Origin of the sequence: Micromonospora wenchangensis (assembly GCF_002210435.1) — a bacterium.
Taxonomy (GTDB): domain Bacteria; phylum Actinomycetota; class Actinomycetes; order Mycobacteriales; family Micromonosporaceae; genus Micromonospora; species Micromonospora wenchangensis.
In genome coordinates this window covers 1-230,686 of sequence record NZ_MZMV01000001.1, presented here as the reverse complement: position 1 = coordinate 230,686, position 230,686 = coordinate 1, and the positions used below count along the sequence as shown (strand labels likewise).

Here is a 230,686-nt window from a genome sequence, read left to right as displayed (position 1 = left end):
CCTGCGGTGCCCCCGGCGCCGTACACCACCACGTTGCCCATGCCGTCCAGGCTAGGCAGCGGGTCGCCGTCGCGGTGCGGTAACGGGCGATCCGGCCGGTACGCCGGACGCGTTGCGGACATCGACTACGGTCGGGTCGATTGTGCTCCATCGACCACGGGGGAAACATGATGGCCGATCTTTCCGTACCACGCCGGTTGCTCGCCTGGAGCGCCCCGGCGGCCCTCGCCCTCGCCGCGACCGTGCCGGCCGCGCCCGCCCTGGCCGCCCCGGCCGACCGGCACCCGACGCCGGCGGTCGTCGGCCCGGTCGACCGGGACCTCGACGGCGACGGCGTGCCGGACCTGGTCACCGTGGGCGGCACCGCCGGCCTCGGTTCCGGTGTCTGGTCCGCGACCGGCCTGACGTCCCGCCGCACCGGCGTCGGCACCGGCCGGGTGCACACGCCGGCCGGCAACATCGGGTTGTCCGGCAACGGCGTCGGCGGCACCAACTCGCCCACCGAGTTCGACGGGGCGCAGGTGATTACCGGAAGCTTCTTCGGCGGCGACCGGCAGGACTTCCTCGCCTACTACCCCGGCGGCCCCGCTGCCGGGTACGCCAGCATCATCCGGGGCGCCGGCGACGGCACCATGCTCACCCCGTACCTCAGCGGCAACCAGGCGTCCGTCTTCAGCGATCAGCTCGTCGACGACAACGGCAACGCGCCGCTGCAGGTGGCCAACGCCTACGGGGCCGACGGCGTCAACCCGGAGTATCCGGATCTGATCTCGGTCACCGGCGACGCCGTCAACGGTCACCGGCTGGTCTACCACCCCAGCTTTCCGATGCCCGGCGGTTACCTCTTCCGGGTCGCGCTGGCCGACGCCACGCCGACCGGGGGTACGGACTGGCAGAACTGGACCATCGCCAGCACCGAGACGGCCACCGGGGTGGCGATGTACCTGCGCAACGCGGCCACCGGCGACCTCTTCCTCTGGACCGGGGTCACCCTGGTCGACAACGGCGACGGCACCGGTTCGCTGACCCGCACCCAGTACCACGTCGCCAGCAACTGGAACACCGCCACGACGATCACCACGATCTCGGTGGCCGACGTCAACGCCGACGGCGTCCCCGACCTGTGGGCCGTCCGCCCGGACGGCACCGTCCGGGCGTACCTCGTCTCCGGCCTGTCGGCCGGCGGCCCGGCGACCGTGCGGGCCACCCGCGTCCAGCACCTGCTCTGAGCCGCGAGCGGGCCGTCACCCGGCGGTGGCGGCCCGCCGGTTCAGCCGACCAGGGCGGCGTAGACGAGCTGGCGGAGCTGGGAACGCAACGGGTAGGTGCTCGACGGCATCAGCTGGGTGAACAGCAGCGCGGTGATCTCCTCGGCCGGGTCGACCCAGAACGCGGTGCTGGCCAGCCCGCCCCAGTAGTACTCGCCGACGCTGCTCGGCACCTTGGCCGGGACCGGGTCCTGCACCACGGCGAAGCCCAGGCCGAACCCGATGCCGTCCAGCACCGTCTCGGCGAACCCCTGCGGCTGCAGCGACGCCAGGTCGCCGCCACCGGGCAGGTGGTTGCGGGTCATGTAGCGCACCGTGCGGGGCCCGAGCAGTCGTACGCCGTCCAGCTCGCCGCCGCGCAGCAGCAGCTGGGTGAACCGGTGGTAGTCGGCGGCGGTGGAGACCAGCCCGCTCCCGCCGGAGAAGCACTGCGGGCGGGTCAGCGCGGCGGCCTCGAGCTGGTCGGCGCGGACGGCCCGGCCGGTGCCCGGGTGCGGGGTGTAGAGGGCGGCGAGCCGTTTGGCGTCGGCCGGGTCGACCCAGAACCGGGTGTCGGTCATGCCCAGCGGGGTGAGGACCCGTTCGGTGAGGAGGTCGGCCAGGCTCTGCCCGGACACCACCTCGATCAGCCGGCCCAGCACGTCGGTGGAGACCCCGTAGTTCCAGCCGGTGCCGGGCTGGAACAGCAGCGGCAGCTTCGCCATCCCGGCGCTGGCCCCGGCCAGGTCGAGGCCCGGCGGGACGCCGAGGTCGTAGCCGGCGGCCCGGTAGAGCGCGTCGACCACCGAGGTCTGCGCGAACCCGTAGGTCAGCCCGGCGGTGTGGGTGAGCAGGTGCCACACCCGGATCGGCTCGACCGCCGGCACCGTGTACGGCTTGAGCGCCGACCCCTTGTCGAAGACCCGGACGTCGGCGAACTCGGGCAGCCAGCGGCTGATCGGGTCGGTCAGCTCGAACCGGCCCTCCTCCCACAGCATCATCGCCGCGACCGAGGTGATCGGCTTGGTCATCGAGTAGATCCGCCAGATGGTGTCCGGCTCGACCGGGGTGCCCGCCTCCACGTCGCGCAGCCCGTACACCGAGGAGTGTGCGACCTCACCGCGGCGGGTGACCACGACCTGCCAGCCGGCGAGCCGGCCGTCGTCGACGTACCTGCCGAAGTGTTCGTCGATGCGGGCCAGCCGGGCCGGGTCGAAGCCGGTGCGGGCCGGGTCGCTGCTGGGTGCCACGCTCACCCGCCGAACCTACTAGCCGGTACGCGCCGGACGGAAGGTGCGGCGGCGGTGTCGGTGCTCGCACCTAGGGTGGGGCGGTGCCGCAGACCATCGAGGACGAGACGTTCCGCCACACCGACTGGTACGCCGAGGAGTTGACCGACAGGCACTTCGTGCGCTGCGTCTTCACCGACGTCGACCTGACCGAGGCGGTGAGCCGGGGCGCCTCGTTCACCGGGTGCGACTTCGGCGGGGTGTCGTTCAACGCCTCCCGGCACACCGACTCGGCCTTCGTCCGCTGCGGGTTCCGCCGGTGCAACCTGTTCGAGGCCGAGTTCACCGGCTGCAAGCTGGTCGGCAGCACGTTCGAGCAGTGCGCGCTGCGTCCGCTGCGGGTCTCGGGCGGGGACTGGTCGTTCGTCGGGTTGCCCGGCGCCGACCTGCGGGGCGCGCAGCTCGGCGACGTACGGATGCGGGAGGCCGACCTGTCCGGGGCGGACCTGTCCGGCGCGACCCTGGCCCGGGTGGACCTCTCGGCCGCCCACCTGCGCGGGGCGCGGTTCACCGGGGCCGACCTGCGGGGCAGCGACCTGACCGGGCTCGACCCGACGGCGGTGGAGCGGGCCGGTGCGGTGATCGACCCGCAGCAGGCGCTGGTGCTGGCGCAGGCGTTGGGTTTCGAGATCCGCTGACCCGCCGCGACCTGTCGATCTCCCTGGCATTTCGGCCCTGAGCTGCGGTTTCTCATCGGGTAGGAAACTTTCCATCGGGATCACTCGGTAACAAACTGGAAACGCCCTCCCGCTGGCATATGGCGCATCCCGGCCTTGAAATGAAAACGTGAGAACGCTCACGCCGCGACCGAACCCCCTCCCCGACCGGTCGCGGGCGTCGGGCTGGGGAGTGGGACACGCGTGAACGACCAAGAGACCTGGCGGATCGGGCCGGGCCCGACGACGCGCAGCGCGCAGCGGCGGGAGGCCCGTCGTCGGCAACGCCGCCGCTGGGCGATCGGTTCGGTGGCCACCCTGGCCTGCCTCGCGGTGCTGGTGACCTATCTGGGCCCGGATGCGGACCCGCCGGAGCCCGAGCTGGTGCTGCCGGCCGGCGCGCCGACCCCGGCCGGTTATCCGACCGGGGCGGCGGGGGTGGGCGTGTCGCCCGAGGCGGGGATCGCCGCCCCCGGCCTGCAGCCCCGGGAACGCACCCCGCCGCCGAGCGAGCCGCCGACGCCGACCGTCACCCCGGCGGCGTCCTCGTCGCCGGCCGCACCGACGCTGAGCGTCTCCCGGTCCGACGTGCCCGCCGAGGTGGACCTGACCGCGCTGGGCACCCGGGACTGGGTGCACTGGGGGCTCAACCGGCCGGAGACCGTGGTCCGCAAGGGCGGCGGCACCGGCGAGATCCGGGACGAGGGCGGCCGGGGCGCACGCGACCGGTACGACACCAACCCCGAGCTGTTCGGATGGCGGGACGGCACGCCCGTGCCGGCCGTCTCCGCCACCGGCACCGGGGTGTTCGTCTGCGGCGCGGGCAACGGGTTCGCGCTGTCCGTGGCCGGCGACGGCGAACCGCGTACGGTGCACCTGTTCGCCGGGATCTGGATGGCCCAGGGGCGGCTGGACGTGCGGCTGTCCACCGGCGGGTCGACCCGTACGCTGCGGCTGGAGGACCCGCACACCACGCACACCGCCCAGTTCGTGATCAAGTTCCGGGTGCCGAGGGGTGAGAAACTGCTGATCCGCTGGACCGTCGAGGGCACCTTCCGCAACAGTTGCGGCAACGTGAACCTTCAGGCGGCGGCGGTGCGCTGAGTCGTTCGTCCGGCTCCGGGCGTCGGGTCGGGATAGCGTGTGCGGGTCGATGCCCACGAGCCACCCGGAGATGCCGATGCCGACCGACGAACAGGTGCTGGACAGCCCCGAGGGCTGGGTCGCCGACCACATCCGCCGGTACGTCGCCACCGGCGGCGCGGAGGGGCACGAGTGGCAGCCGGGCGTGTTCACCCTGCTGCTGACCACCCGGGGCCGGCGCAGCGGCAAACTGCGCCGCACCGCCCTGATCTACGGCCGGGACGGCGACGACTACCTGGTCGTCGCCTCCCAGGGCGGTGCGCCCCAGCACCCCTCCTGGTACCTCAACCTGCTCGACGACCCCGAGGCCGAGGTGCAGGTGGGCCCGGAGACGTTCGGCGTGCGGGCCCGCATCGCCGAGCCGGCCGAGCGGGCCCGGATGTGGCCGACGATGACCGCCACCTGGCCCGCCTACGACGAGTACCAGAGCAAGACCGATCGGGAGATCCCGGTGGTGGTGCTGCACCGGCGCTGACCGGGCCGGCCGGGGTTCAGCAGACGGTCGGCCTGACCCAGGAACACTCCCGGCCCTCGGGCACCCGGGGCGCCTCCGGGGCCACCGGCGGGATGGCCCGCGCCGACCCGCCGTCGCCCTCGCGGTAGCTGGCCAGCGCGATGGCGATCTGGTCCTCCAGCCCCTTGACCGACGAGGTCAGGTGGTTGTTGAACACCACCGAGAAGGCGAGCAGCCGGCCGTCGCCGTCGGTGGCGTAACCGGAGAGGCCGGACACCCCGGTCAGGCTGCCGGTCTTGGCGTGCACGTTGTCCGCCGCCGGGGTGCCGCGCATCCGGCTGCGCAGGGTGCCACCGACGAGGCGGTCCGGGTTGCCGGCGACCGGCAGGGCCGCGTACCAGGTGTCGAACCAGGGTTCCCGGCGGACGGCGGCGAGCAGCGCGACGAACTCGCCGGCCGGGATCAGGTTGCGCCGGGACAGCCCCGAGCCGTCGAGCTGACGCAGGACGCCGGTGTCCACTCCGGTGTCGGCGACGTACTCGCTGATCGCGGCCAGCCCGACCGGCCAGCTTCCCGACCCGGAGACGACCCGGCCGATCTCCTTGGTCAGCACCTCGGCGTGCCCGTTGTTCGACAGTTTGAGGAAGGGCACCAGCAGCTCGGCCAGGGTCATCGAGTCGTGCCGGGCCACCGGCGTGGCGTCGGCCGGGGTGGGCCGGCCGGGCACCGTGCGCCCGAGCACCCGGACCCCGTGGCGGCGCAGCGCGTCCCGGAAGACGTCGGCGGCGTAGCCGGTGGGCTCCCAGACGGTCATCCAGTCACTGACCGCCGCCGCGCCGGCCGCGATCCGGCCGGTGACCACGATGGTGTTGCCGCCGTGCGTCCGCTCGAACGACAGCGTCGTCTCGCCGTCGGCCACCGTCTCGGCCCGGTTGTCGATCCGCAGGTAGCCGTTGGGTGGGGTCATGGTGACCACCGGCGCCGCCCCGGCCTTCCCCGCCGGGGCGGCCCGCACGATCACCGTGCCCGCGTCGTAGTCGGTGTCCGGGGCGAGGGTCAGCGCGGATACCTGCGCCGCGTAGTAGTACGACTCGTCGTCCCAGGACCACTCGGGGCCGAGCCGGGTGGCGTCGTAGCGGGTGTCGTCGGCGACCAGGTTGCCGGTCACCATCCGTACCCCGCTGGCGGCGACCTGGGCGGCCAGCGCGTCGTAGTCGGCGGCCAGCATCGTCGGGTCGCCGCCGCCGCGCAGGTAGAGGTTGCCGGAGACCAGGCCGGCCCGTCGGCGGCCGTCGGTGAGTACGTCGGTGCCGAACCGGTGCCCGGGGCCGAGCAGCGCCAGGGCCGCCGTCGAGGTCAACAGCTTGGTGTTGGAGGCGGGCACCAGGCGGCGGTCGCCGTTGCGGTCGTAGAGGGTCCGGCCGGTGGTGGTGTCCACCACGACCACCCCGGCCTGCGCCCCGGCGAGCAGGGGGTCGGCGAGGACGGCGTCGATGGTGGCGTGCAACCGGGTGGCCGCCGGGGTGGGTGACTCGGCGGTCGCCGGCAGCGCGCCGGCGGCGGCCACGGTGGCGACCAGCGCCACCAGCGCGAGCGTCCGGGGGAAGAGACGACGATGCATGCGCCGACGCTGCCACGAAGGTTTCCGTCGGGCAAGCCTCGGTACCGTAGATTTTCTTCCGTGGCTGGTGGTCCCGGTCGGTGGTCCGCCGGTGCGGTCAGGTCGGGTCCGGCGCGGCCGGGTCGGGCGCGTCGGGTTCGGCGCGGAAGTGCCGGCTCGGCTTCACCAGCAGCGGCGCGGCCAGCGCGGCCAGCGCCCCGCCGAGCATCGGGAAGACGATGAACACCCACAGTTGGCGCAGCGCCGCGCCCCCCTCGAACACGGCCGGGCCGAACGACCGGGCCGGGTTGATCGAGGTGCCGTCGAGGGTGATCCCCACCAGCAGCACCGCCACCAACGCCAGGCCGATCGCCAGGCCGGCGAAGCCGGCGTGCTCGACCCGGCTCGTCACCACCAGCACCACCAGCACGAACAGGAACGTCAGGACGACCTCCAGCACCGCCGTGCCGCCCTGGTTGATGTGCACCCCGTAACCGTTGGTGCCCAACACCCCGGTCTGGTCCGCCACGCCACCCCAGCGGACCAGCCCCCAGATGACGAAGCCGGCCACGGTGGCCCCCACGAACTGCGCCAGCCAGTACGCCACCGCGCCGACCGCGGAGATCTTGCCGGAGAGCAGCACCCCCAACGTCACCGCCGGATTGAGGTGCGCGCCGGAGAGCGGGCCGATCGCGTACACCAGCCCCACCAGGACGAAGCCGAAGGCCAGCGCCACGACCACCACACCGCCCTGGAGCTGCGCGAAGACGGCGGTGCCCACCCCGACGAAGACCAGCAGCAGGGTGCCGACCAGTTCGGCGGCGTACCGTCGGGCAGCGTCCATGCGCTCAGGGTAGAAAGCCGTGGGGCCGTACGGAGCGGAAACGGGGATCTCCGACAGACCCCGCTCTATTTGACGAACCCCTGGTCAGGGGGCACGGTGGGGGGAGAGGGCCGCGCGGCGGCACCGCCGGGACCGCCCGGCGGCACCGGTCCGCCGCAGGGGCGCGCATCTGTCGTCGCGCCACGTTCCGCCCGACAACTCCCGAGGAGTCCCATCATGCTCACCATGACCGACAACGCCGTGCTCGTGATCCGTGACCTCGCGGCCCAGCAGGACGTCGCCCAGGACGGTGGGCTGCGGATCGCCGCCGACACCGAGGCCGGCGCGCTGACCATCGAGCTGGTGCCCGTGCCGGCGCAGGGCGACCAGGTGGTCGACACCGAGGGGGCGCGCATCTTCCTCGACGCCGAGGCCGCCGAACTGCTCAACGACAGCTCGGTGGACGCCTCCGTCGACGACGAGGGCGTGGTGCAGTTCGGGTTCACCGAGCAGGAGTGACCCGGTCAGCGGCCCCGCCGGTGCGCACCGCCCCGGTGCGGGCGGGTGAACCCGGTGCGGTCCTCGGCCGGTGCCGGCGGGCCGCGACGATGCCCGTCGGCGGGGCCGGTCAGCGCCGCCAGCACGTGCGCCAGGTGGTGCGACGTGCTCCACGCCGTCCAGTTCGCCGGTGAGCCCGCGCCGGTGACCCGGCGGGCCCGGCGCAGCAGCTCGTGGTCGCCCCAGGAGAAGCCCGCCCCGGCGGGGGGCCAGTGCCCGGCGGTGACCAGCGTTCGGCACAGGTCGGCGAACCGTTCGTCGCCCCGGCCGCCCCGCCGTGACCAGCGGTAGATCCACCAGCCGTCCTCGGCGGTGTACCGCACCGTGGGCAGCCGGTCGCCCGGCTCCACACCGCCCGGCGGCGCGGGCGACACCCCGTAGTCGCCGTACCCCACGCCCAGGTCGGCCAGCCGACGCCAGAACAGCCAGTCCCAGCGGTCCACCCGGACCGGTTCGTCGGTGGGCAGCCGGGACAGCGACGGCGGCATCCCGCCGGCCGCCACGGTCACCGTGCGCCAGGCGTGCCGGCGGGCCCAGTCCACCACCCGGCGCACCCGGGGCTCGGCGACGCGCAGGTCCGCCGGGCAGCAGACGTCAGCGGCGTCGACCAGCAGGTCGCACTGCTCCGGGACCAGCCCGGTGCGCCGCCACACCCGCTCCACCGCCGTCGTGGCGTCCGGGCCGGTGCGGTCCCGGCCGGGCCGCAGCCGCACCACCGCCCCCCTGGCGTACGCCCGGCACGCCGCGCCGTGCGCGGCCAGCCGCCCGTCGCTACACGTCAACCCGATCACCGGCTGCACCGGTACGCCCCACCGGGCCAGCTCGCCGCCGGGTCCGTCGGGCAGCGCGCACACGTCGACGGCCGGCACCAGCCCGGCGGGCAGCCGGCGCAGCACCTGGGGTAGGCCGGTGTCGGCCGGGGACACGTCGAGGACCGGGACGACCAGGGGAGCGTGGGCGCTGTCCAGATGACCCAGCGCCTCCAGCTCACCGCGTCTGCTGGTGAGGATGGGGCGGTAGACGGGCTCCGCCACCCGACCCCCGGGGGCGGGCACCATACCTCAATCTACCGGGCCGGACGCCTCCGCCACAGGGGGACGGCGGTCGAGTCCCCGACCGCCCGGTACCCGTCGACCGCCACGGACCAGGTCATCTCCACCTTGGACATTGACAGTGGTCGGTGACGGTGGTGGCATGGGTGGGCGGTACGCCGGGCGTGGAAGGGCATCCGAAACCCATGTCCCCGCTCCCTGCTGCCCGGAAGGCGTACCCCCTCATGACACCGTCGCGTCACCGTGCCGGCCTGCTCGCGGCGCTGACCGCCGTCGCCGCGCTGCTGCTGGTCCTCCCGCTGCCCGTCGGGGCGCTCGCGGTACCCGAGCCGACCACCCCGGTCACCGGCAACGCCACCCACTTCGACGCCCTCGGCGCGCCGTACGGCGGCTGCGGCCTGCCGCAGGCGGAGCTGGACGCGCCGGACTTCGTCGCGCTCAACGCCTACGACCTGCCCGGCGACTACTCGTCGTACCCGATGCGGCCGATCCCGGCCAGCCAGGCGGCGAAGATCGGGCTGTGGAACAACGGCCTCAACTGTGGCCGGTTCGTCCGGGTCACCGTCGGCGACTACTGCACCGGCGTCAACGACGGCGCGCCCGGCCAGCCGTTCTGCCGCAACGGCTCGTGGACCGCCGACGCCTACAGCGGGGCGACCCTGACCATGGTGGTGGCGGACAGTTGCGGCGACGGCAACGCCTGGTGCCGTGACGACCCCTACCACCTGGACCTCTCCACCGCCTCGCTGAACCGCTTCGTGCGCAACGGCACGCCGGTGGGGGACATGAACCCCACCCACTGGAACAACCGGCACGTCTCCTGGTCGTTCGTGCCCGCCCCGAACTACTCCGGCGACATCCGGATCGGCTTCATGAAGGGCGCCCAGCGGTACTGGCCGGCGATCGCCGTCTCGCACCTGGCCAACGGCATCCACGGCGTGGAGTACCTGGCCGGCGGGGTGTGGACGGCCGCCACGATGAACAGCGACATGGGACAGTCGTACGTGATCGGGGCGACCGCCGCCGGGGGCACCGACTTCCAGATCCGGGTCCGCGACGCGGCCGGCGCGCTGATCAACGACGGTCGGGTCTACCGGTTCGCCCTGCCCGCCTCCTGCGGCGGCACGTGTTCGGCGGCGTACACCCGGGTCGACTACACCACCTCCGACGGGCCGGCCCCGACCCCGACCGGCACCCCCACGGCCACCCCCACCGCGACGCCGCCGGTCACCCCCACCGCGACCCCCACCCCCACCGGCACCCCGGCCCCGGTGACCGGTTGCTCGGCCGCGTACCGGGTGACCGGCTCGTGGTCGGGCGGCTTCCAGGCGGAGGTCACCGTGCGCAACCTCGGCGTCGGCGCGATCACCGGCTGGGCCACCGCGCTGACCTTCGCCGGAAGCCAGCAGGTCGCCTCGTCGTGGAGCGCCACGGTCAGCCAGTCCGGCCGGCAGGTCACCGCGACCAACGCCGCCTACAACGGAAGTCTGATCCCCGGCGCGACCACCAGCTGGGGCATGGTCGTCACCGGCGACAACCAGCCCCCTACGGTGGTGACCTGCGCCGTCCGGTGACCCCCTGGTGACCGGCCCGCCCGTGGTGGCGGGCCGGTCACCGCGCCCGGCGCTAGGTCCCGGGTGCGGCGAGCCTAACCCCGACCCCGCGTACGGTGTGCAGGTAGCGGGGTTGCTGGGCGTTCTCCCCGAGCTTGCGGCGCAGCCAGGACAGGTGCACGTCGACGGTCTTGTCCGCGCCGCCGTAGGGGATCTGCCAGACCTCGGTGAGCAGTTCCCGTTTGGTCACCACCGTGCCGGGGCGGCCGGCGAGGTGGTGCAGCAGGTCGAACTCGCGCGGGGTCAGCTCCACCGGCGTGCCGTCCAGGGTGACCTGACGGGCGCGCGGATCGATCCGCAGGCCGCCGACCACCAGCACGGGCTCGCCGTCGGGCCGCTCGGCCCCGCCCCGGCGCAGCACCGCCCGGACCCGGGCGTCGAGCTGGGCGGCGGTGAACGGCTTGACCAGGTAGTCGTCCGCACCGGCGTCGAGCAACCGGACGATCTCCCGTTCGTCGTCCCGGGCGGTGGCCACGATCACCGGTACGGCGCTGACCGCGCGCAGCATCCGCAGCAGCTCACCGCCGTCGAGGTCGGGCAGGCCGAGGTCGAGCACGACGAGGTCGGGCCGGTCGTCGAGGGTGTGCCGCAGCCCTTCCATCGCGGTCGACGCGGCGGCCACCGCGTGCCCCCGGTCGCGCAGCGCCCGGACCAGCGGGGCGCGGATGGTCAGGTCGTCCTCGACGAGCAGCAGGCGGGCCACCCCAGCAGGCTAGCCCCGGTCGGCGGCCCCGGCCGTCGTCCGGGCGGGGCCGGCCGGTCCGGTGCCGGCTGATCGGGCGGTGCCACCCTGGCCGTCGGTGGGCGGCGGCCCGTGCGGGGGATGTTTTCGCAGCTCAAAGGGTTGGATGTCAGGTAACGGACAGTCGGGCGAGTGGTCGCAAAAGGTGTAACCGACATATTTTCGAAGTACGGATCCGCTCGGTCGGCGCGGATCACCATCCCCCATCGCTGCCGGCCCGAGCAGGTGGTCGGCAGGCAGGAGCACCACGATGTCCAGCACCGGTTCCCGGCGTCGCCCGGTCAACCAGCCCGTACCCTGCCGCAACGACCTGGCCCTGGCCGATTCCCAACTGGCCGGTGACCGGCGGGTGGGCCTGCCCCCCTCGGCCCGGATGCTCTACGCCGTGGTGCATGCCAACGGCACCCTGGCCCGGGGGCTCGGCGCGGCGTCGGCCACCCGGCTCGCCCCCGGCATGTACCAGGTCGTCTTCGACCAGGACGTCAGCTACGCCGGCTACGTGGGCACGATCGGGTTGGCCGGCAGCGCCGGGCTCGCGCCCCCCGGTGGGATCAGCGTGGTCGGTCGGACGGGAATCCCGAACGGGGTGTTCGTCAAGACGTTCGCCACCGACGGCAGTGTCTCGGACCGTCCGTTCCACCTGGCGGTCCTGGCCTGAGGCCGGCGGATACGGGCGCACGGCGCCGTACGGCACACCGGCCGTCCGTCGCCGCGCTCCGACCGTCTCCCACCACCGCAGCCATTCCGGCGGTACGCCAGCGGGGACCTGGTGCGACCGGTGCGGCACCCGCGCCGGTCTGGGGTGCTCGATGCCCGATCCGGCGGCGCGCAAACCTGCCCGGGGCCGGGAATTGCCTCATCTGCACGACCCGGCGTGATCCGTCGCCGTTGCGGGTATGGGCGGGACATGGAGCATTTCACGATCGCGACGGTCGCCCAGAAGAGCCCGGACTTCCGCCGGGTGCTCTGGACCGGCGAGAAGACCCAGTTGGTGATCATGACCATTCCGCCGGGCGGGGAGATCGGCGAGGAGGTCCACGACGGGATCGACCAGATCCTGACCTTCGTCAGCGGCACCGCGGAGGCCCGGGTCGGCGGGGAGACCCGGGACGTGGCCCAGGGCGACCTGGTGGTGGTGCCGGCCGGGACGAAGCACAACTTCGTCAACACCGGGCCCAACCCGCTGGTGCTCTACACGGTCTACGGCCCGCCGGAGCACGCCGACCAGGTGGTGCACCACACCAAGGAGGAGGCCGACGCGGCGGAGGCCGCCGGCGAGGACGAACCGCCGACGTCCTGACCCGCAGCCCCTGACCCGCAGTCACCGGCCGGTGTCCCGCCCACCGGGGGGACACCGGCCGGCGACGTCAGACCACGGGTACGGCGGCGACGTCCACCGTCTCCGGATACTTCAGCCCCGACCCGGTGTTCAGCACCACCACCCGCTCGTCGGCGCGGATCCAGCCGCCGGCCCGCAGGTGCCGGGCGGCGGTCAGGCAGGCCGCCCCCTCAGGGCAGAGCAGCAGCCCCTCCCGGGCGGCGAACTCCCGCAGGTCGGTGAGGATCTCCGCGTCGTCGACGGCGACCGCCGTCCCGCCGCTCTCCCGCAGCGCGGTCAGGATCAGCTCGTCGCCGAGCGGGGCTGGCACGGTGATCCCGAACGCCGCGGTGTGCGCGTCGGCCCAGGGGCGGGCCCGGTCCTCACCGGCGGCGAACGCCCGGACGATCGGCGCGCAGCCGGTCGACTGCACCGCCACCAGCCGGGGCAGCCGGTCGCTCACCCAGCCGAGTTCGCGCAGCTCGTGCAGGGCCTTGTGGATGCCGATCAGGCCGACCCCGCCACCGGTGGGATAGATGATCACGTCGGGCACCTGCCAGCCGAGCTGCTCGACGATCTCGTACCCCATCGTCTTCTTGCCCTCCAGCCGGTAGGGCTCGCGCAGCGTGCCGGCGTCGAAGACCGCCCCGTCCGCGTCGGCCACCAGCTCGGCCACCCGGCGTCCGGCGTCGCTGATCAACCCGTCCACCAGGAGCAGGTCGGCGCCGGCGGCCACGCACTCGCGGCGGCAGATGGTCGGGGCGTCCAGCGGCATCACGATGGTCGCCGCCATCCCGGCCCGCGCCGCGTACGTCGCCCAGGCCGCTCCGGCGTTGCCGTTGGTGGGCATGGCGAACCGCCGTACGCCCAGCTCGTGGGCCCGGCTCACGCCGACGGCGGCACCCCGGGCCTTGAACGACCCGGTCGGCGTGAGCCCCTCGTCCTTGACGATCAGGTCGGCCACGCCGATCTCGTGGCCGTACGCCGGCGCGCGCCACAGCGGCGTCCAGCCCTCACCCAACGTGGTGACGTGCCGCTCGTCGGCCACCGGCAGCAGCTCCCGGTAGCGCCACAGGTCGGCCGGGCGCAGCCCGAACCGTTCGGGCGTCACGGCGGCGGCCACCGCGGCCAGGTCGTAGCGGGCCAGCAGCGGTGACCCGCAGTCGCACAGGTTGGTGAGCCGGTGGGCGTCGTGCTCCCGGCCGCAGCGGGGACACTCCAGGTGGGTCAGGTACACGATGCTCCTCGCCGTCGGCCCGGTCGGTGCTCGGCACACCGGCATTCTCCGGCAATCGGCCCGGGTTCGCCGCTCGCCCGGCATGGCCGCGCCGATCATGGGTAGAACGGTCGGCATGGACCTCGACCAACCCACCGTCCTGCTCCCCGGCGACGTGCGGATGCCGCTGCTCGGTTTCGGCACCTGGCAGGCGACCGGCCGGGCCGGCTACGACGCCGTGCTGGCCGCGTTGGACGCCGGCTACCGGCACCTCGACACCGCCACCATGTACGGCAACGAGGAGGAGGTGGGCCGGGCGGTGCGGGAGAGCGGCCTGCGCCGTGAGGACGTCTTCATCACCACCAAGCTGCCGCCGGACCGGGTCGGCCGGGAGCGGGAGACGATCGAGGCGAGCCTGCGGGCGCTGGGCACCGACCACGTCGACCTCTGGCTGATCCACTGGCCGCCGTCGTCTCCGGCGGACAGTATCCCGGTCTGGCGGGAGCTGCTGGCCGCCCGGGACGCGGACCTCACCCGGGCGGTGGGGGTGAGCAACTACGCCACCGCCCAGCTCGACGAGCTGATCCAGGCGACCGAGGAGAACCCGGCGGTCAACCAGATCCGGTGGAGCCCGTCGCTGTACGACCGGCAGCGGCACGCCGAGCACCGGGACCGGGGGATCGTGCTGGAGGGTTACAGCCCGTTCAAGACCAGCGACCTGGCCGATCCGGTGCTGACCCGGATCGCCGCCGCGCACGACGTCTCCCCGGCGCAGGTGGTGCTGCGCTGGCACGTCGACCACGAGATCGTGGTGATCCCCAAGTCGGTGACCCCGGAGCGCATCCGCGCCAACGTCGACATCTGGAACTTCTCGCTCACCGCCGAGGAGATGCGCGACATCGACGCCCTGGGCGGCTGAGCCCGGACGGGGTGCGGGGGCGTGACCGGCAGGTCACGCCCCCGCGTGGTGGTGGGTGGTGTGGGGTCAGGCGCGGGAGCAGGCGACGCCGTTGAGCGAGAAGCTGGTCGGCGCGGAGTACGTCCCGTTCAGCGAGCCCTGGTAGCCGAAGCTGGCGGTGCCACCGGGGGAGATGCTGCCGTTGTGCGCGGCGTTGCGGGCGGTCACCGTGGACCCGCTCTGGGTGACGGTGGCGTTCCACGAGCTGGTGATCTGCTGCCCGCTGGGCAGGCTGTAGGTCAGCGTCCAGCCGTTGATGGCGCTTGCGCCCCGGTTGGTGATCGTCACGTCGGCGGTGAAGCCGTTGTTCCAGGAGTTGGACGTGTACTTCACCGCGCAGCCGCCGCCGGTGGGCGGGGGCGTGGTCGGCGGTGCGGTGGTGGGCGGCGGGGTGCCGCCGGTGTTGACGGTCTGGGAGAAGTTGGTGACGGCCAGCCCGGCACCGCCCTGCCAGGGCTCGAAACCGGCCTGGATGCTGGTCAGGTACCAGTCGTTGGTGATCGCCCCCCGGTTGCGGGTGTCGGCGATGAAGTCCAGCACGTTGAAGCTCATGCTCTGGATCGCCGACGGGGCGACGTACGAGATGACGTTGTTGCCGCCGTTGTTGCCGCGCCACACCTCCCAGCTGCGGCCCGCGATGTTGGTGTTGCCCACCGGCGAGCCGATCGGCTGGATGCTGCCCTGCCGGTTGAACCAGATCATGATCTCCATGGCGTTGACCCCGTCCCGCTTGGGCGACGGGTCGAGCCAGATGTCGTAGGCGGCGTCGTAGATCGCGCCGCCGACGTAGTTGAAGGAGATGCTGCCCGGGGCGCTGCTGATCGACTTCACCTGGGCCGGCAGGTTGGTGCCCGGCGAGCAGTTGGTGTAGTGGCAGCCGACGAAGATCGACGGGTACGACACCGGCGCGCCGTTGGTCGGCGCGGAACCCTGCTGGCTGGTGATGCTGAAGCCGCTGCCGGTGACGTTGATGCACTGCTGGGCGGTGGTGCCCCAGCGGTTGTTCTGGACCACGTACCGGCCGCCGATGACGGTGGAGCCGTACTGCTCACAGATCTGGGTGTCGGCGGAGGCGGTGCCGCCGACGGCGACGGCCACGATCGTGCCGACGGCCAGGAGGCCGGCGGCGGCGAGGGCCCGCAATGGACGCTTCATGATGCTCCTTGGCTGCGGCGCGGGGGCGCCGGAGTGTCTCGGACGTGACCGGGAGCGCTCCCACGGTCCCGAACACATTTACATACTTGAAACTGTCATGCAACTGAACCGGTTAAGTGCGCTGCCGATCTCGTCCACGTACGTGAACCGCGTCCTACAGGTTGGGCGCGAGCAGCGTGCGCGCCGTCCGGGCCTGCGCCGCCGCCTCCCGCAACACCGCCGCCAGCCGGGTCCGCGCCTCCGGCCCCAGCCGGTCCACCGGCGCGGCCACCGAGATCGCGTCCACCGCCGGCTCCAGCAGCGGTACGGCCACCGCCACCGCGGCCAGCCCCGGACTGCACTCCTCCCACTCCTCGGCCCAGCCCCGCCGCCGAACCGCGGCCAGCTCGGCACGCAGCGCCTCCGGCGTGGTGACCGTCCGCCCGGTGACCGCCGGCAACGGCCACTGCAACAGCCGGTCCACCTCCTCGTCGGACCGCGCGGCGAGCAGCGCCTTGCCGGCCGCGGTGGCGTGCGCGGGCAGCCGGCGACCCACCGCGCAGACCGGCCGGACGATGTGCGCCGAGTCCCGCCGGGCCAACAGCACCACCGCGCCCCGGTCGAGCCGGTAGAGCTGCACCGTCTCGCCGGAGAACTCGGCCAGCCGGTCCAGGGTCACCTCGTGCAGGGCGGCGACGTCCGCGCCGGCCAGGAACGTCGCGCCGACCTCCAGCGCCCGCAACCCCACCGAGAACCGGGTGCCGGTCGGGTCGGCGGCCACCCACTCGCGGTCCAGCAGGGTCCGCAGGATGGCGTGCAGGCTGCTCTTGGGGATGCCCAGCGCCCGGCTCAGCTCCACCGGTGAGCGCGGGCCGTCCGGGGTGGCGAGCGCCTCCAGCACGTCCAGCGCCCGGCCCGCCGACTTGACCGAGCGGTATGACTCGTCCGTCGTCACGCCGTCACTGTAGTGAGACGGACGACATCCGGCCGATGGGTATTCTTCGATCGAACCTCGTTCAGCTGGCTGAACAACTTTCTGTCCAGTCCGGAGCGTGCCGGGTGAGGGATCATCGGCTCTGGTGTGCGCCGATCGCTCGGAGTAGTGTCTTGCCTTCACCGCGTACCGATCCCCTCCGGAGGCGTACACCACCATGCGTGGCTCCCCCCTGCGCATCCTCGTCGTCGGCGCGGGCATCGCCGGTCTGGCCGTCGCCCGGGCCCTGCGGTTGGCCGGCTTCCGGCCGGACGTCACCGAGAAACTCCCCCCGAACGAACTGGCCGACACCGGCCTCTACCTGCCCGGCAACGCCGCCCGCGCGCTGCGCCGGCTCGACCTCGACGGCCCGGTCCGCCCGCTCGGGCAGGTGATCCACCGCCAACGGTTCCTCGACGCCGCCGGCGACCCGCTCTGCGAGGTGGACCTCGACGCGCTCTGGGCCGAGGTGGGGGAGTGCCGGGCCCTGCCCCGCCGCGACCTCTACCAGGTGCTGCTCAGCGGTGCCGGGGGCGCCGTCCGGCACGGGGCCGAGGTGAGCACCGTCGAACTGCTGCCCGCCGGGGTCGCGGTCACCTTCACCGACGGCACCGGCGGCGAGTACGACCTGGTGATCGGTGCCGACGGCCCCCGCTCGGCGGTCCGCGCCCTGGCCGCGCTCGGCGGTCCGCCCCGCCTCGCCGGCCAGGTGGTCTACCGGGGCGTGGTGCGCGACGGCCCGGACGTGGCCGACTGGACGGCCCTGCTCGGCCGGCGGGCCGGCTTCCTCGTGGTGCCGCTCGGCGCCGGCCGGCTCTACTGCTACGCCGACGAGGCCGGCACCGTCGCCCCGGCCGATCCGGTGGCCCGGCTGCACGAACTCTTCGGCGGCTACGGCGGTCCCGTGCCGGCCGTGCTGGCCGCCTGGCGCGACGTGCAGGTCGGGCTCACCGACGAGGTCGAACTGGGCCGCTGGCACCGGGGCCGGGTGCTGCTGGTCGGCGACGCCGCGCACGCCACCGCGCCCACCCTGTCCCAGGGGATCGCGATGGCGCTGGAGGACGCGGTGGTCCTCGCCGAGTCGCTCCGCGCCGCCGGCAGCGTCGAGGCGGCCCTGGTCGCGTACGAGAGCCGCCGTCGCCCGCGTACCCGATGGGTGCGGGACCGGACCCGCGACCGCAACCGCACCCGGGACGTGCCGCCGGCGCTGCGCGACCCGTTGCTGCGCGGGCGGGGCGGGCGGATCTTCGGCGAGCACTACCGGCTCCTGGTCGACCCGCTGTAGGTGCCACGGGTGACCGGACATGGTGCCAGAGCACCCCGAGCGGTGCTGCCACCTGCCGGGGACTAACATCCTTTCGGATGACGGCCCGCAGTTGACGAGGCGTGCCGAGCGGGACAACCGAGAACCGGAGGCCATTCGTGACCACCGTCGCACCCAAGCCGGTCGTGACCCGGCCATGGCCGGTCCGAGAGCCGGTCAAGGGGTCGGCCATCGCGCGGCTGCTGCGCACCACGGACGCGAAGCAGATCGGGATCATGTACATGGTCACCGCGTTCGTGTTCTTCATGATCGGTGGCCTGATGGCCCTGGTCATGCGAGCCGAGCTGGCGCGGCCGGGCATGCAGTTCCTGTCGCCGGAGCAGTACAACCAGCTGTTCACCATGCACGGCACGATCATGCTGCTGTTCTTCGCGACGCCTATCGTGTTCGCGTTCGCCAACTACGTCGTGCCGCTGCAGATCGGCGCCCCCGACGTCTCGTTCCCCCGGCTGAACGCCTTCGCCTACTGGCTGTACCTGTTCGGCGGCACGATGGCGACCGCCGGCTTCCTCAGCCCGGGTGGCGCCGCCGACTTCGGCTGGACCGCCTACACCCCGCTGAGCAGCATCGAGCACTCGCCAGGTGTCGGCGCGAACATGTGGGTCGTCGGCCTGGCCATCTCGGGTCTGGGCACCATCCTCGGCGCGGTCAACCTGATCACCACGATCCTGACCCTGCGCGCTCCCGGCATGACCATGTTCCGGATGCCGATCTTCACGTGGAACATGCTGGTCACCAGCCTGCTGGCGATCCTGGTCTTCCCGCTGCTGGCCGCCGCGCTCTTCGCGCTGGCCGCGGACCGGCTGCTCGGCGCGCACGTCTACGACCCGGCCACCGGCGGCCCGATGCTGTGGCAGCACCTCTTCTGGTTCTTCGGCCACCCCGAGGTGTACATCATCGCGCTGCCGTTCTTCGGCATCATCACCGAGATCATCCCGGTCTTCTCCCGCAAGCCGATCTTCGGCTACAAGGGTCTCGTCGCCGCCACCATCGCCATCGCCGCCCTGTCGATGAGCGTCTGGGCGCACCACATGTTCGCCACCGGCCAGGTGCTGCTGCCGTTCTTCAGCTTCCTCAGCTACCTGATCGCCGTGCCGACCGGCATGAAGTTCTTCAACTGGATCGGCACCATGTGGCGGGGCCAGATCACCTTCGAGACGCCGATGCTGTTCGCCATCGGCTTCCTGGTGACCTTCCTCTTCGGTGGTCTGACCGGGGTGCTGCTGGCCAGCCCGCCGCTCGACTTCCACCTGCACGACAACTACTTCGTCGTGGCGCACTTCCACTACGTGCTCTTCGGCACCATCGTGTTCGCCGTCTTCGGCGGCATCTACTTCTGGTTCCCGAAGATGTTCGGCCGGATGCTCGACGAGCGCCTGGGCAAGATCCACTTCTGGCTCACGATGATCGGCTTCCACACCACCTTCCTGGTGCAGCACTGGCTCGGCGCCGAGGGCATGCCCCGCCGGTACGCCGACTACCTGCCCAGCGACGGCTTCACCACGCTCAACATGATCTCCACGATCGGCGCGTTCATCACCGGTATCTCGACCCTGCCGTTCATCTGGAACTGCTGGAAGTCGTACAAGACCGGGCCGGTCGTCGAGGTGGACGACCCGTGGGGCCACGGCAACTCGCTGGAGTGGGCGACCAGCTCCCCGCCGCCGCTGCGTAACTTCGACCGGATGCCCCGGATCCGTTCCGAGCGCCCGGCGTTCGACGCGAAGTTCCCCGAGCTGGCCGCCGGGCAGAGCATCGCCGGCCCGCCGGAGGGTGGCGCCAAGCCGCTGACCAGCGAGGTCAACGGCGGCGCCAGCTACCAGGAGGACACCGCCGGGAACCTCGACCAGCGCTGACGCCCCGCCCGAACCACCGAAGGGCACCGCAACCCACCGGGGCGCGGTGCCCTTCGCCGTTCCTCGCGATGACGGGGGCCGGGGAGCCCGGTGGAGCGCACGTTCCGGTCCCGCCTCCCACTGGTGCGAACCCGCCGGGGTGACCCACTCCCGGTTGAGCGGTATGCCTCAGAGTCATATCTATGACTCTGAGGCATACCGCTCAACGGTGAAGGTATGTGCCCGGGTGGCGGCGGACCTCCGGGTGTGCCCGCTACGCATGCACCCCCATGACGGGACGGGGCGCGTGACGCCCGCAACGCACCCATGGCCACTCGGACCACCGGCCACCGCGCACCTACGGCAGCCGGGTGGCCGCCGGCACCGCGCGTCGCCGGCCGTCCGGGCGGTGCCGGTCGTGACGCGGCTACGGGGCGGGTCGGCGGGCGGTGGCTCAGGCGGCCGGTGCCGGTTCTGGTGCTGGCGTGGACAGGGTGGGTGCCGGGGCGACGGGCGGGCGGCGGTGACGCAGCTCCGTCGGCAGGACCGCGAGGGTCACCAGCAACCCCACCGCCCCGGTGACCACGAAGCCCCAGAGCGGCACCGAGGCGTCGATCACCGCGCCGGCCAGCGGAGCGCCGAGCGCGATGCCGACCGTGGTGGCGGAGCCGTGCAGGCCCATCGCCTCACCGCGCACCCCGGCGGGGGCGAGCCGGCTGACCGCGTCGGCGGTGGCGGCGATGGTGGGGGCACAGAGCGCGCCGGCCGGCAGCAGGGTCAGGCAGAGCAGCCACCAGTGGCCGCCGCCCAACCCGACCGGGATGGTGCAGAGGCTGAGCAGGGCAGCCAGGGCCAGCGGGGAGAAGGAGCGGCGGACGGCCCCGTACGCGAAGCCGCCGACCAGCGAGGCGATCGCCCAGGCGGTGAGCACCGCGCCGGTCCAGCCGACCTCGCCGCCGGCCCGCAACACCGCCACCACCGCCACGTCGGTGCCGCCGAGCACCAGGGTCGCGGCGGCGCTCACCGCGAACACCGCGAGCAGGCGGGTGGTCAGCCACTGCCGCCGGGGCACCCGGGGCTGCGGACCGACCGGCTCGTCCACGCTACGGGTGGGCGGATCGAGCAGCCAGAGGACGACGCCCGCGCCGACGATGCCCGCGCCGACCGCCCAGAGCGTGACCCGGGGCGAGACGGCGGTGGCCAGCGCCACGGCCAGCGCCGGCCCGATCATGAAGGACAGCTCCATCGACATCGAGTCCAGCGCGTACGCCGGGCGGCGGCGCTGGGCCGGCACCAGCGCGGCGATCGACTGCCTGACGACCGAGAAGACCGGCAGCGCGAACAGCCCGGCCACAAACGCGGCGGGCAGCAGCAGCGGCAGGCTCAACGACGGGGCGCTCGCCCAGAAGGCCGCCTCGACGACGGTGGTCACCGCGACCACCGGACGCAGACCACGCCTGTCGACCAGCCGGCCCAGCAGGGGCGAGCCGATGGCCGTGCCGGCTACCGACGCGGCACCGACCAGGCCGGCGGCACCGTAACCCCGGCCCAGCTCCAGCACCACGTAGAAGGTGAGCGTCACCCCCGTCGCGGTGAGCGGGATGCGGGCCAGCACCGCGACCAGCAGCAGGGCCCGCAGGCCGGGCTGGGCCAGGGCCTGCCGGTAAGGCGTCAACGTCATGATGCTCCGTACCTCCGGCGGTCATCCTGGACCGGGGGTACGACATCGGCAAGCGATTACCGGCTCATGCGGCGCTGATCACCGGCTCCCCGCGCAGGGTCACCCCGGCGCCGTCCATCGCCCGCAGCGCCACGTCCAGCGTCGCCGGCGCGACCGCCGCCGTCAGGTCGAGCAGCACGGTGGTGGCGAAGCCCTCCCGGGCGGCGTCCAGGGCGGTGGCCCGCACGCAGTGGTCGGTGGCGATCCCGACCACGTCGACCCGGTCCACGTCGTGCCGGCGCAGCCAGTCGGCCAGGCACTCGCCGTCGTCGGCGTGCCCCTCGAACCCGGAGTACGCGGCGGCGTGCTCACCCTTGTGGAAGACCGCCTCTACCCGGTCGGTCACCAGGTCGGGGTGGAACTCGCTGCCCTGGGTGCCGACCACGCAGTGCCGGGGCCACGACTCGACGTAGTCCGGCGGGTCGCCGAAGTGCGCCCCCGGGTCGACGTGGTAGTCCTTGGTGGCGACCACGTGGTCCCACCGCCGCGGCTCCCCGGCCAACAGACCCGAGATGCCGGCGGCCACGCCCGCGCCCCCGGTGACGGCGAGGGAACCGCCCTCACAGAAGTCGTTCTGCACGTCCACGATGATCAGCGCGTTGGCCATCGGTGCCCTTCCTCTCCGCTCGCCGCCGGTGATCCACCTGCGGCACGACCCAGTCTGCCCCGACGGCTCAACCGGCCGGCACGACCGTGACCGGGATCGCCGGATCACCTGCGGAGAGCTTCAACCCCTCCCACGGGATCGAGATCAGGCACTGGCGCAGGTGCTCGCGGGACTGCTCGATGCCCGGCAGGTCGACCGGTTCGCCGTCGACCACGTACGAGTGCTGGAGCAGCCGGTCGTTGGCCTGCCGGTCCGGCACGCCCTGCGAGACGATGACCTCCTCGGTGGCGGTGCCGGTGGGCTTGTGCCGGCGCACCGCGACCTTGCGGCCCCCGATGGTGCCCTTGTTCTCGGACCGCTTGACCACCGGCCGCCCGTCCACCTCGACCAGCTTGTAGACCAGGCTGGCGGTGGGCGCGCCGGAGCCGGTCACCACGGCGGTGCCCGCGCCGTACATGTCGACGGGTTCGGCAGCGAGCGCGGCGATGGCGTACTCGTCGAGATCCCCCGAGACGATGATCTTCGTCTCGGTGGCGCCGAGCGAGTCGAGCAGTTCCCGGGACTGCTGGGCGATGACCGCGAGGTCGCCGGAGTCGATCCGGACGGCCCGTAGCTGCGGCCCGGCCACCTCGATGGCGGTCCGGATGCCCTGGCTGATGTCGTACGTGTCGACCAGCAGCGTGGTGTCCCGGCCCAACGTGGCGACCTGCGAGGCGAACGCCGTCCGCTCGTCGTCGTGCAGCAGCGTGAACGCGTGCGCGGCGGTCCCGGCGGTGGGGATGCCGTACCGCTGGCCGGCGGAGAGGTTGGAGGTGAACCGGAACCCGGCCAGGTACGCCGCCCGCGCCGCGGCCACCGCCGCCTCCTCGTGGGCCCGCCGGGAGCCCATCTCGATCAGGGCCCGGCCCCGGGCCGCGGTGACCATCCGGGCGGCCGCCGCGGCCACCGCGCAGTCGTGGTTGAGCACCGACAGCACCAGCGTCTCCAGCACCACGCACTCGGCGAAGCCGCCGGAGATGGTGAGGATCGGGGAGCCGGGGAAGAACAGCTCGCCCTCGGCGTACCCGTCGATGTCGCCGGTGAACCGGTAGTCGGCCAGCCAGCGGGCGGCCGGCTCGTCCACCACCCCGGTGCGGAGCAGGAACTCGACCTCCTCGGGGGCGAACCGGAACTCCCTGACCAGGTCGATCAGGCGGCCGGTCCCCGCGACCACCCCGTACCGGCGTCCGGCGGGCAGGCGTCGGCTGAACACCTCGAAGGTGCACCGGCGGTCGGCGGTGCCGTCGCGCAGGGCGGCACTGACCATGGTCAGCTCGTAGTGGTCGGTCAGCAGCGCGGGGCGAAGGTGGCTCACCAGCCCAGCCTAGAGTTCAGCCGGTCGGAGCGTCGCCGTGGCCCGGGACGGACCGCAGTGCCGCACCCAACTCGGCCCGGCCGGTGATGCCGAGCTTGCTGTAGACCCGCTGGAGATGGTTCTCCACCGTCCGGGGCGACAGGAACAGCCGGCCCGCGATGGCCCGGCTGGTCACCCCGGCGGCGGCGAGCGCGGCGACCTCCAGCTCCCGGCCGCTGAGCGTGGGCCGCAACGCGGTAAGCGCCGGGGTACGGATCTGGTCGCAGCGGGTGAGCAGGGCGGCGAGCCGTTCGTGGGCGGCGGCGGCCGACGTCGAGCGGTCCCGCCGCCAGCCGTGCAGCGCCGTGGCCGTGGCGTCGACCGCCCAGACCGTCAGGTCGAGTTTCGTGAGGCCGTCCGCCACCTCCAGCAGGGCCTCCCCGTCCCGGGCGGCGGCGGCCCGCGCGTACCGGGCGAGCAGCGGGGTCAGCGCCCCGTCGACGGTCTCGGAGAGTTCGGTCAACCGCTGCGCCACCGTACGCCGGCTGCCGTCGGTGCAGGTCGGCCCGACCGGGGCGGTGGCCCGGCCGAGCCGTACCAGGTCGTGCAGCACCAGCACCTCGTGGCCGGCGAACCCGTCGGCGCGCAACCGGTCGGCCAGCGTGCCGAGGTGCCGCGCCGCCCCGGCCGGGTCGCCCCCGGCGGCCAGCACCGCGGCCCGCGCCTGCTCCAGCCACGGTTGGAGCACCGCCATGCCGGGGGCCTGGGTCCGGTCGGCCTCGGCCATCGCCTCCGCGGCGGTGGCCGGGTCGCCGCGCAGCACCGCCGCCTGGGCCCGTTCGGCGTGCGCCAGTCCCGCGAAGACCCGGCTGGTGGCGAGCACCGCGCACGCGCCGAGGCTGGCCTTGAGCGCGTCGTCGCCACGACCGCGCAGCCGCGCCGCGTACGCCTGGAGGATGGACAGGTAACCGGTGCCGAGCCGGAAGTCACCGGCGCCGGCCTGGTCGGCGAACTCGTCGGCCACGATGGCGTCGATGCCGGCCAGGTCCCCGGAGAGCGCCAGCCGGGTGCCCCGGGCCAGTTCCATGGCCAGTTGCAGGTACGGCATGTCGGCCCGCCAGTTCGCCGCCTCCGCCTGCACCCGGTCGATCGCCGTGGCGCTGGCCCGGAACCGGCCGTGCACCGCGTCGGCGTGGGCGATGGTGCACCGGGCCAGCTCCCGGGCGGCGACGCTGGCCGCCGGCCGGTCCAGCACCGACCGGCCGAGCCGCAGCGCGGTGTCGACCTCCAGGCCGTGCAGCCGCATGATCGCCTCGAAGGCGCGGACCCGGGCCTGGTGCCCGGGGTCGGTCAGGGCGTGCCCGGCCGCCGCGATGGTGTCCACGGTGGATCGTTCGCTGAGGCCCCAGTAGCTGACCATCCCGCGTACGGTGAGCCAGCGGCTGCGGCGCTCCTCACAGGCGATGTCGTCGGCCACCGCGTCGAGCACCCCGATCGCCTCGGCCGGCCGGTCGCCGAACATCAGGATGGTGGCGAGCAACTCGGCGGCGTCGTAGCCGCCGTCGGCGTCGAGCGCGGCCCGGGCCAGCCGGGTGGCCAACGGCACGTCGTACCGGGTGAACGCCTGGACGGCCGCGTGCAGCAGCAGGGCCGGGTCCTGGGCGGTGCCGGAGTCGAGCCGCCACACCGCCACCCGGAGCAGGTCGCCCCGGCGGCGGGCGCCGGCCGACTCCACCCGCTCGGCGAGCTGGGCCTTCAGGCGGCGGGTCCGGCTGACCGGGCAGCGACGGCGGATCACCTCGCCGTACAGCGGGTGGGCGAGCCGGACGTCCGTCCGCCGGTCGTCGGGTACGACGCTGATCAGCCCGCGTTCCTCGGCGACCTCCACGGCGGCCGGGTCGGCGGCCCGGTCGAGCAGGCGCAGGCCGAGCGGCTCACCGAAGGCGACCAGCTCCACCACCGCCCGGACCTCCGGGTCCAACCGGCCGATCCGGGTGTCGATCAGGTCGGTGAGGCTGGGGGCCAGCTCCAGCCGGCCGGTCCACCGCCACATCCCGTAGGTGCGGACCAGTTCGCCCCCGGTGGTGGCGGCCAGCACCAGTTCCCGCAGCAGCAGCGGGTTGCCGGCGGAGAGCCGGAACAGCCGCTCGGCGGAGCAGGCGTCGACCGGCCCGTCCAGCAGGGCGGTGAGCAGGCCGGTGGTCTCACCCGGGCCGAGCGGGGCCAGCTCGGCGTGCGCGACCAGGTCGTCGGTCCACAGTGCCCGGATCGGCAGCGGGATCTGCTCGCCGCTGCGCAGGGTGCCCAGCACGGTGGTGTTCTCGGCGCGGGCGAGCAGGTGGACCAGCGCCGCCGAGGGCGGGTCGAGCAGGTGGGCGTCGTCGATGGCGAGCACGATGCGCCGCCCGGCCGCCTGCTCCTGGAGCACGTCGACGCCCCAGCGCAGCACCCCGGCGGGGGAGAGCCCGGGTGGCTGCTCGGCCGGCAGCACCGGGGCGAGCCCGCCGAAGGGCAGCGCCGCGGTGGCCGTGCTGGCCGCGACGAACGACAGCGCGTACCGGTCGGGCGGCAGTGCGGCCACCGCCTCGCGGAGCAGCCGGCTCTTGCCGACGCCCGCGCTGCCGCTGAAGAAGAGCCCGTGCCCCTGGCCCTCGTGCACCGTTGCCAACAGACGGTTGAGTTCATCCGTTCGGCCGACGAAACTCCACCGACTCATCCGAGCAGCATATCGATGTAAATCGGTCCGGACACACCTGGTCACGCTGTGAAGTTGAGTAATGTCGCAGTTACTGCTGAGTATCCGAGATGTTCCGGTGGAACCGGGTGCGGCCCGTAACCTTCCCGCAGCCCATCGTCACCGATCGGACGTCCTACCGCGGGTGCTGTCAGCCGCCCGCGTCGAGCGGAGGCCGAATGAAGCCCGGTCCACTCCCCGGGGTCGACATGACCGACGACCCGTCCGACCATCCCGACGCCGTCGGGCTGCCGCCCCGGAGCCCGCTCCCGGCCCACCCGCAGGCCCCCGAGGTCGACCCCGACGAGCCGCTCGCCGTGGTGGCCGCCGGCCCCGCCGGGGCGGCCCGCCGCGAGGTGCTCGCCGCGCTGCTCGGGGTCCCCTCCGGAATGCTCGTCACCCCGGCGGGCAGCAGCCTGCTGGTGCGGTACGCCCGGGTGGCGACCCGGGCGGCGTACGTGCCCGGCTACCGGCAGCCGCACTCCTACGGCGCCGACCAGGCCGCCGCCGGCCCGGCGCTGGCCCGCGCCCCACGCCGGGTCGAGCTGAGCCTGCCGGAACCGCTGCTGCGGCACTTCGCCGTGCTCGACACACCGGACACCGACACCCTCGGGGTGGCCGGCGGCCGGGTCCTGCTCGACGCGGTCGTCCGGTCCGGCGCGCTGCTGTTCGTGATCGGTGCCGACCAGCCCTTCACCGCCGCCGACCTGCACCTGCTCGCCGAGGTGGCGCGTACCCGGGCCCGGGTCTTCTTCGTGGTGACCCCCGGCGCGGGCGGTTGGGCGGCGGCGGAGCCGGCCGCCACCGACGACACCGGGGTGGCCCTCCCGACGTCGCCCGACGGGCCCCCGGCCGGCGGCCCGGTCGACCCGGTGGCGGTGACCGTCGCGGCGCACCGCGCCACGCTGCTGGCCGCCGTGCCGGGGCTGGCCGAGGCCAACTGGTACCCGGTGCACCGGGCCGAGCACCCGGACCTGCGCCGGGCGTTGGTCGGCTGGTCGGCCATCGAGGGACTGCGCCGGGCGAGTTCCCGGCCACCCGTGCCGCCCGGCGCGCACGGGCGGGTGCCGGTGGCCCCCGAACCACCCGGCGACGACTGGGCCGAGGGGTTGGAGCGGCAGAGCCGGCTCCGCGCCCGGGGCATCCGCCAGCAGCTCGCGCTCGAACTGGCCAACATCCACCTGCGCACCGTCCAGGAGATCGTCTTCGGGGTGGGCTGCGCGGGCCTGCCGCAACTGCTCGACCGGGAGCTGGAGGCGCTCTCCCTGCTCGCGACCGAGCAGCAGGACCGGGCCGTACGGGACATCCTCGACGGGGCCACCGCCCGGATCTTCGGGGCACCGCTGGCCGAGGGGGTGCGCCACCGCATCGGCGCGGCCGTCCGGTGGGGGTTGGCCGACCATCCGACCGGTCAGGAGCTGGACCGGGTGCTCCTGGTCACCGGCACCGCCGGGGTGGCGGTGCTCTCCGGGGCCGGCGCCCTGGACGCCCTGCTCGGTCATCCCGGCGCACCCCGGACCGAGGTGCTGCCCCGGATCGGGGTCGCCCTGTCCGGCGGCTGCTGGCAGCACTGGCGCAGCCCCGGCAACGACGATCCGAACGCCGCCCGGTCCTGGGCGCAACGGGCGTTGCGCGAGGTCGAGCTGGAGTTGTCCCGCGAGGTGGCCCGGCGGTTCGAGGCGTTCCGGCTCGCGCTCGACGGGGTCCTCACCGACGCCCTCGACCACGGCATCCTGCTCGCCTGAACCGAGCGTCCCGGTGCGAATCCCCGCCGTGTCCGCAGCCCTCCCGATTTGCGCAGCTCGGGAGGGTGATCGGGGCCGTCGCGGCGTTCCGGTTCATCGGATCGCCGCTTCCGGTGGCACGATGGGGGGCATGGCCGCTCCACAGGTTGCCCCGGTCGAGACGCCGGACACCGACGAGGTGCCGGTCGAGGACCGGCAGTGGGTGACGATCGTCTGGGACGACCCGGTCAACCTCATGACGTACGTGACCTGGGTCTTTCAGAAGTTGTTCGGCTACAGCCGGGAGAAGGCCGAGAAGCTGATGCTGGACGTGCACCACAAGGGCCGGGCGGTGGTCTCCAGCGGCGCCCGGGAGCGGATGGAGCACGACGCGTCGCAGTTGCACGCCTACGGCCTCTGGGCGACGGTGGACCGTTCGTGAGCGCGAGGAGTGAGCCGGGTTTGCGAGCCCCGCAGTCGCGAACCACGGCGGGTCTGGTGAGCGCGAGGAGTGAGCCGGGCCCGCGGGTCCGGCGGCGGCGATGGGGGTTGACGCGGTGAGCATGTTCCGCCGCCAGGGCGGCTGTTACGTGGCGACCTTCGCCGTTGACGAGGTCCGGGTGCTGCGCAAGGTCGCCACCGAGGTGGTCGGCCTGCTCACCGACGGCTTCGACCACACCGACCCGGTCGTCGGGCGGCTCTTCCCCGACGCCTACCCGGACGATCCGGCGGGCACGGCGGAGTTCCGCCGGTACACCGAGGGCGACCTGAAGACCGCCAAGATCGACCAGGCGGGGGCGGTGCTGGCCGCGCTGCCCGAGTCGGCCGGTGGCGAGGTGCGGCTGGACGCCGAGGCGGCCGAGGCGTGGCTGCGGGCGCTCAACGACGCCCGGCTGGCGATGGGCGTCCGGCTGGAGATCAGGGACGGCACCGACCTGGGTGAGGAGCTCGACGACGCGGTCGCCGACGACCCCACGTCGTCACGGGTGTTCCAACTGTCGGTCTACGCCTATCTGGGTTATCTGCAGGAATCCCTGCTCAACGCCATGATCGACTGAACTGTGACGGTCACCGCCTCGCCGGGCGCGGCGGGTGGGCGCTAGGCTGGGCGACGTGCTGAGCATCGACCGGTCGATCGTCGACGCGATCGTCGCCCACGCGCGCCGGGACCACCCGGACGAGGCGTGTGGGGTGGTCGCCGGACCCGTCGGCAGCGACACCCCGACCCGGCACATCCCGATGGACAACGCGGCCCGCTCCATGACCTTCTACGAGTTCGACTCGATGGAGCACCTGCGGGTGTGGCGGGAGATGGACGACCGCGACGAGGAACCGGTCGTCATCTACCACTCGCACACCGCCACCGAGGCGTACCCGTCCCGCACGGATGTCGCCTTCGCCGGTGAGCCGGGCGCGCACTACCTGCTGGTCTCGACCCGCGAACCGGACACCGAGGAGATCCGCTCCTTCCGGATCGTCGACGGCGTGGTGACCGAGGAGCCGGTGCGGATCGTGGACGCCGGGGTGGACCCGCACGCGGTCCAGTCCTACATGTTCGGGCAGAGCCCGGCGACGGTCGACTACGAGTGTTCCGGCAGCTGACCCCCAGCTCCGCACACCCTGTTCCGTCCGGCACCGAGGCACACCCGACCAAGGAGTACGTCATGGCCATCGAGGTTCGCATCCCCACCATCCTGCGCAGCTACACCGGCGGCGCGAAGGTCGTCGAGGGCACCGGGGACACCCTGGGCGACCTGCTCACCGACCTGGACACCCGGCACGCCGGCCTGAAGGCCCGGCTGGTCACCGACGCCGGTGCGCTGCACCGCTTCGTCAACGTCTACGTCAACGACGAGGACGTCCGTTTCCTGGGCGCGCTGGACGCCAAGCTCAACGACGGCGACAGCGTGACCGTCCTGCCGGCCGTGGCCGGTGGGGCGTTCGGCTTCGCCGCCGCGGCGGCGATCAGCCAGCACCGTGCGGCCACCGCGGCGGTGGCGGCACGGCGCGCGGCCGTCGCCGCCCGCTGAGGGCGGGCGTCATGGCGCGGTACGACAGCCTGCTCGACGCCTGCGGCGGCACCCCCCTGGTGGGGTTGCCCCGGCTCTCGCCGACGGTGCCCGACGGGGCACCGCCGGTGCGGCTGTGGGCCAAGCTGGAGGACCGGAACCCGACCGGCAGCATCAAGGACCGCGCGGCCCTGTTCATGGTCCGCGCGGCGGAGCAGTCCGGCCGGCTCCGGCCCGGGGACACGATCCTGGAGCCGACCAGCGGCAACACCGGTATCTCGCTGGCCATGGTGGCCAAGTTGCGCGGCTACCGGCTGGTCTGCGTGATGCCGGAGAACGTCTCCACCGAGCGGGTCCAGCTGCTCCGGATGTACGGCGCGGAGATCATCTTCTCGCCGGCGGCGGGCGGCTCGAACCAGGCGGTCGCCACCGCGAAGCAGATCGCGGTCGACCACCCGGACTGGGTGATGCTCTACCAGTACGGCAACGAGGCCAACGCCCGCGCCCACTACGAGACCACCGGCCCGGAACTGTTGCACGACCTGCCCACCATCACGCACTTCGTGGCGGGCCTGGGCACCACCGGCACCCTGATGGGCACCGGGCGGTTCCTGCGGGAGAAGGTCGAGGGCATCCAGGTGGTGGCCGCCGAGCCGCGATACGGCGAACTCGTCTACGGCCTGCGCAACATCGACGAGGGTTACGTCCCCGAGTTGTACGACGCTTCGGTGCTGACCCGGCGCTTCTCCGTCGGCACCCGGGACGCGGTGCTGCGTACCCGGCAGTTGGTGGAGGTGGAGGGGATCTTCGCCGGTTTCTCCACCGGGGCGATCCTGCACGCCGCCCTGTCGGTGGCGCACGAGGCGGTCCGGGACGGCCGACGGGCCGACGTCGCCTTCGTGGTCTGCGACGGCGGCTGGAAGTACCTCTCCACCGGGGCGTACGGCGGCACCCTCGCGGACGCCGAGAGCTCCCTGGAGGGGCAGCTCTGGGCCTGACCCGGCGCGGGGCCGGTCGGCGGACCATCGGCCGGCCCCCGCGGGTGTCACGTTGATGACAACTTCCAGAAGATGATTCTTGCCCTGCCGTCGCTGCGCGTAGGCTGCGCACCGTGGCGTACGCGTCGGTAGAGATCATAATCGGTGCTGACTCCGGCGTGTCGACTACGTACCGTAATTGTGGGGCGACCGGATGCGGCTGACCGTCCTGGGCTGTGCGGGAAGCTTCCCCGGCCCCGAATCCCCCTGCTCCGCCTACCTGATCGAGGCGCAGGGTTTCCGGCTGCTCGTCGACTTCGGGCCGGGCTCGCTGTCCACCCTCCAGCGGTACGCCGGCCTGCACGCCCCCGACGCCATCCTCCTGACCCACCTGCACTGCGACCACATCCTCGACGCCGCGTCGTACGTGGTGGTCCGCCGGTACGCCCCGGACGGCCCGTACCCGCCGCTGCCGGTCTACGCGCCGCCGGGCGCCCCGGACCGGCTCGCCACCGCCTACGGCCAGGACGACAGCACCGTCGAGGACGTCTACCAGTTCTACGGCCTCCAGCCGGGCACCTTCCCGATCGGCCCGTTCACCGTCACCGTGGACCGGGTCAACCATCCGATCGAGACGTACGGGGTGCGGTTGGAGCACGAGGGTCGGGTGCTCTGCTACTCCTCGGACACCGCCCCCTGTGACGCGCTGCTGCGGCTCGCCCAGGACGCCGACGTCTTCCTCTGCGAGGCCAGCTACCTCGACGGGGTGGACAACCCGCCGGATCTGCACCTGACCGGCCGGGAGGCGGGCGAGACGGCCACCAAGGCGGGGGTGGGCCGGCTGCTGCTGACCCACCTGGTGGCGGCCTGGGGCAGCGAGTCGCACACCGTCGCCTCGGCGGCCGGGGCGTTCACCGGGCCGCTGGAAGTGGTGCGGGCGGGCGCGAGCTACGACGTCTGAGCCCACCCGGGCATGCGCCGATCATGCGACCGCATAGGGTGCAGGGATGGCACGACCTGACGGGCGGCGGCCCGACCAACTCCGACCGGTGACGTTGACCCGGGGCTGGAGCACCCACCCGGAGGGCTCGGTGCTCGTCGAGTTCGGCGGCACCCGGGTGCTCTGCACGGCGAGCGTCACCGAGGGTGTGCCCCGCTGGCGCAAGGGCTCCGGGCTCGGCTGGGTGACCGCCGAGTACGCGATGCTGCCCCGGGCCACCAACACCCGCTCCGACCGGGAGAGCGTGCGCGGCAAGATCGGTGGGCGGACCCACGAGATCTCCCGGCTGATCGGCCGCAGCCTGCGCGCCTGCGTCGACCTCAAGGCGCTCGGCGAGAACTCGATCGTGCTGGACTGCGACGTGCTCCAGGCCGACGGCGGCACCCGCACCGCCTCGATCACCGGCGCGTACGTGGCCCTCTACGACGCGGTGAGCTGGCTGGCCGGCCGCAAGTCGTTGGCCGGCAAGCCGGAGAGGGTGATGCACCGGTCGGTGGCCGCGGTCAGCGTCGGGATCGTCGCTGGCGAGCCGCTGCTCGACCTCTGCTACGTCGAGGACGTGGCCGCCGAGGTGGACATGAACGTCGTCTGCACCGGCGAGGGGGACTTCGTCGAGGTGCAGGGCACGGGCGAGGACGGCGTCTTCTCCCGGGCGCAGCTCGACGCGTTGCTGGACGTCGCGTCGTTGGGTTGTCTGGAACTGGCCGAGGCGCAGCGGAAGGCTCTCGCATCATGAACAAGGTCCTGCTCGCCACCCGTAACCGTAAGAAGCTGGTGGAGTTGCAGCGCATCCTGGACGGCGCGCTCGGCGCGCACCGGATCGCCCTGCTCGGCCTCGACGACGTCGAGGAGTACCCGGAGCTGCCCGAGACCGGCCTCACCTTCGGCGAGAACGCCCTGATCAAGGCCCGGGAGGGCTGCCGGCGCACGGGTCTGCCCACCATCGCCGACGACTCCGGCATCGCCGTCGACGCGCTCAACGGCATGCCCGGGGTGTTCAGCGCCCGCTGGGCCGGCCGGCACGGCGACGACCGGGCCAACCTGCAACTGGTGCTGGACCAGATCGCCGACCTGCCCGACGAGCACCGGGGGGCGTCGTTCGTCTGCACCGTGGCGCTGGTGCTGCCCGGCGGCAAGGAGCACCTGGTCGACGGCCGCCAGCCCGGCCGGCTGCTGCGCGCCCCACGCGGCGAGGGCGGCTTCGGGTACGACCCGATCTTCGTGGGCGACGGCCAGGAGCGGACCAACGCGGAGCTGACCCCGCAGGAGAAGGACGCGATCAGCCACCGGGGCAAGGCGTTGCGCGAGTTGGCGAAGCTCGCCGCCAAGGTGCTGCCCGCCACCTGACCGGGGCCGCCCGTTCCCCGGCGGGGAACGGGCGGTGCCGTCCGGGGTGGACGGTCAGCGCAGCGGGCCGACCTCGCGTTCGATGGCGGCCCGCAGGTCCGGGCCGGCGAGCACCGACCGGGCCGCCGCCAGCACCGGGGCGAGGAAAACGTCCGGGCCGGGCTCGCCGGCCGCCGCGCCGAGCGCGTCCAGCGCGGCCCGCCCGGCCGGTGACGGCTCCAGCGGCGCGCGCAGTTGCAGGCCCCGCACGGCCGCCAGCAGTTCCACGGCGAGCAGGCTGGTCAGGTTGTCCAGCACGGTACGCAGCTTCTTGGCCCCCGCCCAGCCCATCGAGACGTGGTCCTCCTGCATGCCGCTGGTGGGCAGCGAGTCGACCGAGGCGGGCGCGGCCAGCCGACGGTTCTCCGCGACGATCCCGGCGGCCGTGTACTGGGCGATCATCAGCCCGGAGTTCACCCCGGCGTCCGGGGACAGGAACGCCGGCAGGTCCCGGTTGCGGGTCACGTCGAGCAGCCGGTCCACCCGACGTTCGGCGATGGCCCCCACCTCGGCGGCGGCGATCGCCAGGTAGTCGGCGGCGAAGCCGAGCGGGGCGCCGTGGAAGTTGCCCGTCGACTCGACCCGGCCGTCCGGCAGCACCACCGGGTTGTCCACCACCGAGACCAGCTCCCGGTCGGCCACCGTCGCGACAAAGTCGAGGGTGTCCCGGGCCGCCCCGGCCACCTGCGGCGCGCACCGCATCGAGTACGCGTCCTGCACGGCGTGCGCCAGGTCGTCGCGGTGCGAGTCCATCACCCGGGAGTCCTGGAGCAGCAGGTGGATGTTCGCCGCCGACGCGGCCTGCCCCGGGTGCGGCCGGATGGCGTGCAGCTCCGGCAGGAACGGCCGTTCCGAGCCGAGCATCGCCTCGATGGCCAGCGCGGCGGTCACGTCGGCCATGGCGAACAGGTGCCGGGCGTCCGCGATGGCCAGCAGCAGCATGCCGAGCATGCCGTCGGTGCCGTTGATCAGCGCCAGCCCCTCCTTGGCGGCCAACGCGATCGGGGCCAGCCCGGCCGGGCGCAGCGCGTCGGCGGCGTCGACCCGTTCGCCGGCCGGGCCGAGCACCCACCCCTCGCCGAGGAGCACCAGCGCGCAGTGCGCCAGCGGGGCCAGGTCACCGGACGCGCCGAGCGACCCGTGCTCCGGCACCCACGGGGTGACGTCGGCGTTGAGCAGGTCGACGAGTGCCTGCGCGACCAGCGGCCGCACCCCGGAGCGGCCCAGCGCCAGCGAGCGGACCCGCAGCAGCATCATCGCCCGGACCACCTCGCGGGGCATCGGCGCGCCGATCCCGGCGGCGTGCGAGCGGATCAGCGCGTGCTGCAACTCGGCCCGCCGCTGCGGGGCGACGAACGTGTTCGCCAGCGCCCCGAAGCCGGTGGAGACGCCGTACACCGGGCGGCCGGCGGCCTCGATGCCGTCCACGATGCGGCGGCTGGCGGCCATCGCGTCGACGGCGGCCGGGGCGAGGACGACCCGGGCGTCGCCGCGTGCCACGGCGAGCACGTCGGCGGGGGTGATTCCGGTGGGCTGGACGGTCACAGTCGACATTGCGGCACTCCGTTGTGCAGAACCTGGCGGATCAGGGGAACACCCGGCCGGTAGGCCAGGTGCAGGTGGGACGGGGCGTCGAGGATCATCAGGTCGGCCCGTGCCCCGGGGCGCAGCACCCCGACGTCGGTGCGGCGCAGCGCCCGCGCGCCGCCGGCCGTCGCGGCCCACACCGCCTCCGCCGGGGTCATCCGCATCTCGCGGACGGCCAACGCGACGCAGAACGGCATCGACGAGGTGTACGACGACCCGGGGTTGCAGTCCGTGGCCAGCGCCACGGTCACCCCCGCGTCGAGCAGCCGCCTGGCGTCCGGGTACGGCGACCGGGTGGAGAACTCCGCGCCCGGCAGCAGGGTCGCCACGGTGCCGTCGTCGGTGGTGGCCGAACCGGCCAGCGCGTCGACGTCGGCGTCGGACAGGTGGGTGCAGTGGTCGACGCTGGCCGCGCCCAGCTCCACCCCGAGCAGTACCCCCGGCCCCGGGCCGAGCTGGTTGGCGTGCAACCGCAGCCCCAGACCGGCGGCCTGCCCGACGGTGAGGATGGCCCGCGCGTGGTCGGCGTCGAACGCGCCCCGCTCGCAGAACACGTCCACCCAGCGGGCGTACGGCGTGGCGGCGGTGAGCATCGGCCCGCAGACCAGCCCCACGTAGTCGTCGGGGCGGCCGGCGTACTCGGCGGGGACGACGTGCGCGCCGAGGAAGGTGGTCTCGGCGGTCACCTCGGCGGCGATCCGCAGCGAGCGGGCCTCGTCGGCGACGGTCAGGCCGTACCCGCTCTTGATCTCCATGGTGGTGGTGCCCTGCCGCATCGCCTCGTCGCGCAGCCGGCGCACGGTGTCCCGCAGGTCGTCGTCGGAGGCCGCGCGGGTCGCGCCGACCGTGGTCCGGATGCCACCCCCGGTGTACGGCTCACCGGCCATCCGGGCCGCGAACTCGGCCGCCCGGTCCCCGGCGAACACCAGGTGCGCGTGGCTGTCCACGAACCCGGGCAGCACCGCACCGCCCCCGGCGTCGATCCGCCGGTCGGCGGCCGGGGCGTAGCGCGCCGGCCCGATCCAGACGACCCGACCCGCCTCCACCAGCAGGGCCACGTCGCGCCGCAGGCCCAGCGGCCCGCCGCCGGGGGTCGGCACGTTGGTGACCAGCTCGCCGATGTCGTCGACCAGCAGACTGCTCACCACACACCTCCCGCCGCCGACCGCCGCGTGGCGACCGCCGCCGGCCCGGTACGGCTAGCCACAGGTCACCGCCGCGACCGCCGCGCGCAGCTCCGCCGGCACGTCCACGGTCAGGTGCCTGCCGTCGCGTACCACCTGCCGCCCGTCGACCACCACCTGGTCGACGTCGGCGGCGGTGGCCGCGAAGAACACCCCCACCGGCGGCACCCCGGCGGTACGCGGGCTGTCCAGCCGTACGGTCACCAGGTCGGCGCGTTCCCCGACGGCGATCCGGCCGGCGTCGGCCCAGCCCAGCGCGGCGTGCCCGGTGACGGTGGCCGCGTCGCGCAGCGCGGCGGCGGTGAAGTGCCCGCGCCGCCGGGTACGCAGCCGCTCGTCCAGCTCCACCGCGCGGGCCTCCTCGAACAGGTCGACCACGGCGTGACTGTCGCTGCCCAGGCTCAGCGGGATGCCCGCGTCGGCCATCAGCCGGGCCGGTCCGATCCCGTCGGCCAGGTCCCGTTCCGTGGTGGGGCACAGGCACACGCCGGTCCGGTGCCCGGCCAGCAGGGCCAGGTCGGCGCCGGTCGGGTGGGTGGCGTGCACGGCCGTGACGTCGGGACCGAGCACCCCGCGTTCGGCGAGCAGCCCGGTCGGGGTGCGCCCGTGCGCCGCCCGGCAGGCGTCGTTCTCGGCGGGCTGCTCCGACAGGTGCACGTGCAGCGGCGCACCCTGCCGGTACGCCCACCCGGCGACGGTGGCGAGCTGGTCGGCCGGCACCGCCCGGACCGAGTGGATCGCCGCCCCGCGCAGGGCGTGCGGCCCGGCCGGGCGGAACCCGTCGACCCGGTCCGCCCAGCGGCGCGCGTCCCCGTCGCCGAAGCGCCGCTGCACCCCGGCCAGCGGCTCACCGGCGACCGAGGCGGTCAGGTAGCAGGCGTCCAGCAGGGTGATCCGGATGCCGGCCTGCGCCGCCGCCTCGACCAGCGCCGCGCCCATCGCGTTCGGGTCGTCGTACGGGTGGCCGTCGGGGCCGTGGTGCAGGTAGTGGAACTCGCCGACGCAGGTCACCCCGGCCAGCGCCATCTCGGCGTACGCGGCGCGGGCCAGCGCCAGGTACGAGTCGGGGTCGAGCCGGCCGGCGACGGCGTACATCTCCTCCCGCCAGCTCCAGAAGTCACCCCGCCCGCCGTGGGTACGCCCGCGCAACGCCCGGTGGAAGGCGTGCGAGTGGGCGTTGGCCAGGCCGGGCAGGGTGAGGCCGGGCAGCCGTACCGCCTCGGCGAGCACCTCCACCCCGGTGTGCGGCGCGTCGCCGGAGGCCAGCGGGGTGACGGCGGTGAACCTGCCGTCCTCGGCCTCGATCAGCACGTCCGGGGTCGGTGCGGCACGGTCGGGCAGCCACGCCTGCTCGGCCAGCCAACGGGTCAGTGGCATGCCAACTCCTCCAGCACCCGGGCCAGCGCGACCACCCCGGCCGCGCAGTCGGCGTCGGTGGCCGACTCGGCGGGGGAGTGCGACACCCCGGTCGGGTTGCGCACGAACAGCATCGCGGTGGGCAGGTGCGCGGCGAGCACCCCGGCGTCGTGGCCGGCCCCGGTGGGCAGCACCGGCGCGGCGAGCAGTCCCGCCAACCGGTCGGCCAGCCCGCCGTCGAAGGTGACCAGCGGGGTGGCCGACTCCCGGGTCACGGTCAGCTCGGTGCCGTCGCGGCGGGCCCGCTCGGCGGCCTTGGCCCGGACCGCCTCGACCAGGCCGTCCAGGGTCTCGGGCGCGGCGGCGCGGGCGTCCAGCCAGCCGGTCACCGTCGACGGGATCGCGTTGGTGGCGTTGGGTTCCACCGCCACCCGGCCGACGGTGGCGTGCGCGTCACGCAGCCGGGCCTCCTTGTTCGCCGCGAGCACGGTGAACGCGAAGGTGAGCATCGGGTCGCGGCGGTCGGCCATCCGGGTCGTACCGGCGTGGTTGCCCTCGCCGCGCAGCTCGAAGCGCCACCGGCCGTGCGGCCAGATGGCGCTCGCCACCGCGACCGGCGCGTCGGCGTCGACGAGCGCCCGCCCCTGCTCGACGTGCAGCTCCACGAAGGCGGCGAACCGGCCGAGCAGCGCCGGGTCGGCCCCCGCCGGCCGGTGGCCGAGCGCCTCGGCGAAGCTCACCCCGGCCGCGTCGCGCAGCCCGGCCGCGCGGTCGGCGTCGATCTCGCCGGTGAGCAGCCTCGACCCCAGGCACGGTACGCCGAAGCGGGCCCCCTCCTCCTCGACGAACGCGGCCACCACCACCGGCCGGACCGGGGTGACGCCCGCGGCCCGCAACTCGTCCACGGCGAGCAACGCGCTGACGATGCCGAGCGGCCCGTCGTACGCCCCGCCGTGCGGCACCGAGTCGAAGTGGCTGCCGGTGAGCACCGCCCCGGCGCCGGCCGGCCCGCCGGTGTCCGGGTCGCCGGTGTTCGGCCCGCCGGTGGGCGGCTCGCCCCACCAGGCGAACAGGTTGCCGTTGCCGTCCCCGCTGACCGGCATGCCCCGCAGGTCGGCCTGCGCCCGGAACCACTCCCGCAGCCGTAGCTCCGGCGCGGTCAGCGCGTACCGCAGGTAGCCGCCGCTGTGGGCGTCCCGGCCGATCGGCGCGATCTCGTCCCACAACTCCCGGAACCTCACGGCAAGGCCGCTCACGCGTGCCCCTCCGCCATGGGGACGCGGACGTCGGTGCGCTCGGCGACGTCGCGGGCGGTGTCGTAGCCGGCGTCGACGTGCCGGATGACCCCCATCGCCGGGTCGTTGGTGAGCACCCGTTCGATCTTCTGCCCGGCCAGCGCGGTACCGTCGGCCACGCAGACCTGGCCGGCGTGGATGGACCGCCCGATGCCCACCCCACCGCCGTGGTGGATCGACACCCAGGACGCGCCGCTTGCCGTGTTGACCAGCGCGTTGAGCAGCGGCCAGTCGGCGATCGCGTCGGAGCCGTCGGCCATCGCCTCGGTCTCCCGGTACGGGCTGGCGACGCTGCCGCAGTCCAGGTGGTCCCGGCCGATCACGACCGGCGCGGACAGCTCCCCGGCGGCGACCATGTCGTTGAACCGCACCCCGGCGACGTCCCGCTCGCCGTAGCCCAGCCAGCAGATCCGGGCCGGCAACCCCTGGAAGGCGACCCGTTCGCCGGCCATCCGCATCCACCGGGCCAGCGACTCGTTCTCGGGGAACAGGTCGAGCACGGCCCGGTCGGTGGCGGCGATGTCGGCCGGGTCGCCGGAGAGCGCCGCCCAGCGGAACGGCCCTTTGCCCTCGCAGAACAGCGGCCTGATGTACGCCGGCACGAAGCCGGGGAAGTCGAACGCGCGCGCGTACCCGCCGAGCTGCGCCTCGCCCCGGATCGAGTTGCCGTAGTCGAACACCTCCGCGCCCGCGTCGAGGAAGCCGACCATCGCCTCGACGTGCTTCGCCATCGACGCCCGCGCCCGCTCGGTGAACTCGGCAGGCTTGGCCGCCGCGTAGTCCCGGGCGTCGGCCAGTTCCACCCCCTCCGGCAGGTACGACAGCGGGTCGTGCGCGCTGGTCTGGTCGGTGACCACGTCGATCGCGACGCCCCGACGGAGCAGTTCGGGGAAGACGGTGGCGGCGTTGCCGACCACGCCGACGCTGAGCGCCCGCCGGTCCCGCTTCGCGGCCAGCACCCGGGCGACGGCGTCGTCCAGGTCGTCGGCGACCTCGTCGAGGTAGCGGTCGTGCACCCGCCGGTCGAGCCGGGTCCGGTCGACGTCCACGATCAGGCAGACGCCGTCGTTCATGGTGACCGCGAGGGGCTGCGCCCCGCCCATCCCGCCGCAGCCGGCGGTGAGGGTCAGCGTCCCGGCGAGACTGCCGCCGAAGCACTTCGCGGCGACGGCGGCGAACGTCTCGTAGGTGCCCTGGAGGATGCCCTGGGTGCCGATGTAGATCCACGAGCCGGCGGTCATCTGCCCGTACATGGTCAGGCCGAGGGATTCCAGGCGGCGGAACTCGGGCCAGGTGGCCCAGTCGCCGACCAGGTTGGAGTTGGCCAGCAGCACCCGGGGGGCCCACTCGTGGGTCCGCATGACCCCGACCGGGCGGCCCGACTGCACCAGCATCGTCTCGTCGTCACGCAGCCCGGTGAGGGTGCGCACCAGCGCGTGGTACGACGGCCAGTCCCGGGCCGCCTTCCCGGTGCCGCCGTAGACCACCAGGTCGTCGGGGCGTTCGGCCACCTCCGGGTCGAGGTTGTTCATCAGCATCCGCAGGGCGGCCTCCTGCGGCCACCCCTGCGCGGTACGGGTGGTGCCACGGGCGGCACGGACGGGCTGGTGCATGGCGTACTCCTCTCAGCCGAGGAACAACTGACGGCGGGCGGCGGACGACTCGAACGCCTCCAGGCGGCGCTGGGTCTGGATCGGGGCGGCGTCGCAGATCGCCTGGAGCACCACCATGGCCAGGGTCATCGGGGCGGTGTGCAGGTCGAAGACGAGGTCGGTGCCGACGGCGGCGGGGAGCACCAGCTCGGCGTACTCGGTGGCGGGGCTGACCGGGGAGTCGGTGATCGCGACGACGGTGAGGCCGGCGTCGCGGGCCGCGCGCAGCGCGTCGAGGGTCTCCCGGGGGTAGCGGGGGAGCACGAAGGCGAGCAGCGCGTCCGCCCCGGCCGAGGCGGCCTGTTCGAGCCGGTCGGTGAGCAGGCTGCCGCCGTCGTCGAGGACCCGGACGTCGGGCAGCACCTTGGCGGCGAAGTAGGCGAAGTAGGCGGCCAGCGGCGCGGCGGCCCGCAGGCCGAGCACCGGCAGCGGCCGGCTCGCCGCGAGCAGCCGGCCGGCGGTGGCGATCCGGTCCCGGTCGGCCAGTTCGCCTGCCAGCCGGTCCAGGTTCGCCATCTCGGCGCGTACCGCGAGTTGCAGTTCGTTGCCGTCGTCGGCGCGGCCGTCGGGGCCGGCGGTCAGCTCGCGTAGCCGGCGGCGCAGCGCCGGGTAGCCGTCGTGGCCGAGCGCGACGGCGAACCGGGTCACCGAGGGTTGGCTGACCCCGGCCAGCTCGGCCACCTCGGCCGCCGACAGGTAGGCCACGGTGGCGGCGTGCTGCACCAGGCAGTGCGCGATGCGCCGCTGGGTGGGGGTGAGCCGGACCCCGTGGAACAGGTCGAGCAGCCGGTCCGGCGGCGCGGCGACGGCTCCGTCATTCATGCCGCGACTCTATGCATGAAAAATTTCAGAGGCAAGCACCGGCTTCCCGCCAGGAGGCAGACACCGGCTTCCCGGCCGGGGGCGACGCCGGGCTCAGCGGGCGGCGCGGACGATCTCGGCGGTGGCGTCCCGGCGGACCGCGTCGTAGAACGCCTCGACCTTCTGCTCGTCGGCGAACACCACGCTCTCGGTGCCCACCCGGCCGGTGCCCCGCGACGGGCTGGTGACGAAGGTGAGGTTGCCGCCGCGCAGGCCGCGCAGTTCGGTTGCCAGGTCCAGCAGCGACATCTCCCGGTCGACGGAGACCGAGGCCGAGGCGGCCCGGACGAAGTCGTTGAGCTTGCCCGGGCTGGTGAGGATGCCGCCGCCGGCCGCCTTGTCGAGGATCGCCCGGATCACCTGCTGCTGGTGCCGGATGCGGGCGAAGTCGCCGTCGGGGAACTGCTTGCGCTGGCGCGAGTAGTCGAGCGCCGTCGCCCCGTCCATCGTCTGCCGGCCGGCCGGGAAGGTGCGCAGCGGCGGGTGGATCGAGGTGAACCGGTGGTCGACGGTGATGTCCACCCCGCCCAGCGCGTCGATGATCTCCTGGAAGCCGGCGAAGTCGACCACCGCCACGTGGTCGACGTGGACCCGGGTGAACTCCTCGACGGTCTGCACCATCAGCGGGATGCCGCCCCAGGCGTACGCCGCGTTGATCTTCGCGGTCCGGCCGCCGTGCCGGCCGTCGGCCGACCGGGGTACGCGGACCCAGGTGTCCCGGGGGATCGAGACGAGCTGGGCGCTTCTGCGGTCCTTCGGCAGGTGGGCCAGGATGATCGTGTCGGTGCGGGACCCCTCGGTCCGCTCCGGGTCCCGCGAGTCGCTGCCCAGGATCATGATGTTCATGGCGTCCCGGGCCACCACCGGCGGTCGGTTCTCCGTCGGCACCCCGGTGAAGGCGTCCACCCGCTCGACGTCGTTGTCGACCGAGCGCAGATAGAGCGCGCCCGCGCCGACGCCGCCCGCCCCGAGCAGGGCCAGCGCCAGCAGCGCCACCAGCGCGATCCGCCAGCCCCGCCGACGCCCCGGTGGCGGCCCCGGGGTGTCGACGGACGGGGTCGGAGTGGATTCCGAGATGTTCTCACCTGCTGGCACGGCCGCATGTTACTGAGCCGTCACCCAGTACGGCAGCCCGCGTTCGCCCGACGACCCGAGGCCCGAAAAGCCGCCGTACGCTGGACGTTCAGCCGCCCGTCACCTGCGGCTGGTAGAACCGCGCGGTGGATGCGACGAGACTGCGCCGGGCCATTGCCCGCACCCCGCTGGCACCGGTGGCCGCCTTCCCCGGACGGCTCGCCCGGGTCGCCCGGTACGACGCGAAGGTGCTGCGCACCTCGGCCCGGTGGCTGGCCACCTCCCGGGAGCACCACAACTACACCTACGAACTGACCCGGCTCAGCCGGGAACACCTCACCTGGTTCGTCAGTGTGGTCTGCGACGTCCCGGTGGCCCGGGTCCGGGGGTACCTCGCCGAGATCGCCGGTGACGCGGCGCTGCGCCGGCACATCGAACAGGCCACCGCCCGGTCCGCCCGACGCGGCCTGGCCGACCGGCGGGTCCGCTACGCGCGCCGGGTCGGCTGGTACGCGATCGTCCGGGCCACCCGACCCGCCCACGTCGTCGAGACCGGCACCGACAAGGGGCTCGGCAGCTGCGTCCTGGCCGCCGCCCTGCTGCGCAACGCCGCCGAGGGGCACCCCGGCCGGCTCACCTCGCTGGACGTCAACCCCGAGGCCGGCTACCTCGCCCGCAGCGCGCCCTGGGCCGACGTGACCGACCTGGTGGTCGGCGACTCGGTCGCCGCGATCGCCGCCCTCGACCGGCCGGTCGACCTGTTCCTGCACGACAGCGACCACAGCCACGACCACGAACGCCGCGAGTTCGACGCCGTCGAGCCGAAGCTGGCCCCCGGCGCGGTCCTGCTCACCGACAACGTCACCACCACCGGGGTGCTCGCCGAACACGCCGAACGCACCGGCCGCCGGTTCCTCGCCTACCGGGAGACCCCGCTCGACCACTGGTACCCCGGCGACGGCATCGGCGTCGCCTGGTGAGGCCCGACCGACGGTGACCCGGGCCGGCCGTGGGCCCGCAGCGGCGGCACCGGCCGGCCGAGCCGTACTCCACCGGCCGGGTGTTGCCTGCGGGCCCGTCGCGGATCGATGATTGCCGAACCACCACCCTCGACGGAGGAGCCGGCATGCAGGTACTCCACCACCCCCGCGTGGCCTGGGACATGGCCCGCCTGATCGTCTCGGCCGTCCCCGACGACCGTCTCTTCGACTGGTTGTGCGCCGAGGTCGGCGCGCTGCTCGGCCCCGAGCACGCCGGCTCCCTCCAGGACACCCGGCGACGGCTCCAGCCGTGGGCCCGGACCACGCCCGAGGCTGCCGCCGTCGAAGCCGGCCGCTGGCGGGTCCGCCTGGAGGACCTGCTGCGCACCCGACCGGAGACCGCCGAGCCGCTACGGTCGCTCACCGTGATCGCGTCGGGGCTCCACCGCAACCGGATCGGCTGACCGGCTTAGCTTTCGCTTAGCCCGCTTGTCCCCGGGTCGTCCACTGCGGCAGCATCGGTCGGCGTGACCGACGGCAGCGTGTCCCAGGAACCCGACCCCGGGTCGGGCGGCCCTGCCCCCGCCGGACGTCCCGGGCCGGGCCGTCGCCGCGCCCGGGGCGGCGGACGCCGCCGCTGGCTGGCCGCCGGTGGCGTCGCCGCGCTCGCCACCGTGCTCGGGCTGAGCCTCGCGCTGCGCTCCGGAGCCGCCCCCGCCTGTGCCGCCCCGCCGGCCGGGCTGGCCGGTGCCGGCCCCGTCGCCGCCGGGCGGCTGCCACTGGCGGCCCCACCCACCGGCAGTACGGTCCACAAGGGAAAAGCCACCTTCTACGACTCGAAGGGGGCCGGCGGGAACTGCTCCTACCCGTCCGCCCCGGCCGACCGGATGTACGTGGCGCTCGGCCCCACCGAGTACAGCGCCGGTGCGGCCTGCGGCGGGTACCTCGACGTCACCGGCCCCCGGGGCACCGTCCGGGTCCTGATCATGGACCAGTGCCCGGAGTGCGCCCCCGGACACGTCGACCTCTCCCGCGAGGCGTTCGCCCGGATCGCCGACCCGGTGCAGGGCATCGTCGACGTCAGGTACCGGGCGGCGGTCGACCCGCCACTGTCCGGCCCGCTCACCTTCCGGATCAAGGAGGGCGCGTCGCAGTACTGGTTCGCCGTCCTGGTCGCCGGGCACGGCAACCCGCTGCGCGCCGTCGAGGTGCGGCAGGGCTCCGGCGCCTGGCGTACCGCCGTCCGGCAGGACTACAACTACTGGCAGATCGACTCGGGTGCCGGCCCCGGCCCGTACGCCGTCCGGGTCACCGACGTCTACGGCCACCGCGTCACCGCCACCGGCGTCACCATGTCCCCCGGCCGGGTCCAGCGCAGCACCGTGACGATGTACGGCGGCACCGCCCCCGCCGTACGGAAGAACCCGACCAGCCGGCCGTCCTCCCCGAGCCCCGGCGCCAGCCCGAGCCGGTCCGCCGCCAGCCCGTCGGCGGTCGCCTCCGCCAGTTCGCCCGGCGCACCGCAGGTCAGCGACCCGCCCGCGCTCGCCGCGTCGGAGGCGGAGCCGGGCGCGGGCCGGCCGGTCGACTGCACATCCCGGGGCTGACTCCCACCGGGGGCCGCCTGACCCCGGCTCGGCCGTGGGGGAGCGTCTTCCATCGGGCGTCGCCCGGTCGCCGGAGTGGCCCGTCCCTCGGGAGTGGGACCGGCCGGACGCCGCCGGGTCGACCGGAAGTCGGTCGAGCGCGGTCCGTCGGAGGGTCAGTCCGGGGTGTCCAGGTCCCGCCACATGAGGATCTCGTCGCGGTCGTCGTCGGCCGCCACCCGCAGCGCGCCCGGCAGCCGACCCACCTCGCGGTAACCGAGCCGGTCGTAGAACCTCTCCAGGCCCAGCCCGCCGCGCACCGTCACGTGCAGCGCCCGCCAGCCCAGCTCGGGCGCGCGCCGGGCGGCCTCCCGCATCAGGGCCTGCCCGTGGCCGCGCCCCTGGGTGGCCGGGTGCACCATCACCCGCTTGAGGATGCCCCAGTGCGCCTTCAGCCCGAACCGGTTGTCGGCGAGGAACAGCACCGCGACCGGTCGGTCAGCCTCGTAGCCGACCAGCATCCGGTCCGGCCCGTCGGTGACGGCGGCGAAGCTGGCCTCGGCGACGGGGCGTACGTCGGCGGTGGTGACCGGGGCGACGAAGCCGACGGCACCGCCGGCGTTGGTGACGTCGACCCAGAGGTCGACGATCTGCTCACGCAGCGCGGGGGTGAGATCGGGGTCGAGGACGAAACGCAGGCTCACCCTGCCGATCCTGCTGCGCCGACGCGTCGTGCGCCCACGATCGTGACCCTCCTGACAGCCGGAGAACCGACCGTCAGAGGGGGAGTAGGGCCGACGGGACTCGAACCCGCACTGATGCGGACCTAAACCGCATGCCTCCTGCCATTTGGGCTACGGCCCCTCACTGTGTACACCGTCACCTTCCAGGGCCATTGCGTGCGACGGCGGAGCCGTCTGCCGATCGGAAAACCGGTGGGTGTCACAGCCTCCGCATCGTAAACCACATCCGGCGGGGACACCGCCGCCCGGTTGGAACCGGCGTAGGTGGCCGTCTGGCTGTGGCAGTTCGGGCAGAGAAGCCGCAGATTGCTGGGTTGGTTGTCGAGGAAGTCGCCGTTGATGTGATCAACGTGCAGTGTCAGCGGCCTACCTTGCCAGGTGGCCCCGACTCCGCACGCCTCGCATTCCTCCGGCAGCCCGATGGCGGCCAGGGCCCGTTTAAGACGTGATCCCGGGACCCTCCGCCCCTCTGCACGCTTGATCAACAGTTGGGTCAGGGGCGTGCGGACTCCCCGACCACCCTTGTTGTGCAGTCGGCCGGTGAAGTGGGACGTGTCGATGCCCAGCCGCTTGAGCTGACGACTGATGTGCGCGTGCGAACCACCGCTGAACCGGACCCCGAGAACGCGCAGGACGTCGGCGATGCTGCGGGACTGCGCCGCCGCCTGGGCGAGCATTTCCGGCGTGTACTTGTACCGGGTCACCCACGCACGGTAGCGGCGAGGTCCGACATCGTCGGTCGTCGGCCGGGCGCGTTCAGTCGAGGCCGAGGTCGCGGCGCAGCTTGGCGACGTGGCCGGTGGCCTTGACGTTGTAGAACGCGTGCTCGATCTTCCCGTCCGGGTCGATGACGAAGGTGGACCTGATCACCCCGGTCACCGTACGGCCGTAGGACTGCTTCTCGCCGAACGCGCCGTACGCGGTGAGCACCGCCCGGTCGACGTCGGCGACCAGCGGGAAGGTGATGGCGTCGCGCTCGCGGAACTTCGCCAGCTTGGCGGGCTGGTCGGGGGAGATGCCGACCACCTCGTAACCGGCGGCCTGGAGCGAGGCGAGCGAGTCACGGAAGTCACAGGCCTGCTTGGTGCAGCCGGGGGTCATCGCGGCCGGGTAGGCGTACAGGATGACCCGGCGACCGCGCAGCGCGGCGAGGGAGAGCGTCTCCCCGGTGTCGGTGGGGAGGGTGAAGTCGGGTGCGGGGTCGCCGGGGGCGAGCCGGTCGGGCGCGGTCATGGCGACGACCCTACCGCCGGGCTGCGACGACCCGGCCGATCCCCGCCGGGACACCCGGGGCGTCCCCCGCCGCCCGGCCCTGCCCGGCCTCGGCGCGCGGCCACGTCCCGGCGTTCCCGCAGCGTGCGGTGCGGCGGCCCGTGGGGGGAGCGGTGGTGACCCGGCGGTGAACAACGCCATGCCTTGTTGCCGCATCTTGGCAACAACCCGCACCGGGAAATAGGCTGGTCCCGCCAGCCGACTGGAGGTCCCGTGGAAACCCTGGCGATGCACATCTCGAACGGCATCATCAACGGTCCGGTCGCGGGGATCTTCGCCGCCGTCGCGCTGGCCGCCCTGACCTTCTGCGTGCTGCGCGGCCGACGTGACCTGGACGACCGGCTCGCGCCGATGGCCGGCCTGGTCGCCGCGTTCATCTTCGCCGTGCAGATGCTCAACTTCCCGATCTTCACGGCCGGGGTCTCCGGTCACCTGCTCGGCGGCGCGCTCGCCGCCCTGCTGGTGGGCCCCTGGGTCGGCGCGCTCTGCGTGTCGGTGGTGCTGATCGTGCAGGCCCTGGTCTTCGGTGACGGCGGCGTCGCGATGCTCGGCCTGAACATCACCAACATGGCACTGCTCGGCACCGCGGCGGCGTACCTGCTGATCGCCGGCCTGCTGCGGGTGCTGCCCCGCACCCCCACCGGCCTGGCCGTGACCGCCTTCGTCTCGGCGCTGGTCAGTGTGGTCGTCGCCTCCCAGGGGTTCGTCGTGCAGTACTGGCTCGGCGGCACCACCGACCTGGGCGGCAACCTGACCGGCCTGGCCGGCACGATGGCCGGCGTCCACCTGCTGATCGGTATCGGCGAGGGGCTGATCACCGCGACCACGGTCGCCACCGTGGCCAAGGTCCGACCCGATCTGGTGTACGCGCTGCGCGCGCTGAGGCCGGCGACCGCGCCGGCACCCGTCCCGGCTGTCGGAGGTGCCCGGTGAGGAAGCGTTCCTGGGGGTTCGTGGCGGCCGGCCTGCTGGTCGCCCTGGTGCTGGCCGGGGTGGTCAGCAACTACGCCTCGTCGCACCCCGACGGGCTGGACTCGTCGCTGCTCAAGGGGTGCACGGTCAACGCCGACGACGAGATCACCGGCGGCTCCTGCCCGGCCCAGCAGGCGAAGGACCACGAGCTGGCCGACAGCCCGCTTGCCGACTACGGCATCCGGGGCGTGGACAACGGCTTCCTCTCCACCGGCCTGTCCGGGGTGGCCGGCGTGCTGCTCACCTTCGCCGTCGGCGGTGGCGTGTTCTGGCTGCTGCGCCGTCGTGGCCCGGCCGACACCCCCGGCACCGGGCAGTCCCCGGCCGACGGGCGGCACACCGGCGACCGGCAGACCGCCGGCACCGCCGGCTGACCGGGCGGTACGACGTGGGTGCCGGACACGCGCACGTGCTCTACCGGGACACCCCCTCCCGGGTGCACCGGCTGGCGCCCGAGGTGAAGATCGCCGCGATGGTGCTGTTCACCGTGGCGGTGGTGGCCACCCCGCGCGAGGCGTTCTGGGCCTTCGGCGGGTACGCCCTGCTGGTCGCCGTGGTCGCCGCGCTGGCCCGGGTCGGCCCGCGCTGGCTGCTGCTGCGCGCCACGATCGAGGTGCCGTTCGTGCTGTTCGCGGTCGCCCTGCCGTTCCTCGGTGCGGGCCCGCGCACCGAGTTCGCCGGGTTGAGCCTGTCGGTGGACGGTCTGCACGGGGCGTGGAACATCGTCGCCAAGGGCACCCTGGGGGTGCTCGCGTCGCTGCTGCTGGCCGCCACGACCACCACCCGGGACCTGATCGTCGGCCTGGACCGGCTGCGCTGCCCGCAGATCGTCACCCAGATCGCCACGTTCATGCTGCGCTACCTCGACGTGCTGGTCGGTGAGGCCCGCCGGATGCGGGTGGCCCGGATCTCCCGGGGTGACGACCCGCGTTTCCTGTGGCAGTTGCGCGGGTTCGCCGCCGGGGTGGGCGCGCTGTTCCTGCGGGCCTTCGAGCGGGGTGAGCGGGTCTACCTGGCGATGCTCTCCCGGGGGTACACCGGGCGGATGCCGGCGGTCTGGCAGGGCGCCGGGGCGGCGACCGCCGGGCAGTGGGTGGCGGCGGCGACCGTGCCGCTGGCGGCGGTGGCGATCGCCGCCGTCGCCGTCGTCCTGACATGATCGGGGACGTGCAGAACGCTGTCTCCCTGGACGTCCGTGGCCTCCGGTACGCGTACCCGGACGGTCACGTCGCCCTGGCCGGGGTGGACCTGACCGTGCCGCGCGGCGGGCGGGTGGCCCTGCTCGGCCCGAACGGCGCGGGCAAGACCACGCTGGTGCTGCACCTCAACGGCATCCTCACCCCGACCGAAGGGTCGGTGAGCGTGGGCGGGCTGACGGTGTCCCGGGACCGGGACACCCTGGCCGAGATCCGCCGCCGGGTGGGTGTCGTCTTCCAGGACCCGGACGACCAGCTCTTCCTGCCCACGGTCGCCGAGGACGTGGCGTTCGGCCCGGCCAACCTGGGGCTGCGCGGTGCCGAGCTGGCCGCCCGGGTGGACGAGGCGCTGACCGCGGTGGGGATGGCCGAGCACCGGGACCGCGCCCCGCACCACCTGTCGTTCGGGCAGCGGCGTCGGGTGGCGGTGGCCACCGTGCTGGCGATGCGCCCGGAGATCCTGGTACTCGACGAGCCGTCGTCCAACCTGGACCCGGCGGCCCGCCGGGAGCTGGCCGGGATCCTGCGTGCCCTGCCGGTGACCCTGCTGATGGTCACCCACGACCTGCCCTACGCGGCGGAGCTGTGCGAGCGGGCGGTCATCCTGGACGCCGGGCGGATCGTCGCCGACGCCCCCACCGTCGACCTGCTCGCCGACGCCGACCTGCTCTCCCGCCACCGCCTCGAACTGCCCTACGGCTTCCACCCCCGACCGATCGGCTGATCGCCGACGGCAGGTGGATGCCGGTGGCGGGTCAGGTCCGGGCCGGCTCGGCGGCGGGCCGGGGCGCGGCGGCGCGGGCGGCGGCGTGCAGCCGGAGCAGGCCGGCGGCGACCGCCCCCACCCCGGCGACCAGCACCCCGGTCAGCAGCACCCGCGCGACGCCGCCCGACCAGGGCACCGGGGCGACGGCGCGGGACAGCACGGTCAGGTTGGCGACGCCGACGAAGAGGGCCAGGCACGCCCCGGCCAGCGCGAGCACGAAGTCGGCTGCGGGCCGGCGGGCCAGCGCCCACCCACCGGCGGCCACCGCGCCCAGCCCGGTCAGCAGCGGCCAGAGCTGTCCGGCGGCCAGCCCGAGCAGCACCCCGCCGACGCCCTGCGCCCCGGCGTCCAGTTCGCGGCCGAGCACGAGGGCGACGGCGGCGGCCCCGCCGAGGGCGAGCACCCCGCCGACGCCGCGTAGCGCCCGGCTCCCCGCGCCGGTGCCGGCCGGCAGCAGCCCCGCCGCGCCGACCAGCAGCGCACCGAGGGTGACGGCCACCCACCAGGGGTACGGGTCGGGCGGTGGCACCCAGTCGAGGGTGCCGCGCAGCTCCACCGGTTCGTCGCCGACGCGCAACGCGACGGTCCACTCCCGGACCCGGTGTTCCCGGCCCGGGTCGGCGGCCACCGGGGCGGGCACCCCGGACTCCCGCCACAGGGCCCGCTGGTCGTGCCAGCGGACCCGCCGGTCGTCGCCGATCCGACGCCACTGCGGGGCGGCGGCCGGGTCGGCGTCGGCGGGCAGCGCGGTGTCCCCGGCGAGGGTGCGGTTGAGGTACGTGGCGGGGGAGCGGACGTTCTCGTACACCCCGCCCGGCCCGACCCGCAGGTAGGGCTCCCCGGAGTAGCCGATCACCTCGACGTCCCGGTCGGAGTGGTTGACCAGTTCCAGCCGGGCGCCCGCCTCGACGGCCCGCGCGGTCAGCCCGGGCCGGGCCGGGGTGATCCCGGTCACCGTGGTGCGGTAGTCGGTGCCGTCGGGGGCGTCCGCCCCGTGCGCGTACGCCGGTGCGGCGCCGCCGAGGAGGCCGAGCAGTACGGCGGTGACCAGCAGGGCGGCCCGCCGCAGGGGTGCCGTGGTCACTTGCCGGCCGCCTCCACGGCCGCGGTGATGCCCGCCGGGCTGCGGTCCTCCACGGCGGTGCCGTTCACCTTGATGGTCGGGGTGCCGGTGACCCCGGCCTTGCTGGCGTCGTCGGTGACGTGTTCGGTCCACGCCGTGTACGTGCCGTCCCTGACGCAGGAGCCGAAGTCGTCCCTGTTCAGCCCGACGCCCGCGCCGATGTCGATCAGCTGGTCGTTGCTCAGCCCGGCGCTGCCCTCGGCGGGCTGCTGGGCGAACAGCGCGTCGGTGAACTCCTTGAACCTGCCGCCCTTGGCGGCGCAGCCGGACGCGGCCGAGGAGCGGGTGGAGTATTCGGTGGTGGAGAACCGGTTGAGGTAGGCGACCGGGTGGAAGACCACCCTGGCCTTGCCGGCGGAGACCAGCTGGTTGACGGTCTCGCCGCTGGTCTGCTGGAACTGTTTGCAGGCCGGGCAGAGGTAGTCCTCGTAGAGGTCGATGGTGACCGGTCCGGTGCCGAGCACGATGCCGGTGCCGGCGTCGTTCGCGCCGGGCGGGGCGGTGAAGGTGTCCGACTTCTGGCTGGAGTAGACGCTCCACCCGATCAGGCCGGCGATCACCAGCACCACCACCGCCCCGACTGAGGTCCACAGGGTCCGCTTGCGGCGCTTCTCCCGGGCGATCTGTTCGCGGACCACCCGCGCGGCCTGGTTGCGTCCCTTACGACTGCTCATCGTCGTCCTCCACGGATGGGTCGCCCGCGAGCCAGCCGTCCACCGAGAACGGGGTGCGGGGCCAGATCAGCAGGAATCCGGCCAGGGCCAGGAATCCCAGGTCCCGGAGGATCTCCGGGAGGTAGCTCGGGGACTGGCCGGCGGCGAGCTGCCCGCCGCTGCCGAAGCACCCGCAGTCGATGGCCAGGCCGCGGGCCCAGGCCGAGGCGATGCCGGCGACGAAGACCACCAGCAGCGCGGCGGAGATCCCGGCGCTCAGCCGGGTCGCCAGCCCGGCGAGCAGGAGCAGGCCCAGCGCCAGTTCCACGAACGGCAGCGCGGCCCCGATCGCCGTCGCCACCTCGTAGGGCATCACCTGGTACGCGTTGACCGCCCGGCCGGAGGCGGCGAGGTCACCGACCTTGGTCGCGCCGGCGTACAGCCAGACGGCGGCCAGGCCGAGCCGGGCGGCGACGCCGAGCCAGGGGCGGACGAGCGGCCAGCGGCCGGCCGGGCCGCGTGTGGTGGTCACCCTCATTGGTCGTCCCGCCCGGCCGGCGGGTTCCCCGGGGTGACCGGTCGCCGGGTCGCCGGCCGGGGCACCGGGGGCCGGTCGGGGCCGGGCGGTGGCCCGCTACGGCCGGTGGCGGAGGGGTCGCGGTGAGCGGGGATCACGACAAGCCAGGCTACGCGGCGTGGTGGGGGCGGGCAGGGTCCTTCGGCCCTTTCCATGGTCCCGCTCACGCCGGGAACTTTTTCCCGCCGCCGTACGACTACCTGCTCATGACGCCCCACCACCTGCGGCAGGCGCCCCGGCCGCCGTGGACGACCCGTGCCGTCACGGGGTGGCCGGGTGGGCGTACCGGCCTGCGGTCAGCGAGCATGGCGGGATGAACGCAGTCGATCGTCGCCGGCTGGCCCGGCTGGGGGCCGCCGCCGGCCTGCTGGTCACCCTCGTCGCCCTGCTGCTCGCCCCGGCCGGGCCGGCGAGCGCCCACGCCGTGCTCTCCAGCAGCAGCCCGGTGGCCTCGTCCGTGGTGCCGAGCGCCCCGTCAGAGGTGGTGCTGACGTTCAGCGAGTCGGTCCGCAAGGTACCCGACAAGGTACGGATCATCGCGCCGGACGGCTCCCGGGCCGACCGGGGTGAGCCCCGGTTCGAGGGGTCGGTGGTGACGATCGGGGTGGACCCGGCCGGACCGCAGGGCACCTACCTGGTCAGCTACCGGGTGATCTCCGCCGACAGCCACCCGGTGTCCGGGGCGTTCACCTACTCGGTGGGTGCGCCGTCGACGCCGCCGACCGACTCCGGCTCGGACAGCCGGGCCGACCCGGTGGTCGGCGTGGGCGTGAAGGTGACCAAGTACCTGGGGTACGCGGGCCTGCTGCTGGTGGTGGGTCCGGCGCTGGTGCTGGCCGCGCTCTGGCCGCTGCGGCTGGCCCGGCGGGGGCCGGCCCGGCTGCTCTGGTCCGGCGTGGGGCTGCTCGCCGTCGCGACGGTGGCCGAGGTGTGGATGCAGGTGCCGTACACCGCCGGTGGGGGGTTGTTCGACGTCACCGGGGAGGGCCTGTCCGAGGTGCTGGGCAGCGGCTACGGCACCGCGCACCTGATCCGGCTGGGCCTGCTCGCGGCGGCGGTGTTCCTGCTCCGGCCGCTGACCCGGGGGCCGGTGGGGCGTACCGACGGGATCATCCTCACCGGGCTCGGGGTGGCCGGGCTGTTCACCTGGCCGCTGGCCGGGCACCCGGCGGCCTCCCCGGCCCCGGCGGTGTCGGTGCTCGTCGACGCGGTGCACCTGGGCAGCATGGCGGTCTGGGTGGGCGGTCTGGTGATGCTGGCCGGGTTCCTGCTGCGCCGGGCCGACGAGCGGGAGCTGGGGGCGATCCTGCCGATCTGGTCCCGCTGGGCGGCGCTGGCGGTGGCGGCGTTGCTGCTGGCCGGTGTCGTGCAGGGGCTGATCGAGGTGGGCACTCTCCAGGCCCTCACCGGCACCACGTACGGCCGGCTGCTGCTCGCCAAGATCGGGCTGTTCGCGCTGGTGGTGGCCGTGGCCGCGTACTCCCGGCAGTTGGTGCGGCGGCGGACCGCGGCGGCCCGGCCGCTGCCGGTGCGGCGCGCGGTGTGGGTGGAGCTGGCGATCACCGCGGTGATCCTGGGGGTGACGGCGACCCTGGTGCAGACCCCGCCGGCCCGGACCGCCGTCGACGGCGGGGCCGGTGCCGAGGCCGGCTACTACTCGACCACGTTGACCAGCCCGATCTACTCGCTCCAGGTGGAGCTGGACCCGGCCGAGCGGGGCAACAACTCGATGCACCTGTACGCGTACACGCCGGACAACCGGCCGCAGCCGGTGGTGGAGTGGAAGGCCACGGCCGCGCTGCCCTCGGCCGGTGTCGAAGCGATCGACATTCCGCTGCTCAAGCTCACCGACAACCATGCGACCGGGGAGTTCAGCTTCCCGTCGGCGGGTGAGTGGCAACTGCGTTTCACGGTCCGTACGTCCGACATCGACCAGGCCACGGTGACCGCCACCGTGCCGATCAAGTAAAGAAGGGCCCGTCCCAGATGATCCGTCTCCGGCGCTCCGCCTCCGCCGCCGCGCTCACCCTCGCCGCCGTCACCGCCACGGTGCTCGGCTTCGCCGGGCCGGCCGCGGCGCACGTCACGGTCAACCCGAAGGAGGCGACCCAGGGCAGTTACGGCCGGTTCGCCGTCCGGGTGCCCAACGAGAGCGACACCGCCTCCACCGTCAAGATCGAGGTGAACCTGCCGGAGAACGCCCCGGTCGGCTCGGTCTCCACGATGCCGGTGCCGGGGTGGACGGTCGCGGTGGAGAAGCGCAAGGTGGACCCGCCGATCGAGGTGCACGGCAGCCAGCTCACCGAGGCGGTGTCGAAGCTCACCTGGACGGCCGCCGCCGGCGGCGGCGTCAAGCCTGGCGAGTTCCAGGAGTTCCCGATCTCGCTGGGTCCGCTGCCGCAGGTGGACAGGATGGTCTTCAAGACGCTCCAGACCTACTCCGACGGCAACGTGTCGCGCTGGATCGAGGAGCCCACCCCGGGTGCGGAGGAGCCGGAGAACCCGGCGCCGGTGCTGACCCTGACGGCGGCGGCCGCGTCCCCCTCGGCGGCACCGGCGGCGGCGGGCGCGCCGGCCGCGAAGGACGACGACGATGACGACGACGCGGGGTCGACGGCGGTCGTGCTGGGCGTCGCCGGTCTGCTGGCCGGCCTCGGTGGGCTGGCCCTCGGCGGGCTGGCCTTCGCCCGGACGAGGCGGGAGCCGACGCCGAAGTCCTGACCCGTACCACCCGCACCGGCCCGTCGGACCCCGTCCGGCGGGCCGGTCGCGTCGCCGCCCCCCGACGCGGTGCCGGACAGGCCCGGACGCGGTGACGGCCCTCCGCGCTGCCGACGCGGAGGGCCGTCTCACCGGGGGATCGGTGTGCTGTGGGTCGTGACCGACTGACCCCAGATTAGCGCCAAAGGTCGTAGAAGGAAATATCTGTCCTATTGATGCTGCCGGCCGGCGGCGTGCACCGGCTCCCGCTCCCGGCTGCGCTCCCGGCGGACCGGCAGCAGCACGAGCAGCAGCAGCGCCAGCAGCACGTACGCGTTGCGCAGCAGGAACTCCCAGGGGTTGTCCGTACGGGCCGGGGCCACCCCCCAGTCGTAGAACGAGACCACCCCGTAGACGATCACCAGGCCGGTGCCGGTGGCGAGGGTGAGCAGCCGCCGCCGACGTCGCGCCCCCGCCGGGGTCTCCGGGTCGGCGTCGAGCGCGGCGTCCACCAGCACCACCACCGCCGGGATGAACCAGTAGATGTGGTGGGTCCAGGTGATCGGGCTGACCAGACCGCCGACCAGCCCGGTGAGGGTGAGGCCGGTCAGCCAGTCGCCGCTCCCGGCGGCACGGGCCGCCCGCCACAACCCGTACCCGAGGATCGCCACGACCAGCACCAGCCAGAGCAGCCGGTTCGGCTCCTGCGGCGCGTCGATCCGGCTGAGCAGCCCGAACAGTGACTGGTTGCCGGTGTAGTCGGTGCGACCCACCCGGTCGGTGGCCCACAGCTCGTGGGTCCAGAACCGCCACGAGTCGCGGGGGGCGACCGCGCCGGCCAGCAGCGTCGCCGCCGCCGCCGTGACACTCGCCACCACCGCCGCCCGCCACCGCCGGGTCACCAGCAGGTAGACGATGAAGATGCCCGGGAAGAGCTTGAGCGCCGTGGCCAGCCCGACGCCCACCCCGGCCCAGCGCCGCGCCTGCGGTACGGCGAAGAGCAGGTCGGCCAGGATCAGCACCACCAGCAGCATGTTGATCTGACCGAAGGTGATCGTCTCCCGGGTGCTCTCCACCGCGAAGACCAGCAGCACCGCCACGGTGAGCGCGTACCTGCGGTGCAGACCGTGCCGGGCGATCACCGGGGTCACCAGCCAGCGGGTGGTGACCACGACGGCGACGCAGGTCAGCGCCGTGAAGATGACGATGGTCAGGCCCAGCGGCAGCACCCCGAACGGCCGCAGCAGCAGGGCGCTGAACGGCGGGTACGTGAAGTACAGCTCACCCTGCACCCGGTCGGGCTGCACGTAGTCGTAGAGCGGGTGCCCGGACGCCCACCAGTCCATCGCCCGCATGTAGATCTTCAGGTCGAAGAAGTCGTGCACCAGGCCCGGCAGGTAGAGCGCCGGCAGCACGGCCGCCAGCGCCAGCACCGTGACGACCCGGCGGACCGTACGACTTCGCTGGTCCTCCGGGGCGGTGACGGGGGACGCGACGGATTCGGCGGGCACGGGGAAACCCTAGCGGTCCCACCCCGCGACGGTGCCGAGGCGCGGGCACCTGGGCTGCGCGTAGTCTGTTCCGGTGGCTGACCTTCTCGTCTGGATCGACTGTGAGATGACCGGGCTCGACCTCGGCAGCGACAAGCTGATCGAGGTGGCCGCACTGGTCACCGACCCCGACCTCAACGTGCTGGGGGAGGGCGTGGACGTGGTCATCCACGCCGACGAGGCGGCCCTGGAGGCGATGCCGGAGATCGTCCGCACCATGCACGCCAAGTCCGGGCTCACCGAGGAGGTACGCCGCTCCACGGTCACCCTCGCCGAAGCCGAGGACCTGGTCCTGGAGTACGTCACCAGCCACGTGAAGGACCCGCGTACCGCGCCGCTGTGCGGCAACTCGATCGCCACCGACCGGGGCTTCATCGCCCGGGACATGACCCGGCTCGACGCCCACCTGCACTACCGCATGATCGACGTGTCGTCGATCAAGGAGCTGTGCCGGCGCTGGTACCCCCGGGTGTACTTCGGCCAGCCGCGCAAGGGGCTGGCGCACCGGGCCCTGGCCGACATCCGGGAGAGCATCCGCGAGCTGGAGTACTACCGGCGCACCCTGTTCGTGCCGCTGCCCGGCCCGGACGTCGAGACGGCGAAGGCGATCGCGGCGCAGCTCTAGGCCGGTGCCCGCCGATGGGCGGAACCCGCTGGACGGGCCCCGCCCGGGTGTGGCTATTATTAGTCCGCACCCGCCCGGGAAACCGGCGCGGACGGCATGGTGGCTGTAGCTCAGTTGGCAGAGCACCGGGTTGTGGTCCCGGTTGTCGTGGGTTCAATTCCCATCAGTCACCCGGTTAGTGGATGTTATCCACCGCAGGCCCCCTCATCCGAGGGGGCCTGAGTCGTTTCCGGGCCCGAACCGCCCCGGGTTCGGGGTGCCTGTACACGCGGACCGGCCCCCGCCGGGTGGCGGAGGCCGGTCCGTGCGGTGTGCCGCAGGGTCAGGGCGTCGGCTCGGCGCTCGGCGTCGGCGTGTTCCCGGCATCCGGCTCATACGGCAGGGCGCTGCCCTTGACGTACTCGTCCCAGCTCATGTTCCAGTCGGTCCAGCCGTTGCCGTTCTGGAGCTTGCGTTCGGTGCCCTTGACGGTGATCGGGTCACCGATCTTGGTGTTGGCGAACAGCCAGGCACCGTCCTTCATCGACACGTTGACGCAGCCGTGCGAGACGTTCGTGCTGCCCTGCTGCCCCTCGGACCAGGGTGCGGCGTGGATGAGCTCGCCACCCCAGGTGAGCCGCTGGGCATAGTCGATCTTGGTGCGGTAGCCCTCCTCGGGGCCCAGCTCCTCCATGGTGTCGAAGACCGTCTTGCGCAGCTTCTCGATCACCACCATCGTGCCGCTGGACGAGGGGGTGCTCTTCTTGCCCAGGCTGACCAGGATGGTCTTGACCACCTTGCCGTCCTTGGTGACGGTCATCCGCTTGGTCTTGTTGTCGACCTGCATCACCACCGACGGGCCGATCTTGACGTCCACGGTCAGGTCGGACCGGCCGTACCAGCCACCGCCCATCGGCAGCCCACCGGCCTGCACCCGGTACGAGACCGTCGTGCCCGGCTGCCAGAACTCCTTGGGCCGGTAGCGGACCTCGGTGGGGCTGACCCAGTGCCAGACGCCCTCCTGCGCCGGAGTACTGGTGACCGTCATCCGGCGCTGCACGTCGTCGCGGTAGTCCTCCGGGACGGCCCGACCGAACTTCACGATCAGCGGCATGCCCACGCCGACCACCTGGTTGTCGGCGAGGAAGCTGGTCACCCGCACCTGCTTGTCCGGCTTGGCCATCACCGTGAAGGCGCTGGTGGCCGTGGCCGGCTTGCCGTCCTCGCCGGTCGCCGTGACGGTGGCGGTGTACTTACCGCCGTACTCCAGCGCGCCGTCGGGCAGCCAGCTCGCGCCGTCCGCGGCGAGCTTGCCCTCGACGGCCTTGCCGGCGGCGTCGGTGAGCGCGACGGTGGTGTCCTTCGCGTCCTTGGCGGTGAAGACGATGCCGGTGGAGGCCGGGACGTCGGTGGCGTCGGCCTTCGGCTCGGTGATCGTCGCGCTGGCCTTCGGCGCGGCCTCCTCGCCGCCGCCCTGCCAGCTCGACGGCTTGTCGCCGCCCGAGCCGGTGCAGGCGGAGGTGAGGGCCAGCGCCGCGGCGAGGACCCCCGCCGCGAGCACCCGGCGTCGACCGGTACGCCCGGTCAGGTGGTCCTGGACAACTCGCATGATTCCCTCACAGTCGTGGTCCCCGATGTCCCATCGTCCCTCACAGACGCGGCGGCACGCCCATCGGTTGCGAAGGGTGAACTGAAACACGCCGCCGGGCGGTACGTGACCACGCTGGGTCAACGGCCCGTGCCGGTCCGGGTCGGCGCGGCACGCCGACCCGGACCGGAGGTCAGACCAGTGGACCCGAACCGCCCTGCGGCACCGGCACCGCGCTGCCCTTGACGAAATCCGCCCAGGTCAGGCTCCAGGCCGTCCACCCGTTGCCCGGTTCGAGCTTGCGCGGGGTGCCCTTGACCGTGATCGGGTCACCCACCTTCGTCTGGGCGAAGAGCCACCGGCCCATCGCCATCGACACGTTGACGCAGCCGTGCGAGACGTTCCGCCGGCCCTGCACCCCCTCGGACCACGGTGCCGCGTGGATGTACTCGCCGCCCCAGGTCAGCCGCTGGGCGAAATCGATCTCGGTGCGGTACTGGTTGGCCGGGTCCGGTTCGTCCATGGTGTCGAAGACGGTCTTCTCCTTCTTCTCCATCACCACCATCGTGCCGCTGGAGGACGGGGTGCTCTTCTTGCCCAGGCTGACCGGCAGCGTCTTGATCAGCTGGCCGCCCTGGAAGACCTCCATCTGCTTGGTGGCGTTGTCCACCTTCATCTCGAAGGCCCGCCCGATCTTGGCGGTGGCCGACCGGTCCACGTTGCCGTACCGGCCGTTGCTCAGCGGAATCCCGGCCAGCGCGATCCGGACGCTCAACGTCGTCCCCGGCTGCCAGTACTCAGGTGCCCGGTAGTACGCCTGCGTGCCGTTGGAGACCCAGTGCCAGGCCCCCGGCTGCGGCGGATCGGTCTTGACGAACATCCGCTTCTGGACGGCCGCCCGGTCCTTCTTCGGGATACCCGGGCTGAACTCGGCCACCACCGGCATGGCCACGCCGTACGTCCGGTCGTCGAAGAGGTACAGGCCGGAGCCGATCATCGACTTCGGCTTGGCCATCGTGGTGAACGTGCTCACCCCCTGCCGGGGCTGGCCGTCAGCGCCGGTGCCGGTCACCGTGGCCTTGTACCTGGTGTTGTACTTCAGGGCCGACGACGGCACCCAGGAACTGCCGTCGAGACGCATCTTCCCGCCGACCTGCTTGCCGTCACCCGTGGTGAGGGTGACCGAGGAGACCTTTCCGCCACCCGGGAGGTCGGCGCTGATCTCGGTGCTGACCGGTCTGCCCTTCGCCCCGTCCGCCGGACTGACCGTCAGGCCGTCCGCCGTCGGCGCCGACGGCGACGCGCCGTCGGACTGCGCCGGGGTTGCCGCCCCGGCGCTCGGCGTGGCCACGGTGCCGCCGACGAACTCGACTTCCTTCTTCTGGTCGCCGCCGCAACCGGCCAGAGCCAGCGACGCCGCCAGGACCAGAGCGCCCGCCATCGCCCCGCCCCGCGTGAACCTGCCCATCCCCACCTCTGTTCTCGCGTGCCTGGCGGACATCGTGCCCCATGCCGGCCACCAGTTCGATCCCGGACGTGTGCTGTCGGGGGTATGTGTTCACTTTTGCCCGTTAAGCTCGCCCGAAGGGTGGAGCCGGGTATCGGATTGGAACCCCGCTCATGGCCCGTGCTAGTGTTCTCTCCGTTGCCAACGAGCGCCGCTAGCTCAACTGGCAGAGCAGCGGACTCTTAATCCGCGGGTTCGGGGTTCGAGTCCCTGGCGGCGCACCACCAAAAAGGCTCTGACCTGGGGTTTAACCCTGGGTCAGAGCCTTTTGGCGTTTCTGTCGGTGGTTCGGTGTCTCGGTGGGTGCTCGGGAGCCGTTGGACCGTTACGGCTGCCGGTGGGCGAACGGCATGTGGTAGACATCCGGGCTGCCTAGGGGATCGTCTGTGTGCGCGGTCGTCCGCCGTCTGATGATCTTGCCGAGTGGTCGGAGTGGTGTAGGCGTCGGGCCGTCGGTCGACGGAGGTGGTCCGGGTTTGCCCGGCCCGGAGGCCGTTACTTCTGCGGGGGTGCTTTCTCGGCGAGCGCGGCGGCTGCGTGAAACGCCGTCGTCCAGGGGGATGCGGTCGTGCTCGTTGCCGGTGCCGGGTGGGTGCGGTCTCCAGTCGAGTTCGGGTCCGAGGAGGATGCGTACGCCTTCGTCGCGGAGGCCGGCCAGATCAATCTGGTGGCGCCACGCGCTGAGGCCGGCAGCGGGCAGACAAGTTCTGCGGCAGTGGGCCGTGGACGGGGTGGCGGGCAGCCGGCCTGGATCGCTAGTGTCCTGAATGGACGTTGCTCCGGCGGTCCGGGCATGATCGGGCGTCGGGAATGCCATCGTGCGACAACTCGGAAGATTGCAGGATCGGCCACCGCCAAACGGACCGCTGAGAAAGCCTCTCGCCCCCTATGCATGCCGCTCGCCGTGTCGATCGAATCCCTGGAGGGCCCTGACGCATGGATCCGCAGCCGCGTCCGTTTGCGCCGAGTGATCCCTCGAACGCCCAGGTACTCCCGTCGGCCTATGGCTTCCCCCCGGCCTTCGAGGTCCCGTCGAGCGCACAGTTGGCGCCAGTGGCATCGGGGGAGCAAGCGGTGCCGGCTGCGGGCGGGCCGCTGCCACGGGACGCGGCTGGTTCGGCAGCAGCCCGGATGGCGGGGGCTGCCGGGCATGCCGTCGGGGTCGCGGGGTACCAGACGCTACGCGGTGCCAAGGCGGCCGGTACCAGGATCGGGCGCTTTTTCATCGGTGTCGGCTACTTCTTCCGCGGAGCCAAGCTGTTCGTCACCACGCCCGGCCTCTGGACGTTCGTGCTGCTTCCCCTCGCGCTGACCGGCCTGGCGCTGCTGGGGTTGCAGGAAGCCGCCGGGATGCTGGTCGAGCGGCTCACCGGTTGGCTGCTCGGGTTCGCGGCCGGCTGGCCCGAGGTCGTCCGTTGGATCATCGAGAAGGTGATGTGGGCTGCGATCAGCCTGTTCTTCCATGGCGCGATGACCGCGCTCACTGTGCCGCTGACCATGCTGTTCGGCGCGGCGTTCTTCCCGGCCCTGACCCGTGACGTGATCCGGCGCACCGGCGGGACGAATCAAAGAGCGCCGTCGTGGTACCGCTCGGCGGCGGTCTGCCTGCGTCAGACGGTCATCGTCACCCTGGTTCTGCACGTGGGCTGGCTGATCGTTCTGCCGCTGCTGTGGATCCCCGGCGTGAACCTCGTCGCGGCCTTCGGGGGTGGTCTGCTGTTCAATGGTTTTCTGATCGGCTCGTTGGTGCTCGCCGTGCCGCTGCACCATCACGGCGTGCGGGGTGTCGGCGAGCAGATGCGCTTCGCCTGGCGGAACCTCGGGTTCACGCTCGGCTTCGGTATGACCAGCATCTGCGTCCTGATCCTGCCGGTGTTGTCGCTGCGGATGCTCACGCTGCTGCCGATCAGCCCGGTGTTCGCGGTGCCGGGAGTCGCCCTGTACCTGCTGACCGCACCCTCCACCCTGGTCGGGGCGGTCCTGCTGCACCAGCGGATCGAATCGGCCGGCAACTTCGGAGCGGCCGGCGACATCGATTCCGCCGGGAGTCTTCGGCCGACCCAGCCCAGCGCGTTGCCGCCCGCGAATTCTGCCATCCAGGCTTGACAACCTCCCGGAGATCACCTGATGGGCCGATTCTCCGTGGGTGCTCGGGAGCCGTTGGGCCGTTCCTTCTCAGGAGGCCGGGGCCGAAGGGAGACAGGCTGACCGACGCGCCTCACCAAACCTGATGCCTTTCTGTCGGCAAGCAGACTGAAGTCCTCGCTCGGGTATCCGTGGTCGGCTGGATGGCTGCCCTGCTGATCTGAGTCGTCGATGTCCGGTCCGCGGCCACGGCGCTACTTTCGTCGGGCAGTCATGATGCCTGGGGAGAGTAATGGGATATCGCTTCAATGCGCCGCCGAATTGGCCGACGCCGCCTGCTGGGTGGGTGCCGCCTGCGGGTTGGACGCCGGATCCTGCCTGGGGCCCGCCTCCCCCGGGGTGGCAGTTGTGGATTCCGGACTTGCCGGCACCGGCACCGGCACCAGCGGTACCCGTTACGACCGCCGCGCAGGCTGCTGGCGCTCCTGCCGTCGTCCCGCAGCAGCGCAACGGGAGTCCGGACATTCCTCTGTTCGGCGCTCGCGGCAAGGCGCGTGAACTGACCGTGGAGAACGCGCAACTCCGCAGCGAGCTGGACCAGTTGCGTGTCGAGCTAATGGGCCTGCGGGCTGAGATGTCACGGCTCGGTGTGCTGTCAGCGATGGAGCTGGAGCGGCACCGGGACCGGCTCGCCCGTGAGGTCGCCGACCTGACAGCCAAGGGGGAAGCGCGGAAGGCCGAGCTCGATCGGCGTCTGCGCGAGCTCCGGCAGCAGATCGTGGTCACTGAGGAGACGGCACTGCTACAGGAGGCCGGTGTCTATCAGTATCGGCATCCCCTGTCGGACTCCGTGGCCTACAAGAGCCAGCTCAGCCGGCTTCAGGACCAGATCAAGGCGATGACCAAGAAGGACGGCGGCGCGGTCAAGGCCGCCACCGGATGGACGGTCAACGGCTCGGCCGCCGAGGGGCGGGTCATGGTCAGGGATGTCTCCAAGCTGATGCTCCGTGCCTACAACGCCGAGGCCGACAACCTGGTGCGCGGTTTGAAGCCGTACAAGCTCGACTCGGCGGTGGACCGGCTGGGGAAGGTGACGGCCACCATTGCCAAGCTCGGTAAGACGATGCAGATCCGGATTGCCGGGGAGTACCACCGGCTGCGGATCAGGGAGTTGGAACTGACCGCCGATTACCAGGAGAAGTTGGCCGAGGAGAAGGAGCGGGACCGGGAGGAGAAGGCTCGGCTGCGCGAGGAGCGACGCGCGCAGCAGGAGATCGAACGCGAACGCGCCCGACTCGACAAGGAACGCCAGCACTACGCCAACGCCCTGGCCGCATTACAGGCCAGGGGCGATGCCGACGGCGCAGCCCAGATGCAGGACCGGTTGGCCCAGATCGACACCGCGATCCAGGACGTGGATCATCGGGCCGCCAACGTCCGGGCAGGCTACGTGTACGTGATCTCCAACCTCGGCGCGTTCGGCGAGAAGATGGTCAAGGTCGGCATGACCCGTCGTCTGGACCCGCTGGACCGGGTGCGCGAACTCAGTGACGCCTCGGTGCCCTTCAACTTCGATGTGCACGCACTGTTCTTCTCCGACGACGCAGTCGGTATCGAGGCGCAGATGCACGCACGGCTGGCTGACCGGCGGGTCAACCTGGTGAACCACCGTCGTGAGTTCTTCTACGCCACGCCGGAGGAGGCCAAGGAACACCTGCTGGCGTTGACCGGCAGCCTGCTGCAGTACGAGGAGGTCCCGGAAGCCCTCGAATACCGGCAGAGCCTCACCCAGGCCCAGGAACAGCCGGTCGCGACCACATGACATGCGCAGGCCGGGCGGCGAACGCCCGCTGTGCTCGGGAGCCGTCGGACCGTTCCCACACGGACTGAGGCCACGTCGGGTGCACCTGGCGCTCCGGCCGGCGGGCGTCGTCGAGTGCTGGCCTCGTACCAGGCTGAGCAGTCACCGGGGATACTCCGCCAGCCGGTCGCGGAGCCGGGGGTGCCGGAACTGGTACGCGGCACCGACCCGTCGCAGCACGCCCCGGTCGACCGCGTCGTCGAGGAAGGCCATGGTCCGCCACGGCAGGTGCCCCCGGGCCGCGAGGACGGCCCGGGCGACCGTGTACCTGGCCCAGGCGCCGGCGCCGATCCAACCGATGACGAACGCGGTCGCGACCATTATCGGGCGGACGGTGCCGAACAGGATCGCCGGCGGTGCGCCGAGCAGGATCATCGGCGGCACGATCATCAGTCCCGCCGCCCGGTCGCCGCGCAACGTCGAGATCGGACTGACGGCGCGGGACGTATCGGCAGGCACCACGAGTTCCCGGGTCAGGTCGCGTTCTCTGCGCCGCCAGGTCTGCCGGACGAGTAGGACGGCTGTCGTCAGCAGCAGGAGCACGCCTGCCGTGATGACCAGCGGACCAGGTTCCGGCACGGACAGCAGGACCAGCCCCGCCAGCAGCGGCACGACCAGCTTCGTGGTGGACACGAGGCCGTACCAGAGGGTGACCCGGAGCCGGCGGAAGCTCACCTTCGTGCGGTACGGCGTCTCGCTGGCGACCCAGCCCAGCTTGGTGCGGGCCCGCCGGCTCGTCCCGACCAGGCCCATGACCGTCCCCATCGCCAGGCCGGCGGTCAGGCTGTGCCCGAGCCCGAAGAACAGTCCGTAGAGCGCGATGAGCAGCGGAATCCACAGGGTTCGTTGGTGCCGGACCGCCCGGTCGAGTCGCCACCAGGCGATCTCGTGGGTGTCGGTCCTACGCAGGTGCCGGGCCAGGAAGATCAGCGCCCGTTCCACGTCCTGACGGTGCCACCGCTCGTCGGAGCCCCGACGGCTGGTCGGGGTCGGCTCGGCCGGATAGACCGCCGGCAGCAGACCGTCGATGAGATGGTCGGCGATGGCGTCCTGGTCCGGAAACCGGGTCCGGTCGCCCAGCTCCTGCGGATCGGCGACGGTGGTGGCCGGGTCGGTGGCGGCCGTGGGTGCCGCCGTCGGGTAGTTGGTGCGGGCCAGCCAGGCCATCAGCGGCGTGCGCAGGGCCTGGGTGAGCGGGGCGTCCGGGTCGTTCGTCAACGCGGCGAAGGCCCGGTGCCACCGCCCGCTCCCGCCTGCGGGGGCGAGGTAGTTCCGGGCCTCGGCCAGCGTGAGCGGCAGCACCTCCGCCACCACGGCCCCGGACAACCCGCAGTCGGCGGTCTGGACCGCGTTCCGGTACGGCTCGATGCGGCTGGTCACCACCAGCGGCTCCTCGACGCCGAGGCCGTTCAGCTCGCTGAGCGCTGTGCCGAGCAGCCCGTCGCCGATCATGTCCAGCCCGTCGAGGACCGGCAGCACCAGCCGGCTCTCGATCAGGTGGGTGGCCATCGTCCGACGGTTGCGCGAGCGGCCCGGAGCCGGTGCCGGTCCCCCCAGGTGGGGGTGGTCCTGGGCGAGCCGCTGCGCCATCCACTCCCGCAGGTGCTGCTCGCCCGGGTGCCAGGTGTCGGCGGGCAGCAGCACCGGGACCGGCTCGCCGGCCACGCGCTCCCGGAGCAGACCGCGTACGAGCCGGGTGGCCAACACGGTCTTGCCCGCACCGGCCGTACCCAGGATCACCAGCCGTCGGTGCGGCAGCCGCCGGGCGAGCAGACCGGCGAGGTCGTCCAACCCGCCGGCCGGGAGCCGGTCGTCGGTGACCCCGATCGACGACCGGTCGACCTCGGCCATCGCCGAGCCGGCGGCGGTCACCGCCCAGCGCACGGGCAGCGGGCGTCGCAGCACCTGGCTGCGTTCCTCGTCCCGCCGTCGCTCGCTCTCCACCTGTCCCGCCAGGGCCTCCAGGGCCCTCGACACCAGCACGTCGTCGGCGTGCGTGGGCGGGACGCTCCGGTAGCTGACCTGGTTGACGATGTTGTGGTTACCGAAGGCGGCCGGCCCGTGGGTGGTGATCCCGGAGTAGCCGGCCTGGTGGATGCCGGTGCCCGGCCCGGGTGACGGTGCCACCTGGTCGGTGCGGGGGCGGTCCTGCGTCATCGTCAGTACCGGTGCGGGGTCACGCCGTCGGCGGAACCGTACGTGGTGACCACGTTGCCGTTGCCGAACGCCGCCGGCCCGTGCGCCGTGATGTGCTGGAAGGTCTGACCACCGGCGCAGGGCTGGTCCCCGGTGGCGGCGGGGAGGGGCTGTTCCGCGGCGGCGTTCTCGCCCGGCAGGTGGATCCAGGCGACGGCGGCGAAACTCTTCTCGGGCAGGCTGGCGGTCACCCGCAGGAAGTGCTCTGGCCGCAGGTCACCGTAGTGCCGGACGACATCCTGGTAGAGCCGGTCCGACACGATCAGTGCGACCTGCGCGTCGGGAAACCGCCGCAGGACTGCCTTGAGCTGCGGCGAATCGACCAGCCGGCAGGCCGTGACGACGGCCTCGCCGGGGAAGCCGTTCCCGCCGTTTAGGTGCACCAGACCCTCGTGGACGGCGATCCGTAGCCGGATGCGTGCCTCGGGGGCCAGTCCATGGTTGTGCTCGCGGAGCAACCTGTCGACGGTCGGTGCCAGTCGGGTCACCACCGTCCGCTCGCTGGCATCCTGCGGCAGGATCGCGAGCTGCCCGTCGCCGCTCGGCTGCACCAGCCAGCCGTCCGGGTGCAGGCCCAACTCCTCCCGGGCCCGCTGCATGATCCTCGGCAGTGCCTGCTGGACCCGCCACTGAAGCACGTTGTCCCGCCCGCTGTACCGCTCCACGTCCACGGTGAGGACGAGATGCCGGCTCGGGTCCGCGATGTCAGACACCCATTCACCCTCCGCTGGGCACACACCATTCGGTCGGTTCGTTTCTACCATCCCCGCGCGAAAGCGAATCCCCTCACAGTGAGGCTTTCGTCGGGCCGGGCCCGGCCACGATGGGGGACGCAGGAGAGCTGGTGTCGACATAAGAGCAGCTCTGCACGAGGACGGCAGTCGATCAAGATCCGTCGCCCCGAAAAGGGGGCCTCGACGGGTGCCGGTCGGCGTTCTGTGGACGATACGATCCTCCGTCCGGGCACGATCTGATCGACGAGCGGAGTGGTGTTGCGACGGAGCGCGCAAGCCGCACAGGCAGAGGTTGTCAGGTTCTGGCGGACCGTGGAAATGTTCAGTCCGCAGCGTGTCGAGCGGGTCAGCAAGGAGCGGTTGGTCTTCGCGGCCCTTGCGGGACAGCCGTTGCCGTGGGAGGCGGGTCACGAGCTTTCGGGGTGGAGGCTGCGCCCGGACCAGACCTGGCAACACGTCGTTTACCTGGGCATCTACCGCCTCGACGAGCTGTTCGAGGTGCTGTCGCGGCTGTTCGGGCCGAGCCCGGAAAGCTATGACGAACGGCCTGCGGGAGAGAGCGCCGTCGCCGCTTTCACGGTCGACGAACACGGGCATATGCTGCCCGATTCGCTGGTGCTGTCGAGTTGCGCCGTGGCCACCGGCGAGCTGTTGCGAACCAGGCGGGTCAGAACCGACCTGCTGTCCCGCCTGGGGGCTGCCACCGAGGATCTGGACGAGTCACTTCAGAAGCGGTTGCCGGCGGTGACCATCGAATCGGAGGACGGCGAGCCGACTTTGGTCTCGGGTGTGGTGGACCACCGGCTGCTCTCCGATTATCAGAAGGTGGCAGTGCAGACGGCCGGCGTCGATGCGGCGTTGTCCTTCGGCGACATTCGTATCAGGAGCCAGCTCGTGGTCCGCCGTGACGAGGACGAACCCGTCGCCAATGAGTGCTGCCACGGGTGCAACCGCCCCGCGGCCCGCGCTGCCAACCACGACTTTCTGAACAGTCCCATTATGCGCGACCTGGGTCGCGTCGCGGAGAAGATCGACAAGGGTGACGTCGGCGTCGCACTGCGGGACTATCTGCGACCCGAGACCGACCTCGCCACCACCGGCCGGGTGGACGTGCGCGACCGGATCGACGCCGTGTTGGCGGCGACGGCACCACGGGCGGTGCCGGCGGGGCGGTGGCCCAGCCATCCGGAGCACGCGCTCGCGCTCAACCAGCAGTTGGCGGTCAGCACCGCGCTGGGCACGTCCGCCGGGATTCTCGGCGTCAACGGCCCGCCGGGCACCGGCAAGACCACGATGCTGCGCGACCTCGTCGCGGCGCTCGTCGTCGAGCGGGCTCGGCGGCTGGCCGCGCTGACCGACCCGGCCCGGGCGTTCACCGGTCGGCAGCAGCGCTACGTCACCGGACAACGCACGCGGGTCGTCGACGTGTGGCAGCCCGACCTCACCGGCTTCGAGATGGTCGTCGCCTCGGCCAACAACGGTGCCGTGCAGAACGTCACCGACGAGATCCCCGCCGCCGACGCGATCGACGACTCGTGGCGGGAACGGGCGGCGGCGGCCGACTACTTTCCCGACATCGCCACCGCACTGTTGACCGGTCGGCCCGACGCCAAGCAGCCGCAGGTCGTCGAGCAGGCATGGGGCCTGGTCGCGGCGCGGCTGGGGAACAAGACCAACCGGAGCCGGTTCCTCAACACGTTCTGGTACCACAAGCCGGACAAGTCCCGGAAGGGACCGGGCGAGGGCCACACCTGGTCCGGCATGCTGGCGGTGCTCAAGGGGTACGAGCAGACGGTCCCGGATGTCGGCTGGTCGATGGCGGTGTCACGGTTCCGCGCCGCCGAGGCCCGGGTCGAGGCGGTGCGTAGGAAGCGGGCCGAGGTGTACCGCGACGTCGAGCGGCGGGAGCACCCCGAGAACCACCTCGCCGACCTGCGCCACGCCGTGAAGGTGGCGGCGGACGCGGTGGAGTCGGCACGGCTCCGGCACGGGGCGGCGTTGGATGCCGAGCGCGAGCGGGCGGCCGAGGCCGACCGGATCGCGTCCGCGCTCCAGGCCGGGGCCGAACGGGACGCCCGTCGTCGCGCGGCTGCTGCCGACCAGACCCTCGCGACGGCCGAGCGCCAGGTCGAGCACCTGAGCACCGGCCGCAGGGCCACCGCCGAGCGGACCCTCTGGTCGTGTGAGGCGGAGCTGAGCCGGTGGTTGACCGCGCAGGCGGCGCACCAACGGGCGCAGCCCGGCCCGTGGGAGTGGTTGCGCACCCTCGGCGAGGCACAACGGCGCTGGTCGTACCACGACGGCCAGCTCCTGGCCGGGGTCCGTCAGGCCCAGGTCGCGCTCGACGCGGCCCGTGCGGAGCGGGCCGCCGTGCAGGTGGAGATCGACGTCGTGCAGCGGGCGGTGGACACCGCCCGCCGGCAGGCGGACGAGATCCGGCGCACCCTGGCGGCGGGCGTGCCCAAGCCGCAGGTCGACCACGCGCCGCTGACGGCGGCCCGGCGGACGGTGGCGTCGGCGGAACAGGAACTCTCCACCGCCGTCCGGACCCACCGCGCGGCCGAGGACGCGATCCGGGCGGCCGAGGCCGACCTCTCCGCCCTCCAGGCGCGGCTGGTTCGGGCGGCGAGCGCGCTCGGCCGGCACTTTCCCGACCCCGGATGGCACGCGGACCGCCAGCGCCGGGAGTCGGCGGCGCTCTGGACCGACAGGGAGTGGAACGAGGCACGCAGCGACCTGTTCCTGGCGGCCCTGGCGCTGCACAAGGCGTTCCTGCGCCACAACGCGACCCGGATGCGGCGCAACCTGCAGGCCGCGATGGATCTCGTCGGTGGCGACGCGCCCGCCGACCTGGCCCCCGAAGCGGCGTTGGCGGCCTGGCAGAGCCTCTTCTTCGTGGTACCGGTGGTGTCCACCACCTTCGCCTCGTACGACCGGGTGTTCGGGCACCTCGGCAGGGAGGCGCTCGGTTGGCTGCTCATCGACGAGGCCGGTCAGGCGACGCCACAGAACGCCGTCGGGGCGCTCTGGCGCACCAGGCGGGCGGTGGTGGTCGGCGACCCGTTGCAACTGGAGCCGATCACCACCCTGCCGGTCCGCACCGAACAGGCGATCCGCACCGAACGGGCGGTGGACGAGCAGTGGCTGACCGGCCGTACCTCCGTCCAGCGCCTCGCCGACCGGCTCACGCCGCTGGGCACCTGGCTGGACGGAGACGGCAACCCTACCTGGGTGGGCGTGCCGCTGACCGTGCACCGGCGCTGCGACCAGCCGATGTTCGACATCGTCAACCGGGTCGCCTACGGCGGTCTGATGATCGACGGCACCGGCACCGACACCGGCGCGCGGGACCGCTTCCAGCTCGCCTATCCGACGCTGCCCCCGTCGAAGTGGATCGACGTCGCGGGAACCGGCGCGCGGGGTCACTGGATTCCCGACCAGGGCCGGCAGCTCGACCGTATCCTCGCCACCCTCGCCGAGCTGGACTTCGACATGTCCGAGGTCATGGTGATCGGCCCGTTCCGGGACGTCGCCCGCGAACTCGACAGGCGGGCCCGGCGGTATCCCGGTCTGGTCGCCGGCACCGTCCACACGGCGCAGGGCAAGCAGGCCGAGGTCGTCGTGCTGGTGCTCGGCGGTGCGCCGGACCGGGCGGGCGCCCGCCGGTGGGCGTCGAGCAGACCCAACCTGCTCAACGTCGCGGTGAGCCGGGCGAAGCGCCGGCTCTATGTCATCGGTGACCGGCAGGCCTGGTCGCCGTTGCCCTACTTCCAGATCCTGGCGGCAGCGCTGCCGCCTCAGGAGCCGGTCCGACGGTAGCCGCCGGGCAGCCCGACACCGCCGTCGAAATATCTTCCGGTCACGACGGTGTGCGCACGGAACCGATCCCGGAAGGGGAGTATGGACGTCAGGCCGACCGAGGAACAGATCGCCGCCCGGGACACGTTCCTCGCGGGCCGGGAACTGGCCCTGGTGGCCGGGGCCGGCACCGGTAAGACCTCCACGCTGGTGCTGATGGCCGGGGTCACCAGGAAACGCGGCCTCTACGTGGCGTTCAACAAGTCGATCGCCGACGACGCCAGGCGGCGGTTCGGGGCGAACGTCGACTGCCGTACCGCGCACTCGCTGGCGCACCGGGCCGTCGGGCGCAGGTACCAGGACCGCCTGGGCCGGTCGGCCCGCATCCCGTCGAAGGAGACCGCGCGGCTGCTCGGTATCCGCCGGGACCTGTGGGTCAGCTCCCGCCCGATCAGCTGCGGACACCAGGCGCGCCTGGTGATGGGTATGGTCCGTCGGTTCTGCTACGGCACGGACCGGCAGTTGACGGTCCGGCACCTGGATCGGGTCAACGGGTTGGACCCGGTGGCCCAGGACCAGGTCGCCCGGACGCTGCTGCCGTACGCGGTCCGCGCCTGGGACGACATCTGCGCACCGGACGGCAGGCTGCGCTTCGAGCACGACCACTACCTGAAGATGTGGGCGCTGACCGAGCCCACCCTGGAGGGGGACTTCGTCCTGCTCGACGAGGCACAGGACACCAACCCGGTGCTGGAGGAGGTCTTCCTCGCCCAGGACGCGCAGCGGGTGTGCGTCGGTGACCCGGCCCAGCAGATCTACGCCTGGCGCAGCGCCCGGGACGTGATGACCGGCTTCCCGGCGGACCACCTGTACCTGACGAAGTCGTTCCGGTTCGGCCCGTCCATCGCCCGGACGGCCAACCGGTGGCTCCGGCACGCCGAGTCGGATCTGCACCTGACCGGGAACAGCGCCACCGACTCCCGGGTCGGTGCCGTGGCGGAGGTCGACGCCGTGCTGTGCCGGGGGAACGCCGACGCGATGCAGGAGGTCCTCGGTTTCCTCAAGCGCGGTGTGCCGGTGGCGCTCACCGGCGGTGGGGCCGCACTGCGCAACATCGCGCAGGCGGCCCAGGCGCTCAAGGCCGGTCGGCGCACCACCCACCCGGAGCTGTTCCTGTTCACCTCCTGGGGTGACGTGCAGGAGTACGCCGAGAACGACACCGCCGGCCAGGACCTCAGGGCGATCGTGACGCTTGTCGACACGTACGGGCCGGATGTGATCATCGACGCGGTCGACCGGCTCGCCGACGAGCGTGCCGCGAAGGTCACGGTGTCCACGGCGCACCGGGCCAAGGGCCGGGAGTGGTCGCGGGTTCGGATCGGCCACGGCTTCGCGGGACCGTCGGTCGACGACGACGGGATGCCGCGCCCGCTGCGGCCCAGCGAGGCCCGGCTGATCTACGTGGCGGTCACCCGGGCCCGGCACCAGCTCGACCCGGCGGGGATCACCTGGATCGACGAGTACGAGAAGGCCGCCGCGGCGGCGGGCGACGGCACGGTGGCCGGCCGGCCGATGATCGAGCTGAGCCTGACCCGCCAGCTGAGGTACCCGGACTCCCCGATGTCGCAGTTCGTGACCCGGCACCTGCCGAACAGCACGGCGGTCGTGCAGGACTACCTCCGGCGGATCGGCGACCTGCCCCGCCCGGTGCAGCCGCTGGACGTCAGGTACCCCGACTGGTCGGCGCTCGGTCACGCCATCGACTTCCGGTTCCGGCTCTGCCTGGGCAGCCCGCTCGGCGCGTCGGTCGGCAGTGGCGTCGCCGCCGTCGGTAGCGACCGGCCGTTGCGGGGCGCGCCCGCGCCGGCCGTACGGAAGGCGCTGCACCGGGCCGGCGACGACCTGACCGGCACGGTGGACGCGTACCTGCGCGGCGACGACGGCGTCGACGGGGAGATCCTGGAACGCCTGTGCTTCGTGGCCGCCTACTACGAGGACGTCTACCGGACCGGTGAGATCCGCCGGTACAGCATGTTGACCGACGCCACCGCCACCACCACCCTGGACGACCTCCTGGCGGCGGTCCCCGACTATGCCGTCGAGGACGTCAACCAGCAGTTGGCGATCGCCGAGGAGTCCTTCGGGCCGTTCCTCGAACTGCCGATCGCCGCCCGGGTCTGCGGGCCGACGTTCGCCGGGAGCCGGGACATCGGCGGAGCGGACGCCGACTTCATCCTCGACGGCCTGCTGCTGGACTGCAAGGCGACCATCCGACCCCACCGGCTGGGCCGTGACGAGGTCTACCAGCTCGCCAGCTACCTGCTGTTGGACTACGACGACCGGTACCGCATCGACCGGGTCGGCCTGTACCTGTCCCGCCAGGGTGCCCTGGTCACCTGGAGCGTGCCGGACTTCCTGCGCCGCCTGGGTGCCACCGGCCCGCTCGGTGACCTGCGCCGGCGGCTACGGGACCAGCTCCACCCGTAACCTCCCGGGCCTGCCGTACCCCGGGTGCGGGGCGGGCGTCGTGGCGCGGAACTGCCGTCGGCGCGGCGGTGACGGCAGCAATTAAAGATCGTCGTGCATCGATGGTTTGAATCGATTGACTTGATAGGGACGACACGTAATGTGTATGAGGGTTCGACCCCTGGGGGCCAATCGACGGCAGGAGACTCCGATGGGTGTGCGACGACGGCGCAGGCCACGACCGGCCACGGCGATCGGGGTGGCCGGGTCTCTCGTGGTGGGGCTGCTGGCGACCCAGGCGGGCGTCGGCCCGGCCGCGGCTGCCGCCGACGGGCCCACCCTGACCGTGGACGTCGCCGCCGCCCGGCACCGGATCAGCCCCGACATCTACGGCATGAACGGCGGGGACCCGGCGCTCGTCGCCGAACTCGGCACCCCGGTGGCCCGCTGGGGCGGCAACGCGAGCAGCCGCTACAACTTCCGGAACCACACCTACAACACCGGCAGCGACTGGTATTTCGAGAACATCGTGGCCGGGCCCGACAACACCGTCGAGGCGTTCGTCAGGCGCAACCGGGAGCACGGCACGAAACAGGTGGTCGCCGTGCCGTTGATCGGCTGGGTGGCGAAGGACTCGCCGTCGTCGCACCCGTTCGCCTGCGGCTTCCCCGCCACCCGCTTCCCGGAGCAGGACTCGTTCGACCAGTGGGACCCCAACTGCGGCAACGGCCGGCACGCCGACGCGAACCTGACCGGCGCGGACCCCACGGACACCTCGGTCCCGGCCGGCCCGGCGTTCGCGGGCGAGATGGTGTCCCACCTCGTGAACGAGTTCGGCCCGGCGGCCCGGGGCGGCGTGTCGATCTACGAACTCGACAACGAGCCGGTCCTGTGGAACTCCACCCACCGCGACGTGCACCCCGATCCGGTGGGCTACGACGAACTGGGCGGCAAGGGCACGGCGACCGCCGCGGCCATCAAGGCCGCCGACCCGCGTGCGAAGGTGCTCGGCCCGTCCGGCTGGGGCTACTGCGAGTGGGTCGCCTCCGGGCTGGACGGCTGCGCGCCCGGCGCGGACGCGGCGGCCCACGGCGGGCTCAACCTCTCCCAGTGGTACCTGAAGAACATGAAGGACTTCAGCGACGCCCACGGCGGCAAGCGCTTCCTCGACTACTTCGACCAGCACTACTACCCGCAGATCAGCGGCGGTAAGGACCCGGATTCCAACGCGCTGCGGCTGCGGTCCACCAGGTCGCTGTGGGACCCGACGTACGTCGACGAGTCGTGGATCGGCCCCGGCGGGGTGAACGCCCCGCCGTTGCAGTTCATCCGCCAGATGAAGGCGTGGGTCGCCCAGCAGTACCCCGGCACGAAGGTCGCCATCACCGAGTACAACTGGGGTGCGCTCGACGACATCAACGGCGCGCTCGCCCAGGCCGACGTGCTCGGCATCTTCGGGCGCGAGGGACTGGACCTGGCGACCATCTGGGGCGAACCGAAACCGACCGACCCCGGCGCGTACGCGTTCCGGATGTACCGGAACTACGACGGCGTCGGCGGCAGGTTCGGCGACGTGAGCGTGTCGGCGGCCAGCAGCGACCAGGGGCAGCTCGCGGTCTACGCCGCGCAACGCTCGTCCGACCGGGCGCTCACCGTGATGGTGGTCAACAAGACGGGCCAGGATCTGACCTCCCGGACCGCGCTCGCCGGATTCCGCGGCGGGGACCGGGTGCAGCGGTTCAGCTACGGTCCGGCCGACCTCACCTCGATCGTCCGGGGCGAGGACCTCCGGGTGAACCGGGGCGGCGTCAGCGCGACGTACCCGGCGAACTCGGTGACGCTGCTCGTCCTGCCGCAACGTCGGCACTGAGGCCGCGCGGAGACCCGGGCAGCACCCACGGTGGTGCCGTCGATCACGATTACGCATAGGCGGTTGACAATTGGTGGTTGCCTCCGCTGATTGCGACGCCTAGGCTTCAGGGCAGCATTCCGTGACCACCGGCAGGAGCGTGTGCGCGGGCGGCGGGAGTCCCCGGTGGCAGGGGACGGTTCCGATCGCCTCGCACGTGGACCCTGTCGCCGTCGGTCACGGCATCTTCCCCAGGAACCCGCCAACTGTCGAACCGCCGGGAGCGCGTACGCCTCCCGCCGGGTCGGTCCATGTTCGGACGGCGGGTTCACTGTCGCACCCCCGGGACGAGTGTCCAGCGGACATGGCTGTGGGCGGTATGCGAAAGGACAGGTACGTGAAACCAGCCCTCTCCGTCGCGCGACGGTCGCTGCTGGCAGGTGCGCTGCTCGTCGCGGCCGCCGTGCCGGCCGTGATCGCGCACCCGCTGGCGGCCTCGGCCGCCGTCCAGGCGACGTACTATGTCGCGCCGGACGGCAGTGACAGCAACCCGGGCACCCTCGGGTCCCCGTTCCGGACGCTGCAACGCGCGCGGGACGTGGTGCGTACTGTTAACGCGAACATGACCGGGGACATCCAGGTCTACCTGCGGGGTGGCCGGTATCCGGTGAGCAGCACCATCGAGTTCGGCGCGGCCGACTCCGGCAGCAACGGGTACCGGATCAGCTATGCCGCCTACCCCGACGAGACCCCGGTGCTCGACGGGGGCGTGCCGGTCACCGGGTGGACCCAGCACAGTGGGAACATCTGGAAGGCCCCGCTGGACCGGGCCAACAAGCTGCGCGCGCTCTACGTCAACGACAAGCGGGCCGTCATGGCGACGAAGACGGTCGGCTCGGCGGGCTGCTACGGGACGTACAACATCACCGCCGGGCAGGCCGCGTGGGCCTGGGAGTCGGGCTCGCAGTGCGACGGCGCGAAGTACAACCTGAACGACTTCCCGGCCGTGGCGCGCAACGCCGACGACATCGAGATCGAGACGGCGACCACCTGGACCACCGCCATCGTCGGGGTACGCCAGGTCACCACGAGTTCCGACGGCGCGAACCGGGTGGCGCTGTTCCAGCAGCCGGGTGCCGCCATCGCCCAGGGCGCGTTCAACGGCAACGCCCAGAGCGGCGGCAGCCACAAGCTGATGAACGCCTACGAGTTCCTGGACGCGCCCGGTGAGTTCTTCTTCGACAAGGGCAGCAGGACGCTCTACTACTACAAGAGCAGCGCCGAGAACATGACCACCGCGTCGGTGTTCGCGCCGAACAACGTGACCACCCTGCTGCGGGTCGCCGGCACCTCGACGGGCAGCCACGCCCGCAACATCACGTTCGCCGGGCTCACCGTGCAGCACTCCGACTGGAACCTGTTCACCGTCGCCGGTTCGTCGTTCAAGCAGGCGCAGCAGGGCAACCTCGGGGCGCAGGCGTACGCGAAGCGGAACTTCCACGACTACTACTACCGCAACGTCGACGTCACCCCGGGCATGATCCAGGTGGAGAACGCCGACGGCATCCTGTTCAGCCGCAACCGCTTCCAGCACAGCGGCGCCGACGGCGTCAACATGGTCAACGACGTGCAGAACAGCCAGTTGACCGGGAACTTCACCAACGACATCGCGGGTTCCGCGATCACCGTCGGCCACCCCCAGCACGTCTACATCGGCGACGGCACGTCGACCAACCGGGAGAAGTGGCTGCCGCAGGTCGAGGGGCTGCCGAAGAACATCGAGATCAGGAACAACTACCTGTACGACAGCGCGGTGCTGTTCAACGGGCACAGCCCGATCTCGGCGTACTTCGTGGACACCCTGACGATCCAGCGCAACCGGATCGAGAAGTCGCCGTGGTCGGGCATCACGCTCGGCTGGGGCTGGTGGAACTTCGACGGCTCATCGGGTTCGATCGCGCCGAACCGGCCCACCACGACGGCCCGGAACAACACCATCAGCTACAACCACATCATCGACACGGTGCAGCGGCTCAGCGACACCGCACCCATCTACACCCTCGGTGCCCAGCCGGGGACGACGATCACCAACAACTACCTCCAGGGTGTGCCGTCCGGGCACAAGTACGGCCTGCACCCGGACGAGGGGTCGGCGTACATCACGTTCCGGGACAACGTGCTGAGCGTGGACAAGAACATCACCTGGATGATCAACTCCGACGACTTCGGGCGCAAGCACGACCTGAGCATCACCCAGATCTACGGCCCGATCAACAAGGTGTCGAACAAGAACCTGCCCAACAGCACGGTCAACGACATCCTGGTCTCGTCCGACTACGTCTGGCCGGCGGCGGCGTACGGCATCGCCGCCGCCTCGGGGCTGGAGGACGCGTACCGGGACATCGTCCCGGCGGCCAACCTGTCCCTGCCGAACTACGTGCTGCCGGCCAGCACCTTCGTCACCAGCGCCTCGGCGACCATCCCGATCCGCAGCACCGGCGACGCGTCCAAGACGGTCTGGCTGGCCCCCGCCGGCACGACCACCTTCACCGCCGGCCCGACGATGACCCGGGCGGCGGGCACCGCCACCTCCATCGCGGTGCCGACGAACCAGGGTGAGTACCGGCTGTTCGTGGTGGACGCCCAGGGCAGCCGGTCGGCCGAGTCCAGCTCGCTGGTCCGCCAGCAGGGCACCGGCAGCGGCCAGCAGGGTGGCCGGCTGGTGGGCGGGCAGTCCGGCCGCTGCGTCGACGTGCCCAACGCCAGCACCACCAACGGCACCCAGGTGCAGTTGTGGGACTGCACGGGCGGCACCGGGCAGCAGTGGACGTACACCAGCGGCAGGCAGTTGACCGCGTACGGCAACAAGTGCCTGGACGCGAACGGCGCGGGTACGACCAACGGCACCACGGTCATCATCTGGGACTGCCACGGCGGCACCAACCAGCAGTGGAACCTCAACGCCAACGGCACCCTGACCAACGCCCTGTCGGGGCTGTGCCTCGACGCGAACGGCGCGGCCACCGCCAACGGCACGAAGCTCATCCTCTGGTCCTGCAACGGCGGGACCAACCAGCAGTGGAGCCTGCGCAACTGACGGACGTCCCCGGGGCCGGGTCGGCCCCGGGGAACCGCTTGGTGACCTGCGGTTCGCCGCCGTCAGGCGGCCGACCCCGGGTCGCAACCCGCCCGACACAGCATTGACATATTTCACTATTCGACCTAGGGTCTTGCCGAATCGATTCGACGTCCGGCGCCACCGCACCGGGCCTCGACCGGGTGGCGTCCGGGCGCGACGTGGACCACCGATCGGTTCGACGACCAGCCGGTCCTGCCGGGCAGCGGGACCACGGGCTGGCAGCTGCGGCGACGAGCCGGCCGGCGTCGTGTGCGCATCGTGCGTCTCCTGGTGTTCCGTCCTTGGCGGGTGCGGTCAACGGGAGCACGTCGGGCGCGACACGTCGGGATCGTCGTGGACCCCGTACCCCCGAAGCAGTCCATGCCGAGTGGCAGGAGCCCCATCCATGACAAGGCGCAGACCCATCCTTGGTTCCCTCGCGGCGGCGGCGGCCCTCGTCGTGACCGTGGGTGTGACGACCCTCGCCGGCGACCCCGGCACCACCGCCGCGGCGGCCGGTGTCTCGGCGGCCGCCGCGACCGCCGGGTGCGGCAAGGCACCCACGTTGACCAGCGGCCAGCGGACCATCCAGAGCAGCGGCCAGAACCGCAGCTTCATCCTCCGGATCCCCGACAACTACGACCGCAACCACCAGTACCGGCTGATCTTCGGCTTCCACTGGAACGGCGGCACCGCCAACGACGTCGACGGGGGCGGGTCGGACGGGGCTGCCTGGTCCTACTACGGGCTGCGCCAGCAGGCGAACAACAGCACGATCTTCGTGGCCCCCCAGGGCAACGGCAACGGCTGGGCCAACCCCGGCGGCCAGGACGTCACCTTCGTCGACGACATGGTCCGGCTGATCGAGAACGACCTGTGCGTCGACACGACGCAGCTGTTCGCGCTGGGCTTCAGCTACGGCGGCGGGATGAGCTACTCGCTGGCCTGCTCCCGGGCGAACGTCTTCCGGGCCGTCGCGGTCTACTCCGGCGGGCAGCTCAGCGGGTGCAGCGGCGGCAGCCAGCCGATCGCCTACATGGGCATCCACGGCATCGGGGACCCGGTGCTCAACGTCTCGGCCGGCCGGTCCCTGCGGGACACCTTCGTGCGCAACAACGGGTGTACGGCGCAGAGCCCGCCCGAGCCGCGCGCCGGCAGCCTGACCCACATCACCACCACCTACTCCGGCTGCCGCGCCGGCTACCCGGTCGTGTGGGCCGCGTTCGACGGCGGGCACACCCCGGGCCCGGTCGACGGTGGCGGGGACAGCGGCGTGCGGACCTGGACCAAGGTCGAGGTGTGGCGGTTCTTCACCCAGTTCGGCGGCACCGAGCCGACGCCGAGCCCGACGGTGACGCCGACCGGCAACCCGACCACCCCGCCCCCGGGCGGCACGGGCGCCGTGCGCAACTCGTCCTCCGGGCGCTGCCTGGACGTCAACGGCGGCACGCAGACCAACGGCTCGGCGGCGATCATCTGGGACTGCCACGGGCAGGCCAACCAGAGCTGGACCTCGACGGCCGCCCAGGAGCTGCGGGTCTTCGGCGGCAAGTGCCTGGACGTCAACGGCGCGGCCACCGCCAACGGCAGCTCGGTGATCATCTGGGACTGCAACGGCCAGGCCAACCAGCGGTGGCGGTTCAACGCCGACGGCACGATCACCGCCGTCGGCTCGGGCCGCTGCCTGGACGTGGTGGGCAGCGGTACGGCCAACGGCACGCGTACCCAGATCTGGGACTGCAACGGCAGCGCCGGTCAGCGGTGGAGCCGGAGCTGAGCCGGGCGGACGTCAGCGGAGGGCAGCGGTAGGACCAAGGTCGCCCCGGCGGGATCTCGCATTGACGCCGTTCAATGCATAGGGTCACTGCTGTACGAGGTGGGTCGAGGTGACCCGCCGGGGCGACGCTGCCTCCGCCGTGCAGAAATCGACGTTCGTCTGGGGAGAGAACAGAACATGAACGGACAACAGGACAGTCGGCTGTGGGCCCGTTGGCGACGGGCGGCCCGCACCGCGGGCACCGCCGCGGCGGTCTCGCTCGGGGTCGCCGCGCTCGCGGTGGGCTTCTCGGCGGGTGCGGCGGTCGCGGGCACGGCCGTCGCGGAACGGGGCGCGTCCAGCGCCGCCCTCGCCGCCGCCACGGTCTCCCAGGTCACCACCGGTGACCTGCACACCTGCGCGATCCGCACCGACGGGACGCTCTGGTGCTGGGGGGACAACTTCGGTGGCAAGCTCGGTGACGGCACCACCACCAACCGCACCACCCCGGTGCAGGTCGGCACCGCCACCACCTGGTCGAAGGTCGACGCCGGCACCAGTAACACCTGCGCGATCCGTACCGACGGGACGCTGTGGTGCTGGGGCGGCAACTACAACGGGCAGCTCGGCGACGGCACCACCACCAGCCGGAGCACCCCGGTGCAGGTCGGCACCGCCACCACCTGGGCCAGCGTCAGCGCGGGCGCCAACCACACCTGTGGCGTGCAGACCACCGGCACCCTGTGGTGCTGGGGCCTGAACCGCAACGCGCAGCTCGGCGTCGGCACGTCCCCCTCCCGGGCGACCAGCCCGGTGCAGGTGGGCACGGAGACCACCTGGACGAGCGTCACCACCGGGTACGCGCACAGCTGCGGCGTGCGTTCCGGCGGCACCCTGTGGTGCTGGGGCGACAGCACCGACGGGCAGCTCGGCGTCGGCATCCTCGGCTACCGGTCCACCCCGGCGCAGGTGGGCACCGCGACCTCGTGGGCGGGCGTGACGGCCGGGCACGCGCACACCTGCGCGAACCGCACCGACGGGACGCTGTGGTGCTGGGGCGAGAACGGGTACGGCCAGGTCGGCGCCGGCACCGGCGTGCAGACCAGCCCGATCCAGGTCGGCACCGCGACCACCTGGACGAAGGTGGACGCCAGCGTGGACTCGTCGTGCGCGGTGCGTACCGACGGGAGCCTGTGGTGCTGGGGCAACAACGGGTTCGGGCAGTTGGGTGACGGCACCACCACCCACCGGTCCGCCCCGCTGCGCGTCGGCACCCTGACCACCTGGACGCAGAACCTGGCCGTCAGCTACCACAGCTGCGGCGTGCGTACCGACGGGAGCCTGTGGTGCTGGGGCAACAACATGTTCGGGCAGTTGGGTGACGGCACCACCACCCACCGCTCGACCCCGGCGCAGCTGGTCCTGCCGGGCTGATCCGCAGGCGTCGCGTCGCCGACCCGTGCCGCCGCCGCTCCGGCGACGGCCGGGTCGGCGGTGTGCCCGCCTCCCGCCGGCGTGGGGCCTCCGCCGGGAACATTCGTCTGATCATTACAAAAGTCCCCTGCCCGTGGTGGTTGCCTAAAGGCGGGCTGATCGGCGGTTTCGCTCCACTGGTGACGTTGACCGCCGCGCGTTACGGTGCCTAACATGTGACGTCTGATCATCGATGATCAACGATGTCAGGGTGGCGCGGGTGACGGGCGGTGTCCCGTCCCGCGCCGGAGAGCTTCGGAGCCGGGGGACCGGCTGGGGAGGCGAGTCGAATGTTCAGTGGATCAAGTCGTCGGCGGAGTGTGGGTGGCGGCGGGGCACCGCGCGGACCGTGGCACAGCGGATGGCGTCCGCGCCGGTGGGCCGCATCGTTGCTCGGGGCGACGGTCGCGGCGGCGGCCGTGCTCACCGGTTTCGCCTCGCCCGCCCAGGCGGCGACCGCCATCACGATCAACGGCGGGTCCGGTGGCCGGGCGCTGGACGGCATCGGCGCGGTCAGCGGCGGCGGCGGCAACAGCCGGCTGCTGGTCGACTACCCGGAGCCGCAGCGCAGCGACATCCTGGACTACCTGTTCAAGCCGGGCTACGGCGCGGCGATGCAACTGATGAAGGTGGAGATCGGCGGTGACACCAACTCCACCTCCGGCGCCGAGCCCAGCCACGAGCACACCCGGGGCAGCATCAACTGCAACCGGGGCTACGAGTGGTGGCTGATGGAGCAGGCCCGTACCCGCAACCCCAACATCGCCCTGGTCGGCCTGGCCTGGGGCGCTCCCGGCTGGATCGGCAACGGCAACTTCTGGTCCAACGACTCCATCGACTACCTGGTGGCCTGGCTGGACTGCGCGGGCACCCACGGGCTGACCATCAACTACCTGGGCGGGTGGAACGAGAAGGGCTACAACACCACCTGGTACAAGAACCTGCGCTCCACCCTCAACGCCCGGGGCTACGCCAACGTGAAGATCGTCGCCTCGGACGACTTCGGCTGGGGGGCCGCCGACGACTCGCTGCGCGACCCGGCCTTCGGCAACGCCGTCCAGGTCTTCGGCAGCCACTACGTCTGCGGCTACCGCAGCGCCCAGACCAGCTGCCCCAGCTCCAGCAATGCGGTGTCCACCGGCAAGTCGCTGTGGGCCAGCGAGAACGGCTCCGACGACTACAACGCCGGCGCGCAGGCGCTCGCAAGGGGCATCAACCGGGGCTACCTCGACGGCAAGATGACCGGGTACATCAACTGGCCGGTCATCGCCGCCATCACCCCCAACATCCCGTGGGCGACCACGGGCGTGGCGGTCGCCCAGCAGCCGTGGTCCGGGGCCTACTCGATCGGCAAGAACGCCTGGGTGATGGCGCAGACCACCCAGTTCACCGCACCGGGCTGGCGCTACCTCGACGCGTCGAGCGGGTACATCGGCGGCAACCGCAACAACGGCAGCTACGTCTCGCTGAAGTCCACCAACAACAGCGACTACAGCACCATCATCGAGACGATGGACGCCGGTGGGGCGCAGACCCTCGACTTCACCGTCACCGGCGGCCTGTCCACCGGCACGGTCCGGGTCTGGTCGACGAACGTGCGCTCCAACAACACCGCCGACCACTTCGTGCGGGGCAGCGACATCACCCCGAGCGGCGGGCGCTTCTCGCTCACCGTCCAGCCCGGGTACGTCTACAGCATCACCACCACCAGCGGGCAGGGCAAGGGCGCGGCGGTCAGCCCGGCGCAGGGCAACCTGGCGCTGCCGTACGCCGACACCTTCGACTCGTACGCCACCGGCCGTGAGGCGCGGTACCTGATGGACCAGCAGGGCTCGTTCGAGATCGTCGGGTGTGCCGCCGGTCGCAGCGGGCAGTGCGTCAGGCAGATGTCCGAGCAGGCCCCGATCTACTGGACCTCCGGCCAGGCCGAGCCGTACACCCTGCTGGGCGACCTGACCTGGCGCAACTACACGGTCTCGTCCGACGTGCTGCTGGAGAAGTCCGGCTACGCGCAGCTCATCGGACGCGGCAACACCTACAACCACCAGGGCCCGCAGAACATGAACGGGTACTACTTCCGGGTCACCGACGGCGGGGCCTGGTCGATCCGCAGCAACAACACCAGCGGTAACTGGCGCACCCTGGCCAGCGGCAACACCTCGGCGCTGGGCACCGGGCGGTGGCACAACCTGGCGTTCACGCTCAACGGCAGCACCCTGACCGCCGCCATCGACGGCACCACCGTCGGCACGGCCACCGACTCCACCTGGGTCGCCGGCCAGATCGGGTACGGCACCGGCCAGGGCGTCACCGCCCAGTTCGACAACCTCTCGGTCACCGCCGTCGGCTCCCCGGGCACCCCGACGGGTGAGATCCGGGGCGCGGGCTCGAACCGGTGCCTGGACGTCAACGGGGCCAGCCAGACCGACGGTGCGGTGGTGCAGATCTGGGACTGCAACGGCGGTGCCAACCAGCGCTGGTCGCTCACCTCGACCAACCAGCTCACCGTCTACGGCAACAAGTGCCTGGACGTGGCGAGCGCCGCGTCCGGCACCCGGGCCCGGATCTGGAGCTGCACCGGCGGCACCAACCAGCAGTGGCGGCTCAACGCCGACGGCACGATCGTCGGGGTCGCCTCGGGGCTGTGCCTGGACATCAACGGTGGGGCCACCGCCAACGGGTCCGCCGTCCAGCTCTGGACCTGCAACGGCGGCAGCAACCAGCAGTGGATACGCGGCTGAGCGGCAACACCTGACGCAGCGAGCGGGCGGTCCCGGTGACACCGGGACCGCCCGCCGTTTCGGTGCGTTCAGGAACTGGTCGGGGTCAGGCCGTTCGACAACTGACCGTGGGCCAGGTCCAGTTTCCGTTCGCCATGATGGTGATGCCGAAGTTGTTGCCGTTGCCGTTCGGCCTGGCGGTGACGGTGCCGGTGGTGCCGCTGACCGAGGCGTTCCAGCTGTTCTGGATGCTCTGGCCGCCGTTCAGCCCGAGGCTGACCACCCAGTTGCTGGTGCCGCTGACCGCGACGTTCAGGTTGAACCGGTCACCCCACTGCTCGGCGGCCGAGAGCACCGCGGTGCAGTTGCCGCCGGAGGGCGGGGTGGTCGTCGGGTTGGCGGTCGGCCCGCTGGTCGGGTTGCCGCTGCCACCCTCACGGACGGTGATGTCGGAGCTGCCCTGGCTCTGGTAGCCCTCGGTCGCCATGATCTGGTAGCTGTGGTTGGTGCCGAGGTTCAGGCCGGCGCGGGCCCAGGCGTCGAAGTGGTTGGCGGTGGTGATGGTGCCGCTGCTGCGCTTCTGCTGCCGGACGCTCCAGTACTGGTAGAACGTCTGGATGCCGTCGATCGACGGGGCGTTGGTCCGCAGGCTGCGCAGGATGTCGTAGGTGCCGCCGTCGGTGGTCACCGTGCCCAGCCGGGTGGCGCCGCTGCTCGGGTTGTAGCTGCCGAAGTTCTCGACCACGTAGTACTCGATGAGCGGGTTGCGGGTCCAGCCGTACAGGGCGAGGTAGGTGTTGTTGTTGCCCGGGTTGTAGGTGCCCGAGTAGCTGACCGTCCGGCGGGTGCCGGTGGCCCAGCCCTTGCCGCCGACCCAGTTGTTGGTGCTCCGGTCCCAGCTGCTGCTGTAACGGCCGTCGGCGCGCAGCGTCATGCTGGCGTTGCCGTTGTCCTTCCAGAACGAGAAGAAGTAGCCGTTGTGCGTGCCGGTGAGGTTGGAGGTGAGGGTCCGGTCGTTCTCCGCGTACGCGTTGGGCGAGGCGATGAACGTGCCGGTGACGGCGAGCGCCGCGGCGCACGCGGCGCTGAGCAGCAGCCGCAGGCGACCGCTCCTTCGCGGTCGGGTCGAGGTGTCGCGCATGTACGTGTTCCTCCTCGTGACAGCTGGCGGACGCCAGCGACGCGGTACGACCCGGTGGACTGTCCGTGGCCAGGTGCGGCAGCCGGTCATTGCGTGGGTGCCACCACGCGGTGGTGGGCCGGTCGTCCAGCAGAACCGGGGGGACGGGTCGCGGTGGGTGGTGTCGACAGCATCGAGTGCCGTCGATGGCGACGGTAGGGTGTCGATGCTCCGCCTGTCAACAAGTTTCGGAAATCTTCCCGAAACATCGTCCTGAGCAGCGGTCCGACGCGGAACCGATTTCGACGGGTTGACGTCGGCTGTCACCGAGATGGGCCCGCAGGGGGCGTGTGTTAATTCGGCCGCGAGGGGGCCGCCTCCCCTGTATACCCGAAACTTTCGAGAACCGCCAGCCGGGGGTGGACGCGAGACCGCCCGCCCACCGGCCCGGGGTCGCGGGCGGGTGGACGGGTGGTCGGTGACGCGGCCGGGTTCCGGGCGGTCAGATCACCATCGACGGCAGGGGCCAGCGGCGCAGCCGGTGCGGCAGCCACACCAGCAGCTCACCGATCTTCGTGACCAGACCCTCCGCGCCGAAGTCCCGGGCGATGGCGAGGTCGACCCCGGTGACGGCGGCGCCGTCCAGCAACTGGTCGAGCACCGCCAGGTAGGCCGGGTCGTCGATGGTCAGCAGGTTCAACCGGCCGGAGCGGCGGTCCCGCACCTGCACGAACCCCGGGCCCCGACGGTAGGTGCACTTGTCGAAGTAGAAGCCCCTGACCCAGGCGTCGAGCTGCGCGGCCGGGTCGCCCTCGCCCCCCGGCGCGGGGAGCAGCTCGACCGGCGCCCGCAGGTGGCTGTACGGGAGCCACTCGTCGGCCTCGACACCGGGCAGCCGCAGCCGCCAGTCGACGGCGATGCCGTGGCTGGTCAGCTCCCGGACCAGCACCAGCCGGCGGACCGTGTCGACGGCCGTCGCGTCGTCCCCGGTGACCGTCAGGTCCACCGCGTCGGGCAGGTCGACCCGGCGGACCCCCTCGGCGCGCCAGCGGGCGACGGCGTCGGCGGCCGGCTCGCGCAGCTCGGCCGGGCCGATGGTCATGCCGGGGATGGACAGGACGGCCGGGTCGTGGTCCCGGGCGAGACCGACCAGGATGGGCCGCAGACCGGTGTCGGTGGTGGACACGTTCGCTCCCCTCAGACCGCGGTGAGCACGGCCGGCTCGCCCGCCTCGGCGGCGGCCCTGGTCTCCGCGGCTTCGCGTTCCACGTGCAGGTGGTCGATGCGCAGCAGGTCCTGGTTCATCGCCTGCGGCGCGATCTGGATGAACTGCCCCGCGTCCTCGTAGACCAGGCCGAGATCGCGCCAGCGCCGCAGCAACGCCGTGAGGACCGGCTCGTCGACCGACAACCGCCGGCTCAACGCGGCGATGCCGTGCGGCTGGTCGAGCTGCCGGAAGACGGCCACCTCGACCGGGTCGGTCAGCCGCAGCACGTGCCAGTCGAAGTGCTTGCGTCGGCTGACCAGCACGATCTCGTCGCCGAGGTCGTGGTGGGTGAGCCGGCTGCGGGCGTACTCGTGCTGCCACTGCGTGACCGCCCGGTCCAGCCGGGCGGCTGTCTCGCCGTCGATGCCCTGCGGCGGGACGTCGAACAGGTACGCCAGGTCCATCAGCTCCGACTCGGGCAGGTCGTAGATCAGCCGGTACTGCGCCGCCGGCCGCAGGTCGGTGAAACCCAGCTCGGGACGGACGAAGAACGGGCTGAACCGTTCGATGGCGATCCGGGTGCTGCCGTCGGCCGGGCACAGGTGGTGCAGGGCCGGCATCTGCTCGATGACCGGCAGGTAGTCGGCGTCGGTCTCGCCCGGGAACCCGTACAGGTAGTTCCAGGCGATGGTGATCCCGCTGGTCTCCGCGTCGCGCAGCATCCGGATGTTGAGGCAGCCGCTGACCCCCTTGTCCATCAGCTTGAGCACCCGGCTGCTCAGGCTCTCGATGCCGGGCTGCACGCTGACCAGGCCGGCGTCGGCCAGCGCCTGCACCTGCGGGCCCTTCATGTTCGACTTGATCTCGTACTGCAGGCGCAGGTCGTAGCCGGACTCGGTGAGCCGGGGCAGCAGCGAGGTCACGTAGCTCATGTCGAGGATGTTGTCCACGACGAACATGTCCAGCACCTGGTGCCGCTCGACCAGCTCGATGATCTCGTCGTAGAACCTGCCCGGGTGCTTGCTGCGGAACTGCATGAACGAACCGTTGAGGCCGCAGAACGTGCAGTGGTGCTTCTCGCCCCACCAGCAGCCCCGCGCGCCCTCGACGACCAGCCGGGGCTCGACCCAGTTGCGGGCCCGGGAGGCGGCCAGCCGCTCGAAGTAGCCCCCGTAGTCCGGCGCGACGATCTCGGCCGGCGGCAGCGGCTTGCTGCTCATCGGGTTCGCCACCGAACGACCGTCGGCGTCGGCCCAGCACAGACCCTCGATGCCGGTCAGCGCGTCCGCCGGCACCGCGCCGGCCGCCGGTGGCGTCGCGTCGGCGGCCGGCGGGGTCGCGTCGGCGGCCGGCGGGGTCGCGTCGGCGGCCGGCAACGTCGCGTCGATCGCGGCGAGCAGCCGGGGGAACACCGCCTCGCCCTCGCCGCGGACCACGAAGTCGACGAACGAGAAGTTGCGGTGGATCGCGGCGCCCTGCTCGCCGTCGCAGTTCGCGCCGCCCATCACCGTACGGATGCCGGGGGCCAGCTTCTTGACCGCCCGGGCGGTGGCGAGCGCGGCGGCGTTCTGCTGGAACGTGGAGGTGAAGCCGACGACGTCGGGTTCCCGGGCGACGATCCGGTCGGCCAGCTCGGCGACGAACTCCGGCGCCAACCGGTGCAGCTCCAGGTTGAGCGCGAGTTCCCGCTCCGTCATCTGGGTCCGGACGCGGTCGGTGAACTCCTTCACGCGCCATTGCGGATCGTCGTACAGGGCGGAGGAGAAGACCCAGTCGCCGCAGCCGGCGAAATAGGTGAACAACGAGTAGTAGTAATAGTCGCTCAGCCCGAACTCCGTCCGGTCGACCACCCAGTCGACGAAGTCGAGATTCGCGTGGACGGCCTCCACCTCGGCATCCGGCAATTTTTGGCGGACACTGTTGGTGAGGATTCCAATCGCCAACGAGGGGACGTCGATGGAAGTCCAGGGCGTATTGACCAGCAGAACCCGCACGTGAACTCTCCTTTCTCGTGATGTCCGGGCCGGATGACGGGGGATACGGCGTGCGGACCACCTGCCTGGGCGGATGGCCCGCACCCCGTACGGCCGCTAGAAGCTGACCTTGACCGTGACCGTGACCGTGACGTTCGAGGCCCGAAGCTGGTCGCGGTTGCCGTTGATCGGGTCGTTCTCGACAACGTTCTTGCGCATGTCGTTCACCTCCTCTCCGGTATCGCGGGGACAGGTCACGTGCCGGGGTCAGCCCACCGGTCGCGCCATCGCGAGCGCGATCGGGGTGCCTTCGTCCTGCACGCCGTCGAAGTGCCGCTGCATGAACAGCAGCACGGTCTGCATCAGAGCCAGGTGGCTCTGCGCGTCGAAGTCCTCGTGTCCGGCCCGCCTCCGGACCACCTGGTGCGGGACGCGGCGCTCGGCCAGCAGCCGCGCGTAGTGCTCCACCGGCCCCGGCGGGCACCGCACGTCACCGGTGGAGACGGCCAACAGCACCGGCGCCCGGACCCGGTCGACGTAGGTGACCGGCGAGGACCGGGCGTAGCGCTGCGGCACCTCGTCCGGGGTCCCGCCGAACAGCAGCACGTCCAGCGCCCGGACCGCCGGGGTGGCCGCCTCGAACGCGGCGACGTAGTCGGCCACCGGGCTGATCGCGATTCCGAGCCGCCACAGCTCCGGCTGCCGACCGAGCGCGAGCAGGGTCAGGTAGCCGCCCCACGAGGTGCCCCACAGTGCGGTGCGCCGGTCCTCGACGACCCCCTCGGCGACCAGGTGGGCGCGCACCGCGGCGAGGTCCTCCAACTGGGTGAGGCCGACCCCGGCGGAGAAGTCGTTGCGCCAGGCCGCGCCGTACCCGCTGGAGCCCCGGTAGTTGACCCGGACCACCGCGCAGCCGGTGCTGACCAGGATCTCGACCAGCGGGTCGTAGGCGTCGCGGGCGTGCTGGAACGGCCCGCCGTGGACCAGGAAGACGGCCGGCCGGGGGCCTTCCCGGTCGGCCGGGAGGGCCACCAGGGCGGGGATCGGGCCACCCGGTCCGGGCACCCGGATCTCCTCGCGGCGGTAGTCCGCAGGTGCCGCGCCCGCGTCCGGACCGCCAGCCTCGGAGTGACCGCCGGGGTGCTCGGGCAGCTCCACCCCCCGCACGGAGCGCAGTTGCGGCGGGGTCACCGAGTCGGTCCACACGTACGCGACGTCGCCGTCCGGCCAGACCGCCGCGTCCAGGACGCTGCCCGGCGGGGTGTCGACCACCGTCCGGGTGCGGGCGGCGAGGTCCACCTCGTACAGCAGGGTGCGGGCGTGCCGGTCCTGCCGGACGAGCAGCCGCCGCCCGTCGGGAAACCAGCCGGCGGTGATCTCGGTGTCGAAGCGGCACCACCCGTGCCGGACCACCCCCTCGGCGGCGGTCCAGGTGGCCGGGAGGTAGCCCCCCTCGTCCTCGACCACCAGCAGCAGCCGGGCCGGGTCGACGCCCGGTGCGAAGCCGAGCGCCCACACCCGACGGTCCGGCCCGCCGCCGATGGCGGCCACCCGGACGCCGTCGGCGGTGAACACCGTGACCGCCGGGTCGGTGGCGGCGTCCGCACCGACCACCAGCAGCCGTCCGGCCGGGTCGAGGTCGACCAGGTAGGCGTAGCCGCCGACGTGGACGCGTTCACCGACCCGACCGTCGCCGGTGCGCAGGAAGACGGTCATCCCGCCGTCGTCGGAGAGGCCGACGGCGGTGGTGCCGTCGGCGGCCATCGCGATGCCGGCGTGCCGGGCGGGCAGCACCGACGGCAGCGCCTCGACCGACCGGTCGGGACGGTCGAAGTCGCAGGTCCGCCAGGTGCCCACCCCGCCGAGGTCGTCGTCGAACCACCAGATGGTGGCCCCCGCCGGGTCGAGCGCCGCCCGGACCGTGCCGGCCGGCCGGTCGGTCACCTGCCGGGCGGTGCCGGCGGCCCGGTCCCAGGCCAGGATCTCGCAGCGGCCGTCGGCGTCGCCGACGTAGACCGCCCGGTGCGGCGCGTGCTCGGCGACGACCGGTAGCGCCGGATAGAACAGCCGGTGGCCGCGGCTCATCGGCGGGCCTCCTCGGGGTCGGGGCTGGCCCCGGCGTCGCCGTCGGCGCTCCGGCCGTCGTCGGTGGCGGGGTCGGCGGCGGCGCTGCCGTCGGTGCCGGCCGTCGCGCCGGAGCCGGCGCGGAGCTGGCGCACGACGAGAGTGGTGTACGTGGCCAGCAGCGCCAGCGCGGCGGCGAACACCAGGGCTACCGTGGCGGGGCTGTACCAGGCGACCAGCACCCCGGCCAGCAGCGGTGCGGGCGTCTGGAGCACCTCGCCGACGGTGCCCATCACGGTGGCCACCCGACCCTGGAGTCCGTCGGGCGTCAGCGCGATCACCCGGGACTGGAAGATCACCCCGAGCAGCGGGCTGAGCAGGAAGACCAGCCCGAACAGCAGGCCGTAGCTCCAGGTCTGCCGGGCCTGGGACATTGCGACGACCAGGCCGACCATGGCCCACGAGGCGAACACGATGACGGTGACCGGCCGGACCCGGCTGAAGACCATCGGGGCGGCCAACGCGCCGGTGAGGCCGCCGACGCTGGCGATGGTGAGGATCAGGCCGATCGACGCGGCCGGCGCGCCCTGCCGGCCGGCGGTCAGGATGGCGTAGTAGACCAGCGCGCCGAAGGTGAAGTTGATGCCGGCCGCCCAGATCGTCACGAACCGCAGGAACGGCTGCCCCCAGACGAACCGCAGCCCCTCCCGCAGGTCGGTGCGGAACGAGGTGCGCTGGGTGCGCTCGGGGGTGAGGTCGGTGCGGATGGTGGCCACCAGAGCCGCCGCGACCAGGTAGGACACCACGTCCGCCAGGAACGGCAGCCAGCGCGCGAGCTGGTAGAGCGCGCCGCCGAGCAGCGGGCCGGCGATCCGGGCGGCGTTGTTGCGGGCCTCCAGCCGGGCCAGCGCCTTCTGGTCGTCGACGGGCAGCAGCCGCCGGATCGCGCCGGAACCGGCCGCCTCGTAGCCGCTCTGCGCGACCCCCTCGACGAACGCGGCGGCGGCCAGCAGCCCGAGGGTCGGCACACCGGCCGCGACGGAGACCAGGATCGCGGTCATCGCACCGGCCGCGACCAGCAGCGAGACGACCATCATGCGTTTGCGCGGCAGCCGGTCGGCCAGCACCCCCGCCACTGGCGCGGCGACCAGTCGACCGGTGAGGGCCAGCGCGCCCACCAGCCCGGCCGCCGCCGGTGACCGGGTCACGGCCAGGGTGACCAGCGGGAGCACGATGCCGGTGGCCTGCGACCCGATCTGGTCGATCGCCCCGGCGATCCAGTAACGGTGGAAATCGCCGCCGCGGTGGGGATTCTCGCCCGGCTCGACCGCTGCGGTGGGGGTGGCTGTCATAGCCTCGGCCGCACAGTTTCCATGTTTTTCCCAAATCTGTGTGCGAGGTCTGTCGGTAAGAGTTCGCGTGATCCGGGTGACAATTGCTATCCCCAATGGTGAGTGGGGTGCGTCCGAGGCTAACAATGTCGTGTGCGGAAAGCAAGGATTCAAATGCGGCCAGTTATGGCGGTTAATCGGTTGTGGGGATGATGGGCGGCTTGTGCACCTCTGTCAAAGAATCTGCACTACGCACCGAACCTGGGGCCGGTCCGGGTGACGGTTGTTTTCCAGCCAGTGGGATTCGTCGTCAATTAATGACGCGTGACGATGTCACAAAATGCTGCCGTCCTCCCGGTCGACGATTCTGTGAATCCTGTCCGGACCAGGCGACGACGAACGGGTGGACCGGCGCACGGGGTCGCGCCGGTCCACCCTCCTCCGCCGGCCCCCGTCGGCCGGGGGTCGGGTCCGTCAGCCGAGGATCACGCCCGAGGCGCCGACGCCGGCCAGCCCGGAGAAGATGTCCTCGTAGTACATCCGCCACGCGCAGACCCGGCCGGTGGGCCGGTAGCCGGTGCAGGCGGTCGCCGCGCCGCCGTCGTCGATGGCGGTGTTGGTGCCGGTGGCCCAGACCTGGAGGGTGTTCGCCGGGTTGACGATCTCCACCGGGCCGCCGCTGTCGCCCTGGCCGACCGCGTTGGTGCGGGTGGTGCTCTCCGCCTGGACCTGGCCGCAGACCGTGCCGAAGTCACGCACGTTGATGCACAGGTTCCGGGCCTTGACCTGGATCGAGCACCGGGTCCCCGAGTACGCCCCCGAGGTGCAGACGAAGTTGCCGACCTGGCTGGCCTGCGCGCCGATCACCTGGTTGCTGAACTCGCTGACCACCGCGCCGTTGGCGTCGGTGCTGTTGTTGAAGACCCGTCCGCCCGAGCTGCCCGACAGCAGCAGGGTGTCGGTGCCGGCGTTGCGGGTGCCGACGATGCCGATCGACTGCCCGGTCGGGTCGGTCGCGGCGTTGTTGATGTTGCCGCAGTGCGCGGCGGAGAGCATCCGCGCCGACCCGCCCTGGAAGACCCCGAAGCCGGTCGAGCAGCCGCCACCGGTGGTGGCGTTGCGCCACGCGCCGCCGCCCCACCACGGCGCGGTGTCGTCCCACCGGGTGGCCGGCGCGGCGGAGACCCCGGTCTGCACGGTCACCGGGACGCCGGCCATGCTGGCCGCGCCGAGCAGGCCGCTCTGCGTGCCGACCAGGAGTCCGGCGCCGTCGGCCCGCGGCCCGACCGTGGTGATCCTGTCGCCGGCCGAGCGGCGCAGCTTGGCCGCCGCGACGTCCAGCTCCCGTCGGGTGTACGCGGCGGGCAGCACCTCGGTCGGCACGGTCGCCCGGCTGGTCGCCACCAGGCCGGCCGGTGCCTCGCCCTTCCAGAAGACCTGTAGCTTGCGGGCGGTGGGATCGGCGATCACACCGGCGAAACCGGACTTCGCGTCGCGCTGCGCGAGCTTCGTGATCCGGGCTGCGGCGGTGTTCATCCGCTGCTGGAGTTCGAGCAGCTCCTTCCAGGAGGCGAAGCCGCCCGGCACCGGCGTGCTGTCGACGAACGACCCGGCGGTGGTGGCCTTGCCCCCGGCGGCGGGAGCGGGCGCGGCGGTGGCCGGTGCGGTGGCCACCCCGGCGACGAGCATGGTGACGCCGAACGCCGTGGCGGCGGCCCGGCGCAGCAGCCCGGTCGACCGCAGCACGGTCGGTTGTGGACGAGACATACGTACCCCTTCCCCAGGGTTTCTTGGTGCGGGCCTCGACCCGCCCTGGGGACATTGACAGGCGTCGGGGGTGTCCGGCGGCGCATCCTGGACACCACCGGACACCCCCGGACAGCGCCGGACGGACGGCGGACGAACGCTGGGCGGCTGCGCCTGGCGAAACCCGCCCGACATGGAACTGTCATACATCGGCGGTCGCCTACCCGACGCTGTGCCGCCGGTCCTACCCTCCCCCTGTCGGCAATCCGGGGCGACGGATGGCCGGGGGTGGAGGCCGCATGTCCGACCAACGGGGACCTTCGGGCGCTCGGCAGACGATGGCCGGGACGGTCCGCTCGGCGTCCCCGGTGTCCCCACCGGACACCGGGGTGCACACCGTGCCGGAACTGGCCGCCCTGCTGCGTCAGCTCCGCCGCCGGGAGGCCCGGCAACAGGGCGAGACCCCGCTGACCTACCGCCAGCTCGCGGCGAAGACCGGCTGGTCGCGGGGGGTGATCGGGGAGTACTTCGCCGGGAACATCCTGCCCCCGCCGGAGCGCTTCGACACCCTGATCCGGCTGCTCGGGGCCAGCCCCGCCGAGCAGGGGGCGCTGGCCACCGCGCGGGACCGGGTCGAGGAGCGCCGCCGGCTCGCCAGCCCGGAACACCCGTCCACCGGCCGGGCCGGTCGCGCGGTCGTCCGTTCCCGGGCCGGCGGCGGGCGGGCCGGCACGCCGCCGGCCCGGCTGCCGGTACCCCGCCAACTGCCCCCGGCGCTGCCCGGGTTCGTCGGCCGGGCCGCGCAGCTCGCCCAGCTCGACGCCGGTTGCGCCGGCCACGGCACGCCCGGCGACGGCGAGCCGACCACCACGCTGACCCTGTCCGGTACGGCCGGCGTCGGCAAGACGACCCTGGCGGTGTACTGGGCCCACCGGGTCGCCGACCGCTTCCCCGACGGGCAGCTCTACGTCGACCTGCGCGGATTCGACGCCACCGGCGCGGTGGTCACACCCGCCGAGGCGGTACGGGGCTTCCTGGAGGCCCTGGAGGTGCCGCTCGAACGGATTCCCACCCACCTGCCCGCGCAGGTGGGGCTCTACCGCAGCCTGCTCGCCGGCCGGCGGATGCTGGTGCTGCTGGACAACGCCCGCGACGTCGAGCAGGTCAGGCCGCTGCTGGCCGGCAGCCCCGGCTGCCTGTTCCTGGTCACCAGCCGCAACCGGCTGGCCGGCCTGATCACCGCCGAGGGGGCCCGGCAGATCGCCGTCGACCTGCTCAGCACCGCCGAGGCGTGGCAACTGCTCGCCCGGCGGCTCGGCCCGGACCGGCTGACCGTCGAGCCGCAGGCGGTCGACGAGATGATCGAACGCTGCGTACGGCTGCCGCTGGCACTGGCCGTGCTCGCCGCGCGCGGGGCGGCACACCCCACGTTCCCGCTGGCGACCATCGTCGACGAGCTACGCGAGTCGCCGCGCCTGCTGGACTCCTTCGACGGTGGGGACACCGGGACGGACGTGCAGTCGGTCTTCTCCTGGTCGTACCGGAACCTGACGCCCGCGGCGGCGCGACTGTTCCGGTTGCTGGGCTGCCACCCCGGGCCCGACGTCGGGCTGGCCGCGGCGGCCAGCCTGGCCGGCCTGCCCCGCAGCCAGGTGTCCCGGCTGTTGGCCGAGCTGGCCCACGCCCACCTGGTCACCGAGCACGCGCCCGGCCGGTTCGTCGCGCACGACCTGCTGCGCGCGTACGCGGGGGAGCTGGCCGGGAACCTCGACCCGGCCGGGGACCGGGAGGCGGCGGTCCGGCGGGGACTGGACCACTACGTGCACACCGCCCACGCGGCGGCGCTGCTGCTGCAACCCGGCCGCGACCCGGTGGCCCCGGCCGACCCCCTGCCCGGGGTGCACCCCGAGGAGCCGACCGACCACGGGCGGGCGCTGGCCTGGTTCACCGCCGAGTACCCGGTGCTACTGGCGGCGGTCACCCACGCCGGGCGGCACGGGTTCGACGGTCACGCCTGGCAACTGGCCTGGAGCCTGGTGGATTTCCTCCAGCGCCGGGGCAACTGGTCGGACCTGGCCGCCGCCCAGCAGGCCGCCCTGGCCGGGGCGCGGCGGGCGGGCGACCGGCCCGGGCAGGCGAACGCCCACCGTGATCTCGCCCGGGTGCTCAGCCGGCTGGGCCGGGTGGACGAGGCGGTGGAGCACTACCGGGAGGCGTTGATCCTGTTCGGCGCGCTCGGCGACCGCACCGGTCAGGCGCGTACCCACCGGGCGTTCGGGGCGATGCTCGACGGGCTCGGCCGGCACGCCGAGGCGCTGGGGCACGGGCAGCGGGCGTTGGCGCTGTACCGGGCCGCCGGCCACCCGGCGGGGGAGGCCAGCGCCCGCAACGCGGTCGGGTGGGCGCACGCCCAGCTCGGCGAGTACGGCCCGGCGCTGGAGCACTGCGCCCAGGCGTTGACGTTGCTGCGCCCGACCGGCGACCGGCACGGCGAGGCGAACACCTGGGACAGCCTGGGCTTCATCCACGACCGGCTCGGCCACCACCGGCAGGCGGTCCGCTGCTACGGCCAGGCGTTGGCGCTGTACCGGCGGATCGGCGACCGGTACGACGAGGCGGACACCCTGGCCCGGCTCGCCGAGACCCGGCACGCGGCGGGCGACCTCGACGGGGCGGTGCGGACCTGGCGACGGGCGCTGGACATCCTCGACGACCTCGGCCACCCGGACGCCGCCCGGGTCCGGGAACGGCTGAACCGGGCCACGACCGGGACCGCGGCCGGGGACTGACGATCGGCGGCACCCGGCACCCGGCACCCGGCACCTGGCACCGGCGGAAGAGACCGGCCGGTGCCAGGTAGCCCGGGGTCAACCCGTGGTGCAGCTCGGCACCGGGAGGCCGGGGCTGCCGGTGGACGAGCCGAGGAACCCGAACGAGGTGCTGGCACCGGCCGCGAGCGCGCCGTTGTAGGCGACGTTGCGGGCGGTGACCGTCGTGCCCTGGCTGGTCACTGTCGCGTTCCAGGCCTGGGTGACCCGCTCGCCGTTGGCGTACGCCCAGGTCACGGTCCAGTTGCTGATCGCCGAGGTGCCGGCGGTGACCCGTACCTCGCCCTGGAACCCGCCGGTCCACTGGCTGGTCACGGTGTACGTCGCGGTGCAGCGCGCGGTGCCCGGGGGCGGGGTGGTGGTGGGCGGCGGCGGGGTCGTCGTCGGCGGTGCGGTGGTGGTGGGCGGCGGGGTGGTCGGGGCGGGTGACGTGGGCGACGGGGGCGGGGTGGTGACCGGGCCACCCCAACCGGCGGTGGAGTCCAACCAGGCCGCCCGGCGCAGCATCCAGTCCCGCATGGCCTGGACCTGGCCCTGCCAGGTGGACGCGGTCGGGGTGTAGAACGGGCCGACCATCGGCGCGGTCAGGTTGGGCCAGCGCTGGAAGTTGCGCTGCGCGGCGTTGGTCAACGGTGCGGCCAGCGCGTTGATCCGGGTCTGCAGGGCGGCGTCGGCGAGCGGGCCCCGGCGTAGCGTCTGCCAGCGGGACCGGAGCTGGTTGACGAAGGCCGGATCGCGTACGAGTTGCGGGAACCAGTCGTTGGCCAGCGGCTGCCGGGTCTGCTGGTACTGCCAGCCGGCGATCTGGTCGTTGCCGAAGTAGCCGCCGACGCCGAAGGTGAGGTCGTAGTCCCACAGCGGGCCGGCGAAGATCTTGGTGTCGCGGTCCTTGTAGAAGTACGCGCTGCGGATGTAGGAGTCCATCTCCCGGCTGAGTTCGTTGAGGACCATCTGGTCCACGAACGAGTCGACGTCGATGTACTTCCGGTAGCCGGTGACCGGGTCGGCGGAGTTCGGTGCCCGCAGCACGTCGTTGAACTCCTGGACGTAGCCCCGCAGCCAGTCCCGCTGGGGTGCCTGCAACGGTGAGGGGTCGCGCACCTCCAGGTAGTTCCAGCAGGTCGCCGCCGCACCGGTGCAGGTCAGCGTCGGCTCCTCGGCGGCCAGCCACTCGAAGCTCCAGATGTACCCGCCCTGGATCTTGGGCAGGGTCAGGTCGTCCTCGTCGAGCTGCTTGAGGTCGAGCCGGTTCTTCGAGTTCTTGATCGTCTCCACCAGCATGTAGACGCCCATGTAGTCACCGGCGGCCACCGGGGCGGCGTCGGTGTTCAGGTAGAACTCCACGAACCGGTACCGCGGCGCCGGCATGCCCATCTCGCGCCCGAGGTCGTAGACGAGCGCCTCCCGGATCAACGCCTTGTCGCTGAACGGCCCGCGCAGCACCCAGTCGGAGTCGGCCGGCATGCCGAGCACCGGGTAGTCGGCGTCGTCGTTGTCGTTGCCCCGCAGCTCGACGCGGTACGGCGTCTTCTCGAACGACGCCGACGACTGGCCGCGCAGGTGGAACCCGGCACGGGTGGCGACCGTCGGGGTCGCGGCCAGCGAGGTGGTGCCACCGCCGCCCGGCTCGAAGACCATGGCGGTGGCGTCGAGGTACTCACGGCCGGGCTTGCCGGCACCGTACGAGTCGAGCAGGACCACCGGCAGGTCGTGGGCGGTGGCGACGTTCTGGGCGACGTACATGGCGGTCCCGGGCGCACCGGCGGCGGTCTGGCCGACGAAGGCCTGCCCGCGGAGCTGGGTGGTCCGGGTGAACCGCAGCGGTGTGCCGGCGTACACCGGCGACTGCGCGGTGGGCAGCCGGCCGTCGGTGGTGTAACGCACCTGCGCGCCGCCGATCGCGGTGCTCAGCGACACCGTCATCTCCCCCTGGAAGGTGCCGCTCGGCCGGGAGAAGACGATGTCGCCGACCAGCTCGTCCGCCGCCCCGGCGGCGGCAATGGCGTCGGCGGCGGAGGTGTCCAGGCCGGTGGTGACCCCGGCGCGGGCGGGGGGCGGGCCGGCGGTCGCGGCGGACGGGCCGGCCTGTGCGGTGTGCGGCACGAGGAGCCCGGTGAGGAGCATGGCCACGGCCGCGATCCCGACGGTACGTCGGGTGGGCGGGCGGACGGTCAGACGCACGATGTCTCCTGGGTGACTCGGGTGGTGGTGGATGCCGGTGCCGGCGCGGCCGACCCGGTGGCGTCGCGGAAGTGGCGGCGCAGCGTCCGCCGCCACGGCACGTCCGGCAGGTCCGGTCGCAGGGCGGCCAGGCCGGTCGCGTACTTCGAGATGCGGGCGGGTCGGGTGCCGCGCTGCCACAGCAGCCGGTCGACCGGGCCGGCCGCCGACCGGGTCTTGGTCTCGACCACGGCGACCCCGGGTAGGCCGAGGGCGCGGCGGTCGTCCTGCCAGTGCAGGTCGGTGTCGATGGTGACCCGGCTCGCGGTCGCCGGCAGCAGCAGCGTGGTACGCCGGTAGCCGGTCACCAGCACGGGTTCGAGGTGACCACCGGCGGGGGCGGACCGGATCGACTCGCGGTCGAGCGCCTCGTCCACGAAGTCCCGCCCCGACCGGACGGTACGACGGTCCTCCGGCCGGTAGGGCAGCCGGTGCTTGGTGACCAGCCCCCGGGCTCCGCTGACCTTGACTTCCAGCCAGCACTGCGCCGAGTCGAGATAGGTGCGGGTGCGCACCTTGAAGCGTCGCCGCCGCCGGTACGCCGCGCCGTGGTAGCTGGCCAGGCAGGGGGTGTCGAAGTACACCGACTCGTAGCGGAAGGTGCGGTTGCCGTCGATGTCCAGCACCCGGGCGGACGGGGCGATCCGGTCGAGCAGGCCGGGCAGTTCGTCCAGGGCGACGACGTACTTGCGGTCCACCCGGCTCTGCAGCGCGGCCCGGTCGATCAGCTCGGCGAGCCCGACCGGGGGCAGGCCGGCCAGCGCCGACGCGAACGGCGGCGGGGTCATCGACGTGCTCCCGCCGGCACCGGCGAACCGGGGGTGGTCGCCGGGGTGCGGTGGGCCACCGAGTAGCGCACGTCGACCACGGTGGTCTCGTTCACCAGGTCGACCCGCTGGGCGGTGGCGACGTGCACCCGGGCGTTGAGCAGCTGTTCCAGGTGGGCGACGAGGGCGACGTGGTCGGTGACGGCCGAGTCGAGCACCAGGATCTGGTGCCGGTAGTGCCGGAACACCCGGCGGTGGTCGCCGAGGAACATCACCGCGAGGATGAGCGCCATCAGGCCGCCGTTGAGCCAGACCGAGCGGGTGCCCAGCGCGCCGAGCAGGCCGAGGGCGAGGGCCGAGAAGTAGTACGCCACCTCGTGCTGGTCCAGTTCGGTCGAGCGGAGCCGGATGATGGACAGCACCCCGAACAGGGCCATCCCCAGCCCGACTCCGGCACCGACGTTGCTGGCGCTCAGGGCGCTGGCCACCGCGAGGACCCCGACGTTGACCCCCAGGTAGGCGACGACGAGGTCGCGGCGTCGGTGTCGGGGGAAGTAGAGCCCGAACACGAGCAGCGCCACCGCGCAGATGTCGATCGCGAACAGGATGACCTGCGTCATGTCTCTGGTTCCTCCCGGCTCGTCGGCGTGCCGGTCCGGCACCGCCTGCGTCAGCCCGGGGAGAAGCCACGGCGGTCAGCCGGAGCCGATCATCTTTTCGGTAAACTTTCGGTTACTCTTTCGGAACTGTAGGCATAACATTGAGAAACGTCAATCAGTTGTCCTGTGTGGGTGACGTGGTGAGACGCCGACGAGACGGCTGCTCCGGGCGGGGGAGGGGCGGCTGGCGGAGGGCCGCACTCGGCGGAGTGTCCGGGCCGGGGTGTCGAAACTTTCGGGACCGTCCGGCGCGGGATGGCCGGAACCTTCGACGGGGCGTCCGGCGGGTGTCAGAACAGGGTGAGCGGCCCGGTCGGGATCGGTTCGGGCAGCGCCGCCAGGGCGGGCACCCGGGCCCGTACCTCGTCGTGGAACCGGCGGGCGAGCAGCGGTGCGTCGGCGTTGTCCGGGGTGTGTACGAACACGGTCGGCGAGCGGCCCTCCCGCAACCAGCCGGCGGTGATCTCCACCCAGCGCTGCCAGCCCGCCACGGTCTCCGCCTCGGCGTCGCGGCCGAGGTACCTGACGATCGGCCGGTCGGTCAGCGCCGCCGTCCGCAACGGCAGCCGGGGCTTCTTCGTCCACGCCTCCCGTTCCGCGTCACTGGTCGGCGGGGTGCTGAAGAACGCGGTGGTGTCGAAGGGCACCCACTCGGCGGACGCCTCGGCGAGCACCGCCTCCAGCAGTCGCGTCGCGCGGGGCTCCCGGAAGAAGGCGGGGTGCCGGACCTCGACGGCGTACCGGTGTCCTGGTGGCAGCCGGCGCAGGAAGTCGGCGAGCACGGGGACGTCCGTCGGGGTGAACGACCCCGGCAGTTGGATCCACAGGGCGTGCGTCCGGCTGCCCAGGGGGGCGATCGCGTCGAAGTAGGCCCGCAGCGGCGCGTCGGCGTCGACGAGCCGCCGTTCGTGGGTGACCACCTTCGGCAGCTTGAGGACGAACCGGAAGTCGGGACCGGTCTGCCGGGCCCAGGACTCCACGGTCTCCCGGGTCGGGGTGGCGTAGAACGTGGTGTTGCCCTCGACCGCGTCACACCAGCCGGCGTAGTGCCGCAGTCGCTCGTGCACCGGCAGCGGGTGGGCGATCAGCCGCCCCTGCCAGGACCGGTGGGTCCACATCGCGCAGCCGACGTGCAACCGCATGCTCCCGACCCTCCCGCGACGCCACCCGACCCGTCCGATCGCCGCACGCTATCGGAGCGCCGGCGACGCGCCACGGGCGGTCCGGTGGACCCGCCCCGGAGGTCGCGGATCGTCAACTTCCGGTTGACGATCCGGGAGCGTCAACCTATGGTTGACGCATGACGGAATCCACTCAGCTCCCGCACCCTGTCCGCCTCGACGAGCTGATCCAGGCCATCAAGAAGGCCCGGCCGGACGCGCTCGACCAACTCAGCGACGCGGTGCTCGTCGCCGACCACCTCGGCGACCTCGCCGACCACCTGATCGGCCACTTCGTCGACCAGGCCCGCCGCTCCGGAGCCTCCTGGACCGAGATCGGCAACAGCATGGGGGTGAGCAAGCAGGCCGCCCAGAAGCGCTCCGCCGCGAAGGCCGACGCGGCCGCGACGCTGGACCCCAACGCCGGCTTCAGCCGCTTCACCCCGCGTGCCCGCAACGTGGTGATCGCCTCGCAGGAGGAGGCCCGCAGCGCCGGCAACCCGGAGATCCGCCCGGAACACCTGGTGCTCGGCCTGCTCGCCGAACCCGAAGGCCTCGCCGCCCGGGCCCTGGTCGCCGAAGGGCTGGGCCCGGACGCCGTCCGGGAGGCGGTCGCCGCCGCGCTGCCCGCCGCGTCCGACCAGGTCCCCGACCTGATCCCGTACGACGCGCAGGGCAAGAAGGCCCTCGAACTCACCTTCCGGGAGGCGCTGCGGCTCGGGCACAACTACGTCGGCACCGAGCACATCCTGCTGGCCCTGCTGGAGTTGGAGGACGGCACGGGCGTGCTGTCCGGCCTCGGCCTGACCAAGGAGCGGGCCGAGGCCCACCTGGCCGCAGCCCTCGCCGGATTCGCCGACGGCAAGTAACAGCCCGACCTGGCCGGGGGCCGTCCCGCACGGCAGGCCGGGAAAGGGAAGGGCAGGCCGGGGCCGGGCGCGGCACCGGGGGCGCGCCCGGCCGGCCGGTCAGTCGCCGGTGGGGAAGCCGTACCGCAGCGCGTGCTCCGGGTCGGCCGGGTCGATCTGCCGGATGCCGGCGTCGGCGAGGCGCTTGTTGACCTCGTCGAGCTGCTCGCGCACCAGCCGGGCCTCGTCCTCGGTGACCCGCCCCCGGTGCGGCTTCCCGGCGTGCTCCAGGGTGCCGTAGTCGATCTTCTCGGTGCTCTTGCGGGCCTTCGGCGGGCGGACCCGCTCGGCGGTACGCAGCAACTGGGCCATCGGGGTGTCGGTCGCCATCGCGTCGAACTCGCTGGCGGTCAGCACCACCCGGCGCGGTTCCCCACCGGCGTGCCGGTCGTGGATCTCGACCACCGCCACGTCGAGCGCGGCGTCGTCGATGCTCTCCACCTCGGTCACGGTGGCGTCCAACTGCACGGGCCCGGCCACCAGGTCGGGGTGCTCCAGCACGACGACCCGGACCACCTCGTCGTCGGGACGCAGCACCGTGCCGCTGAAGTCGGAGACGTGGATCGTCTTCTTGCCCATGCGCTGCGGTTCTCCTGTCGCTGGCCGGAATCGACCACAAGACGCTACCCGACAGGTGTGCGAACGCCCCGGCCGGACACCCCGGTGGGACGGTTGGCGCGTGGTGGAGCCGCCGGCGGCCGCGCGGTGGCACCCGGCGGGTCGGCGCGGTCGTCGGTCGCCGGTCCGGGCGCGTCCGCCGGTGGCCACGGGGGACGGACCGGGGCCGTCGTCGCGGGCGCGCCGTGCCGGGTCAGTGGGCGGTGAGGCCGCGTCGGGAGGAGATGCCGGCGGGGAGGGTGTTCAGCTCACCCCAGGACAGTCGGGCGTCGACGCCGCGACCGCACCGGGCCTCCCGGTAGCGCGGCTGGGCCGGGAACCGGCCGGCACCCCCCGCGGTGTTCCACAGTCGTGCGCTGTCCTGCTGGTACCGCTCGTTCGGCTGCATGGGCATGGCCATTACCGTCCCAAAGAAAGGTGTCCATGTATGGAAATAGATATGACGCACGGTCGATGGACCGGGTTCCGGTGAGGCAGCTCACGGTCCGGTTCCCCTCTACCCATGACGCGCTCCCGGCAACCGGGCGTCGGCCGGGACGGCCCGGCGTACCGTGGATCATGAAGTGATCCACCGGGTGAGAGGGGCGGGCGGTGCTGGACCGGCGGCTGTACCTGCACCTGGCGACCTGGCTCGGGCAGTGGCCGGCGCCGCCCGGCCTGCACGTGGTCGGCTCGTGGCGGCGGGTGCGTCCGGCCTGGGACGGCCGGGTCCGTCCGGCGGTCGCGGTCCGGGCCGGCGGCAGCACCGTGCTCTCCGTGCCACCCGGGCTGGTCGCGGCCGTCCGTGAGCTGGCCGCCGGACCCCGGTCCGCCCTGTCCGGGGCGCTGCCGACGCTGGTCGGGCAACCCGGGTGGGTGGTCAACGACGACGTGTTCCGGTGGTGCCTCGCGCCGGCCGCGCTCCCCGACGTGGGCTGCTGGACGCCCCCCGCCGATCCCGCCCTGCCACCCTGGCTGCACCTGTTCGACCGCGAGGTGCTCGTGGTCCGGGACGCCGACGGCGGTTACCTGGCCGGCGTCGGCATCAAGCGGCACGACGCGTACGGGCACGAGCTGGCTGTCGGCACGGTGCCCGCGGCGCGCGGCCGGGGGCTGGCGCGCCGGCTCGTCGCGCAGGCCGCCCGCCGGGTGCTCGACGAGGGCGCCGTCCCCACCTACCGGCACGATCCGGCGAACACCGGTTCCGCCCGGGTCGCCGAGGCCGCCGGGTTCGCCGACCGGGGCTGGTCGACCTACGGCGTCTACCCGCCGTGAGGGCGGCGGGCCGGCGGCGCGGACCGTGGATCCCGGGCCGGATCCACGGTCCGCTGCCTGCCCCAGGCCCCGCCGTGACCGGTGGCCACCGGTCGACCCTCGGTGCCGGTCACGCTACGTACTCGGATGCCCGCTCGGCAAGGGGTGGCCGGCGGGTTCTCTCTGTCCAGTAATGGACTTGAGCTGGGGTTAAGGAAGAATTTCGCCCTCGAAGCCCGGTGACGCAACGTGCTCGTCGTCCGCTCCCCCGGCTGCCCGCCAGGGTGATGTCAGGAGCCACCGGTAGGGTCGGGCGTCGCGGCGAGAGCCGGCGCGCGGTCGGGAACGGCCGGATGGCCAGGAGCGGACGGACATGCAGCTGCCGACACCGGGCGAGGGGCACGGGCGGGTGGTCCTGGCACCGGTGGGTGACCTGGACATCGCCACCGTCCCCGGGCTGCAACGCGACCTCGACGAGGCGCTGTGCCACCCCGGTCTGCTGGAGATCGTCGTCGACCTGACAGCCGTCACATTCCTCGACTCGACGGGGGTGGCCGCGTTGCTGCGCGGGGCGGCCGAGGCGGTCGGCCGGGGGGCCACCCTACGACTGGTCGACCCGCAACCGGTGGTGTCCCGGGTCCTGCGGATCACCGCGGTCGGCCGGCTGCTCGGCCTCCCCGACGACTACGGCGACCCGGCCCCCTGGCGGCGCTGACCGGTCCGGGGCGCCGACCGGTCGCGCCCCGGGCGTGGCCGGCGTCGAGGCGGACCGGTCAGCGGCACGTCGCCGGCCCGGCCGGCTCTTCCGCGCAGGTGCGCCCGCCCATCGGGGACGGCCCGTCAGCCGGTCAGGCCGAGCACCTCCGCCGCCGCCCGGCCGTTGGCGTGGCTCGCGCCGTAGGTGGTGACGAAGGCCCGCGCCCCGGCCGGCCGCCACCGCCCCGGCCAGCCCATCTCCACCACCGTCACCTGGTGCGTCGCGGCCAGCGCCTCGACCAGCGCGGGACCGCCGGCCAGCCGGTGCAGGTGCCGTCCGACCAGCACGACCGGCCGGTCCCCGGCGAGCCGCCGCACCGTGGCCGGGTCGACCTCGGTGGCGACCACCCGGAGCTGTTCGACGTCGGCCAGGTGCGGGCCCAGCCCCCACGGCACCCGGCCCTCGGCGACGGTGGCGGCGGCGTACACCTGCACCACGAGCGGCCGTGCCGGCCCGGTCGGGTCGCCCTCCACCCGCACCGCCCGGCGGGCGGCCCGGTACCCGAGGCCGGGCTCGGCCGGCCCGGTGGGAGCGGGCGGGCGGGCGGCACCGGTCCAGGCGGCGAGCGCGGCGGCGCGACCGGCGGCCTGCTCCACCCGGGCCCGGTCGAGCCGGCCGTCCCCGAGCGCCCCGACGATCTCGGCCACCACCCGCTCGACCAGCGCCGCGTCGACCTTCGCGCCCAGGCAGAGCAGGTCCGCCCCGGCGGCCAGGGCCCGCACGGCGGCCGGCCCGACCCCACCGGCGGCGACGGCCGCGCCCTTCATCTCCAGCGCGTCGGTGACCACCGCGCCGGTGAAGCCGTACTCGCCGCGCAGCAGGTCGACCAGGACGGCCCGGCTGAACGTGGCCGGCCCGTCCCCGGTCAGCGCCGGCACCCGGATGTGCGCCGTCATGACCGCCTGCACGCCCGCGTCGACCGCCGCCGCGAACGGCGGCAGGTCACGGGCCCGCAGCAGCGCCGCGTCGGCGTCCACGGTGGGTAGTTCGTGGTGCGAGTCGGCGACGGTCGCGCCGTGGCCGGGGAAGTGTTTGGCGCAGGCCGCCACCCCCACCGACTGGAGACCCGCCACGGCGGCGGCCGTGTGGGCGGCCACCCGGCCCGGGTCGGCCCCGAACGCGCGGGTGCCGATCACCGGGTTCTCGTCGGCCGTGTTCACGTCGACAGTGGGGGCCAGGTCGACGGTGACGCCGACGGCGGCCAGTTCGCCACCGATCGCCGCGTATACCTCCCGGGTGAGCGCGGTGTCGTCGACCGCGCCGAGCGCCGCGTTGCCCGGGTACGGGCTGCCGGTGGCGTGCGCCAACCGGGTCACGTCGCCACCCTCCTCGTCGATGGCGACCAGCACGTCGGGCCGGGCGGCGCGCAACGCCGCGGTGCTCGCCGCGAGCTGGCCCGGGTCGTGCACGTTCCCGCCGAACAGGGTGTGCCCGGCCAGCCCCTCGGCGACCAGCGCGACCGCCCAGTCGGGCGGCACCTGCCCCGGGTACGCGGCCAGCAGCATGCCCAGCGCCAGCCGGCGCAGTCCTGGATCGACCCCCACCTGAACCCCCTCTCCCGCCGCCCCGGACCCGCGCCGACGCCGGACCGGCCGGCGGTCGGCGGGTGCCGGCAGACGGCACGTGTGTCGGCACGGGCGGCCGGGTCGTCCGAGTTCCCCGCCGCGGGGCGGCCGATACGCTACGGACATCCCTGATCAACGCGATTCGGTAAGCAGAGTTTACGAAAACCAGAGGACGTGGCATGAGTGCGACCCGGCTGCCCGGAACCCCCCGACTGTTGCGGGCGCTCAACGACCGTGCGGCGCTGGAGCTCCTGCTCGAACGCGGCCCGCTCACCCGCGCCCGGCTCGGCGAGCTGACCGGCCTGTCCAAGGTCACCGCCTCGCAGCTCGTCGAGCGGCTGGAGGAGCGGGGCCTGGTCGCCCGGGTCGGTGAACAGGCCGGTGGGCGGGGGCCGAACGCGCAGCTCTACGCCGTGCGGCCGGGCAGCGCGTACGTGGTCGGGGTGGACGTCGGCGCGGAACGGGTGGTGGCCGCCTGCGCGGACATCACGGGCGCGGTCGTCAGCCAGGTCGAGCAGTCCACCCGGGACACCGACGACCCGGTCGGCGTGGTGCACACGGCGGTGGTGCAGGCGGCCAGCCGGGCCGGCGCGGAGCTGGACAGCGTACGGCGGGTGGTGCTCGGCACCCCCGGTCTGGTCGACCCGGCCACCGGGGACATCACCTTCGCGTTCAACCTGCCCCGCTGGCACCGGGGCCTGCTCGCCGCGCTGCGCGAGGACCTGCACACCCCGGTCGTCTTCGAGAACGACGTCAACCTGGCCGCCGTCGCCGAGGCGCAGTCCGGGGCCGCGCAGGGGCTGGCGGATTTCGTCCTGGTCTGGGTGGGTGCCGGGGTGGGCCTGGCGATCATGCTGGGTGGTCGGCTGCACCACGGCAGCAGTGGCGCGGCCGGCGAGATCGGCTACCTGCCGGTGCCGGGGGTGCCGATCCCCAGGGACGTCTCGCGCCGGGCGAAGCCCGCGTTCCAGCAGCTCGCCGGGGCGGACGCGGTCCAGGCGGTGGCCCGGGAGCACGGCATCGACGCGCCCGACGCGGCGGGTGCGGTGCGGGCCGCCATCGCCGCCGGCACCGCCGGTGGCCCGCTGCTCGACGAGCTGGCCCGACGGCTCGCCCTCGGGGTGGCCAGCACCTGCGTCGTGCTGGACCCGCCGCTGGTGGTGCTCGCCGGTGAGGTGGGGCAGGCCGGTGGGGCGGCGCTGGCCGAGCGGGTGCAGCACGAGGTGGCCGCGATCACCCTGGTCCGGCCCCGGGTGGTGCCTACCGGGCTGACCGAGGAGCCGATCCTGCGGGGGGCGCTGCGGACCGCGCTGGACGCCGTGCGGGACGAGGTGTTCGGGTCGACCGTCGGCTGACCGACCACCCCGCCCGTCCGTCGTCATGAAGGAATACTTCACCACTGCGCCGGTCACGGCAAGATGTTGCCGTGACCGGCGCAGTGGGTCGGGCCGCCCTAGACCAGGTCGCGGCGGCGGAACGCGACGAACGCGGACCCGGTCACCGCACCGGTCAACGCCAGCAGCACCAGCAGCGCCGGCCCCCAGGTGATCGCGTAGACGCCGCCGTCGCAGACGCCGCTGCCCGGCGGGCAACCCCGGTCGTCCCAGAACTCCAACCGGCCGGACAGCCAGGCACCCAGGTAGTTCGAGAGCATCAGCAGGTCCGCCCGGGCCACGTCGAGGATCTGCAACACCAGCCGGCCGCCCATCTCCCACACCACCGCGTACGCGGCGACCGCGCCGAGCGCCGCCGAGGTGTGCCGGCCCAGCGTGGCGATCCCGAAGCCGAGCGCGGTCGACAGCAGCACCAGCACCAGGCCCCGCCCGTAGATGGCCCCCAGTCCGCCCCAGAACTGCCCGTCCAGCGGGCCCGGCACCCCCGCCGTCTGCCCGATCGTCCAGAACGTGCCCAGGTAGAGGGCCGACGCCAGCACCGCGAGCGCGGCCACCACCCCGACCAGGGTGCCCAGCTTCGTGCCGAGCACGGTCAGCCGGCCCGGACGCCACAGCAGCAGGTTCACCACCCCGCCCGAGTTCAGGTCGGCACCGATGTACGACGCGCCCACCAGGAAGCCGAACAGCACCAGGAACGCGATCAGGAAGTAGAGCAGCCCCCGCGCCTCCTGGGAGAAGATGAAGACCGAGGTGAGGTAGTCGGTGGCCAGCGGCAGCCGCTCCATCCGCGCCGGGTCCACCTCGGCACAGTCGGCCGGCACGTACCCGGCGTCCTCGGTGATCGGGATCTCGCCGGCGCGGACCCGCAGGCAGCGGGTGTGCTCCGCCTCCAGCACGGCCACCGCCTGCGCGGCCTGCTCCTGCGCGGCGGACATCTCCGACGCCGTCGGCCGGTGCGACCCGATCAGGGTGGTCGCGGTGGTCACCGCGAACGCCACCGCGAGCAGCAGCACCATCAACTGGACGAAGCGGCGGGCGGCCAACCGCTCCACCTCGGCACGGACCAGGTTCACGCGTCCACCCTCCGACCGTCGGTCCGGTCCAGTTCGACAAGCGGTTCGTCGGCGTCACCCGCGTCGGTGCCGTCCGGCTGCCCCGGCGGCGTCGCCCCGGCGGTGAGGTCGAGGAAGACGCTCTCCAGGTCCGGCCGGACCGGGGTCAGCTCGCGGACCCACAGGCCCTGCCCACCGAGGGTGCTGCTGATCAGCTCCGGCTCCGGTGCGCCCCCGACCACCAGCACGTCGTCGGGGTGGACGGCGACCGTCAGCCCGGCCTCCCGCAGCAGCCCCGCGCCCCGTTCCGACTCGGCCACCCGGACCCGCCACTCGTGCGGGTCGTGCCCGGCCAGCACGTCGTCCACCCGGCCCGCCGCCACCCGGCGGCCCCGCGCGATGATCGTGACGTGGTCGCAGATCAGCTGGATCTCGGCCAGGATGTGGCTCGACACCAGCACGGTCACCCCGGACCCGGCGAGCGTGCGCATCAGGTCCCGCATCTCCCGGATGCCGGCCGGGTCCAGCCCGTTCGCCGGCTCGTCCAGGATCAGCAGCTCCGGGTTCTTCAGCAGCGCCGACGCGACGGCGAGGCGCTGCTTCATGCCCAGCGAGTAGCTGCGCACCCGGTCCTCGCCCCGCTCCCGCAGGCCGACCTGGTCGAGCACCTCGTCCACCCGGGACGGCGGCACGCCGCCGGCCACCGCCAGCAACCGCAGCGTCCGGTGCCCGGTGAAGTTGCCGAAGAACTGCGGACTCTCCACGATCGCGCCCACCCGGCCGGTGACCCGACCCAACTGCTCCGGGGCCGGCGCACCCAGCACCCGCAGCTCCCCGGCGTCGGCGTTGACCAGCCCCAGCAGGGCGCGCAGCGTGGTGGTCTTGCCGGAGCCGTTGGGGCCGAGGAAGCCGTGCACCTGGCCCGCCTCGACGACCATGTCGAAACCGTCCACCGCCACCCGCCTGCCCCGCCTGATGGTGCGGAACGTCTTGCGCAGACCGGCGATCTCGATGACCGCGCTCATCCGCACCACCCCTCGTCTCGTACGGGCATGGGCCGTCCTCCCGGGATGGTGACCAACGACACGGTGCCCCACCCTATGGCCGGGCCACCGCCCGTGAGGGGCGGCCTCGGGCTGCGTGGTTGGATGGGGCGGTGACTGGTGACCCGTTCCCCGCCGCAGCCGCCCCCTCGACCGTGGACGCGGATCTGGTGGTCAGCCTGGACGGCGTCGCCGTCCGGCGATCCGGCACCGCCCTGCTGCACGACGTCGACTGGCGGGTCGAGCTGGACGAACGCTGGGTGGTGCTCGGCCCCAACGGTGCCGGCAAGACGACCCTGCTCAACCTCGCCTGCGGTCAACTGCACCCGAGCACGGGCGTCGTGCACGTGCTCGGCGAGCGGATCGGCCGCACCGACCTCACCGAGCTGCGGACCCGGATCGGCCTCACCACCGCTGCCGTGGCCGAGCGCATCCCCGCCGAGGAACGGGTCGGTGACGTCGTGCTCACCGCCGCCTGGTCGGTGGTCGGCCGCTGGCGGGAGAGCTACGACCAGGCCGACGAGGCCCGCGCCCGCGCCCTGCTCGGGCAGCTCGGCGTCGGCCACCTGGCGGACCGGACGTACGGCACCCTCTCCGAGGGCGAGCGCAAGCGGGTGCAGGTCGCCCGCGCCCTGATGACCGACCCGGAACTGCTGCTGCTCGACGAGCCGGCCGCCGGGCTCGACCTCGGTGGACGCGAGGACCTCGTGGGCCGGCTCGCCGAGCTGGCCCACGACCCGGACGCCCCGGCCCTGGTGCTGGTCACCCACCACGTCGAGGAGATCCCGCCCGGGTTCACCCACGCGCTGCTGCTGCGGGACGGCGCCGTCGTCGCCCAGGGCCTACTCGCCGACACCCTGACCGCCGACAACCTCAGCAAGACCTTCGGCCTGCCCCTGCTGGTCGAACGCCGCGCCGACCGCTGGACCGCCCGCGCCGCCTAACCCCCCACCCCACCCCACCCCGGCGTCGATCAAGGAATTGTGGTGGGGGAAAGACCCTCCCGTGCCCCTTTTGCGGCCACCACAAGTCCATGATCGACGGGATGGGCGGGGCGGGGTGGGGATTTAGACTCGTCGTGGTTGTGGGTGGCGGGGCGGTGGGGAGGTTGTGGTGTCGGTGGGAGGTGGAGTGCGGCAGAGCCGGATCGTCGTGGTGGGCAGCGCCAACATGGACGTGGTCGGGGCCGGCCCGACACTGCCCCGGCCGGGGGAGACCGTGCTCGGCAGCCACTTCGTGATGGTGCCCGGGGGCAAGGGCGCCAACCAGGCCATCGCCGCCGCCCGCGCCGGTGCCGCCTGCACCTTCCTCGGCGCGCTCGGCTCCGACTCGTTCGGTGTCACCCTGCGGGCCAGGATCACCGCCGCCCAGGTGGACGCCACCCACCTGCGGGTGGTCTACGGGGCGTCCGGGGTGGCGCTGGTGATGGTCAACGCGGCCGGGGAGAACGCCATCCTGGTCACCCCCGGCGCGAACGCCGCCTTCACCGCCCTCACCGACGCCGAACTGGACGCCGTACGCGGGGCGGACGTGCTGGTCGCCCAGTTGGAGATCCCGGTCGAGACGGTGACCGAGGCGGCGCTGGCCGCCCGTGCCGCCGGCACCCGGATGATCCTCAACGCCGCGCCGGCCCGGCAGGTGCCCGCCGAGCTGCTGGCGGCGGTGGACCTGCTGGTGGTCAACGAGACCGAGGCGCAGCTGCTCACCGGCCGGGGGCGGGACGACCCGGGGGCGCTGCTGGCGCTGGTGCCCCGGGCGGTGCTCACCCTCGGCGGCGGGGGCGCCTGGTACGTCGAGCGGGACGCCCCCGCCGTGCACGTGCCCGCCGTCGCGGTGGACGTGGTCGACACGACCGCCGCCGGGGACGCGTTCACCGGTGCCCTGGCCGTGGCCTGGGGTGAGGGCCGGACGGTGGTCGACGCGGTGCGCTGGGCGGCGGCGGCCGGTGCGGCGTGCGTCAGGCGGCTCGGTGCGTCGGTGGCGCTGCCCGAGCGTGCCGAGATCGACGCCCTCTACGCCCCGGCCGCCGGTGCCTGACCGGCGGCTCAGCCGGCCGGGTCGTCGCTGAGCCGTTCACCCCGGCGGCGCAACATGCCCAGGCCGGGGATGCCGGCGACGGCGAGCTTGAGGTCACGGGTCACGTCGAGCAGGTCGTGCAGGTCCGGGCCGACCCGGTCGAGGGTGGCCAGGATCGGCAGCACGTCCGAGGTCAGGTGCTCCTTGAGCTTCGGCAGTTCGTCGACGAGCCGGATCGCCGCAGCCACTTCCTCGTGGCTCAGCTCGGCCACGAACCGGTTCGCCATCGGCGCGCCCCGCCGCAACGCCGGCTCGTACGCACCCATCAGCTCGGCCGCGACGGTGGCGGCGCCCTCCGCGGTGGCCACCGTGCCGGCGGCCCGGTCGGCCACCGCCCCGGCCTCGGCGACCACCTCGCCGGCCGCCCGGGACACCTGCCCGGCCCCGGCCACCACCCCGGCCGCCGCGTCGGCGACCTCGGTGGCCCGGGTGACGGTCGTGGTCGCCGCCGCGCTGATCACCGCCACCTCGCGCACCGCCTCCTCGGCGTCGGTGAGCACCCGGTCCGTGCGGTCCAGGCTGCCCTCGATCCGGTCCACCACCCCGTTGATCCGGGTCAGCAGCGCCTCCACCCCGTCGAGCACGGAGAAGGCGCGGGTCGGCACGGCGGCGAACGAGGCGGCCGAACCGAACGCCTGGTCGAGGGCGGAGCGGGTGAGACCGACGACGTCGGCCGGTCGGGGCAGGGGGATGGCCATGTCACCCAGTGTGCGTCGGGTCGGCCAGCGCCGCCCGCCGGGACGGTCCCGGACGGGCGGTAGGGTGCCCGCATGTCGCTCCGTCCCCCCGGCGAGACGCCGGCCGGTCGGGGCCGCGCGGCGCTGACGGTCCTCGCCGTGCTCGCCCTGCTCCTCGGTGGCTACGGGCTGCTGCGGGCGGACGCCGGCCTGACCACCCGGCAGGTCACCGCCGACGGGGTGCCGCTGACCCTGGTACGGGCCGCCGACGACGGGGCGGGCGCGGTGCGCCGGCCGGGGGTGGTGATCGCGCACGGCTTCGCCGGCTCGGCCCGGTTGATGCGTCCGCTCGCCGACACGGTCGCCCGGCAGGGCGCGGTCGCGCTGCTGCTCGACTTCGCCGGGCACGGCGGCAACCCGGCCGGGCTGCCCGGGGCGGGCAGTGACGACACGGCGTCCCGCGGCACCCTGACACACGACCTGGCGGTCGCCGTCGCCTACCTGCGGGGCCGGCCCGACGTCGATCCGACGCGGATCGTCCTGGTCGGACACTCGATGGGCGCGGGGGCGGTGACCCGGTACGCCGCCGGCCACCCCGACATCGCCGGCACCGTCGCGATCTCGCTGCCCGACGGCGGTGACCTGCCCGACGCCCGGCCGCAACGGCTGCTGCTGATCGTCGGCGGCCTGGAGTTCCCCGCCTTCCGGGCCACCGCCGAGGCGACCGCCCGCCGGGGCGACGGGCGACGGGTGGTGGTCGTCCCCGGCGTCGAACACATCTCGGTGCTCTTCGCCGGCCGTACCCACCGTGAGGTCGCCGCGTGGGTCGGCGTCGACGGTGCGGCACCGCGCCCGGCCGCCCGGCTGGTCCCGGCGGCGTTGCTGCTGCTCGGGTTCGGGCTCGGCTTCGTGCCGCTGGCGGCCCTGCTGACCGGCCGTCGCGGGCGGCGCGTCGGGCCGGCACCCGACGTGCCGGCACCCGTCGTGCTGGTGGTGGCGACGGCCGTCACCGGCCTGGGGGTGCTGCTCGCCCCGGTGCTGCCGACCACCCGGCTGCCGCTCGCGGTCGGTGGCTACCTCACCGGCTTCCTGCTGGTCACCGGCGTCCTGCTGGCCGCCGCACGGCACTGGCCGCTGCGCCTGTCCGCCGCCGGCCCCACCCCCGCCGCGCCGGCCGCGGCCGGCGGGCCAGTCCCGGCCACCGGCGGGCGTACGCCGCTGCGGCCGGTGGTCGCGGCCCTGCTGCTGACCGGGTACGCCGGGGTCGCCGTCGCCGTGCCGATCCATCTCGGCCTCACCTGGGCGCTGCCGGTGGGCGCGCGGTGGTGGCTGCTGCCGGTGGTGACGGTCGGCTGCCTGGTGTTCCTGGCCGGCGCGGAGCTGTTCACGCGGGGGCGGAGTTGGCGGTACGCGGCGGTCGGCGCGCTCGCCGTGCCGGCGCTGGGCGGGGCGGCGGTGGTGGGCTTGGCCCCCGGTTTCGTGCTGCTGGTGGTGCCGCTGTTCGTGGTGCTGCTCGGGTGGCAGGCCGCCTGGGCGGCGGTGCTGCGGCGGGCCGGTGCGCCCCGCTGGGCGCCGGCGGTGGTGGGTGCGGTCCTGGTGGCCTGGCCGGTCGCCACCGCGCTGCCGCTGAGCTGACCCGCGGCCGCGGAGGCGGGGGCGACCGCCCGGTCGGGGCGGACCGATGTCACCGGGGTTCGCCCTGCTGCTCGACGGCGCGCTGGACGGCGCGGTAGATCTGCCCGAACCGCAGCGCGTCGGGGGTACGCAGCAGCATCACCTCCTGCCCCAGGTGCTGCACCCACAGTTCGTTGACCTTGTTGCCGCGTTCGTAGGACCGGTCCAGCCAGCCGAGCGGCAGCTCCAGGAAGGGCAGCAGGGCGAGCACCCCGACGCCGCAGGCGGCCAGGACGAGCAGGGCCGGTTTCCACTCGCCCCGGTCCTGCGCCGACCAGACCAGCGAGACCACACAGATCAGCGCGATCAGCGGGGGCAGCGAGAGCAGCAGCACCAGCACCCCGCGCCCGAGGATGCGGGACCGGACGGCCAGCGTGGTGGCCCCGCGCGCGTGCCAGACGTACGCGACGTCGGCGATCCGTACGACCTGCCCACCGGCCCGGATCGACTCGGAGGTCACCTGCACCGTGTCGTCCCGGTAATAGAGGGTCATCACTAACCCTAACCGTTAGCAGGCGACCGGTGCCGCTGTGTGGCCGACGGATCGCGCACCCGGCGCACCGGGCGGCGGCCGACGCACGGTCCCGTCCTGTGCCCCGACTCAGTCTGCGGACCCGCCCGGGGCGGTCACCGCCTACCGCCCGTCCTCGGCCCCTGCCCGGCCGGGCCGGTCGCGGTCGGCCCCGTCGCCCGCGCCGGTGACCCGCCGGGCCGGCGGGGCGGGGCGGCATTCTCCATCGCCCGCTGCACCGCCCGGTAGATCCGGCCGAAGCGCAGCGCGTCGCCGGTGCTCAGCAGCAGCACCGGCCGCCCCTGCCAGCGCACCCACAGCTCACGCTGCCGGCTGCCCCGGTCGTAGGAGCGGTCCAGGGCGTCGAAGAGGCAATCGGCGACCGGCCCGACGGCCAGCCCGACCAGCACCGACGCCCCCACGATGGCGAGCGTGACGGTGGGGGAGCGGTGCAGCCGTACCGCCACCGCGACGCCGATCGCCGCGGCCACCAGCGGACCCGCGAGGGCGGCCCCGACCGCGCCCCGCCCGGCCAGCACCCGCCAGGAGCGGCTGCCCCGGCGGTGCCAGACCAGGCCGATCTCGGCCAGCGGAAAGGCCCGGCCGTCGACCCGGATGGCGGCGGAGGTGACCTGCACCGACCGGTCGTCGTAGTACGTGATCATCGCTGGACTCCCGAGCGCGGGGGGCGAACACCAGACTACGTACCCCAACGACCCGGGTCGTAAGGTTGGCACGCGACTTCGACGAGGAAGTGAGGGCAGCGTGAGCGAGTTCGTGCGGCTGGAGACCAGGGACGGCATCGGCACCATCCGGCTGGAGCGGCCACCGATGAACGCGCTCAACAAGCAGGTCCAGGAGGAGCTGCGGGCCGCCGCCACGGCCGCCGCCGCCGACCAGGCCGTCCGCGCCGTCATCGTGTACGGCGGGGAGAAGGTCTTCGCCGCCGGTGCGGACATCAAGGAGATGGCCGACATGTCCTACGTGGACATGGCCGGGCGGGCCGCCGACCTGTCCAGCGCCGTCGGTGCGCTCGCCCGGATCCCCAAGCCGGTGGTCGCCGCGATCACCGGGTACGCCCTCGGCGGCGGCTGCGAGCTGGCGCTGGCCTGCGACTGGCGGGTGGTGGCCGAGGACGCCAAGCTCGGCCAGCCGGAGATCAAGCTCGGGGTCATCCCCGGTGCGGGCGGCACCCAGCGACTGGCCCGGCTGGTCGGTCCGGCCCGCGCCAAGGATCTGATCATGTCCGGCCGGATGGTGGACGCGGCGGAGGCGCTGCGGATCGGGCTGGCCGACCGGGTCGCCCCGGCGGCCGAGGTGTACGACACCGCCGTCGCGCTGGTGCGCCCGTACCTGACCGGGCCGGTGCAGGCGTTGCGGGCGGCGAAGCTGGCGGTCGACGCCGGGCTGGACATGGATCTCGGCTCCGGGCTGGCCTGGGAGAGCCAGCTCTTCGCCGGACTCTTCGCCACCGACGACCGCCGCGAGGGGATGGCCGCCTTCGTCGAGAAGCGCAAGCCCGACTTCACCGGCCGCTGACCCGCCCCCGCCCCGGGACCGCGATCCGGCGGCCCCGGGGCGGGCCACCGTCCCGCCCCCGGCACCGTGCCGAGAACTGTTCACATCCTGGATACCGGCCAGTAGCGTGTGACTCCGGTCATGGACGAGGGGAGCGGCGATGACGGAACGGGTCGAGGGTCACGGCGGAGCGCTGGCGCTGGCGGCACTGCGGGCGCACGGCGTACGGGAGATGTTCACCCTCTCCGGCGGCCACGTCTTCCCGCTCTACGACGCCGCCCACACCTCCGGCTTCCCGCTCTACGACGTCCGGCACGAACAGTCCGCCGTCTTCGCCGCCGAGGCGGTGGCCAAGCTCCAGCGCCGCCCCGGCCTCGCCGTGCTCACCGCCGGCCCCGGCGTCACCAACGGCATCTCCGGCCTGACCAGCGCCTTCTTCAACGCCTCGCCGGTGCTGGTGCTGGGCGGGCGGGCCCCGCAGTTCCGCTGGGGTTCCGGCAGCCTCCAGGAGATGGACCACCTGCCGCTGGTCGCCCCGGTCACCAAGCACGCCGAGACGGTGTTCACCGCCGACGACATCCCCCGCGCGGTCTCCGCCGCGCTGACCACCGCGCTCACCCCGCACCGGGGCCCGGTCTTCCTCGACTTCCCGCTGGAGGCGATCTTCTCCGTCGGCGACGCCGACCTGCCCGCCCCGACACCCGTCGCGCCGGTCGAACCCGACCCGGACGAGGTGACGAAGGCCGCCCGGTTGATCGCCGCCGCCGCCCGCCCGGTGATCATCGCCGGCTCCGACGTGTACGCCGGGGACGCCGTCGCCGCGCTCCGCGAGGCCGCCGAGGCGTTGCAGGTGCCGGTCTTCACCAACGGCATGGGACGCGGCGCGCTCCCGCCGGAACACCCGCTCGCCTTCGCCAAGGCCCGCCGGGTCGCGCTCGGCGACGCGGACGTGGTGGTCGTCGTCGGCACCCCGCTGGACTTCCGGCTCAGCTTCGGCGACTTCGGCGACGCGGCGGTGGTGCACGTCGTCGACGCCCCCACCCAGCGGGCCGGGCACGTCCAGCCGGCCGCCAGCCCCGCCGGTGACCTGCGGCTGATCCTGTCCGCGTTCGCCGACCACACCGGCGACCGGGCCGACCACGCCGACTGGATCGAGCGGCTGCGGACCGCCGAGGACGCGGCACGGGCGCGCGACGCCGCCGAGATGGCCGCCGACACCGACCCGATCCGCCCCGCCCGGGTCTACGGCGAGCTGCGCCGGGCCCTCGCCCCGGACGCGATCACCATCGGCGACGGCGGCGACTTCGTCTCGTACGCCGGGCGCTACCTGGAGCCGTCGCAGCCCGGCACCTGGCTCGACCCCGGCCCGTACGGCTGCCTGGGCACCGGGATGGGCTACGCGATGGGGGCCCGGGTCAGCCACCCCGACCGGCAGGTCTGCGTGCTGATGGGCGACGGCGCGGCCGGCTTCTCGCTGATGGACGTGGAGTCGCTGGTCCGGCAGCGGCTGCCGGTGGTGATCGTGGTCGGCAACAACGGCATCTGGGGGCTGGAGAAGCACCCGATGCGGGCCATGTACGGCTACGACGTCGCCGCCGACCTCCAGCCCGAACTGCGCTACGACAGGGTGGTCGAGGCGCTCGGCGGCGCCGGGGAGACGGTGGCGAAGGCCGCCGACCTCCGTCCGGCCCTGGGGCGGGCGTTCGACGCCGGGGTGCCGTACCTGGTCAACGTGCTCACCGACCCGGCCGACGCGTACCCGCGGTCGTCCAACCTGGCCTGACCAGCGCGGCCCGCGACCGCCGCCGGACCCGGCGGTGGTCGGGTTCTGCCGTGCGGATAAACCGGCGGAATGTCAGTGGCGACGCACGTAACGTCAGACCCCTCGCCCATCGTTGGACGATCCAGCGATAACGACGGGAGTTCTGATGACATACGCCATCCGCGCCGAGGGGCTGGTGCGCCGGTTCGGCGACACCACCGCCCTGGCCGGGGTCGACCTGGCGGTCCCGGCCGGCACGGTCTTCGGTCTGCTCGGCCCCAACGGCGCCGGCAAGACCACCGCGGTACGGGTGCTCGCCACCCTGCTCGCCGCCGACGAGGGGCACGCCACCGTCGGCGGGTACGACGTCCGCCGCGACGCCCACCGGGTACGCCAGCTGATCGGCCTCACCGGCCAGTACGCCTCGGTCGACGAGAACCTGACCGGCACCGAGAACCTGCTGCTCATCGGCCGGCTGCTGGGCCTGTCCCGGCGGGACGCCCGGGACCGGGCGGCCGAGCTGCTGGCCGGGTTCCAGCTCACCGACGCCGCCGGCCGGGCCGCCAAGACCTACTCGGGGGGCATGCGCCGCCGGCTCGACCTGGCGGCCAGTCTCGTCGGCCGGCCGCAGGTGCTCTTCCTCGACGAGCCGACCACCGGCCTCGACCCGCGCAGCCGCAACGACCTGTGGGACATCGTCCGGGGGCTGGTCGCCGAGGGGGTGACCGTGCTGCTGACGACGCAGTACCTGGAGGAGGCCGACCAGTTGGCCGACGAGATCGCCGTGGTCGACCACGGGCGGGTCATCGCCCAGGGCACCCCGGAGGAGCTGAAGGCCAAGACCGGCGGCCAGGTGCTGACCGTCCGGCCGGTCGAGGCCGCCGACCTGCCCACCGTGCTCGCCGTCGTCGGCGAGGTGACCGGGGTCGACCCGGAGGTCACCCAGACCACGGTCAGCGCGCCGGTCAACGGCCCGGGCGCGCTGCCCGCCGTGGTCCGCCGGCTCGACGACGCCGAGGTGTACGTCGCCGAGCTGGCCCTGCGCGGGTCCAGCCTCGACGAGGTGTTCCTCTCCCTCACCGGCCACCGGGCCGAGGACGAGACCCCAGCCCTGGAAGGGAGCCCGGCATGACCGCCGCCACCGTCGCCGCCCCGTCGGCCCCCGCCACTCCGGCCCGCCGGCTCGGCCCGACCGCCGGCCTGCGGCACACCGGCACGCTGGCCTGGCGCAGCCTGGTGCAGATCAAGCACAACCCGATGGAACTGCTCGACCTGAGCATCCAACCGGTGATGTTCGTGCTGCTCTTCACGTACGTCTTCGGTGGGGCGATCTCCGGCAGCCCGGGGGAGTACCTGACCTTCGCGTTGCCGGGCATCATCGTGCAGAACGCCTTCTTCGCCACGATGACCACCGGGTTCGGTCTCAACCAGGATCTGACCAAGGGCGTGTTCGACAGGCTCCGGTCGCTGCCGGTGGCCCGCTGGTCCCCGCTCGCCGGCCGGATCGTCGCCGACACGGTCAAGCAGGCGTGGTCGTTGACCCTGCTGCTCGGCGTCGGGATGATCCTCGGCTTCCGGCTCGGCAACGGGGTGTTCGGCCTGCTCGGCGCGTTCGCCCTGCTGCTGGTCTTCTCGCTCGCCGCGGCCTGGATGTCGGTGCTGGTCGGGGTGCTGGTCAGCGAGCCGGACAAGGTGCAGATCTTCGGCTTCACGGTGATCTTCCCGCTGAGCTTCACCAGCAACGCCTTCGTGCCGACCGAGACCATGCCGTCCTGGTTGCAGCACTGGGTCGAGGTGAACCCGGTGACCATCCTGGCGAACGCGCTGCGGGGGCTGCTGGTCGGCGGGCCGGTCGCCGCGCCGGTGCTCCAGTCGCTGCTCTGGGCGGCGGCCATCGCCGCCGTCTTCGCCCCGCTCGCGGTGCGGGGCCTGCGCCGGCGGGTGTGATCCCGGCCGCCGTCAGAGTTCGGGCCGCTCGCCGTCGCGGGGCCGCTCGCCGTCCCGGGGAGCGGCATCCTCCCGGGGCGGCGTGCGGTCGGCCGACGCCGGGCCGGCCGGGGGTGCGGTGCCGTCGGGGGACGGGCCGTCGTCGCGGCGGCGCGGGTCGTCCTCCCGGCCGCGCAGGTCCTCCTCCCACCGCTGGAAGAGGGCGTTGTCGTCGCGGCGGACGCGTTCGTCGATCGACTTGAGGAACTCGGGATCGTCGTCGGGCGCGACGGGCCGCCGGCCGGCCGACGGCCAGCCCCGGCGGCGGTCACCCTCGGTGACCGGGCGGCCGGCGAGGAACCAGGCGATCGAGCCGACCAGCGGGAAGAACAGGATGACCACCACCCAGGCGAACCGGGGCAGGCCCCGGACCGTCCCGTCCTCGGCGGAGAGGCAACTGATCAGCGCGCAGGCGGCGAGCACCACCTGGAGCAGGAACAACAGCACATAGAGCCGGGCCATGCACCCATCATGGCTCAGCCGTGCGCGTCACCACACCCCGCGCAGCACGAGAGACACGCACAGCAGCGCCAGGCCGGCGGTGCCGAGCGCCACCAGCGGGACGGCCCGCGCGTCGAGGCGGGACTGCCGGCGGCCGGTGGCCCGCCCCCAGCCCACCACCAGCGTCGCCCACCAGGCCAGCACGGTGGCCCCGGCGAGCAGCGCCCCGGCGACGTCGCCGGTGAGCGCCAGCCGGACCGCCAGCACCGCCACCACCGTGTACGCCAACCCGGTGCGCCGCCAGGCCAGCCGGGTGCGTTCGGGTTGCAGGCCGGGGTCGCGTCCGCCCGTGCCGTCCGCCGGGAGCCCGCTCACCTGTCGCTCACCCCACGGGCCAGGACGGCCACCACGAGCAGCAGCGCGCCCACCGCCACGATCAGGGCGAGCACGGCCGGGAACCGGGAGGCCGGCAGTCGTCGCCCGAGCCGGATGGCCTGCTCGGTGCGCGACCAGTGGTCCACCGCCCGGACGGCGACGGTGCCGCCGAGCAGCAGCAGCGTCACCGCGATCGCCTCCCGCAGGTGCCGCAGCGGCAGCGGCGGCAGGAACTGGGCGGCGGCCAGGCCACCGGCGATCAGCGCCAGCCCGGTGCGCAGCCAGGCCAGGAAGGTGCGTTCGTTGGCCAGCGAGAACCGGTAGTCGGGGGTGCTGCCCACGGAGTCGAGGTCCGACGGGTCGAACCACCGTCTGATCGCCTGCCACACGACGCCGATTATCCGCTTTGCCGCCGGCATAGCCTGGACCGATGACCGATCTTGATGCCACCACCCTGCGCGACACCTACGACCGGCAGCTCCGGCCGGAGATCCCCGACCCGGTCCCGGCCGGCGTGACAGTCGAACACGACGGGCCGCTGGTGCGGATCCTGGGTCTGGACCACGGCGGTTTCCTCACCTACCGCACCCTGGACGGGCTGGCCGGGCCGGAGTTGGACGCGCTGATCGCCCGCCAGGTCGAGTTGTTCCGGCAGCGCGGCGAGTCGGTGGAGTGGAAACACAACACCCACGACGAGCCCGCCGACCTGCCGGACCGGCTGCGCGCCGCCGGCTTCGTCCCGGAGGAGCGGGAGACCGTCCTGATCGGGCCGGTCGCGCCGCTGGCCGCCGCCGTCCCGGTGCCCCCCGACGGGGTACGGCTGCGTGAGGTCACCGGCCTCGACGACCTGGAGCGGATCGCGGCGATGGAGGAGGAGGTCTGGGGCGAGGACCGTTCCCACCTGGTCACCGGCCTGCTGCGGGAGATCGAGGCGGACCCGCAGTCGATCACCGTGGTGGTGGCCGAGGCGGGGGAGACGGTGGTCAGCGCCGGCTGGGTGCGCTATCTCAACGGCACCGGCTTCGCCAGCCTGTGGGGCGGCTCGACGCTGGCGCAGTGGCGACGCCGGGGCGTCTACCGGGCGCTGGTGGTCTACCGGGCCCGCCTGGCCGACCAGCGCGGCAAGACGTTGTTGCAGGTGGACGCCTCGGAGGACAGCCGGCCCATCCTGGAGCGACTCGGCTTCGTCCCGGTCACCACGACCACCCCGTACGTCTACACTCCGTGATCATGGAGCAGCGGCTGACGGACGACGAGCAGCAGGTCCTCAAGACTGGCGCGTTCGGCGCGGTCTTCCTGGTGTCGAACGCCGACCCGGGGGTGTTCGCGATGATCCGGGAGAGCTTCGCCGCGTCCGGGGCGTTCGCCGGGGCGAGCGGGTTGGTGAAGGAGGCGCTCAGTGCCGGTGGGCTGCCCCGGCTGCCCCGGGACTCGGCCCTGGACGTCGAGTCGGTGGTGCTGCCGGCGCTGGCGCGGGCGGTGGACATCCTGCGGGAGAAGTCCCCGGCCGACGTGTCGGCGTACCGCGAGCTGGTGTTGACCGCCGCGGCGGAGGTGGCCCGCGCGCACCGGGGGGTGACCCCGGCCGAACAGGACGCGATCACCCGGATCAGGACCGCCCTGGCCGACTCGGCCGACCCCGCGGGTCCGGCCTGACGCCGGCCGGGCGTCGGCCCGGGGCCAGGCCGCAGCACGGTGAGGTGTGTCACCGTGGGTGGTCGGGAGGGGTAACCTACTGGCAGGTAACATTGCGTTCGTGGGCAACTGCACAGCAGCCTGCGGTTGACCGGGTGTCAACGACGCGCAAAGCTCCGCCCTTAACCGGGCGAGCAGATCGCACACCACCAACAGGAGGGTTGTCGAATCGCGATGAACATCGTCGTACTCGTCAAGCAGGTGCCTGATTCGGGCGCGGACCGCAGCCTGCGTGCTGACGACAACACCGTCGACCGCGGTTCGGCGAACAACGTGATCAACGAGATGGACGAGTACGCCATCGAGGAGGCGCTGAAGATCAAGGAGGCGCACGGCGGCGAGGTCACCGTCCTGACCATGGGACCGGACCGGGCCACCGAGTCGATCCGCAAGGCGCTGTCGATGGGCCCGGACGCCGCCGTGCACGTCCTCGACGACGCCCTGCACGGGTCCTGCGCCGTGGCTACCTCGAAGGTGCTCGCCGCCGCCCTCGGGCAGCTCAATGCCGACCTGGTGCTCTGCGGCGCCGAGTCGACCGACGGCCGGGTCCAGGCCATGCCGCACATGCTCGCCGAGCGGCTGGGGGTCGCCGCGCTGACCGGCGCGCGCAAGCTCACCGTCGACGGCGGCACGCTGACCGTGGAGCGGCAGACCGAGGAGGGCTACGAGGTGGTCACCGCCGCGACGCCGGCCGTGGTCTCCGTCTGGGACACCATCAACGAGCCGCGCTACCCCTCCTTCAAGGGCATCATGGCCGCCAAGAAGAAGCCGGTGAAGACGCTGTCCCTGGCCGACCTGGGCGTCGCGCCCACCGAGGTGGGCTTCGAGGGTGCCACCAGCGCCGTCGTCGAGCACACCAGGCGTCCCCCGCGCTCCGGCGGCGCCAAGATCACCGATGAGGGTTCCGGCGGCGTCCAGCTCGTCGAGTTCCTCGCCACCGAGAAGTTCGTGTGAGGGGTCTGAACATGGCTGAGGTACTCGTCGTCGTCGAAGCCACCAGGGAATTCGGCGTCAAGAAGGTCACCCTGGAAATGCTCACCCTCGCCCGTGGGCTGGGCACCCCCAGCGCCGTGGTGCTCGGCGGCCCCGGTGCCGCCGAGGCGCTCGCCGCCAAGCTCGGCGAGTACGGCGCGGAGAAGATCTACGCCGCCGAGAGCGAGGAGATCGACGGCTACCTGGTGGCCCCCAAGGCGACCGTGCTCGCCGAACTGGTCAACCGGGTGCAGCCGGCCGCCGTCCTGCTCGCCTCGGCCCAGGAGGGCAAGGAGATCGCCGCCCGGCTGGCCGTCAAGCTGGACAACGGCATCCTGACCGACGTGGTCGGCCTCGACGCCGACGGCACCGCCACCCAGGTCGCCTTCGCCGGCTCCACCATCGTCAAGTCCAAGGTCACCAAGGGCCTGCCGCTGGTCACCGTGCGGCCGAACTCGGTCACCCCGGCCCCGGCGGCGGCCACCCCGACCGTCGAGCAGCTCACCGTGTCGGTCACCGACACCGACCGGCTGGCGAAGGTCGTCGAGCGGGTCGCCGAGCAGAAGGGCTCCCGCCCGGAGCTGACCGAGGCCGGCATCGTCGTCTCCGGCGGGCGCGGCGTCGGCAACGCCGACAACTTCAAGCTGGTCGAGGAGCTGGCCGACCTGCTCGGCGGTGCCGTCGGGGCGTCCCGGGCGGCGGTCGACTCCGGCTACTACCCGCACCAGTTCCAGGTCGGGCAGACCGGCAAGACCGTCTCCCCGCAGCTCTACGTCGCGCTGGGCATCTCCGGCGCGATCCAGCACCGGGCCGGCATGCAGACCTCGAAGACGATCGTCGCCGTGAACAAGGACGGCGAGGCACCGATCTTCGAGCTGGCCGACTACGGCGTGGTGGGCGACCTGTTCAAGGTCGTACCGCAGGCCGCCGAGGAGATCCGTAAGCGCAAGTGACCCGTCGCGGGTCCGCACCGAGCCGCCGTCCGGTCCGCCGGGCGGCGGCTCCGTCGTCCCGCCGCCCGGTCGTCGCCGCCCGGCCCGCGCGTCGGCGCGCGGTGGGCGGGTACGCGATGGGAGCTGATCGGCGGGCCGGGGAGCTGAGCCGGCCCGCCGATCAGCCCGTCAGGGTGCCCCTCAGCAGGCTGTCGCCGGAGTGGGCGGGCTTGTTGTCGTACTGCTCGGCGGACACGTCGACCACCGAGTATGCCTGAAGATCAACGTTCGGGGGCAGGGGCAGCAGGGCGTCGCCGGAGCTACCCCGCAGCACACCCACCGAGAACATCTCCATGGTCGTCGGATTGATCAGCCAGACCTCGTAGTACCCCGTAACGTCCGGGAGATTCGCCACGTGCAGGTGCAGTCGTCCGTCGGCGAAGACCCGGGCGTCGCCCCGGGCGTCCTTCGGCGTGCTCCCGTACGCGGCCAGCGGCGCGCTGGCCAGCACGTCCTGTTGCGGCGCGGCCCCCCGGTCGCCGAGCACGAGAACGGTGCCGAACACCGCGATCGCGGCGGCGGCGGTCGCCGAGACGACAGTGGTCGCCCAGCGCGGCCAACGCCGCGACCGGCCCGCCGGTCGCGCGGCGCGCCCGCCGCCGGGGGACGACGACCGTCGCCGGGACTCCGGCCGGTCACCGCTGACCGTCGCCGGTTTCCGGTCACCGGTCCCCGCCGACGGGTGCGGGTCGCCGGTCACCGCCGAGGGTTGCCGGTAGGTCGGTTCGACGCCGTTCCTGGCTGCTGCCGGAAGGGCCTGCGTCGGGGCCGGGTCGAGGTCCTGCCGGTGGGCCTCGGCCAGCGACGGCACCTGCGCGACGGCGTCGAGTTCGGCCATGATGCCCGCCCAGAGGTGGGCCGGCGGGTCGGGCAGGTCGTGCAGGCCCTGGGTGCCCGCGCCCAGCCCGGCGACGTGCCGCAGGGAGTCCAGCTCGCGTCGGCAGGTCACGCAGCCGCCGAGGTGGTCGGTCTCGCCGTGGTCCGCCTCGCTCTCACCGAGCGCCAGAAATACCAGCCGGTCGTGGTCCAGGTGCTGCACCGTCCACCTCCCATCTGCGTTTCAAGCTCGCCATGCCCCGCCTGATGTGGCTCTTGACCGTGCCCAGCGGCACCCCGGTCACCGTCGCGATCTGTTGGTGTGTCAGGTCGTCGTAGAAGGCCAGCTCCAACATCCGTCGTTGGTCGTCGGGGAGCCGGGCCAGTTCGTCGGCGACCACCAGCCGGTCGACCACCGTGTCCGGGTCTGCGCCGGTGCCGACCGGTTCGGGTAGCTGCCGCACCGTCTCCACCACCCGGGCCTCCCGGGCCGAGGCGCGCAGCCGGTCGATCACCTTGCGCCGGCCGATGCCGAGCAGCCACCCGATCAGCGAGCCCTTGGCCGGGTCGAAGGTCTCCCGCCCCAGCCAGGCGGCGACGAACGTCGCCTGGGTCACGTCCTCCGCGTCGCTGCGGTTGGCCAACGTGCTGGTGGCCAGGTGGAGCACGGCCCGGCCGAACCGGTCGTACGCCTCCCGCAGCGCGGTCTCGTCGCCCGCCCGGAAGCGCGCGGCCAACTCGTCGGGGGGTGGTTCGGGTTCGTGTCCTGCTGTTCCCACCGCTGTCACCGGGCGGGTCGCCTTCCCTGGGGCATGCCCGACTGTAACGCCCACAGCCTCCGCCCCACTCTCCTGGTCCGGTCCGCCTCCACTCGTCTCACCAGCTATTCGTCGCCGGAACCGGCCCCGGATGCACCCCCGGCGAAGAAAAAGAAAGTGGTGCCGGGCTGCATCCGACCGTGCGACGGGTGGCGTAACCCGTTCTGCAAGCCAGACCTGACGAACCAGCACCAATCACCAGGAGGCAGACATGCAGCTCGCTATCTTCCGTCGGGTCGCCGCAGGCGGCGCGGTGGCCGCTCTGGCCTTCGCGGGCGTCGGCGCCGCGACCACGAGCCCGGCGTACGCCGCCTCGTCCAAGGTCTCCGTCGTGCACGGCATCCCGGACACCCCGGTGGACGTCTACGTCAACGGCAAGAAGACCCTCGACAACTTCAAGCCCGGTGACGTCGCCGGCCCGCTGACCCTGCTCGAGGGCGAGTACGACATCGCCCTGACCAAGCCGGGCGAGCCGGTCGGCAGCGCGATTCTCAAGGTCGACGACGCCGAGGTGCCCGGCGGCGCCAACATCAGCCTCGCCGCGCACCTCGGCGCGGACGGCAAGCCGCAGATCACCCCGTTCGTCAACGACACCGCCAAGCTGGCCGCCGGCAAGGCCCGGCTGATCGTCCGGCACACCGCCGCCGCCCCGGCGGTCGACGTCCGGGCCGGTGGCAAGCCGGTCTTCGAGGGGCTGACCAACCCCAAGGAGGCCAAGGCCGACGTCGACGCGGGCACGGTCAAGGCCGACGTGGTGCTGGCGGGCACCGACACCGTGGCGATCGGCCCGGCGGACCTGAACCTCAGGGAGGGCACCGCCACCATCGTCTACGCGATCGGCTCGGCCGAGGCCAAGAACCTCGACCTGGTCGCCCAGACCGTCACCGGTCTGCACTCCGCCCCGGGCGGCGTGCCCAGCGGCACCGGCGGTCAGGCCGGCACCGGCGTGGACACCTGGTGGTACGTGCTGGCCGGGGCCGGCGTACTGCTGCTGGCCGGCGGTGGGGCGCGGGTGGCCGCCACCCGGACCGGTCGCCGGTGACGGTGCGACACCGCGGGGCGCTGGCGGCGATGGCCGCCGGCGTCGCCGCGCTCACCGTCGCCACCGTCGTGGCCTGCGGCTCGCAGCCGGCCGAGGACGTCGGCGCGGACGAGGCGGCGGCGCTGGCCAGCAGCAGCCCGCCGAGCCCGACGGCCGGGACCGGTGGCGGCCCGTCGGTGCCGGTGACCGCCGGTGACCTGCCCACGGCCGAGCGGACCGTGCCGCCGGTGAAGCTGCGCATCCCGGCGATCGACGTCACCGCCACGGTCGACCCGGTGGGCATCGACACCCGCACCGACGAGTTCGACGTCCCGCCGAGCGTGGACCGGATCGGCTGGTACCGGTTCGGCCCCGGGCTGGAGACCGACGCCGGCTCGGTGGTGATCGCCGGTCACGTCGACAGCTCGGAGCAGGGCAAGGGGGCGTTCTTCCGGCTCCGCGAACTCGACCGGGGGGACACCGTCACCGCCACCGGCGCGGACGGGAAGCAGCGCGCCTACCGGGTCGTCGCCCGTGAGGAGTACGCCAAGACGAAGATCCCGCTGGACCGGTACTTCGCCCGGGACGGCAAGCCGCGGCTGACCCTGATCACCTGCGGCGGGCCGTTCGACCCGAAGACCCGGCACTACCGGGACAACATCGTCGTCACCGCCGTACCGGCCTGAGGACCGGGCCGGGGCCGATCCGGTCCCGGCCCGGTCCTCATCCACGCTTCGGTACGGGTGGTCCGGCATCCAACGGGCCGTGCGCTGGCCGTTACGCTGAACGGTGATGGCATACCTGGATCACGCGGCGACCACCCCGATGCTCGACGAGGCGTTGGCGGCGTACGTCGCCACCGCCCGCGAGGTCGGCAACGCGTCGTCGTTGCACGCGACGGGCCGGCGTGCCCGGCGTCGGGTGGAGGAGTCCCGCGAGCGGGTGGCCGCCGTGCTGGGCGCCCGCCCGTCCGAGGTCATCTTCACCGGCGGCGGGACCGAGAGCGACAACCTCGCCGTGAAGGGCGTCTTCTGGGCCCGGCGGGCCGCCCGGCCCGACCGGGTCCGGGTGGTCTCCAGCGCGGTCGAGCACCACGCCGTCCTCGACGCGGTCGACTGGCTCGCCGACCACGAGGGCGCCGAGGTCTCCTGGCTGCCGACCGACGCCGCCGGCAAGCTCGACCCGGCGCTGCTGCGCGCCGAGCTGTCCGCCCACGCCGACCGGGTCGCCGTGGTGACCGCGATGTGGGCCAACAACGAGGTCGGCACCGTGCAGCCGGTGGCCGAGCTGGCCGCCGTCGCCGCCGAACACGGGGTGCCGTTCCACACCGACGCCGTGCAGGCGGTCGGCCAGGTGCCTGTCGACTTCGCGGCCAGCGGGGTCTCCGCGCTCACCGTGACCGGGCACAAGCTCGGCGGCCCTACCGGCGTGGGCGCGCTGCTGCTCGCCCGGGACGTCGCCGCCACCCCGCTGCTGCACGGCGGCGGACAGGAACGCGACGTCCGCTCCGGCACCCTGGACACCGCCGGCATCGTCGCCTTCGCGGTCGCCGTCGAGACGGCCGTCAAGGGCCAGCAGGAGTACGCGGCCCGGGTGGCGGCGCTCCGCGACGACCTGGTGCGGCGGGTCCGGGAGGCGGTACCCGAGGTGGTGTTCAACGGCGACCCCGACGACCGGCTGCCCGGCAACGCGCACTTCTCCTTCCCCGGCTGCGAGGGGGACGCCCTGCTGCTCCTGCTCGACGCCCAGGGCATCGCCTGCTCCACCGGCTCGGCCTGCTCGGCGGGGGTGGCCCAGCCCAGTCACGTGCTGCTGGCGATGGGCGCCGACCACGACCGGGCCCGGTCCTCGCTGCGCTTCACCCTCGGCCACACCAGCACCCCCGCCGACGTCGACGCCCTCATCGCGGCCCTTCCCACCGCCGTCGACCGCGCCCGCCGGGCCGCCGCCCTCCGCACCCCCCGCTGACCCCCGCCGCCTCCTCTACCCCCACCCGGTCCCGCCCGCTCTCGGTGATCAAGAGGTTCGCGTCACCCTCCAGCCCGGATCCTGACGCGAACCTCTTGATCACCCGCCCATGCCGGCCTGCACCCCGCCCCCGTCACCGGGGCCGGGCGGGTGGGGCAGGGGGCGGGCGGGAGGAGGGGTGGTGCGGGTCGGGTGGGTAGGCTCGACGGGGGAAGGGAGCGTGGGCTGGTGAAGGTTCTGGCGGCGATGTCGGGCGGGGTGGACTCCGCCGTCGCGGCGGCGCGGGCGGTGGACGCCGGGCACGACGTGACCGGGGTGCACCTGGCGCTGTCCCGCAACCCGCAGACCTTCCGGACCGGGGCCCGGGGGTGCTGCACCCTGGAGGACTCCCGGGACGCGCGCCGGGCCGCCGACGTCATCGGCATCCCCTTCTACGTGTGGGACATGGCCGAGCGGTTTCACGCCGACGTGGTGGACGACTTCGTCGCCGAGTACGCGGCCGGGCGTACCCCGAATCCGTGCCTGCGCTGCAACGAGAAGATCAAGTTCGCGGCGGTGCTGGACCGGGCCGTGGCCCTCGGCTTCGACGCCGTGGTCACCGGCCACCACGCCCGGCTCGGCCCCGACGGGCTGCTGCGCCGCAGCGTCGACCTCGCCAAGGACCAGTCGTACGTGCTGGCGGTGCTCACCCGCGCACAGCTCGACCGGGCGGTGTTCCCGCTCGGCGACGCCACCAAGGCCGAGGTCCGGGCCGAGGCGGCCCGGCGTGACCTGGCGGTCGCCGAGAAGCCCGACTCGCACGACATCTGCTTCATCGCCGACGGCGACACCCGGGGGTTCCTCGCCGGACGGCTCGGCGAGACGCCCGGCAAGGTGGTCGACGCGTCGACCGGCGCGGTCGTCGGCAGCCACACCGGCGCGTACGCCTACACGGTGGGCCAGCGACGCGGCCTGCACCTGGACCGGCCGGCCCCGGACGGGCGACCCCGGTACGTGCTGTCCATCACCCCGAAGACCAACACCGTCACCGTCGGCCCCGCCGAGGCGCTGGAGGTCTCCCTGGTCCGCGCCACCCGTCCGGTCTGGACCGGGGGCGACCTTCCTGATACGCCGATCGGGTGCGAGGTGCAGTTGCGGGCGCACGGCGACGTCGTACCGGCCACCGTGCGGGTGGACGGCGACGGCCTCACCGCCGAGCTGCGCCGGCCCGTACGCGGGGTGGCCGCCGGGCAGGCCGTGGTGGCGTACCGGCCGGACCCGGCCGGTGACGTGGTGCTCGGCTCCGCCACCATCACCGGCTGACCCCACCGGCCGGGCCCGCCGACCGGGGCCGGTTACCCTTCGGCCGTGACCCAACAGCAGGTGTGGCCCTGGCCGGCGGGCGCGGCGACCGGCATCGGTTCGCTGCCCGGCACCGACATCGCCGAGGCGCAACGGATCGTCCTGGGTGAACTGCCCACCCTGCCCCACCTGCCGGAGCTGCCCGCCCGGGGGCCGGGTGCCGACCTGGTCGGGCGTACCGGCGGGCTGCTCGTGGAGCTGCCGGTCGAGCTGTACGCCGCGCGCTGGCGGATCGCCCCCCGCCCCGGCCGGGACCTGCGCCGCGCCCGGGACCTGATGGAACGCGACCTCGACCAGCTCGCCGAGCAGGCCGAGGCGTACGCCGGGCCGGTGAAGGTGCAGGCGGCCGGGCCGTTCACCCTGGCCACGGCGGTGGAGCTGCCGATCGGCGGGCGGCTGCTGCGCGACCCGGGCGCGGTGCGGGAGCTGACCGCGTCCCTGGCCGAGGGGTTGCGGCTGCACGTCGAGGCGGTGGCCCGCCGGCTGCCCCGGGCGTCGGTGCTGCTCCAACTCGACGAGCCGTCGCTGCCGGCGGCGCTCGCCGGCCGCGTGCGCACCGAGAGCGGCCTGGGCACGTACCGGCCGGTCGACACCGCCGTCGCCCGTACCCTGCTCGGCGAGGTGATCACGGCGGTCGGGGTGCCGACGGTGGTGCACTGCTGCGCGCCGGACGTGCCGCTGGAGCTGATCCGTACCGCCGGGGCGGTCGGGGCGGCGCTGGATCTCGCCCTGCTCACCGACCTGGACCCGCTGGGCGAGGCGATCGACGCCGGCCTCGGCCTGCTGGCCGGGGTGGCACCGACCCTGCCACCGTCGGCCGGCGTCGCGCCGACCTCGGCGCAGCTCGCCGACCGGGTACGCGGGCTCTGGGACCGGCTCGGCTTTCCGCGCCGCCAACTCGCCGGACAGGTGGTGGTCACCCCCGCCTGCGGCCTGGCCGGAGCCACCCCCGGGTACGCCCGCGCGGTGCTCACCGCCTGCCGGGACGCCGGGCGGCGGCTGCACGAGGGGTGAGGTTTCCCGTCGTACCCGGTGGGCAGGATGACGGCCATGATTGGACAACTGCGTTCCGTGGCCATCGACTGCCCCGACCCCCGGGCGCTGGCCGCCTTCTACGCCGAGCTGCTCGGCCTGCCCCTGGCCGAGGAGGACTCCGACGGCAACGAGTGGGTGGTGCTCGGCGGCCCGGTCGGGCAGCAGCCCCGGCTCGCCTTCCAGCAGGCGACCGACCTGGTTCCCCCGGCCTGGCCCGATCCGGCGCGTCCGCAGCAGTTCCACCTCGACGTCACGGTCGACGACATCGAGGTGGCCGAGAAGGCGGCGCTCGCCCTGGGTGCCCGGCGGCTGCCCGGCGAGGGGGACGGCTTCCGGGTGTACGCCGACCCGGTGGGCCACCCGTTCTGCCTCTGCTGGGACTGACCATCCGGGGAGCACGCCGCCGCGTCGGGCGGGTCGGGCCACCGGTCCGCCCGACGTGCCGGGGTGGTGCCGGCGAGGCATGATCGGGTCCGTGATCGACTCCTCGCTGCGCCGTGCCTCCGGTTCGCTGTTCGGGCTCGCCTACGGCGACGCGCTCGGCAAGCCGACCGAGTTCCTCTCCGTCACCGAGATCCGCCGCCGCTACGGCCCGACCGGGCCACGGGAACTCGTCGGCGATCCGGTGCTGGTCACCGACGACACCCAGATGGCGCTCGCGGTCGCCTGGGCGCTGCACGACGCGCCGGAGCACACCGCCGGGGCGGTCGAGCCGCTGCTGCGGCGGCGCTTCCTGGACTGGGCGGCCAGCCCGGACAACAACCGGGCCCCGGGGATGACCTGCCTGCGGGCCTGCGGCGAGCTGGGCCGGGGGCTGCCCTGGCAGCAGGCCACGGTGGTCGACTCCAAGGGGTGCGGGGCGAACATGCGGGTCACCCCGGTCGGGCTGCTCGACGTCGACCCGGACACCCTGGCCGGGTTGTCCCAGCTCCAGGCCGGTCTCACCCACGGCCACCCGACCGGGCTGGCCGCCAGCGAACTGACCGCGTACGCGGTGCGGCTGCTGCGCGACGGCGTGCCGCCGGCACAACTGCCCGGCCTGCTGGCCGACCGGGCCCGCAGCCAGCGGGGCACCTACCGGGACGACTGGCTGGGTGACCTGTGGCAGCGCGCCGGCGCGGGCTCCCCGGCGCAGTTCAGCGCCGTCGGCTGGGACGAGTGCCTGTCGGCGCTGGACCGGTTGGCCGCCGCGCTGCGGCGGCCCGACGACGGCGACGACCCCTGCCGGCACACCGGTGAGGGCTGGATCGCCGAGGAGGCGCTGGCGACCGCGCTGCTGTGCGTGCTACGGCACCCGGACGACCCGGTGGCCGCGATCGGCCGGGGCGCGACCACCGCCGGGGACTCCGACTCGATCGCCGCGCTGGCCGGCGCGTTCCTCGGCGCGGCACACGGGATGTCCGGCTGGCCGGCCGACTGGGCCACCCGCATCGAGTACGCCGACCAGCTCGCCACCCTCGGCGCGACCTGGGACTGACCCGCCCGCCCGGCCGGATGCCGCCCGCCCAGCCGGCCGGATGCCGCGCCGTCGCGGTGCCGGCCGGGACGAACGGGGGTGCCCGGACGGCCGGGCCGGTGCGCTGCTCAGGCCGGGCTGCGCCGCCCGTGCAGGCGCTTCACCCGACGCCACAGGGCCGGGTCGCAGCTACCGGCCCGGCGGGAGAAGGCGTCGGCCGGGATACGCAGCGGCTCGGCGAGATCCAGCCAGCTGTCGTGGTCGGCGTCCGGGTCCCAGTCCCGGGTGGGGATCGGCACGTGGTCGTCCCGGCCGCTCTTGTCCTGGCTGGTGATCTTCAGAACCTCCGCGCCCCGGTCGTCGGCGCGGACCACCAGGCAGGGCCGGATCTTCGAGCCGGTGCCGTCGTGGAACGGCACGTCCGCCCACCAGATGTCACCCGGCCGGGGCGTACCGGTGGGGGTGCGGGGGCGGGGCGGCGCGGTCGGCCGGGCCCGGTCCCGGGGCGGGGTGCCCCGCTCCGGCCGGGTGCGCCCGCCGCCGCTCGACGGGCGGCCACCCCGGCGTCGCCACTCGTTCCACACCCAGCCGGCGGCGACCGCCAGGACGATCAGCAACCCCCACAGCAACCACTGCGGCATCGGTGTCCCCGCCTCCCTCCCGGGCGGCCACCGCCGCCGACGTGCGGCGATCGTCGCACGTCGCGGGGCCGGCCGCCCGTCGGGCGGGGTGGGGGGAGGCAGGGGAATGTCCTACCGGCCGGTTACCGTGCTCCCGTAGCGTGATCACGGGGGAGGTTCACACGGTGTCCGGAGGCGACAGGGTGTCGGAAGAAGAGATTCCCCAGCAGGTCAGCGCGGCCCAGGAGGCGGCGGCCGGCGGCGAGCCCACCCCCGAGGCCCGGGAGCGGCACGCCACGTTGAGTCAGGAGCTGACCGAACACCAGTACCGCTACTACGTCCTCGACGCGCCGACCATCACCGACGCCGAGTTCGACAGGCAGTTGCGGGAGCTGGAGGCGTTGGAGGCGGAGTACCCGGCGCTGCGCACCCCCGACTCGCCGACGCAGCGGGTCGGCGGCACCTTCTCCACCGACTTCACCCCGGTCACCCACGCCGAACGGATGCTCTCGCTGGACAACGCGTTCGCCGACGAGGAACTGGCCGCCTGGGCCGAACGGGTCGAGCGCGACGCCGGTGGCCCGGTGCCCTACCTGTGCGAGTTGAAGGTCGACGGCCTGGCCATCAACCTGACCTACGAGAAGGGCCGGCTGGTCCGCGCCGCCACCCGGGGCGACGGGCGCACCGGCGAGGACGTCACCGCCAACGTCCGCAGCATCCGCAGCGTGCCGGCCCGGCTCACCCCCTCCGACGAGTTCCCCGACATCCCGGAGCTGCTGGAGGTGCGGGGCGAGATCTACTTCCCGGTCGCCGGGTTCGCCGACCTCAACGCCAGCCTGGTCGAGCAGGGCAAGGCGCCGTTCGCCAACCCGCGTAACGCCGCCGCCGGCAGCCTGCGCCAGAAGGACCCCCGGATCACCGCGTCCCGGCCGCTGCGGCTGGTGGTGCACGGCACCGGCGCCCGCGCCGGCTTCCGGCCGGCCACCCAGTCCGAGTCGTACGCGGCGCTGCGGGCGTGGGGGCTGCCGACCAGCGACCGCTGGCGGGTGGTGCCCGACCTGGCCGGCGTGGCGGAGTACATCGCCCACTACGCCGAGCACCGGCACGACGTCGAGCACGAGATCGACGGGGTGGTGGTCAAGGTCGACCCGGTGCCCATCCAGGGTCGGCTCGGCTCGACCAGCCGGGCACCCCGCTGGGCGATCGCCTTCAAGTATCCGCCGGAGGAGGTCAACACCCGGCTGCTCGACATCGAGGTCGGCGTCGGGCGGACCGGCCGGATCACCCCGTACGCGGTGCTGGAGCCGGTGCACGTGGCCGGTTCGACGGTCGCCCAGGCCACCCTGCACAACGCCCGCGAGGTCGAACGCAAGGGGGTGCTGATCGGCGACACGGTGGTGCTGCGCAAGGCCGGCGACGTGATCCCCGAGGTGCTCGGCCCGGTGGTCGAGCTGCGTCCTGCCGACGCCCGCCCGTTCGTCATGCCCACCCACTGCCCGTCCTGCGGCACGGCGCTCGCCCCGGCCAAGGAGAGCGACGTCGACATCCGCTGCCCGAACACCCGTAGCTGCCCGGCGCAACTGCGGGAGCGGGTCTTCCACCTCGCCGGGCGGGGCGGGTTCGACATCGAGGTGCTCGGCTACAAGGGCGCCGCCGCGCTGCTGGACGCCGCGATCATCAGCGACGAGGGGGACCTGTTCGCCCTCGACGCCGCGCAGCTCGCCCGGTCGCCGTTCTTCGTCAACAAGGACGGCAGCCTCGGCACCAACGCCACCAAGCTGCTCGACAACCTCGCCGTGGCCCGGGAACGCGACCTGTGGCGGGTGCTGGTGGCGCTCTCCATCAGGCACGTCGGGCCGACCGCCGCGCAGGCCCTGGCCCGGCACTTCCGCTCGGTCGAGGCGATCGAGGCGGCCGCCGAGGAGGAGCTGTCCTCGGTCGACGGGGTCGGCCCGACCATCGCCGCCAGCATCAAGGAGTGGTTCGCCGTCGACTGGCACCGCGACGTGGTCCGCAAGTGGGCCGAGGCGGGCGTCCGGATGGCCGAGGAGGCGGTCGACGAGGGGCCCCGCCCGTTGGAGGGCGTCACCGTGGTGGTGACGGGCACGCTCGCCGGGTTCAGCCGGGACCAGGCGGCCGAGGCGATCCAGACCCGGGGCGGCAAGGTCACCGGATCGGTCTCCAAGAAGACCGGCTTCGTGGTGGTGGGTGACAACCCCGGTTCCAAGGCCGACAAGGCGGCCGGCCTCAAGGTGCCGGTGCTCGACGAGGACGGTTTCCGGGTGCTGCTCGACGCCGGCCCGGACGCGGCCCGAGAGGTGGCCCGGGTCGACGAGAGCTGACCGGCCGACCCACGCCGTCCCGCTGCACCCATAGGTGAATCTTGGCCCGTATACCAACTTAGTCACGACTACGACCGATTCGCGGCTGTCGTGCGGGTCCACCGACGCCCAGGGCGTTTCATGGTGGCAGGTGTACGGCCGGCGTACACCCTGATGGGCGTGCCCGGGAGGTGCGATGGAGACCGCCGACCCCCGCAACTCGTTCCCGGGTGGGCGGGAGGGGCCGTTCCTGGGTCTCGTCGCCGGGGTGATCGCCCTGGCCGCCCTGGCCTCCGTCGCGTCGCTTGTCGACCTCGTCGACCGGCCGGGGCTGCCGGCGGCGTTCTGGACGATGGCGGTGCTCGCGGTCGGCTGCGACGCCCGCCCCTTCGTGCCGTCCGGCCGCCGGCAGACCTCAGCGGTCTTCCCGTCCACCTGCTTCACCTTCGCCATCCTGCTCGGCTGGGGCCTCGGCCCGGCGGTGCTCGTGCAGGCCGTCGCGGTCGCCGTGTCCGGCGTCCGGCTGGGGCACGCCCCCTGGCGGACCACGTTCAACGCCGCCCAGTACGCCTGCGCGCTCGCCGCCGCCTACCTCGTGCTCCGGCTCGGGCCGGGCGGCCTGTTCGACGGCGACCGGTTGGGCTGGACCGACGTGCTCGCCGTCGGCGGGGCGACGGTCACCTGGTTCGTCGTCAACTACGGCCTGGTCAGCACCGCGCTGCGGCTGCGCTTCGGCGGCCGGTGGTGGCCGGCCGTCCGGCAGGGGCTGCCGTTCGAGCTGCTCTCCACCGGCTCGCTGCTGCTGCTCGCCCCCGTCCTGGTCACCGCCGCGCGGGCCAGCGCCGCGCTGATCCCGCTGGTGCTGGTGCCGCTGTTCGCGGTCTACCGGATGGCCCACCTCTCCGACGAACAGGTCCAACTCGCCGCGCTCGACCCGCTGACCGGCCTGCCCAACCGCAAGGCGCTGCTCGCCGAGGTGGCCGAGCAGGTGCACCGGCACGCCGAGCGGGTCGCCCGGGGTGAACCGGGGGCGCGGGTGGCGCTCCTGCTGATCGACCTGGACCGGTTCAAGAACGTCAACGACGCGCTCGGCCACGCCGTCGGCGACCGGCTGCTGGTCGAGGTGGGTGCCCGGCTCGCCGGGGTGGTCGGCGACCGGGACCTGCTGGCCCGGCTCGGCGGGGACGAGTTCGCCATCGTCGCCGGCGGGCTCGACGGCGTCGACGAGGCGCGTGAGCTGGCCGGCCGGGTGGTCGCCGCGCTGACCGAACCGGTGTCGCTGGACGGGCTGCCGCTGGACGTCGGGGGCTCGATCGGCATCGCGCTCTTCCCCGACCACGGCGAGGACTACGCCACCCTGATGCGCCACGCCGACGTCGCCATGTACGACGCGAAGCACCGCAACGACACCGTCGCCGTGTACGCGGCCGAGTCCGACCACAACTCCGCCGAGCGGTTGGGGCTCCTGGCCGACCTGCGGCGCGTACTGGAGAACCGGCCGGAGGCGGGGCGGACCGTGCGGGGCGGTGACGGCGCGGCGCTGCCACCCCGGCTGGCCCCCGACGACGGACCCGACCGTGCCCCGCGCCCCGGTGTCGACGCCGGACCGGGCCCCGCCAGCGGCACCCGCACCGGCAGCGGCACCCGCACCGGCAGCGGCATCCGCACGGGCGTCGGCGGCACCGGCCGGTGGTGGCTGCCCCGGCGACGCTCCCGACCGGCCCCGGCGCACCCCGACGAGCTGCTGAACCGCATCCTCACCGGCGCCGACCCGGTCCGCCGCCACGGTGCCGCCCCGGCGCACCTCCCACCCGCGCCGACCCCGGACACCGGGCCGGCGGCGACGCCTCCCGCCCCGGCGGCCGAGGTCGGCGAGATCACCATGTACTACCAACCGCAGGTCGCCATCGCCACCGGCGAGGTGGTCGGGGTGGAGGCGCTGCTGCGCTGGCGGCACCCGCGCCGGGGAATGGTCGACCCGGAGGAGCTGATCCGGGTCGCCGAGCAGAGCGCCGTGATGCGCCTGCTCACCTACCGGGTGATCGACGACGTGGTGGCGCAGTTGGCGAAGTGGTCGGCGGCCGGCACCACGCTGCGGGCGGCGCTCAACGTCAGCGTCCGCGACCTGCACACCGGGGAGATCGTCGACCGGATCGCCGACCGGCTCGCCGGCCACGGGGTACGTCCGGACCGGCTGCAACTGGAGATCACCGAGGGGGCGCTGATGGCCGACCCCCGGCGGGTGCTCGCCACCATCACCCGGCTGCACCAGCTCGGGGTGGCCATCTCGCTCGACGACTTCGGCACCGGCTACTCGTCGTTGCAGCACCTGCGCCGGCTGCCGCTGTCCGAGGTGAAGGTGGACCGGTCGTTCGTGCTGGGGATGGCCGGGGACGCCGACGACGCGGCGATAGTCAGGTCGACCATCGAGCTGGCCGGCGCGCTCGGCCTGCGGGTGGTGGCCGAGGGGGTGGAGGATGAGCGGACCTGGCGGCTGCTGTACGCGGCCGGCTGCGACGCCGCGCAGGGCTGGTTCTACGCCCGCCCGATGCCCGCCGAGGAGTTGACCGCCTGGCTGGCCCGGTACCGCCCGCTGAGCCCCGTCCCCAGCCCGGACGCCGAGATCCCCCGCCGGCACGCCCGCTGACCGTCGTCGGCACACCCCGAGGGGCGGGTGGACGGCCCCGGACCGGCCCGGCGGCCCGGCGGCAGGGGGAGTCGGAGGCGTCGGGTCCGGCGCAGGACAATAGACTCGCTCCGGTCACCGCGCGTCATCCCGTCGACGCCGCGGCCGGCCCACCCGCACGCAGCAGCACAGCCACGAAGGGGGCACCGATGGCCGCCATCTCCCGCGAGGAGGTCGCGCACCTCGCGCGACTGTCGCGGCTCGCCGTCACCGAGGAGGAGCTGGACACCTTCGCCGGTCAACTCGACGTGATCCTCCAGTCGGTCGCGCAGGTCGGCGAGGTCACGGCGGCGGACATCCCGCCGACCTCCCACTCGGTGCCGCTGACCAACGTGCTCCGCGACGACGTGGTGGTGCCCGGACTGACCCCGCAGGAGGCGCTGTCGGGTGCCCCCGACGTCGCCGAGCAGCGGTTCCGCGTCCCGCGCATCCTGGACGAGGACGTGGCGTCGTGAGCGGACGTGTGGTTGACACCGGGCACGACAGGCGAACCATCGAGCCCAGTGCGCCGGCTGCCCGGGGTACCGGTGAGCGGAGCGAGGCGACGGCATGACCGACCTGACCAGAATGACCGCGACCGACCTGGCCGGGCTGGTGGCCTCGGGGGAGACCTCCGCCGTCGAGGTGACCCGGGCCCACCTGGACCGGATCGCCGCCGTCGACGACCGGGTGCACGCGTTCCTGCACGTCGACACCGAGGGGGCGCTGGCCGCCGCCCGCGCCGTCGACGAGCGCCGGGCCGCCGGTGAGCAGCTCGGACCGCTGGCCGGGGTACCGGTGGCGGTGAAGGACGTGCTCACCACGAAGGGCGTGCCGACCACCGTTGGCTCCAAGATCCTCGAAGGCTGGCGGCCACCGTACGACGCGACGATCGTGCAGCGGCTGCGCGCGGCCGGCACGGTGATGCTCGGCAAGACCAACATGGACGAGTTCGCGATGGGCTCCTCCACCGAATACTCGGCGTACGGCCCGACCCACAACCCGTGGGACACCGACCGGATCCCGGGCGGCTCGGGTGGGGGCAGTGCCGCCGCGCTGGCCGCGTACGAGGCCCCGCTGGCCATCGGCTCCGACACCGGCGGCTCGATCCGTCAGCCCGGCGCGGTCACCGGCACCGTCGGCGCGAAGCCCACCTACGGTGGCACCTCCCGGTACGGCCTGGTCGCGTTCTCCTCCTCGCTGGACACCCCCGGCCCGTGCGCCCGCACGGTGCTCGACGCGGCGCTGCTGCACCAGGTCATCGGCGGGCACGACCCGCGCGACTCCACCTCCATCCCGCAGCCGGTGCCGGACGTGGTGGCCGCCGCGAAGCTCGGTGCGACGGGCGACCTGACCGGGGTGCGGCTCGGCATCGTCAGGGAGTTCACCGGTGAGGGCGCGGAGCCGGGCGTGATGGCCGCGTTCCGCGAGTCGGTGGACACCCTGGCCAAGCTGGGCGCGGAGATCGTCGAGGTGTCCTGCCCGCACTTCCGGTACGCGCTGCCGGCGTACTACCTGATCGCGCCCAGCGAGTGCTCCTCCAACCTGGCCCGGTTCGACGGGGTCCGGTTCGGGCTGCGGGTCGGCGACGACGGCAACCGGTCGCTGGAGGAGGTCATGTCGCTGACCCGGGAGGCCGGGTTCGGCGCCGAGGTCAAGCGGCGGATCATGGTCGGCACGTACGCGCTCTCGTCGGGCTACTACGACGCCTACTACGGGCAGGCGCAGAAGGTCCGTACCCTGATCACCCGGGACTTCACCTCGGCGTTCGAGCAGGTCGACGCGCTGATCTCGCCCACCACGCCGTTCGTGGCGTTCCCGATCGGGGCGCGCACCGCCGACCCGTACCAGATGTACCTGGCGGACCTGTTCACCATCCCGACGAACCTGTACGGCGGGCCGGGCATCTCGGTGCCGTGCGGCCTGTCCGAGGGGCTGCCCGTCGGTCTGCAGGTGATGGCCCCGACGATGGCCGACGACCGGATGTACCGGGTCGCCGCCGCGCTGGAGTCCGTGGTCGGCACGTTCACCCCACCGGCACTGTGAGGCTGGAGTTCAGATGACGACGACACTGCCCGCGTACGACGAGGTCGTTGCGCGGTACGAGCCGGTGATCGGCCTGGAGACCCACGTCGAGCTGGGCACGAACACCAAGATGTTCTGCGGCTGCCCGACCGACTTCGGCGGCGAGCCGAACACCCGGGTCTGCCCGGTGTGCCTGGGCCTGCCCGGCTCGCTGCCGGTGGCCAACAAGGCGGCGATCGAGGCGACCATCCGGATCGGCCTGGCGCTGAACTGCTCCATCGCGCAGTGGTGCCGGTTCGCCCGGAAGAACTACTTCTACCCGGACATGCCGAAGGACTTCCAGATCAGCCAGTACGACGAGCCGCTGTGCTCCGACGGCTACCTGGACGTCGAGGTCGACGGCGAGCTGGTGCGTATCGGCATCGAGCGGGTGCACCTGGAGGAGGACACCGGCAAGACGCTGCACGTCGGCGGGGCCACCGGCCGTATCCACGGTGCGACCGAGTCGCTCGTCGACTACAACCGGGCCGGCATCCCGCTGGTCGAGATCGTCACCAAGCCGGTCCCCGGCACCGGCGCGCTCGCCCCCGAGGTCGCCAAGGCGTACGTGACCGAGTTGCGCGACGTGCTGCGTTCGCTGGGCGTGTCCGACGTCCGGATGGAGGAGGGGTCGCTGCGGTGCGACGTCAACACCTCCCTCAACCTGCCGGGCGAGGAGTGGGGCACCCGTACCGAGACCAAGAACGTCAACTCGTTGCGGTCGGTGGAGCGGGCGGTCCGTTCGGAGATCCTGCGCCAGGCGTCGGTGCTGGACGCGGGCGGCCGGATCACCCAGGAGACCCGGCACTTCCACGAGGACACCGGGGACACCACGCCGGGCCGGTCCAAGGAGACCGCCACCGACTACCGGTACTTCCCGGAGCCGGATCTGGTGCCGCTCGCCCCGGACACCGCCTGGGTGGCCGAGCTGAAGGCGGCCCTGCCGGAGCTGCCCCGGCTGCACCGTCGCCGGCTCCAGGAGCAGTGGGGCCTGTCCGACCTCGACATGCAGTCGGTGCTCAACGCCGGTGCCGTCGAGCTGATCGAGGCGACCGTGGCGGCCGGGACCACCCCGGCGGCGGCCCGCAAGTGGTGGCTGGGTGAGCTGTCCCGCCGGGCCAACGAGACCGGCACGGAGCTGGCCGACATCGGAGCCACCCCGGCGCAGGTCGCCGAACTTCAGGGGCTGGTCGACGCGGGCAAGCTCAACGACAAGCTGGCCCGTACCGTGCTGGAGGGCGTGGTGGCCGGCGAGGGTTCGCCGACCGAGATCATGACCAACCGGGGTCTGGAGGTGGTCTCCGACACCGGCGCGCTCACCGCCGCCGTGGACGAGGCGATCGCCGCCAACCCGGGCATCGCCGACAAGATCCGCAGCGGCAAGGTCGCCGCCGCCGGTGCGCTGGTCGGCGCGGTGATGAAGGCCACCCGTGGCCAGGCCGACGCCAAGACCGTCCGTGACCTGGTCCTGGAGCGCCTCGGCGTGCAGGGCTGACCGCGCGGGCCGGAAGCCGGAGCTTCCCGCCCGCGACCCGCGAGGGCCGCCGTCGTGACCCGACGGTGGCCCTCACCCCTTCCCCGGGGTACGCGCGCGACCCGCGCCACCCCTCCCACCGAGGGCGTCAACGGCGACGCCCGGATGGAGTTCCCGTGAACGAGCACGACCTCGACGTCCTCGACGAGATCCAGCGACGGGTGCTGTGGCTCGCCACCCGGATCGTGGACGCGGCCAACCACGACCGGGACACCGGCGACGGGGTGAAGGTCGGTGGGCACCAGGCGTCCAGCGCCTCCCTGGTCACCGCGATGACCGCGCTGTGGTTCGCGCACCTGGACGCCGAGGACCGGGTGGCGGTCAAGCCGCACGCCTCACCGGTGTTCCACGCCATCCAGTACCTGCTGGGCAACCTGGACCGGTCGTACCTGCCCCGGTTGCGGGCGAGGGGCGGCCTGCAGTCGTACCCGTCGCGGACGAAGGACCCGGACGCGGTGGACTTCTCCACCGGCTCCGTCGGGCTGGGCGCGGCGGCCCCGCTGTTCGCCGCGGTCACCCGCCGCTACGTCGACGCCCACTTCGGGGCCCGCCAGCACTCCCGGTTCGTCGCGTTGATGGGTGACGCCGAACTGGACGAGGGGAACATCTGGGAGGCGGTCGCCGACCCGGCCACCACCGGCCTGGGCAACGTGATGTGGCTCGTCGACTTCAACCGGCAGTCGCTGGACCGGGTGGTGCCCGGGATCCGGATCGACCAGTGGCGTGGGCAGTTCGAGGCCGCCGGCTGGCACGTCGTCGAGGTCAAGTACGGCCGCCGGCTCGCGCAGGCGTACGCCCGGCCGGGCGGGACGGCACTGCGCGACTGGATCGACCTGATGCCCAACGAGCAGTACCAGTCGCTGTTCGGGCTGACCGGGCCGGCGCTGCGCCGGCAGTTCCTGGACGGCGCGCCGGACGGCATCGCCGGGTTCATCGCCGACCTCACCGACGAGGAGTTGGCCCCGCTCGTCACCGACCTGGGCGGGCACGACCTGGCGGCGATGCTCGACGCGTACGCCCAGTGCGACGCGGTGACCGACCGGCCCAGCGTCGTCTTCGCGTACACCGTCAAGGGGTGGGGGTTGCCGATCGCCGGCAACCCGCGCAACCATTCCGCGTTGCTGTCCACCGCGCAGGTCGACGCGCTGCGGGCGGAGCACGGCCTGACCACCGCGACCGAGTGGGACCGGCTCGACCCGGCGAGCCCGGCCGGCATCCGGGCCGGCGAGCGCCGCGAGGCGCTGGCCCGCGCGCCCCGGCCCCGGTCGCTCGGGGTCACCGTCCCGGAGAGCACCGGGGTACGCACGCAGAAGCCGGTCTCCACCCAGGAGGTCTTCGGGCGGGTGCTGGTGGAGCTGGCCCGGGACCCGCAGGTGGCGCCCTACCTGGTCACCACCGCGCCGGACGTGGCGACCTCCACCAACCTGGCCGGGTTCATCAACCGGACCGGGGTGTTCGCCCCGACCGAGCGGCGGTCCTGGTCGCAGGACCGGATGCTGCGCTGGACGGAGAGCCCCGCCGGGCAGCACATCGAGCTGGGCATCTCCGAGATGAACCTGTTCCTGCTGCTGGGCCAGCTCGGCCTGTCCTGGGACCTGTCCGGGCAGCCGCTGCTGCCGGTCGGCACCGTCTACGACCCGTTCGTGCTGCGCGGGCTGGACGCGTTCCTCTACGGCACCTACTCGGGTTCCCGGTTCGTGGTGGCCGGCACCCCGTCGGGGGTCACCCTCGCCCCGGAGGGCGGCGCCCACCAGTCCACCATCACCGCCTCCGTCGGCCTGGAACTGCCCGGCGTCACCCTCTGCGAGCCGGCCTACGCGACCAGCCTCGACTGGCTGCTCTGCGACGCGCTCGGGCAGATCGCGCAGGGTGCCGCGCCGGCCGCCACCGCCGCGCCGGCCGAGGACGGGGCGTACTACTTCCGGTTGAGCACCCGTCCGCTGGACCAGACGCCGTTCGAGGCGGCCCGGGTCCGCCTCGGTGACGCGGTGCTGCGCCGGCAGGTGGTCGCCGGGGCGTACCGGCTGGTGGACGCGCACCAGGCGCACCCGCAGCTGGCCGACGCGCCGGTGGTGACCCTGGCCGCCTCCGGGGCGGTGCTGCCGGAGACGCTGGCTGCCGCCGCCGAGTTGGCGGAGGAGGGCATCGCCGCGCACGTGGTCGACGTGACCAGCCTGGACCGGCTCTACCGGGCCTGGCAGCGCACCCTGCGCCAGGGCGTCCGTACGGCGACCGTGCCGAGCGTGCCGGGGGCGTTACGGGCCGCGTTCGGGGACCGTACGCCGCTGGTGACCGTGCACGACGCCGCCTCGCACGCGATGGCCTGGCTCGGCTCGGCGCTCGGGGTGCCGGCGGTGCCGCTGGGGGTGGACGAGTTCGGCCAGTCCGGCAGCGTCCGTGAGCTGTACGAGTTGCACGACCTGCTTCCCGGCAGCATCGTCAACGCCGCCCTGGCCGCCCTGTCGCTGCGCTGACCGCACCCCGCCCTGACCGCGTCCTGTGCCGGCCTGGCCTGGTCCGGTTCCGTGCGGCCGTTGCGGCGGACGATTACATTCCGTGCTTGTGCGGCTGATGCCGACTGTGGTCACGCTCGGTGACATGAGTGGTGACCCCGGAGTGGTAGGTCCGCATCCTTTGCTCTGCTGCCATCAAGGCGACAATCCCTTGAACAGGGGTGATGGGAGAAGCGACCGAGCGGGTGGGTGGCGGCCTCCATCACGGTAAGCCACTGTCGCCGTGAGGGCAGCAGAGCAAAGTCTCCGAGTGCGGGTAGGTGGGCCTCGCCCGGGAATCACTTTCGGTGACTTTGGTCTAGGTGGGTGCCGTGGCGTGGGGCGTCCGCGCAGCAGTACCCGGGCGGCTGGGGGCACGGCCCGCCCGCCCGCCGGCCGCCGTGGGCGGCGCGTCGCTGCGGGCGGGCCTGCCGTTGGTGGGTCAGCTGGTCGGGCTGGGGGTCGGCGAGGTGGGGGTCGGGCCGGTCCCGGAGGGGGACGGGGACTCCGAGCCGCCCCTGGTCGGGGTGGGGGTGACCGGGACATCGGCGCCCTTCGCCGGATCGCGGATCACGTGCCGCTCCAGGTTCACCTGGGCCTGCCCGGTGCCACCGACGGTGATGTCGTCGTAGGCCTGGAGCAGCTTCTGCTGGTCGAAGTAGAGCACCGTCATCGACAGCGGGGTGGGCTTCTCGCCCTCCAGGCCGCGCAGCCCGGCACCACCGGTCGAGCCCTCCACCATCAGTTGGGTCGGCTGCTGGCCGTCCACCTGCGGCAGCTTGGAGATCTGCCGGGCGTGGGTGTGCCCGGCCAGCACCAGCGGGCAGGTGCCCGAGAGCGGGCCGGCCGAGGCCGGGTCGTGCACCAGCGCGATGTTCACCGGTCGCGGCGAGTCGCGGACCGTGGTGGCGAGCGTCTCGCCGGCCCCGATCACCTGGTTGGCGACCTGCGCGGTGAGCCCGCTGCCGGCCGGCGAGGTCTCCTTGTCCGGGGTGAACCGGGGGTCGCCGATGCCGGCGATGGTCAGCCCGGCGACGGTGGTGGTCGAGTTGTTCAGCACGACCGCGTTCGGCTGCCGGGCCACCGCCGCCGCCGTCCGGGGCGAGTCGTGGTTGCCCCGGATGTAGACGTACGGCTTCTTGAGCAGCCCGATCGAGCCGACGTACGACGCCTCGGGCTCGCTGCCCCAGTCGGTCAGGTCACCGGTGTCGATCACCACGTCGATGCCGAACTGTTCGACCACGGTGCGGATCAGCTGCCAGCCCGTCGGGTTGAGGTGCATGTCGGACACGTGCAGCACCCGGGTGGTGCCCGGCGCCGGTTCGTACACCGGCAGCGCCGAGACGGTGGTGTAGAGCTGGCTGACGTTGCCGACCAGCCGCTGCAACTGCTCGGCGTAGCGGCTGTAGTCGTTGGCGATCCGCCGCGCGTCACCGACGATCGCCGGGGCGTTGACCAACAGGCCCTCGTAGCGGGGTTCCTCGATGGCCTGCGGGCGGAGGGTACCGGCCGCCAGGCCGAGGCTGCCGGCGGTGACCACCAGCGCCACCCCGCCGGCCCAGGCGGTCCGCCGGGTGTCCCGGAAGACCAGCGCGGCCAGCAGCAGGGTGACCAGCACGGCCGCCCCGAGGGTACGTAGACCCAACCGCAGCACCCCGTTGCGGACGTCGGTCACCGCCGACTGGCTGGCCCGGCTGATGCTGGCCGGGTCGTCGATCAACGCCTCGGTCTTGCGCTGGTCCAGCGCGCCGAGCCCGACCGTCAGATGGGTGGGGCCCTGGTGGCTGTCGAGTTGGAGCGCGCCCAGCGGGGGGATGTCGACGGTGGTGCCGCCCCGCACCGCCGGGGCGAGGGTCAGGTCGGCGCGGAACGGGCCGATGTCGGTGCTGACCCGGCCACCGGCGAACACCCCGACGACCGTTCCGGTCAGGGCGACCAGCAGCACCGCCAGCACCACGCCGACCCGTCGGGCCCGGGTCGACCGCAGGGCCGACCACCAGGTCCGCCAGCGTCGCTCACGCCGGGCGGGGAGGTCCGTCTTCCCTGGCCCGCGTTGCTCGTTCTCCTGACCGCCCATGATGAGATTCTGACCTGCCCCGTGAAAGATCTTGGCAAACCCGCCGGACCGACGGCCGATCCGCCCGGTACCTGCCCGGCTGTCCGGCCCGTCGGCGTGTCGATCAGCTCCGACCGGCCCCGCCGTCGGCGAAGACCAGCCGCAGCAGCCGGTCGTCCTCAGGCACCGGCTGACCCCGCCCGTCGTGGTTGGAGGTGGAGACCCAGAGCGAACCGTCCGGGGCGGCGGCGACCGCCCGCAACCGACCGTACTTCTCGGTGAGCAGTTCCCGGGGTGCGCCGAGCACGGTGCCGGCGTCGGTCAGCTCCAGCAGCCAGAGCCGCTCGCCGCGCAGGCACGCGGCGGCCAGCAGCCGCCCCGTGGCCGCCAGCCCCGAGCAGGACGCCTCGTCGGTGCCCCACTGCACGATGGGATCGACGAATCTGCCGTCGCCGGCCTGCCCCTCCAACGTCGGCCAGCCGTAGTTCGCGCCCTTGTCGATCTTGTTGATCTCGTCCCAGGTGTTCTGCCCGAACTCGGTGGCGTACATCCGCTTCCCGGCGTCCCAGGCCAGGCCCTGCACGTTGCGGTGCCCCAGCGACCAGACCGGCGAGCCGGGGAACGGGTTGCCCGCCGCCGGCTTGCCGTCCGGGGTGATCCGCAGGATCTTGCCGGCCAGGCTGGCCCGGTCCTGGGCGGCGTCCCGGTCACCGGCGTCGCCGGTGCTGACGTAGAGCTGCCCGTCCGGGCCGAACGCCAGCCCGCCGCCGTTGTGGTTGCCGGACTTCGGGATGCCGGTCAGCACCGGCGTGGGGGTGCCGCCCAACGTCAACCGGGCCACCCGGTTGTCCTGCTCGGTGGTGTAGTAGACGAAGACCGTCCGGTCCTGCGCGTACGCCGGGGAGACGGCGATGCCGAGCAGGCCCGCCTCGCCGGACGCGGCCACCCCCGGCACGGTCTGCGCCGGGGTGACGGTCAACCCCTGCGGCCCCGACTCCGGCCCGACCTTGAGGATCCTGCCGCTGTCCCGCTCGGTGACCAGCGCCGCCCCGTCGGGCAGGAAGGCGATGCCCCACGGCACCCGCAGCCCCTTCGCCAGCACCGTGGCCACCACCTGCTGCCCGGGGGCGTCCGCCGACGCCGACGGGGTCGGCAGGTTGGGGGGCTCACCGGCCGGATCGGGCTCCGGCGGGCCGAAACTGCACCCGGTCAGCAGCAGCGCGGCACCGGAGGCCGCCAGGGCCGCGCGGACCCGGACGGTGCGGGGGTACGGGAGACGGGCGCTCACCCGCCCCAGCCTAGCCCGCGAATCCCGGTCGGCCGGGCCACCGGGGACGGCGCACCGGCCGGTGACCGCCTCAGCGGGCCCGCAGGGCCAGCAGCGCCACGTCGTCCTCGCGCCGGTGACCGGTGCCGAGCAGCAGGTCACACAGGTCGGCGGCGGGCCGGACGCCGGCGGCGGCGACCCGCGCGCACAACTGGGCCATCCCCTCGTCGATCGACTGGTCCCGTCGCTCCACCAGCCCGTCGGTGTAGAGCAGCAGGGTGTCCCCGGGGGCGAGCAGCACCTCCGCCCCGGTGCGCGGGGTCGGCCGGGTCAACCCCAGCAACGGCTCCCGCCGGCCGTCGAGCAGCCGTACCGTGCCGTCGGCGGTGACCAGCAGCGGTGCGGGATGGCCGGCGTTGCACCAGGTGACCGCCACCCCGCCCGCGACCTGCCGCAGCCGGGCCAGCACCGCCGTGGCGGCGGTCGGGATGCACAACCCCGAGATGGTGGCGTCCAACCGCCGCATCAGCTCCTCGACCGGGTCGTCCCGGCCGAACGCGTTGCCCCGTACCAGGTTGCGCAACTGCCCCATGGTCGCGGCGGCCTCGATGTCGTGGCCGGCGACGTCGCCGATCGCCGCGACCAGGTCGCCGTCGGGCTGGACGAAGGCGTCGTACCAGTCGCCGCCCACCTCCACCCGGTCGGCGGCCGGCTGGTAGCGGGCCGCCAGCTCCACCCACGGGCTCTGCGGCAACTCCGGCAGCATGCTGTGTTGCAGCACCTCGGCGACGTGCCGCTGCTCGCCGTAGATCCAGCCGTTGCCGACCGCCTGCCCGGCGCGGCGGCCGATCTCCAGCGCGGTGCCCAGGTCGTCGTCGTCGAAGGCCCGCCGGTCGGGCCCGTTGACCAGGGTCACCGCGCCCATCACCGTGCCCCGGCCGGGGGCCGGCACCGGCACGGTCAGGTGCGAGGCGAAGCCCAGCCGTTCGGCGAGAGCCACCAGTTCCGGGGCGTCGCTGGCCCGCCGGACGTCGTCCAGGTCGGCCACGCCGCGCAGCACCGGCTGGCCCGTCCGCAGCACCGTCCGGGTGACCGAGGCGGGGCCGAGCCGGCGCAGCGCCACCTCGCCGAACCGGGTGATGTCGGCGGCGCGGGCCGGGTCGCGGTGCACGGCGGTCACCCAGCGGGGCGTGCCGCCCTGGTCGATCAGGGTCACCATGGCCCAGTCGGCCAGCCGGGGCACCACCGCGTCGGCCAGCCGCCCCACCGCCGTCTCCACGTCGAGCGTCCCGGTCAGCTCCTCGCTCAGCGAGGCGAGCAGGTTGAGCCGTTCGTGGGCCTGCTCGACCAGCCGGCGGGCCGCCTCGGCGGCGTCCAGCGCGATCCGCAGCCGCAGCTCCGACGAGCAGGCCGCCGCCAGGTCGGCGAGCGTGCGTAGCTGCGCCTTCGTCCAGGCCCGGGGCTTGCTGTCGATCGCGCACAGCGAGCCGAGCACCCGGCCGTCCAGGTCGGTCAGGGGCATCCCGGCGTACGCGACGACGCCCAGTTCCGGCACGGCCAGGTTGTCCCGCACCCGGGGGTAGAGCCGGGCGTCCGGCAGCACCAGCGGGATCTCGGTGTCGATCACGTGCTGGCAGAACGAGTGGCTCAGCGGGGTCTGCCGGCGGGCGGCCCACGGCTCGGGCAGCCCGACCGCGCCGGGAAAGAACTGCCGGGTCTCGGTGACCAGCGAGACCAGCGCCACCGGCACGTCGAGCAGGTCGCTGACCAGCCGGGCGAACCGGTCGAACGCCTCGTCCGGCGCGGCGTCCAGGCCGGTCTCGGTCAGCGAGCGCAGCCGGGCCGGGTCGGCCAGCGCGGCGATGTCCGTGTCCGGCCGTACGGTGCGTTCGGTCATCGACCACCTGTCTGCCGTGATGGGGAGGACACCGTTCGGCGTTCCGACCCCCGGTTATACCCGTCCCGCCCGACCGTCACCCGTGGCCGTGGGCGACGTCGCCCGGTACGGCGTCGTCCCTCGGCCCGTCGGCACGGCCCGCCCGCCGGAGGGCTATCGTCGGCACGCGTGAAGGTATGGATTCCGCACCCCGCCGGGGTCGAGCTGCTCGGTCGCGTCCCGGCCGGTGTCACGGTACAGCCGTGGACCGACCCGGCGAATCCGCCAGGTGACCCGGCCGGCGTCCGGTTCTGGGTGCCGCCGTTCCTGGCCGGGGTGGACACCACGGCGATGCTGGACCGGCTGCCCGACCTGGCGGTGGTGCAGCTGCTCTCCGCCGGGGCGGACGCCTGGACGGGCCGGGTGCCCGCCGGGGTCACCCTCTGCGACGCCCGGGGGGTGCACGACGCCGGCACCGCCGAGTGGGTGGTCACCGCGATCCTCGCCCAGCTGCGCGGCTTCCCGGAGCTGGCCCGCGCGCAGGCCCGCCGGGAGTGGGCGTACGACCGGGTCGCGCCGACCGACGAGCTGACCGGCAAGCGGGTGCTGATCGTGGGGGCCGGGTCGATCGGCGCGGCGGTCCGGGCCCGGCTGGCTCCGTTCGACGTGACCTTCACCCTGGTCGCCCGGACCGCCCGGCCGGCCGAGGAGGTGCACGCGGTGACCGAGCTGCCGCGCCTGCTGCCGGAAGCCGACGTGGTGGTGCTGCTGGTGCCGCTGACCGACGCCACCCGGGGGCTGGTCGACGCCGCGTTCCTGGCCGCCATGCCGGACGGGGCGCTGCTGGTCAACGCCGCCCGGGGCCCGGTGGCGGACACGGCGGCGCTGGTCGCTGAGCTGACCTCGGGGCGGCTGCGGGCGGCGTTGGACGTGACCGACCCGGAGCCGCTGCCGGCCGACCATCCGCTCTGGGAGCTGCCGAACGTGCTGCTCACCCCGCACGTGGCCGGCTCGGTACGCGGGCTGCTGCCCCGGGCGTACCGCCTGGTGGGGGAGCAGGTGCGCCGGTTCGTGGCCGGGTCCCCGCTGGTCAACACGGTGGTCGACGGCTACTGACCCGGGGGCCTGCCGGTGGGGCTGCCCCGGCTCAGTGCGCCTCCGGCAGGGCCTGGCCGGTGACCGCGACCAGCCGGGGCAGGTCGACGCCCCGGACGGCGGGCAGTGGCAGTTGGTGCCCGTCGGTGAGCCGGACGACGGCCCGGCCGCGCTGGTCGGTGGCCAGCTCGACGACCTGCTCCCAGGGGATGCGCCGGCCTCCGGCCAGCGCCCGCAGCCGCAGCCCGCGCGGGTCGGCGTCGGTGCCGGAGCGCCAGGCCCAGACCGCGACGGTCAGCGGGACCAGCAGCACCGGCAGCAGGTACCACCGGGCGGCGGCCAGGGGCAGCGCGCCGATGGTGGCGATGACGGCCGCGACCAGGATGGCCTGGTTGTGCCGGAAGCGGATGGTGTCGGCGCGACTCACCCCCCGATGATTCCACCCGTGGCCGGGGCGGCACCGGGCGGGCGGTGGACCGGCCGCGACCGACACTGAGCGGTGACGTAGGTCACCGTCGAGGGACGTAACCGGGAGGGGGGTGCCTCGTTGAACCGATAACCCCCTGTCGCACCGCGCCGTGTCCCCCTCACGAAGGTGACCGCCGTGACCGTCACCCGCCCCCTCCGCCGCACACCGCCCGCACCCGTGGTGCTCACCCTGCTGGTCGCGCTCCTCGTCGCCGCCGGCCTGGTCGACGCCGTCCCGCCGCTGGCCGCCACCACGATGGCCGGCGCGGGCGGCTGTGCCGTGGCCGCCGCCCTGCTGTTCCGCCTCACCGCGAACGGCGGGCAGGACCGTCGTGCCCGGCGTCGCCGTCGGGCCGCCGTACTGCTCACCGTCGCGGTGACCGTGGTCGGGACGACCGTGGCGGTGCTGCCGCTGGTACCGGCGTTCCGCCGGGCCGAGGCCGCGGCGGCCGGGCTCGGCGTGGCCACCCTCGCCTACGCCGTCGGCCTGCTCCTGCTGTCCGGCCGCTCCCGGCTGACCCCCCGCGCCCGCTGGCGGCGCGGCGTCGACGTGCTCGGCCTCGGCGCTGCCCTGCTCTTCGCCGGCTGGGTGCTGGTCCCGCCCGGCCCGGTGCCCCCGGTGGTCCGGGTGGTCACCGTCGTGGGCGCGGCTGTCCTGGCCGGGCTGCTGGTGGGCGCGCTGGACCGGCACCGTCACCACCCCGGCGCGGCCCGGAGCCGGCTCGGTGTGGCGGCCGTCCTGCTCGGCCTGGCCGACCTGGTGGTGCTGCTGGCCTACCGGGCCCCCGCGGTGGCCCTGCTGACCGCGGTGCCGCTGCTGGTCGGCGGGGCGCTGCTGACGGCCTACGGGATGGCCCGGGCCGCGGCGGGCGACCCGACGGTCCCGGCCGGTCCGCCGCCGGCCTGGCCCCGGGTGACCGCACCGGCGGCGGTGGCGACAGTGGCGGCGGCCGGCCATCTGGCGTTCGTCGGTGGCTTCACCCCGACCGCCGTCCTGCTGGGGCTGGCGGTGATTCCGCCGCTGGTGGCCCGGGAACTCATCTCCGTCACCGACCAGCGGCGGTGGGCCGGGCGGTTGGCCGCCCGGGAGGCGTACTTCCGCACGCTGGTCGCCGGCGGTCGTGACCTGGTCCTCGTCCTCGACGACGGGTTACGGGTGCGCTGGCTCTCGGCGGCCGGCGAACGCTGGTTCGGGCCGCGCCAGCAGGCGGTGTGCGGGCGGCCGCTGGCCGACCTGCTGCATCCGGACGACGCGCCGGGCGTCCTGGCCCGGCTGGCCGGCCGGCCGGGCGACGCCGCTGCGCCCCTGCCTGGCGACGCCGCCGGGCCGTTGCTGGTGGCCCGGATGCGTACCGGTGACGGCGGCTGGCGGGAGACCGAGTCGACGGTGAGTGACCAGCGGACCGTGCCGGAGGTGGCCGCGGTGGTGCTGCACGTCCGCGACGTCGGCGACCGCCGCCGGTCGGAGCGCGAGCGGCACCTGGTCGCGGCCACCGACCCGCTCACCGGCCTGTCCACCCGCCGGGAGTTGCTGCGGGTGCTCGACGAGCGGGGCGGCACCCCCGGCGCGCTGCTCCTGGTGGACGTGCACGGCCTCGGCCCGGCCCAGGATGCTGCCGGCCCGGACCCGCTCCTGGCCGCCACCGCCCGCCGGCTGCGCGACGTGGTCGGCCCCCGGGACCTGGTCGCCCGGTTGTCCGGGGAGGAGTTCGCGGTGGTCACCGACGCCGGCCCGGTCCCGGCGTACGCGTTGGGCGAGCGGCTGCTGGCCGCGTTGACCGAGCCGTGCCCGGTGTCGACCGGGATGGCCCGGCTCCGGGTCGGCGTGGGCCTGACCGAGCTGGCCGCGACGTCGCCGCAGGACGCGGTGCGCCAGGCCGACCTGGCGCGCCGCCGGGCCGTCCAGCTCGGCCGCAACCGGGTCGAGTGGTACGACGCCTGCCTGGAGGAGGAGCTGGTCCGCCGGCTGGACCTGGAACGGGAGCTGCCCGGGGCGGCGGCCCGGGGCGAGCTGGATCTGGTCTACCAGCCGGTGCTGGCGCTGGCCGACCGGCGGCCGGCCGGCATCGAGGCGTTGCTGCGCTGGCGCAGCCCGGTGCTGGGCACCGTGCTGCCGGCCGAGTTCCTGCCGGTCGCCGAGGATCTCGGCCTGCTGGGGGAGCTGGGCCGGTGGGTGCTCGACCGGGCCTGCCGGCAGCTCGCCGACTGGTCGGCCGGGGGCCGGGAGCTGTGGCTGGCGGTCAACGTCACCCTCGCCGAGCTGCTGGCGCCGGATCTCGTGCCCCGGGTGGCGGCAGTGCTGGCCGGGCACGGCGTTCCGGCGGAGCGGCTGGTGCTGGAGATCGCCGAGTCGCGGCTCGGGGCCGACCTGCCCACGGTGGTGGCCCGGCTGGCCGGCCTGCGGTCGCTGGGGGTACGCACGGCGTTGGACAGCTTCCGGGCGGAGCACGCCTCCCTGGCCCAGCTGCGTCGGCTGCCGATCGACCTGTTGAAGGTGCAGCCCCGGCCGGTCGACCCGGACGAGGAGTCCCGCCCGTTGATCGACGTGGTGGTGGGTCTGGGGGAGCGGCTGGGGGTGACCGTGGTGATGGCCGAGTTGGAGTCGGAGCCGGACGTGGCGCGGGCCACCCGGGCCGGCTGCCGGTACGGGCAGGGGTTCGCGTTGGCGCGTCCGGCCACCGCCGAGCGGGTCGAGGCGTACTTCGCGGAGTTCCCGACGACGTCCCGCTGACCGCGGGGGCGGGTTCAGATGAACCGGTTCACCTCGCCCGGGGCGGCGCGGTGCTGCCCCGGGGCGTCAGGTGCGCGGTCTCGTCCTGGAGCCCGCGCACCGGTTCACCGGCGATGACGGCGAGCAACTGGCGGGCGGCGTGCGCGCCGTAGGCGGGGATGTCCCGGCCGAGCGCGGTCAGCGGCGGGTGCACCAGTTGGCAGAGCGGGGAGTCGTCCCAGGCCACGATGGACAGGTCGGTGGGGACGCCGAGGCCCATCTCCTGGGCCACGGCCAGCCCGGCGATCGCCATCACGTCGTTGTCGTAGATCACCGCGGTGGGGCGTCGGGCGGAGCTGAGCAGCCGCCGGGTGGCGCGCGCCCCCTCCTCGCCGGTGTAGTCCGACCACACGGTCGCCGCGTCGGTGAGCCCGAGCCGGCCGCACACCTCGGCGAAGGCGTCGGTACGGATCTCGGTGTGCAGCAGCGACGGCAGCCCGCCGATCCGGGCGATCTTGCGGTGGCCGAGGGCGACCAGGTACTCCACCGCCTCGGCGAGCGCCGCCGCGTCGTCCGACCAGACGTGGGCCAGCGTGCCGGTGTGCCTCGGCCCGCCGATCACCACGGCGGGTAGTTGCAGCTCCTCCAAGGCGGGCACCCGGATGTCGTCGGTCCGCAGGTCGCAGACGAGGACCCCGTCGACCCGCCGTTCGGCCCACCACCGGCGGTAGACCGCGATCTCCGCCTCCTGGTCGGCGACCACCTGGAGGGTCAGCGCGTACGACCGGGCGGAGAGTTCGGCCTCGACGCCGCTGATCAGCTCCATGAAGAACGGCTCGATGCCGAGTATCCGGGCCGGTCGGCACAGGGCCAGGCCGACGGCGTTGGCGGTGGCGCCGGAGAGCGCGCGGGCGGCGCTGCTCGGACTGAAACCGATCTCGGTGGCGATCGCCAGGATGCGTTGCCGGGTGGCTTCCGAGACGCCCGGCTGCCCGTTGAGCGCGTACGACACCGCGCCCTTGGACACTCCGGCGCGTCGGGCGACGTCGGCGATGGTCGGCCGCTTCACCGGCGTTTCCCTCCACTTCTCGCGGCCCGGGCAGGCCGTTCTCGGGCCGGGGTCGCCGGCGGTCCTCACGCTACCGGTGCCCGGTCGGGTCGTCGTCCCCGGCCGTGGCCGGTCCCGGCCGGAATGATCGGCCGGTTCGCTTGCTCGGTTGAGTGTGCCGGTCGTGCCGGGCGGGACGCTGGCGGCGCTATCCCTTCCACCTGCCGGAAGGCCCCACCCGGCACGTCTGTCGGGGGTGCCGGAGGACGCCCAGGTTACGGGCCGGGGGCGCTGTTAACCGGCCGTTGACAGTGTGCGGGGCGGCCCGTACGGTGGCCTCACTTATCCGGTTCAGTCGACGTTCCTCGATGTAAGGAGCGTTCCCACAGCGTGCGCGGAGGATGAGATGACACGGTCCTGGACCCGCTGGGCCCGCGCGGCGGCGGTCGGTGCCGTCAGCCTGACGCTGGTCGCGGCGTGCAGCGGCAGGAGCACCACCGACTCGGGCGGCACGGACGGCCAGGTCACCCTGAAGATCAATTTCTGGGGCGACTTCGGTCTCCAGGACCTCAAGACCCGCTACGAGGCCGACCACCCCAACATCAAGATCCAACTCAACTCGGGCGAGTACAACGCCCAGCACGAGGATCTCCAGAAGAAGCTCGTCGCCGGTTCCGGAGCGGCCGACATCGCCGCCATCGACGAGGGCTTCATGGTCCAGTTCCGCAGCCAGTCCGACAAGTTCGTCAACCTGCTCGACAAGGGCGCCGGCTCGTACGAGAGCAGGTACCTGCCGTGGAAGTGGAAGCAGTCGCTGTCGGCCGACGGCAGGACCCAGATCGGCCTCGGCACCGACGTCGGCGGCCTGGCCATGTGCTACCGCACCGACCTGTTCGCCGCCGCCGGGCTGCCCACCGACCGCGACCAGGTCTCCGCGCTCTGGCCCACCTGGGACAGGTTCATCCAGGTCGGCCAGGACTACACCGGCCGGACGAAGAAGAAGTTCCTCGACTCCGGCACCAACCTGTTCAACCCGATCCTGGGCCAGCAGCCGGTCGGCTTCTACGACGAGCAGGAACAGCTCCGGATGGAGCAGGGGCCGAAGGTCGCCTTCGACTACACGATCAGGGCGGTCCAGGCCGGTCTCTCGGCCAACCTGGCCAGCTTCCAGGCCGACTGGGACAAGGGCTTCACCGCCGGTTCGTTCGCCGTCCTCGCCTGCCCGGCGTGGATGCTCGGCCACATCAAGGACACCGCGCCCGGCACCCAGGGCAAGTGGGACATCGCCGCGGTGCCCGGTGGCGGCGGCAACTGGGGCGGCTCGTTCCTCACCATCCCCAAGCAGGGCAGGCACATCGACGAGGCGTACGAGCTGCTGGAGTGGCTGGTCCAGCCGGAGCAGCAGATCGAGATCTTCAAGAAGGTCGGCAACCTGCCCTCGCAGCCGGCGCTCTACGCCGACCCGGCGATCGCCGAGTTCAAGAACCCGTTCTTCCACGACGCGCCGGTCGGGCAGATCTTCCCGAAGATGGCGCAGGGGCTCACCCCGCAGTACCTGGGCAAGCGGAACGGCCCGACCCGGGTGGCCGTGGAGAACGTCATCAACCGGGTGCAGAACGGGACGCTGAAGCCGGACGCCGCCTGGGCCGAGGCGGTCAAGGAGGCGGAGAAGGCCCGCACCTCCTGACCGTCCGCCGCCCCGCTCCCGTACCGTCCCCGGCCCTGGAGGGTGCCCCGTGTCCACCACCCGTGCCGTGCCGCCGTCACCTCACCGCACCGGGCCGGAGCGCGACGCCTCCGGGGCCGGCGACCGGTCGCCCGGCTGGCGCGACCGGCTGTACCGGTTCGACCTGCGCTACCTGCCCTACCTGATGGTCGCGCCGTTCTTCCTGCTGTTCGGCGTCTTCGGGCTCTTCCCGCTGCTGTTCAACGGGGTGGTCGCGCTGCGCAACTACCGGCTCGACGACCCTACCCTGCCCTACTGGGCCGGCCTCGCGAACTTCACCCGGCTCGGCGGTGACGAGGACTTCTGGAACGCGCTCTACAACACGTTCGGCATCTTCCTGCTCTCCTCGGTGCCGCAACTGCTGCTGGCGCTGGTGGTCGCCTCGCTGCTCAACCGCAGGCTGCGGGCGCAGACCTGGTGGCGGGTCGGGGTGCTGCTGCCGTACGTCACCCCGATCGTGGCCTCGACGATGGTGTTCAGCGTCTTCTTCTCCCGCAGCTTCGGGATGGCGAACTGGCTGCTCGCCGAGGTGGGCATCGGCGGGACGGGCGACGCGGCGATCGACTGGCGGGCCGACAAGCCGCACGCCTGGATCGCCATCGCCACGATGGTCAACTGGAAGTGGATCGGCTACAACGCCCTGCTCTACCTGGCCGCCATGCAGTCCATCCCGCGTGACGTCTACGAGGCGTCGGCGATCGACGGGGCCGGGCCGTGGCGGCAGCTCTGGCGGATCACCGTGCCGATGATCCAGCCGGTCATCGTGTTCACGGTGGTGCTGTCCACCATCGGTGGGCTGCAACTGTTCACCGAGCCGATGCTGTTCGACCTCAACGCGCAGGCCGCCACCGGCGGGCCGAACGGCGAGTGGCAGACCATCGCCCAGCTCATCTACAAGGTCGGCTGGAAGGACCTCAACCTCGGCTACGCCGCCGCGATGTCCTGGGCGCTGTTCCTGATCATCCTGCTGGTGACCGGGCTCAACACCCTGCTCACCAACCGCCTGTCAGGGGGACGCCGGTGAGCGCGAGGAACGCAGCGCAGTCCCGCAGTCGGGAACGAAAGGGGACACCGGTGAGCGCGAGGAACGCGGTGCGCCGGCCGGCCCTGTCGGGTCGCGCGCCGCAGGACACCCCGGCCGGCCTCGGCACGTACCTGCTGCTGTCGTTGACCTTCCTGTTCGCCGCGTTCCCGCTGTACTGGATGTTCGTCATCGCCACCAGCGACGACGAGGCGCTGGCGAAGCTGCCCCCGGCGGTGGTGCCCGGCGACCAATTCCTGGTCAACGTGCGCGAGGTCTTCTCCCTCCAGGACGTCTACTTCGCCGCCTCCCTGGTCAACAGCGTCATCGTGTCGACCGTGGTGACCGCCTCGGTGCTGTTCTTCTGCTCGCTGGCCGGGTTCGCCTTCGCCAAGCTGCGGTTCCGGGGCAGCAACGCGCTGATGCTGCTCGTCGTGCTCACCCTCACCGTGCCCAACCAGCTCGGCATCGTCGCGCTCTACATCGTGATGGGCCGGCTCGGCTGGAACGGCACCCTGCTGGCGGTCATCGCGCCCGGCCTGGTCACCGCGTTCGGGGTGTTCTACATGCGGCAGTTCATCGTCAACAGCGTCCCCGACGAGCTGGTCGAGTCGGCCCGGGTCGACGGGGCGACCACCATGCGGATCTACCGCAGCATCGTGCTGCCGGCGATCCGCCCGGCCCTGGCGGTGCTGGGCCTGCTCACCTTCGTGGCCACCTGGAACGACTTCCAGTGGCCGCTGATCACGCTCAGCGGCACCGACTACCCGACCTCGATGGTGGCCGTCTCCGATCTGGCGAGCGGTAACTACGTCATCTACCGTCGGGTGCTCGCGGGGGCGTTCATCGCCACGGTCCCGCTGCTGGTGATGCTCTTCGTCGGCGGCCGGCAGATCGTCAGGGGAATCATGGAAGGCGCGGTGAAGTCGTGAACCGTCAGGCGTTGCACGAGGGATGGCAGTTGCGCGCGGTGTCCGGGCCGCAGGTGCCCGACGCCGTCGCCGGCCGGGCGGTGCCCGCCACCGTGCCGGGCTGCGTACACACCGACCTGCTCGCCGCCGGCCTGATCGACGACCCCTACCTCGACGCCAACGAGACGACGCTCGCCTGGATCGGCCGCACCGACTGGGAGTACGCGACCACGTTCGTCCACCGGCCCGGCGACGACGACCGGGTCGAGCTGGTCTGCGCCGGGCTGGACACGGTCGCCACGCTCACCCTCAACGGCGTCGAGGTCGGCCGCACCGCCAACATGCACCGGTCGTACCGGTTCGACGTTGCCCAAGCGCTGCGGCCGGGGGAGAACACCCTCGCCGTCCGGTTCGACTCGGCGTACCGGTACGCCGAGGAGCAGCGGGACCGGCTCGGCGACCGGCCGAACGCCTACCCGGAGCCGTTCCCGTTCATCCGCAAGATGGCCTGCAACTTCGGCTGGGACTGGGGGCCGACGCTGGTCACCGCCGGGATCTGGCAGGAGATCGGGCTGCACGCCTGGTCCACCGCCCGGCTCGACGTCGTCCGTCCACTGGTGACTGTCGTCGACGGCCGGGGCCGGGTGGAGCTGCACGTCGCGGTGGAGCGGGCGACTGACACGCCGCTGACCGTCCGCGCCGAGGTCGCCGGCGTGACCGGCGAGGCGACCGTCGCCGCCGGGCGGCGCACGGCCGCGCTGACGCTCACCGTCGCCGACCCCGAGCTGTGGTGGCCCCGGGGGTACGGCGCACAACCGCTGCACCCGCTGACGGTGACCCTGGCGACGGCCGACGGCCGCCCGCTGGACACCTGGTCGCAGCGGGTCGGGTTCCGCTCGGTACGCCTCGACACCACGCCCGACGCCCACGGCACCCCGTTCACCCTGCACGTCAACGACGTGCCGGTGCTGGTCCGGGGCGTCAACTGGATCCCCGACGACGCGTTCCCCACCCGGGTCACCCGCGACCGGCTGGCCCACCGGTTCACCCAGGCCGCCGACGCCAACGTCAACCTGCTGCGGGTCTGGGGCGGCGGCCGGTACGAGTCGGCCGACTTCTACTCCCTCGCCGACGAGCACGGCCTGCTGGTGCAGCAGGACTTCCTGTTCGCCTGCGCGGCGTACCCGGAGGAGGAGCCGTTCGGCACGGAGGTCGAGGCGGAGGCGCGGGAGCAGGTGACCCGGCTGGCGGGCCACCCGTCGCTGGTGCTGTGGACGGGCAACAACGAGAACATCTGGGGCTGGCACGACTGGGACTGGCAGGAGCCGCTGGCCGGCCGGAGTTGGGGGCGCAGGTTCTATCTCGACCTGCTGCCCCGGGTGGTGGGCGAGCTGGACCCGACCCGACCGTACTGGCCGGGCAGCCCGTGGTCCGGCAGTGAGGCGGTCCACCCCAACGACCCGGCGCACGGCACCACGCACATCTGGGACGTCTGGAACACCGACGACTACACGAAGTACCGCGAGTACGTCCCCCGGTTCGTCGCCGAGTTCGGCTACCAGGCGCCCCCGGCGTACGCGACGCTGCGCCGGGCGTTGTCCGACGATCCGCTCGCGCCCGACTCGCCGGGGATGGCCCACCACCAGAAGGCCGCCGACGGGGACGCGAAGCTGCGACGCGGCCTCGACGCGCACCTGCCCGCCCCGGCCGACTTCGACGACTGGCACTACCTGACCCAGCTCAACCAGGCCCGGGCCATCAAGCTGGGGGTGGAACACTTCCGGTCGCACCGGGACGTCTGCTCCGGCACCATCGTCTGGCAGCTCAACGACTGCTGGCCGGTCACCTCCTGGTCGGCGGTCGACGGCGACGGCCGCCGCAAACCCCTGTGGTACGCGCTGCGCCGGGCGTACGCCGACCGGCTGCTCACCGTCCAGCCCCGCGACGGTGGGCTGGCCCTGATCGCGGTGAACGAGACCGGCACCCCGTGGCGGGCCCCGCTGACGGTGACCCGGTCCACGCTGACCGGCGAGCCGAGGGCGAAGACCTCGTACCCGCTCGACGTGCCGGCGTACGCGACGGTGACGGTGCCGCTGCCGGCGGACCTGGCGGTGGCCGAGGAGGAACGCCGGGAGCTGCTGGTCGCCGAGGCCGGGGACACCGCCGAGCGGGCCCTGTGGTTCTTCGCCGAGGACCGGGACGCGCACTGGCCGGCGGCCCGCTACGGGGCGACGGTGGAGGCGGTCGACGGCGGGCAGCGGGTCCGGGTCACCGCGCGGACCGTGCTGCGGGACCTGACGCTGTTCCCGGACCGGCTCGACCCGGCCGCCGAGGTGGACACCGCGCTGGTCACCCTGCTGCCGGGGGAGTCGGTCACGTTCACGGTGCGTTCCGGCACCCCGCTGGACCCGGCGGCGTTGACCGGCCGGCCGGTGCTGCGCTGCGTCAACGACCTGGTCGACGACGCGGCCGGGGCCCCGACGGGCTGACCGACGGGCCGCCGCCCCGCGCCGGCTGTCAAGGGGCGGGCAGCCCCTTGACAGCCCCGGTGCGATCAGCGATGGTCGATGCGTTCCGGGTGCGGCGGCGCGCTCCTTCCCTCGCTCGAAGGGCAGCCGTGATGTCGTCCGCGTTCACCCGCCGGCACCTGTTCCGCCTCGGCGGGGCCACCCTCGTCGTCGCCGCCGGCACCGGTCTCGGCCTGCCCGCCCTGGCCGCCGGCACCGTCACCGTCGACCTGGTGGTCTACGGCGCGACCTCGGCCGGCATCATGGCCGCCGTGCAGATGCGCCGGCTCGGCGGCACCGCCGTGATCGTCGAGCCGGGCCGCCACGTCGGCGGGCTCACCACCGGCGGGCTCGGCTACACCGACAGCGGCACCAGCGCCGCCATCGGCGGCCTCGCCGGGGAGTTCTACCGCCGGGTGTACGCCCGCTACCAGGGCACCCCGGTCACCCCCGACTCGCCGATGCGGCTGGTCTTCGAGCCGCACGTGGCCGCCGGGATCTTCGACGACCTGCTCACCGAGCACGCGGTCCCGGTCTACCTGGACGCCCCGCTGGCCACGGTCGAGCGGGCCGGTGACCGGATCACCGGGCTGGTCACCGCGCACGGGCAGCTCTTCACCGGCCCGATGTTCGTCGACGCCACGTACGAGGGTGACCTGATGGCCGCCGCCGGGGTGTCGTACACCGTCGGCCGGGAGGCCAACACCGCGTACGGCGAGACCATCAACGGGGTGCAGTTGCGCGGGGAGCACCAGTTCACCCTGCCGGTCGACCCGTACGTGCTGCCGGGTGACCCGGCCAGCGGCCTGCTCCCCGGCATCTCCGCCGCCCCGGTCGCGCGCAACGGCACCGGCGACGACCGGATCCAGGCGTACAACTTCCGGATGTGTCTGACCCGGGCCGCCGACCGGGTCCCGTTCCCGCGGCCGGCCGGCTACGACCCGGCCGACTACGAACTGCTGCTGCGGTACGTGCAGGCCGGCTACACCGGGCCGTTCTTCACCACCCAGAGCGTCGGCGGCGGCAAGACCGACTCGAACAACACCGGGGCGTTCTCCACCGACTTCATCGCCGCGAACCACGCCTACCCGACGGCGAGCCGGGCGCAGCGGGACAGCCTGACCGCCGACCACCTCACGTACCAGCAGGGGCTGATGTGGTTCCTGGCCAACGACCCCCGGCTGCCGGCGTCGGTCCGGGCGGGCACCGCTGCCTGGGGCCTGGCCGCCGACGAGTTCACCGCCACCGGCAACTGGCCCCCGCAGCTCTACGTCCGCGAGGCCCGCCGGATGGTCTCGGCGTACGTGATGACCGAGCGGGACTGCCGGGGCACCGTCCGGGCCGCCGACTCGGTCGGGTTGGCCAGCTACACCATGGACTCGCACAACTGCCAGCGGGTGGTGGTGAACGGGCTGGTGAAGAACGAGGGCGACGTGCAGGTCGGGGTGCCCGGTCCGTACCCGGTCAGCTACCGGTCGGTCGTGCCCGCCGCCGGGCAGTGCGCCAACCTGTTCGTGCCGGTCTGCCTGTCGGCCACCCACATCGCGTACGGGTCGATCCGGATGGAACCGGTCTTCATGATCCTCGCCCAGTCGGCGGCGACGGCGGCGAAACTGGCACTCGACACGGGCGTGCCGGTGCAGCAGGTGGACGTGGCGGCCCTCCAGGCCCGGCTGCGGCGGGACGGGCAGATCCTGAGCTGGCCGCCCACCGTCGACGGCGAAATCGTGGCGGACAACCGGTCGGCCGGGGTCACCCGGGCCGGCGTCTGGGTGGGCAGCACCGCCATCGGCGGCTACTGGGGGTCGGACTACGAGCACGACGGCAACACCGGCAAGGGCGTCAACCGGCTGCGGTTCACCCCGTCCCTGCCGACGGCCGGGAGCTGGACGGTCCACCTGCGCTGGACGGCCGACCCGAACCGGGCCGGCAACGTCCCGGTCGACGTGGTGCACGGCGGCGGGGTGACCACCCGGGTGGTCGACCAGCGCACCTCGGGCGGGCAGTGGGTGTCGCTGGGGACGTACCAGTTCCCGGCGGGTACGGCCGGCAGCGTGCTGATCCGCACCGAGGGCACCGACGGGTACGTGGTCGCCGACGCGGCCCGCTTCGTCCCGGCCTGACCTCGCCACCGCTCCACGAACCGGGAGTCACGAACCACGCGACAGGTCAATTGAAGAATTTCGCAAGTGCTAAAGTGTTCATGACGTCGACGGAAGAAGGTCCCGGGTGTCGGTCCCGCTGTACCAGGCGAAAGCGGAGCTGTTCCGCACCCTCGGGCACCCGGTGCGCATCCGGGTGCTCGAACTGCTCCAGGACGGCCCGAAGCCGGTCCGCGACCTGCTCGCCGTCATCGAGGTCGAGCCGTCCAACCTCTCCCAGCAGCTCGCCGTGCTGCGCCGGGCCGGCATGGTCACCTCCTACCGGGACGGCCCGCTGGTGATGTACTCGCTGAGCACCCCCGACGTGGCCGACCTGCTGGCCGCCGGCCGACGCATCCTCGGCACCGTCCTCACCGACCGCGACGCCCTGCTCGACGAACTCCGCACCGCCCCCGACCCACCTGGTCCCGTCGCGGCGGGCGACCGGCCGCGCGCCCACGTCACGAACGGCCCGCCGGCCCGGCCGGGCCGGTGAGCGCCGCCGCCGTCGCCGACCGGGTCATCGGCCTGCTGCCCGACCGCGCCGACTGGCAGGCGGTACGCCGCTCACCCCGCCGGGACCTGGTCGCCGGACTGACCGTGGCCGTGGTGGCTCTGCCGCTCGCCCTCGCCTTCGGCGTCACCTCCGGGTTGGGCGGACAGGCCGGGCTGGTCACCGCCGTCGTCGCCGGTGCGGTGGCGGCGGTCTTCGGCGGTTCCCACCTCCAGGTCTCCGGCCCCACCGGGGCGATGACCGTGGTGCTGGTGCCGGTGGTGCAGCAGTTCGGCCCGACCGGGGTGCTGATGGTCGGCGCACTGGCCGGCCTGCTGCTGATCGCCCTCGCCCTGGCCCGCCTCGGCCGGTACGTCCGCTACCTGCCCACCCCCGTCATCGAGGGCTTCACCGCCGGCATCGCCGTGGTCATCGCCCTGCAACAGGTGCCCGCCGCGCTCGGCGTCACCGACGCGCACGGCGACCGGGTGTGGGCCGTCGCCGCCGACGCCGTCGCCCGGTTCGCCGTCCACCCCCGGCCGGTGGCGTTGGCGGTCGCGCTCGGGGTGGCGGCGCTGATGCTGCTCGGCGCACGCTTCCGGCCCGGCGTACCGTTCTCGCTGCTCGGGGTGGCCGCCGCCACCGTCCTCGCCGAGACCCTCCCGCTCGACCTGGTGCGGATCGGCGCGCTGCCGCAGGGGCTGCCCGCGCCGTCGCTGGGCTTCCTCGACCCCGGCGCGGTCGGCGTGCTGCTGCCGTCGGCGCTGGCGGTGGCCGCGCTCGCCGCGCTGGAGAGCCTGCTGTCGGCGACCGTCGCCGACGGGATGACCGTCGGGCAACGGCACGACCCGGACCGGGAACTGTTCGGTCAGGGCCTGGCCAACCTCGCCGCACCCGTGTTCGGCGGCATCCCGGCCACCGCCGCGATCGCCCGCACGGCCGTCAACGTCCGCGCCGGTGCGGCGTCGAAGCTGGCCGCGCTCACCCACGCGGTGGCGCTCGCCGCGATCGTGCTCGCCGCCGCCCCGCTGGTCGGCCGGATCCCGCTCGCCGCGCTCGCCGGGGTGCTGCTCGCCACCACGGTACGGATGATCGAGGCCGGCTCGCTGTGGGCGCTGGCCCGCGCCACCCGGGGCGACGCCCTGGTGCTGGTGCTCACCTTCGTCGTCACGGTCGCCTGGGACCTGGTCACCGCCGTCGCCGTCGGGGTCGCCGTGGCGGTGGTGATCGCGCTGCGCGCGGTGGCCCGCAGCGCCCGGCTGGAACAGGTTCCGCTCGACCGGGGCGAGCACAGCGCCGAGGAACACGCCCTGCTGGCCGAGCACATCGTGGCGTACCGGCTGGACGGGCCGCTGTTCTTCGCCGCCGCGCACACCTTCCTGCTGGAACTGTCCGAGGTGGCCGACGTCCGGGTGGTCATCCTGCGGATGTCCCGGGTGTCGGCGCTGGACGCCACCGGCGCGCACGTGCTCGGCGACGCCATCGGGCGGCTGCGCGGCCGGGGGATCACCGTGCTGCTCTCCGGCATCACCCCCGACCACGACCAGGTGCTTTCGACCCTGGGAGTGGCCGACGAGTTGCGCCGCGACGGGCTGGTCTTCCCCGGCACCCCGGCCGCCATCGCCCACGCCCGGGACCTGCTCCGTGGCCCCGTCCCCACCTGACGACCAGCCGGCGTGCGCCCGGCTGGCGGTTGATCGGCTCTTAGGGGCCGATGTAGCGGTGTCCCCGGGTAGGGATACCGCTACATCGCCGACGTGGAGTCGGTCAAATCGGCCTCACTGCTCTGACCGGCCGACGGGCTCATGGCGTTGCCGACGCCCCGGACGGCGGGTCGAGGTCCGGGCTGTCCTGGGACGAGATGGCGGTCGAGACGAGACTGGCGGCCACCGGCTCTACCGGCGCGACGTCGTCGGGCGTACGCAGTCGGGGCGGTGCGGGCATCCACGGCTTCAGGTTCTGGATGATCTGCTCGTAGAAGTCGTCGATCGCGTGCAGCACGGAGTCGATGAACGCGCCCCGGCCGGTGCCGCGTTTGGTGCCGGCCGGGGTGCTCTGGGCGACCCGGAAGGCACGCAGCTCGCGGGACGGATCGGCGATCAGCGTGGTGGGCTCCTCGCGTACCCGGCGCAGGAGATCGGTCGCACCGCCGCCCCGGGCGTGCATGGCGAACGCCTCGATCCGCACGGAGTCCGGTGCGTCCTTCAGCTGCCGGACCAGCCAGTTCACCCTCGTCGTCGGCCGACCGGAACGGGGCGCGTCCACGTCGACATGGCAGAGGATCTGCCCGGCTCGCAGGTCGGCCGTGACCTGGAGGGTGCCGACCGCGCCGGGAATCCTGATGCTGCCCGTCAGGCTTCCGGTGGTGACGAGTTGGCTCACCAGTGACTGGCTGCGACCGGCCGGATCGGCGAGATCCCGCCTGCTCAGCGCCGGGGTGACCTCGGTGCCCAACTGCCGGCCGAGACGCAGGCAGGCGTAGCGGATCAACGCGTCGAATCGGCCGGCCACCTCCGCAGCGCCACTGTCGTTGGCCCGTAGGGTCCCGGCGGACACCCCGTCGCGCACCGATACCCAGGCCGGTCCCATGTCGCTGAACTCCAGCGCGCCGGAGCGGGGATGCTCCAGATACCTGATCAGCTCACCGAGGACCCACGCCTGATCCGGGTCGGCGACGCCGCGATACTCCTTCTGGATCACCGCCTGAGTCAGGATTTCCGACCAGGGCAGGTGGTACAGGGCTACCTTGCGCAGCTTGCGACGGTCGACGACGGTCGGGTGCTGGCCCGGTACGGGCGCGATCTCGTTGGAGATCGTGACCAGGGCGTCGAAGCCCTGCTCCCGGGCGATGTCGAGGTACGCCTCCAACTGCTCGGTCCGCAGGGCGTTGCTGCCGGTCTTCACCTCGACGAGGGCGGTCCACTGGCGCTGCCCCCGGGTGACCCGGATCAGGCCGTCGGGGAAGAACTGCTGGGTGCCGAGCTTGAAGGGCACCTCGATGAACGTCTGCACCGTCCCGGCCGGCGCACCGAGGGAGTGGGTCAGCACACGCCCGAATTCCCGTACTGCGCTCATCACTGCCAGCAGGGCGGAGGTCGCCCGGCGTTCCTGTTCCTCTGCGCCGTTGATGCCTGAGGTGGGGATCAAACGGGCGGCGAGCCAGGTCTCCTCGGACATGCGATGACTCCTCGTGAAGGCGGTGGTACGAGAAGTTACTCGGCGAACCGGGGAGAAACCGGCGCGACTGTCGGCGCGAATGAACGGAAAGAGTTGTCCTGTTCGGAGGCTGGCCGACCCGGGCAGTCCGATCCGGCTTCCGGCAGGGGCGGTTGTCGTCGTCGGTTTGGTCCTTCATGGCTTTTCTATCCATTAACCGACTGCGGGTTGTCCTCCGGTGTGCAGCGGAAGTCAGCAAGCCGGACATGACGCTTCGGTGTGCGGCCGCGTTGGCCTGAGGGGATTCGGGATGAGAATTGAGGCTAGTGTCGGCGTGACTCAAGGGGGCGAGAGCGGCAATGGTTCCCCGTGGTCGCTGAAGGGAGGCCGGTCGAGGTGCGGTCCTACTATGTGCATGTCGGGCGAAGGCATGTGATCAATCTCGGTGTGGGCATCGACCGTTCCGTCTGGGGCTGGCGCTCCAGCGCGTTGGATGTTCGCGGCGGTGATGCCCGCAGGGTGGCACGGACGATGCGGATCGGTGACCAGTTGATCCTCGGCTGGTGGGGGCCGAACCCGAGGGCGGACATGTCTGCCTACCTTGCCGGTCGGTTGCGCCGTCTGGTCGTCACCCGGATTACCACTCCGCTGTACCAGGACTCCACACCGGTGTGGCCGGACGAGGGGGAGTCGTTTCCCGAGCGTGTCCAGTTGCGCGTGCTCGACATCGTCGAGGATGTCCCCGGGAACATGCTGGGTGAGTCGGCGATGGGTGCGCTGAGGAAGTCCGCCAACACGAACGGGGTGCCGGTCGAGGCATCCCCCGTCCCGCTGGCGGTGCTCTTCTCCGGCGAGGGAGATGCTGCGGAACCTGGTGATGACGAGGAGGGGCCCGACCGGGTCGACAGTGGTGAGGATCTCGACGTGTACTCCCTGGTGATACGACGGAAGGAACAGCGTCGACTACGCCGGCTGAAGTTCGGTGATTCTGCCGTTGTCCGGTGCGACCTCTGTGGACGGTACGCGTCGAGGCACCTCGTTGTCCTGGCGCATATCAAGCGGCGGGCGGACTCGAGTTATCACGAGAGGCTGGACAACGCCAATGTCATGGCCGCATGCCTGCTCGGCTGTGATGCGCTCTTCGAGTACGGGCACATCTACGTCGATGCCGAGGGTCGGATTCGACCGGGGAGGGCGTTCGGCACAGCGGCCGTCGAGCCGGTGAGCGCGTTGGACGGCAGAAGTTGCGCGGCGTTCGATGCTGCGTCGGCACCCTATTTCGCTGCGCACCGGGCCCGGTTCGGAGACGCCGCGCTTGTTGACCAGGGCTCCGGTTGGAAACTTGACTACGAGTTGGATAGCGACCACGGTGGTTCGATGCCCCATGATCGGGCACTGGCCGGCATCGGCGGTAACGCCGGTCGGTGAGCATCGTGGCGGCCCACAACCAGGCCGTACGGCGACGTCGGGAGATGTGATGGATGAAACCCCCAGGCGCGGTCCTGCGACGGTTGTGGAACTGACCGCGCAACTCCGGCGGTTCGCCGAGGACCGGGAGTGGCAACGGTTCCACACACCGAAGAATCTGGCGATGGCGCTGGCCGGTGAGGTGGGTGAGCTGCTCGCGGAACTGCAGTGGTTGACTCCCGACGAGGCGACCCTGGTGATGGCCGACGCGGAGCGGGGCGGTCGGGTACGGGCCGAGATCGGCGACGTCATGATCTATCTGACCCGGTTGGCCGATGTGCTCGGGATCGACCTGCTCGCCGCAGCGGATGACAAGCTGGTGGAGGTCGCCCGCCGGTATCCGGCCGACGAGGTACGGGGTTCTGCGGCCAAACGTACGTAGCCCCGGATCGATCTTCTGGGTAGGGTTCCGGGGTCGGAAAACGGTCCGTGTGATGGGCCACCGGCAATCCTGTGCTGCCCGGAGGCGCTCACTGTGTCGGCTTACCGTTCGTCTGCTGCTGGTCTGTTGCGTCTGGCCTCCGAGGGCGGATTGGTCGACGTCCTGGCCGAACGACTCAGGAGCAGCGGCCACGGGGTGGCTCCCGCCGAGAAGCGGGCGTGGTCGCGCAGCCTTCCGGTGCTGGCCCAGGACCTCGTCGACGCGGGCCTGCCCCAGGTCGAGGTGCTGGTGGAGTACCAGCTTCCGTTGACCAGCCGGCGGGTGGACGCGGTGCTGGCGGGTTCCGACCCGCGCACCGGGGACGACGCCTACCTTGTGGTGGAGCTGAAGCAGTGGAGCCACGCCACGGCCTACGAGGACTCCGACACCCTGGTGGCCGTCGAACACGCCCGTGGCCCACGGCTGCATCCCGGTGTCCAGGTCGCCGACTACTGCCGCTACCTCGGCGACTTCCTCGGCGTAGTGGGTCAAGAACCGGGACGGTTGAGCGGGGTCGCGTACCTGCACAACGCCGTGGACCGGGACGTGAGTGATCTGCTCGACCGACCGGCCACCGAGCAGAGCCGTGTCTTCACCGGCCAGCGTCGGGGTCGGTGGCTCGATTATCTGCGGGCCCGGTTGGCCGCCAGTTCGGGCGCGGACGCCGCCGACCGGTTCCTCGCCAGCACGGTACGCCCGAGCCGGCACCTGCTCGCCCACGCCGCGACCGAGCTGAAGGAACGCTCGCACTTCACCCTCCTCGACGAGCAGCACGTCGCGTACGAGTTGGTCATGCACGCGGTGGAGCGGGCCCGGACGGCGAACCACAAGCGGGCGGTGGTGGTGGCCGGCGGACCGGGCAGCGGCAAGAGCGTCATCGCCCTGTCGGTGCTCGGTGAACTGGCCCGACAGAACCGGTCGGTGCTGCACGCCACCGGTTCCCGGTCCTTCACGCAGACCCTGCGTCGTTACGCCGGTCGGGGGTCCACCCGGCTGCAGAGCCTGTTCAAGTACTTCAACAGCTTCATGGACGCCGGCACCAACGACATCGAGGTGCTGATCTGCGACGAGGCGCACCGGGTGCGGGAGACCTCGGTGAACCGGTACACGACGAAGGCCCGCCGGGAGCGGGCGCGCCCGCAGTTGGAGGAACTCGTCTCCGTCGCCCGGGTGCCGGTCTTCCTCCTCGACGAGCACCAGGTGGTCAAGCCCGGGGAACTGGGCAACGTCGAGGTAATTTCGGCGTTCGCCGAGAAACTGGGGCTGGAGGTCGACGTCGTCGCCCTGCACGACCAGTTCCGCTGCGGCGGCAGCGAGGCGTACGAGCAGTGGGTCCTGGACCTGCTCGGCCTCGACGGCGGCGAGCCGACGGTGTGGACCGGCGACGGTCGCTTCGACGTGCGGGTGGTCGATTCGCCGCAGGAGTTGGAGGGGTGGCTCGTCGACCGGCAGGCCGACGGTGGCACGGCCCGGATGTCGGCCGGTTACTGCTGGCCGTGGAGTGATCCGCGACCGGACGGCACCCTGGTGCCGGACGTGACGATCGGCGGCTGGGCCCGGCCGTGGAACGTCAAGAGCGACCGCAGCGTCGGCGACGCTCCGGGCAGCGCCTACTGGGCCACCGACCCGAACGGCATCGGCCAGGTCGGCTGCGTCTACACCGCGCAGGGCTTCGAGTACGACTGGTCGGGCGTCATCATCGGCCCGGACCTCGTCGCCAGGGACGGTCGGCTGGTGCCCCGGCGGGAGGAGTCGAGGGATCCCGCGTTCCGCAGCCGCAAGACGGTCAGCGACGAGGAGGCGGAGCGGCTCATCCGTAACACGTACAAGGTGCTGCTCACCCGGGGGATGCGCGGCACGGTGCTGTACGCGACGGACCCGGAGACCCGCGAATACCTGCGGGAGCTGGTCCGGGTCGAGCACCCGCCGGAGGTCCGTTTCGCGCGGGATGTCGGGTAGCGGCGGTCGCAGGGTGTCGCTAGGGTGACGGTCGGTTGAGCGGATCGACGGGCTTCCCGTGAGGGACATGCCCCCACCGCACGAGATTCTCGTGCCCGGGGGGCCTTGTGGCGTCGGCGTACCAGACCACACCTGCCCGGATCCTGGAGCTGGCCGACGCGGGGCGACTGGTCGACGAGGTCGGCGCGCATCTGGTCGCCGCCGGGTTCTCGGTGCAGGAGCCCGAGCGTGAGTCGTGGCGCAGGAGCCTGCCCGCACTCGCCCGGCACCTCTGCGCCCTGGGGTTCGGTCACCTCGACGCGTTGGTGGAGTACCAGCTTCCCCGCAGCAGTCACCGGGTCGATGTCATCCTGGCCGGGGCCGAGCCGATCACCCTGCGCCCTGCCTACCTGGTGCTCGAGTTGAAACAGTGGAGCGCGGCGGAACGGTACGATGATGAGGGCTGCCTGCTGCGGGGGTCGTGGACGTCGAAACCACTCCTGCACCCCTCGGTGCAGGTCGAGGCCTACTGCTCCTATCTGGTGGACCACCTCGAGCGGCTGCGGGAATGGCCGGAGGCGGTGCACGGCATGGCGTATCTGCACAACGCCACTGCCGGTAGCATCCCCGATCGACCGTCGCCCCGGACGTTCCGCAACATGCTCTACACGCCGGACCGCGCCGACCGTTTCCCGAGTTACCTGGCAGATAGGTTTGCCAAGCATCGGGACGGTCGGGCCGCCCACCGGCTCCTGACCAGTCCGGTACGGCAGAGCCCACGGCTGCTGGCGCTCGCGTCGGACGAGGTGGGCAACCGGGGGCACTTCATCCTGCTGGACGAGCAGCGTGCGGCGTACGAACTGGTCATGCGGGCGGTTCGCTGGGCCGACGAGGGCCGGCGCAAGCGGGTTGTGGTGGTTTCCGGTGGACCGGGCACCGGCAAGAGCGCCATCGCGCTCGATCTCTTCGCCGACCTGCTGGGGCAGGGGCGACAGGTCAATCACGCGACCGGCTCGAAGGCGTTCACCCGTACCCTGCAGCTCTACGCCCGCAAGCAACCGTTGACCCCGGCTCGGCGGTCGGACCGGCTCTTCAAGTACTTCATGCATTTCAGCGACTCCCGCCGGAACGGCCTCGACGTGCTCATCTGCGACGAGGCGCACCGCATCCGGGAGTACACGACACTGGGCAGACGATCGGGCAGCACACACGCCTCGGCGGGCGGGTCGTCCCCCCGCCCCCAGGTGGAGGAGTTGATCGACGCAGCGAAAGTGCCGGTGTTCCTCCTCGACGACCACCAGATCGTGCGGTCGGACGAGGTCGGCAGCGTCGCCGCGATCATGGAGACGGCCGAGCGTCTCGGTCTGGAGGTGGACCTGGTCACCCTGGGTGCCCAGTTCCGGTGCGGTGGAAGCCCACGCTACGAGCGGTGGGTGCGCTGCCTGCTGGGGTTGGACGACGCGGGCCCGTACCGGTGGACGGGGGACGAGAGCTTCCGGTTGGGGCTGGCCGGTTCTCCTGAGGAGATGGAGTCGATCCTCCGGTCGTGCAACGACCGGGGCGAGACGGCCAGGATCTCGGCGGGGTTCTGCTGGCCGTGGACGTTGCAGTCCCAGGGCGGCCGGCTGGCTTTGGACGTGCGCATCGACGGGTGGGCGCGTCCGTGGAACGCCTTCGAGGAGTATCCGCCACCCGGCATCCCGTCGAGTTCCTACTGGGCGACGGATCCGGGTGGCTTCCGCCAGATCGGCTGCGTCTATACCGCCCAGGGCTTCGAATACCACTGGTCAGGAGTGATTCTGGGGCCGGACCTGGTGGTGCGCGGCGGTCGGTTCATCACCCGTCCGGCTGAGTCCCGGGATCCCAAACTGGTTTCGAAGGACGGGCGGGTCAAGGCGCGGAATGCCGACAAGCTGATCCGCAACGCGTACAAGGTGTTGCTCACCCGGGGGTTGTACGGCACCCTGCTTTACTCGGTGGATCCGGAGACGCAGGAATTCCTGTCCCGGCTGATTCCCGCACCCCGTCGTCGTGGACGGGTGGTGGCGCCCGGAGTGGAGCGCACCGGCGCAGAGCGGAACAGGCGGGAGGCAGTGGGGTCGGAGGCGCCGCGGGCATCCACATCGGACGCGCCGTCTATGGGAGGCACTGGAATCCGGCGGCATGGACTGTCGGATTCCCGACCACAGAACTGAGCCGGCCACCGCACAGGCGAAACGAATTCGCAGGTGAGAAGCCGAATCGGCGCGGTCAATACCACTTCCCGTCATGCGGTTGATGTGTCCTGACCTCTGGCCTATGGGCAGCAATGGCAGGGGAAGGTACCGTCCACCGGACTGTTGGACGGTCGGGTTATGCGGGAGTGGTAGTGATGATCGCGTGGGGGCGCAGGGCACGGCATGCGTGAGGGTTCACCGCGCTGGGAGCAGATCAATCCGAGCGCCTACCAGCACGAGCAGGAGGGCCTACGGGAACTGGCCGGCTACCTGCCGGACGCCGAACCCTTTCACGTGTGGGCCAATGTGGAGTTCGTCGGCACCGACGGCTCGATCAACGAGGTCGACGCGCTGGTGCTCACCCGCAGCGGCCTCTACGTGCTGGAGCTGAAGCACTGGCAGGGGCGACTCGCCGGTGACGGCCAGCAGTGGCGGCGACGCAAGCCCAACGGCCGCGTCCAGGTGATCGACAGCCCGCTGATCCTGGCCAACCGGAAGGCGAAGCGGCTGCGCAGCGTCATCCAGCAGTACGCCCCACCCGGCGCGAGGGTTCCCTACGTGCAGGCGGCGGTCTTCCTGCACGCCCGCGACCTGCGCAGCGAGTTGGACGACATCGGCCGCCAGCACGTCTACGGCCTGGACGGCAACACCGCCGCCAGGCTGCCCAGTCTCAAGGACATGCTGCTCGCCCAGCCGGTCGACGCCCGGCACCACGTCGACGCCGTCCGGGGCCGGCAGATCGTCGAGCTGGTGAAGGGCGCGCGGATCCGCCCCTCGGTCGCCGACCGGCGGGTCAACCAGCTCCTGCTGCACCAACGGCCGTTCGCCGAAGGGCTCGGCTGGCAGGACTTCCTCGCCGACCACACGGTCGGCGCGGAAATGCTGCGCCGGGTCAGGTTCTATCTGACCAGCCGGGCCGCCGAGGAGGACGTACCGCGGATCAGGCTGGCCGCGGAGCGGGAGTTCCGGCTGCTGCAGGGCATCCACCACCCGGGCATCGCCCGCGCCCTCGACCTGGTCGAGCACCCGTGGGGGCCGGCGGTCGTCTTCGACCACCGGCCCGGGTGGGTACGCCTCGACCAGTGGCTCGCCGAGCGGGACGGCCGGCTGCAACTGGCCCAGCGGCTGCAGCTCGTCCAGGATCTCGCCGAGATCGTCGACCATGCCCACTCCCGCCGGCTGTCGCACCGTTCGCTGAATCCCCGTGCCGTCTTCGTCGGCGACCCGGACAGCGCCCGGCCGAGCCTGATCGTGACCGACTGGCAGACCGGCGGCCGGCTGCCCGGGACCCGGGTCACCACGCTCGGCTCCCCGACCGACCCGGCGAGCCTGGAACTGTTCTTCGACGACGTGGTCCGCCGCTACCAGGCGCCGGAGGCGGCGACCCTGGAGGAGTTGCCGGGCCACCAGCTCGACATTTTCTCACTCGGCGCGCTGGCCTACCGGATCTTCGCCGGGGCCGAGCCGGCAGCCTCCGCCGAGGAGTTGGTCGCGGCGGTCGCCGACGGGGGACTGCACCTCGACGCGGTGGCCGACGGCATGCCGTACGCGCTGGTGTCGGCCGTCTACGACGCGACCCGGGGTGACCCGGCGCAGCGGATGAAGCGGGTCAGTGAGTTCCTCACCTGGCTCGACCTGGTCTGGGAGGAGCTGACCGCCCCAGAACCCGAGCCGGTGGTCGACCCGCTGCAGGCGCACCGGGGCGACGTGCTCGACGGTGGCCTCATCGTGCTGGGCAACATCGGCAGCGGCGCCACCGCCATCGCTCTCTCCGTCGTTCAGGGGCCCTCCGAGGGGGGCGACAAACTGGTGCTGAAGGTGGCCCGGGACGAGCAGTACGCCGACCGGTTCGCCGCCGAGGCGCACACCGTCGACAAGCTGCGCGACTCGCGGGTGGCCGCCCTGGTGCAGGGGCCGATCACGATCGGCAACCGCACCGCCCTGCTGCTGGAGAGCGCCGGCGAGCACACCCTGGCCGAGGATCTGCGCGGCGGCCGGCTGGCGTTGGACCTGCTGGAACGCTACGGCCGGGACCTGCTGGAGATCGTCGCGTTCCTCGACGGGCAGGGGGTGTGGCACCGCGACATCAAGCCCGCCAACCTGGCGTCGCGGCCCCGCCCGAAGGACAAGCAGCCGCACCTGTGCATTTTCGACTTCTCGCTGGCGGGGGTGCCCGCCGACCAGCTTTCCGCCGGCACCACCGCCTATCTCGACCCGTTCCTCGGCACGCCGGGCCGGCCGCGTTTCGACGCCGCCGCCGAGCGGTTCGCCGCCGCCGTGACCCTGTACGAGATGGCGACGGGCACCCTGCCCCGCTGGGGTGACGGCGCGAACCCGGTGACCGTCCCCGACGAGGTCACCCTCGACCCGGCCGCCTTCGACCAGTCGGTCGCCGACCGGCTCGTCGCGTTCTTCGCCAAGGCCCTCGCCCGGGACACCGCCGACCGGTTCGACACCCTCGACGAGATGACCGACGCCTGGCGGGCGGTGTTCCGGGAGATCCCGGAGCCGGCGGTGGCCACCACCGACACCGGGACGCTCGCTCCGCTGGGCCGTAGCTCGCCGTTGGACGCGGCCGAGCTGACCGCGCGGGCGCGGTCGGCGCTGGAGCGGCTCGGCATCACCACGGTGGGCGAGCTGCTGGCCGCCGAACCGTCGGCGCTGACCCGGGCCCGGGGGGTGCCGGACGCCACCCGCAAGGAGATCCTGGCCCGCACCCGGGAGCTGCGCGAGCTGCTCGACGCCGGGCCGACACCGGTCGCTCCCGTCCACTCCTACGCGCAGGGGGTGGAGGCGCTCTGCGCCACCCTGCTGCCCGGGGCCACCGGCCGGGTCGCCTGGCACCGCACGGCGGTGCAGGTGCTGCTCGGCCAGGCCGCCGACGCCGACGGCAACCACCTGCGCTGGCCGTCCCAGTCGGACGTGGCCCGGGTGACCGGCAAGCACCAGCCGGACGTCTCCCGCCTGCTCAAGCGGATCGTCGCCCGGGACTGGCAGCCGAACCCCGCCCTTGCCCTGGTGCGCGACGAGATCGTCGCGCTGCTCGACGGGCGCGGTGGGGTGGCCTCCGCCGAGGAGGTCGCCGAGGCGCTGATCGCCGCGCGGGGCTCCTACACGGCCGAACCGAAACGCACCGCGCAGGCGATCGGCCTGGTCCGGGCCGCCGTCGAGACCGAGCTGGCCCGGGGCGGCGACGCCCGGCTGGCGATGCACCGGCTGCGCGGCAGCGACACGGTGCTGATCGGCCGGGAGCCCGACGACCCGGGCACCGAGCGTACGGCTGATGACCTGCTCGGGTATGTGACCCGGCTGGGTCGCCGGGCCGCCGCCCTGGCCGGCGCGGACCCGCTGCCCACCCGAGCCCGTGCGGTGGAGGAGCTGCGGGCGCTGGAGCCGCCGCCGGCCGGCATGCCGCCGCTGAGCGACGCCCGGCTGCTGCAGCTCGCCGCCGCCGGCAGCGGCGGCGAGGCCGCCGTCAACGCGCAGGGCCAGCTCTACCCGGCGGGGATGCCCGCCGAGCGTGCGCTGCGCCTCGCCGCGGGCGCGCTGGTCGGCCAGAAACTCGACCCCGAGACGGTACGCGCCAGAGTGCGCGCCCGGTTCCCCCGCGCCGAGCAACTGCCGCCGCGTCCGCAGCTCGACCACCTGCTGCGGCAGATCCCGCTGTTCTGGGACGGGGCGCGGGAGCGGTACGCCCCGCCCACGCACGCCTCCTCGGTGACCGGGACCCGCTCGTTGAGCACGATCGGCCCGCTCCTGGAGCCCGACGCCGCCGCGCGTACCAGCCGACGGCTCACCGAGGTCATCGACCGGCACGGTTTCCTGGTGGTGCTCACCTCGATCCGCCGGCCCGCCCAGGCCCGCCGGGCGCTGCTCGACCGGTACGACCTCACCGAGGTCGACGTCACCGCGATCATGCTGCAGCGGTTGCGGACGCTCGGCTTCCCCTGGCAGACGATCGTCGACGCCGACACGGGCATCCCCACCGACGCCGATTTCCGATCCCTGGTGGAGCTGTTCCAACACGAGGTGATGCCGGTGATCGAGCGACTGCTCGCCGAGACCGACCGGCCGGTGCTGATCACCGAGGCCGCGCCGCTGGCCCGCTACCAGCAGCTCCGGCTGATCCAGGAACTGGCCGACCCGACCCGACCGCGTCCCGCCGCCCGGCTGCTGCTGGTGCCGGTGCGCCGCACCGAGCCGGTGCTGCTCGACGGCCGGCAACTCCCGCTCACCTCCCCGGCCAGCCAGTCGCTGTGGCTGCCCGAGCAGTGGAGCGACACCCCCGCCCCGCAGAAGAGGAACGCACCCCGATGATCCCCCTCAGAGCCCTGCAGGCCCAGGTCACCACCCTCACCGACGACCTGCGTGGGCAGGTCGCCCGGGACTCCGAGCTGGAGTCGTCGCTGCGCAAGGAACACGCGCAGGCGACCACGGCGCGGCGTACGGCGGGCACCTTCGAGACCTGGTTGGACGACGTCCTCGACCAGGCGGCGGTGGCGTGGGTGCTGGGCTGCGTCTTCGTGCGCTTCTGCGAGGACAACGCGTTGGTCGAGCCGCTGTGGATCGGCGGCCCGGAGCCGGCCGCGCCGGCCGAGCGGGCGATGCAGCACCGCCAGCAGCACCTGATCGACAACCCCCGGCACAACGACCGGGAGTGGCTGCGCGAGGCGTTCGACTATCTGCGCACGCTCAAGGCCACCGGCAAGATCTTCGACGAGCACAACCCGGTGTGGCGGTTCGACATCTCCGGCGAGGCGGCCGAGCGGCTGTCGGAGTTCTTCCGGCGCGGGCCGGGTCTGGTGTCGCTGCGGGTCGACGACCTCGACACCCGCTTCCTCGGCGACCTCTACCAGGACCTGTCGACGCACGCGAAGAAGACGTACGCGCTGCTGCAGACGCCGGATTTCGTCGAGAAGTTCATCCTCGACCGGACGTTCGAGCCGGCGGTGAAGGAATTCGGCCTGCCGGACACCTCCGTCATCGACCCGACGTGCGGCTCGGGGCACTTCCTGCTCGGCGCGTTCGACCGGCTGGTGCGCAAGTGGCGGGAGCGGGAACCGGCGACGGACATCCGGGTGCTGGTCGAGCGGGCGCTCGGGCAGGTCACCGGGGTGGACATCAACCCGTTCGCGGTGGCCATCGCCCGCTTCCGGCTGCTGGTGGCGGCGATGAAGGAGTGCGGGCTGACCTCACTGGAACGTACCCCGGCCTGGACGGTGCGGGTGGCGACCGGCGACTCGCTGCTGCAGTGGGGGCGGAAGTCTCGGCACCAGGGAGACCTGATCGCAGAGCTGGAGGGCGGGGACGCCTTCGCGTACGTGACCGAGGACGCCGACGTGCTCGCCGACTACCTGCGCGAGGGGCAGTACACGGTGGTGGTCGGCAATCCGCCGTACATCACGGTAGCGGACTCGGCCCGCAACAAGCTCTACCGTGACATCTACCCCGACGTCTGCCATCGGCAGTACGCGCTGACGGTGCCGTTCGCCAAGCGCTTCTTCGACCTGGCCCGGCGTGGCGACGAGCACGGTGAGGGAGCGGGTCACGTCGGCCAGATCACGGGTAACGCCTTCATGAAGCGCGAATTCGGCAAGAAACTGATTGAGGATTACTTTGCGCATAAGGTAGAGTTGAGCGAGGTCATCGACACTTCCGGCGCATACATTCCTGGCCACGGCACGCCGACAGTCATCTTGATCGGTAGAGCTAAGGACCGACGGCGATCCGAAAAGATACGAACCGTGCTCGGTGTACGGGGCGAGCCAGGGCAGCCCGATGACCCTGCCTGCGGACTTGTGTGGTTGTCGATTGTGCGGCAAATCGACCAGCATGGCTCAGAGTCCAATTGGGTCAGCGTTGGAGATGTCCCTCGATGGCAGTTGGAATCTTATCCCTGGAGTTTGTCAGGGGGCGGTGCTCAACAGTTGATGAAGGCACTCGGCTCGACAGCGCGGATGGCTGACGCGATTGGGTCCATTGGAAGAACCACGGTGCTTGGCGAAGACGATGCATGGCTCCTTCCGAACTTGTCCGCTGCCCGCAGGCTGGGCGAAGGGGACTTTGTAGAGACTTTCGTTACAGGTGAGCACGTCAGGGATTATTTGATCGACGGGCCGCTGGCGGCCCGCTCGCCCTATTCGGACGTTGTCCATCGATGTGTCGTTGATGAGGAAAGCCCCGTTGTGCGCCATCTTTGGGGGGTTCGCACCACACTGAAGGCGCGGGTTATCTTCGGGCAGACGATGGAAGCAAAAGGCAAGAAGTGGTTCGAGCATCTTGAAAACTATTCGTCGCGTCTTATCTCACCACTCTCGCTGGCCTTTGTTTTCGTTGCGACGCACAACCACTTCGTGCTGGACCGTGGCGGGAAAATCTTCAACCGTCACGCACCGGTGATCAAGTTGCCGGAGGGGGCGACGGGGGATGATCATCTGCGACTGCTCGGAGTGCTGAACAGTTCGACCGCCTGCTTCTGGCTCAAGCAGGTCAGCCATAACAAGGGCAGCCAAGGCGTGAACGAAGGCTTCAAGTCGCAGGAGTGGGAGCGGTTCTACGAGTTCACCGGGACGAAGCTGCAGGAGTTTCCGTTGCCGGAGGCGTACCCGGTGGAGCGGGCGCGGGTGCTCGACTCGCTGGCGCAGCGGCTTGCCGGCCTGAGCCCGGCGGCGGTCGCGGAGGGAGGGGTGCCGACCCGGGAGCGGTTGCGTTCGGCGCATCACGACTACGACCTGACCCGGGCTCGGATGATCGCGGTGCAGGAGGAGTTGGACTGGGAGGTCTACCGGCTCTACGGGCTCCTCAAGGATGACCTTACCTGCGCGGAGCCACCAGAGATCACGCTGGGGGAGCGGGCGTTCGAGATCGTGCTGGCGCGGAGGATGGCGGCCGGTGAGGTGGAGACGCAGTGGTTCGCGCGGCACGGGTCGACGCCGATCACCGAGCTGCCGGCGCACTGGTCGGAGGATTACCGGGCGCTGGTGCAGCGGCGGATCGAGGTGATCGAGGCGGATCGCAACATCGCGTTGATCGAACGGCCGGAGTGCAAGCGGCGGTGGGCCACCGAGGGCTGGGACGCCATGCAGGCCAAGGCCCTGCGGGACTGGCTGCTCGACCGGTTGGAGGCTCCCGAGCTGTGGGGTGACCGGCCGGTGCCGCAGTCGGTCGCGCAGCTCGCCGACCGGGTGCGCCACGACGACGACTTCCGGTCGGTGCTGGAGTTGTGGGTCGGCCGCGACGACTACGACCTGACGAAGACCCTCGCCAAGCTGGTCGCCGACGAGCACGTGCCCTACCTCCCGATCTACCGCTACAAACCGTCGGGGCTGCGCAAGCGGATGCAGTGGGAGCGCACCTGGGCGCAGCAGCGGCTGGAGGATGCGGGCGAGAGCGTGCAGATCGACGTGCCGCCGAAGTACACCTCGGCCGACTTCGCCAAGCCGTCGTACTGGCGGGCGCGGGGCAAGCTCGACGTGCCGAAGGAGCGGTTCATCTCGTACCCGAAGGCGGGCCGGAACAACGACGGCACGGAGCTGCTCGGCTGGGCCGGGTGGGACCACCTCGCCCAGGCCCAGGCGCTGGCGACCGTTTACCTGGACCGTAAGCTCCAGGCGGCCTGGCGGCCGGAACAGCTGCTGCCGTTGCTTGCCGGCATCGCCGAGCTGGAGCCCTGGCTGCACCAGTGGCACAGCGGCGAGCGCCCCGACTTCCCGGGTTCGCCGGCTCAGTTCTTCACCGACCTCGTCGATGCCGAACTGTCGCAGCTCGGCGCGGACCGCACTGAGCTGACAACGCTGCGAGGCGCATCCGCAACTATGGCGTCGGCGTGAGGCCGCTGGCTGCCCACGACGAACGAGACATCGAGGAGAGTACGGACCGAATGGTGAATGCCACCGGAACGCTGCAACTGGTTCTGCAGCCGCGCGGCAGTCGCAAGGACAAGGGAGAGGAGAACTTCAAGCACTCCATCGTGCGGGGGATCCGGCTGAGGGATATCGCGGCCGAGCTTGGTCCCGACTTGGCCGCCCTCACCGCGCTCTACCCGGACGGTGTCGGGCGCTTCTGGGGGTCGACGCCGACCAGCCAGGTGAACAACTACAAGGCGCGGGCGCTGCGTGACCGGCGGGTCGGTGATGAGGTGCTCTTCTATGCCGAGAAGGCGTTCATCGCGCGGGCCAGGATCCTGCACCTGATGCACAACCCGGCTGCGGCCAAGTGGATCTGGGGGGCCGCAGAGGACGGGCAGACCTGGGAGCACATGGTGGCCCTCGGGGACATCGAGCGCCTCAAGCGGCCGATTCCTGCCGCACCGATCCTGCATCAGCTCGGGCTGGGCGTTCCGCTGCGGAGTATCACCCTGGTCGGTCCTGCCGAGTACGGCGCGCTCGCGCCGATGCTGGCCGAAGCGGGAATACTGCCCCGCAGGCCCGCCTCCATCACCACCCCTCCTCGCACGCTGAACGGTAAACGGTTGTTCAAGGCTTTGGAGCGCCTCGCCGATGCCTGTCGTCGGGACGACGAGGACCCGGCAGCCAGGCGCCTGCCCCTGACCGTGCTCTGGCACATCGGGCAGATCGCCATCGCGCAAGGCCGACCTGCCGAACCACCCCACCCCGGGTCCCGCCTTGAGTCGATCCTTCAGCAGTACGGTGCGGAGCCCTCTTCGGACCTGCGGACCAGTGGGCTGTGGGAGGTCGTCAGCCGGGGTGAACTCTGGGAAGTCGACCCTTCCGCCTTCCACGCGGGTCGGGCATCCGGGACCCGTGCCGTGGGTGAAGTCTCCCTGACCCCGGCGGCGACGGCTCTGTTCGGTGATTCGGAGACCCGGGGCCGCGCGGTAGCGGTGCTGTCGACCGCGCTGCCGGACGACATCGATCGGGCGAAGTTCCTCGCAGAGGTGGGGCTCGCTGGCTACGACTCGGCGGCCGGAGTGCTGGACGACGAGGAGACCGTCCGTCCGGAGCCGGGTGATCAGGGGCCGGCACGGCGACGCAAGGTGAGCATCGACCGCATCATTCGCAGTTCGGCTGTCGCCGAGAAGGTCAAGCGACTCCACAGGCACCGTTGTCAGGTCTGTGATATCCGGCTGGTGACCAGGCGCGGTTTCTACAGCGAAGCCGCTCACATCAGAGGGTTGGGCAGACCTCACGAGGGTCTGGACCAGATCGACAACATGCTCTGCCTCTGCCCGAACCACCACGTCCAGTTCGATGGGTTCGCCATCTTCGTCGACAACGACCTCGTCGTCCGGTGGACCGCCGACGGCAAGAAGATCGGCAAGCTGCGGCTGCACGCGGAACACCCGATCGGGCGGGAGAACCTCCGACACCATCGGCGGTTCTGCGGTAGGGCCGACTAGCGATCAGCGAAGCATGTCGATGATCTGCCCGACAGAGGTGGACGGGTTGCCCTCCGGGGCCGGATCGAGGCCCTCCGCCCGGCGGCGGGCGTCCTCGATCCGGTCGCGGAACTTGGCGAAGTCGAGTGCCGTCTTGTCCCAGTCGGGATCGTGAGCCCGCAACAGGTCCCGGGCCCGCTTCGCGTTCTCCACGAACCGGGTGCAGCTCTCGTAGTGCAGCAGCAGCCACACCTCGAAACACGGGTTGGACCACGCCAGCTTCACGTCGGAGTCGACGGCTTCGCGCGCCGCCGGCTCGGTGGCGAAGTCGTCGACATCGCAGACGGCCCACGCCTCGTCGAAGTCGTCGCGCTCTCGCCGACGCGCTGCACCTCGCACCACGTTCACCGGGGAGCCGCGTTCCGCCACGACGACCAACCGCGGTCGTACCCACGGCTCCTGCTTGAGCCCGTTGAAGTAGTCCCGTTCGGTGGATTCGCCGTTGGTGGCGATCAGCACGGTTGTCCGCTGTTCCCGGCTCGCCGGGCGTCGTCGGAGGTTGGTCTCCCGACCTCGACCGGAGCGCACCGGGTCGGACGTTCGTCGGTCACCGCGTCGCGGCGTCATCCGAGTCTCCACGGGTTGCCAGGGCCTGCTCGAACAGGTGATTGGACAGGTTGGGGACCGCACCGTAGTTGCCGTTCAGGTAGCGGCGCTGACGGTTCTCGCCTTCCTTGCGGGGCTTGAAGTCGGTCAACGGATACAGCGAGGAAGCGCCTTCGTCGTCCTTCTCCACGAACCAGATCTCGTCACGGCGCAGGATCTCCTCCGCATCGAGGGTGCCGAGCAACGCGGCATCGTGACTGGTGAAGATGAGTTGGCTGCCCAGGGGATTGGCCTTCGGGCTGCGGAACAGGCTGATCAGCTTGGCGGTCAGGATCGGATGCAGGCTCGCGTCGATCTCGTCGACCAGCATCGTGGCTCCGGTGCCGAGCACCTCGGCAGCACGCAGCCCCAGGGTGAGGAGCTGGCGGGTGCCGGTGGACTGGTCCTGGAGGCCGAGCAGCGCCATGCCCTGCGGGCCCTGGTGGGCGAACTGGATGCGATGCGGTATCAGCGCCTCGGACCCAGCTCTCAGCCGTGCGGCCAGGCCGTGGAATGTGTGTTCGGGAAAGACGTGATCAAAGTTGATCCGTTCGGGTAGGAGCACCAGATCGACGATGCCCACGTCGGCAGCCCTCAACAGGTCGACGACGAGGTGACGAAGCCGCTGAGCGTCAGCCCTGCTGTTGTCCAGCAGGACGGACGGCCCGAGGGACGAGTCGGCCCCCCGGTTGGCGAGGTAGAACCAGCGGTAGGTGTCGTGCAGCGGCTGCGGATTCGCCGGATCGGGTTCCGGGCGGCTGTGGCCGAATCGGGCAACGGTGCTGAGGAAGAGGGCGGTCGGCGCGGTGATGCCCGCGATCTGTCCCAGGTCGCCCCGACGGCCGGACTCCTCGCCCCAGGAGAACTCGTCCCCGTCGCGTTCGAAGACGCGCCGTTTGCGTCCCACCGGATAGTGGTAGAGCCACTCCTCCGACACCCGTGCGTCATTGACGACGAAACCGTAGGTGTGCCGTGTCCCGCCGAGCAGCAGATCGACGACGTAGCGGGATGGCTGGGCAATAGCGCTGACATCCAGCCGGAACGGCTCTCGGGACAGCCTTTCACCGGGTTCGACGGCCCGGTCCGACCCCACCGCCATCTCCCGCATGTACGTCAACGCGCCCAGAGCGTTGGACTTGCCGGAGGCGTTGGCGCCGAACACACCGACGACCGGGACAGCCTGCGGAGCGGACTCGCCCGCCTCGTCACCGTCGCCGTAGGCGGGCATGAGGTTGAGCTGCTGCTCGGCACGGAACGAGCGGTGGTTGGCGAAGCGGAAACTCAGCAGCATCGGGCAGTTGCCCCTCGATGGTGGGCGGTTACAGGCGCATCCCTGCGAGTAAACCACGAGAAGACTGGTCCAAGCCTGCATGGAGGTGGACGGTGTCCAGGGGGCGGTGTGAGCCGGGTTGGTGAGGGATGGCACCCAGGTGGGGTAGTCCGACCGTAGACGCCGGCCGCCCGTGAATCGCCAGGCATTTTTGCGGACATGAGGTTCCCCGAATCTCCCCTCGCTTCATAAGCGCGGAATTCTGTTGGCGGATATCCGACAGGACGTGCGCCTGGTTGGGGCAGCAATGGCCGCACGCTGATGTGCCTGGCCGTAAGTCGAATTGCTGGCTCAATGTCTGACCGCAGGGCCACCGGAACGGCTAGCTGTCGGGTAGACCTGGCGTGCGGTTCGGGCCGGGAGGATGACTAACGTCATGGATAAACCATGGCATCTTCAACGGGCTTTGCTCAGTACGCGGCAGCGCGGATCAAGACCAGGGAGACCACTGCTCAATGTCCAATCCTCATGAGCCGGCCCACCACCAACCGCTTGCTGGTCAGCCGCAGATGCCACCGACTGCTCAGTTCTCGCAGACGCCCGGCGGGCAGTTCCCGGCTCCTCCCGGCATGTTGCCGCCACCCGCGCCCGGCCAGTTTGTTCCACCGCCGGCCCCCCGGAAGCGCGCCGCCTGGCTGCTGCCCACGCTCCTCGGCATCGGCGCATTCGTGGTGCTCTGCTGCGGCGGCTCGATGGTGATCGGCTTGACCAGCGACGACAAGAAGTCTGGGGCGACCTCCGCCGACAGCGGCGTCTCCGCTGTCAAGAAGAGCGACTCGCCAGCCGGCGCTGCTCCACCGGCGGCGAGTGCGGCACCGCCCGCGCCGGTCAAGACGACTGCGGCTTCGCCGCCGCCGAAGCCGAAGACCCCCGGCATCGGCGACAAGGTGCGTGGCGGTGACTTCGAGTTCACCGTCAAAAGCGTGAAGTGCGGGATCTCCCGGGTGGGCAATGACTTCCTCAACGCCAAGGCGCAGGGCACCTTCTGCAAGGTCGGCGTGACAGTCAAGAACGTCACCAAGAGCGCGCACACCTTCCACGCCGACGGCAGTATCACCGCCCAGGACGGCAGTGGCCGAGAGTACGAGGCCGACGGAACGGCAGGAATCTACGGCAACAGTGACGGGCAGGGATTCCTCGACGAGATCAACCCGGGTAACTCGGTGACCGCGAATGTCTTCTTCGACGTGCCGAAGGGCACCAAGCTCAAGACGATCACCCTCGACGCCGGCCTGTTCACCTTCGCCGAAGACGCCGTCATCACCCTGTGACCAGCCCCAATTCCGGAGACGCCCCATGAACCAGAGGGTCGTGCGCACCAGCGCGGTTGCGCTCGTCGCTGCACTCACAGTTGCTGGCTGTGGCGGCGACGACAGGCCAACGCCCGCCGCCGCCAGCTCGGGTGCCCCGCTCCCGACGCCGGTCAGCCCGAGCCCGACCAGCAGCCCAAGTCCGGCCGGCAGTTCGAGTCCCACCGCAGACCCGTACGCCCCCCGCACGATGGGCAAGACGTTCATCAGCGTGGACGCTGCTGCCAGCGCGACCGTCTACGGTTACCGCCATAACGTCGCCCGGACGGCTCCCCGGCCGGACGAGCAGCCCGGTTACGTATGGGCCGCGATCGATGTCAAGGTGTGTGCTCTCAAGTCTGACGCAGCGCCGAACGGCATCTCGGTGTCCAACGGGCCGTGGACACTGGTGTACGCCGACGACAGCCAGATAGAGGCGTCATCTGTCGGCTACAACCAGTTCCCTGAGCCGGGATACCCGTTCGGGGAGAAGACGCTTGCCCCAAGCCGATGTGTACGCGGTTGGATCACCTTCGGGGTGCCCGGCAAGCAGCGGCCGGTCGCCGTCGAGTACGCCCCCGATCGAGAACCGATCCCGCCCCGCTGGACTGTCAAGTAGCCCGAGATGAGCCGAGACCCCCGGCGCTTGCCGGGGGTCTCGGTAGTCGTGCAATTGGGATGCAGATATCCCGAGGCTGGCCCGACGTCAGCGGCGGATCGTGCCGACGAAGGTGATCCAGGCGGCTGGGGGGAAGGTGAGGGCCGGGCCGGCAGGGTCCTTGCTATCGCGTACGGCGACGATGCCGGGCAGGTTGTAGGCGACCTCGACGCACTCGCCGCCATTGCCTCCGCTTCGGGTGCTCTTGCGCCAGCCGGCATCGGTCAGATCAACCATGGTGGACCTCCCCAAGAATCTTGTCGATCAGATGCCTCGATTCTTCCTCGTCGAGGGCGAGCGTGAGCAGGCTCGACCAGACCTTCCCGTAGGCTGCCAGCTCGCCCGGCCGGTCGAGGTAGAGCGCTCCGGTCCAAGATTCGCTGTAGACCACTGATGGGTCTGGAGTGCTCCGGTTCCCCAGAGGAAAGTCGAGGAGAACGAACTCACCGCCCACAGCTCCATGGTGCGGGCCGGCGATCAGGGGCAAGACGCGGATCGACACGTTGGGCTGCTCGCTGAGCTGAAGTAGTCTCCGGAGTTGCTCTGCCATCGTGGCCGAGTTGCCGACCGGGCGGAGGAGGACCGACTCACAGAGCACGACCTGCACCTGCGGAGCCTTCGGCAGGCGGCGGGTCAGGAGTGACTGTCGTTGCAGCCGAAGCTCGACGGCGCGCTCCCGGTCGTCTTCGCTCATGTCCGGCTGGTCGATCCGGTAGATGCCGAGCGCATAGTCCCGGCTCTGCAGAATGCCCGGCACGAGGGTGTTCTTGTAGAAGCGCAGTTGTGAGGCGGCGGATTCGAGGCCGACGTACAGCTCGAACCAGTCGGGGATGGCGTCGCCGTAGGCGTGCCACCAGCCCTTCGCCCTCGTCTCGCCGGCCAGTGCGGTCAGCGCCCGGGTCAGCTCGCCCTTCGCCCGGTACAGCTCGCACATCGCCCGGACGTCGACGCCGCGCACGGAGCCCAGCCCGCTCTCGATCCGCCACACCTTCTGCCTGCTGCACTCCAGCGCCTCGGCGGCGGCGTCGAGGGTGATGCCCGCCTCGGTGCGCAGGTCACGCAGCGCCCTGCCGAGCCGGCGGCGGGGCACCGTCGAGCCCATGTCCTCGGCCATCCGGCCTCCTCTCCGTTGGGTTTTGTAACACCTCGACGCCTCGTTCTGGAACATGGAATGTTGCACACAAATAGCAGAACAGTATGCGCCGGAATCTCTTGTGGCAGTGCTTTTGACCTTACAAGATGACCCGGACAAAGGCGATGTTCATGCAATTCCCACGGCCCCATTCATTGTCGCTTTCCATCGGTCGTCGAGGAGGTGCGCCCGTGCGCGCGATGCCCTGTCCTGTCCACCCGGCCGGCATCGCTGATCGCCGGGAGGTTCGCCGATGACCGCGCGCTGGGTGGCGCACCTGCCGTTCACCGCCGCCGACCTGCCCGCCGCCCGACGCTTCACCGCGGCGCTGGCCCGGTCGGTGACGTTCCTGCCGCAGGTCGACGCCGGGGAGACGACCGTGTCCGCCGAGGACGAACAGGGCGTACACCATCGGGTCTTCTGCGACCTGCCGCTGCCCGGCGGGCCGCGCTGCGTGCGCCGCACCGCCCACGACGGGCCCTGCTCGGCCCGGCCGCCCCGGTGACCGGCGTCCCCACCGTCGCCTGCCCTGACTGCGACGGCACCGCCCTACGGCGCGACCCGTGCCGCTGCACCCGCTACGGCGACCGGCTCCTGGCCGTGCAGGCGGGCCCGACCACCGACCCGGGCGGGCCGCGCGAGCACTACCGGGCCTGCGTCCTGTGCCGGGGTGCCGGCACGGTCACCACCGCCTGCCACCGGTGCGGACGGCAGGGCCGGCGACGCGCCCAGCTCGTGCTGACCGCCGCCAACCTGGACACCGGCGCGGTCGCCTCCCGCCGGGTCGGGCCGGACGACCTCGACCCCCGGCCCGACCCGGCGGGCGGCTGGTCGGTCGACCTCACCCCCCGGCTGAGCGAGCTGGCCGCCGAGGCCGGGGTCGCCGCCACCGTGGACCCGGTGACCGTACGGCTGCCGGCAGCCTGGCGGCTCGACCTGCCGGCGGCCGAGCGGCACGAGCTGGCGGCGCAGGCACTCGCGGCGGCGGCCCGGCCGGCATGGCGGGTGCTGATCGGCCGGTCGGTCGCCGCGCCCCCGGTCGATCCGGCGCGGCGGCTCGACCGGCTCTGCGCGCTGGCCGACCTGCTCCTGCTCGACCTGGTCGTCGAGACCCGCCGGCACGACGGCGAGCTGCGCTGGGCCGTCCGCTACGAGGTGCCCGGCTCCCCGGTGCCGGACCGGCCACCGGCTACGGACTTCGCTGACCTGCCGGCGGCCCTGGCCGGCACCGACGTCGCCGACGCGCTGGCCGGGCTCACCGAACGCGGCCGGGACGCCCCCGCCCGGATGCTCCGCCCCGACCCGCTCCGGCCGCTCATCCCGGCCGCGTCGGACGTGGCGCGGGTCGCCCGCCGGCTCCGCGCCGACAGCGCGGGCCGGACCGGTGGCGGTGGGCTGCCCGGCGCGCAGGCCATCTGGCGGGACGGTCACTGGTGGCACACCGCACTGCGCCCCGGCGAACCCGTCGAGACCCTGGTCGCCCAGCCCACCGGCCAGGTCACCCGGCTCACCCGGACACCACTGCGCCGGATGGACGAGCCACCGGACCCGCCGTGGCTCGGCGAGCCGGTGCCCACCCGCCCGTGCCTGGCCTGCCGCCCGGCGTCCACCTGCCCGTGCCGGGCCCACGGCCGTCCTGCCGACGGGGACTGCACCCACCGCCATCGTGTGACCGGTGCCCCGGCCGGGTGGCGCTCGGCGCTGACCTGCGCCACCTGCGGCGGCACCGGCCTGATGCACCAGACGGCGCTGATCACCCTGACCGACCTGAGGCACCGGGTGGTGCACCTCGCCTGGCACGCCGGCCAGCCCGAACCGGTGACACCAGTCGACCCCGGGCCTGGCGGCCCGCCGGTCATCCGGCTCCCCGGGCGCTACCGGCTGGGTGCCTGGTCGGCCGCGTTCGGCGTACGCCCGGAAGACCTCGCCGAAGCCGACGGCGGCCACCCCCTTCCGCCGGACGTGCGGGAGGGCTACCTCGCCCTGCCCCGGGCCGACGCCGACCCGGTGGGGGAGCAGATCGCCGTCCTCGGCCCGGCACTGCCCGCCGCGCGCCTGCTGGTGACCGCCGTACCCCCCGCCGCGCCGCCGCTGACCGAGCTGCTGCGCCTCGCCCTCGGCCTGGACCTTGCGCTGCTGGTGCACGTGCTCGACCTGCGCCGGCACCCGGTCGCGCCGATGCGGGCGCACGGGGTGCTCTGGGCGGTCGACCTGCGCCCGCCCGATGCCCCGATCCGCCCCGACGACCTGCCCGACCGGCCCAGCCTGGCGGCGGCCGTGGCGCACTGCCTGGAGTGCCTGGACGTGCTGCTGCCGCAGACCGTGCCCGACGACCCCCGGCAGCCGGTCCCGGCACCCCGGACGGCACCCCGCCCGCTGCCACCCGACCCGGTGCCGGAGCTGCGACGACTGGCCGCCCGGCACGCCGGCCGCCCACTCAGCATCCGGTTCACCCGCGCCGGCCACACCGTCCACCGGCACGACGACGACGGCATCCGACTGGTCAGTGAAGCAGGTGACCTGCCGGATCTCTGGTTGACGTGACCAGGCGGGGAACATACGTTCGATCCGTGTGGGGGGATGAGGGAGGACACCAGTCTGTTCGGCCACCGGGGCGTGGCCAACGGGCGGGCGAGCCGGCGGTTGGCTCTACGATCAAGGCCATGGACCGGGCAACGTCAGAGCGGGCGGCGCTGGTCGCGCTGCTGCGTCAGGCCGACCTGAGCTGGTCCGACGCCGCCCACGCGGTTCAGGAGGACGGCAGCGCGCTCAGGGTGCTGGGCAGGACCGTGGGCCTGGCGGACACGCTCTTCCCCGACACCCGCTCCGTCGATGAGCTGGTCGACGCTGCGGCGGCCGACCTGGCGGCGTGGCAGGCCGAGGGCATCACCGTGCGGGCCTTCTTCGACGACGACTATCCCGCCCAGCTCCGCGACGTCCGCGAGATGCCCCCGCTGCTGTTCGCGCGGGGAGACCTGCGACCCGACTTCCGTGCTATCGCCGTGGTCGGCAGCCGCGACGCGAGCGACCGGGGCCTGGAGATCGCCGGGTCGGTGGCGACCTCTCTGGCGCTCAGGGGAGTGACGGTGGTCAGCGGCCTGGCCAAGGGCATCGACACGGCCGCCCACGAAGCGGCACTCGCTGCCGGCGGGCGCACCGTCGCGGTGATCGGCACCGGCATCCGCCGGCATTACCCGGCCGCCAACCGTGCCCTCCAGGAGCACATCGCCGGGGTCGGGCTGGTGATCAGTCAGTTCTGGCCGGACGCTGCCCCGACGAAACAGAGCTTCCCGATGCGCAACGCGGTGATGAGCGGCTACGCCGCCGCCACCGTCGTCGTCGAGGCGGGTGAGCGCAGCGGTGCCCGAATCCAGGCACGGCTGGCGCTGCAGCATGGCCGGCCGGTGGTGCTGACCGGCCAGGTGATGCAGCACGACTGGGCGCGGGCGTTCGCCGGCCGGCCCGGGGTCCACGTGGCGCGGGGGACGCTGGAACTGGTCGAGGCCGTCGAGACGATCCTCGACCAGATGCCGGTCACTGCCGAACTGGAGGGCTTTCCTGAGCTCGCCAGCCGCTGACCCCTGGGCCAGCATCCGGGGTTACGTCGAGACCCAGCGGAACTTCCTGCGTAACCCCCTGCCGGCAGAGCCATGGATCTGTCCGACGTGCCGGGGTGTGCGTAACCCCGGGTTCGCCCAGTGTTTTCCCTGCCAGGAGCAGCGGGCAGAGTCCGGAGGGCTGCTCGCCGACGTGGTCGTGCCGATCTCCTACTCACCGCGCACCGGCCAGCATCACCACCACCTGCGTTCGTACAAGTCATTCCCGCCGTCGGCGCAGGCGAAGTGGAATCTGCTGGCACTGCTGCTGCTGTTCCTACGGGATCATCTCGACTGTGTGTACGGGCGGCTCGGCGCTGGACCCACCCACGTCGTCGCCGTGCCCAGCACACGGGGAAGGGCCGGTCCGCACCCCCTGCGGGAGTTGGTCGGTGACCGGCTCGGGCTGCCGTGGCTGGCCGCCGTGCCGAATCCACACCACGGCCCCGACGTCCGGCACTTCCAGCCTGACTGGTTCAGCGTGCGACTTCCCGGCCGTGCCAGGGACGTCCGGCCGCTGGTGCTCGACGACACCTGGACCACCGGCTCCCGGGCGCAGTCGCTCGCATACGCGTTGAAGAGCGCTGGTGCTGACTCGGTGGCCATCGTCGTGCTGGGACGGCACGTCAATCCGGAGCACCGTGCATCCCGGCCCCTGCTCAAGGCGATCGAGGAGCCGGTGTTCGACCTGTCGACCTGCGCCATGGAGCGATGAGCTACAGCCTGTCCGGTATCCGACTCGCCTTCATGTCCACAGGCGCTCCGGCTACGTAAGACCCTGATTGATCTGCGGTTCCTCCGACGAACGGCGGAACTGCCCGCCATCGGTCCACAGTGGCGCGGTCGACCGGACCGCAAACTGGCCATCCGGTGCGGTACCCGAGCAATCAGGTCGATGGGTAGCGTGTCGGGCACCCTGGGGAGGCTTGGAGGAACCACCGGTGACGCTGCTGCGCGACCTGATCGACATTCCGACGTCCGTCGGCGAGGGCGACTTCGTGGTGAAGGCTGCCGAGGGCGCCGACCTGGACCGGTACGTCGTCACCGACCAGCTCCGGGAGAACTTCTCCGCCGCGCTGCAGCGGATCGGCCACGCCGTCACCACCGGCCGCTCGCAGGCGATGTTCCTGCACGGCTCGTTCGGCTCCGGCAAGTCGCACTTCATGGCCGTGCTCCGCGAGATCCTCGCCCACAATCCGAAGGCCCGGCAGCTCAGCGGCCTGTCAGGCCCGGTGGTGGCCGCCGAGCCGTGGCTGCCGGGCCGCAGGTTCCTCACCCTCACCCTGCACATGCTCGACGCGCGCTCCGTGGAACAGGCGATCCTGGAGGGCTACCTGCGCCACGTCACCGCCGCCCACCCCGACGCCCCGGTTCCCGCCGTACACCGGTCGGACGCGCTGCTGACCGACGCGGCTGTCCTGCGCGCGACGATGGGTGACGAGACGTTCTTCGCGGCGCTGCGCGGCGGTGCCACCGCCGGTGGCGGCGGCCTGGCCGCGATGCGGGCCAGCGCCGAGGGCTGGACCCCGCAGCGGTACGCCGATGCCGCCGCCCAACCGCCCGGCACGAAGGACCGTGACGCGCTGGTCAGCGCGCTCACCCAGGCGTTCTTCAGCGGTGCGGTGCACAGCGCCGAATACCTCGACCTCGACACCGGCCTCGCCGTCATCACCCGACACGCCAAATCCCTCGGGTACGACGCGATCGTGTTCTTCCTCGACGAGCTGATCCTCTGGCTGTCCGGCCGGATCGCCGACTACACCTTCGTCAACACCGAAGGTGCCAAGCTCAACAAGCTGGTCGAATCCGCCGACGCCGCCCGGCCGTTGCCGCTGGTGTCGTTCGTGGCCCGCCAGCGCAACCTGGAGGAGTTCCTCGGCCCGCAGGTCGGCGGCACCGAGCGCGAAGCCCTCGCGCACGTGATGCGCAGTGTCCAGGGTCGGCTCGGGGAGATCGTGCTCGCCGACACCAACCTGCCCGCGATCACCGAGAACCGGCTGCTCAAACCGAACGACGCCGCAGCCAGGGCGGTCATCGACAACGCCTTCGCCGCCGTGCGCCACAACCGCGAGGTGTGGGACACGCTGCTGCTCGGCGCGCAGTACGGCGACGCCGGCATCGGCTCCGACGCCACCGCCTTCCGCCAGCTCTACCCCTTCTCGCCGGCCCTGGTGGCGACCCTCGTCGCGCTGTCCCAGGCGCTGCAGCGCGAACGGACCGCGCTGAAGGTGATGACCGAGCTGCTCGTCGACCGGCGGGACACCCTGCGGGTCAACGACCTGATCGGGGTGGCCGCCCTGTTCGACCCGCTGGTGCTGCACGGTGAGCTGCCCGACCGGCCCAAGCTGCGCCAGCAGTTCGAGGCCGCCCGCACCCTCTACCTGCGCAAGCTACGCCCCATCCTGCTCGCCCTCAACGGTATCGACGAGGAGAAGGCGACCGCCCACACCCAGTTCCAGCTCGACGACAAGCTGGTCAAGACGATTCTGCTCGGCGCGCTGGTGCCCGAGGTGCCGGCCCTGCACAACCTGACCGCCGCCAAGCTGCACGCGCTGAACTTCGGGTCCATCACCGCGCCGATCCCCGGCTACGAGAACACCATGGTGCTCAATCGGCTCCGCAAGATCGAGCAGGACGCCGGCGAGCTGCACCTGACCGACGACCACGACCCGGTGGTGTCACTCAAGCTGCACACCGTCGACTTCGACAAGCTGCTCGACCTGGTGCCGCACAACGAGACCTCGGCCGGGGTGCGCCAACAGCTGCTCCGCGAGCTGATCAGCGCCGAGATGGGTCTGGCCGGCAGCGAGGGCAGCCACGGCGAGCTGCAGCAGCCCCGCGACTGGCGGGGACGGCGGCACGTCGTCCAGGTGAAGTTCGGCAACGTACGCGACCCCGACGCCATGCCGGTCGCCGCCCTGCTGGCACCCGGCGAGTCCTGGCGGATCGTCGTCGACTACCCGTTCGACCCGCAGGACTACCCGCGCAGCGCCGACCGGGCCCGGATCGAGGAACTGCCCAGGGGCTCCAACACGGTGTTCTGGCTGCCGCTCTATCTCACCGACGACATGATGGGCCGGGTCGCCCAGCTTGCAAAGATCAACTATCTGCTCGGGGTCGGCGGCGCGGGGGAGCGGCTCAACACCCTCGCCGCCGACTGGCCCAAGGTCGACCGCCAGCAGGGCCGGGTCTACCTGCTGCAGCGGCAGACCCAACTCCGCGACGGCCTGATCACCGCGCTGAAGCAGGCGTACGGGGCGGCCAACCCGCAGCCGTCCGACGTGCACGACGACACCGTGGGGGTGCTGCACACCCTGGCCGACGGGCTGCGCATCGGCGACCCCCGGGGCGGAACCCTCGCCGACGCGTTCCGCAACCTCACCGCCGAGCTGCTGGAGTGGTCCTACCCGGGCACCCCGGCACTGCCCGTCGACGAGAAGCCGCTCACCCGCGCCGACCTGGCCAAGGTCTTCGACTACGCCCGTCAGGCCGCCGCCGACCCGACCCACGGCGTCTCGGTCGCGTCACCCGCCGACCAGAAGGTGCTCCGCCGGATCTGCAACCCGCTGCAGCTCGGCGAGCTGGTCGACCACCGCTACGTGCTCACCATCAGCACCTGCTTCTGGAGCCGGCACCTGCTGCAGGAAGCCGCCAAGGAGGACTACCGCGACCACTTCCCCGTGCACAAGCTCCGGCAGTGGCTCGACGTGCCCAAGCGGCGCGGCTTCGACCGGGACCTGCAGAACCTGATCATTGCGGTCTTCTCCTGCGAGCAACAACTCAGCTGGTACGAACACGGCGGCCGGACCAACGTCGTCGCGGTCAACGGCGTCGAGGACCGCTTCGAGCTGCGCCAGCCCGACCTGCCGTCGGACGAGGCGTGGAAGGCGGCCGTGCAGTTCGGCCAGCCCTTCTTCGGGGAGGTGCTGCCCCGATTCCGCAACCCGGCCAACCTCGCCACCCTCGCCGGAGACCTGCGACGCGCCGCCACCGCGTACGCCACCCACGCCCGGGACCTGGTCACGAAGCTGATCGAGCACGCCGCACCGCTCGGGCTCGATCCGACGGCACCGGCCGGCCGGCTCGCCACCGCCCAGCGGGTCGCCGCGCTGCTCGCCCAGGTCAGGGACGAGCGGGACGACGTCGTCCTCGTCGGCCTGATCGCCGAAGGTGAAGAACGCCTTGGCGGACTGGACGGTCAGGCCGCCAGCGTCGTGTTCAAACAGGCGCGGCACCTCGTCGCGGCGCTGGACGGCGCGCAGTGGCCGCTGATCAGCGCGGTGGAGCGACGAATAGACACCGACCACCGCGCCCGGGTCATCATCGAGCAGCTCCGCGCCGCCGCCGGTGCCGAGCAGCACGGCGTCGACCTGGCCCGGGCGTTGCAGGAGGCGGTTAGCGCCGCCGCCGCCCTGCTGGCCGAGGTCGAGCCGACACCGCCGCCGGACCGGAAGCCGGAGGTCGTGTCGTCGGGTGGTGCGGGGCGGCGAGTCGTGTCGCCGGACGACCAGGAGGAGCAGGTCGGCACCGGGTCGCAGGGTGCGTCTGAGCGGTCGGCAGCCGGCCAGGGCTCCGTCCTGACCACGCTGACCATTGACGGAACGTGTGTCCTGCCGCAGCAGCGCCGCCCCCATGACCCGCCCGCTCTCCGCACGAGGGTCGTGGCCGATGAGCGAGAGCTGATTGAACTGGTTACCGAGCTGCGTGCCGAGGTCACCGCCGGTCGGCGGGTCACCGTCAGCTGGAACACCGAGGAGTCGGAGCGGCGACCGTGAGCATCACCCGGGCCGCCGTCCGCCCGGCGGCCGTACGCCGCAAGGTCGAATCATGGCTCGCCGAGCGCGACGACTCCGACGCCATCGTCCTGCACGCCCGCCCCGAATGGACCGACGAGCCGACGCTCACCGTCGGGGAGACCACGGTGCGGGTCGTGCCCTGCCCGACGCCGATCGCCGCACGGGCCGCGCTGGTCGACCGGGCCGCGCACGAGAAGCTCGTCCTGCTGACCGACCTCACCGACATGGAACTGGGCGACGGCCTGCTGGCCCACGTCAGCATGCAGAAGGGCCGCAGCGTCGACCCCTGGGACCTGGTCACCCAGGTGTTCGGCGGTCAGATCCGGCTCGACTCCACCCTGGTGCGCACCGGCCGCTGGGTCGCCGACGCCCTCACCGACCTCGCGCCGGCTGAGGGCTGGGCCCCGCCGACCGGTCTCATCCTCACCCGGGACCACGCGCTGCGGCACCTCGCCGGGGCGGTGCTCGGACTCGACCCCGACGAACTGGACGGTGCCGGGCTCCTGCAGTGGAGCACCGACGCCCCCACCCAGCTCCGGTTCGCCGACCTGCCCGCCGACTGGGCCGAAGGGATCGGCACCTTCCTCGCCGAAGCGGCCGGCCCGGTCGCCGTAGCGGTCCTGGCCGCCGTGCGCGCCGGTCACGGCGTCGATGCCATCCCGCTGGGGCTGCTCGCCGAGGTGCTCTGGCCCCGAGGCGTGCCGACCACGCCCGACGTGGATCTGGTGGTCGCCCGGGCCCGGCTCGAACCGCGCCTCGGTGGCACCCGGCTGACGGAGACACAGGCGACCGCCTTTGGTGAGGCAGCCGAAGCGTGGATCTACCGGGCCCTCGACGGTGAACCCGCCGCCCGCTACGACGCACGGAGGATGCTGCGCCGGGCCGAGGAGATCGCCGAGGAGATCGACGTGGCCGGCCGGCTCGACGCGTCGGCCCTGCTGCCGGCCGGCTTCACCCAGCGGATGCGGGCGTTCGGAGCCGCCGTCCGGCTCGCCGTGCCGGCCAGCGGGGCCACCGCCACCGCAGGCGAGCTGATCGAACGGGCACAGGACCGGCTCGCCGAGGTCGAGGCCCACCGGTCGGCCGACCGGTCCCGGGTCGAGACCGCCCGGATGGCCGTACGGCTGCTGCGGTGGCTCGCCCTGCCCGACGGACCGACGCCCGCCACGATGCTCGACGCGGTGCACCGGCAGGTCCGCGCCGACGGATGGGTCGACCGGGCCCGGCTCGACGTGTTCGCCGGTGACGTCGACCAGCAGGTCGCGCAGGCGTACCGGCTGCTGCACACTGCGGTGGACGCCCGGCGTGCCCGGCACGACCGCGAGTTTGCCGAACTGCTGCAGGACATGATCTCCGCCGAACGGGAGCCGGGTGCCCTGCTGCGGGTCGAGGACGTATTGGACCGGGTGGTCCGGCCGGTCCTGGACAACGGGCGGCGGGTCCTGATGGTCGTCCTCGACGGCATGGGCGTCGCCGCCGGAATCGAGATCGCCGACTCGCTCGGCCGAAGCGGTGCCTGGACCGAGTTGACGCCCGGTGGTGGCCCTCGCACCGGCGTGCTCGCCGCCCTGCCGACCGTCACCCAGGTCAACCGGTGCAGCCTGTTCAGCGGGCGGCTCGCCGTCGGCGACCGGAGCGCGGAGCTGCGGGCGTTCTCCGCGCAGTTCCCCGGCGGAGTCCTGTTGCACAAGTCCGACCTGCGGACCCCGGCCGGCCTCGCCGTCGACCCCGAGGTGGCTGCCGCCATCGGTGACCCGGCCGTGCCGCTGGTGGCCGCTGTGATCAACACGATCGACGACGCACTGGAGCGCAGCGATCCCGGCACGATCGAGTGGGGCACCGACACCGTCAACGGGCTGCGGGACCTGCTCGCGGTGGCCCAGGACCGGGTCGTCGTGCTGGTCTCCGATCACGGGCACGTCGTCGACCGGGGCAGCGACGCGCTCCTCGTACCCTCGGACTCCAGCGAGAACCGGTGGCGTCCGGCGACCGGTGAGCCCGGCGACGGCGAGCTGCTCTTCCGGGGCAGCCGGGTGGCGCTCGGCGGCGGCGCGACGATCCTGCCCTGGAGGGAAGAGCTGCGGTACGGTCCCCGCAAGGCGGGCTACCACGGTGGCGCAGCCCCCGCTGAAGCCGTCATCCCGCTGCTGCTCTTCGCCGCACACGACGAGAACGCCGTCCCGGGCTGGACGGGTGCCCCGGTGTCAAGCCCCGAGTGGTGGCGGGAGCCGCTGCGACTCGCGGAAGCCACCCCGGTCCCCGCCGCCCGGACGGCTACCGCCCGGACTACCCGCCGAACCGTCCGGCACCCCGTTCAGGACGAGGGCCTGTTCGACCTGCCCGCCCCGAGCCCCGTGGCCGCGCCACCCCCGGTCGACCCCACGGCGACCCTGGTCGACGCTTTGTTGGCCAGCGCCGTGTACGCCGACCGTCGAGGTACCCGCGCGCCCCTGCCCGATGAGCGGGTGGCCGCGATGATGGCCACCCTCATCGCCGGGAACGGACGGGCGACCCTGGAGACACTGGCGACCAGGGCCGGTGTGCCCGTGCACCGGGTCCATGGCACGTTCGCCGCGCTGCGTCGGCTGCTGCAGGTCGAGGGGTATCCGGTGCTCAGCCTCGACCCGGACGGGCGGACCGCCAAGCTCGACGTTCCGCTCCTGATCGAGCAGTTCGGGCTGGAGGCGTCATGACGGTGGAGGTGAGCGCCCGGCGGCGCAGGGACATCATCGACGCCCTGCGCCGGGGCGCGGTGCCCGCCAACGGCCTGGACGCCCTCGCCGTCGGACTCGACCGTTTCGCCGCCGCCCTCGATGAGGACCTGGACCGGGTAGCCGGTGGCGGCAGCGTGTTCAAGGCCGTGCGCGGTGAGTACGGCGCCGGCAAGACCTTCTTCACCCGATGGCTCGGGGAGCGGGCGAAGCGGCGTGGATTCGCGGTCGCCGAGGTGCAGGTCTCCGAGCTGGAGACGCCCCTGCACCGGATGGAGACCGTCTACCGGCGGCTCGTCGAGCACCTGACCACCGAACAGTTCGCCCCGAGCGCGCTGCGGCCCGTGCTCGACGGGTGGATCTTCGCCCTGGAGGAGGACGTGCTCGCCACCGGTTCGGTCACCGAGGCGGATGCGGACGGGCTCGACCGGGCGGTCAGTGACCTGCTCGAACGTCGACTTGCCGAGATCTCCCGTAGCACCCCCGGCTTCGCGGCGGCGCTGCGTGGTTACCGGGCCGCCATCGCCTCCGGCGACCAGGTGACCGCGGGCGGGCTGGCCGCCTGGTTGGGTGGCCAGCCACATGTCGCGGCCACGGCGCGGCGGGCCGCCGGGGTCAAGGGCGACCTCGACCACTTCGGGGCGCTCAGCTTCCTGCAGGGCCTGCTCACCGTGCTGCGGGACAGCGGACACCCGGGCCTGCTCCTGGTGCTCGACGAGGTGGAGACCCTGCAACGGGTCCGGTCGGACGCCCGGGACAAGGCGCTCAACGCGCTACGGCAGTTCGTGGACGACATCTACGCCGGACGGTTCCCAGGCCTGTTCCTGCTGATCACCGGCACCCCGGCGTTCTTTGACGGCCAGCAGGGCGTGCAACGACTCGCGCCGCTGGCCCAGCGCCTCGCCACCGACTTCGGCCCGGAACCGCGCTGGGACAATCCCCGCGCCACTCAGCTCCGGTTGCCCGGCTTCACCGAGGCCGCCCTGATCCAGCTCGGCACCCGGGTCCGGGACATCTACGGCAGCGACCGGGTCGATGCCGTGGTCGACGACGACTACCTCGGCGAACTCGCGCGGGCCGTGGCCGGACGACTCGGCGGCCAGGTCGGCGTCGCGCCCCGGGTCTACCTCAAGAAGCTCGTCGCCGACGTGTTCGACCGGGTGGACCAGTTCACCGACTGGAACCCTCGTGAGCACTACGCGTTGACGCTGCGGGCCGACGAGTTGACGGAGGTCGAGCGGAACGCCGCCTCGGCCGACGACGTCGACCTGACCCTGTGAAGACCGGAACCCGGTGAACGAGGAGGCGTCGCTCGACCCGGTGCTCCTGCACCACGTCGTCAACAGTCTCGGCTGGCCGCAACTGCGTCCGCTGCAGCGGGAAGCGGTCGGGCCGCTGCTCGCCGGGTCCGACGCCCTGCTGCTCGCCCCGACGGCGGGAGGCAAGACCGAGGCTGCGGTGTTCCCGCTGCTGTCGCGGATGGCCCGGGACGGCTGGACCGGTACCTCGGTGCTCTATCTCTGCCCGCTGCGGGCGTTGCTCAACAACCTGCACCCCCGGATCGAGCGGTACACCGGCTGGCTGGGGCGTACCGCCGCGCTCTGGCACGGTGACGTGCACACCGCCGCCCGGCGGGCGGTGCTCTGGCAACGCCCCGACATCCTGCTCACCACGCCCGAGTCCCTCGAGGCGATGCTGGTCAGCGTCAACGTGGACCACCGCAGCTTCTTCGCCGGGCTGCGGGCGGTGGTGGTGGACGAGGTGCACGCCTTCGCCGGAGACGACCGGGGCTGGCACCTGCTCGCGGTGTTGGAACGGCTCACCAGGGTGGCCGACCGACCACTGCAACGGGTCGGCCTATCCGCCACCGTCGGCAACCCTGACGAACTGCTGACCTGGCTGCGCGGATCGGCGAGTGGCAGTCGCCCCGGCCGCGTCGTCGCCCCCGACCTGCCCACCCCCGTGCCGGGGACGGACAGGGTGCCCGGCAGCCGCGTGGCATCCGGTGGACCGCCCGCCGGCGAGGTGGAACTGGACTACATCGGATCGCTGGCCAACGCGGCGAAGGTCATCTCCGCGCTGCACGCCGGTGAGAAGCGGCTGGTCTTCTGCGAGTCCCGGCAGACCGTCGAGGAACTCGGCCAGTTGCTGCGGGAACGGGGTGTGACGACGTTCCTGTCCCACGCCTCCCTCTCCGCCGACGAGCGACGCCGGTCCGAGCAGGCGTTCGCGGAGGCGAGGGACTGCGTCATCGTCTCCACCAGCACCCTCGAGCTGGGCATCGACGTCGGCGACCTGGACCGGGTCGTCCAGATCGACGCTCCCGGCACCGTGGCGTCCTTCCTGCAACGGCTGGGCCGCACCGGTCGCCGTCCGGGCAGCACCCGCAACTGCCTGTTCCTCTGCCGGACGGGAGAGGAACTGATCAGGGCGGCGGCGCTGCTGACACTCTGGGGGCGCGGCTGGGTCGAACCGGTGGTCGCGCCGCCCGAGCCCCGGCACATCGTCGCCCAGCAGGTGCTCGCGCTCTGCCTGCAGGAAAATCGGGTCGGTGATCGGCTCTGGGCACAGGCGTGGAACGGGTTGCCGCCCTTCGGCCCCGGCGCGGAGCCGATCGTCCGACACCTGCTCGACCACGGCTACCTCGACAGCGACGGTGGGCTGCTGTTCATCGGGCCGGAGGCGGAGCGACGCTTCGGCCGGCGTCACTTCATGGACATGACCGCCGTCTTCACCGGCCCGCCCGAATTCACCGTGCTGCAGGGCCGGCAGGAACTCGGCCGGATCGACCCCAGCCTGCTCACCGAGGAGGTACGGGGAGACCGCCGGCTGCTGCTCGGTGGGCGGAGTTGGCGGGTCACCTACGTCGACTGGCGACGAAGGCGGTGCTTCGTGGAGCCGGTCGACGGCGGCGGCCGGGCCAGATGGACCTCGTCGGGTTGGCAGGGTGCCAGCCACCCGCTCACCCGGGGGATGCGCGACGTCCTCCTCGGTGCGGAGCCACCGGTCCGGCTGACCACGAGGGCGGCGCAGCGGCTGACGACCGAACGTGTCGACCGGGCACCGTTGGTGCATCCCGGCGGAAGCCTCGTCGTCCGGACCTCGGACGGTGACCTGATCTGGTGGACCTGGGCCGGTCTGCGGGCGAACGCGACCCTGACCGCGACGCTTGGTGAGGTGGTGGACCCGATACACCGGTTCGACGACTACACCGTGCGGCTCCGGTCGGACCTCGACCGGGCACAGTGGCGTGCCCTGGTCGCCGACGCGGCACAGCGGCTCTGCCTGCCCGAGGTCAACACGCGGGCTCTCGCCGGGTTGAAGTTCAGCGTCGCGCTCCCCGAGCGGCTCGCCCGCGCGACCCTGGCGACCCGCCTGGCGGACCTACCGGGGGCGGCAGCGGTGCTCGACGAGCCGGTGCGATTCGTCGCCCTGGCACACTGACCGCCGCCGGGTTCGGGAACCCGCGCGGGGCCGGCTGGCGTTTGATCGACTCGTTCGGGCCGATGTAGCGGTGTCCCCGGGTGGGGATACCGCTACATCGCTGACGTGGAGCCGATCAACCGGGCCGGACTACTCCGGCACGCGGCGGTACGCGCCGTCGCTGGCCGACGTCGCCATCGAGGCGTACGCGCGCAGGGCGGCGGACACCGGACGCTGCCGGTCGAGCGGGGTGTACGGCCGGTCCCGCTTCTCCTGCGCCACCCGCCGGGCCTCCAACACGTCGTCGGGCACGTTCAGTTCGATCGACCGGGCCGGGATGTCGATGACGATCTCGTCGCCGGGCTCGACCAGGGCGATCAGCCCACCGGAGGCGGCCTCGGGGGAGGCGTGCCCGATGGACAGCCCGGAGGTGCCGCCGGAGAACCTGCCGTCGGTGAGCAGCGCGCAGGACCGGCCCAGCCCGCGCCCCTTGAGGAACGAGGTGGGGTAGAGCATCTCCTGCATGCCGGGGCCGCCCTTGGGGCCCTCGTAGCGGATCACCACGACGTCCCCGGCGACGACCTCCTTGGCGAGGATCGCGGCGACCGCGTCGTCCTGCGACTCGTAAACCTTGGCCGGGCCCCGGAAGGTCAGGCACTCCTCGGGCACCCCGGCGGTCTTCACCACGCAGCCCTCGGGCGCGAGGTTGCCGTGCAGGATGGCCAGCCCGCCGTCGGCGGTGTAGGCGTGTTCCCGGTCCCGCACGCAACCCTCGGCGGCGTCGGTGTCCAGGGTGGACCAGCGGTTGGTGGTGGAGAACGGTTCGATGGTGCGCACCCCGCCGGGCGCGGCGTGGAACAGTTCGACCGCCTCGGGGAGGGGTGAGCCGCCCCGGACGTCCCAGTCGGTGAGCCACTGGGCCAGCGAGGGGGAGTGCACGGCGTGCACGTCGCGGTGCAGCAGGCCGGCGCGGTCGAGTTCACCGAGGATGGCCGGGATGCCACCGGCGCGGTGCACGTCCTCCATGTGGTAGTTCGGCGAGTTCGGGGCGACCTTGGCCAGGCAGGGCACCCGCCGGGAGATGGCGTCGATGTCGGCGACGCCGAAGTCGAGTTCGGCCTCGCGGGCGGCGGCGAGCAGGTGCAGGATCGTGTTGGTCGACCCGCCCATCGCCACGTCGAGAGCGATCGCGTTGTCGAACGCCTTGCGGTTGGCGACGGCGCGGGGCAGCACGGAGGCGTCGTCGTGGTCGTACCAGCGCTTGGCGATCGCGACGGCGGTGCGGCCGGCCTCGACGAACAGTGACCGGCGCGCGGCGTGGGTGGCCAGCGTCGAGCCGTTGCCGGGCAGGGCCAGGCCGATCGCCTCGGTGAGGCAGTTCATCGAGTTGGCGGTGAACATGCCGGAGCAGGAGCCGCAGGTCGGGCAGGCGGACCGTTCGATCTCACCGAGCTGGTCGTCGGTGACCGCTTCGTTGGAGGAGGCGACCATCGCGTCGATCAGGTCGAGCTTGGAGTGCACGACGCCCTCGATCGCCACCGTCTTGCCGGCCTCCATCGGGCCGCCGGAGACGAAGACCGTCGGGATGTTGAGCCGCAGCGCGGCCAGCAGCATCCCGGGGGTGATCTTGTCGCAGTTCGAGATGCAGACCAGCGCGTCCGCGCAGTGCGCGTTGACCATGTATTCGACCGCGTCGGCGATCAGCTCCCGGCTGGGCAGCGAGTAGAGCATCCCGCCGTGGCCCATGGCGATGCCGTCGTCCACGGCGATGGTGTTGAACTCGCGCCCCACCCCGCCGGCCTCGGCCACCGCGTCCGCGACCAGGCCACCCATGTCCTTCAGGTGCACGTGACCGGGGACGAACTGGGTGAAACTGTTCGCGATGGCGACGATCGGCTTGCCGAAGTCGTCGTCGGTCATCCCGGTGGCCCGCCAGAGGGCCCGGGCGCCGGCCATCGTCCGACCGTGGGTGGAGGTCCTCGACCGCAGCTCAGGCATGGGTACCAGTCTTACACCGCCCGGCGGGGGGCTCCCACCGCGCGCGCCGTGTCCCAACAGTTGCACACCCGGTACCCCGTGGCGGGCGCCGATCCGGCACAGTTGAGGTCGTGCGTTTACCCCCGGGCATGGTCGCCGTGGCGGTGTTGAGCGGCCTGCTCGCCGTCGCCGCCACCGCACTGCTGGCCGACTCGGCCCGGCGGCGTGGCGGGCCGCACCGCCAGGCGCACCTGCTGTTCGCCGTGGCCGCCACGGTCGCCCTGGCCACCCTGGTCGCCGGCACCGTCGCGGTGCTCGGCGCGACCGAGCACGGGGCGCACCCGCGCGCTCAGGGGATGGGTTGGGCGTCGCTGATCGCGGTCGGCACCGCGCTGAGCGGGCTCGGCTACTGCGCGGGTCTGCTCCGCCTGCCCGGCGCGATGGTGGCCCGGGCCGCCGCCGCGCGGCTGCTGCTCGACGGGTTGACCGTGGCCGCCGCGATCTGGTTCGTCGGCTGGGTGCTCTTCTCGGAGCCGACCCGGCTGCTCGGGCCGGCGACGCCGAGCGCCTGCCCGGCCATCCTGCTCGCGTCGGTGACCGTGGCGCTCACCGCCGGCCTCACCGCGATCGTGGTGGCCCGCGCCGAGGGCCCGCGGGCCCGGCTGGCCGTGCTCGGCGTCGGCATCACCGCGACCGCCACCGGAGGTCTCGGCCTGGCCGCCGGGGTCTGCCAGGGCGGCTCGGCGATGGCGCTGACCGGTGCCGCGCTGCTGGCCGTGGGCATGCTCGCCGGGGCGCTCGCCGTGCACCGGGTGGACGCCCCCGGCCAGGTCGACATCGACCTGATCCGCCGCGACGGCGAGTACGCGTTCATCCCGATGGTGGCGATGGCCGGTTCGGCGATGTACCACCTCGTCCAGGGCGGCCGGTTCGACGCGCTGGGCATCATCGCCGGCAGCCTGGAGGGCTTCGCCCTGGTCACCCGGCAGTACCTCACCCTCAACGACGTCCGCAGCTACGCCCACCGGCTGGCCGACCGGGAGGCGCACTTCCGGGAGTTGGCCCACACCGACCCGCTGACCACCCTCGCCAACCGGCGTGGGCTGCTGCGGGAGATGCAGCGCTGCGCCACCGAGGGGGGCGGCTGCGTGCTGCTCGGCCTCGACCTGGACGGCTTCAAGAACGTCAACGACATGCGCGGCCACGACGTCGGCGACATGGTGCTCGCCGAGGTGGGGCGGCGGCTGCGGAGCAACCTGCGCCCCGGTGACCTGGCCGCCCGGCTCGGCGGCGACGAGTTCGCGGTGCTGATGCGGGGCCGGCCGACCGACGCGGACGTGGTGGCCGAGCGGCTGCTGGGGGTGCTCGGCCGGCCGTACGAGCAGGAGGGCGGCGCGGTCTTCCTCTCGGTCAGCATCGGGGTGGCCGGCCAGGGTGGCGACGATCCGGACGTGGTCGGCCTGCTGCGCCACGCCGACCTGGCCCTGCGCTACGCCAAGCAGCGCGGCAAGAACCGGATCGAGCGGTACGACGGCAGCTACGACCGACTGCTGACCCGGCGTACCCGGCTGGAGCACGAGATGCGTGGCGCGATCGAGCGCGACGAGCTGCGGCTGGCCTTCCAGCCGGTGGCGTCGCTGCCCTCGGTGCGGCCGGTGGGTGCCGAGGCGCTGCTGCGCTGGCACCACCCCGAGCTGGGCAACGTCCGGCCGGACGAGTTCATCCCGCTGGCCGAGGAGTGCGGGATGATCGCCAAGCTGGGTGCCTGGGTGCTGCACCAGGCGTGCTGGCAGCTCTCCCGCTGGCTCGCCGACGGCCACGACGTCTGGGTGTCGGTCAACGTCTCCCCGCGCGAGCTGCACGCCCCGGAGTACGTGGTGCAGGTGGCCGAGGCGCTGCGCGCCCACCACGTGCCGCCGCAGCGGCTGGTGCTGGAGGTCACCGAGCACGCCGTCGCCACCGACCTGGACGAGCTGATCCGCCGGCTGACCGCGCTGCGGCGGACCGGGGTACGGATCGCGCTGGACGACTTCGGTGCGGGGTACTCGTCGCTGGGCCAGTTGCGCCGGCTGCCGATCGACATCCTCAAGATCGACCACAGCCTGGTCGCCGAGCACGAGCCGGTCCGCCCGGTGGGCCGGGACGGGCCGGCGTTCGCCCCGATGGTCGACATCGTCATGCGGCTGGGCCACCAGCTCGGCCTGGAGGTGATCGCCGAGGGGGTCACCAACCCGGCCGAGCTGGCCGCGGTGGTCGCCGCCGGCTGCCGGTTCGGCCAGGGCGCGCTCTTCGGCTGGGGGGTGCCGGCCGAGCACCTGGAGGCGATGCTGGAGGCGGCCACCTCGCCGGGCGCGCGCCCCGCGTCGGCGCCGCCGGCCCCGCCGCCCCCGCCGCGGCGACCCACCCCGTCGCCGCTGCTGCCCCGGCTGCGATCCCACCCACCGGCATCCCCGGCGACGCCCGCGCCGCGCCCGGCGTACGAGGAGTCCGCGCAGGCCGGGCCGGTTGACGAGACCCCCAACGGGGACGGCGTCCCCCGTTCGTGAACCAACATGTGGGATCAGTTGACTCATCGCGTGAGATGCGTCAGGCTTGGCCCATGTCGTCGAACCGGTCGCTGCGAGTACTTACCTGAGCGCACTCTCCCGCTGTCGAGAGTGCGCTGGCCCCGTGCATCTGCACGAGGGCCGTTTTTATTGCCGTCGGAACCACCGGGGCGGGCCACCGCCCCCGTCGCACCTGTCGTAGCAGCTCCACCCAACTCCAGCCGAAGGCCTGAACCGCCATGACGAGACCCACGCCAGAGACCCTCGCCCACTCCGCCCGGCGGGCCCGTACGGTCACCGAGCCGGCCGGCGACGCCGACCACACCACCCCGCCGCGCGCCGCCGCGCCGGCCACCCCGGCCGTACGGCCGTCCGGGCCGGTCCCGGTCTCCGGTGCCGGCTCGCTGGTGCGGTCGTTGGAGGCGCTCGGCGTCGACGTCGTCTTCGGCATCCCCGGCGGGGCGATCCTGCCCGCCTACGACCCGCTCTACGACTCCTCGGTGCGGCACATCCTGGTCCGGCACGAGCAGGGCGCGGGACACGCCGCCACCGGGTACGCGCAGGCCACCGGCCGGGTCGGCGTCTGCATCGCCACCTCCGGGCCGGGCGCGACGAACCTGGTCACCCCGATCGCCGACGCGTACATGGACTCGGTGCCGATCGTCGCGATCACCGGTCAGGTGGCCCGGCCGATGATCGGCACGGACGCCTTCCAGGAGGCGGACATCCAGGGCATCACCCTGCCGATCACCAAGCACAACTTCCTGGTGCAGAACGCCGAGGAGATCCCGCAGGTCCTCGCCGAGGCGTTCCACCTGGCGGCGACCGGGCGTCCCGGGCCGGTGCTGGTGGACATCCCCAAGGACGTCCTCCAGGCGGCGACCACCTTCTCCTGGCCGCCCACCCTGGACCTGCCCGGCTACCGGCCGACCCTGCATCCGCACGGCAAGCAGATCCGGGAGGCGGCGCGGCTGATGAGCAGCGCCCGCCGGCCGGTGCTCTACGTCGGCGGCGGGGTGCTCAAGGCCGGCGCGACCGAGTCGCTGCGCCAGCTCGCCGAGCTGACCGGCATCCCGGTGGTGACCACGCTGATGGCGTTGGGCGCGTTCCCCGACTCGCACCGTCAGCACCTGGGCATGCCCGGCATGCACGGCACCGTCGCCGCCGTCTACGGCCTGCAGAAGGCCGACCTGATCGTGGCGCTGGGGGCCCGGTTCGACGACCGGGTGACCGGCAAGCTCGACTCGTTCGCCCCGGACGCCACGGTGGTGCACGCCGACATCGATCCGGCCGAGATCGGCAAGAACCGGCACGCCGACGTCCCGATCGTCGGTGACGCCAAGCACGTCATCGACGAGCTGATCGCGGCGGTGACCACCGAGCACAAGGCCGGCCGCCGGACGGACCTGCACGACTGGTGGCACCAGCTCGACGACCTGCGCGAGCGGTACCCGCTGGGCTACGACGAGCCGGCCGACGGCACCCTCTCCCCGCAGTACGTGATCAAGCGGCTGGGCGAGATCGTCGGCCCGGACGCGATCTACGTGGCCGGGGTCGGCCAGCACCAGATGTGGGCCAGCCAGTTCATCTCGTACGAGAAGCCGGGCACCTGGCTCAACTCCGGCGGCCTCGGCACCATGGGGTACGCCGTCCCGGCGGCGATGGGCGCGAAGGCCGGCCGGCCGGACACGGTGGTGTGGGCGGTCGACGGCGACGGCTGCTTCCAGATGACCAACCAGGAGTTGGCCACCTGCGCGCTGGAGGGCATCCCGGTCAAGATCGCGGTGATCAACAACGGCAACCTGGGCATGGTCCGGCAGTGGCAGACCCTGTTCTACGAGGGGCGCTACTCCAACACCGAGCTGGGCACCCACAAGCACCGCATCCCGGACTTCGTCAAGCTGGCCGAGGCGCTCGGCTGTGTCGGCCTACGCTGCGAGAACGCCGAGGACGTCGACAAGACGATCGAGGCGGCGATGGCGATCACCGACGCACCTGTCGTGATCGACTTCACGGTCGGCAAGGACGCGATGGTCTGGCCGATGGTGGCCGCCGGCACCAGCAACGACGAGATCATGTTCGCCCGGGGCGTCCGCCCGGCGTTCGACGAGGACGACATCTGAGATGAGTGACCGATTCCCCGGGACCGTGCGCGGGCACGGCCCGACCGAGCGAAGCGAGACGGTGGCATGACCCTGCACACCCTGTCCGTGCTGGTGGAGAACAAGCCGGGTGTCCTGGCCCGGGTCTCCGGCCTGTTCTCCCGGCGCGGCTTCAACATCGACAGCCTGGCCGTCGGCGAGACCGAGAACCCCGACGTCTCCCGGATCACCATCGTGGTCAACGCCGACTCGTCGCCGTTGGAGCAGGTCACCAAGCAGCTCAACAAGCTGGTCAACGTGCTGAAGATCGTCGAGTTGGACCCGCAGGTCTCGGTGGCGCGGGAGCTGCTGCTCGTCAAGGTCCGCGCCGACCGCACCGCCCGCGCGCAGGTGCTGGAGACGGTCGCCCTGTTCCGGGCCCGGGTGGTCGACGTCGCGCCGGACACCCTCACCGTCGAGGCGACCGGCACCCCCGACAAGCTCGACGCGCTGCTGCGCGACCTGGAGCCGTTCGGGATCAAGGAGATGGTCCAGTCCGGCACGGTGGCGATCGGGCGCGGCTCGCGGTCGATCACCGCCGGCCCCTCGTTGCGCGCCGCCTGACCGCGCGCCCACCCGCCACCGCACACAGTCCACGACGGTCGACGAGACCGCCGTACGAAAGGGAAGTCAATGAGCGTTGAGGTGTACTACGACGACGACGCCGACCTGGGCCTGATCCAGGGCCGCAAGGTCGCCGTGATCGGGTACGGCAGCCAGGGCCACGCCCACGCGTTGTCGCTGCGCGACTCCGGTGTCGACGTGGTGATCGGCCTGCCGGCGGGCTCCAAGAGCCGGCCCAAGGCCGAGGAGCAGGGCCTGCGGGTGCTCACCCCGGCCGAGGCGGCGGCCGAGGCCGACGTGATCATGATCCTGGCGCCGGACACCGCCCAGCGGACCATCTACGCCGAGTCGATCGCCCCCAACCTCGCCCCCGGCAAGGCGCTCTTCTTCGGGCACGGCTTCAACATCCGGTACGGCCTGATCACCCCGCCGGCCGACGTGGACGTGGCGATGGTCGCCCCGAAGGGCCCCGGACACCTGGTCCGCCGCCAGTACGTCGACGGCAAGGGCGTGCCCTGCCTGGTCGCCGTCGAGCAGGACGCCAGCGGCAACGCCTTCCCGCTCGCCCTGGCGTACGCCAAGGGCATCGGCGGCACCCGGGCCGGCGCCATCAAGACCACCTTCACCGAGGAGACCGAGACCGACCTCTTCGGTGAGCAGGCGGTGCTCTGCGGTGGCGCGGCGGCCCTGGTGCAGACCGGGTTCGAGGTGCTCACCGAGGCCGGCTACGCCCCCGAGGTGGCCTACTTCGAGTGCCTGCACGAGCTGAAGCTCATCGTCGACCTGATGTACGAGGGCGGCATCGCCCGGATGCGGTACAGCATCTCCGACACCGCCGAGTACGGCGACCTGTCCCGGGGCCCGCGCGTGGTCGACTCGCGGGTCAAGGAGGAGATGCGCAAGATCCTCAGTGAGATCCAGTCCGGCGAGTTCGCCCGCGAGTGGGTGGCCGAGGACGAGGCCGGCCGGCCGAACTTCGCCAAGTGGCGGGCCGAGGGCGCGGCGCACCCGATCGAGGAGACCGGGCAGAAGCTGCGCTCGATGATGAGCTGGGTGGACCGCCCGCTCACCGAGACCGCCTGACCCGTCGGCCGTACCCGTGCCCCGGCTCGGGCGTGTCGTGGGCCGGGTGATCTGCTGACGTGAAGCGGTATGACTGGCAGGCATAAATATGCCTGCCAGTCATACCGCTTTGTGCGTGACCACCTCCCGGGCGGCCCGGACTGCGCCGGGGCCGGGTCACTGCCGCCCGTCCCGTCGGGCCGCCACCGGACCCGCCCCGGCTCACCCATCCGCCGGTCGCCGTCGCGGTGCACGGTGGCCGGTTCACCAGGCGGGACGGGGTGATCGATGCCTCATCGGCCCCGAACGACCCACCCGCCGCGCTCCCGGGCCGGATGAACGGGGGATGACAGGCGTGCGACAACCCTGTGTGAGGGCCCTCACCCCGCAGACCGGGACATGCCGGCCGGAGCGCCCCCTACGATCCTTGGTGAGGTGCGTGACCGGCACCGACGGCCACGGCACGGATCGGCGTAGGGCGCATCGCGGCGTCCGGTCGCCCCGGCCAACCTAATACGACGTCTACGAGGACCGATGAATCCTGTCGTACTGATCGCCGAAGAACTCGCCCCCGCCGCCATCGAGGTACTCGCGCACGACTTCGACGTGCGCCACGTCGACGGCACCGACCGCCCGGCCCTGCTCTCCGCGCTGGCGGAGGCCGACGCGGTCATCGTGCGCAGTGCCACGCAGATCGACGCCGAGGCGGTCTCCGCCGCGCCGCGCCTGAAGGTGGTCGCCCGGGCCGGCGTCGGGCTGGACAACGTCGAGGTCCCGGCCGCCACCGCGCGGGGCGTCATGGTCGTCAACGCCCCCACCTCCAACATCGTCTCCGCCGCCGAGCAGGCCGTCGCGCTGCTGCTCGCCGTCGCGCGCAACACCGCCAGCGCCAGCGCCGCGCTCAAGGCCGGCGAGTGGAAGCGGTCCAAGTACACGGGCGTCGAGTTGCAGGGCAAGACCGTCGGCGTGGTCGGCCTCGGCCGCATCGGGGTGCTGTTCGCCCAGCGCATCGCCGCCTTCGGCACCCGGCTGATCGCGTACGACCCCTACATCCAGCCGGCCCGTGCCGCCCAGCTCGGCGTCCGCCTGGTGGGGCTGGAGGAACTGCTGCGGGAGGCCGACTTCATCTCGATCCACCTGCCGAAGACCCCGGAGACGGTCGGCCTGATCGGCGAGAAGGAGCTGTCGATCGTCAAGCCGGGCGTCCGGATCGTCAACGCCGCCCGGGGTGGCCTGGTCGACGAGCAGGCCCTCGCGGACGCGATCGCCGAGGGCCGGGTCGCCGGCGCCGGTGTCGACGTGTACGCCAAGGAGCCGTGCACCTCCTCGCCGCTGTTCGCCTTCGACAACGTGGTGGCCACCCCGCACCTGGGCGCGTCCACCCACGAGGCGCAGGACAAGGCCGGTCTGGCCGTGGCCAAGAGCGTCAAGCTGGCGTTGCAGGGCGAGTTCGTGCCGGACGCGGTGAACGTGCAGGCCGGCGGCGTCGTCGCCGAGGACGTCCGGCCGCTGCTGCCGCTGGCCGAGAAGCTGGGCCGGGCGTTCACCGCCGTGGCCGGCGGGGTGGCCGCCAGCGTCACCGTCGAGGTGCGCGGCGAGATCGTCAACCACGACGTGTCGGTGCTCAAGCTCGCCGCCACCAAGGGGCTGTTCAGCTCGGTGGTCGAGGATCAGGTCACCTACGTCAACGCGCCGCACCTGGCCGCCGAGCGGGGCGTCGAGGTGACCCTCGCCACCCAGGCCGAGACGGTCGACCACCCGAACCTGGTCACCGTGCGGGGTGCGCTGCCCGACGGTCGTACGGTCAGCGTCTCCGGCACGGTCGCCCACACCGGCGCCCGCGACGTCATCAAGCTGACCGAGGTGGACGGCTTCGACGTGGAGATCGGCGCGGAGGGCATCCTGCTCTTCCTGCGGTACGCCGACCGGCCGGGCGTGGTCGGCACCGTCGGCACGCTGCTCGGCGAGGCCGGCATCAACATCGCCGCCATGCAGGTGGCCCGTCGGGAGGCCGGCGGCGAGACCCTGATGACCCTCACCGTCGACCAGGCGCTCGGGGCGGACCTGCTCACCTCGGCGGCCGACTCGATCGGGGCGACCGCCGCGAGCGCGGCCGACCTGCGCGACGAGTAGTCGCACCCGCACGGTTCGACGACGGAGGGCCCGGCCGCACGGCCGGGCCCTCCGTCGTCCACACCCGACCGTCCCCGGTGGTGTGGCGTCAGCGGGCCAGGCGCGACGGCGGCGGGTAGACCGAACCGTCCTGCGGGTCGAAGAGCATCAGGTCGTACTCGCCGGCCAACCGCTCGATGTCGAGCAGCACCTGGTCGTCGCAGGTCGGTACGAGGTTGAGCGCCACGTGGTCGGCCGCCGCGTGCAGCGGTGACACCTCCCAGGGGGTGCCCTGGTGGGCGGGCCGGTCGGGGTACGAGGCGGTGATGGCGCGGTAGAAGCCGACCACCCGGGGGTCCGGATAGCGCTCGCCGTGCCGCCCCTCGTGGCACTGCCGCACCGCCGCCCGGACGTCCTCGGGCGTGGCCCCGTCGTGCAGGGCCCACACGCTCAGATCGAAACTCACGGCGGACAGCGTGCCATCACCCGGACGCCGGAGCGACACTGACCCGCCGTGATCGCCGCGGGTGGTCGAGAGTGTACGGAGAAACACGGTCCGCTGTGGAGACTCTTGCGTAGAGTTGCGTCGATTCGCTAGCGTACCGGGGCGGTCATCGGGAAAGTCGGAAAGTCGACCCGTCTTCGGGTGACGGGGCCGAACGTCCGGCCGGCCGGTCCGCACCCCTCGAATGCGCGAGCCACGCGCACTCGTCGCTGACCGGCCCCCACGGTCGTTGCCGAGACCGTGGGGGCCGATCGCCGGCCCGTCGACCGCGCCACCCCGTGGACCCCCTCCACAGGTCGGCCGACGCGCCGCGACACCGCTCAGCGGCGTCGGTGGGCGAAGAGAGCCTGATAGGCCGAGTCGGCGCGGAACCACGACAGTCCCACCGGCCCGGCCGCGTACAACGCGGTCGCGTAGGCGTCGGCCACCGCCAGGTCCGGGCCGACGACGGTCGCGGCGACCAGCCGCCCGGCCGGTTCGCCGGTGTGCGGGTCGACCACGTGCCCGTGCCGGCCGCTGACCCCGGAGGTGCCCACCGCGCCGGCCGTCATCTCCAGCACCAGCGGGGCCCGCCGGCCGTCGGTCGGGTGGTGCACCGCCACCCGCCACGGTCCCCCGTGCGCGGCGTGCCCGCGTACCGTCAGGTCGGCGCCGGAGAGCACCGCGTAGTCGTGGATGCCGGCGGCGCGCAACCGGGCCGCGGCCCGCTCCACCGCCCAGCCGTTGAGCAGGCCGCCGGGGTCGAAGCCGCCGGGGACGGCCCAGGCGTCGAACCAGCCGTCGGTGGCGGCCCGCATGGCCGCGCAGCGGTCGACCAGGTCGGTCAGCGGCGGGTACGACTCGGGGCTGATCTCGCCGCGCCGCAGCCGGGAGACCAGGCTCTGCGGCCGGTTCGGTCCGTAGGTGAGGTCGATGGCCCGCAGTTCGGCGACGGCGTCGCGCAGCGCGTCGCCGACCGCCCGCCGGCCCGTCTCCTCGGGGGCGTTGAGCAGGAGCGAGTACTCGGCGGTGCCGGTCCGGACGGAGTGCTGCACGGCGATCCGGCCGCCGGACGGGTCACCGGCGCGGTCGAGGCGGTGGCTGCGGGTGCCCAGGCGCAGGTCGGGACGGCGGCGGGAGAACGCCTTCTGGTCCACCCAGCGGGTGCGCGGTTGCTCGTCCAGTCGGCCTGGCCCCCGCTGCTGCTCGGTCCGCATCACGCTGCTCCTTCACCGACGGTGCCGCGGCGTCGCGGCCGGTCCGTCCCGGGCCCCCACGACCCGTCCTGCACCGACCCTAGGCAGTGGAGATGACCGCACCATGAATGCTGCCTGGGAGCCTGCTGAGCATTTCGCCCTCCCAGATGGTGGAAGGCGCGTACCGGGAGGCGGGACGGGGACGTACCGTTGCGCTCAGCGGACGAGGTGAGGAGCAGCAGGTGGCACGGATCGCGGTGGTGGCCGGGGACGGGATCGGACCCGAGGTGGTCGCGCAGGCCCTCAAGGTCCTCGACGCCGTGCTTCCCGGCGTCGAGGCCACGCAGTACGACCTCGGCGCGGCGCGGTACCACCGCACCGGCGAGGTGCTGCCCGACTCGGTGCTGACCGAGCTGGCCGGCCACGACGCCATCCTGCTCGGCGCGGTGGGCGACCCCACCGTGCCGCCCGGCGTGCTGGAGCGTGGCCTGCTGCTGAAGCTGCGCTTCGCCTTCGACCAGTACGTCAACCTGCGTCCGTCCCGGCTCTGGCCGGGGGTGCCCGGCCCGCTGGCCAACGTCAAGCCGGGCGAGGTCGACCTGGTCGTCGTCCGGGAGGGCACCGAGGGGCTCTACGCGGGGGCCGGCGGCAGCCTGCACCGCGACACCCCGGCCGAGGTGGCCACCGAGGAGAGCCTGAACACCCGGCACGGGGTGGAACGGGTCATCCGGGACGCCTTCGCCCGCGCCGGTCGCCGTGAGCGGCGCAAGGTCACCCTGGTGCACAAGACCAACGTGCTGACCCACGCCGGCTCGCTGTGGGCGCGGGCCTTCGCGGCCGTCGCCGCCGAGCACCCCGACGTCGCCACCGAGTACCAGCACGTCGACGCCGCCGCCATGTTCCTGGTCACCCAGCCCCAGCGGTACGACGTGGTGGTCACCGACAACCTGTTCGGCGACATCCTCACCGACATCGCCGCCGCGGTCACCGGGGGGATCGGGCTGGCCGCCAGCGGCTGCATCAACCCCACCGGGGCGTACCCGTCGATGTTCGAGCCGGTGCACGGCTCCGCGCCGGACATCGCCGGCAAGGGGGTCGCCGACCCGGTGGCCGCGGTGCTCTCCGCCGCGCTCCTGCTCGACCAGCTCGGCCACGCCGACGCCGCCGCCCGGGTGACCGGCGCGGTCGCCGCCGAGCTGGCCGGCCGGACGCCGGGTGTGGCGCTGCGCACCGACGAGGTGGGGGACCGGCTCGCCGCGCAGGCGGTGGCCTGACCCCTCGGGAAGTGGAGCTATCCACTGAACGACCGTTCGGGGTAGGTTTCTGGGACGTCAGCCCGGTGCGTGGTTCCCGCGCGCCGGCAAACCCGCAGGGAGGTCAGCGCGATGAGCGGTGGTGACATGCTCAATTTCGAGATCCGTCCGAATCCCGCGCCGGTATCCGCCGCCGAGCGGGCCGCCCTGCTGGTCGACCCCGGCTTCGGCCGGGTCTTCACCGACCACATGGTGACCATCCGGTACGCCGACGGCAAGGGCTGGTACGACCCCCGGGTCGAGGCCCGCGCGCCGATCCCGATGGACCCGGCGAGCGCCGTCCTGCACTACGCGCAGGAGATCTTCGAGGGGTTGAAGGCGTACCGCAGGGCCGACGGCTCGGTGACCATGTTCCGGCCGGAGGCCAACGCGGCCCGGTTCATCGCCTCCGCCCGGCGGCTGGCCATGCCGGAACTGCCTGCGGAACTGTTCGTCGAGTCGCTGCGCAAGCTGGTCGAGATCGACCGGGACTGGATCCCCGACGCCGCCGACGCCAGCCTCTACCTGCGGCCGTTCATGTTCGCCAGCGAGGTCTTCCTCGGCGTCCGCCCGTCCCGCGAGTACCTCTACTGCGTCATCGCCTCGCCTGCCGGTTCCTACTTCACCGGTGGGGTGAAGCCGGTAACCGTCTGGGTCTCCCCGGACTACACCCGGGCCGCCCCCGGCGGCACCGGCGCGGCCAAGTGCGGCGGCAACTACGCGGCGTCCCTGTCCGCCCAGGCCGAGGCGATCGAGGCCGGCTGCGACCAGGTGGTCTTCCTCGACGCGGTCGAGCGCCGCTACGTCGAGGAGCTGGGCGGCATGAACGTGTTCTTCGTCTACGACGACGACACCCTGGTCACCCCGCCGCTGACCGGCACCATCCTGCCGGGCATCACCCGGGACGCGCTGCTCGCCCTGGCCGCCGCCTCCGGGCACCGGGTCGTCGAGCGCCCGGTGAGCTTCGACGAGTGGCAGGCCGACGCCGGGAGCGGCCGGCTGCGCGAGGTCTTCGCCTGCGGCACAGCCGCGGTGATCACCCCGATCGCCCGGGTACGGCACCCCGGCGGCGAGTTCGTGATCGGCGGCGGTGAGCCGGGCCGGTCCACCTCGGCGCTGCGGGAGCAGTTGGTGGCGGTCCAGCGGGGCGAGGCACCCGATCCGCACGGCTGGGTCACGCACATCCGCTGACCACCCCCGGGGACGGGGTCACCGTGGCGCGGGCGGCTCCAGCAGGTGGTCGCGCAGGGCGGCGAGCTGGGCGTCGGTGACGCCGGCGTGCCGCAGGTAGTCCTCGATCGAACCGTGCCGCTGGCGCAGCTCGGCGAGGAAGAGCGACATCGCCTCGGCGGGGGAGCCCAGGAAGGGTGCGGGCGGTGCCTCGGCGTCCGGCATGGACGCCGCCAGCCAGGCACTGAACCGCTGGGACGCCTCGCTGCTCAGCGCGTAGTCCTCGGCGATGCGGTCGTCGTCGACGCCGAGCACGGACAGGGTCAGCGCGCAGACGATTCCGGTGCGGTCCTTACCGGCGACGCAGTGCACCAGGACGGGCGCGTTGGCGCTGTCGGCGATCAGCCCGACCGCCTCGGCCAGCCCGGCGGTGCCGGTCTCGGCGAGGTCGGCGTACCGGTCGGCGAGGTAGCGGGCCAGGCTGGAGTCCGGCTCGTGGCGGCTCAGCGCCCAGTCGGCGTGCTCGGGGTGGACGTGCCGGTAGGCGAGGCCGTCGAGGTCGGGCACCCGGCCGTCCCGGTCCACCTCGGTCGGGCGACGCAGGTCGATCACCGTACGGATGCCGAGCGCGGCGAACGCCTCCCGGTCGGTGCCGTCGATGCGGTGCGGGGAGTCCGACCGGTAGAGCCGGCCCCAGCGGACGGTGCGGGCGTCGTGGCCGGGGTAGCCGCCGACGTCGCGGAAGTTGAACATCGCGGAGAACGGGATACGGCGGCTGTTCTCGGTGGGGTTCACCCGGACACGGTAACGGCCGGCGGGGCGGGAGTCCGCCCCGCCGAGTCGACCGCCGACGGAGGCCGGTTGCCGGCCGGCTACCGGGCGGTGCCGGGGGGCAGGTTGCCGTAGGTGTCGTCGTAGTAGCCGCCCAGCTTGTCGCGGAAGGCCGCGTCGCTGTGGCTGTTCTCGTCGTACCCGGGAGCGGCCTTGATCTGGTCCCTGGTGCGGTCGACGTGGACCCTGCGGTCGTCGTGGTCGACCTGGTTGACGGTGCCGGCGGGCAGCATCACCTTCCTGCCGAAGATCCACGGCCCGGTGTCGACGACCAGGTAGCTGCCGCCGACCTCGTGACTCGCCTCGTCGATCCTGCCGACGCCGCCGTCGGTCGCCTCGACCTTGTAGCCGACCAGGTCGGCGTCGGCGACCCCGGCCTCGTCCCGGTAGGTCCACGGGTCGAACGCCCCGCCGGGAGCGCCCCCGGCGATCGCCCCCTGACCGTCGTCGACCATCGGGTCGGTGACGCCGTGCGTGCTGTGCGGGTCGAGCCTGTCCATCGGAACCCCTGCCTCGAAGAGTCGTGTCCGTCAACCGGGCTACCCCCGGGGAGACCCCGCACACACCCCGTCCCGGGATGTGGATTCTGTCTCCCAGAACCCGGATGGAGTGGCAGAGTGGCGACCGTGACCAGCTCCGCCCGCATTATTGGCAGCTAGCGCGCCGGCCTCCCCTCTGCCGAGCGCGCAGACCTCCCGCATCCGCGGGGGGTCTTTTTGTTGCTCCCCCCAAGATCCGATGAAGGGACTCTCGATGACGTTCCAGGTCTACGACACCACGCTGCGCGACGGCGCCCAGCGCGAGGGGCTCAGCTACTCGGTGATCGACAAGCTGGCGGTGGCCCGCCTGCTCGACGAGTTCGGCGTCGGTTTCATCGAGGGCGGATGGCCGGGCGCCGTACCGAAGGACACCGAGTTCTTCCGCCGGGCCCGCACCGAGCTGGACCTGCGGCACGCCCTGCTTGTCGCGTTCGGGGCCACCCGCAAGGCGGGGGTCGCCGTCGCCGACGACCCGCAGGTGCGCGCGCTGCTCGACGCCCGGACCCCGGCCGTCGCGCTGGTCGCCAAGGCCGACATCCGGCACGTCGAACGCGCGCTGCGCACCACCGGCGCGGAGAACCTGGCGATGGTCCGGGACACGGTCGCCCACCTGGTCGCGCAGGGACGGCGGGTCTTCGTCGACGGCGAGCACTTCTTCGACGGGTTCCGGCACGACCCGGCGTACACCGCCTCGGTGGTCGAGACCGCGCTCGCCGCGGGGGCCGAACGGTTCGTGCTCTGCGACACCAACGGGGGGATGCTGCCGTCCCGGGTGACCGCCGCGATCGCCGACCTGACCGCCCGGACCGGGATCGCCCCGGAACTGTTCGGCATGCACGCCCAGAACGACACCGCCTGCGCGGTGGCCAACACGATCGCCGCCGTCGAGGCCGGGGTGCGGCACGTGCAGGGCACCGCCAACGGGTACGGCGAGCGCCCCGGCAACGCCGACCTCTTCGCCGTCGTGGCGAACCTCCAGCTCAAGCTCGGGCTGCCCGTCCTGCCGGACGGCTGCCTGGAACAGATGGTGCGGGTCTCGCACGCCATCGCCGAGATCGCCAACATCGCCCCCGACACCCACCAGGCGTACGCCGGGGCCGCCGCCTTCGCCCACAAGGCGGGGCTGCACGCGAGCGCGATCAAGGTCGACCCGTTGCTCTACAACCACGTGGACCCGTCGGTGGTGGGCAACGACATGCGGATCCTGGTGACCGAGATGGCCGGCCGGGCCAGCATCGAGCTGAAGAGCCGCGAGCTGGGTCTGGACCTGGCCGGCCATCCGGACGCCGTGTCGAAGGTGACCGCCCGGGTCAAGGAGTTGGAGGCGGGCGGCTGGTCGTTCGAGGCCGCCGACGCCTCGTTCGAGCTGCTGGTCCGCTCCGAGCTGCCGGACGCCGCCCCGGTGCGGCCGTTCGCGCTGGAGTCGTACCGGGTGCTGGTGGAGCACCGGGAGGACGGCGAGGTGGTCTCCGAGGCGACCGTGAAGATCCGGGTACGCGGTGAGCGGGTGATCGCCACCGCCGAGGGCAACGGCCCGGTCAACGCCCTGGACGAGGCGCTGCGGGTCGGCCTGTCCCGGCACTACCCGGAGCTGCGCGACTTCGAGCTGGCCGACTACAAGGTGCGCATCCTGGAGGGCACCCACGGCACCGGCGCGGTGACCCGGGTGCTGGTGGAGACCGCCGACGGCACCGGCCGGGACTGGACCACCGTGGGTGTGCACCCCAACGTGGTCGAGGCGTCCTGGCACGCCCTGGTCGACGCCCTCACCTACGGCCTCGACCGCGCGGCGGTGTGAGCCGACCCCCCGGCGTCAGGGGGCGGGCAGGCGCAGGGTGGCCAGCACGGCGCGGTGGTCGGTGGCGGGGACCCGGTGGACGGTGACCGCACGGACGGCGATCCGGTGGTCGACCAGGACGTGGTCGATGGTGACCGGCGGGATCGGGTCGCCGTCGTACGGGCCCCACGTGCCCACCAGCCCGGCCCCGACGGCATCGGCGGCGTCGACGTAGCCGCTGGCCAGGAGGGCACGCAGCGGAGAGTGGTCGAGGGTGGCGTTGAAGTCCCCGGCGAGGATGCCGAGCTGACCGTCGGGGGTGGCGCGCGGCTGGCCCGCCAGGTCGGTGCGCCACTCGTCGACCACCCCGACCGACCAGGGTGCCGCCGGGTGGGCCGACTCCACCCGCAGCGCCGGTGCGCCGGGCACCGCCACCGTCGCGTACGCCTGGGTGAACGCGAACCCGGTGTTGCGCCGGAAACCGCCGCCGGTGAGGGGGAACCGGGCGTAGAGCCCGGAGCCGGTGGTGCCCACCTCGGGGTTGAGTTGGCGGTGGGGGAGCAGGTCGGCGAGGCCGGCCCGGTCGAGGGCGTCCCGCGCCGCCGGGGTGAACTCCTGCACGGTGAGCACGTCCACCTCGTTGCGGCGGACCAGTTCGACCAGGGTGGCGGCGTCGGCGTTGCCGGCGAGCAGGTTGGCGGTGAGCACCCGCAGTTGCGGCCCTCGGGTCGCCGGCTGCCGGTCCGGTAGCGCACGGGGCGCCACCGTGCCGAGGAGGGTCAGCGCCGCCACCGCCGCGGCCACCGCCGGCCACCGGCACCGCAGGGCGAGGGCCAGCATCAGGGCCAGCAGGCTGCCTCCCGCCACGTACGGGGTGAAGGCGAGCGCCTGCACGAGCGGGCCCCGGTCGAACCCGACGAGGCGGACCACGGCCCAGGCGAGGCCGGGTGCCACCGCCAGCCAGCAGATCAGCGGGACGGCGCGACGGCGGGTGGTGGCCGGCACCGGGGTCGTCAGCACGGCGGCCAGCCTAGCGGCCGATGCCGCCTCCGCCGGGCGCGGAGCCGTTCCGTGAACGGTCGAGACTTCACGTTTCGCAATTTTCAACATCGTTTTCAAGATGGCAAAACGGGTTGGTGTGCTATTGACGCTCCGCTTTTGGCGGTGCTACGTTCCTCCTCGTTGAGGTGCCGCAACAGAGCGTAGTTTTCCCAGCTCAGGCCGGTCGGAAGTGTTTCTTCTTCACTATTTCCGGCGCGGGTGGAAGGCTTTCTGCCCACGTCAATTCCGGCTCGATCGCACCATCTCCATCCGGCTCGCCGTACGGTGGGTCGGCCGTATTGCCACGGTCACAAAAGGGAGACCTGTCATGGCCACATTCTTCAGGCGTAAGGCGGCGGCGGTGACGCTCGGCGTCCTGGCGCTCACCCTGGCCGGCGGCGGGATCGCCGTCGCGCAACCGGCGACCAAGGCTCCGGCCGAGGTGGCCCAGCCCGGGGCGCGGCTGTCCGGCGCCACCGGCCAGCCCCCGGTGACGGCGGCCGAAGCGAAGCAGGCCCGCGCGGCGCTCAAGGCCTCGCTCGCCCCGCCGGCCTCGGGTTCGGTCGCCTGGGCGGTCGTCGCCAGCGACGGCACCCTGCTCCAGCACTCGGCGAACGTCGTCTCGTCGACCCGGTACGGCACCGGCCAGTACCAGGTGCTGCTCGACTACAGCGTGGTCGGGAAGGCGTACCAGGCCACCATCGGCACCAACGACCAGTTCAACGTGCCGCCGGCCGGCGAGATCGCGGTCGCCCCGCGCAACCAGACACCGAACGGCGTCTTCGTCCAGACGTACAGCTCCAGCGGATCGGTGTCGAACAAGCCGTTCCACCTGTTCGTCGCCAACTGAGGCGCGGACCCGTCGGCGGTGCCGGCCCCCACCGGGGGTCGGCACCGTCTGCTGTGGACCCGGTACCCGTCGCGGGCAGGGCGTGGATCGCCCGGTGACGCACGCACTGCACCGCCGAACGGCGTTGCCGCCCCGCCGGGCCGGTCGTCCCGGTCCGGGGCGAATCGGCCCGCCAGCGCCCGAAATTCCGACGTTTGCCGGCGGGTAACCCCGGGAAGCAAGCACCGTGACGGACATCTCGGACACCCTGGCCAGCCTGCCCCGCCCGGTCGATGCCGACGCGGCGGGCGCCGAGTTGGAACAGACCCTCTTCGAGGTCAAACGCGTGATCGTCGGGCAGGACCGGCTCGTCGAACGGCTGCTCACCGCGCTGATCGCCGACGGACACTGCCTCCTGGAGGGGGTGCCCGGCGTGGCCAAGACGCTTGCCGCGCAGACCCTCGCCACCGTCGTCGGCGGCACCTTCACCCGCATCCAGTTCACCCCCGACCTGGTCCCCTCCGACATCGTCGGCACCCGGATCTACCGGGCCTCGACCGAGAACTTCGACGTCGAGCTGGGCCCGATCATGGCCAACCTGGTGCTCGCCGACGAGATCAACCGGGCCCCGGCCAAGGTGCAGTCCGCGCTGCTGGAGGCGATGGCCGAACGGCAGGTCACCATCGGCGGGCGGAGCTGGCCGGTGCCGGAGCCGTTCCTGGTGCTGGCCACCCAGAACCCGATCGAGTCCGAGGGGGTCTACCAGCTCCCCGAGGCGCAGCGGGACCGGTTCCTCATGAAGATCGTCGTCGACTACCCGGGCGACGCCGACGAGCTGGCCATCCTCTACCGGATGAGCAGCGACCGGCCCCGCCCCCGCCAGGTGCTCGACCCGGTCCGGCTGCGTGACTACCAGCGCCGGGCCGCCCAGGTCTTCGTGCACCACGCGCTCGCCGAGTACGTGGTCCGGCTGATCCTCGCCACCCGCGACCCGGGCCGCTTCGGGCTGCCGGAGATCGCCCCGCTGCTGGCGTACGGGGCGAGCCCCCGGGCCACCCTCGGCCTGGTCGCCGCCGCCCGCGCCCAGGCGCTGCTGCGGGGCCGCGAGTACGTGCTCCCCGACGACGTCCGCGAACTCGCGGTCGACGTGCTCGCCCACCGGCTGGTGCTCTCGTTCGACGCGGTCGCCGACGGGGTCAGCGCCGAGGCGGTGGTGCACCGGCTGGTCCAGGCGGTGCCGCCCCCGGTGCTCGCCACCGGCCACCCCGAGTACACGCCCGACCTGGCGGCGGCGTGAGCGCCCCGGCCGCCCCGCCCGGCCCGACGCTTGCCGACCTCGCCCCCGAACGGCGGCTGCGCCGCCTCGAACTGACCGTCACCCGTCGGCTGGACGGGCTGCTCCACGGTCAGTTGCGCGGCCTGCTGCCCGGCCCCGGCAGCGAGATCGCCGGCAGCCGCGAGTACCGCCCCGGCGAGGACGAGGTACGCCGGATGGACTGGGCGGTCACCGCCCGCACCACCGTCCCGCACGTCCGCGAGGTCGACGCCGACCGGGAGCTGACCACCTGGCTGCTGGTCGACGCCAGCCCCAGCATGGAGTACGGCACCGCCGCGCTGGACAAGCGGGAACTGTCGGTGGCCGCCGTCGCCGCGGTCGGCTTCCTCACCGCCGGCGCCGGCAACCGGCTCGGCGCACAGGTGCTCGGCGGCGACGGACTGCGCCGGTTCCCGGCCCGCTGCGGGCGTACCCACCTGCTGAGCCTGCTCCGCGCGCTGCTGCACGCCCCCCGGGCGGACGACCCGGCACCGGCCACCGGGCCGGCCGGCCCCGACCTGGCCGCCGCGCTCGCCGCGGTGCAGCGGGTCGCCGTGCGGCGGGGGCTGGTGGTGGTGGTCTCCGACTTCCTCGACGGGCTGCCCGACGACCACGACGCCACCACCGGGTGGGAGCCGGCGCTGCGCCGCCTCGCCGCCCGGCACCAGGTGCTCGCGGTCGAGGTGACCGACCCGCGTGAGCTGGAACTGCCCGACGTCGGCCTGATCACCCTGGCCGACCCGGAGACCGGCCGGCGGCGCGAGGTGTGGACCGGTGACCCGGAGCTGCGCCGCCGGTACGCCAGCGCCGCCGCCGCGCAACGCGCCCAGGTGGCCCGCGCGCTGCGCCGTAGCGGAGCCGACCACCTGGCGTTGCGCACCGACCGGGACTGGACCGCCGACATCGTGCGGCACGTGCACGCCCAGCGCCGGCTGGCGGCGTCCGCCGCGCCCCGGGGAGGTGTCGCGTGAACTGGCAGTCACCCGCCCGGCTCCTGCTGCTGCTCGGGGTGGCCGCGCTGGCCGTCGGCTACCTGCTGGCGCAGCGGCGACGCAGCCGGTACGCGGTCCGGTTCACCAACCTGCGGCTGCTCGACCGGGTCGCCCCGCAGCGGCCCGCCTGGCGGCGGCACGTGCCCGCCGGCCTGTTCCTGGCCATGCTGGCGTTGCTGGTGGTCGGCTTCGCCCGGCCCACCGCCGAGGTACGGGTGCCCCGCGAGCGGGCCACCGTGATGGTGGCCGTGGACGTCTCCACGTCGATGCTCGCCACCGACGTGGAACCGGACCGGTTGGCCGCCGCCAAGGAGGCCGCCCGGACCTTCGTCGACGGGCTGCCCGACGAGTTCAACGTGGGATTGGTCGCGTTCGCCGGCAGCGCGGCGGTGCTGGTGCCGCCGAGTACCGACCGGGGTGCCCTGCACGACGGGATCGACCGGCTCGCCGAGGGGATCACCGGCGTGCAGGGCACCGCCATCGGCGAGGCGATCAGCGCCTGTCTCGGCGCGGTGAAGAGCCTCGACGGGAAGGCGGCCAAGCAACCGCCGCCGGCCCGGGTCGTCCTGCTCTCCGACGGGGCGAACACCTCCGGCGCGGACCCGATGGAAGCCGCGGCGGCGGCCGTCGCGGCGAAGGTGCCGGTGCACACCATCTCGTTCGGCACCCCGGGCGGGTTCGTCGACCGGGGTGGCCGGCCGATCCAGGTGCCGGTCGACGGGCAGACCCTGCGGGCGGTCGCCGACCAGACCGGGGGCGGCTTCCACGAGGCGGGCAGCAGCGCCGAACTGCGCGACGTGTACGAGGACATCGGCTCCTCCGTCGGCTACCGCAAGGAACGTCAGGACATCTCCGCCCGGTTCATCGGGCTCGGGCTGGTCTTCGCCATGGGTGCGGCGGCCGGGTCGATGCGCTGGTTCTCCCGCCTGCCCTGAGCGGGACCGTGCTGACCCACCTGCCCCTGATCCGTCGCAGCGCGCACAGTGAGGAGCGGACGTATGGCAGTACCGACCGGCCTGGGGGAGCCCCGGGGCCCCTGGTTCCTCTCACCCGACCTGGGGCCGGACGGCCGGCCCCGGTGGGACGTACCGTCGGCGGGGGAGGACCCGTCCCGGCGGCGCTGGCGCGGACGGTTGTGGACCGCCGCGGCGGTGGTCGCCCTGTCCACCGTCTCGGGCGCGGCGGCCGGCGGCTGGGTGGCCGGCCAGGACGGCGCGGGCCCGACGGCGGCGTCGGCCGCCCCGGTTCCGGCGGAACTGGTCACCGCCGCCCAGAAGACCGTCCCGGGGGTGGTTTCCGTGCTGGTCGGCGGCGGCACGGCCGGGCAGTCGGCGACCGGCTCCGGCTTCGCCATCGACAACGAGCAGCACATCGTCACCAACGACCACATCCTGGCCAAGGGCGGCGGTGGCGCGGTGACCGTGGAGATGCCCGACGGCCGCCGGTACGCCGCCGAGGTGGTCGGCCGGGAGCCCGGCAGCGACCTGGCCGTGCTGAAGGTGCCGTCGGCCGCCGGGCTGGCCCCGTTGCCGCTGGCCAAGCCCCGGTCCACCCGGGTCGGCGAACCGGTGCTCGCGGTCGGCTCGCCGCTCGGCCTGGCCGGCACGGTGACCGCCGGGATCGTCAGCGCCCTCAACCGGCAGGTACGGCTGGGCACCAGCCGGCGCAGCGCGGTGCAGACCGACGCGTCGATCAACCCGGGCAACTCGGGTGGCCCGCTGGTCAACGCCCGGGGCGAGGTGGTCGGGGTGAACACGGCGATCGCCACCATCGACGGCAGCGGGTCGATCGGCATCGGCTTCGCCATCCCCATCGACCAGGTGCAGCAGACGGCCGACACCATCATCGGCAAGGGCGGCTGACCCCCGGGCGGCCCGCGCCGCGCGACCCGGGCCCGGCTGCCGCGTCCGCCGCCAGCCGCGGCGCTGACCAGGGAAAACTTGCAGATGCCGAGGTCAGGGCCATCAGCCCATAGAAATATGGCGCTAAGTATGGATACTGGCGTGGGTGGAGCTACCTCTCATCGCGTTGTTGCTGGTGGTGGGCCTGGTCGTCGGCTGGGGGGTCGGCGCGCGGTACGCCCGCGCCCGTCGTGGCTGGACCGACTACCGGGCCGCCAGGCGGGCCGTCCCCGGTGCCCGCCGGGCCGCCCTCGTGCTGATCCGGGCGGCCTTCACCCGGGTCGGGGTGATCGCGCTGCTGCTGTTCGGCGCGGTCGCCTACGCCACCGTCGGGCCCGACCACGACCGGGCCGAACCGGCACCCGGACCCGCACCCTCGGCGACCGTGACGCCCACCGGCGGGCGGGGGCGCTAACCTCGCCGGATGGACGACGGACTGCGGGTGACCGACCGGTGGACCGTGCCCGCCGCCGAGCTGCGGGAACGCTTCTCCCGCTCGTCCGGGCCGGGCGGGCAGGGTGTCAACACCACCGACTCCCGGGTCGAGCTGAGCTTCGACGTGGCCGGCACCACCAGCCTGCCCCCGGCCCTGCGCGAGCGGGTACGGGAACGCCTCGCCGGCCGGCTCGTCGACGGGGTGCTCACCATCGCCGCCAGCGAGCACCGCGCGCAACTGGCCAACCGGGAGGCGGCCCGGGAACGGCTGGTCGCCCTGCTGCGTGAGGCCGTCGCCCCGCCCCCGCCGCCCCGGCGGCCCACCCGCCCCTCCCGGGGCGCCAAGGAACGCCGGCTGGCCGACAAGAAGCGCCAGTCCCAGCGCAAGCGGGACCGCCGCGCCGACGGCGACTGACCGCCGCCCGCGCCGGTGTAGTGCGCCGGTGGCGGAAAACCCGGGCCGGGGCGGGCCCGGGCTGCCTAGGCTGGCGGGCATGTCCACCGACACCCTGGTCACCCTCGCCGGCACCACCGCCCTCGCCGGGGCCCCCGACGGTCCGCGGATCTGCGGCGGCGACGACGCCACCGACGTGATCGGCGCGGCGCTGGGCCACGGGGTCGACCTGGTGGTGCTTCCGGTACGCCGGCTCGCCGTCGAGTTCTTCACGCTGCGTACCGGGGTGGCGGGCGCGGTGGTGCAGAAGTTCGTCAACTACCGGCTGCGGCTGGCCGTGGTCGGTGACATCGCCGGACACGTCGAGCGGAGCACCGCCCTGCGTGACTTCGTCGTCGAGGCCAACCGGGGCAGCCAGCTCTGGTTCGTCGACACCATGGCCGAGCTGGAGGAGCGGCTGCGGACGCGGGCCGGTGGCGGAAACCCGGTGGAGCCCGGCCCCGGCCACCGCCGATGATGGGCGTCATGTCCAACGCCGTCGACTTCGCCACCAAACCGACGATCACCGGTGAGCGGGTGACGTTGCGTCCGTTCGTCGACGCCGACCTCGCCTGTTTCCGCGCGGCGGTGGCCGACCCGGAGGTGGCCCGCCTGACCGGCAGCCCACCCGACGGCCCCGACGAGCGGCAACTGCGCTCCTGGTACGGCAGCCGCAACGCGCAGACCGACCGGCTCGACCTGGCGGTGGTGGACAACGCCACAGGCGACTGCGTCGGCGAGGTCGTCCTCAACGACTGGGACCGGCACAACGCCTCCTGCAACTTCCGCACCCTGTTCGCGGCGGCCGGCCGCGACCGGGGGCTCGGCACCGAGGCGACCCGGCTGGTCGTCGGGTACGCCTTCGACACCCTCGGTCTGCACCGCGTCTCGCTGGAGGTGTTCGCGTTCAACCCGCGCGCCCGCCGGGCGTACGAGAAGGTGGGTTTCGTCGCCGAGGGCGTGCTGCGGCAGGTGCTGCGGGACACCGACGGCTGGGTCGACGCGACAGTGATGTCGATCCTCGCCCCGGAGTGGGCCGTGCACCGGGGCCACCCCGCGCGCTGACCCGGGGTGTCGAAGCGCTTCGCCAGGATGCGGGAGGGCGTTGAGCCGGGGCGGCCGGTCTGGTGGGATGTCCGTGGGAGCAACCGGGCCGTCACCGACCGCACGTCGTCACGTGACAGGAGTTCCCTCACCATGCTCCGAAGGCCGTTCCTCTCCGCCCTGCTCGCCGCGTTCGCGGCCGTCCCCCTCACCCTGCTCGTCGGGTTGGTCGCCACCCCGGCGGCCCACCCCGCCGCCGCCACCCCGGTACGTGTGATGCCGCTCGGCGACTCGATCACCGGCTCGCCCGGCTGCTGGCGTTCCCTGCTGTGGAACCGCCTCCAGTCCACCGGCCACACCGACGTCGACTTCGTCGGCACCCTCGGCCCGCAGGGCTGCGGGCAGCCGTACGACGGGGACAACGAGGGCCACGGCGGCTACCTGGTGACGAACGTCGCCAACCAGAACCTGCTGCCCGGCTGGCTCGCCGCGACCCGCCCCGACGTCGTGCTCATGCACTTCGGCACCAACGACGTGTGGAGCAACATCCCCCCGGCCACCATCCTCACCGCGTACTCGAAGCTGGTGGACCAGATGCGGGCCAGCAACCCGGCGATGCGGATCATCGTCGCAAAGATCATCCCGATGGCCCCGTCGAGCTGCGCCGAGTGCGGGCAGCGGGCGGTGGCCCTGAACGCCGTGATCGACGGCTGGGCGGCGGGGAAGACCACCACCGCGTCGCCGATCGTGGTGGTCGACCAGTGGACCGGGTTCAGCACCACCACCGACACCTACGACGGGGTGCACCCCAACGCGGCCGGCGACCAGAAGATGTCCGACCGGTGGTACCCGGCGCTGGTGGCCGCCCTCGGCGGGGTCACCCCCACGTCCACCCCGACCGGCTCGCCCACCCCGACCGGCCCCCCGAGCCCGACGGCCAGCCCCACGGTCCCGCCCACCGGGTCACCCACGGTCGACCCGCCGACCACCTCGCCGCCGGCCGGGGTGGCCTGCACCGCCAGCTTCCGGATCACCAACCAGTGGCAGGGCGGGCACCAGGGCGAGGTGACCGTCCGCAGCACCGGCACCGCGCGGACCACCGGCTGGCGGGTCAGCTTCACCCTGCCCGCCGGGCAGCAGATCACCCAGACCTGGAACGCCGACCTGACCCAGACCGGCAGCGCGGTCACCGCCCGCAACGTGAACTGGAACGGGGCGCTCGCCCCGGCGGCCGAGGCCACCTTCGGGTTCCTCGGCACCAACACCGGCACCGCCACCGCCCCCACGGCGACCTGCACCGCCAGTTGATCAGACGGGGGTCCGGGCCCCGGCCCGGACCCCCGCCCGGGTCAGCCGGCAGCCGACATGGCGTGGTCCAGGGCGGTCAGCAGGCGGGCGCGCAGCACGGCCGCCCGCTCGGCGAATCCGCGCTGGGCCGCCGCGTACTCGGCCCGGCCCTCGGCGGTCTCCACCCGCACCGGCGGGTAGCCGAGGGCGGCCAGGTCGTAGGGGCTGGCCCGCATGTCCAGCGTCCGGATCTGCCGGGCCAGCGCGAAACAGTCCGCCACCAGCTCCGAGGCGACCAGCGGGGAGAGCTTGTACGCCCACTTGTAGAGATCCATGTTGGCGTGCAGGCACCCCGGCTGCTCCAACGCGTGCTGGGTCTCCCGGCTCGGTTGGAGCAGGTTCAGCGGCCGGGCCGGCGCGGTGAAGAACCGGAACGCGTCGAAGTGGCTGCACCGCACGCCCCGCTCGCGGACCACGGCGGCGGTGTCGTCCGGGCTGAGCCGCAGCGGCCAGGCGTTGTGCCGGACCTCCTCCTGGGTCTGCCGGTAGACCATCGCCCACTCGTGCATCCCGAAGCAGCCCAGGTGCGCCGGCCGGCCGGCGGTCGCGGCCAGGAGCTGTCCGATCCAGCCGATCGAGTCGGCGCGGCGTCCGCGTACCCGCTCGGTGTCGAGGGTGACCCCGGCGGGGTCGGCGCGGTAGTCCCGGCCGAACTCCGCCTGGTCCGCGTCGCGCAGCAGCACCCCCGCGCCCGGATGCCAACGGCGCAACTGCGCCGGGCGGTAGGAGTAGTAGGTGAAGAGGAAGTCCTCCACCGGGTGCCGGCCGCCGGTGCGGCGGCGGGCCAGGTGCGGGTCCAGCCAGGTGGCCACCCGCGCCGCGTGGGCCGCCCGCCGGGCCTGCCAGTCGGCCGCGTCGAGGGCGGCGGGGGCGAGGGCGGCGGTCACACCCCCCAGGGTACGACCGCCGCCCGCCCCCGGTCATGGCACGTCCACCCGGACCCCGGCGGAGAACACCCCGCTGCGCAGCTCCAACTGCTTCGGCTTCTGCGCGCCGTGCACGGTGAAGACCAGCGGCAACACCACCCGGCTGCCCGCCGAGACGGGCTGGGCGAAGACGTCGCGTCCCAGGTTCGCCAGCCGGGTGGCGTCCTCGTCGGTGCTCACCCAGCTCCCACCCGGCAGGTACGCGCGCTGGAGCTGACCGTGCCAGCTCTGCTGCTCCGGGGTGAGGTTGCGGACCCCGACCGTGGCCTGGCACTGCTGGCTGGCCACCCGCGCGGTGGCGCAGGCCACCCGGTAGACGGTGAACTCGAACGCCGTCTCCCGCAGCGGGGTGCCGACCGGGCCGGTCATGGTGGTGCCCGTCCACGCCCCGGCGGTGGGCTGCTTGGTGGTGTCGATGGCGGCGACCTCGCGGGTGGCCGTCCAGGCGGCGGCGAGGTCGAACCGCTGCGGGTCGCGGCCCCGCTGCGGGGCGACGGGCGGTCCGCCCCAGGCGAC

Annotated in this window: 183 protein-coding genes, 3 tRNA genes and 2 pseudogenes (1 of these 188 cut by a window edge); 114 read left to right on the top strand and 74 right to left on the bottom strand. The window is 72.9% G+C overall.

All coding sequences use genetic code 11. The features are described 5' to 3' along the window. Positions 1-41 carry the beginning of an NAD(P)-dependent oxidoreductase gene (locus B5D80_RS00940; protein WP_088641802.1) on the bottom strand. Its footprint begins 601 nt before the window's first position, so only the first 41 of its 642 coding nucleotides appear in the window; it begins with the start codon at positions 39-41; its stop codon lies beyond the left edge, outside the window. A gap of 129 nt (positions 42-170) precedes the next feature. Here B5D80_RS00940 and B5D80_RS00935 point away from each other — a divergent pair, with 129 nt between their 5' ends. Further along, positions 171-1,229: a hypothetical protein gene (locus tag B5D80_RS00935; RefSeq protein ID WP_144081527.1), complete on the top strand. Its 1,059-nt coding sequence runs from the start codon at positions 171-173 to the stop codon at positions 1,227-1,229. Positions 1,230-1,270: 41 nt separating this feature from the next. On the opposite strand, the gene B5D80_RS00930 is transcribed toward B5D80_RS00935, so the two are convergent. Continuing rightward, positions 1,271-2,503 (bottom strand): serine hydrolase domain-containing protein, encoded by a 1,233-nt coding sequence (locus tag B5D80_RS00930; RefSeq protein WP_088641800.1) that lies wholly within the window; start codon positions 2,501-2,503, stop codon positions 1,271-1,273. Between the two features lie 77 nt (positions 2,504-2,580). Between B5D80_RS00930 and B5D80_RS34695 the strand changes: the two genes are divergently transcribed. The 3 genes from B5D80_RS34695 to B5D80_RS00915 all read left to right on the top strand — a co-directional run bounded on the left by B5D80_RS34695 (position 2,581) and on the right by B5D80_RS00915 (position 4,810). Next, complete coding sequence (locus B5D80_RS34695; RefSeq protein WP_088641799.1) at positions 2,581-3,174, top strand: pentapeptide repeat-containing protein; 594 nt, start codon at positions 2,581-2,583, stop codon at positions 3,172-3,174. 222 nt (positions 3,175-3,396) lie between these two features. Further along, on the top strand, positions 3,397-4,296 hold the full coding sequence (locus B5D80_RS00920) for a hypothetical protein (protein WP_245854133.1): 900 nt from the start codon (positions 3,397-3,399) through the stop codon (positions 4,294-4,296). A 76-nt stretch (positions 4,297-4,372) separates the two neighbouring features. After that, complete coding sequence (locus tag B5D80_RS00915; protein WP_088641879.1) at positions 4,373-4,810, top strand: nitroreductase family deazaflavin-dependent oxidoreductase; 438 nt, start codon at positions 4,373-4,375, stop codon at positions 4,808-4,810. A gap of 16 nt (positions 4,811-4,826) precedes the next feature. Here the strand turns inward: B5D80_RS00915 and dacB are convergent, their stop codons facing one another. Further along, positions 4,827-6,410 (bottom strand): D-alanyl-D-alanine carboxypeptidase/D-alanyl-D-alanine endopeptidase, encoded by a 1,584-nt coding sequence (gene dacB / locus B5D80_RS00910; RefSeq protein ID WP_088641798.1) that lies wholly within the window; start codon positions 6,408-6,410, stop codon positions 4,827-4,829. Positions 6,411-6,507: 97 nt separating this feature from the next. After that, on the bottom strand, positions 6,508-7,233 hold the full coding sequence (locus tag B5D80_RS00905) for an MIP/aquaporin family protein (RefSeq protein ID WP_088641797.1): 726 nt from the start codon (positions 7,231-7,233) through the stop codon (positions 6,508-6,510). A 216-nt stretch (positions 7,234-7,449) separates the two neighbouring features. Between B5D80_RS00905 and B5D80_RS00900 the strand changes: the two genes are divergently transcribed. Next, positions 7,450-7,731, top strand: coding sequence for an adhesin (locus B5D80_RS00900; RefSeq protein ID WP_088641796.1), 282 nt, complete (start codon positions 7,450-7,452; stop codon positions 7,729-7,731). A 5-nt stretch (positions 7,732-7,736) separates the two neighbouring features. On the opposite strand, the gene B5D80_RS00895 is transcribed toward B5D80_RS00900, so the two are convergent. After that, a complete protein-coding gene (locus B5D80_RS00895; RefSeq protein ID WP_425437134.1) occupies positions 7,737-8,804 on the bottom strand; it encodes a beta family protein in 1,068 nt (355 codons plus the stop codon). 242 nt (positions 8,805-9,046) lie between these two features. On the opposite strand from B5D80_RS00895, the gene B5D80_RS00890 reads away from it, so the two are divergent. Then, positions 9,047-10,396, top strand: a complete 1,350-nt coding sequence (locus B5D80_RS00890) for a cellulose binding domain-containing protein (RefSeq protein WP_088641795.1) — start codon at positions 9,047-9,049, stop codon at positions 10,394-10,396. A 52-nt stretch (positions 10,397-10,448) separates the two neighbouring features. Here B5D80_RS00890 and B5D80_RS00885 read toward each other — a convergent pair whose 3' ends face one another. Beyond that, a complete protein-coding gene (locus tag B5D80_RS00885) occupies positions 10,449-11,138 on the bottom strand; it encodes a response regulator transcription factor (RefSeq protein WP_088641794.1) in 690 nt (229 codons plus the stop codon). Positions 11,139-11,427: 289 nt separating this feature from the next. On the opposite strand from B5D80_RS00885, the gene B5D80_RS00880 reads away from it, so the two are divergent. Both B5D80_RS00880 and B5D80_RS00875 read left to right on the top strand, forming a co-directional pair. Next, the gene (locus B5D80_RS00880; protein WP_088641793.1) at positions 11,428-11,835 is read left to right on the top strand and encodes a hypothetical protein; all 408 of its coding nucleotides are present in this window, start codon (positions 11,428-11,430) and stop codon (positions 11,833-11,835) included. Positions 11,836-12,084: 249 nt separating this feature from the next. Further along, positions 12,085-12,477: a cupin domain-containing protein gene (locus tag B5D80_RS00875; RefSeq protein ID WP_088641792.1), complete on the top strand. Its 393-nt coding sequence runs from the start codon at positions 12,085-12,087 to the stop codon at positions 12,475-12,477. A gap of 67 nt (positions 12,478-12,544) precedes the next feature. Here B5D80_RS00875 and B5D80_RS00870 read toward each other — a convergent pair whose 3' ends face one another. After that, complete coding sequence (locus tag B5D80_RS00870; protein WP_088641791.1) at positions 12,545-13,732, bottom strand: threonine synthase; 1,188 nt, start codon at positions 13,730-13,732, stop codon at positions 12,545-12,547. A 115-nt stretch (positions 13,733-13,847) separates the two neighbouring features. Between B5D80_RS00870 and B5D80_RS00865 the strand changes: the two genes are divergently transcribed. Next, the gene (locus tag B5D80_RS00865; RefSeq protein ID WP_088641877.1) at positions 13,848-14,630 is read left to right on the top strand and encodes an aldo/keto reductase; all 783 of its coding nucleotides are present in this window, start codon (positions 13,848-13,850) and stop codon (positions 14,628-14,630) included. Positions 14,631-14,696: 66 nt separating this feature from the next. Here B5D80_RS00865 and B5D80_RS00860 read toward each other — a convergent pair whose 3' ends face one another. Both B5D80_RS00860 and B5D80_RS00855 read right to left on the bottom strand, forming a co-directional pair. After that, positions 14,697-15,824: a glycoside hydrolase family 12 protein gene (locus tag B5D80_RS00860; RefSeq protein ID WP_088641790.1), complete on the bottom strand. Its 1,128-nt coding sequence runs from the start codon at positions 15,822-15,824 to the stop codon at positions 14,697-14,699. Positions 15,825-15,978: 154 nt separating this feature from the next. Next, complete coding sequence (locus tag B5D80_RS00855) at positions 15,979-16,758, bottom strand: IclR family transcriptional regulator (protein ID WP_158224098.1); 780 nt, start codon at positions 16,756-16,758, stop codon at positions 15,979-15,981. A gap of 196 nt (positions 16,759-16,954) precedes the next feature. On the opposite strand from B5D80_RS00855, the gene B5D80_RS00850 reads away from it, so the two are divergent. Both B5D80_RS00850 and ctaD read left to right on the top strand, forming a co-directional pair. After that, a complete protein-coding gene (locus B5D80_RS00850; protein ID WP_088641788.1) occupies positions 16,955-18,061 on the top strand; it encodes an FAD-dependent monooxygenase in 1,107 nt (368 codons plus the stop codon). Positions 18,062-18,198: 137 nt separating this feature from the next. Next, positions 18,199-19,956 (top strand): aa3-type cytochrome oxidase subunit I, encoded by a 1,758-nt coding sequence (ctaD, locus tag B5D80_RS00845; RefSeq protein WP_088641787.1) that lies wholly within the window; start codon positions 18,199-18,201, stop codon positions 19,954-19,956. Between the two features lie 433 nt (positions 19,957-20,389). On the opposite strand, the gene B5D80_RS00840 is transcribed toward ctaD, so the two are convergent. The 4 genes from B5D80_RS00840 to B5D80_RS00825 all read right to left on the bottom strand — a co-directional run bounded on the left by B5D80_RS00840 (position 20,390) and on the right by B5D80_RS00825 (position 26,311). After that, positions 20,390-21,616, bottom strand: a complete 1,227-nt coding sequence (locus B5D80_RS00840; protein WP_088641786.1) for an MFS transporter — start codon at positions 21,614-21,616, stop codon at positions 20,390-20,392. Between the two features lie 64 nt (positions 21,617-21,680). Next, the gene (locus B5D80_RS00835; RefSeq protein WP_088641785.1) at positions 21,681-22,262 is read right to left on the bottom strand and encodes an isochorismatase family protein; all 582 of its coding nucleotides are present in this window, start codon (positions 22,260-22,262) and stop codon (positions 21,681-21,683) included. Positions 22,263-22,329: 67 nt separating this feature from the next. Next, positions 22,330-23,616 (bottom strand): nicotinate phosphoribosyltransferase, encoded by a 1,287-nt coding sequence (locus tag B5D80_RS00830; RefSeq protein WP_088641784.1) that lies wholly within the window; start codon positions 23,614-23,616, stop codon positions 22,330-22,332. Positions 23,617-23,632: 16 nt separating this feature from the next. Further along, positions 23,633-26,311 carry a LuxR C-terminal-related transcriptional regulator gene (locus B5D80_RS00825; protein WP_088641783.1) on the bottom strand — a complete coding sequence of 893 codons (2,679 nt, stop codon included), beginning with the start codon at positions 26,309-26,311 and terminating at the stop codon, positions 23,633-23,635. 197 nt (positions 26,312-26,508) lie between these two features. Here B5D80_RS00825 and B5D80_RS00820 point away from each other — a divergent pair, with 197 nt between their 5' ends. The 9 genes from B5D80_RS00820 (at position 26,509) to rdgB (ending at position 33,386) form a co-directional block, all read left to right on the top strand. Then, entirely contained in the window at positions 26,509-28,074 is a 1,566-nt protein-coding gene (locus B5D80_RS00820; protein ID WP_088641782.1) for a hypothetical protein, read from the top strand. A 130-nt stretch (positions 28,075-28,204) separates the two neighbouring features. After that, a complete protein-coding gene (gene clpS, locus B5D80_RS00815) occupies positions 28,205-28,495 on the top strand; it encodes an ATP-dependent Clp protease adapter ClpS (protein WP_088641781.1) in 291 nt (96 codons plus the stop codon). A gap of 121 nt (positions 28,496-28,616) precedes the next feature. Next, positions 28,617-29,111, top strand: coding sequence for a DUF2017 domain-containing protein (locus B5D80_RS00810; protein ID WP_194822040.1), 495 nt, complete (start codon positions 28,617-28,619; stop codon positions 29,109-29,111). Between the two features lie 55 nt (positions 29,112-29,166). After that, positions 29,167-29,655 (top strand): M67 family metallopeptidase, encoded by a 489-nt coding sequence (locus tag B5D80_RS00805; protein ID WP_088641780.1) that lies wholly within the window; start codon positions 29,167-29,169, stop codon positions 29,653-29,655. Between the two features lie 62 nt (positions 29,656-29,717). Further along, complete coding sequence (locus tag B5D80_RS00800) at positions 29,718-30,083, top strand: MoaD/ThiS family protein (RefSeq protein WP_088641875.1); 366 nt, start codon at positions 29,718-29,720, stop codon at positions 30,081-30,083. A gap of 11 nt (positions 30,084-30,094) precedes the next feature. After that, positions 30,095-31,060, top strand: a complete 966-nt coding sequence (locus B5D80_RS00795) for a PLP-dependent cysteine synthase family protein (RefSeq protein ID WP_088641779.1) — start codon at positions 30,095-30,097, stop codon at positions 31,058-31,060. Positions 31,061-31,253: 193 nt separating this feature from the next. Then, positions 31,254-32,000, top strand: a complete 747-nt coding sequence (locus B5D80_RS00790; RefSeq protein WP_088641778.1) for an MBL fold metallo-hydrolase — start codon at positions 31,254-31,256, stop codon at positions 31,998-32,000. A gap of 46 nt (positions 32,001-32,046) precedes the next feature. Continuing rightward, entirely contained in the window at positions 32,047-32,775 is a 729-nt protein-coding gene (gene rph / locus B5D80_RS00785; RefSeq protein WP_088641777.1) for a ribonuclease PH, read from the top strand. Further along, positions 32,772-33,386, top strand: a complete 615-nt coding sequence (gene rdgB / locus B5D80_RS00780; protein ID WP_088641776.1) for an RdgB/HAM1 family non-canonical purine NTP pyrophosphatase — start codon at positions 32,772-32,774, stop codon at positions 33,384-33,386. Before rph ends, rdgB begins: the two co-directional genes overlap by 4 nt. A gap of 54 nt (positions 33,387-33,440) precedes the next feature. Here rdgB and hutH read toward each other — a convergent pair whose 3' ends face one another. The 7 genes from hutH to B5D80_RS00745 form a co-directional block, all read right to left on the bottom strand. Further along, positions 33,441-34,979, bottom strand: a complete 1,539-nt coding sequence (hutH, locus tag B5D80_RS00775) for a histidine ammonia-lyase (RefSeq protein WP_088641775.1) — start codon at positions 34,977-34,979, stop codon at positions 33,441-33,443. Beyond that, positions 34,967-36,157 (bottom strand): imidazolonepropionase, encoded by a 1,191-nt coding sequence (gene hutI / locus B5D80_RS00770; RefSeq protein WP_088641774.1) that lies wholly within the window; start codon positions 36,155-36,157, stop codon positions 34,967-34,969. Before hutI ends, hutH begins: the two co-directional genes overlap by 13 nt. Before the next feature lie 54 nt (positions 36,158-36,211). Beyond that, positions 36,212-37,567, bottom strand: a complete 1,356-nt coding sequence (locus B5D80_RS00765) for a formimidoylglutamate deiminase (protein ID WP_088641874.1) — start codon at positions 37,565-37,567, stop codon at positions 36,212-36,214. Continuing rightward, the gene (locus tag B5D80_RS00760) at positions 37,564-38,808 is read right to left on the bottom strand and encodes an allantoate amidohydrolase (RefSeq protein ID WP_088641773.1); all 1,245 of its coding nucleotides are present in this window, start codon (positions 38,806-38,808) and stop codon (positions 37,564-37,566) included. The genes B5D80_RS00765 and B5D80_RS00760 overlap by 4 nt, the downstream gene beginning before the upstream one ends. Further along, a complete protein-coding gene (gene hutU / locus B5D80_RS00755; RefSeq protein ID WP_088641772.1) occupies positions 38,805-40,460 on the bottom strand; it encodes a urocanate hydratase in 1,656 nt (551 codons plus the stop codon). The genes B5D80_RS00760 and hutU overlap by 4 nt, the downstream gene beginning before the upstream one ends. A gap of 12 nt (positions 40,461-40,472) precedes the next feature. After that, entirely contained in the window at positions 40,473-41,321 is an 849-nt protein-coding gene (locus B5D80_RS00750; RefSeq protein WP_088641771.1) for a MurR/RpiR family transcriptional regulator, read from the bottom strand. A 93-nt stretch (positions 41,322-41,414) separates the two neighbouring features. Further along, positions 41,415-42,455 carry an LCP family protein gene (locus tag B5D80_RS00745; protein WP_245854132.1) on the bottom strand — a complete coding sequence of 347 codons (1,041 nt, stop codon included), beginning with the start codon at positions 42,453-42,455 and terminating at the stop codon, positions 41,415-41,417. Positions 42,456-42,580: 125 nt separating this feature from the next. Here B5D80_RS00745 and B5D80_RS00740 point away from each other — a divergent pair, with 125 nt between their 5' ends. The 3 genes from B5D80_RS00740 to B5D80_RS00730 all read left to right on the top strand — a co-directional run bounded on the left by B5D80_RS00740 (position 42,581) and on the right by B5D80_RS00730 (position 45,021). Then, a complete protein-coding gene (locus B5D80_RS00740; protein WP_088641770.1) occupies positions 42,581-43,414 on the top strand; it encodes an O-methyltransferase in 834 nt (277 codons plus the stop codon). 146 nt (positions 43,415-43,560) lie between these two features. After that, positions 43,561-43,878, top strand: coding sequence for a hypothetical protein (locus B5D80_RS00735; RefSeq protein ID WP_088641769.1), 318 nt, complete (start codon positions 43,561-43,563; stop codon positions 43,876-43,878). A 63-nt stretch (positions 43,879-43,941) separates the two neighbouring features. After that, positions 43,942-45,021, top strand: coding sequence for an expansin EXLX1 family cellulose-binding protein (locus tag B5D80_RS00730; RefSeq protein WP_245854131.1), 1,080 nt, complete (start codon positions 43,942-43,944; stop codon positions 45,019-45,021). 155 nt (positions 45,022-45,176) lie between these two features. On the opposite strand, the gene B5D80_RS00725 is transcribed toward B5D80_RS00730, so the two are convergent. From B5D80_RS00725 to bcp, 4 genes are all read right to left on the bottom strand, one after another. Beyond that, a complete protein-coding gene (locus tag B5D80_RS00725) occupies positions 45,177-45,704 on the bottom strand; it encodes a GNAT family N-acetyltransferase (protein ID WP_088641768.1) in 528 nt (175 codons plus the stop codon). An 85-nt stretch (positions 45,705-45,789) separates the two neighbouring features. Continuing rightward, a tRNA-Leu gene (locus B5D80_RS00720) sits at positions 45,790-45,864 on the bottom strand. Further along, complete coding sequence (locus tag B5D80_RS35015; RefSeq protein ID WP_088641871.1) at positions 45,827-46,420, bottom strand: HNH endonuclease signature motif containing protein; 594 nt, start codon at positions 46,418-46,420, stop codon at positions 45,827-45,829. Before B5D80_RS35015 ends, B5D80_RS00720 begins: the two co-directional genes overlap by 38 nt. 79 nt (positions 46,421-46,499) lie before the next feature. Next, complete coding sequence (gene bcp, locus B5D80_RS00710; protein ID WP_088641767.1) at positions 46,500-46,976, bottom strand: thioredoxin-dependent thiol peroxidase; 477 nt, start codon at positions 46,974-46,976, stop codon at positions 46,500-46,502. 252 nt (positions 46,977-47,228) lie between these two features. On the opposite strand from bcp, the gene B5D80_RS00705 reads away from it, so the two are divergent. Genes B5D80_RS00705 through B5D80_RS00690 form a run of 4 tightly spaced genes read left to right on the top strand, consistent with a single transcriptional unit; the run spans position 47,229 to position 49,907 of the window. Beyond that, a complete protein-coding gene (locus B5D80_RS00705; RefSeq protein WP_088641766.1) occupies positions 47,229-47,948 on the top strand; it encodes an energy-coupling factor ABC transporter permease in 720 nt (239 codons plus the stop codon). Next, positions 47,945-48,361, top strand: coding sequence for a PDGLE domain-containing protein (locus tag B5D80_RS00700; protein ID WP_144081526.1), 417 nt, complete (start codon positions 47,945-47,947; stop codon positions 48,359-48,361). The genes B5D80_RS00705 and B5D80_RS00700 overlap by 4 nt, the downstream gene beginning before the upstream one ends. A gap of 14 nt (positions 48,362-48,375) precedes the next feature. Beyond that, positions 48,376-49,146: a cobalt ECF transporter T component CbiQ gene (gene cbiQ, locus B5D80_RS00695; protein ID WP_088641765.1), complete on the top strand. Its 771-nt coding sequence runs from the start codon at positions 48,376-48,378 to the stop codon at positions 49,144-49,146. Further along, positions 49,143-49,907 (top strand): energy-coupling factor ABC transporter ATP-binding protein, encoded by a 765-nt coding sequence (locus B5D80_RS00690; RefSeq protein WP_088641764.1) that lies wholly within the window; start codon positions 49,143-49,145, stop codon positions 49,905-49,907. The genes cbiQ and B5D80_RS00690 overlap by 4 nt, the downstream gene beginning before the upstream one ends. A gap of 31 nt (positions 49,908-49,938) precedes the next feature. Here the strand turns inward: B5D80_RS00690 and B5D80_RS00685 are convergent, their stop codons facing one another. Genes B5D80_RS00685 through B5D80_RS00675 form a run of 3 tightly spaced genes read right to left on the bottom strand, consistent with a single transcriptional unit; the run spans position 49,939 to position 52,263 of the window. Further along, the gene (locus B5D80_RS00685; RefSeq protein ID WP_088641763.1) at positions 49,939-51,033 is read right to left on the bottom strand and encodes a hypothetical protein; all 1,095 of its coding nucleotides are present in this window, start codon (positions 51,031-51,033) and stop codon (positions 49,939-49,941) included. After that, complete coding sequence (locus B5D80_RS00680) at positions 51,030-51,746, bottom strand: thioredoxin domain-containing protein (protein WP_088641762.1); 717 nt, start codon at positions 51,744-51,746, stop codon at positions 51,030-51,032. The genes B5D80_RS00685 and B5D80_RS00680 overlap by 4 nt, the downstream gene beginning before the upstream one ends. Beyond that, positions 51,733-52,263 carry a MauE/DoxX family redox-associated membrane protein gene (locus B5D80_RS00675; protein ID WP_088641761.1) on the bottom strand — a complete coding sequence of 177 codons (531 nt, stop codon included), beginning with the start codon at positions 52,261-52,263 and terminating at the stop codon, positions 51,733-51,735. Before B5D80_RS00675 ends, B5D80_RS00680 begins: the two co-directional genes overlap by 14 nt. Positions 52,264-52,615: 352 nt before the next feature. Here B5D80_RS00675 and B5D80_RS00670 point away from each other — a divergent pair, with 352 nt between their 5' ends. Together B5D80_RS00670 and B5D80_RS00665 are read left to right on the top strand one after the other, a co-directional pair. After that, positions 52,616-54,271: a copper resistance CopC/CopD family protein gene (locus tag B5D80_RS00670; protein ID WP_088641760.1), complete on the top strand. Its 1,656-nt coding sequence runs from the start codon at positions 52,616-52,618 to the stop codon at positions 54,269-54,271. 17 nt (positions 54,272-54,288) lie between these two features. Then, on the top strand, positions 54,289-55,023 hold the full coding sequence (locus tag B5D80_RS00665; RefSeq protein ID WP_088641759.1) for a YcnI family copper-binding membrane protein: 735 nt from the start codon (positions 54,289-54,291) through the stop codon (positions 55,021-55,023). A gap of 209 nt (positions 55,024-55,232) precedes the next feature. On the opposite strand, the gene B5D80_RS00660 is transcribed toward B5D80_RS00665, so the two are convergent. After that, the gene (locus tag B5D80_RS00660; RefSeq protein ID WP_088641758.1) at positions 55,233-56,513 is read right to left on the bottom strand and encodes a glycosyltransferase 87 family protein; all 1,281 of its coding nucleotides are present in this window, start codon (positions 56,511-56,513) and stop codon (positions 55,233-55,235) included. A 73-nt stretch (positions 56,514-56,586) separates the two neighbouring features. On the opposite strand from B5D80_RS00660, the gene orn reads away from it, so the two are divergent. Continuing rightward, positions 56,587-57,177 carry an oligoribonuclease gene (gene orn, locus B5D80_RS00655; RefSeq protein ID WP_088641757.1) on the top strand — a complete coding sequence of 197 codons (591 nt, stop codon included), beginning with the start codon at positions 56,587-56,589 and terminating at the stop codon, positions 57,175-57,177. Between the two features lie 99 nt (positions 57,178-57,276). Beyond that, positions 57,277-57,349 (top strand) — tRNA-His (locus B5D80_RS00650). 150 nt (positions 57,350-57,499) lie between these two features. On the opposite strand, the gene B5D80_RS00645 is transcribed toward B5D80_RS00650, so the two are convergent. Beyond that, positions 57,500-58,765 (bottom strand): L,D-transpeptidase, encoded by a 1,266-nt coding sequence (locus tag B5D80_RS00645; RefSeq protein WP_088641756.1) that lies wholly within the window; start codon positions 58,763-58,765, stop codon positions 57,500-57,502. A 172-nt stretch (positions 58,766-58,937) separates the two neighbouring features. Beyond that, complete coding sequence (locus B5D80_RS00640; RefSeq protein WP_088641755.1) at positions 58,938-60,212, bottom strand: L,D-transpeptidase; 1,275 nt, start codon at positions 60,210-60,212, stop codon at positions 58,938-58,940. 187 nt (positions 60,213-60,399) lie between these two features. Between B5D80_RS00640 and B5D80_RS00635 the strand changes: the two genes are divergently transcribed. The 3 genes from B5D80_RS00635 (at position 60,400) to B5D80_RS00625 (ending at position 64,158) form a co-directional block, all read left to right on the top strand. Next, positions 60,400-60,475: transfer RNA gene (locus tag B5D80_RS00635), tRNA-Lys, on the top strand. 907 nt (positions 60,476-61,382) lie between these two features. After that, complete coding sequence (locus B5D80_RS00630) at positions 61,383-62,357, top strand: EI24 domain-containing protein (protein ID WP_158224097.1); 975 nt, start codon at positions 61,383-61,385, stop codon at positions 62,355-62,357. 385 nt (positions 62,358-62,742) lie between these two features. Further along, entirely contained in the window at positions 62,743-64,158 is a 1,416-nt protein-coding gene (locus tag B5D80_RS00625; RefSeq protein WP_245854129.1) for an SNIPE associated domain-containing protein, read from the top strand. Positions 64,159-64,299: 141 nt separating this feature from the next. Here B5D80_RS00625 and B5D80_RS00620 read toward each other — a convergent pair whose 3' ends face one another. Both B5D80_RS00620 and B5D80_RS00615 read right to left on the bottom strand, forming a co-directional pair. After that, on the bottom strand, positions 64,300-66,354 hold the full coding sequence (locus B5D80_RS00620) for a hypothetical protein (protein WP_088641752.1): 2,055 nt from the start codon (positions 66,352-66,354) through the stop codon (positions 64,300-64,302). A 2-nt stretch (positions 66,355-66,356) separates the two neighbouring features. Next, positions 66,357-67,097, bottom strand: a complete 741-nt coding sequence (locus tag B5D80_RS00615) for a hypothetical protein (protein WP_088641870.1) — start codon at positions 67,095-67,097, stop codon at positions 66,357-66,359. 348 nt (positions 67,098-67,445) lie between these two features. On the opposite strand from B5D80_RS00615, the gene B5D80_RS00610 reads away from it, so the two are divergent. From B5D80_RS00610 to B5D80_RS00580, 7 genes are all read left to right on the top strand, one after another. Continuing rightward, positions 67,446-70,946, top strand: a complete 3,501-nt coding sequence (locus tag B5D80_RS00610) for a DEAD/DEAH box helicase (protein ID WP_088641751.1) — start codon at positions 67,446-67,448, stop codon at positions 70,944-70,946. An 81-nt stretch (positions 70,947-71,027) separates the two neighbouring features. Further along, positions 71,028-73,412 (top strand): UvrD-helicase domain-containing protein, encoded by a 2,385-nt coding sequence (locus tag B5D80_RS00605; RefSeq protein ID WP_088641750.1) that lies wholly within the window; start codon positions 71,028-71,030, stop codon positions 73,410-73,412. Between the two features lie 190 nt (positions 73,413-73,602). Continuing rightward, complete coding sequence (locus B5D80_RS00600) at positions 73,603-75,261, top strand: glycoside hydrolase family 44 protein (protein WP_088641749.1); 1,659 nt, start codon at positions 73,603-73,605, stop codon at positions 75,259-75,261. Between the two features lie 376 nt (positions 75,262-75,637). After that, on the top strand, positions 75,638-78,337 hold the full coding sequence (locus tag B5D80_RS00595; protein WP_088641748.1) for a ricin-type beta-trefoil lectin domain protein: 2,700 nt from the start codon (positions 75,638-75,640) through the stop codon (positions 78,335-78,337). Between the two features lie 427 nt (positions 78,338-78,764). After that, positions 78,765-80,135 carry a lectin gene (locus B5D80_RS00590; RefSeq protein WP_088641747.1) on the top strand — a complete coding sequence of 457 codons (1,371 nt, stop codon included), beginning with the start codon at positions 78,765-78,767 and terminating at the stop codon, positions 80,133-80,135. A gap of 177 nt (positions 80,136-80,312) precedes the next feature. After that, on the top strand, positions 80,313-81,548 hold the full coding sequence (locus B5D80_RS00585; protein WP_088641746.1) for an RCC1 domain-containing protein: 1,236 nt from the start codon (positions 80,313-80,315) through the stop codon (positions 81,546-81,548). A gap of 329 nt (positions 81,549-81,877) precedes the next feature. Then, positions 81,878-84,328, top strand: coding sequence for a ricin-type beta-trefoil lectin domain protein (locus B5D80_RS00580; protein ID WP_088641745.1), 2,451 nt, complete (start codon positions 81,878-81,880; stop codon positions 84,326-84,328). Positions 84,329-84,413: 85 nt separating this feature from the next. On the opposite strand, the gene B5D80_RS00575 is transcribed toward B5D80_RS00580, so the two are convergent. From B5D80_RS00575 to B5D80_RS00550, 6 genes are all read right to left on the bottom strand, one after another. Then, complete coding sequence (locus B5D80_RS00575) at positions 84,414-85,448, bottom strand: glycoside hydrolase family 11 protein (protein ID WP_088641744.1); 1,035 nt, start codon at positions 85,446-85,448, stop codon at positions 84,414-84,416. A gap of 481 nt (positions 85,449-85,929) precedes the next feature. Beyond that, positions 85,930-86,613 carry a DUF5825 family protein gene (locus B5D80_RS00570; RefSeq protein WP_088641743.1) on the bottom strand — a complete coding sequence of 228 codons (684 nt, stop codon included), beginning with the start codon at positions 86,611-86,613 and terminating at the stop codon, positions 85,930-85,932. Between the two features lie 11 nt (positions 86,614-86,624). Next, a complete protein-coding gene (locus B5D80_RS00565; RefSeq protein WP_088641742.1) occupies positions 86,625-88,628 on the bottom strand; it encodes a RiPP maturation radical SAM C-methyltransferase in 2,004 nt (667 codons plus the stop codon). Positions 88,629-88,874: 246 nt separating this feature from the next. Continuing rightward, positions 88,875-90,692, bottom strand: a complete 1,818-nt coding sequence (locus B5D80_RS00560) for a prolyl oligopeptidase family serine peptidase (protein ID WP_088641741.1) — start codon at positions 90,690-90,692, stop codon at positions 88,875-88,877. Next, positions 90,689-92,023, bottom strand: coding sequence for an MFS transporter (locus B5D80_RS00555; protein ID WP_088641740.1), 1,335 nt, complete (start codon positions 92,021-92,023; stop codon positions 90,689-90,691). Before B5D80_RS00555 ends, B5D80_RS00560 begins: the two co-directional genes overlap by 4 nt. A gap of 453 nt (positions 92,024-92,476) precedes the next feature. Beyond that, on the bottom strand, positions 92,477-93,769 hold the full coding sequence (locus B5D80_RS00550) for a chymotrypsin family serine protease (RefSeq protein WP_144081525.1): 1,293 nt from the start codon (positions 93,767-93,769) through the stop codon (positions 92,477-92,479). A 278-nt stretch (positions 93,770-94,047) separates the two neighbouring features. On the opposite strand from B5D80_RS00550, the gene B5D80_RS00545 reads away from it, so the two are divergent. Then, complete coding sequence (locus tag B5D80_RS00545) at positions 94,048-96,537, top strand: ATP-binding protein (RefSeq protein ID WP_088641738.1); 2,490 nt, start codon at positions 94,048-94,050, stop codon at positions 96,535-96,537. Between the two features lie 78 nt (positions 96,538-96,615). Here B5D80_RS00545 and B5D80_RS34690 read toward each other — a convergent pair whose 3' ends face one another. From B5D80_RS34690 to B5D80_RS00525, 4 genes are all read right to left on the bottom strand, one after another. Beyond that, positions 96,616-98,757: a CotH kinase family protein gene (locus B5D80_RS34690; protein ID WP_425437132.1), complete on the bottom strand. Its 2,142-nt coding sequence runs from the start codon at positions 98,755-98,757 to the stop codon at positions 96,616-96,618. Next, positions 98,748-99,584 (bottom strand): polyphosphate polymerase domain-containing protein, encoded by an 837-nt coding sequence (locus B5D80_RS00535; protein ID WP_088641737.1) that lies wholly within the window; start codon positions 99,582-99,584, stop codon positions 98,748-98,750. Before B5D80_RS00535 ends, B5D80_RS34690 begins: the two co-directional genes overlap by 10 nt. After that, positions 99,581-100,183, bottom strand: coding sequence for a DUF4956 domain-containing protein (locus B5D80_RS00530; protein WP_088641736.1), 603 nt, complete (start codon positions 100,181-100,183; stop codon positions 99,581-99,583). Before B5D80_RS00530 ends, B5D80_RS00535 begins: the two co-directional genes overlap by 4 nt. A 329-nt stretch (positions 100,184-100,512) precedes the next feature. After that, positions 100,513-101,340, bottom strand: coding sequence for a DUF72 domain-containing protein (locus tag B5D80_RS00525; protein WP_211291348.1), 828 nt, complete (start codon positions 101,338-101,340; stop codon positions 100,513-100,515). Positions 101,341-101,522: 182 nt separating this feature from the next. Here B5D80_RS00525 and B5D80_RS00520 point away from each other — a divergent pair, with 182 nt between their 5' ends. Beyond that, complete coding sequence (locus B5D80_RS00520; protein WP_088641734.1) at positions 101,523-102,251, top strand: Clp protease N-terminal domain-containing protein; 729 nt, start codon at positions 101,523-101,525, stop codon at positions 102,249-102,251. Between the two features lie 99 nt (positions 102,252-102,350). Here B5D80_RS00520 and B5D80_RS00515 read toward each other — a convergent pair whose 3' ends face one another. Then, on the bottom strand, positions 102,351-102,869 hold the full coding sequence (locus B5D80_RS00515) for a hypothetical protein (RefSeq protein ID WP_088641733.1): 519 nt from the start codon (positions 102,867-102,869) through the stop codon (positions 102,351-102,353). 232 nt (positions 102,870-103,101) lie between these two features. Beyond that, on the bottom strand, positions 103,102-103,302 hold the full coding sequence (locus B5D80_RS00510; RefSeq protein ID WP_088641868.1) for a DNA repair protein: 201 nt from the start codon (positions 103,300-103,302) through the stop codon (positions 103,102-103,104). 197 nt (positions 103,303-103,499) lie between these two features. Between B5D80_RS00510 and B5D80_RS00505 the strand changes: the two genes are divergently transcribed. After that, positions 103,500-104,162 carry a GNAT family N-acetyltransferase gene (locus B5D80_RS00505; RefSeq protein ID WP_088641732.1) on the top strand — a complete coding sequence of 221 codons (663 nt, stop codon included), beginning with the start codon at positions 103,500-103,502 and terminating at the stop codon, positions 104,160-104,162. Positions 104,163-104,514: 352 nt separating this feature from the next. After that, the gene (locus B5D80_RS00500; protein WP_088641731.1) at positions 104,515-104,856 is read left to right on the top strand and encodes an STAS domain-containing protein; all 342 of its coding nucleotides are present in this window, start codon (positions 104,515-104,517) and stop codon (positions 104,854-104,856) included. 125 nt (positions 104,857-104,981) lie between these two features. Here B5D80_RS00500 and B5D80_RS00495 read toward each other — a convergent pair whose 3' ends face one another. After that, complete coding sequence (locus B5D80_RS00495; RefSeq protein ID WP_088641730.1) at positions 104,982-106,442, bottom strand: glycoside hydrolase family 3 N-terminal domain-containing protein; 1,461 nt, start codon at positions 106,440-106,442, stop codon at positions 104,982-104,984. A gap of 200 nt (positions 106,443-106,642) precedes the next feature. On the opposite strand from B5D80_RS00495, the gene B5D80_RS00490 reads away from it, so the two are divergent. Continuing rightward, complete coding sequence (locus B5D80_RS00490) at positions 106,643-107,818, top strand: ROK family transcriptional regulator (protein ID WP_088641729.1); 1,176 nt, start codon at positions 106,643-106,645, stop codon at positions 107,816-107,818. Positions 107,819-107,916: 98 nt separating this feature from the next. On the opposite strand, the gene B5D80_RS00485 is transcribed toward B5D80_RS00490, so the two are convergent. Both B5D80_RS00485 and B5D80_RS00480 read right to left on the bottom strand, forming a co-directional pair. Next, the gene (locus B5D80_RS00485; protein ID WP_088641728.1) at positions 107,917-108,930 is read right to left on the bottom strand and encodes an ABC transporter permease subunit; all 1,014 of its coding nucleotides are present in this window, start codon (positions 108,928-108,930) and stop codon (positions 107,917-107,919) included. Next, a complete protein-coding gene (locus tag B5D80_RS00480; RefSeq protein WP_088641867.1) occupies positions 108,927-109,934 on the bottom strand; it encodes an ABC transporter ATP-binding protein in 1,008 nt (335 codons plus the stop codon). Before B5D80_RS00480 ends, B5D80_RS00485 begins: the two co-directional genes overlap by 4 nt. A gap of 131 nt (positions 109,935-110,065) precedes the next feature. On the opposite strand from B5D80_RS00480, the gene B5D80_RS00475 reads away from it, so the two are divergent. Beyond that, entirely contained in the window at positions 110,066-110,896 is an 831-nt protein-coding gene (locus B5D80_RS00475; RefSeq protein ID WP_088641727.1) for an ABC transporter ATP-binding protein, read from the top strand. 187 nt (positions 110,897-111,083) lie between these two features. Continuing rightward, positions 111,084-111,989 (top strand): ribokinase, encoded by a 906-nt coding sequence (locus B5D80_RS00470; protein ID WP_088641726.1) that lies wholly within the window; start codon positions 111,084-111,086, stop codon positions 111,987-111,989. A gap of 8 nt (positions 111,990-111,997) precedes the next feature. Here the strand turns inward: B5D80_RS00470 and B5D80_RS00465 are convergent, their stop codons facing one another. Continuing rightward, positions 111,998-112,726, bottom strand: a complete 729-nt coding sequence (locus tag B5D80_RS00465) for a hypothetical protein (RefSeq protein ID WP_088641725.1) — start codon at positions 112,724-112,726, stop codon at positions 111,998-112,000. Positions 112,727-112,798: 72 nt separating this feature from the next. Between B5D80_RS00465 and B5D80_RS00460 the strand changes: the two genes are divergently transcribed. Further along, positions 112,799-114,340, top strand: a complete 1,542-nt coding sequence (locus B5D80_RS00460; protein ID WP_088641724.1) for a dienelactone hydrolase family protein — start codon at positions 112,799-112,801, stop codon at positions 114,338-114,340. A 49-nt stretch (positions 114,341-114,389) separates the two neighbouring features. On the opposite strand, the gene B5D80_RS00455 is transcribed toward B5D80_RS00460, so the two are convergent. Continuing rightward, positions 114,390-114,872 carry a DUF6232 family protein gene (locus tag B5D80_RS00455; protein WP_088641723.1) on the bottom strand — a complete coding sequence of 161 codons (483 nt, stop codon included), beginning with the start codon at positions 114,870-114,872 and terminating at the stop codon, positions 114,390-114,392. Positions 114,873-115,006: 134 nt separating this feature from the next. Then, a complete protein-coding gene (locus B5D80_RS00450) occupies positions 115,007-115,555 on the bottom strand; it encodes a DUF6232 family protein (RefSeq protein WP_088641722.1) in 549 nt (182 codons plus the stop codon). A gap of 100 nt (positions 115,556-115,655) precedes the next feature. Here B5D80_RS00450 and B5D80_RS00445 point away from each other — a divergent pair, with 100 nt between their 5' ends. The 4 genes from B5D80_RS00445 (at position 115,656) to B5D80_RS00430 (ending at position 120,117) form a co-directional block, all read left to right on the top strand. Further along, positions 115,656-116,429, top strand: a complete 774-nt coding sequence (locus B5D80_RS00445; RefSeq protein WP_088641721.1) for an enoyl-CoA hydratase-related protein — start codon at positions 115,656-115,658, stop codon at positions 116,427-116,429. 139 nt (positions 116,430-116,568) lie between these two features. Continuing rightward, positions 116,569-118,191: an acetolactate synthase gene (locus B5D80_RS00440; protein WP_088641720.1), complete on the top strand. Its 1,623-nt coding sequence runs from the start codon at positions 116,569-116,571 to the stop codon at positions 118,189-118,191. 145 nt (positions 118,192-118,336) lie between these two features. Then, positions 118,337-119,302: an ATP-binding cassette domain-containing protein gene (locus B5D80_RS00435; protein WP_088641719.1), complete on the top strand. Its 966-nt coding sequence runs from the start codon at positions 118,337-118,339 to the stop codon at positions 119,300-119,302. Continuing rightward, entirely contained in the window at positions 119,299-120,117 is an 819-nt protein-coding gene (locus tag B5D80_RS00430) for an ABC transporter permease (protein WP_088641718.1), read from the top strand. Before B5D80_RS00435 ends, B5D80_RS00430 begins: the two co-directional genes overlap by 4 nt. Positions 120,118-120,258: 141 nt before the next feature. On the opposite strand, the pseudogene B5D80_RS00425 reads toward B5D80_RS00430, so the two are convergent. From B5D80_RS00425 to B5D80_RS00415, 3 genes and pseudogenes are all read right to left on the bottom strand, one after another. Further along, positions 120,259-120,618: pseudogene (locus B5D80_RS00425) on the bottom strand (PLD nuclease N-terminal domain-containing protein); the annotation flags it as partial. 27 nt (positions 120,619-120,645) lie between these two features. Beyond that, entirely contained in the window at positions 120,646-120,972 is a 327-nt protein-coding gene (locus B5D80_RS00420) for a DUF202 domain-containing protein (protein ID WP_088641716.1), read from the bottom strand. Then, positions 120,969-121,391: a YidH family protein gene (locus tag B5D80_RS00415; protein WP_425437130.1), complete on the bottom strand. Its 423-nt coding sequence runs from the start codon at positions 121,389-121,391 to the stop codon at positions 120,969-120,971. The genes B5D80_RS00420 and B5D80_RS00415 overlap by 4 nt, the downstream gene beginning before the upstream one ends. 11 nt (positions 121,392-121,402) lie before the next feature. Between B5D80_RS00415 and B5D80_RS00410 the strand changes: the two genes are divergently transcribed. The 4 genes from B5D80_RS00410 (at position 121,403) to B5D80_RS00395 (ending at position 124,592) form a co-directional block, all read left to right on the top strand. After that, positions 121,403-122,200, top strand: a complete 798-nt coding sequence (locus tag B5D80_RS00410) for a GNAT family N-acetyltransferase (RefSeq protein WP_088641714.1) — start codon at positions 121,403-121,405, stop codon at positions 122,198-122,200. 2 nt (positions 122,201-122,202) lie between these two features. Further along, positions 122,203-122,628 (top strand): hypothetical protein, encoded by a 426-nt coding sequence (locus tag B5D80_RS00405; protein WP_088641713.1) that lies wholly within the window; start codon positions 122,203-122,205, stop codon positions 122,626-122,628. Positions 122,629-122,841: 213 nt separating this feature from the next. Next, on the top strand, positions 122,842-123,621 hold the full coding sequence (locus B5D80_RS00400; protein WP_088641712.1) for an electron transfer flavoprotein subunit beta/FixA family protein: 780 nt from the start codon (positions 122,842-122,844) through the stop codon (positions 123,619-123,621). 11 nt (positions 123,622-123,632) lie between these two features. Beyond that, the gene (locus tag B5D80_RS00395; protein ID WP_088641711.1) at positions 123,633-124,592 is read left to right on the top strand and encodes an electron transfer flavoprotein subunit alpha/FixB family protein; all 960 of its coding nucleotides are present in this window, start codon (positions 123,633-123,635) and stop codon (positions 124,590-124,592) included. Positions 124,593-124,752: 160 nt separating this feature from the next. Here the strand turns inward: B5D80_RS00395 and B5D80_RS00390 are convergent, their stop codons facing one another. Next, entirely contained in the window at positions 124,753-125,670 is a 918-nt protein-coding gene (locus B5D80_RS00390; protein WP_088641710.1) for an anti-sigma factor, read from the bottom strand. Beyond that, positions 125,624-126,226: an RNA polymerase sigma factor gene (locus B5D80_RS00385; RefSeq protein ID WP_088641709.1), complete on the bottom strand. Its 603-nt coding sequence runs from the start codon at positions 126,224-126,226 to the stop codon at positions 125,624-125,626. Before B5D80_RS00385 ends, B5D80_RS00390 begins: the two co-directional genes overlap by 47 nt. Before the next feature lie 250 nt (positions 126,227-126,476). On the opposite strand from B5D80_RS00385, the gene B5D80_RS00380 reads away from it, so the two are divergent. The 7 genes from B5D80_RS00380 (at position 126,477) to B5D80_RS00350 (ending at position 133,107) form a co-directional block, all read left to right on the top strand. Beyond that, a complete protein-coding gene (locus tag B5D80_RS00380) occupies positions 126,477-127,307 on the top strand; it encodes a DUF4397 domain-containing protein (RefSeq protein WP_088641708.1) in 831 nt (276 codons plus the stop codon). Further along, positions 127,304-127,972: a class F sortase gene (locus B5D80_RS00375; RefSeq protein ID WP_088641707.1), complete on the top strand. Its 669-nt coding sequence runs from the start codon at positions 127,304-127,306 to the stop codon at positions 127,970-127,972. The genes B5D80_RS00380 and B5D80_RS00375 overlap by 4 nt, the downstream gene beginning before the upstream one ends. Before the next feature lie 106 nt (positions 127,973-128,078). After that, entirely contained in the window at positions 128,079-129,254 is a 1,176-nt protein-coding gene (locus tag B5D80_RS00370) for a cysteine desulfurase family protein (RefSeq protein ID WP_088641706.1), read from the top strand. A gap of 228 nt (positions 129,255-129,482) precedes the next feature. After that, on the top strand, positions 129,483-130,556 hold the full coding sequence (gene mnmA, locus B5D80_RS00365) for a tRNA 2-thiouridine(34) synthase MnmA (protein WP_088641705.1): 1,074 nt from the start codon (positions 129,483-129,485) through the stop codon (positions 130,554-130,556). Between the two features lie 45 nt (positions 130,557-130,601). Then, complete coding sequence (locus B5D80_RS00360; RefSeq protein ID WP_088641704.1) at positions 130,602-131,609, top strand: methionine synthase; 1,008 nt, start codon at positions 130,602-130,604, stop codon at positions 131,607-131,609. 36 nt (positions 131,610-131,645) lie between these two features. After that, positions 131,646-132,014, top strand: a complete 369-nt coding sequence (locus B5D80_RS00355) for a VOC family protein (RefSeq protein ID WP_211291337.1) — start codon at positions 131,646-131,648, stop codon at positions 132,012-132,014. Between the two features lie 79 nt (positions 132,015-132,093). Further along, complete coding sequence (locus B5D80_RS00350; RefSeq protein WP_088641702.1) at positions 132,094-133,107, top strand: ADP-ribosylglycohydrolase family protein; 1,014 nt, start codon at positions 132,094-132,096, stop codon at positions 133,105-133,107. Between the two features lie 107 nt (positions 133,108-133,214). Here B5D80_RS00350 and B5D80_RS00345 read toward each other — a convergent pair whose 3' ends face one another. Further along, positions 133,215-133,727, bottom strand: coding sequence for a type II toxin-antitoxin system PemK/MazF family toxin (locus B5D80_RS00345; RefSeq protein ID WP_088641701.1), 513 nt, complete (start codon positions 133,725-133,727; stop codon positions 133,215-133,217). 182 nt (positions 133,728-133,909) lie between these two features. Here B5D80_RS00345 and ligA point away from each other — a divergent pair, with 182 nt between their 5' ends. The 6 genes from ligA to B5D80_RS00315 all read left to right on the top strand — a co-directional run bounded on the left by ligA (position 133,910) and on the right by B5D80_RS00315 (position 144,764). Then, positions 133,910-136,048: an NAD-dependent DNA ligase LigA gene (ligA, locus tag B5D80_RS00340; RefSeq protein WP_088641700.1), complete on the top strand. Its 2,139-nt coding sequence runs from the start codon at positions 133,910-133,912 to the stop codon at positions 136,046-136,048. A 175-nt stretch (positions 136,049-136,223) separates the two neighbouring features. Further along, positions 136,224-138,674: a putative bifunctional diguanylate cyclase/phosphodiesterase gene (locus tag B5D80_RS00335; RefSeq protein WP_088641699.1), complete on the top strand. Its 2,451-nt coding sequence runs from the start codon at positions 136,224-136,226 to the stop codon at positions 138,672-138,674. Positions 138,675-138,862: 188 nt separating this feature from the next. Further along, positions 138,863-139,168, top strand: a complete 306-nt coding sequence (gene gatC / locus B5D80_RS00330) for an Asp-tRNA(Asn)/Glu-tRNA(Gln) amidotransferase subunit GatC (protein ID WP_088641698.1) — start codon at positions 138,863-138,865, stop codon at positions 139,166-139,168. A gap of 94 nt (positions 139,169-139,262) precedes the next feature. Further along, positions 139,263-140,738, top strand: a complete 1,476-nt coding sequence (gatA, locus tag B5D80_RS00325) for an Asp-tRNA(Asn)/Glu-tRNA(Gln) amidotransferase subunit GatA (RefSeq protein WP_088641697.1) — start codon at positions 139,263-139,265, stop codon at positions 140,736-140,738. A 13-nt stretch (positions 140,739-140,751) separates the two neighbouring features. Then, the gene (gene gatB, locus B5D80_RS00320; protein WP_088641696.1) at positions 140,752-142,251 is read left to right on the top strand and encodes an Asp-tRNA(Asn)/Glu-tRNA(Gln) amidotransferase subunit GatB; all 1,500 of its coding nucleotides are present in this window, start codon (positions 140,752-140,754) and stop codon (positions 142,249-142,251) included. Positions 142,252-142,406: 155 nt separating this feature from the next. After that, positions 142,407-144,764 (top strand): transketolase-like TK C-terminal-containing protein, encoded by a 2,358-nt coding sequence (locus B5D80_RS00315; RefSeq protein ID WP_088641695.1) that lies wholly within the window; start codon positions 142,407-142,409, stop codon positions 144,762-144,764. Positions 144,765-145,224: 460 nt separating this feature from the next. Here the strand turns inward: B5D80_RS00315 and B5D80_RS00310 are convergent, their stop codons facing one another. The 3 genes from B5D80_RS00310 to B5D80_RS00300 form a co-directional block, all read right to left on the bottom strand. Continuing rightward, positions 145,225-146,859 (bottom strand): metallophosphoesterase, encoded by a 1,635-nt coding sequence (locus B5D80_RS00310; RefSeq protein ID WP_088641694.1) that lies wholly within the window; start codon positions 146,857-146,859, stop codon positions 145,225-145,227. 103 nt (positions 146,860-146,962) lie between these two features. Further along, positions 146,963-148,126, bottom strand: coding sequence for a PQQ-dependent sugar dehydrogenase (locus tag B5D80_RS00305; protein ID WP_088641693.1), 1,164 nt, complete (start codon positions 148,124-148,126; stop codon positions 146,963-146,965). Positions 148,127-148,196: 70 nt separating this feature from the next. Continuing rightward, positions 148,197-150,002, bottom strand: coding sequence for a GAF domain-containing SpoIIE family protein phosphatase (locus tag B5D80_RS00300; protein WP_088641692.1), 1,806 nt, complete (start codon positions 150,000-150,002; stop codon positions 148,197-148,199). A gap of 168 nt (positions 150,003-150,170) precedes the next feature. Between B5D80_RS00300 and B5D80_RS00295 the strand changes: the two genes are divergently transcribed. Beyond that, positions 150,171-151,097 carry a 2-hydroxyacid dehydrogenase gene (locus B5D80_RS00295; RefSeq protein ID WP_088641691.1) on the top strand — a complete coding sequence of 309 codons (927 nt, stop codon included), beginning with the start codon at positions 150,171-150,173 and terminating at the stop codon, positions 151,095-151,097. Positions 151,098-151,128: 31 nt separating this feature from the next. Here B5D80_RS00295 and B5D80_RS00290 read toward each other — a convergent pair whose 3' ends face one another. Then, positions 151,129-151,503 carry a PH domain-containing protein gene (locus tag B5D80_RS00290; RefSeq protein ID WP_088641690.1) on the bottom strand — a complete coding sequence of 125 codons (375 nt, stop codon included), beginning with the start codon at positions 151,501-151,503 and terminating at the stop codon, positions 151,129-151,131. 177 nt (positions 151,504-151,680) lie between these two features. On the opposite strand from B5D80_RS00290, the gene B5D80_RS00285 reads away from it, so the two are divergent. Then, on the top strand, positions 151,681-154,275 hold the full coding sequence (locus B5D80_RS00285) for a putative bifunctional diguanylate cyclase/phosphodiesterase (RefSeq protein ID WP_245854127.1): 2,595 nt from the start codon (positions 151,681-151,683) through the stop codon (positions 154,273-154,275). Between the two features lie 28 nt (positions 154,276-154,303). On the opposite strand, the gene B5D80_RS00280 is transcribed toward B5D80_RS00285, so the two are convergent. Then, positions 154,304-155,323, bottom strand: coding sequence for a LacI family DNA-binding transcriptional regulator (locus tag B5D80_RS00280; protein ID WP_088641689.1), 1,020 nt, complete (start codon positions 155,321-155,323; stop codon positions 154,304-154,306). A 385-nt stretch (positions 155,324-155,708) separates the two neighbouring features. Here B5D80_RS00280 and B5D80_RS00275 point away from each other — a divergent pair, with 385 nt between their 5' ends. The 7 genes from B5D80_RS00275 (at position 155,709) to B5D80_RS00245 (ending at position 165,765) form a co-directional block, all read left to right on the top strand. Further along, positions 155,709-156,989 (top strand): ABC transporter substrate-binding protein, encoded by a 1,281-nt coding sequence (locus B5D80_RS00275; protein ID WP_088641688.1) that lies wholly within the window; start codon positions 155,709-155,711, stop codon positions 156,987-156,989. A 49-nt stretch (positions 156,990-157,038) separates the two neighbouring features. Next, entirely contained in the window at positions 157,039-158,052 is a 1,014-nt protein-coding gene (locus B5D80_RS00270; protein WP_088641687.1) for a carbohydrate ABC transporter permease, read from the top strand. Between the two features lie 68 nt (positions 158,053-158,120). Beyond that, the gene (locus tag B5D80_RS00265; protein WP_088641686.1) at positions 158,121-158,981 is read left to right on the top strand and encodes a carbohydrate ABC transporter permease; all 861 of its coding nucleotides are present in this window, start codon (positions 158,121-158,123) and stop codon (positions 158,979-158,981) included. Next, a complete protein-coding gene (locus B5D80_RS00260) occupies positions 158,978-161,449 on the top strand; it encodes a glycoside hydrolase family 2 protein (protein WP_088641685.1) in 2,472 nt (823 codons plus the stop codon). The genes B5D80_RS00265 and B5D80_RS00260 overlap by 4 nt, the downstream gene beginning before the upstream one ends. A 131-nt stretch (positions 161,450-161,580) precedes the next feature. Next, positions 161,581-163,590, top strand: a complete 2,010-nt coding sequence (locus B5D80_RS00255; RefSeq protein ID WP_088641684.1) for an FAD-dependent oxidoreductase — start codon at positions 161,581-161,583, stop codon at positions 163,588-163,590. A gap of 106 nt (positions 163,591-163,696) precedes the next feature. Next, positions 163,697-164,104: an ArsR/SmtB family transcription factor gene (locus tag B5D80_RS00250; RefSeq protein WP_245854125.1), complete on the top strand. Its 408-nt coding sequence runs from the start codon at positions 163,697-163,699 to the stop codon at positions 164,102-164,104. After that, the gene (locus tag B5D80_RS00245; RefSeq protein WP_088641683.1) at positions 164,101-165,765 is read left to right on the top strand and encodes a SulP family inorganic anion transporter; all 1,665 of its coding nucleotides are present in this window, start codon (positions 164,101-164,103) and stop codon (positions 165,763-165,765) included. The genes B5D80_RS00250 and B5D80_RS00245 overlap by 4 nt, the downstream gene beginning before the upstream one ends. Before the next feature lie 139 nt (positions 165,766-165,904). Here B5D80_RS00245 and B5D80_RS00240 read toward each other — a convergent pair whose 3' ends face one another. Continuing rightward, positions 165,905-167,278 (bottom strand): stress response protein, encoded by a 1,374-nt coding sequence (locus tag B5D80_RS00240; protein WP_088641682.1) that lies wholly within the window; start codon positions 167,276-167,278, stop codon positions 165,905-165,907. A 510-nt stretch (positions 167,279-167,788) separates the two neighbouring features. On the opposite strand from B5D80_RS00240, the gene B5D80_RS00235 reads away from it, so the two are divergent. The 7 genes from B5D80_RS00235 to B5D80_RS00205 all read left to right on the top strand — a co-directional run bounded on the left by B5D80_RS00235 (position 167,789) and on the right by B5D80_RS00205 (position 182,657). Next, positions 167,789-168,685 (top strand): hypothetical protein, encoded by an 897-nt coding sequence (locus B5D80_RS00235; RefSeq protein ID WP_144081524.1) that lies wholly within the window; start codon positions 167,789-167,791, stop codon positions 168,683-168,685. A 49-nt stretch (positions 168,686-168,734) separates the two neighbouring features. Continuing rightward, a complete protein-coding gene (locus B5D80_RS00230; RefSeq protein ID WP_088641680.1) occupies positions 168,735-169,106 on the top strand; it encodes a nucleotide pyrophosphohydrolase in 372 nt (123 codons plus the stop codon). 126 nt (positions 169,107-169,232) lie between these two features. Further along, positions 169,233-171,104, top strand: a complete 1,872-nt coding sequence (locus B5D80_RS00225) for a DUF2075 domain-containing protein (RefSeq protein WP_245854124.1) — start codon at positions 169,233-169,235, stop codon at positions 171,102-171,104. Between the two features lie 107 nt (positions 171,105-171,211). Then, a complete protein-coding gene (locus tag B5D80_RS00220; protein WP_088641678.1) occupies positions 171,212-173,278 on the top strand; it encodes a DUF2075 domain-containing protein in 2,067 nt (688 codons plus the stop codon). Between the two features lie 204 nt (positions 173,279-173,482). Further along, complete coding sequence (pglW, locus tag B5D80_RS00215; protein ID WP_088641677.1) at positions 173,483-177,616, top strand: BREX system serine/threonine kinase PglW; 4,134 nt, start codon at positions 173,483-173,485, stop codon at positions 177,614-177,616. Beyond that, a complete protein-coding gene (gene pglX, locus B5D80_RS00210) occupies positions 177,613-181,128 on the top strand; it encodes a BREX-2 system adenine-specific DNA-methyltransferase PglX (RefSeq protein WP_088641676.1) in 3,516 nt (1,171 codons plus the stop codon). The genes pglW and pglX overlap by 4 nt, the downstream gene beginning before the upstream one ends. A 53-nt stretch (positions 181,129-181,181) precedes the next feature. After that, a complete protein-coding gene (locus B5D80_RS00205) occupies positions 181,182-182,657 on the top strand; it encodes a phosphorothioated DNA-binding restriction endonuclease family protein (RefSeq protein WP_211291336.1) in 1,476 nt (491 codons plus the stop codon). Positions 182,658-182,660: 3 nt separating this feature from the next. Here the strand turns inward: B5D80_RS00205 and B5D80_RS00200 are convergent, their stop codons facing one another. Both B5D80_RS00200 and B5D80_RS00195 read right to left on the bottom strand, forming a co-directional pair. Beyond that, a complete protein-coding gene (locus B5D80_RS00200; protein ID WP_158224096.1) occupies positions 182,661-183,155 on the bottom strand; it encodes an RloB family protein in 495 nt (164 codons plus the stop codon). An 88-nt stretch (positions 183,156-183,243) separates the two neighbouring features. Further along, positions 183,244-184,572, bottom strand: coding sequence for an AAA family ATPase (locus B5D80_RS00195; protein ID WP_158224095.1), 1,329 nt, complete (start codon positions 184,570-184,572; stop codon positions 183,244-183,246). 494 nt (positions 184,573-185,066) lie between these two features. Between B5D80_RS00195 and B5D80_RS00190 the strand changes: the two genes are divergently transcribed. Next, a complete protein-coding gene (locus B5D80_RS00190; RefSeq protein ID WP_088641673.1) occupies positions 185,067-185,882 on the top strand; it encodes a DUF4352 domain-containing protein in 816 nt (271 codons plus the stop codon). Between the two features lie 229 nt (positions 185,883-186,111). Then, on the top strand, positions 186,112-186,519 hold the full coding sequence (locus tag B5D80_RS00185; RefSeq protein ID WP_088641672.1) for a hypothetical protein: 408 nt from the start codon (positions 186,112-186,114) through the stop codon (positions 186,517-186,519). Between the two features lie 87 nt (positions 186,520-186,606). Here the strand turns inward: B5D80_RS00185 and B5D80_RS00180 are convergent, their stop codons facing one another. Continuing rightward, a complete protein-coding gene (locus B5D80_RS00180) occupies positions 186,607-186,795 on the bottom strand; it encodes a DUF397 domain-containing protein (RefSeq protein ID WP_088641671.1) in 189 nt (62 codons plus the stop codon). Then, complete coding sequence (locus tag B5D80_RS00175; protein WP_088641670.1) at positions 186,788-187,672, bottom strand: helix-turn-helix domain-containing protein; 885 nt, start codon at positions 187,670-187,672, stop codon at positions 186,788-186,790. Before B5D80_RS00175 ends, B5D80_RS00180 begins: the two co-directional genes overlap by 8 nt. A gap of 271 nt (positions 187,673-187,943) precedes the next feature. On the opposite strand from B5D80_RS00175, the gene B5D80_RS00170 reads away from it, so the two are divergent. The 8 genes from B5D80_RS00170 (at position 187,944) to B5D80_RS00135 (ending at position 202,237) form a co-directional block, all read left to right on the top strand. Next, on the top strand, positions 187,944-188,195 hold the full coding sequence (locus B5D80_RS00170) for a hypothetical protein (RefSeq protein WP_088641669.1): 252 nt from the start codon (positions 187,944-187,946) through the stop codon (positions 188,193-188,195). Further along, positions 188,192-190,234, top strand: a complete 2,043-nt coding sequence (locus tag B5D80_RS00165; protein ID WP_088641668.1) for a hypothetical protein — start codon at positions 188,192-188,194, stop codon at positions 190,232-190,234. The genes B5D80_RS00170 and B5D80_RS00165 overlap by 4 nt, the downstream gene beginning before the upstream one ends. A gap of 119 nt (positions 190,235-190,353) precedes the next feature. Further along, a complete protein-coding gene (locus B5D80_RS00160; protein WP_088641667.1) occupies positions 190,354-191,268 on the top strand; it encodes a DNA-processing protein DprA in 915 nt (304 codons plus the stop codon). A gap of 97 nt (positions 191,269-191,365) precedes the next feature. Further along, the gene (locus B5D80_RS00155) at positions 191,366-192,001 is read left to right on the top strand and encodes a phosphoribosyltransferase (protein WP_169733017.1); all 636 of its coding nucleotides are present in this window, start codon (positions 191,366-191,368) and stop codon (positions 191,999-192,001) included. Between the two features lie 211 nt (positions 192,002-192,212). Continuing rightward, positions 192,213-196,061, top strand: coding sequence for a DUF6079 family protein (locus B5D80_RS00150; protein ID WP_245854123.1), 3,849 nt, complete (start codon positions 192,213-192,215; stop codon positions 196,059-196,061). Next, complete coding sequence (pglZ, locus tag B5D80_RS00145) at positions 196,058-198,775, top strand: BREX-2 system phosphatase PglZ (RefSeq protein WP_088641664.1); 2,718 nt, start codon at positions 196,058-196,060, stop codon at positions 198,773-198,775. Before B5D80_RS00150 ends, pglZ begins: the two co-directional genes overlap by 4 nt. Further along, complete coding sequence (gene brxD, locus B5D80_RS00140) at positions 198,772-200,073, top strand: BREX system ATP-binding protein BrxD (RefSeq protein ID WP_088641663.1); 1,302 nt, start codon at positions 198,772-198,774, stop codon at positions 200,071-200,073. The genes pglZ and brxD overlap by 4 nt, the downstream gene beginning before the upstream one ends. A 13-nt stretch (positions 200,074-200,086) precedes the next feature. Next, positions 200,087-202,237: a DEAD/DEAH box helicase gene (locus B5D80_RS00135; RefSeq protein WP_088641662.1), complete on the top strand. Its 2,151-nt coding sequence runs from the start codon at positions 200,087-200,089 to the stop codon at positions 202,235-202,237. Between the two features lie 129 nt (positions 202,238-202,366). Here the strand turns inward: B5D80_RS00135 and ilvD are convergent, their stop codons facing one another. After that, positions 202,367-204,214, bottom strand: a complete 1,848-nt coding sequence (gene ilvD / locus B5D80_RS00130) for a dihydroxy-acid dehydratase (RefSeq protein ID WP_088641661.1) — start codon at positions 204,212-204,214, stop codon at positions 202,367-202,369. A 110-nt stretch (positions 204,215-204,324) separates the two neighbouring features. On the opposite strand from ilvD, the gene B5D80_RS00125 reads away from it, so the two are divergent. The 5 genes from B5D80_RS00125 to serA all read left to right on the top strand — a co-directional run bounded on the left by B5D80_RS00125 (position 204,325) and on the right by serA (position 212,639). Beyond that, the gene (locus B5D80_RS00125; protein WP_088641660.1) at positions 204,325-206,739 is read left to right on the top strand and encodes a putative bifunctional diguanylate cyclase/phosphodiesterase; all 2,415 of its coding nucleotides are present in this window, start codon (positions 204,325-204,327) and stop codon (positions 206,737-206,739) included. Positions 206,740-206,978: 239 nt separating this feature from the next. Beyond that, entirely contained in the window at positions 206,979-208,862 is a 1,884-nt protein-coding gene (locus B5D80_RS00120; RefSeq protein ID WP_088641659.1) for an acetolactate synthase large subunit, read from the top strand. Between the two features lie 66 nt (positions 208,863-208,928). Further along, the gene (ilvN, locus tag B5D80_RS00115; RefSeq protein WP_088641658.1) at positions 208,929-209,444 is read left to right on the top strand and encodes an acetolactate synthase small subunit; all 516 of its coding nucleotides are present in this window, start codon (positions 208,929-208,931) and stop codon (positions 209,442-209,444) included. Between the two features lie 69 nt (positions 209,445-209,513). Beyond that, positions 209,514-210,527, top strand: a complete 1,014-nt coding sequence (ilvC, locus tag B5D80_RS00110) for a ketol-acid reductoisomerase (protein WP_088641657.1) — start codon at positions 209,514-209,516, stop codon at positions 210,525-210,527. A gap of 513 nt (positions 210,528-211,040) precedes the next feature. Continuing rightward, positions 211,041-212,639, top strand: coding sequence for a phosphoglycerate dehydrogenase (gene serA, locus B5D80_RS00105; protein ID WP_088641656.1), 1,599 nt, complete (start codon positions 211,041-211,043; stop codon positions 212,637-212,639). A gap of 88 nt (positions 212,640-212,727) precedes the next feature. On the opposite strand, the gene B5D80_RS00100 is transcribed toward serA, so the two are convergent. Continuing rightward, the gene (locus tag B5D80_RS00100) at positions 212,728-213,084 is read right to left on the bottom strand and encodes a hypothetical protein (protein WP_088641655.1); all 357 of its coding nucleotides are present in this window, start codon (positions 213,082-213,084) and stop codon (positions 212,728-212,730) included. A 359-nt stretch (positions 213,085-213,443) separates the two neighbouring features. After that, positions 213,444-214,319, bottom strand: a complete 876-nt coding sequence (locus tag B5D80_RS00095; protein ID WP_088641654.1) for an FAD:protein FMN transferase — start codon at positions 214,317-214,319, stop codon at positions 213,444-213,446. 221 nt (positions 214,320-214,540) lie between these two features. Here B5D80_RS00095 and B5D80_RS00090 point away from each other — a divergent pair, with 221 nt between their 5' ends. After that, the gene (locus B5D80_RS00090; RefSeq protein WP_088641653.1) at positions 214,541-215,572 is read left to right on the top strand and encodes a 3-isopropylmalate dehydrogenase; all 1,032 of its coding nucleotides are present in this window, start codon (positions 214,541-214,543) and stop codon (positions 215,570-215,572) included. A 111-nt stretch (positions 215,573-215,683) separates the two neighbouring features. Continuing rightward, positions 215,684-216,781, top strand: coding sequence for a branched-chain amino acid aminotransferase (locus tag B5D80_RS00085; protein WP_088641652.1), 1,098 nt, complete (start codon positions 215,684-215,686; stop codon positions 216,779-216,781). An 18-nt stretch (positions 216,782-216,799) separates the two neighbouring features. Here B5D80_RS00085 and B5D80_RS00080 read toward each other — a convergent pair whose 3' ends face one another. Next, entirely contained in the window at positions 216,800-217,555 is a 756-nt protein-coding gene (locus B5D80_RS00080) for a tyrosine-protein phosphatase (protein WP_211291335.1), read from the bottom strand. A 77-nt stretch (positions 217,556-217,632) separates the two neighbouring features. After that, positions 217,633-218,091 carry a PRC-barrel domain-containing protein gene (locus B5D80_RS00075; protein ID WP_088641651.1) on the bottom strand — a complete coding sequence of 153 codons (459 nt, stop codon included), beginning with the start codon at positions 218,089-218,091 and terminating at the stop codon, positions 217,633-217,635. A gap of 253 nt (positions 218,092-218,344) precedes the next feature. Between B5D80_RS00075 and cimA the strand changes: the two genes are divergently transcribed. Next, positions 218,345-219,928, top strand: coding sequence for a citramalate synthase (gene cimA, locus B5D80_RS00070; protein ID WP_088641650.1), 1,584 nt, complete (start codon positions 218,345-218,347; stop codon positions 219,926-219,928). A 15-nt stretch (positions 219,929-219,943) separates the two neighbouring features. On the opposite strand, the gene B5D80_RS00065 is transcribed toward cimA, so the two are convergent. Beyond that, on the bottom strand, positions 219,944-220,879 hold the full coding sequence (locus B5D80_RS00065) for an endonuclease/exonuclease/phosphatase family protein (protein WP_245854144.1): 936 nt from the start codon (positions 220,877-220,879) through the stop codon (positions 219,944-219,946). Positions 220,880-221,276: 397 nt separating this feature from the next. Here B5D80_RS00065 and B5D80_RS00060 point away from each other — a divergent pair, with 397 nt between their 5' ends. The 10 genes from B5D80_RS00060 (at position 221,277) to B5D80_RS00015 (ending at position 229,205) form a co-directional block, all read left to right on the top strand. Further along, complete coding sequence (locus tag B5D80_RS00060) at positions 221,277-221,798, top strand: hypothetical protein (RefSeq protein WP_088641648.1); 522 nt, start codon at positions 221,277-221,279, stop codon at positions 221,796-221,798. Between the two features lie 226 nt (positions 221,799-222,024). After that, the gene (locus tag B5D80_RS00055; protein ID WP_088641647.1) at positions 222,025-223,074 is read left to right on the top strand and encodes an AAA family ATPase; all 1,050 of its coding nucleotides are present in this window, start codon (positions 222,025-222,027) and stop codon (positions 223,072-223,074) included. After that, positions 223,071-224,063, top strand: coding sequence for a DUF58 domain-containing protein (locus tag B5D80_RS00050; RefSeq protein WP_088641646.1), 993 nt, complete (start codon positions 223,071-223,073; stop codon positions 224,061-224,063). Before B5D80_RS00055 ends, B5D80_RS00050 begins: the two co-directional genes overlap by 4 nt. Further along, positions 224,060-225,019: a VWA domain-containing protein gene (locus B5D80_RS00045; RefSeq protein WP_088641645.1), complete on the top strand. Its 960-nt coding sequence runs from the start codon at positions 224,060-224,062 to the stop codon at positions 225,017-225,019. The genes B5D80_RS00050 and B5D80_RS00045 overlap by 4 nt, the downstream gene beginning before the upstream one ends. Positions 225,020-225,082: 63 nt before the next feature. After that, on the top strand, positions 225,083-225,946 hold the full coding sequence (locus B5D80_RS00040) for a S1C family serine protease (protein ID WP_088641644.1): 864 nt from the start codon (positions 225,083-225,085) through the stop codon (positions 225,944-225,946). A gap of 145 nt (positions 225,947-226,091) precedes the next feature. Next, on the top strand, positions 226,092-226,400 hold the full coding sequence (locus B5D80_RS00035) for a hypothetical protein (RefSeq protein ID WP_088641643.1): 309 nt from the start codon (positions 226,092-226,094) through the stop codon (positions 226,398-226,400). 9 nt (positions 226,401-226,409) lie between these two features. Next, entirely contained in the window at positions 226,410-226,835 is a 426-nt protein-coding gene (gene arfB / locus B5D80_RS00030; RefSeq protein WP_088641642.1) for an alternative ribosome rescue aminoacyl-tRNA hydrolase ArfB, read from the top strand. 79 nt (positions 226,836-226,914) lie between these two features. Next, positions 226,915-227,331, top strand: a complete 417-nt coding sequence (locus B5D80_RS00025) for a DUF4180 domain-containing protein (RefSeq protein WP_088641641.1) — start codon at positions 226,915-226,917, stop codon at positions 227,329-227,331. Positions 227,332-227,339: 8 nt separating this feature from the next. Further along, positions 227,340-227,918 carry a GNAT family N-acetyltransferase gene (locus tag B5D80_RS00020; RefSeq protein WP_088641863.1) on the top strand — a complete coding sequence of 193 codons (579 nt, stop codon included), beginning with the start codon at positions 227,340-227,342 and terminating at the stop codon, positions 227,916-227,918. A 132-nt stretch (positions 227,919-228,050) separates the two neighbouring features. After that, on the top strand, positions 228,051-229,205 hold the full coding sequence (locus tag B5D80_RS00015) for a cellulose binding domain-containing protein (protein WP_088641640.1): 1,155 nt from the start codon (positions 228,051-228,053) through the stop codon (positions 229,203-229,205). Positions 229,206-229,246: 41 nt separating this feature from the next. Here the strand turns inward: B5D80_RS00015 and B5D80_RS00010 are convergent, their stop codons facing one another. Beyond that, positions 229,247-230,131, bottom strand: a complete 885-nt coding sequence (locus B5D80_RS00010; RefSeq protein ID WP_088641639.1) for a 3-methyladenine DNA glycosylase — start codon at positions 230,129-230,131, stop codon at positions 229,247-229,249. Positions 230,132-230,164: 33 nt separating this feature from the next. Beyond that, positions 230,165-230,686, bottom strand: a pseudogene (locus B5D80_RS00005) (hypothetical protein); the annotation flags it as partial.

What these genes read in the sequence shown, in the direction of transcription:
- B5D80_RS00415 (WP_425437130.1), bottom strand. Translation starts at nt 121,391, where the DNA reads ATGCCGGCGGCAAAGCGGATAATCGGCGTCGTGTGGCAGGCGATCAGA.
- B5D80_RS00865 (WP_088641877.1), top strand. Translation starts at nt 13,848, where the DNA reads ATGGACCTCGACCAACCCACCGTCCTGCTCCCCGGCGACGTGCGGATG.
- B5D80_RS00170 (WP_088641669.1), top strand. Translation starts at nt 187,944, where the DNA reads ATGACCGCGCGCTGGGTGGCGCACCTGCCGTTCACCGCCGCCGACCTG.
- B5D80_RS00020 (WP_088641863.1), top strand. Translation starts at nt 227,340, where the DNA reads ATGTCCAACGCCGTCGACTTCGCCACCAAACCGACGATCACCGGTGAG.
- B5D80_RS00175 (WP_088641670.1), bottom strand. Translation starts at nt 187,672, where the DNA reads ATGGCCGAGGACATGGGCTCGACGGTGCCCCGCCGCCGGCTCGGCAGG.
- B5D80_RS00860 (WP_088641790.1), bottom strand. Translation starts at nt 15,824, where the DNA reads ATGAAGCGTCCATTGCGGGCCCTCGCCGCCGCCGGCCTCCTGGCCGTC.
- ilvC (WP_088641657.1), top strand. Translation starts at nt 209,514, where the DNA reads ATGAGCGTTGAGGTGTACTACGACGACGACGCCGACCTGGGCCTGATC.
- B5D80_RS00015 (WP_088641640.1), top strand. Translation starts at nt 228,051, where the DNA reads ATGCTCCGAAGGCCGTTCCTCTCCGCCCTGCTCGCCGCGTTCGCGGCC.
- B5D80_RS00825 (WP_088641783.1), bottom strand. Translation starts at nt 26,311, where the DNA reads ATGAGTCGGTGGAGTTTCGTCGGCCGAACGGATGAACTCAACCGTCTG.
- B5D80_RS00735 (WP_088641769.1), top strand. Translation starts at nt 43,561, where the DNA reads ATGCAGGTACTCCACCACCCCCGCGTGGCCTGGGACATGGCCCGCCTG.
- B5D80_RS00600 (WP_088641749.1), top strand. Translation starts at nt 73,603, where the DNA reads ATGGGTGTGCGACGACGGCGCAGGCCACGACCGGCCACGGCGATCGGG.
- B5D80_RS00850 (WP_088641788.1), top strand. Translation starts at nt 16,955, where the DNA reads ATGCGTGGCTCCCCCCTGCGCATCCTCGTCGTCGGCGCGGGCATCGCC.
- B5D80_RS00515 (WP_088641733.1), bottom strand. Translation starts at nt 102,869, where the DNA reads ATGGGCAAGAAGACGATCCACGTCTCCGACTTCAGCGGCACGGTGCTG.
- ilvD (WP_088641661.1), bottom strand. Translation starts at nt 204,214, where the DNA reads ATGCCTGAGCTGCGGTCGAGGACCTCCACCCACGGTCGGACGATGGCC.
- B5D80_RS00440 (WP_088641720.1), top strand. Translation starts at nt 116,569, where the DNA reads ATGACGGAACGGGTCGAGGGTCACGGCGGAGCGCTGGCGCTGGCGGCA.
- pglX (WP_088641676.1), top strand. Translation starts at nt 177,613, where the DNA reads ATGATCCCCCTCAGAGCCCTGCAGGCCCAGGTCACCACCCTCACCGAC.
- B5D80_RS00160 (WP_088641667.1), top strand. Translation starts at nt 190,354, where the DNA reads ATGGACCGGGCAACGTCAGAGCGGGCGGCGCTGGTCGCGCTGCTGCGT.
- B5D80_RS00665 (WP_088641759.1), top strand. Translation starts at nt 54,289, where the DNA reads ATGATCCGTCTCCGGCGCTCCGCCTCCGCCGCCGCGCTCACCCTCGCC.
- B5D80_RS00255 (WP_088641684.1), top strand. Translation starts at nt 161,581, where the DNA reads ATGTCGTCCGCGTTCACCCGCCGGCACCTGTTCCGCCTCGGCGGGGCC.
- B5D80_RS00435 (WP_088641719.1), top strand. Translation starts at nt 118,337, where the DNA reads ATGACATACGCCATCCGCGCCGAGGGGCTGGTGCGCCGGTTCGGCGAC.
- B5D80_RS00680 (WP_088641762.1), bottom strand. Translation starts at nt 51,746, where the DNA reads ATGAGCAGTCGTAAGGGACGCAACCAGGCCGCGCGGGTGGTCCGCGAA.
- B5D80_RS00405 (WP_088641713.1), top strand. Translation starts at nt 122,203, where the DNA reads ATGGAGCAGCGGCTGACGGACGACGAGCAGCAGGTCCTCAAGACTGGC.
- B5D80_RS00085 (WP_088641652.1), top strand. Translation starts at nt 215,684, where the DNA reads ATGAGCGGTGGTGACATGCTCAATTTCGAGATCCGTCCGAATCCCGCG.
- B5D80_RS00820 (WP_088641782.1), top strand. Translation starts at nt 26,509, where the DNA reads ATGAAGCCCGGTCCACTCCCCGGGGTCGACATGACCGACGACCCGTCC.
- B5D80_RS00575 (WP_088641744.1), bottom strand. Translation starts at nt 85,448, where the DNA reads ATGCGCGACACCTCGACCCGACCGCGAAGGAGCGGTCGCCTGCGGCTG.
- dacB (WP_088641798.1), bottom strand. Translation starts at nt 6,410, where the DNA reads ATGCATCGTCGTCTCTTCCCCCGGACGCTCGCGCTGGTGGCGCTGGTC.
- B5D80_RS00750 (WP_088641771.1), bottom strand. Translation starts at nt 41,321, where the DNA reads ATGAATGACGGAGCCGTCGCCGCGCCGCCGGACCGGCTGCTCGACCTG.
- B5D80_RS00240 (WP_088641682.1), bottom strand. Translation starts at nt 167,278, where the DNA reads ATGTCCGAGGAGACCTGGCTCGCCGCCCGTTTGATCCCCACCTCAGGC.
- B5D80_RS00670 (WP_088641760.1), top strand. Translation starts at nt 52,616, where the DNA reads ATGAACGCAGTCGATCGTCGCCGGCTGGCCCGGCTGGGGGCCGCCGCC.
- gatC (WP_088641698.1), top strand. Translation starts at nt 138,863, where the DNA reads ATGGCCGCCATCTCCCGCGAGGAGGTCGCGCACCTCGCGCGACTGTCG.
- pglW (WP_088641677.1), top strand. Translation starts at nt 173,483, where the DNA reads ATGCGTGAGGGTTCACCGCGCTGGGAGCAGATCAATCCGAGCGCCTAC.
- ilvN (WP_088641658.1), top strand. Translation starts at nt 208,929, where the DNA reads ATGACCCTGCACACCCTGTCCGTGCTGGTGGAGAACAAGCCGGGTGTC.
- B5D80_RS00395 (WP_088641711.1), top strand. Translation starts at nt 123,633, where the DNA reads ATGGCTGAGGTACTCGTCGTCGTCGAAGCCACCAGGGAATTCGGCGTC.
- cimA (WP_088641650.1), top strand. Translation starts at nt 218,345, where the DNA reads ATGACGTTCCAGGTCTACGACACCACGCTGCGCGACGGCGCCCAGCGC.
- B5D80_RS00610 (WP_088641751.1), top strand. Translation starts at nt 67,446, where the DNA reads ATGTTCAGTCCGCAGCGTGTCGAGCGGGTCAGCAAGGAGCGGTTGGTC.
- B5D80_RS00675 (WP_088641761.1), bottom strand. Translation starts at nt 52,263, where the DNA reads ATGAGGGTGACCACCACACGCGGCCCGGCCGGCCGCTGGCCGCTCGTC.
- B5D80_RS00235 (WP_144081524.1), top strand. Translation starts at nt 167,789, where the DNA reads ATGCGGATCGGTGACCAGTTGATCCTCGGCTGGTGGGGGCCGAACCCG.
- gatB (WP_088641696.1), top strand. Translation starts at nt 140,752, where the DNA reads ATGACGACGACACTGCCCGCGTACGACGAGGTCGTTGCGCGGTACGAG.
- B5D80_RS00450 (WP_088641722.1), bottom strand. Translation starts at nt 115,555, where the DNA reads ATGATCACGTACTACGACGACCGGTCGGTGCAGGTCACCTCCGCCGCC.
- B5D80_RS00545 (WP_088641738.1), top strand. Translation starts at nt 94,048, where the DNA reads ATGTCCGACCAACGGGGACCTTCGGGCGCTCGGCAGACGATGGCCGGG.
- B5D80_RS00480 (WP_088641867.1), bottom strand. Translation starts at nt 109,934, where the DNA reads ATGAGCGCGGTCATCGAGATCGCCGGTCTGCGCAAGACGTTCCGCACC.
- B5D80_RS00455 (WP_088641723.1), bottom strand. Translation starts at nt 114,872, where the DNA reads ATGACCCTCTATTACCGGGACGACACGGTGCAGGTGACCTCCGAGTCG.
- rdgB (WP_088641776.1), top strand. Translation starts at nt 32,772, where the DNA reads ATGAACAAGGTCCTGCTCGCCACCCGTAACCGTAAGAAGCTGGTGGAG.
- B5D80_RS00550 (WP_144081525.1), bottom strand. Translation starts at nt 93,769, where the DNA reads ATGTCTCGTCCACAACCGACCGTGCTGCGGTCGACCGGGCTGCTGCGC.
- B5D80_RS00520 (WP_088641734.1), top strand. Translation starts at nt 101,523, where the DNA reads ATGACGGAATCCACTCAGCTCCCGCACCCTGTCCGCCTCGACGAGCTG.
- B5D80_RS00350 (WP_088641702.1), top strand. Translation starts at nt 132,094, where the DNA reads ATGATCGGGTCCGTGATCGACTCCTCGCTGCGCCGTGCCTCCGGTTCG.
- hutU (WP_088641772.1), bottom strand. Translation starts at nt 40,460, where the DNA reads ATGCACCAGCCCGTCCGTGCCGCCCGTGGCACCACCCGTACCGCGCAG.
- B5D80_RS00230 (WP_088641680.1), top strand. Translation starts at nt 168,735, where the DNA reads ATGGATGAAACCCCCAGGCGCGGTCCTGCGACGGTTGTGGAACTGACC.
- B5D80_RS00095 (WP_088641654.1), bottom strand. Translation starts at nt 214,319, where the DNA reads ATGCGGACCGAGCAGCAGCGGGGGCCAGGCCGACTGGACGAGCAACCG.
- B5D80_RS00530 (WP_088641736.1), bottom strand. Translation starts at nt 100,183, where the DNA reads ATGACGCAGGTCATCCTGTTCGCGATCGACATCTGCGCGGTGGCGCTG.
- B5D80_RS00025 (WP_088641641.1), top strand. Translation starts at nt 226,915, where the DNA reads ATGTCCACCGACACCCTGGTCACCCTCGCCGGCACCACCGCCCTCGCC.
- B5D80_RS00075 (WP_088641651.1), bottom strand. Translation starts at nt 218,091, where the DNA reads ATGGACAGGCTCGACCCGCACAGCACGCACGGCGTCACCGACCCGATG.
- B5D80_RS00835 (WP_088641785.1), bottom strand. Translation starts at nt 22,262, where the DNA reads ATGGCCAACGCGCTGATCATCGTGGACGTGCAGAACGACTTCTGTGAG.
- B5D80_RS00620 (WP_088641752.1), bottom strand. Translation starts at nt 66,354, where the DNA reads ATGACGCAGGACCGCCCCCGCACCGACCAGGTGGCACCGTCACCCGGG.
- B5D80_RS00500 (WP_088641731.1), top strand. Translation starts at nt 104,515, where the DNA reads ATGCAGCTGCCGACACCGGGCGAGGGGCACGGGCGGGTGGTCCTGGCA.
- B5D80_RS00525 (WP_211291348.1), bottom strand. Translation starts at nt 101,340, where the DNA reads ATGTGGACCCACCGGTCCTGGCAGGGGCGGCTGATCGCCCACCCGCTG.
- B5D80_RS00300 (WP_088641692.1), bottom strand. Translation starts at nt 150,002, where the DNA reads ATGACCGAACGCACCGTACGGCCGGACACGGACATCGCCGCGCTGGCC.
- B5D80_RS00400 (WP_088641712.1), top strand. Translation starts at nt 122,842, where the DNA reads ATGAACATCGTCGTACTCGTCAAGCAGGTGCCTGATTCGGGCGCGGAC.
- B5D80_RS00185 (WP_088641672.1), top strand. Translation starts at nt 186,112, where the DNA reads ATGGGCAAGACGTTCATCAGCGTGGACGCTGCTGCCAGCGCGACCGTC.
- B5D80_RS00410 (WP_088641714.1), top strand. Translation starts at nt 121,403, where the DNA reads ATGACCGATCTTGATGCCACCACCCTGCGCGACACCTACGACCGGCAG.
- B5D80_RS00190 (WP_088641673.1), top strand. Translation starts at nt 185,067, where the DNA reads ATGTCCAATCCTCATGAGCCGGCCCACCACCAACCGCTTGCTGGTCAG.
- B5D80_RS00275 (WP_088641688.1), top strand. Translation starts at nt 155,709, where the DNA reads ATGACACGGTCCTGGACCCGCTGGGCCCGCGCGGCGGCGGTCGGTGCC.
- B5D80_RS00875 (WP_088641792.1), top strand. Translation starts at nt 12,085, where the DNA reads ATGGAGCATTTCACGATCGCGACGGTCGCCCAGAAGAGCCCGGACTTC.
- gatA (WP_088641697.1), top strand. Translation starts at nt 139,263, where the DNA reads ATGACCGACCTGACCAGAATGACCGCGACCGACCTGGCCGGGCTGGTG.
- B5D80_RS00460 (WP_088641724.1), top strand. Translation starts at nt 112,799, where the DNA reads ATGTCGCTCCGTCCCCCCGGCGAGACGCCGGCCGGTCGGGGCCGCGCG.
- B5D80_RS35015 (WP_088641871.1), bottom strand. Translation starts at nt 46,420, where the DNA reads ATGCTCGCCCAGGCGGCGGCGCAGTCCCGCAGCATCGCCGACGTCCTG.
- serA (WP_088641656.1), top strand. Translation starts at nt 211,041, where the DNA reads ATGAATCCTGTCGTACTGATCGCCGAAGAACTCGCCCCCGCCGCCATC.
- B5D80_RS00630 (WP_158224097.1), top strand. Translation starts at nt 61,383, where the DNA reads ATGGCGGGGGCTGCCGGGCATGCCGTCGGGGTCGCGGGGTACCAGACG.
- B5D80_RS00180 (WP_088641671.1), bottom strand. Translation starts at nt 186,795, where the DNA reads ATGGTTGATCTGACCGATGCCGGCTGGCGCAAGAGCACCCGAAGCGGA.
- rph (WP_088641777.1), top strand. Translation starts at nt 32,047, where the DNA reads ATGGCACGACCTGACGGGCGGCGGCCCGACCAACTCCGACCGGTGACG.
- B5D80_RS00430 (WP_088641718.1), top strand. Translation starts at nt 119,299, where the DNA reads ATGACCGCCGCCACCGTCGCCGCCCCGTCGGCCCCCGCCACTCCGGCC.
- B5D80_RS00790 (WP_088641778.1), top strand. Translation starts at nt 31,254, where the DNA reads ATGCGGCTGACCGTCCTGGGCTGTGCGGGAAGCTTCCCCGGCCCCGAA.
- B5D80_RS00605 (WP_088641750.1), top strand. Translation starts at nt 71,028, where the DNA reads ATGGACGTCAGGCCGACCGAGGAACAGATCGCCGCCCGGGACACGTTC.
- B5D80_RS00355 (WP_211291337.1), top strand. Translation starts at nt 131,646, where the DNA reads ATGATTGGACAACTGCGTTCCGTGGCCATCGACTGCCCCGACCCCCGG.
- B5D80_RS00555 (WP_088641740.1), bottom strand. Translation starts at nt 92,023, where the DNA reads ATGACAGCCACCCCCACCGCAGCGGTCGAGCCGGGCGAGAATCCCCAC.
- B5D80_RS00645 (WP_088641756.1), bottom strand. Translation starts at nt 58,765, where the DNA reads ATGCGAGTTGTCCAGGACCACCTGACCGGGCGTACCGGTCGACGCCGG.
- B5D80_RS00905 (WP_088641797.1), bottom strand. Translation starts at nt 7,233, where the DNA reads ATGGACGCTGCCCGACGGTACGCCGCCGAACTGGTCGGCACCCTGCTG.
- B5D80_RS00535 (WP_088641737.1), bottom strand. Translation starts at nt 99,584, where the DNA reads ATGACCCCGCCGCCGTTCGCGTCGGCGCTGGCCGGCCTGCCCCCGGTC.
- B5D80_RS00380 (WP_088641708.1), top strand. Translation starts at nt 126,477, where the DNA reads ATGCAGCTCGCTATCTTCCGTCGGGTCGCCGCAGGCGGCGCGGTGGCC.
- B5D80_RS00490 (WP_088641729.1), top strand. Translation starts at nt 106,643, where the DNA reads ATGAGTGCGACCCGGCTGCCCGGAACCCCCCGACTGTTGCGGGCGCTC.
- hutH (WP_088641775.1), bottom strand. Translation starts at nt 34,979, where the DNA reads ATGTCGACTGTGACCGTCCAGCCCACCGGAATCACCCCCGCCGACGTG.
- B5D80_RS00310 (WP_088641694.1), bottom strand. Translation starts at nt 146,859, where the DNA reads ATGGGCGGTCAGGAGAACGAGCAACGCGGGCCAGGGAAGACGGACCTC.
- B5D80_RS00800 (WP_088641875.1), top strand. Translation starts at nt 29,718, where the DNA reads ATGGCCATCGAGGTTCGCATCCCCACCATCCTGCGCAGCTACACCGGC.
- bcp (WP_088641767.1), bottom strand. Translation starts at nt 46,976, where the DNA reads ATGACCGCGCCCGACCGGCTCGCCCCCGGCGACCCCGCACCCGACTTC.
- clpS (WP_088641781.1), top strand. Translation starts at nt 28,205, where the DNA reads ATGGCCGCTCCACAGGTTGCCCCGGTCGAGACGCCGGACACCGACGAG.
- B5D80_RS00580 (WP_088641745.1), top strand. Translation starts at nt 81,878, where the DNA reads ATGTTCAGTGGATCAAGTCGTCGGCGGAGTGTGGGTGGCGGCGGGGCA.
- B5D80_RS00795 (WP_088641779.1), top strand. Translation starts at nt 30,095, where the DNA reads ATGGCGCGGTACGACAGCCTGCTCGACGCCTGCGGCGGCACCCCCCTG.
- B5D80_RS00585 (WP_088641746.1), top strand. Translation starts at nt 80,313, where the DNA reads ATGAACGGACAACAGGACAGTCGGCTGTGGGCCCGTTGGCGACGGGCG.
- B5D80_RS00345 (WP_088641701.1), bottom strand. Translation starts at nt 133,727, where the DNA reads ATGCCGCAGTGGTTGCTGTGGGGGTTGCTGATCGTCCTGGCGGTCGCC.
- B5D80_RS00915 (WP_088641879.1), top strand. Translation starts at nt 4,373, where the DNA reads ATGCCGACCGACGAACAGGTGCTGGACAGCCCCGAGGGCTGGGTCGCC.
- arfB (WP_088641642.1), top strand. Translation starts at nt 226,410, where the DNA reads ATGGACGACGGACTGCGGGTGACCGACCGGTGGACCGTGCCCGCCGCC.
- B5D80_RS00900 (WP_088641796.1), top strand. Translation starts at nt 7,450, where the DNA reads ATGCTCACCATGACCGACAACGCCGTGCTCGTGATCCGTGACCTCGCG.
- B5D80_RS00840 (WP_088641786.1), bottom strand. Translation starts at nt 21,616, where the DNA reads ATGACGTTGACGCCTTACCGGCAGGCCCTGGCCCAGCCCGGCCTGCGG.
- B5D80_RS00890 (WP_088641795.1), top strand. Translation starts at nt 9,047, where the DNA reads ATGACACCGTCGCGTCACCGTGCCGGCCTGCTCGCGGCGCTGACCGCC.
- B5D80_RS00560 (WP_088641741.1), bottom strand. Translation starts at nt 90,692, where the DNA reads ATGAGCCGCGGCCACCGGCTGTTCTATCCGGCGCTACCGGTCGTCGCC.
- B5D80_RS00880 (WP_088641793.1), top strand. Translation starts at nt 11,428, where the DNA reads ATGTCCAGCACCGGTTCCCGGCGTCGCCCGGTCAACCAGCCCGTACCC.
- B5D80_RS00195 (WP_158224095.1), bottom strand. Translation starts at nt 184,572, where the DNA reads ATGCTGCTGAGTTTCCGCTTCGCCAACCACCGCTCGTTCCGTGCCGAG.
- brxD (WP_088641663.1), top strand. Translation starts at nt 198,772, where the DNA reads ATGACGGTGGAGGTGAGCGCCCGGCGGCGCAGGGACATCATCGACGCC.
- B5D80_RS00040 (WP_088641644.1), top strand. Translation starts at nt 225,083, where the DNA reads ATGGCAGTACCGACCGGCCTGGGGGAGCCCCGGGGCCCCTGGTTCCTC.
- B5D80_RS00510 (WP_088641868.1), bottom strand. Translation starts at nt 103,302, where the DNA reads ATGCCCATGCAGCCGAACGAGCGGTACCAGCAGGACAGCGCACGACTG.
- B5D80_RS00810 (WP_194822040.1), top strand. Translation starts at nt 28,617, where the DNA reads ATGTTCCGCCGCCAGGGCGGCTGTTACGTGGCGACCTTCGCCGTTGAC.
- B5D80_RS00370 (WP_088641706.1), top strand. Translation starts at nt 128,079, where the DNA reads ATGGCATACCTGGATCACGCGGCGACCACCCCGATGCTCGACGAGGCG.
- B5D80_RS00120 (WP_088641659.1), top strand. Translation starts at nt 206,979, where the DNA reads ATGACGAGACCCACGCCAGAGACCCTCGCCCACTCCGCCCGGCGGGCC.
- B5D80_RS00935 (WP_144081527.1), top strand. Translation starts at nt 171, where the DNA reads ATGGCCGATCTTTCCGTACCACGCCGGTTGCTCGCCTGGAGCGCCCCG.
- B5D80_RS00335 (WP_088641699.1), top strand. Translation starts at nt 136,224, where the DNA reads ATGGAGACCGCCGACCCCCGCAACTCGTTCCCGGGTGGGCGGGAGGGG.
- B5D80_RS00465 (WP_088641725.1), bottom strand. Translation starts at nt 112,726, where the DNA reads ATGGCCATCCCCCTGCCCCGACCGGCCGACGTCGTCGGTCTCACCCGC.
- B5D80_RS00690 (WP_088641764.1), top strand. Translation starts at nt 49,143, where the DNA reads ATGATCGGGGACGTGCAGAACGCTGTCTCCCTGGACGTCCGTGGCCTC.
- B5D80_RS00640 (WP_088641755.1), bottom strand. Translation starts at nt 60,212, where the DNA reads ATGGGCAGGTTCACGCGGGGCGGGGCGATGGCGGGCGCTCTGGTCCTG.
- B5D80_RS00590 (WP_088641747.1), top strand. Translation starts at nt 78,765, where the DNA reads ATGACAAGGCGCAGACCCATCCTTGGTTCCCTCGCGGCGGCGGCGGCC.
- B5D80_RS00060 (WP_088641648.1), top strand. Translation starts at nt 221,277, where the DNA reads ATGGCCACATTCTTCAGGCGTAAGGCGGCGGCGGTGACGCTCGGCGTC.